The sequence below is a fragment of the Albidovulum aestuarii genome (assembly GCF_029961185.1).
GTDB classification, from domain to species: Bacteria; Pseudomonadota; Alphaproteobacteria; order Rhodobacterales; family Rhodobacteraceae; genus Albidovulum; species Albidovulum aestuarii.
Genome location: NZ_JASBQQ010000002.1, coordinates 57,330 through 278,906 on the forward strand (window position 1 = coordinate 57,330; position 221,577 = coordinate 278,906).

Sequence of the window (221,577 nt, forward strand, 5' to 3'; positions counted from 1 at the left end):
GAACGTCGATGGCAGCGCCTGTGCCGTCACCTCTTTGTAGCGGGCCAGACGCGGTCGCCATTCGGAGGGGCTGTCATGGCGCATCAGTTCGCTCTGCATCACATGCCAGAGAACGTAGGCCATGACCCCGGTCTGACTGACCAGCGTCGATAATGCGATGCCATTGAACCCGATGCCGGGGAAAACCCCCGGCAGCCCGTAGATGAAGACCGGGTTCAGAACGATATTGGCGAAGAAGGCTGCGATCTGGGCACGCTTCATCGTATCGGTATCGCCCTGCGCGCCGAGGATTCCGTTTGCGCCGAAAGCCAGAAGGAAGGGCGCCGTCGCAAAGAGCATGACGTTCATATAGGCATTGGCGGCATCCCTGTAGCCGCCAGGTTCCGAGACCAGCGCCAGCATTGCGGGCGATCCCCAGATGCCGCCGATGCCCAGGAGAACCGAGACGATGACACCGTAACCCAGACCCTGACAGGCAATGCGCTTGGCACTTTCGGTATCGTCCGCACCCAACGCATTGCCGACCAGCGCGCTCATCGCGCTGCCAAGACCAACGCCGAAAGCGATGAGGATGAAAAAGACCTGAAAGGTGATCGACAGACCCGCCAGTGCCGTCGTCGACAAGAGCCCCGCGAACCACATGTCGACCACGTTGTAGAGCGTGGTGAAGACCATGCCGATCGCCGCCGGAACAGCCAGCGCCCGGAAATGTCCGGGGATCGGTCCCTGCCTGAGATTGCGCGCGCGTTTCATCGACTATTTCGGAGTTTCTGACGCCGGGACCAGACCCGCCGCCACTGCGCGCAGCCTATACAGCGCCCGGTAATAAGTATATACTTAATCATTCCCAGCGGAGGCTGCTCATGGCGAGGGACGTCATCACCCCGATCACCCAGGCGCTGGCCGAGGGCAAGCTGACCCGGGCCGAATTGCGCGCCTTGATGACACGGTCCGACGTGGCGGCGTTCCGGCATCTGGCGGGCTGGCTTTTGCTGCTGCTTGCGACCGGCACGCTGGTCTGGCTCAGCCTTGGCACTTTGTGGATGCTGCCCGCGATGTTCGTCCATGGCGTGGTTCTGGTCCACCACTTCTCGCTCCAGCATGAATGCGTGCACTACACGGTCTTCCGCACCCGTAAGTTCAACGACTATGCCGGCGTGGTCTGCGGCTGGATCATCGGTCTGCCGCACCAGTTCTTCCGTTATGAACATTGTGACCACCACACATACACCCAGCTTCACGGCGAAGACCCCGAGATGGTTGAACTGCCGAAGTCGATCTGGGGCTATCTCTGGTACCTATCGGCCATCCCCTATTGGCGTGCGAAGCTGTCTGAGATCTCCCACCATGCGCTTGGCCGATTGAACGAGACGGAAAAGCGTTTCGTGCCGAAAGTGGCGGAGGCGACATTGGTGCGCGAGGCGCGGGTAATGGTTGCGGTTTATGCCCTGATCGCGGTCGCGATGGTCGTCTTTCAGTGGTGGGCGCCCCTTTGGTTCTGGCTGATCCCGCTGATCCTTGGCGAACCGGTGATGCGCTTTGTGCGGATGACTGAACATGTCGGTCGCCCCACAGTGTCGGCGATGCGGGTCAACACCCGGACCAACCTTGTTTCGCGACCCATGCGGTTCCTCTGTTGGAACATGAACTACCATGCAGAACATCACTATGCGTCCTCTGTGCCGTTCCACTCGCTGCCGCGCCTGCATGAAAAGTTGCGCGACCATATCCATGTCGAACCGGGCGGCTATCTGGGCGCGCATCGCGACATCCTCGCCCAGATCTTCGGCCGCAAGCCGCGTGCGGATGATGGCGTGGTTGCCGGGCAATGAAGGATGACACGGGCTGGCAGGACCTGATCGCCGTCGAATTGCTGGAACCGGGTTGGGTGACGGAAGCGAGCCTCGGGGCGCGTCGCCTCGCCGTTTACGATACGCCGACCGGGGTCCATGTTTCGCTCGCGCTTTGCAATCACGGCGGGGCCAACCTGTGTGACGGATATTTCGACGGCCATGTCATCGAATGCCCGCTGCATCAGGGCGCCTTCGACGTGCGCGACGGACGCCCGGTCAGCGCGCCTGCGACGCGACCGATGAAGGTGTTCGATACGCGGGTCGAGAACGGAATGATTCAGATCAGGGTCTGACGGGCAAGGAACGGATTTTGACAAAACCCCTCTACAAGGCCGTGAAAACCACCCTGCTGGAACGGATCCGGTCGGGCGATCTGGCCTTTGGCGATCCGCTGCCGAATGACGCCGACCTCGCCGAAGAGTTCGGCTGCGCCCGGCTTACGGTTCATCGCGCCATGCGCGAGCTTGCGGATGAAGGCTATGTCGAACGCCGCAGACGCGCGGGCACACGGGTCGCCACCCGCGCCAGCAGGGGCGTTCAATTGTCGATCGCACGGGTGGATGAGGAGATATTCGCCCGGCACGCCGTCTACCGCTACGAACGTCTGTTACGCGAGAAAGCAGCCCCCCCGGCGGCGGTTGCTACCGCTTTCGCTTTCAATGCCGGACAGAAGGCGCTGCACATCCGGTGCCGGCACTGGGCCGATGACCGGGTTTTTCAACTGGAAGACCGCTGGATCAACATCGACGCTGTACCCGAGGCGGCTGAAAAGGCGTTCCTGCATTATGGGCCGAACCACTGGCTTCTGGAGCACGTACCATTCTCCGAGGTCCGCCACGATATCAGTGCTGTCTGCGCAAATGCCGCCGATGCGGCAGTTCTGGAGGTAGCGGCAGGTCATGCCCTGCTTCGGCTCCGCCGCATGACCATGTCGACTTCTGGCTGCATCACGGTTGCCGAGCTCAAGCATCCCGGCGAATTGTTCAGCCTGTGCTCTGATCCTCACCCCGCCTGACCGGGCGATGAAGCGAGGCTTCGCGCTGCAGCCAATCGCGAAACTCGCGGATCTCGCGCACCTCCAGCGATTTCGGCGGGCAGACAAACCAGTAGGAAAATTTCGACCGGGCGACGTGGGGAAGCGGCGCGACGAGTGTGCCGGAGGCAAGTGCGTCGGCAACAAGCGGTTCCCGGCCGAGCGCCACGCCTGCGCCCTGGATCGCGGCCTGAACCGACAGGTTTGATTGTCCGAAACGCCTGATCCGGTTCGGGCGCGGCAGTGTCTGCCCGGTTTCATCCGCCCAGAAGTCCCAGGTTGGCGGCCGGGCCCGCGCAGGTCCGTGGACATCGACAAGCAGGGTGTGACCCGCCAGATCTGCGGTGGTCGCTACCCCCTGCCCCGTAGTCAGAAGCGTCGGCGCGCAGACCGGAAACACGCTCTCACCCATAAGCCGTTCGGCGTGGAATCCCGTTGGTTTCGAAGCGGCATAGCGGATCGCCACATCGACGCCGCCGGTTTCGAACACTTCGATGCCGGTCTGGGTCCAGATCGACACAGGGATATCCGGATGGTCCTGATCGAAATTGATCAGGCGGGGAAAGAGCCAGTTGACCGCGAACCCCGGCGGGCACGCGACATTGACCGTCGGGTTGGACCGGCGGGTGGCGCGGAGCTGATCGACCACAGCGGTGATCCGGCCAAGGCCGTCGGAAATTGCCTCGGCCAGAAGCCGTCCGTCCGCGGTTGCCGCCGATTGCCGCGATCCGCGCACCAAGAGGGCGCGGCCGGTCCAATCCTCCAACGCTTTGACATGCTGGCTGACGGCGCTTTGCGTCATACCCAGTTCTTCTGCCGCGCGGCTGAAGCTTTTCAACCGCGAAACCGCCTCGAAAACCCGAAGGGAGGGAAAGGGAAGCGTGCGCATTGCATTAGTTTAACTAATATAAAGCATTATGCAAGCGGAATTGCCCGACCTGCCTGCCACGACCACAATGGAGCCGGGGAACAAAGGGAGGCGGGAAATGACGCTGGAAGACGGGCCGATTGACCGCGCTGCAGCCAATCTCCTGTCGCATTGCGCCGGCCTGTCAACAGGCAGCCGTCTGGTTGTCATCAGCGAGACTGAAGGCGGCGGCTACTATGACGATGGACTTGCCCCCGCAGTCGCCAGCATGGCCCGCGAACGGGGCATACGGACGACGCTCTGCTCCGTCCCGTTTCAGGAGGCGGTCGATGATCTCGACGACGAGATCGCAGAGCTAATATCCGAATCCGACTGCACGATCTTCTTCGCGCGGCTTGGCGATCAGGTCAGGTTCCGCGATCTGCGGAGCGGCAGCCGCGCGGTCGTGAGCTATGCGCTGGACATGGAGATGCTGACATCACCGTTCGGAACCGCCCATTACCATGCCTTCACCGCCCTTAAGGCGGCAATCGACGAGCACCTCGCCACCGCGCGCGAAATTCACGTCACCTGCCCCAACGGAACCGATTTCACCGGTCCCGGCCCAGGCTGGCACAAGAAACCGAAGCAGGATGTCACGATCATCCGGTTCCCGATGTCAGTCTTTGCCCCGGTTCCCGCGGCCGAGTTCACGGGCCGCGTTGCGATGGCAGGTTTCCTGATGGGCACCGGCTCTCGGTACTACGAACCCTATGGCCGCCAGCTTGCGGGCCGGTTGATCGCACATTTCACTCATGGCTCATTGACCGGTTTCAGCGGCGCGCCCGAGGCCGTAGCCGCGGCCAATGCACACTATGATGACATTGCCACGCGCTTCGGGATCGACCGCAACGTCGTGCATTCCTGGCATGCGGGCATACATCCCGGCTGCGCCTTCAATCATCCGGTCGAAAGCAATTTCCTGCGCTGGAGCGGCGGCGCCTTCGGCAATCCGCGCATCCTGCATTTCCACACCTGCGGTGCCTACGCGCCGGGTGAAATATCCTGGAACGTCCTCGATCCGACGATCCGCGTCGACGGTGTGTCGGTCTGGGAGGACGGGCGGCTCTACCCCGACCGCGTTCCGGGCGGGGCAGACATTCTGGCGCGCTATCCCTGTGCAGCGGCGGCATTCGAAAACCCCGCACGGGACGTCGGCATCAGTGAAGCGTTGCTGCGGACCTGCCATGCCTGATCTTACGGCTCGGCATCGATCACCCATCGGTCAGCGCCGCAAGAAGCGCGCGGGCATTGCCTCCCGCGATCTTTTCCTTGTCGGCGTCGTCAAGGCGTGCCGGGGAAAGGGCGCGTTCATACGGGTTGTCGTAGAAGATCGGGTAGTCGGAGCCAAGGAAGATGCGGTCGGCCCCGTAAAGACCGGCTGCCGCTTCCACAGCGCGGGGGCCGAGCGACGCGCAATCGTACCAGAGATTGCGAAGCCGGGTCGTCGGGAAAGGCGCGTCGGGATTGCGGTGGCGCGCGATCGCCTCCATCCGCTCATGGATGAATGGCAGGGTCCCGCCGAGATTGACAAGCTGGAAGCTGAGGCGGGGCCATATATCCTGAATATCGGACAGGATCAGCGTCAGGACGTTCTGCGACACCTGAGATTGCAATGCCACCGCCGACGTGCGGTACTGCACGAAGTCGTCCGGGGGCGCGGGCGGTTCCTCGCCCGCCTTCAGGCCCGGGTGCAGCATGATGTGACAGCCTGTCTCGTTCGCGGCCGACAGGACGGGGGCGAGCGTCTTTGCCTCGGCGACCGAGTTGAAGTAGTTCGACGGCAGGATGATGCCCGGCAGGCGCAACTCGCGGCGAATGCGGCGCACCTCCTGCCCCGCCAGTTCCAGATCTGCCAGAGGCAGGCCCGCAAGGCCGAAGATGCGGCCACCGGTCGAGCGGTGCAATTCAGAGAGATGGGTATTGAAACCGGCAATGGCCGGTGCGACCTCATCGGCAGGCAATACGTCAAGTCCGAGCGCCCCGGGAAAGGTCAGCAAACGGTGGGTAAGCCCCTGACCGTCCATCTGCGCAAGGCCCACGGCAATGTCGAAATAGTCCGGCTTGAACGGAAACTCACCATTCATCGCAACCATGCCCTGCGACCCGTCCGGTCGGTGGCGCAGATAGGGGCGTGCGGTCCGGGCGTGCAGCATGTCCTGAAGGCCGCCGCCGTAGAAATGGGCATGCATGTCGATGCGGTCTTTCACCAGAAGCTCCTTGCTTGTGGGGCAACAACTTCAGTACCGATAAACCAGTTGCCGTGACGCGGTTCAAACAAATCCATAGCGGGAGGATGCGATGTTCTCAGGCGAATATCCACGAAATTGCTGGTATGTGGCTGGCCGGAGCGAGGATTTCGACCAGTCGCTGAAGCCGCTTCGGCTGTTTGACGAAGAGATCGTCTTTTACCGCAAGGCCGATGGCACAGCTGTCGCGCTGGAAGATGCCTGCCCGCATAGAAAACTGCCGCTCTCCAAGGGCAAGATCGAAAACGACAGGGTGGTCTGCGGCTATCATGGGCTGACCTTCGACGGCACCGGCACCTGCGTCGCCGCACCGACACAGGAAGGCGCGATCCCGAAAAGGGCGCGGGTGACCAGCTATCCGCTGATCGAGAAATACGGCTTCGTCTGGATCTGGCCTGGAGATCGCGAAAAGGCGGATGCTTCGGACCTGATCGACATCCCGAACTACGACAATCCCAGCTGGGGCCTGACCCGGCGCGGCGCGCTCGACATCGCCTGCAACTACCTCTGGATAACGGATAATCTGCTGGACCCCAGCCATGTCGCCTGGGTTCACCTGACGTCTTTCGCCGGTGGCGGAACCGACAATGTTGCCCTTGAGATCACCGAAGGCGAGGATCGAGTCGTTGTCTGGCGCTGGATCCCGGACCGCCCGGCCGCGCCCTATTATCAGCAGTTCATCGGATTCGAAGGGCATTGTGATCGCAAGCAGCACTACGAATGCCGCGTGCCGTCGATCGCGATCAACAAGTCGATCTATACACCCGCCGGAACCGGCGGCGACGATGATGCCCTGCCCGCGACGGCCTTTGTCAATTTCTCGTACAACTTCATGACACCGGTGGATGCCGATCACACGCTCTACTTCTGGTTCCAGCACCGCAATGCGCTGGCCGATGACGAGGATGTTTCACGCCGCATGTTCGAAGGCGCAACGATGGCGTTCAATGAGGATAAGGAGGTGCTGGAAGAGGTCCATCGCGGCATGAAAGCCCCACGCTCCCCCCATCTCAATCTCGGTCTCGATGCGGGGGCGATGCGGTTCCGCAAACTGGTTGAAACCCGGATCGCCTCAGAAGCGAAATAAGAGGGTGAGATGGCGCATCAAATTGGCCGCCAAGTTAATGCGCCGGACAAAGATCTGAAATTGCGATGTTAATGAGTGGCGCACCCGACAGGATTCGAACCTGTGACCTCTGCCTTCGGAGGGCAGCACTCTATCCAGCTGAGCTACGGGTGCCTGTGGGTGGGGTATAACGGCACGCTGCCCCGCCCGCAATCGCGAATTTTGCCTTCGAACACGTGCAGTGTCAGGCAAAAAGCTCGTGGCACAACTCCAGCGCCTCGATCAATTTATCGACCTCGGCCTTGGTATTGTAGAGACCGAACGAGGCGCGGCAGGTCGCGGTGACGCCGAAGAAATCGAGAAGCGGCATCGCGCAATGGGTGCCTGCGCGCACGGCAACGCCCTTCTTGTCGAGGACGGTCGAAATGTCATGGGCGTGGGCCGCGCCTTCGAGCGTCATCGAAAAAATCGCACCCTTACCGGGTGCACTACCCTGGATGTTGAGCCAGTTCAGTCCCTTGAACCGCTGGGTCGCATAGGCCGCAAGTTCCGCCTCATGCGCCGCGATATTTTCCATACCGAGGCCCATAAGGTATTCCAGCGCCACGCCCATGCCGATCTGCTGGACGATGCCGGGCGTCCCGGCTTCGAATTTCATCGGGGGATCGTTGTAGGTAACCGTGTCGCGATACACATCGCGGATCATGTCGCCACCGCCAAGGAAGGGGCGCATTTCCTTCATCCGCTCCTTCGCGATCCAGATCGCGCCGGACCCGCTCGGCCCGTAGAGCTTGTGCCCGGTGATCGCATAGAAATCGCAGCCGATCTCGGGGATCGAGACAGGCCGATGAACCGAGCCCTGCGAACCGTCGACAAGAACCGGCACGCCCTTTTCCTTCGCCCCCCGGCAGATCGTGGCGACATCGACCAACGTGCCAGTGACATTCGACATCTGCGTCACCGCCACAAGCTTCGTCTTCGGCCCGATCGCGTCAATGACCTTCTGGGGATCGAGCGCGCCGTCTGATTCCGGCTCCACCCATTTCAGCACCACGCCCTGCCGTTCGCGCAGGAAATGCCAGGGCACGATATTGGCGTGGTGTTCCAGCACGCTCAACACGATCTCATCCCCCGCCTGCATCCGCGGCGCGGCCCAGGCATAGGACACAAGGTTGATGCCCTCGGTCGTACCGGTGGTAAAGACGATCTCTTCGGGGTCGGGCGCGTTCAGAAACCGGGCGACGATGCCGCGCACGGCTTCGTACTTGTCCGTAGCCAGGTTGGAAAGGTAGTGTAGGCCCCTGTGAACATTAGCATATTCTTTCTCATAAGCATGGGTCATCGCGTCGATCACCACGCGCGGCTTCTGGGCCGAGGCGCCGTTGTCGAGATAGACGAGCGGCTTGCCGTTTACCTCGCGCGACAGGATGGGAAAGTCGGCCCGGATCGTTTCAACATCATACATGGGCTCAGCCTTTCTCTACCGGCGGCGTGATGCCGAGAATTATCAGCACCATCGACAGGACCGTGATGATGACAAGGAAACTCACAACCATGCCGACCGCGACATAGATGAGGTTGGTGAAACCGTGCAGTGCCGCCGTGAATTGTATGAGAAGCCAGATCAAGAGGCCGATTGCCACAAAGGCTATGAGCAGGCCTACGGGCGGCACGAGGATAAGCGCGGCAAGCTGTACGGCCTGCGCCAGAACCAGCATGAATTCGAGCCAGACAATCAGCAAGAGTGCATCCGCAAAGCCGCCGGTCCCACCGAAAATTCGGCCGATCCAGGCAATTGAGGCCGCGATTGCAAGCTGGGACATAACCTGAAAAGGCACCCCGAGCACGGGATCGGCGGCAAGCGCGAAGACCGGCGGCTGATCGTCAAGTGGCAGGATAAGACCGCCGATCCGGGTTTCCAGAAGCGCCAGCACCGAAACCAGCAAGAGTCCGATCCAGCGCGCTTCTATCGGCGGGTCGAGCGCGATAAGCCGACGGGCGGCATCGCGTGGCGACCGCAGGGTTTCCATCACTAGATCGGCTACAAAGGCTGGCAGGCCGGTCATTCCCCGCCCCCGAATTCCGAGGCCCTTAGGCCTGAGAGCCAGAACCACAGGAAGACCGCAAAGACGATCACCCCGACCAGCGTCGCCTGCACTCCCGGCCCGATGAATCCCGCGACCATTCCGTGGAGCAGCATCAGCGGCGTGACTGCCAGGAGCGCCCAGAAAAGCGCGATGCGCGCGCCGAAAAAATCGCCCTGCCCGCCAAGCGCACGGGCGACGAGATGCCCGAATGCCGCAAACAGGTAAAAGGCCGGGATCATCGCCAGAACCGCAAGAAATGCCGCGACCATACGCTGGACCAGCGGCACCTCAGGCGCGTAATGCGCGGCCCGGCTGAGGCCGGGCCATTGCGCAATATAGATGACCACCAGTGCGACAATCAGATAGGTCAGCGCCCGCGCCTCATGCCGCTCACCCTGCAACAGGCGGCGCATGACGGCGCGGGGGCTGCGATAGGTCGCAACGATATCGTCGGTGACGGCCATTACTTCTTCCGGCGTGCCAGCCAGGCTTCCAGCCGCTCGACAATCTCCTCAGCCAGTCCTTCGTCTTCGATCTCCGCGATCGCGTCGGCGAGGAAAGAGAGCACCAGCAATGCCGTCGCATCCTCACGCGGCACCCCGCGCGAACGCAGATAAAAGAGCGCGGTCTCATCAATGGCGCCCGTGGTGGAGCCGTGCGAGCACTGAACATCGTCGGCATAGATTTCCAGCTCCGGCTTGGCGAGGAACTGGCTGTCCTCATCCAGAAGCAGGGACTGGCTGATCTGATAGCCGTCGGTCTTCTGCGCGCCGGGTTTCACCAGGATCTTGCCCTGAAAGACACCGGTCGCGCCGTTCTTCAGCACCTTCTTGAAGACCTGCCGACTTTCGCAGCGCTCCGCGTCATGGGTGACAAAGATCGTATCGTCGTGGTGGAACTTGCCATTGGCACCATCGCCAAGGGCGGCACCGGCGACATGGGCCACCGCATCATCGCCCACAATCTCGATAACGCATTCATTGCGCGTCATCTGGCCGTTGGCGGTGAGCGTAAAGCTCTTGAAGCTCGCATCTTCGGCCACACGGGTGAAGATATGAGTGATCGCGCGGCGTTCATGGTCGCGGCCCTGCGCGCGGACATGGTGGAACTTGCCGCCCCTGGCGATATCAACCTCCATCACCTTGTTGAACCGCGCCGCGGCCGGGCCGGTTTCGAGCACGGTGATCTCGGCCCCCGCCTCAACCTTCACGCAATGATGCAGCATCACGTCCGAGGTTTCGGAGGCGTGCCGGTAGATCAGATGCACCGGCTTTGCCGCCTGCCCCGTCACCCGGATCAGCACGCCGTCAGTTGCGGCGGCGGTGTTGAGTGCCGCCAGCGGCCGGGCGACCGGGTTTTGCCCCCGTGCCTCCAGAACCCCGTAAAGCTCCTGCGCCCAGTGGATATCCGCGCGACCCGCCTCGGCCAGCCGCGAGATTTCAACACCCGCCATGGCTGGATCGTCCGAGTCACCGTCGGAAAAGATACCATCTACGAAGACCAGTTTGACGCTGGCCACGGTGCCAAAGAGCTGGGGCTCCTTGGCATCGAACAAGGCTGCCTTCGCTGCCTCGGTCGCGATCAACGCGGCCGGGTCCGTGAATTTCCAGTATTCGTCCCGCCGGGTCGGCAGGCCCATTTCACGCAGCCGCGACAGCGCGTTCGCACGCGCCCCGGCGGTGAAGCCACCCTTGGGCAGGTCGATCGCCGCGATCCGCGCCTCAGTCGCCTCAACCCGCGTCTGATCCTTTCGCATCGGCGCCGCCATCAGGCCATCTCCGCCAGAATGTCGGCATAGCCGTTCTTTTCGACCTCAAGCGCCAGTTCCGGCCCGCCGGTCTTCACGATGCGGCCATCGGCCATGATGTGGACGACATCTGGCTGGATGTGATCGAGAAGGCGCTGGTAGTGCGTGATCACCAGAAAAGCCCGCCCCGCATCGCGCAGCGCATTCACCCCGTCCGAGACAAGTTTCATCGCATCAACATCGAGGCCGGAATCGGTTTCGTCCAGAATGCACATGCGCGGCTCCAGCACCGCCATCTGCAGAATCTCGTTGCGCTTCTTCTCGCCGCCCGAAAAGCCGACATTGACCGGACGCTTCAGCATCTCGGCGTCGATCTTCAGTGTCTTGGCCTTCTCACGCACCAGCTTCAGGAATTCGCCCGCGCTGACTTCCTCCTCGCCGCGCGCCTTGCGCTGTGCGTTCAGCGCGGTGCGCAGGAATGTCATGTTGCCGACGCCCGGGATTTCGACCGGATACTGGAAGGCAAGGAACAGGCCCGCCGCCGCCCGCTCCTCGGGCTCCATCTCCAGAAGATCCTCTCCGTCCAGCGAGGCGCCGCCCTCGGTCACGGTGTAACCATCGCGCCCCGACAGAACATAGGAAAGCGTCGATTTGCCCGAGCCGTTCGGTCCCATGATCGCATGGACCTTACCGGCCTCCACCGTCAGGTTCACGCCCTTGAGGATCTGTTTGTCCTCCTCTTCAAGTTTCACGTGCAGGTTCTTGATTTCGAGCATGTTTTGTCCTTTCAAACGGCAAAGACGGCCCAGGGGCCAAAGGCCCGGGCCGCGCAGATTTCAGATGTTGGTAGGTCTAGCCGGCGGGCGTCAGACGGTAGTCCTTGCCTTCCTCGGCCAATGCGGCGGCATAGTCCGCCGAGAAGAGTTGCGCCCAGATACCCTGCGCATTCGAAGCCACAGCGGCCTCGCCGTAATGCATCATCAGACAGCCGACGATGAGCGCCGGGAAACGCTGACGGGTGAAGAGGTGGAAAGCCACCATCAGGACTCCGGCCAGAACCAGCGCGAACAGCACCATGCCGCGCTGCTCCAGATCGTAGAATCCCTTCGGCAGCCCTTCGAGCTTTGACATGTTGAAATAGATCAAACGACCGAGCAGAACCGCCGACACACCGGACACAAAGGCAAGCGCAACCATCATCTTGTCCGCGAATGTGCGCTTCTGATGCTTGGGTCGCTGCTTGAGCACCTTGTTGAACTTCTTCTGCGTCGAATGCCCCACCAGATCGGCATGTTCGAACTGTTTTCCAGCCTCGATCCGCTTCAGGCGTTCGGCAAATGCGGTTTTCTGTCGGTCCTGTAAGGACATTCCGTGACCCCGGTCTTCTTCCCTTTGCGCGGCAGGATCGTAAAGATTCGAGGCGGAAATCAGGCACGAAAGATGCGCTTTTCGAGGCACTTAAGGCTGCTGGCCGGGTCAATGGCGACCGAAAGGCGCTTCTGTCGCCAACGGACGAACAATGACAGACCTGCGGCTCTGCGCTCATGACAAGCTCACCGCCGTGCCCGATGCCGAGACCATCAGCATGTTGTTGATCACCTCATAATCGAGGTCGACACCAACTATTGCATTGGCACCCAACAACGCCGCCCGCTCCTCCATCTCGCGCAAAGCGGTTTCGCGCGCCTTGCCCAGTTCCTGCTCATAGGCGGCCGAGCGGCCACCGACGATATCGCGGACCTGCGCGAAGAGATCGCGGAAGATATTGGCCCCAAGGATCGCTTCGCCGGTAACGATGCCGTGGTACTGGCGGATGGCTTTGCCTTCGATGGAGGGGGTTGTGGTAACGATCATCCTAGTTCTCCCTTCCCCAGCGCCATCGCCATTCGCCATCTGTCTTGGCCTTTGTCAGCCAAACGAAACCGACGGTCAGTGCGCCGCTGGAGAATGCCCAAATTACAAATTGCCCAAGTGTCGGTTCTCCGGTCTCCAGAATCGGCCTCAGTAGAAGTATCCAGACCAGAACCAGCTCGATCAGCAAAAACGCAAACGTCGCCGCCCACCCCTTCCAGTTGGCGGGCGACGCGCCGTAACCGTGGGATTTGGGCTTGAACCAACTCACCCCACGCTCCCTTCCAGTGAGATCGCCACAAGGCTCTGCGCCTCCATGGCGAACTCCATCGGCAGGGCCTGCAACACTTCCCGGCAGAAGCCGTTGACCACGAGCGCCACCGCCTCTTCCTCGTCCATCCCGCGTGAGCGGCAGTAGAACAGCTGGTCGTCGTCGACCTTCGATGTCGTCGCCTCATGCTCAACGCGGGACGAGTTGTTCTTTACCTCGATATAAGGAACCGTATGCGCCCCACACTTGTCGCCGATCAGCAGGCTGTCGCACTGAGTGTAGTTGCGCGAGTTCTTCGCCTTCGGGTGCATCGAAACCAGACCGCGATAGGTGTTCTGCGCTTTACCGGCGGAAATCCCTTTTGAAACAATGCGGGAGCGGCTGTTCTTACCAAGATGAATCATCTTGGTCCCGGTGTCCGCCTGCTGCATATTGTTGGCGATGGCGATCGAATAGAACTCGCCCTGGCTGTCATCGCCGCGCAGGATGCAGGACGGGTATTTCCAGGTGATCGCCGATCCGGTCTCAACTTGGGTCCACATCACCTTGGCCCGGTCGCCCCGGCAATCGGCGCGCTTGGTCACGAAGTTGTAGATGCCGCCCTTGCCCTCCTCGTCGCCGGGGAACCAGTTCTGCACAGTGGAATACTTCACCTCGGCATCCTCAAGAATGACGATCTCCACCACCGCCGCATGAAGCTGTGCTACGTCGCGCTTCGGCGCCGTACAGCCTTCGAGATAGCTCACATAGCTCCCCTTGTCGGCGATGATCAGCGTGCGCTCGAACTGGCCGGTATTCTCGGCATTGATGCGGAAATAGGTCGACAATTCCATCGGGCAGCGGGTGTTAGGCGGGATATAGACGAAGGAGCCGTCGGAGAAGACCGCCGAATTCAGCGTGGCAAAGAAGTTGTCGGACTGGGGCACGACCGAGCCGAGATACTTCTTCACCAGCTCCGGATGCTCGCGGATCGCCTCGGAGATGGAGCAGAAGATGACACCGGCCTTCTTCAGTTCCTCCTTGAACGTCGTGCCCACGCTGACCGAGTCGAATACCGCGTCCACAGCCACCTTGCGGGCATCGGCGGGCGCCTCGTCCGCACCTTCCACTCCGGCCAAAATCATCTGCTCTTTCAACGGGATGCCCAGCTTTTCGTAAGTGGCCAGCAGCTTCGGATCGACCTCATCCAGCGACTTCGGCTTCACATCCATGCTCTTCGGGCGGGCATAGTAATACTGCGACTGGTAGTCGATCTTGGGATAGTTGAGCATCGCCCAACGCGGCTCTTCCATCTCCTGCCAGCGGCGGAAGGCGGCCAGACGCCATTCGGTCATCCACTCAGGTTCTTCGTTTTTGGACGAGATCAGGCGCACGATATCCTCGTTCACGCCGATGGGCGCGTAGTCCATCTCGATCTCGGTTTCCCAGCCATATTTGTAGGCGCCCATGTTCTGGACCGTCTCGACCGTCTCGCGGTCCACGCCCTCGCGGACTTCCAGTTCCACCGTCTCGCCGTGAGCCATGATCTTTTCCCGTTCGTTTTCCATGTGTTCCGCGCCTTTCCTCATGCAGCCCGCGCGCGCTGCCGCGCCCGTGCCGCGATCCAGGCCTCCGCGAAACGGTCGACCTCTTCCATCGTCGTTGTCGGTCCCAGCGAGACGCGGATCGCCGAGGCGGCCTCAGTCTCGTCATAGCCCATCGCCGTCAGCACCCGGCTGGATTTCACCTTGCCCGACGAACAGGCCGACCCTGCCGAGATGGCAAAGCCCGCCAGATCCATCTGCATCACCTGCGTCTCACCCTTCCAGCCGGGCGTAAGGATGCAGGAGGTGTTTGGCAGCCGCGACATGTCCGCGCCAACGAACATCACCTCCGGTGCCGCCTCTGCAATACGCGCCTCAAGCCGGTCGCGCAACGCGGCTACCTCTGCCCAGACGCCCGCCTCCTGATCGGCAAGGGCGGCCTTCGCCGCCGCGCCGAACCCGGCGATACCCGCGACATTCTCGGTGCCCGACCGCCGTCCCGTTTCCTGTCCGCCACCTGCACGCAATGTTTCAATCTCCAGCCCATCGCGCACGATCAGCGCACCCACACCTTTCGGCCCGCCAATCTTATGGGCGGAGAGGATCGCAAAATCCGCGCCTGACCAGGAAAAGGCAAAGGGCGCCCGCCCCACCGCCTGCACCACGTCGAGCAGCAACCAATCGGCCCGCCGTTCGCCGTAAGGGTAGCCGTCCTCACCCTTCGCGGGTGGTTCGGTGATCACCCCGGTCTCGCTATTGGCCAGACCCATCGCCAGCGTATGGCCCGTCTCAGCCCCGCCATCCATCCGCCAATGCGCCATCAGGCAATCATGCGCTGTGGGCTCTACAAAGACGTCATGGCCACCGGCCAGCACCCCCGCCGCCTCGGTCGCGCCCGAAGTAAAAACCACTTCCTTCGCGCGACATCCAACCAGAGCCGCCACATCCTCGCGCGCGCGCTCGACAATCATCTTCGCCGCCCGCCCCTCGGCATGAACCGAAGACGGGTTGCCCACAGCTTCCAGCGCGGCGACAACGGCCTCCCGCGCCTCTGATCGCAACGGTGCCGTCGCGTTCCAGTCGAGATAAACCCGCCCCGTCACGACCACACCTTTTTCAATTCGAAAATACTCCCGGCGAAGCCAGCCCGAGCCGAAGCCGTCAGGCGGAGGCGAGACAAAAGGCGTGGCGCGGAACGCGCCTCAATTTTGCAGCACCCACTCATTCGTCGACCACCTGAAAGAGCGCGGGTACCGCCGGGCAAGGCTTCAGCGTATTGCCGATCACATCCGAAAGCGTCGTCTGGTGAAGGAAGACATAGACATGGGCCGACAGCCCCTCCCACAGCCGGTTGGTCATTGACTGGGCCCGGCTGCCCGACACACCTCCCGAAGCACCTGCACCAGTATGCAGCGCACTCACCGTCTCATCGACCGCTTCCAGCACCTCGCTCACCCGGATATCGGCCGGATCGCGCGCCAGCTTGTAGCCGCCCCCGGGGCCGCGCACCGATTCGACCAGACCCGACCGGCGCAGCTTGACAAAGAGCTGTTCCAAATAAGGCAGCGAGATATCCTGACGCTTGGAGATTTCAGCCAGCGAGGTCAGCTGATCCTCCCTGACCGTGGCCAGATCGGCCAAAGCCACCATCGCATAGCGCCCCTTGGTCGAGAGTTTCATCGATAAAGCCCCGCAAAGACATTGACGACAGGCAGAAGGCCGCTTAACTCCTTTCCACCCGGTCACCGGCATCCGCCGGTATTTAGAACAGTTCTAGGGTGCCTGAGCAAAATCGTCAAGAATGGCCACGCCATTTTGACGCGCCGAGGGCCCCGCAGAGAGAAGACAGGCGATGCCCGAAGTCATTTTCGCCGGCCCAGAGGGCCGTCTCGAAGGCCGCTACCATCCGCAGAAGCAACTCGACGCGCCCATCGCGATCATCCTGCATCCGCATCCCCAGTTCGGCGGCACGATGAACAACCGCGTGGTGCACCGGCTGCACTACGCGTTCCATGAACTGGGCTTCACCGTCCTGCGCTTCAACTTCCGTGGCGTCGGTCGCAGCCAGGGCGAATACGATCAGGGCATCGGCGAACTTTCCGACGCGGCCTCGGCGCTCGACTACCTGCAGGCGATGAACCCCAATTCAAAACATTGCTGGGTCGCGGGCTTCTCCTTCGGCGCCTGGATCGGGATGCAGCTTCTGATGCGCAGGCCTGAGATCACCGGCTTCATCTCGGTCGCCCCGCCCGCGAACATGTATGATTTCTCGTTCCTCGCCCCCTGCCCCTCGTCGGGCCTGATCATCAACGGCACCGCCGACCGCGTCGCCCCGCCAAAGGACACCCATTCACTGGTCGCAAAGCTGCGCGAGCAGAAGGGCATCACCGTCACCCATGAAGAGGTCGAGGGGGCGGGGCATTTCTTCGAGAATGACGAGACCCAGATGAACCCGATGATCGAAACCGTACAGGCCTACGTCCAGCGCCGTCTTGGCGAACAGACGAGGTAAGACCATGCCGTCGACCGAAGAACTGGGCATCGCACTGGCCGAAGACGTTCTGAAGGCGGTCGACGAACTGGGTGACGACGCGATCGTCAACGAGGTCAACAAGATCGTCGAAGCGTCGTCCTCGGGCTTGCAGGAATCCTATATGGCCGCAATCCGCGCGCAGCGCGCCGCGGCGCGGGCGCGCGAGCATCTTGAGGCGCGGCTGGAGAAAGCGCGCGTATCGAAGGCCGGGCCAAAGGCGGTAGCTGCCCCCGCAACCTCTCACCCGCAGGAATGACCGACCGTCTCGACGCCCAATTCGCCTTCCTGATGGAGGCGGACAAGCTCAAGCAGGTGATCCGCGCCACAACGCTCGCCGATGGGTCTCGACGCGAGAATTCCGGTGAACATAGCTGGCATCTGGCGCTTTACGCGCTCGTTCTTGCCGACCAGGCCGGGCCCGGCGTGAATATCGACCGCGTCATCAGAATGCTGATCCTGCACGATCTGGTGGAGATCGACGTGGGCGACGTGCCGATCCATTCAGCGAACGGCGCGGCCCATGGGTCCGCAGAGATCGCGGAAGCCGAGGCGCAAGCTGCAACCCGTATTTTCGGTCTGCTTCCCGCAGATGTAGGCACGGACCTTCGCGCCCTTTGGGAGGAGTTCGAGGCGGCCGAGACCCCTGACGCTATTTTCGCCAAGTCGCTCGACCGCGTTCAGCCCGTCCTCCACAACATCGCCTCAGGCGGCGGGACCTGGACTGAATACAACGTCACCTTCGACCAACTTGAAGCCCGCGTCGGCCAGAAGGTTGCGCGCGGCGCGCCAACGCTCTGGACCTATATCCTGGGACGGCTTCGATCCTTTTTCCCTCATGCATGAGCGTACGCGCTTATCCTTCGGTTTCGCATTTGCTGGTCTTGTCGCGCTTTCTTTTTGCGTGATGGTCCTCGGGCTTCACGCGCTTGGGCATCTGGATTGGCAGGCCTGTATCGAAAATATTGGGCTCCGCGCCCCTACAGCACTCCGCGTTGCTCAGATGAACTTCTGGGAACGGATCACTACCGGCCTGCAAGGTGGTATTGCCGATGGTATCCTCGAATGGCCCATCATCAGCCACCCGAAACTGGCAATTCTGGCCGCCACGGTCCTGTTTGCCCCACCGTTTCTACTCGCACTTCCGGTGGTGACTTCTCGATCTTATCGCCGTCGCTACGCTTTTGCGCTCGCAGTGTTCGCGTTCTTCCTTGCGGCCTTCGTGATCATGCCAGAGGCGGCGGACCAACATGACTGCGATCGCAAAGGCAATACGTCATTCTTTCTTTTCAGTCTTCTCCCACTTCTCGCAGGTCTTCTGGGCACAGCGGCCACCATCGCAAACAGACACCGATCTTCGGTAAATTTTTAGTATACCATCGCATACCATCTTTCCCCTGCCCTTGTTTTCAGCTATGTGGACGCCAACGAGTCAGGCAAGCGAGAGGGCAAGCCCATGGGTAACACCGCCAATCCCGACATCATCTACACCAAGGTCGACGAAGCGCCGGAACTGGCCAGCGCCTCGCTTCTGCCGATCATTCGCAAGTTCGCCTCCGCCGCCGGGATCACGGTCGGAACCAAGGATATTTCGCTTGCAGGCCGCATCCTGTCGGCCTTCCCCGATGCCCTGACCGCAGACCAGCGCATCCCTGATGATCTGGCCGAACTTGGCGAACTGGTGAAGACGCCGGAGGCCAACGTGATCAAGCTGCCGAACATCTCGGCCTCGGTCCCCCAGCTCGTCGCCGCGATCAAGGAGCTGCAGACACAGGGCTACGCGCTGCCCGACTATCCGGAAGACCCTGCAACGGACGCGGAAAAGGCCGTCCGCGCCAAATATGACGCGATCAAGGGTTCGGCGGTGAACCCGGTCTTGCGCGAGGGAAACTCCGACCGCCGGGCGGCGACGGCGGTGAAGAATTATGCGCAGGCCAACCCGCACCGGATGGGCGACTGGAGCGCCAGTAGCAAGACCCGTGTGGCTGCGATGGCGGGCGACGACTTCTTCTCCAACGAGAAATCCGCGACGCTGGCCAAAGCGGCAACCGCGAAGATCGTGCTTGAGACTGCTGGCGGCGAGACCGTCCTGAAGGACGGTATCAAATATCCCGCCGGGACGGTCGTCGATGCAACCTTCATGTCGGCCAATGCGCTCGACACGTTCCTCGCTGCCGAGATCGAGAAGACCAAGGCGGAGGGTGTCCTCTTCTCGCTCCATATGAAAGCGACGATGATGAAGGTCTCGGACCCGATCATCTTCGGCCATGCGGTCAAGGCCTGGCTCGCCCCGGTCTTCGAGAAATTCGGCGACCGGATGGAGGCGCTTGGCGTCAACCCGAATTCCGGCCTCGGCGATCTTCTGGACCGGGTGAAAGACGACACTGAGGTCATGGCAGCCATCGACGCCGTGAACGCCGAACGCCCTCTGATGTACATGGTGAACTCGGACAAGGGCATCACCAACCTGCATGTGCCCTCGGACGTGATCATCGACGCCTCGATGCCCGCGCTCATACGCGCTGGCGGCAAGGGCTGGGGCCCGGACGGGAAAGAGGCCGACTGTGTCTGCGTCATCCCCGACAATTCCTATGCGCCGGTCTATGACGCGGCGATCGAGTTCTTCAAGGCGAACGGCAAGCTGAACCCGGCCACCGCCGGCACGGTGCAGAATATCGGCCTGATGGCGCAGAAGGCCGAGGAATACGGTTCGCACCCGACGACCTTCGAAATCCCGACCGACGGCACCGTGAAAATGGTGCTGGAGGACGGCACAGTCCTGCATTCCCATCAGGTGGAAAAGGGCGACATCTGGCGCTCCGCCTCGGCCCGCAAGGCGCCGATCGAGGACTGGGTGAACCTTGCCATCGACCGCCAGCGGCTGACGGGCTTCCGCGCAATCTTCTGGCTGGACGCAAACCGCGCCCATGACGCGGAACTCATCAAGATGGTCAAGCCGATCCTTGAAGCCAAGGGCGTTGCGGGCAAGTTCGAGATCATGGCCCCGCGCGAGGCGACCATTGCGAGCCTCGAGACCATCACCAAAGGCGAGAACACCATCGCCATCACCGGCAACGTATTGCGCGATTACCTGACCGACCTCTTCCCGATCCTGGAACTCGCGACCTCCGCCAAGATGCTCTCCATCGTCAAGCTGATGCAGGGTGGCGGCCTCTTTGAGACCGGCGCCGGGGGCTCTGCCCCGAAACATGTCCAGCAGTTGCAGGAGGAAAACCACCTGCGCTGGGACTCGCTTGGCGAATTCTGCGCGCTCGGCGAAAGCTTCCGCTTCCTCGCCGAGAGCAAGGGCAACGCCAAAGCAAAGGTGCTGGGCGACGCGGTCGATGCCGCAACACAGGGCATCCTGGACCATGACCGTTCGCCGGGCCGCAAGGTCGGCCAGCCCGACAACCGCGACAGCCATTACTGGTTCGCCCGCTATTGGGCCGAGGCTTTGGCCGCGCAATCGGACGATGCCGGGTTAGCCGCTGAATTCGCCCCGGTGGCGAAAGCGCTGGCCGAGGATGAGGCGAAGATCGTCGCTGAATTCGCCGCCGTACAGGGCAAACCGGCCGATATCGGCGGCTACTACCACGCCGACCCGGCCAAGCTTGCCGCTGTGATGCGGCCAAGTGGCACGCTGAACGCCATCATCGACTGAGCAAACCGTGAGCGGGGGGCCAGCCCACCGCACCCCCCGGAGTATTTTGGGACAGAAAGTGACAATAGCACACTTTCTGTCGGTAAATACCGTCGGAGGTGAATTGCCTGAATGGGCAGGAGGGGGCAGAAGGCCCCCTTTCTTTTGCCCGGCCCCTAGCCATTGGGCGCGATTTCCTCTATCGGGGCGCAACTTCAGAAAATGGCGGACCCATGGACCTTCGCAATATCGCGATCATCGCGCACGTTGACCACGGCAAGACGACGCTAGTCGACGAGCTTCTCAAGCAATCCGGAACGTTCCGGGAAAACCAGGCCACGACCGAACGGGCGATGGATTCGAACGATATCGAGCGTGAGCGCGGCATCACCATCCTTGCGAAATGCACGAGCGTGGAACACGGATCGACCCGGATCAACATCGTCGATACGCCCGGCCACGCCGATTTCGGCGGTGAGGTGGAGCGTATCCTCAATATGGTCGATGGCGTTGTCCTGCTGGTGGACGCCGCCGAAGGGCCGATGCCGCAGACGAAATTCGTGACCTCCAAGGCGCTTGCCCTGGGTCTGCGGCCCATCGTCGTGCTGAACAAGGTCGACAAGCCCGATGCCGAGCCGGACCGCGCGCTGAACGAAGTTTTCGACCTTTTCGCCAACCTCGGCGCCGATGACGACCAGCTTGACTTCCCACATCTTTACGCTTCCGGCCGCTCCGGCTGGGCCGACGCGGAACTGGACGGGCCGCGTGAGAACCTTGACGCACTCTTTGACCTGATCGTGCGGCATGTTCCCGCGCCGCGCCAGATCGCCGATGCGGGCAAACCTTTCCGCATGCTGGCCACGACCCTTTCCGCCGACCCTTTCATCGGCCGCATCCTGACGGGCCGTGTTGAATCCGGCACGCTGAAAGTGGGCGAGACGATCAAGGCGCTCAGCCGCAAGGGCGAACGGATCGAACAGTTCCGCGTGACCAAGATCCTCGCCTTCCGCGGCCTCGGCCAGCAGCCCATCGAAGAAGCGCAGGCGGGCGATATCGTGACCCTTGCGGGCATGGCCAAGGCCACCGTCGCCGACACGCTGTGCGATCTTTCCATCGACGTGCCCCTGCCCGCCCAGCCGATCGATCCGCCGACAATCTCGGTTACCTTCGGCATCAACGATTCACCGCTCGCGGGCAAGGACGGCAACAAGGTCCAGTCCCGCGTCATCCGCGAACGGCTGATGAAAGAAGCGGAAAGCAATGTCGCGATCAAGATCGAGGACACGCCGGGCGGCGAGGCCTTCGTCGTCTCAGGCCGCGGTGAACTTCAGATGGGCGTGCTGATCGAAAACATGCGCCGCGAGGGGTTCGAGCTTTCAATCTCCCGCCCCCGCGTGATCTTCCGCGAAGAGAACGGCCAGCGATTGGAGCCCGTGGAAGAGGTCATCGTCGATGTTGATGACGAGTATTCCGGCGTGGTGATCGAAAAGCTGACCGGCCAGCGCAAGGGTGATCTGGTCGAGATGAAGCCTGCCGGTGTCGGCAAAACCCGCATCGTCGCCCATGTGCCCTCGCGCGGCCTCATCGGCTATCACGGCCAGTTCCTGACCGATACGCGCGGCACCGGCGTTCTGAACCGCATCTTCCATGGCTGGACCCCGCATAAAGGCCCCATCGAAGGGCGTCATGTCGGCGTCCTGATCTCGATGGAGAACGGCGTGTCGGTAGCCTATGCGCTCTGGAACCTCGAAGACCGGGGCAAGCTTTTCATCGGCGCGCAGGAACAGGTCTATGAGGGGATGATCATCGGCGAACATTCCCGCGACAACGATCTTGAGGTGAACCCGCTGAAGGGCAAGAAGCTGACCAACGTCCGCGCCTCCGGGACGGATGAGGCTGTCCGCCTGACGCCCCCGGTGCGGATGAGCCTGGAAGAGGCCATCGCCTATGTGCAGGACGACGAACTGGTCGAAGTCACGCCGAAGATCGTGCGGCTGCGCAAGCGCTTCCTTGACCCGCACGAGCGCAAGCGCCAGGCACGGGCGGGATAAGGCGTCAGCCTGAAGACCGTCCAGTTTGAATTCGAGGGACGGGTAAGGCACGCGCGACCGCAATCTGAGCGCCCGAGCGGGTTTTCACCCGGATAAGCCGGATTGGTCCCTGGAAATCAGGACCGATCCGGCCTTTCAGGCATATTGCGGTATCTTTCCGCACCCCGCGCGCCCATATAGGGGGCAGGCGCGACTGACCGCGCCGGGAAAGGCTGACAGTCGATGACGATGTTCTCCATGAAGCCGAAGTTCAATCTTGCCGAGTTTCTTGCCGAAAGTGATCCACGCAATTCAACCAGATCGAAACCTGCCACTGCAAAAGCCCTGAAAGGGTCTGGACCAAAGGCCAAGGGCAAGAACGAGGTGCAGGAGACCGCCAAGAACGAAAAATAGACGCGCTTGCCACGACGCATGACCGGACTATCCGGTTTGCCGTCTCGGTACTTTCGACACCATCGGGATGTGCGGAACAACTCCAGCTTTGCCTTGAAGCAGAATTTGAACGTTTTTCGTTCGAATTCTGACGTTTGCCATGTCACCATGCTCCCGAAACATGCTGACCTGATCACCACATCACAGGAAAGGAACGTCCTATGGGTATCGTCGTCATGCTGCTGATCGGCGCGATTGCCGGCTGGCTCGCCGGGCAGATCGTCAAGGGTTACGGCTTCGGGCTGGTCGGGAATATCGTTGTCGGTATCGTCGGCGCCTTCATCGCCGGTCTGATTCTGCCCCGGATCGGGTTAGGCATGGGTGGCGGCGTGATCGCCGCAATCATCCATGCGACGATTGGCGCGGTGATCCTGCTGGTGCTTCTGCGGCTGGTGAAGTCGGCCTGAACGTCGACCGATGGTCTCGCGCCGGCAAGTGCGGATCGTCTGATTTCTCAATTTGACGTATCCACCACCACGACCCCATGCGTCACCTCGGCCGTCTTGGCCATCATCGCCGAGGCAGAGCAGTATTTTTCGGCCGAAAGCTGCACCGCGCGTTCGACCTTGGCGGGGTTGAGCCCCCTGCCCTTCACCGTGAACTGCATATGGATCTTGATAAAGACCTTCGGCTCCGTCGCCGCCCGCTCGGCGGTCAGATCGCAGGTGCAGTCCTCGACCGGTTCGCGGCCCTTTTCTAGGATGTGGATCACGTCATAGGCCGCACAGCCACCCGTGCCGATCAGCACCAGTTCCATCGGGCTCGGCCCCGGTTTCGCACTCTCACCATGGGCATTGCCGAGAACGATCTGGTGGCCTGCCTCCACCGCCCCGGTAAAGGTGCGATCCTCGACCCATTTCACGCGTGCTTTCATGATCTTCCTCTGTCCGACCGGCGGGCAATATGGCGACAAGGCCCGGTGGCCGCAAGGGTGCTAGTCAGACTTTCGCAGGTAGAGGAAATAGACCGGGTTGATGCCAGTTTCAACGAGAGTGAAACCAAGCGCGCGGGCGGTCCGGGAGATGATCGCAGTCCGGGGATTGTCGGCGGCGAAAAGGATCGCGGACAGGCCGAACGCTTCGACGCCGCGGCGCAGGGTACCTTCGGCGTCCGGCACGTCGGATTTGCCGTTCACAACGTCGAACAGCGCCTGACGCAGGGCGAGCGCCCCGGGCACCATCGTATGGCGATAATGGACGAGATAGAGCTCGCGCACCGCGATCTGGCGGTGAAGCGGCTCCATCGTCGCAATCCAGATCGCGACCGATTCCGGCGCCAGTACGATATCGGCAGATGTCGTCGCGGCGGCAACCTCGCGAGCGATCCGGTAGTCGCCCTGAACTATCTTCAATCCGAATGGATCAATATGGCTGCCATTTCGCGGGGCAAGGATCGACAGAGGCAACAGAAGCCCAGCCACCAGCGTGACTCCGGCGATGGTCGCGCGGTTCCGAAGTGACAGCCCTCCTGCCAGCGCGGCAAGACCGATGCCGGTCAGCGCCGGGATCGGGATCGTGTAGAACAACCGGTAGTTGAGATTGCCGGTAACGTGATCGGCGAACGCGCCGAACGTAAGCGGGTTAAAGGGCAGTACGAGAAAAACCAGAAGCACCGCTGCCGAAAAGCGCCGCAGGAATCCCGGCGGCAGCAGCGACCATACTGCGAGGCCGATCCAGAGGGTCACGAGACCGGGCACGTTGGCGCCAAAGATGCGCAAGGTTTCGCGCAAAGGCGGGATCGCATCGGTGTATTCCGAGGCGTAGGCCCCGGTCGTAGCCAGCACTACCCCCCCCATCAGCACCGGCCAGAGGCTTGTCAGACCACCCAGGACATAGCGGGCCGTGCGCACAGGCCCCGTCATCATCAGGGCTGAGAAGACGAGGATCGCTGCAACGGGTGCAAGGTAGATGCCGTTGGCGGTCATGCCGACCATCGCAGCCTGCGTCGCGGCTAGCAGTGTCCAGTCGCGCAGGCCGCCAGAGGACCAGAACCTGAGTGCGAAGAGATAGATCAGCGGCACGAGGATGGTAAAGGCAGCCCCCTTCCCCTGCTGAAAGCGGACAAAGCTGAAATTGCCGTAACTGGCATTAGCGCCGGAATTCAGAAGCAGAAAGGCCAGGGTGAGCGCGACGGCCAGAAGCCAGTGTCCGGGCAACAGGCGGCGGGCCAAGGCGGCGATGGCAACGACGCTGAGGGCCGCCATCAAGGGCGGCCAGATCAGATGCGCGACGGTGATCACAGGCCAGCCGGTCAGTCCCGACAGCGCGGCAAAAAGGGCGGGCAGCGCCTCCACGCGGTAGGTGGGCAGATGGATCGGCTGAGTGGGATCGCCGATCATCGTATCCCATTGCAGGATCGGGCGCGGGTCGTCGAGCATGCCAACCGCAAGATTGAGGAAGTTCGCATCGTCCTGATCCGGGCGCTGGATCAGCAGCGTGACGGCCATAGCGCCGCCGATCAGGATCATCAGCCCAAGCACATCGCGGCGCAGGACCGGAGGCACCGAAGAGACCGGGCGCCCCAAAACAGGCGCGGAATCGCGCCGCAGAACCCCGTAGACGAGTGTCACCGTAGCGATGAGCCAAAAGGCCGGATAGCTCTTGCCACCGTAAAGCGCGGCAACGGCGACAAACATCGCCGCTGCCGCGCCATATCGTTGCAGAACAGACATGGCCGCGGCCCGTGCCGTACCGACCGCCTCTGTTTCAACGGCGTCCGTCGCCATGCGGGCGAACAAGACGCCCCCAAGCAGGGCGACGGCCAAGGACGGGGTGAGATGCGCCGCGGTCATCCCCGCCTGCACACCGACATTGCAAATCACCGTCCAGACAGCGAAGAAGCCAACCGGGCCAGCGATCGCGCGCACTAGCACCCGGTCGAACCGCGTTCCCTCAATTCTTCGCTGCATTCCCGTCCCCGGCGACAAACACGAATCTGGCGGACAGGAAATAGGTGAGGAACATCGCCACAACCGAGGCGATGGCCTGCGGCAGCGCCGGATAGTCCCGCGCCCAACCATAAAGCGCGATCAGGATCGTATAGACGACGAGGTTCACCGAAACACCGGCTACCTGGGAACCGAAATACTTCGAGAAGACCCGCGTCTGTTTGCCATCGCCCTTACGGTCGCCGAAGGTCCAGGCCCGGTTCAGGAAATAGGTAGCCGCCACAGCAAGCCCAAAGGAGGGCACGCGGCTGAGCAGCGGATCGACGCCAAAACCATTGGCAAGGATCGTAAGCACGCCTGCATCGACGAGAAAGCCAATGCTGCCAACCCCCACAAACCGCGATTTCCGCCTCAATGTCACCGGGCCACGCCCTTGCGTTCAGCCGCCACGACCGTCCGAGGTCCGTCCTTGGCCCTCCGCATCAGTTCGGCATGGATTGACGGGAACGACAGATAATGCAGTCGCTTCATCTCGCGCCGCCCGCGCGTTGTGGTGTCAAGGATCAGACCGGCGACAAGGCTCAGCATTGAAATCATCATCAGTGACGCAGCAAGGATCGCGGTCGGGAATTTCAGCACCAATCCGGTCTTCATGAAGGCGTAGACGACCGGCAGGCCGAAGGCGAGTGAAACAATCGCCGCGAGGGCGGACATCACCGAAAAGAAGGCCAGTGGCCGTTCGTCGCGGATCAGCCGGGCGACCGTGCGCAGAATGCGCCACCCGTCACGGAAGGTCGAAAGCTTGCTTTCCGATCCGTCGGGCCGGTCGAAATAGCTGGTCCTGAGTTCGCCGATGGGCATGCGCAGTTCCAGCGCGTGAACCGCCAGTTCGGTCTCGGTCTCGAATCCCTGCGACAACGCTGGGAACGACTTTACGAACCGCTTTGACAGGCCCTTGTAGCCCGACAGCATGTCGTTGATCTCGGTCCCGAAGATCGACCGGACCATGCCGGTGAACATCAGGTTGCCGAACTTGTGTCCGGGCCTGTAGGCCGCCTCCAATTCCGTAACGCGCACGCAGTTGAGGAAATCGAGCCCCTCGTCCAGCATGCGGCGCACGATCTCGGGCGCGGCGCTGGCGTCATAGGTCGCGTCGCCATCGACAATGATATAGATATCGGCGTCAATGTCGCTGAACATGCGGCGCACGACATTGCCTTTGCCCTGCCGCTTCTCGCTGCGGACGATGGCGCCGGCGGTCTGGGCGCATTCTACCGTTGCATCGGTCGAGTTGTTGTCGAAGACGAAAACAGTCGCCGAGGGCAATGCATCGCGGAAGTCCGACACCACTTTAGCGACGGTTTTTTCCTCGTTATAACAAGGTATTAAAACAGATATTCTGGGAAATTGATCCATCGCCGTCACAAAGCGATCTCCTGCTGATACTGTAGTCAGGGCATCACCGCCCTGCCCGCTCACCCGGCCACCTGTGTCGGCCCCGCGCGAGTCTGCCGCAACCGGACCCCAATCGCAATGAAAGACCGGCGCTGTCCTCCCGGTCAGGTGCGCCCGAATTCGTCCTCGATCCGCTCGATATCATCTTCCTCAAGGTAACTGCCGGTCTGAACCTCGATGATCTCGACCGGGATCTTGCCGGGATTGGCCAGCCGGTGGACCGAGCCAATAGGGATATAGACACTTTCATTCTCGTGCAGGATCGACACTTTGGCATCGACCGTCACCTCAGCCGTACCCCGCACGACGACCCAGTGTTCGGCGCGGTGGTGGTGCTTTTGCAAGGAAAGCTTCGCGCCGGGCTTCACGACGATCCGCTTGACCCGGAAGCGTTCGCCAAGGTCCATCGTCTGATACCAGCCCCAGGGCCGGTGGTTGCGGATATGTTCGACCGCCTCGGCCCGGTCCGCCCCCTTCAGCGCGCCAACAAGGCCCTTCACGTCCTGTGCCTTTTCACGCGGCGCGACCATGATCGCATCCGGCGTTTCGATTATGGCGAGCCCTTCGACACCAACAGCGCAGACGAGGCGCCCCTCGGAATGGATCAGGTTGTCCTTCGCCTCGAACGCGAACCCGTCACCGCGGATCGCGTTGCCCCCGGCATCCTTGTCGGATTCCGTCCAGACTGCGTCCCAGTCACCAACATCGGACCAGCGGAACTGTCCCGGCGCCACGCGGGCCTCGGTCGTCTTTTCCATGAAACCGTGATCGAAGGAGATCGCACGGGCCTTGCCAAAACTCTTGCCCGGCACCCACATGCCGAGATCCTCGATCATATCGGCGACGGCCTGCGTCACTTGCTCGACCGTCTCGGGTTCGACGACGCGCACCGCCTCGATCAACCAGCCCGCACGGAAGCAGAACATGCCGGCATTCCACAGGCAGCCTTCCGCGATCAACCTTTCCGCCCGTGTCTCGTCAGGCTTTTCGACAAAGCGTTCGACGACCGAAGTGCCGTCCTTCGCCGTCGCACCGGGTTTGATGTAGCCAAGCCCGGTTGACGGGCCGGTCGGTGTGACGCCGACAAGGGCGATACCCGATTTGCGCACCGATCCGGCGGCGGTATGGACCGCCTCGCTCAGCGCCGATGCATCGCGGATGAGGTGGTCGGACGGCATAACCGCCAAGACCTGATCGGGGTCGTCCACGGCTGCAATCGCTGCGGCAAGCAGAACCGCCGCCAGCGTGTCGCGTCGCTCTGGCTCAATCACCACACGCGCCTCTGGCGCCACCGCCTCCACCTGATCGCGGATCGTGAAGCGCACGGCATGGGCCCCGATCACCATCGGCGCACCAAAGCCGTTTCCGGCAACACGCGCCAAGGTCATCTGCAGAAGCGTCTGATCGCCGAGGATCGGCAAAAGCTGCTTGGCCATCCCCTCGCGAGAAACCGGCCAGAGGCGCGTTCCGGTCCCGCCACACAGGATCACCGGCAGGATCTTGTCACTCATATTTCATCACTCCGCAGTCAGCGCCTGAAAAGGATAACCGGAGCGCCATCGCGGCGCGACCTTGCATGTCGGGATTGCTGCGATTGGTAGGCATATGGAAACAATCGACTTGGCTCAACATTATTTCCGACAATGTCTTTGTCCAAAGGGCAACAGGATTCGCGGGGGCGTGGTGAAAGGTCATCCGATAGGTAGCTTCAACAGTGCAGACTATACATCGCGGCCCGATCTGTCACAATGATCCGCGCTAAACCACTGAAAGTAAACCACGGAAAGTCATCGCTATCCATGCCCCCAAAATTCGGCACGAGCGGCCTGCGTGGCCTTGTAAGCGAGCTGACCGACGGGCTGTGCGCAGGTTATGTGCGCGCTTTCCTGAAGGTCACGCCCCATTCCGGGCACCTGATGATCGGCCGCGACCTGCGCCCCTCCTCGGAACGGATCGCGGCGGCAGTCGCGGCGGCGGCGGTGGCAGAGGGTTTGACGCCGGTCGATTGCGGCGCCCTGCCGACACCGGCGCTGGCGCTTGCGGCAATGGAGGCAGGGGCGCCGTCAGTCATGGTCACCGGCAGCCATATTCCCGCCGACCGCAACGGACTGAAGTTCTACACCGCCAATGGTGAGATCACGAAGGCGGACGAGGCAGCGATCCTGCGTGTCTATGCAGGCGAAACCACCTGTCCGCCGGTGGAGGCGGTGCAAGACCCCGAGGCCGTGCCCAGCTATCGCCGCCGCTATCTGAGCTATTTGGGACGCAGCGCGCTGGCAGGGCTCAGGGTCGGCGTCTACGAACACAGTTCGGTCGCCCGCGATCTGCTGTCCGAGACGTTGCGATTTCTCGGGGCCGAAACGGTGTCTCTTGGCCGGTCCGAGACGTTCATTCCGGTCGATACCGAGGCCGTCGATGCCGCAACGCGAGACATGCTCGCAGGATGGGCTGCGGAACACCGCCTGACCGCCATCGTCTCGACCGACGGCGATGCCGACCGCCCCCTGATGACGGATGCGAAGGGCCGTGTAATCCCGGGCGACGTTCTGGGTGTGCTGACGGCAAGCCTCATCGGGGCCGATACCGTGGTGACGCCAGTTTCCTCCAATACCATGATTGAGCTTTCGGGCCGGTTTACCCGGGTTGTCCGCACGAAGATCGGGTCCCCCTATGTGATCGCCGCGATGCAGGCGGCCCCCAAAAGCGCCCGCGTTGCCGGGTTCGAGGCCAATGGCGGCTTTCTTCTGGGCTTTGCCGCCGAAGGGCGCGGCGGGCTGATCGCGCCCCTGGCCACGCGCGACGCCTTCCTGCCGATCCTCCTGCCTTTGGCCGAATGCGTGCAGCGACGTGTGGGGCTTGGCGATCTTATTGCCGCCCTGCCGGCCCGTGCGACAGCCAGCGACCGGCTGACCGAAGTCGAAACTGAAAAGTCGCTTGCGCTGGTGGAACTGTTGTCGACCGAACCAGAGGCGCGGCAGGTGTTTTTTGACGGCAACGGCCCGGAAACCGCGCTTGATCAGACTGACGGGCTGCGTGTGACCTTCCAGTCGGGCAATATCCTGCATCTGCGCCCCTCAGGCAACGCGCCGGAACTGCGCTGTTACGCCGAGGCTGAAGATACCGAAACCGCCACCGAACTGGTGCAAACAACTCTGAAAATTGCGCGTGAGGCCATCGGCTGAGCGTGCTGCCCCGGATCAGGTCTGGGACGGAGTTTTTGCCATGACCCTGTCGGGCGTGTGGATCAGCTTTTCACCGGCGACGAAATCATCGAGCGAGAAGGCCCAGGTCCCGCGCGGCCAGCGCAGGTCCATATGGCGCAGGCGGGGCCGGTAGACGGCCGTGTAAAGCGTGCCGAAACCACGTGAAAACGCTGTCGAATAAAGGGGCGGGCGCAGGAACGCGCCGATGAACTTCTCTTCCGGTTCGACGTGCAGGGTCAGCCGTTGTAGCAGGAACCGTTCCCGCTCTACCGTCGCGGTCATGCGAGCATGATCAGTCCATTCGACCGATTTCTGGTGGTTCGTCGCCACCGCCGCATGGGTGATCTGGGCGGGCCGGTCGGGCGCCATCAACGCAGTCAGAAAGCGCCGCTTGGCGTCGAGCACAGTGACGTTGTAGCTCATATGCGTCGGGATGCGCGCCAGCGCCTTGCCCGCCTCTTCCGCCGTTGTACAGGTTTCCAGCACGTAGCGCAGGATCAGGGGCACGCCGAACCCCTCGCCCACGACCTGCCGCCCGCCGAAGGTCAGCGACACAGCTAACCCGGCGTCGTTCATCCCGTCGACAAGACCCCAGAGCCCGTCGCTGGTGCCGAGAACCCGGCGGCCCAACCAGTTGGTGCGCATGATCAGCCTGTCAAACGCGGCCGGGCTGTAATCGTAGTTCCGCACCATGACCGGCTCACGCCCCGGCCAGATCGCCTGTGAGCAACCCGAAAGGTAAGGGGGTGGGCGCCAGAAGCTCAGAAAACGTGCCGAGTGATCGCCGCCGCCTGCAAGGTCGCAGAGCCGGTCATACAGCCCCAAAAGTTCGGGCATATGCGCCTCAAGCGCCTTGCGGCTTTGCCAATAGGGCGGGCGTGGTCCCTCACCCTCCCGCAACCACCAACGATGGTAGTCCGGCCAATATTCGTGGAAAAGCGCGGCCCAAACCGGGCCGGGTTCCTCGATATCGACGGCGCGCCAAAGATAGTCCATTGATGCTATGTGCCGGGGCTGACCCGCGAAGTCTACATGATCTTGAAGGCAGGATCCGCCAGGGCCGGACCCGCCTCGGCTGTCGGCAGAGGCCGGGCGGCGAAGCCCTGCTTAATGCCGTGGATCCATTTCTTGGCCCGTTCGTTCAGCTGGAACCCGTTGGTCATCGATCGGCCACGGGTTACGAGAATGCCAAGATCGGCACCTTCGTAGCGGTAGTCACCGGGCTTCAGGATCCGAAGGAAGAAGGCCTCGTTTTCGGATTCAACCGCGCGGCGGTGATAATCGAAGCGATCATAGACGACGCGACCATCCTCCAGCATCCGGTAGATGCCGGATTGCGGGGCGTGGGTAACGATGTCGACCGAGTCGTCGGTATGCTTTATCACCATCTGCGACCAGCTATCGATCATCGATTGATCGGCCCATCGGGCGTTCAGTTCCTCCACATCCAGATGGAACTTTTTCTTTGAGAATTCAAGGAGATGGAAGAGGAACAAGGGCGCATCGGCATGGGCGAAGGCCGCGTGGTTGGTCATCGACGACGCCCCGGTGATGCGGGGGTTCAACTCGCCCAGCCAAATCTCGCCGGTCTTCTTGTCGATCAGAAAGTCGAGTTCGAAATAGCCGCGATAGCCTTCCTTGCGAAGCTGTTCGCCGAACTGGAACGTGAGTTCCCGCGCGCGTTGTCGGGTCTTCGGCGGGAAGGCGGTGGAGAAGATTTCGTTGCCGCACCAGCCGCCGCGATAGGGGGTGAGTTCCTTGAACCCCACTAGCTCGGTCATCAGCGGACCGACGATGGTGCCCTCTTTCGTGGCACACGCCTCGATCGCGGACCCCCGGCAGTCGATCCGCTTCATGATCTTGATCTCGCCCTCTCCGACGATCTCATGCTCATGGCGGCGGAAATCGGCCTCGGACTTGATGAAGAATGTGGTGTGACCAGAATCGCCGAAGGCCGATTGCAGCACCAGATCGTGGCCCAGCCCGGCCTTGTCACAGATCTTCTTCAGGTGGTCATAGCTTTTGACCTCGGACAGCGTGTTCGGCACCGAGGGCACACCGGCTTTGTTGCCGATCCGGACCGTCTCGATCTTGTTGTCGCATTTCGTGCGCAGCTTGGCTTTCGGGAACCAGACATCGCCACCCAGTTCCTTGGCCAGCCGCTCCGTCTCCTCATCGAACATCAGGAAGACGAATTTCGGCTTGCCGCCGCGCCGCTTGATCAGGTCAATCACCTCCTTGTGCTGGAGGAGATAGTTGTTGATCTCTTCGATCGACTGGAATTCGGCATGCGGCTGCTCGGAGGGGCAGAAGACGTTCGGATGTCGGCCGTCATAACAATCAATGTAACATATATATTTGAAGTTCTTGCACCATTCGTCGATGCCCAAGAGGTTGAAGTTCGTGGCTGACACGAAATAGATCGGGTCCTCGTTGCGGTGAAAATGCCGGCGGATTTCCGAGATGTTCTTCAACTCACCTGTGGCCATTTGATACTCCCTGTTATTCCGCCGCTTTCGGCAGTTTCTGTCCCATGCGCTTTGTCAGCGCCTCTTCCGTAAAGACCCTGAGGCCCAAGTCAGCGCGATAGCCATGGATTTCATTGACGTCGAGCGCGCGCATGAAGGCGAGGATTTCCGAGCTTACCACCTGCCCCGGCACGAGGATCGGGAAGCCTGGCGGATAGGGGATGATAAACGAGGCCGAAACCACCTCGCGCCCCGAAGCCATCGCGTCATTGATCGACCCGTGCAGGTCGAGATAATCGCAGTTCTGTTCATCATAGCTGAGGAAGAACGCGGTGCGGATATCACCCTCGGTCGTCACGTTGTCGCTTCGGAATGCGTCGTGGAAGCGCGAAAAATCCGGCAGGGGCGGCAGATCTTCCATCAGCGCCTTCACCCGGTGTTCGAAGGCCCGGCGTTCCATGTTCGATGCATCGTCAAGCCGGTCATCCAGTTCCTTCGCGATTTCGACCAGTACTTCGATGAGATAGGCGACAGAAGACCGCGTAGTTCCGATATTCGTCATGAACAGCACGGTGTTGCGCGAGGTCTTGTTGATCTGGATTCCGTATTTGTCCATCAGGATCTGGGTCTTGAACGTGTCGCCGTCCCAGCCGGTGCCGCCGACGGCCAGTGTCACGCGCGTCGCGTCCAGAACAAATTCGTCCTTTTCCCAGCACTCCCAGATATCGGTCCAACCCTGATGTGGGTCGTAGTAGCTTTCAACCCCGCTTTCCCGGTATTCGTCGGGAATCATGTCCCCGGCCGTCAACACCTTGAAATATTTCTGCAAAAGCGGATGGGTAGAGATCGCCTTGCGCATCGACATGGCGGCCTCGACCTGGCGCTGAACAAACTCGAACCCCTCCAGTTCCACCTGCCTGCGGCCCACGTCGAGGGATGCGATGATCTGGTAGTTGGGCGAAGTTGACGTGTGGGTCATGTAGGCTTCGTGGAACGACTGCTCCACCTCACCCTTGAAGTCCTGATCGTTGACATGGATCATTGAACCTTGTCGCAACGAGGTCAGCGTCTTGTGCGTCGATTGCGTCGTATAGACCCTGACGCGGGCGTGTGGCGGTGGGATGAGGCGCGTGTTCAGCAAAGCCTCATCGTCCGCATTCTTCAGCTTTTCCGCCTGTTTTTCATAGGCCTTGGCATGCTCGGGCGACTTCAGCCATTCACGCAAAACATTGGCCGCGTTCATGCCGGTGCGCTGGCGATAGGTCGGGCCGAAGCGGGCGAAGGCGAACCAGGCCTCATCCCAGAGGAAGATGAGGTCAGGCTTGATCGCGAGGCATTCCTCCATCACCCGTTCGACATTATAGACGACGCCGTCGAACGTGCAGTTGGTCAGCAGCAGCATCCGCACCTGATCGAGCTTGCCAGCCGCCTTCAACTGCAGAAGCTGATGCTTGATCTCACGCAGCGGCACCGCGCCGTACATCGAGTATTCGTTCAGAGGATAGCTGTCGAGATAGACGACCTGCGCGCCCGCCAGCACCATGCCGTAGTGGTGCGACTTGTGGCAATCGCGGTCGACTAGGACAATATCTCCTGGTCGAACAAGGGCTTGTACGACGATCTTGTTACAGGTTGAGGTACCGTTCGTAGCAAAGAAGGTCTGTTTTGACCCGAAGGCCCGCGCGGCCAGTTCCTGCGCTTTCTTGATCGGCCCGTGAGGCTCCAGGAGGCTGTCGAGCCCGCCCGAAGTGGCCGAGGTTTCCGCCAGGAAGATGTTCGGCCCATAGAAGGCGCCCATGTCCTGAATCCAGTGCGACCGCGATATCGACTTGCCGCGCGAGATCGGCATGGCATGAAAAACACCGGTGGGCTGCTTGGAATAGTTCACGAGCGCGGTAAAGAACGGCGTGTTGTAGCGCGACTGCACGCCGCGCAGGATGTTCAGGTGCAGTTCCTGAAAATCCTCCTGATTGTAGAAGACCCGGCGGCAAATGCCGAGATCAAGACCGGCGATTTCCTCGACCGAGCGATCAGTGACAAGGTAGGCATCCAACTCCGGCCGTACTGACGCAATCAGCCGACACAGTTCCGGTCCATAATTCTCGGGCTTCAACCCTTCCAGCCCCTCGGCCCCGCCAACACGGTTGAGGTATCGCTTGAGGATCGGCAAATCGACACCCGATTTCAGCCGCAGGCCCGGCCGCACAACGACGGCCTGAACATTGTGGTTGAAGAGAATACCGATCAGCGCATCCTCAAGGCTGGGCACCACGACGGTCTCATACATGAACGGGTCTTCGAAGCGACGCATCCGGCTGACATTGCTCTTCAGCCAGCGTTCCTGATGCTCGTTCAGGTCATCGACGATCATCACCTCGAAATAGGGTTTGGTCAGGGCGCGAGCCTCGGGCGAGAGCATCGCTTCGTCGTCGTGATCATCGACATCGGCGCTTTCACGGTCGAGCGGGATATGACGGCGGCGATAGGCGCCCGTGGTCAGCGCCCGCGTGACCCGGTGCACGCCGAAGGCCACATCGTCGAGATTGCCGTGTTCGAACTGTCGCCGCAAATGGTCAAAGGCCTGTACACCGGGAAACGCCCAATACCGCTCGATCAAGGCGAGCGAGGAGAACAACTCTTCAATCTGCTTGCGCAGGGCGGCGGATTTCTTGCCTTGCGGATCGCGGCTAAGCGCCCCGGTCGCCTCACGCAGGGTGCTCCAGCGGTCCGAACGGAGTTGGATCGCTGAGTAATAATCATTGACTGATTGCATGCATCATCCCCGTCGGTGACGGCAGCCGATGCCTTTTGCGGTCCTTCCGCAAGCCTTGCGGCGTTCCGCGAGGGGCTCAGCCGCTCGCTGTTTTGTCCGCCAGTGGCGGAATGTGACCCAGATCCGGCCCAACCGGACCGCGACCCATGTTACCGCCAGCATGCGACATCCGGTCGCTGGCCACAAGGCGATTTTCCAGTCCGGCGCGCGAGCCCTGACGCGGCATTTCCAGCGGCCCGAGGGAATTCAGGTACTCATCCGCCCCGCTTTTTCTGTCGTAAACAGAAAACTCGGCGTCACGGTCGCGGAAGCTTTTCAAAACCTGACCAAGCCCCTTGATCCCGGTTTCCCGCTGACGACGGACAAGAGACAGGTCGACCTCAATCGGGAACATATCCTCCTGACCCGCGGATTGATGCAATACGGTGGACGAGGGATCGACGATCAGCGACCGGCCCACGCCCCCTGCCCCAAGCCCGTTCACGTCGATGACGTAGCACTGGAACTGCGCCGCCGTGGCGCGTGCGATGGCGAGTTCCGCGTCACGGTCGGTCGTGCCGGTCAGAACAGGGTGCAGCAGCACCTCGACACCGGCGCTTGTCAGTTGCCGCGTGGTTTCAGGGAACCAGATGTCATAACAGATCGAGAGGCCAAAGCGCCCGACATTCGGAACGTCGAAGATGCAAAACTCTGTCCCCGCCTCGACCTCAATCTCGTAGGGCCGGAAAGGGAACATCTTCCGATATTTGGTGACGATCTGCCCGTCCGGGTCGATCACCGCCGATGTGTTGTAGATCCGACCATCCGGGGTCTTTTCGAACATGGACCCCGGAATCAGCCAGATCTTGTGCTTCTTCGCCGCCGCGCGGAACTGGTCCAGCGCCTCATTCTCGAAAGGCTGGGCAAAGCGGTGCAGCGGTCCATACGGCGCAAGCTCGGAAAAGAGCACCATCTCCGTCCAGGGAAAGCGCGCCATCAGCACATCAATCCGGTGGATCATGCCTTCGACATTGGATTGCAGCGCGTTCACGTACATCTGCACGCCGGCGATCGCGAATGGGGTCATCATCGTCCTTCTGCACCGCGAAGCGTCACCGCCCAGCGCATGCCTGTTGTCATACCGTCCCGCCCTCTTATCCTGTCACGCCGGGAACCGGAACCCGGTTGCACGAGACTGTGACACCTATGCAGCAGCGTGTGCTTGTTGCCCAGCGGCGAAGTCCATTCGCGTCAGGTTTGTGTCGCGATCTGTCGCTTTCAGCGCGATGATTCCCGCCGTTTTCGCGGATAAGCGCGCAGCCCGCCAAATCCGGCCGGGACCGGCATTTTCTAAGGACCCGCATCATGCTTCGCGATTCCGACATCCTTTCGCAGCTTCTCTCCCGCCGACCGAAAACCTCGCTCGGCCGCGACTTCTACACCGCGCCCGAAGTCTATGACGCCGATATGCGGCTGATCTGGACCCGCGACTGGGTCTATGTCGCCTCGGCGCCCGAGATCGCGAAACCCGGCAACTACGTCACCGTGCAGATCGGCGATTATTCGGTGATCGTGGTGCGGGGCAACGACAACGTCATCCGCGCCTTCCACAATTCCTGCCGCCATCGCGGCAGCCGCATCTGTCAAAGCGTCAAGGGCTCAAACCCGAAGCTCGTCTGCCCCTACCACCAGTGGACCTACGAGCTTGACGGCCGCCTCCTTTGGGCCCGCGACATGGGGCCGGATTTCGACGCATCCAAGCACGGGCTGAAACCGGTTCACTGCGATGTGGCCGCGGGTATGATCTTCATCTGCCTCGCGGAGACCGCCCCCGACTTCGCGCCGGTCAAGGCCGAGGCCCTGCGTTACACTGCGCCGCACGGGCTCGACGATCTGAAGGTCGCCGCCCAGTCCACGATCATCGAGAACGGCAACTGGAAGCTGGTGCTGGAGAACAACCGCGAATGCTACCATTGCTCGGGCTCGCATCCCTCGCTCTGCCGCACCTTCAACGACGATCCGAACCTTGTCGGCGCCGATGACAGCGTTTCCTCACCCGTTGGCGCTGCCCATGTCGCGCGCTGCGAGGCGGCGGGCCTGCCGTCGAAATATGTCATCGACCCGAACGAACAGTGGCGCTTTGTCCGTATCCCCTTCGTCGGCGACGCGGTCAGCTACACGATGGATGGCAAGGCTGCGGTGAAGAAGATGCTGAACGGCATGCCCTTTGCCAATGCCGGTACGCTCCTCTTCTTCCACTACCCCAATACCTGGAACCACTTCCTGTCGGATCACATCCTGAACTTCCGCGTCCTGCCGGTCAGTGCGACGGAAACCCTGGTCACGACCACATGGCTCGTGCATAAGGATGCCGTAGAGGGCGAGGATTACGACCTGAAGCGCCTGACCGAAGTCTGGGAAGCCACGAATGACGAGGACCGCATCGTCGTCGAGCAGAACCAGCTTGGCATCAACTCCCCCGCCTACGAACCCGGCCCCTATTCCGATCTGCAGGAAAGCGGCGTCATCCAGTTCATCGACTGGTATGTCGCGACGCTGCAGAACCGGATGGTCGGCCGAAAAGTCATCGCTGCGGAGTAAGCGCCATGATCCCGATGCCGCGCGAGGATACGCCGCTATGGTCCGACAGCGAACCGCTGGAATGCGTGATGGTCGTGCCCGAGGCGCCGAATGTGAAGACCTTCGTCTTCCGTCCGCCGTCGGGGGCTACCTTCCTCTTCCGCGCTGGTCAGTTCATCACCTTGGAACTGCCGCTGCCAGGTGGACCGCTCTACCGGACCTACACGATCTCGTCGAGCCCGACCTCAAACGTCTACCTCTCGGTCACCGTGAAGGCACAGCAGGACAGTCAGGGCTCGCGCTGGCTGGTCGAAAACCTCGTGCCGGGGATGCGGCTGAACGCCAAGGGGCCGGGCGGCGTCTTCCACCTGCCGCGCCAGCCCAATGGCAAATACCTTTTCATCTCGGCGGGCTCCGGCGTCACCCCGATGATGTCGATGGCGACTTTCCTTTGGGAACGCGGTGAAGAGCCGGATATCAGCTTCATCCAATGCGCCAACAGGCCTTCGGAACTGATCTTCCGCAAACGGCTCGAATACATGGCGGGACGGGTGCGTGGCCTTCGGTTGAACTTCGTTGTCGCCGAGGAAGACCCCTACGAGGTCTGGACCGGCTATCGCGGCCATTTCAACCAACTCATGCTGGGCCTGATGACGCCCGACTATCTTGACCGCGATGTCTATTGCTGCGGGCCTGAGGGCTTCATGACGGGGGTGCGTGAAACGCTTCTGTCGCTTGGCTACGACATGGAACGCTATCATCAGGAGACGTTCCAGGCCCCGGTCATGCGGGTCGAGGATATCGAGGTCCACGAGGATGTGGTGCCGCAGGAAACCGCGAAGGCCGAAATCGCCTTCGTCAATTCCGGCGTCACAACGGAATGCACCGAAACCGATACGGTTCTGGCGATCGCCAAGGCCTCGGGCCTCAACATGCCATCGGGGTGCAATTTCGGCGTCTGCGGCACCTGCAAGGTCAAGACCCGTTCGGGTCAGGTTCACATGGTGCATAACGGCGGCATCAGCGAAGAGGACATCGAGGCCGGTTACATCCTCGCCTGCTGCTCGCGCCCGCTGGGCCGGGTCGAGGTCGAACTCTGAGCAACCGCAGGGCGCGGCTTGACCGCGCCCGGGCGCTTTGCGACGGTGCGGCAAGCACGACCTGAAAGGACCACAATGAGCTGCCTTGCCACGACCCTCGCCGCTATCGACGCCGCCAATTCCGCCGATCCTGATATCAGCGAAGGGGCGCCCGCCGCGCGGCTTTACGGTGAGCGGATGACGGCGGAGCTGGAACGGCTCTTTCCCGGCGCGTCCGAGGAGTTGCGCATCGCTGTGCGCGGCCAGCATATCGAACGCTGGACTTCGCCCCGTGCCGACTATCCAGAGGGCCGCGAAGGCTATCTGACCTGGCGCCGGGAACTGGCGGCCTATCACGCCCGGCGGGTCGGAGAGATCATGGCCGAAGCGGGTTATGACGCAGACAGCACGGCACGGGTCGGCACAATGCTGCGCAAGGAGGGCATCAAGCGGGACCCGGAGGTGCAGGCGCTGGAAGACGTGATCTGCTTCACCTTCCTGCGGTGGTATTTCCAACCCTTCGCCGAAGGCCGCGATGCCGCCTCGCTGGAGAAGATCGTCGCCAAGACCGCCCGCAAGATGTCGGCAGAGGCGCGGGCAAAGGCATTGAAAGAATTCAATCTTCCCGAACCCTTCGCCGCGTCCTTCCGCAACTGAGTCGTGCACAATTGTGTACCGCCAATTGAGTGCGCGCCGCTCCCCTTTTGGTTGTGCGAAATAAAATTTCGTCGCGTAATATTGTTTCAAAAGCGCGTCCTGTCTGGCGCTAACAGACCAAAACTGTTGCGAAATTGCCCCGAAAGCAGGCGGATTGCCGCGCTGCGGCTTGGCGAAATCAACATCCCGTAGGAGACTCACTTGACGGTGGGGAAAAGCGGCCATATCTGCGCCGCGCGATTGCCACCGACATGTGTGAGTAATGGCCAGAGAGGCTTGGTAAATGTGATCTGTAGGGTCACGCGGGAAGGAAGAGACGAATGGATATGCCCAAGCAGATGGATGCGAGCGGACACGCCCCGCGCCAGCAGCAGCAGGGTGAGGCCGACCGCGCCGAAAAGCGCCGGACGACCGCTTCCGAGCTTGCTGAAACGCCGGCCGAGCAGATGCGCGCAATGCATTTTAGCGACTGGGCCTCGATCTGAGGCTTTCGCCGGGTCGCGGCAGGAATTAACCTCGGGGCTCCGATGGAGGGGCCTCATGCCGACACCCGTATCGACCATACCCAATCTCGGCCCCGGATCCGAGGCAGCCTTTGCCCGGGCGGGCATTCATTCGGCCGAGGACATCCGTGCGATGGGCGCGGACGCAGCCTATCTCCGGCTTTTGCAATCCGGCACTAGGCCCCACTTCATCGGATACTATGTCCTCGTCATGGGTCTGCAGGGCCGTCCCTGGAACGATTGTCAGGGCGCGGAAAAAGCCGCTCTGCGGACGCGCTTCGATGAATTGAAGGCTGAGGCAAAACAGACCCCGTCAAAAGACAAGGACCGCCTCCGGATGGAAGCGGCCCTTGATGAGATTGGCATCATAGAACGACGCCGGGGGTGAGCCGGGAAGAATTTTGAAACAAAATTCTTCCGCTACGCGCAGGGAAAATCCTTGGACAAGGATTTTCCACCGGTTGCGCCGGGTTCAGCCGACGAGTTCGAGACCCGAGAAGAAGAAGGCGATTTCCTGCGCGGCAGTTTCCGGCGCGTCGGAGCCATGAACCGAGTTCTCGCCGACCGAGAGCGCGAATTCCTTGCGGATCGTGCCCGGCTCGGCATTGGCGGGGTTGGTCGCGCCCATCACTTCGCGGTTCTTGGCAATGGCGTTGTCGCCTTCCAGAACCTGCACGACGACGGGGGCCGAGGCCATAAATTCACAGAGTTCGCCGTAGAAGGGGCGTTCCTTGTGAACCTCGTAGAACTTGCCAGCCTGTTCCATCGAGAGCTTGATGCGCTTTTGTGCGACGATGCGCAGGCCCGCATCTTCGAACTTGGCGTTGATCTTGCCGGTCAGGTTGCGGTTCGTCGCGTCGGGTTTGATGATGGAAAGCGTGCGTTCGGTCGCCATGGGTCAGCCTTCTTGCATTGGGGGCACGGGGCACCCTGCCCCGGCCGGATTTGGATTGCGCGCCTGCTATCATGCTGCGCCCGGCTTGAAAAGGTGCGGCGGCGGGCATGGCGGGCGCCTCCGGTGGGAGTATTTCCACCAGGATGAAGGTGAGGCGGTTGTGGCTCCGGCCGTTCTGGCAGATGATCGCGGCCGGAACGATCCCCGGGGGCAGGCAATGAAGATCGCGACATTCAATATCAACGGCATCAAGGCGCGGGTCGACGCCCTGCCGCAATGGCTGGATGAGGCCGCGCCGGATGTTGTGCTGTTGCAGGAGATCAAGTCGGTTGACGAGGCCTTTCCACGCGATCTCTTTGAGGATCGCGGCTATTTCGTCGAGACCCATGGGCAAAAAAGCTTCAACGGCGTCGCGATCCTGTCCAAGCTGCCGCTGGAGGATGTAGAACGCGGATTGCCGGGCGATGAGGCCGACGATCAGGCGCGCTGGATCGAAGCAACGGTTGTAGGGAAAACCGCCGTCCGGCTGTGCGGGCTCTACCTGCCGAATGGCAACCCCGCACCGGGGCCGAAATACGATTACAAGCTTTCATGGATGGCGCGGATGAGGGATCGGGCCACGGCCCTTCTCGCGGAGGAAATGCCGGTCGTCATGGCGGGCGACTACAACATCATCCCGCAGGCCGAGGATGCGGCGAAGCCGGAGGCATGGGTCGAGGACGCGCTTTTCCGCCCCGAAAGCCGCGCCGCGTTCCGGCGCATCCTGAACCTTGGCTATACCGAGGCGTTCCGGTCCCGAGAACCGCGCCCCGGCCATTATTCCTTCTGGGACTATCAGGCTGGCGCATGGCAGCGGAACAACGGCATCCGCATCGACCATCTGCTTCTGTCGCCACAGGCCGCCGATCTGCTCAACGGCACCGGGATCGACAAAGGAATCCGGGGACGTGACAAGCCCTCGGACCATGTGCCGGTATGGATCGAGCTTGACGCCTGACCCATGCGCTATCCCGATACCTTTTACAGCCGCACCCTGCGCGATGCCCGCGCGCGCCCCGTCCTGACGGGCGTTGAAGAGGCGGATGTTGTGATCGTCGGCGGCGGTTTTGCCGGGTTGACGACGGCGCTGGAACTGACCCGCGCGGGCAAGCTTGTGATCGTGCTGGAAGCTGAATCCGTGGGATTCGGTGCCTCGGGCCGCAATGGCGGCATCGTCAGCCCGGCCTTTTCCGGTGGCGATGAAGCGATCCGGGCCCGGGTCGGGTCAAAAGCTGCCCGCGAGTTGCACCGGCTGTCCATCGAAGGGGTCGAACGGTTGCGGGCGACCATTGCGGATCTGAAGATCGACGGCGCGGTAACCGGCGAGGGTCTTCTCAGCCTTCGACGCTTCGACCGCGCCGATGATCTGAAACGCCATGCCGAGGAGTTTGACCGCGATTTCGGTTACGAGATGCGCTATCTCGACCGGACGGCCCTGTCGGAACAACTGGTGAGCGGGCGCTATCATCATGCACTCTATGACCCCCGCTCGTTCCACATCCATCCCCTGAACACGTTGCGCGGCATCGCCGCCGAAGTGGAACGCCTAGGCGGGCGGATCTTCGAGGCCTCGGCCGCAACCGGGCACGATCTGACGGGGTCCGTGAAGCAAGTTACCACCGCCACCGGGCGCGCCGAGGCCCCTGCGCTTATCCTTGCCACAGGCGGCTATACGGGCCCCTTGGTGCCGCGCCTGAAGCGCGCGATCCTGCCGATCGCGACCTATCTGACGATGAGCGAGGCCGCGCCCGACCTGCTGGCCAGCGCCATCCGCACGCGCGCCTCTATGTATGACGACCGGCGCGCAGGCGACTATTACCGGCTGGTCGAGGGCGGCAGCAGGCTTCTCTGGGGCGGAAGGATCACGACCCGGGCGGCATCGCCCGAAGGGATCGTGCGCGAGCTTCGCCGCGAGATGGTGGGGGCCTTCCCGCAGCTTGAGGGATTGAAGATCGAACTCGCCTGGTCCGGCCTCATGGGCTATGCCCGCCACCTGATGCCGCAGGTCGGAGAGATGGGCCCCGGCGTCTGGCACATCACGGCCTTTGGGGGCCACGGGTTGAACACGACTGCCATTGCCGGAAAGGTGCTGGCCGAGGCGATGCTCGGCGAAAGCGACCGCATCAGCATGTTCGCGCCTTTCGGGCTGGACTGGGCGGGCGGTGCAGCGGGGCTTGTTGCAGCCCAGCTGACCTATTGGAAGCTGCAGATGCAGGACCGGTGGCGCGAGCGTGGCTGAGCCGGATCAGCGCCCGCCCGTCACGTCATGGTCGTAAAGCCAGGCGAACCGATCCATCACGCTGCCCGGAGCAAAACGGTTCAGCGTCTTCAGCCCGAAATGGGCGATGTCGCGGCGGATACCGGAAAGGTGGTAGTTCCGGGCATTGGCATTGGCCGCCTCGACAATCCGGCTGACCCGAGCCTGACGGCGTTGCTGATAGGCCGCGAATGCGGCTTCGGGTTCAGCAGCCGATAGGGCTTCGGCCAGAACCCAGGCATCCTCCAGCGCCATATTGGCCCCCTGCGCCAGAAACGGCAGCGTCGGATGGGCGGCATCGCCAAGGATCGCCGCGCCGTGACCGTGCCAGCGTTTCGCAACCGGATGGCGGAAGAGCCCCCAGAGGTTCGGCCGCTCGATCTGGTCGAGCCAGCGCCGCACCTGAGGAACAAAATCCTCAAACGCGATGCGCAGGGCCAAGGGATCGTCGGTCAGCGACCAGCTTTCCTCGGCCCATTTGTGGCGCTCCTCAATCGCGACGATGTTCCTCAGCCGCCCTCCACGCAGGGGATAGGTCACGATATGACGGCCCGGCCCCATGAAAAGCTGCGCGACGGGGCGGATATCGGGTTCCGCAGGCAGGGTTGCGCGCCACGCAACCTGATGGGTGAAGAAAGGCGCGACCGTTCCGTTCAGAGTTTGCCGAACCTTCGAATGCAGCCCGTCGGCGCCGATCAGAATGTCCGCCTCGATCTCCGCCCCCTGCGTGGTTTTCAGCCGAGGTGCATGGTCGCCGAGCGTCACCTCGGTGATCTGCTGCAAAAAGCGGATTTCGACGCCAGCCGCCCGCGCGGCTTCGGCCAGAACGGTGATGAGGTCGGCACGGTGGACAAGGCGGAACATGCCCGCTGTTCGCTGGCGCGTCAGGTCGAGGCGCAGGACCTGCCCGCCCGTCTCGCCGTCGATCAGTTCCACGGCTTCCGATCCCATGCTTTGCGCCTCAAGCTCGGCCCCAAGGCCAAGCGCGCCCATGACACGCGCGCCATTTGGCGTGATCTGCAACCCGGCGCCGACTTCGCGAATCTCGGGCGCCTGTTCAAGAACGGTGACCTTCGCGCCATTCAGCGCCAGCGCCCGCGCCAGCGCGAGCCCCGCGACCCCGGCGCCCAGCACCGTCACCGCCCGACCGTTCATCATATTTGCCCCCGTCCAAATGAAAGCGCCGGAGCCTTACGACCCCGGCGCCGAAATTTACTCCGACCCGATACCGGGATCAGTCGTCGCGATGCACCCGCTCGCGGCGTTCATGCTTTTCCTGCGCTTCCAGCGTCATCGTCGCGATCGGCCGCGCATCGAGGCGCTTGAGCGAAATGGGTTCGCCCGTCACTTCGCAATAGCCGTATTCACCGTTCTCGATTCGCCGCAGCGCCGAGTCGATCTTCGACACGAGCTTGCGCTGCCGGTCGCGCGTCCTCAGTTCCAGCGCACGGTCGGTTTCCTCACTCGCACGGTCGGCGATGTCGGGAACATTGCGGGCGCTGTCCTGGAGACCTTCAAGCGTCTCGGCCGACTGTTCCAGAAGTTCTTCCTTCCAGGTGGTCAGCTTGCGCCGGAAATACTCGAGCTGACGCTCGTTCATGAACGGTTCGTCTTCGGCCGGACGATAATCGTCGGGAAGAAAGACCTCAGGCTTCATCTTCGCTCCCTTCTGCCCCCCGGACTCTGAATTCACTGTATCAATCTTCATCCGGAACTCCTCGGGCGCTCCCATAGCCGATGAACCGGAGGATGTCACTAGCCCTAGCGGCGTCTTGCGGCAAATTGATGGCCCCGATAAGAGTCACGTGATCAAAACGGGCCATTGTTGCGGAAATAATATGAAATTCGAGAGCACAGACCGCTATGTCGCCACAACGGACCTGACTGTTGCCGTCAATGCATCAGTGACGCTCGAGCGACCGTTATTGGTGAAAGGCGAACCCGGAACCGGCAAGACCGAACTGGCCCGCCAGGTTGCTGAGTCGCTTGGTCTCAGGCTCGTTGAATGGCATGTGAAATCAACGACAAAGGCGGCGCAGGGGCTTTACGAATACGATGCCGTCAGTCGGCTGCGTGACAGCCAGCTGGGCGACGAGCGCGTCCATGACGTGAAAAACTATATCCGTAAGGGCAAGCTCTGGCAGGCTTTCGAGGCGGATGAAAAGGTCGTGCTGCTGATCGACGAAATCGACAAGGCCGATATCGAGTTTCCAAACGACCTGTTGCAGGAACTCGACCGGATGGAGTTCCATGTTTACGAGACAGGTGAGACGATCCGGGCAAAGAACCGCCCGGTGATCATCATCACGTCGAACAACGAAAAGGAACTGCCCGACGCCTTCCTGCGGCGGTGTTTCTTTCACTATATCCGCTTCCCCGAGACCGAGACGCTGGCGCAGATCGTCAATGTCCATTTTCCCGGCATCAAGGAGCAGATTCTCGCGACCGCGCTGACACAGTTTTATGAGATCCGCGAAACGCCGGGGCTGAAGAAGAAGCCCTCCACCTCGGAAGTGCTTGATTGGCTGAAGCTGATCCTTGCCGAGGATCTTTCGCCCGAAGACCTGAAACGCGATCCGAAGAGCCTCTTGCCGAAGCTGCATGGTGCGCTTCTCAAGAATGAGCAGGATGTGCAGCTTTTCGAACGTCTGGCATTCCTAGCCCGCAGCCGCAGTTAGGTCAGTTTCCGGAAAGCCTGATCCCGCCCTTACGGCTGGCGGAATGACCACAGACCGGCTAGCTTCACGGCAATAACGGGAGGCAGGCATGATCAGCGGTTTGGAGATTCAGCCGGAGAGAGTCCGTTGCGAGTAGTTCTTCCGGGCTGTTTCTTAGTTCTCGCCCTCTTTCTGGGTGCCTGCGCCGCCCCAACGGCCCGCCCGGTCACAACGCGCGCGGTCGCGAGCGACATCCCCCTGCCCCCGATGCGGCGGTTCGGGACCACGGTGGTCGCGCCACCCGCCAGATCGAATGCCGAAATGATGCAGGATTTCCTCGATCTTGCTTTCCAACTGGAAAGCGGCCGCAGCCTGCCGGTCCTCACGCGCTTTGAGGGGCCGATCAATGTCCGGATGACCGGCCCGGTGCCGCCCAGCGCACAAGCCGATCTGACCCGCGTCCTCGGACGCTTAAGGGCAGAGGCCGGAATACCGATCCGGCAGGCAAAGGGCGAAGCGGCGGAAATCACCATCGAGTTCCTGCCCCGCCGCACCATGCAACGGCTGGTCCCGCGCGCCGCGTGTTTCGTGGCGCCCCGCGTTAGTTCCTGGACCGAATACCGCCGGGCGGGGCGCAATGCGCTCGACTGGACGACGCTTACCGTGCGGCGGCAGAGTGCGATCTTCATCCCGAACGACACCGCGCCGCAGGAAATCCGCGATTGCCTGCACGAGGAACTGGCACAGGCGCTGGGGCCGTTGAACGATCTCTACCGGTTGCCGGATTCGGTTTTTAACGACGACAATGTGCATACGATCTTGACCGGCTTCGACATGCTGATGCTGCGCGTCTACTACGCGCCGGAACTGGCAAACGGCATGAGCCGGAGCGAAGTCGCGGCCCGCCTGCCCCGCATTTTCGCGCGGCTCAATCCGCGCGGCGAGGGCCGCCCGGGCCGCATCGCTGACCCCGCTCCGCCCGCCTTTGGCAGGGCTATCGAAACCGCCCTCGGTCCCGGCACCTCGCCCGGCCGCCGCCGGGGCGCGATCCGCGAGGCGCTGGCCATCGCACAATCGCGAAGCTGGACCGATGCGCGCGCGGGGTTCGTGTGGCTGGCGCTTGGACGCCTGTCGCTGGGCCATGACGCGGAAGAGGCGCGCGATGCCTTCCTTCAGGCTTCGACCATCTATCACAACAACCCGGGCCTCGCCCTTCAGGCCGCCCATGCCGATATGCAACTGGCCGCTTTCGCCCTGTCGAACGGACAGCCCGACGTCGCGATTGGCCTGGTCGACCGGTCGACGCGGGTCGTGGCCGCAGCCGAAAACGCGGCCCTCCTCGCCAACCTTTTGATGGTCAAGGCTGAGGCGCTCGACCTCCTTGGCCGTCACACCGAGGCGCGGATCGTGCGGCTCGACAGTCTCGGCTGGGCACGCTATGGCTTCGCCTCCGATGCCGAGGTGGAGGAGCGTCTGCTGAACGTCGCCTCCCTGTCCCCGGCGCAGCCAAGGAGGCGTCAATGATCTTCTTTCCTGCCATCGTCATAGGCGCGGCGATTGGCTGGTACCGGGCCACGAAACGCGGCGGCAACCGGCTGGACAAACTGCAATATGCCGGCAGCCACGCGATCCTTTTCGCGATCCTCGGCCTTTTCGCCACGATCATCTACCACCGCATGACCTGAGCCGATGTTCCTGCGCTTCTTTGAGACCCTGAGGAAGACCGGAGTCCCGGTCACCTTGCGCGAATATCTCGGCTTTCTCGAAGGCATGGCGGCGGGGCTCGTCACCTACGACATCGAGGGATTCTACTACCTCGCGCGCACCGCCATGGTGAAGGATGAACGCCATCTTGACCGGTTCGACCGCGCCTTTTCCGAGGCGTTCAAGGGGCTGGAGGCGATCACCGCCGACCAGGTGCTGGAGGCGATCGATCTGCCCACCGAATGGCTCGAACGACTGGCAGAGAAGACGCTGAGCGAGGAGGAGAAGGCGCAGATCAAGGCGCTCGGAGGGTTTGAAAAGCTGATGGAGACGCTGAAGAAGCGTCTGGAAGAACAGAAGGGCCGGCATCAGGGCGGATCAAAATGGATCGGCACGGCGGGCACCTCACCCTTCGGGGCCTATGGCTACAATCCCGAAGGCGTCCGGATTGGCCAGAAGGAAAGCCGCCATCAGCGGGCGGTCAAGGTCTGGGACCGGCGGGATTTCAGGAATCTCGACGACAGCGTCGAACTGGGCACCCGCAACATCAAGGTGGCATTGAAGCGCCTGCGCCGCTGGGCGCGGGAAGGCGCGGCGGAGGAACTGGATCTGCCGGAAACCATACGCGCCACGGCCGAACACGGCTATCTCGACGTCAAGACCCGGCCCGAGCGGCACAATGCGGTGAAGGTTCTGCTCTTTCTCGATGTCGGGGGCTCGATGGACCCCTTCATCAAGGTGGTTGAAGAGCTTTTCAGCGCCGCGCGGGCCGAATTCAAACATCTGGAATACTACTACTTCCACAATTGCCTCTACGAAGGTCTCTGGCGCGACAACCGCCGCCGCTGGGACGCGCAGACCCCGACCTGGGAGGTCCTCAGGACCTATGGCGGCGACTACAAGGCGATCTTTGTCGGCGACGCCTCCATGTCGCCCTATGAGATCGCCTATCCCGGCGGCGCGAATGAACACTGGAACCCCGAGGCCGGGCAGGTCTGGCTGACCCGCGCCCGCGAACACTGGCCCGCCAATGTCTGGCTGAACCCCCTGCCCGAGCGGCACTGGCAATATACCCAGTCGGTCGGCATGATCCGGCAGATCTTCGACGGTGCCATGTTTCCGCTGACCCTCGAAGGGATCGGTCGCGCGATGAAGTCGCTGACGTGACCAACGGGCCTTTGCTCTGTTCCGCCAAGCCCCCATATTGATCCCATGCTGAAGCTGACCCCGATCCTGATTGCCGTCCTATATGGCCTCGCCATGTACCGCTTTTCCGTCTGGCGGACGAAACGGGTGCTGGACGAGCGGTCGACCGAACTTGCCGATCCCCGGCTCACGGCGCTGACCCGGCGGCTGGCCGAGGCTTTGGGGGTCGCGCGGGTGCCAGTGCATATCTATGAGATTGCCCCGGTGAATGGATTGGCCGCGCCGGACGGGCGAATCTTTATCACAAGGGGGTTTTTCCAGAAATACACCGAGGGCGCGGTGACGGCGGAAGAAATGGCCAGCGTCATCGCCCATGAGTTGGGGCACGTGGCCCTTGGTCATTCGCGACGGCGAATGATCGACTTTTCCGGCCAGAACGCGATCCGTGTGGTCCTGGCCACCGTCCTTGGACGCTTCCTGCCGGGCATCGGTGTCTATCTGGCCGGGCTTCTGACTACGATGCTTGCCGCACGGCTTTCGCGCCAGGATGAGTATGAAGCGGACGAATATGCCTCGGCCCTGCTGGTAAAAGCGGGAATCGGGACGGGACCGCAGAAATCGCTCTTTGAGAAACTAGAAGGCCTGACCGGCATAGCAGGTGCAGCGCCCGCCTGGCTCATGAGCCATCCGAAGACGTCGGACCGCATTGCTGCCATCGCCCGAAATGAAAAACGCTGGGGCGTTCCTGCACCTTTGTAAGGGACGGCGTTTCAAGAACCCCAAGAAACGGCTTTGCATCGTGACAGTGCCGAGGAACTGCAGACGCATTGACCGCGACTACTGATCCTTCCGGTCCAGTTCCAGCCAAAGCTTGCCTTCCTTGTAGCCGCCGCGGATGAGATAGCCCGGCTGCTTCAGTTCGGGATAGTTCGCCGCCCAATCGCGGTAACGGTCGTTTGTCACGATCCGCGCGTTCAGGAAGCGTGCGGCTTCAAGAATCGTGGGGTCCGCCGGGGTGCCCTTGTCCACGACTATGACGCGGTCACTTGGCAATCCCAGAAGTTTACCCATCGCCGAGTTGTGTTTGTACTTCCCGGTCAGAATATGACCTGCATTCGCATCGAAGATAACACCGGCCTTGTAACCGAGCGCCGATATCCGGTCGACAATCTCACGCACCGTCGCAAGTTGCGGCGTGCCCTCTTTCCAGTGCATCGCGTTCGAGCCGTCGATGACAATCAGTTTTCCCGCCGCCTTCTCGCGCGCCTCGCGAAGGCGTAGTTCGGCCCGGATCAGAACAACCAGGCTGAAGAAAAGGCTCGGCCACGCCACCAGCAGCATGTCCGAAAAATCAGGCAGAAAATATCCTGCGGCGAGGCCGGCAAGGGAAAATATCAGAACAATAATCGGACCAATCATGGTCCAAGCCTACGCTGTCGCGGACAACTTTCAATACCGACGTAGGCGAAACCTGCCCCGAAACACGGAAAGAGGAAAATACGCAATCGTTCTGACGATTGTGTCAATGGCGTCGGCAATCCGGATCAGTCAGGCGGCGGCGCCCCACCGGTGGCGCTGCGGTCGGCGATGAAGCGCGCGATACGATGGCCCCGGCCGATGGCCCCGTCGGGCGGTTCGAACTCTGCCAGCACGTTTTGCCAGATCGCCGTCGCGCGTTCGGTCGATGTCCGTTCGCCCGCCGCCGCCCAGCTGCCATGGTTTGACAGATCCGCAACCAGCGGCGCATAGAATGCGGTGGAGAAGCGGTCCATCGTATGACTTGTCGCGAAGAAATGCCCGCCGGGTTGAACATCGGCCAACGCCTGCCAGCCGAGATCGTCCGGCGCGGAGGCAAGCGGGGTGCAAAGCTCGGCGATGATCTGCAACGCCTCGATATCATTGATGAACTTCTCGTATCCGAAGGTCAGCCCGCCCTCCAGCCAACCAGCGGAATGCACCGTCAGCGTCGCATTGGCCGCAAGGTTGGCCCAGAGGCCCATATGGTTTTCCCCGGCCGCCTGCATGTCGGCCACGTTGGAGGCTGACCCGGCCGCCGAGCGCCACGGCATTCCGACGTGACGGGCAAGTTGCCCGGTGCCGATGGCCAGCCGGATATGGGTCGGCGTGCCGAAGGCCGGGGCGCCAGATTTCATGTCGACGTTGGACGAAAACCCGCCATAGCTGACCGGTGCGCCGGACTTTACAAGCTGCGCCAGCGTGATCCCGGCGAGACATTCCGCATGTTGCAGCACCAGCGCCCCTTCGACCGTCACCGGCGCCATGGCCCCGGCAAGGCAGAACGGCGTGATGATCGACAATTGCCCGGCGCGGGCGAAGTCGATGATCCCCTCGGCCATCGGTTTGTCGAGCTGACGCGGCGAGTTGGTATTGATCACCGTCGTCGCCCATGCTCCATCGGTGAAATCGTCCTCTGACAGCCCCATCGCAAGGCGGATCATCTCGAAGCTGTCCTCGATCTGCCCCCGCCCCCGCGCATAGACGAAAAGCGGCTTGTCCGAGAGCGTGAGCTGGCCCCGCATCATCGCGTAGTGCCGAAGATGCGCGGGCACATCCTGCGGTTCGGCCGAGGGGCCCAGCTTGTGGATCACGTCAAAGCTCTGGTGCAACTTCAGCGTCTCTTCGAACGTCGCCAGATTGCCGGGACGCCGACCGCGGATTCGGTCGGTCGCGTTGGGACAACCGCCCGCGGGCGAGAAGATCAACGCCCCTTCCTCGTAGACCAGTTCACGTTCGGGGTTCGGCGCGCGCATCCGGATCGACTTCGGCGCAGTGGCGAGCGATGCCGCCACCATGTCGCGGCCAATGCGGACCATCTCGGTCCCCTCATCGACGATCGCCCCGCCGGATGCATAGATCGCGCGGGCCTCGGGCAGAAGAACGCGAAGGCCGAGGTCCTCAAGCAGCCGCAGCGCCATGTCGTGAATGGCGGCGACGGCGTCCTCTGACAGCACTTTCTGCGCCGTGAATGGATGCCGCAGACGCTGGTAGTCCACGTTGCGAACGGGTGGATCGCCGCGTCGTACAGCGCGGCCCTTGCGGCGGGATGTCTTGTCCATCGGAACTCCTTTCGCAGCGAGCCTTTCAGCATGCCGCCACGCAATCTCGTCCGATTGCGACATGCAAACACCCGCATTCTGGACAAAGAACCGGGGCACAGATTTTATTTTTTCCACCCCCTTGCGGATACTGGTACCGCATCAGCATTTCAGGCCGGTCGGGTTCAACGAAACAACAGGGACATCATGCTCACGATTTGGGTGCCGCTACTCAGCGGTCTCGTTCTTCTTGTCGTTGGTGGCGAGTTTCTGGTCCGTGGCGCCGTGCGCGTCGCCGAACGGCTGGGCGTGTCGCCGCTGGTAATCGGCCTGACCCTCGTCGGGTTCGGCACCTCCACACCAGAACTGGTGACCTCCGTGCGCGCGGCACTGGCCGATGCCCCCGGGATCGCCTACGGCAACATCGTCGGTTCAAACATCGCCAACGTTCTGCTTATTGGTGGTTTGGCCGCGCTTCTGGCCCCGATTTCGGTCGGCTCGGCTGCACTGAAACGAGACGGCGGTGTCATGATACTGGCTGCGGTCGCATTCGTCGCGCTCGCGGCAAGCGTTTCCATGTCCCGCGTCGTCGGATTTGCATTCGTGATCGCACTGGCGCTTTACATCTACGCTTCGTTCCGAATGGAACGAAACACGACGGGAAGGGAACACGGTGCTGCCTATGAAAAGGCAGCGGCGCTCGAAGCCATTGACCCGGCGGTCGTCCCGGATGGACCGGACGGACCCGGGCTCTGGCCGTCGGTCGCGACGGCTCTCGGCGGGCTCGTGCTTGTCGTGCTGGGCGGTGGACTGCTCGTCGACGGGGCTGTCGCGCTGGCACGGTCCATGGCGATCTCCGAGACCGTTATCGGCCTGACAATCGTCGCCGTAGGTACCTCGATGCCGGAACTGGTCACTTCGGTCGTCGCGGCGATCCGCCGCCAGTCTGATGTGGCCTTTGGCAACATCGTTGGGTCGAACATCTATAACCTTCTGGGCATTGGGGGGATCACGGCGCTGATCGCCCCGACCGAGGTCCCCTCCCAGATCGTCGCGTTCGACAATCCGGTGATGCTGGGTGTTTCCTGCATTCTGATCGGCTTCGCCTTTACCGGCCTCAGTATCACTCGGCGCGAGGGGGCCGCGCTGCTGGCGGGGTACGGGGTCTATCTGTGGTGGATTTGGCCGGCCTGATCTTGGCCCGTCAGACACCGAGATGCCGGTTCACCACGTCCTCACCCAGCCCGGACATTGGCCCCTGCCACACTGCCTGCCCGCGTTCGAGGATCACCGCCCGGTCGGCGACACTGCCGAGTTCCTTCAGCGACTTGTCGATGACGAGGATCGAAACCCCCTGCCCCTTCAGGGCCCGGATCGCCGTCCAGATTTCCGCGCGCACCACGGGGGCCAATCCCTCGGTCGCCTCGTCGAGGATCAGAAGGCGCGGATTGGTCAGCAGCGCGCGGCCGATGGCCAGCATCTGCTGTTCGCCCCCCGACAGCGTCCGCGCCGCCTGCCCCATCCGCTCCCCCAGACGCGGAAAAAGCTCAAGAACGCGCGGAAGCGTCCAATCGCCCGGCCGGGCGGCAACGGAAAGGTTTTCCGCCACCGTAAGCGGCGCGAAACAGCGGCGCCCCTCGGGCACCAGACCCAGCCCGGCTTGCGCGGCGCGGTGCGAGGGTAGCCGCGCGATATCGCGGCCCGCGAAGGAAAGCGTTCCGCCGGTCAAGGGCAGCATCCGCATGATCACCCGAACCGTGGTCGTCTTGCCCATGCCGTTCCGGCCCATCAACGCCAGAACCTGACCTTCGTCGAGCGACAGCGTAACGCCAAAGAGCGCCTGCACGGCACCGTAGCCCGCCGTGACATCCCTCAGGTCAAGAAGCGCGGTCATGCCTCTTCCCCCAGATAGGACCGACGCACCTCGGGATTGGCACGGATCTCGTCCACCGTTCCCGTGGCAATAACGCGGCCATAGACCAGAACCGAGATCCGGTCGGCCAGCGCAAAGACCGCGTCCATGTCGTGTTCGACAAGCAGGATCGGCGCCTCGACCTTCAGCTCCTCGAGGATAGCCGTCAGGTCTCGCGCCCCTTCGGTGCCCATCCCCGCCATCGGTTCATCGAGAAGGAACGCGCGGGGACGCATGGCGAGCGCCATGGCGATCTCCAGTCGCCGCCGTTCGCCATGGGCCAGGTCGGCGGCCTTCACCGCCGCGCGTCCTTCAAGCCCGGACTGCTGGATATGGAACAGCGCCGGGGCGGTGAGGTTGCGATCGGAAAGCGCCGGTCGGAAAAAGCGGAACGACGCACCCGAGGCCCCCTGCACGGCCAGCATCACGTTTTGCAGGACGGTGAAGCCGGGGACCACGGAGGAGACCTGAAAGCTGCGCGCCAGACCGAGCCGGGCGCGATCGGCGGGACCGAGATCGTCAATCGCCTGACCCTCAAACGTCACGCTGCCGCTGTCGGGCCGGATCTCCCCCGCGATCTGCTTGATCAGTGTCGATTTACCGGCCCCGTTCGGACCGATCAGCGCGTGAATTTCCCCGGGGCGCAGGTCCAGCGATACATCGTCAGTCGCCTGCAGCGCACCGAAGCTTTTCGACAGGTGGCTGAGGACCAGGATCGGCTCAGACATGGCCGCGCCTTCCCAGTGCCAGCCCCATCAGCCCCTTGGGTGCAAAGAGGACAATGAGGATCAGCATAAGGCCCAAGAGCGCCTGCCAGTGATCGCTGACAGGACCAAGCAGGTATTCGAGCGCGATGAAAACGGCAGCCCCGGCAACCGGTCCGGCCAGCCGCCCGACACCGCCGAGGATAACGAAGATCATGATCTCGCCCGACATGTGCCAGCTGAGCATGGCCGGGCTGACAAACCGGTTGAGATCGGCGAAGAGCGCACCGGCCAGACCCGCGACCATGCCGGACAGGACGAAGGCGGTCAGGCGGATGGCGAAGGGCTTGATGCCCGAGGCGATCACCCGCGTTTCGTTCTCCTTCGCCGCGCGCAGCGCGAGACCAAAGCGGGACTGCGTGAGAAGCGCCACGAGGATCATCGTGATGCCGAGGACTGCGGCGCAGATGCCGAAGAACTGCAGAGGCGCAAAGGTGTTCGCGCCGGAAAAGGTGTTCCTTACATAGAAGGAAAGCCCGTCCTCGCCGCCATAAGTCGGCCACGAAATGGCGAAGTAATAGAGCATCTGCGCGAAGGCCAGCGTGACCATGATGAAGTATACGCCGGTCGTGCGCAGGGAAAGCGCACCAATGACCAAAGCCGCGAAGCCAGCGACAAGAATGGCGAAAGGCCAGATCGCCAGCATCTCGTTCGTGCCCATCATGGTAAAGGGAAAGGTCACCACAGGGGCGCCGCTGGCCGCGTGGCTTGCCAGGATTGCGGCGACATAGCCGCCTAGCCCGAAGAAAGCGGCATGGCCGAAAGACACGAGGCCGCCATAGCCGAGCGCCAAGTTCAGCCCAACGCCCGCAAGGCCGAAGATCGCAACCTTGGTGGCGAGCGTGACGATGTAGGGGTTGCCCGTCAGGTCGGCGATCACCGCAACGGCAATCAGCGCGGCAAAAACCAGAAAGTTGGGAACGGCACCGGTCAGCCTCATGCCCGCGCCCCGTAAAGACCCGTGGGCCGCCAGATCAGCACCAGCGCCATCAGCACGTAGATCAGCATCGAGGCCAAAGCCGACCCTACCGATGTCGCGGCCGATGCCTCCATGAAGCGGGCGAACAGCCCCGGCAGCAATGCCTTGCCCAGCGTATCGGTCATGCCGACGAGAAGCGCACCAATGAGTGCCCCCCTGATCGAGCCAATGCCGCCAATGACGATCACCACGAAGGCGAGGATGAGAACAGGTTCCCCCATCCCGACCTGCACGGATTGGACCGAGCCGACCAGCGCCCCGGCCAGCCCTGCCAGTGCAGCACCAAGGGCAAAGACCATCGTATAAAGCTTCGCGATATCGACGCCGAGGGCGGCGATCATCTCACGATCTGCCTCGCCCGCCCGGATGCGGATGCCGAGACGCGTCCGGCCGATCAGCCAGAAGAGGCCAACCGCGACCATTGCCCCGATGAAAATGATCGCGAGCCGGAAAGCCGGATAGACCAGCCCCCCGGGCAGCGTCATGGCGCCGGACAGGACCGGAGGCAGGGAGAGGTAAAGGGGAAACGACCCGAAAAGCCAGCGCGTGCCTTCGGAAAAGACAAGGATCAGTGCGAAGGTCGCCAGAACCTGATCGAGATGATCGCGGGAATAGAGACGTCGGATCACCACGATCTCCACCATCGCTCCCAAAGCCGCTGCAGCCGCAAGGCTCGCCGCAAGGCCCAGCCAGAACGACCCCGTGGCCGCCGCCACCGCCGCACAGGCAAAGGCGCCCACCATGTAAAGCGAACCATGGGCAAGGTTGATCAGCCCCATGACGCCGAAGACCAGGGTCAGCCCGGCGGCCATGAGAAACAGCATCATCCCGTATTGCAGGCCGTTCAGGACCTGCTCGGCCAGAAGCAGCATGTCAGGAAATCCCCGAAAGGCGGGCCGGGGTCAGCCCCCGGCCCGAACCCGTCACATCTTGCAATCAGCGGCGTAGGCGTCGCCGCGATCCTCAAGGGCGGTCCCGATGATCTTGTTGGTATAGACTTCGCCCTCTTTCACCACCTCGCGGACATAGATGTCCTGGATCGGGTGATGGTTCGGCCCGAAAGCGAAATCGCCGCGCACAGAGGCAAAATCGGCCGCCTCCAGTGCCGCACGGAACGCATCGGCATCCTTCACATCGGCCTTGGCAATAGCCGACAGAAGCAGGTTCGCGGTGTCATAGCCCTGGCTGGAATAGAGCGAGGGCAGACGGCCATATTCCGCCTGATAAGCCTCGACAAAGGCGGCGTTGGCCGGATTGTCGATATCCTTGTTCCATTGCGACGTGTTCTTGACGCCAAGTGCCGCGTCGCCAACCGCCTGAAGGATGTTCTGGTCAAACGAGAAGGCCGGGCCGACAAGCGGGATATCGACCCCGGATTCGGCATATTGCTTCATGAAGGCGATGCCCATGCCGCCGGGCAGGAAGAAGAAGACCGAATCCGCGCCCGAGTTGCGGATCTGCGCGATCTCGGCGGCATAATCGGTCTGGCCAAGCTGGGTATAGACCTCACCCGCGGCGGCACCTTCATAGAACCGCTTGTAGCCCGCGATCGCGTCGGTGCCCGCCGGATAGTTTGGCGCAAGCATGAAGGAATTCGCATAACCCGCTGAATTCGCGTAAGCTCCGGCGGCTTCATGCAGGTTGTCGTTCTGCCATGCGACGTTGAAATAGTTCTTGTCGCAGCCTGCACCCGCCAAGGCGGACGGCCCGGCATTGGGCGAGAGGTAGAACTTTCCCTGCGCCACAGCGGCGGGGACAACGGCCATCGCGAGGTTCGACCAGATGATACCAGTCAGCACATCGACCTGATCGGACTGGATCATCTTGTCGGCGATCTGCACCGCGATATCGGGCTTCTGCTGATCATCCTCGACGATCAGTTCCACATCACTCGTCCCGGCCATTTTCAGCGCCAGCTGGAACCCGTCGCGCACGTCGATGCCAAGACCCGCGCCGCCGCCGGAAAGCGTGGTGATCATGCCGACCTTGACGCCCTCGGCATGGGCCATGCCAGCCGTCAATGCCAAAGTGGCAAGCCCCGCGATCAGTTTTCCCTTCAGTGTCATCATTTTCTCCCTGTTTTCATCTTTTGCCGCATTTCTGCGCGTTTAGCGGGCCACGTCCAGCCCCTTCAGTGTTTTTCCCTAAGCCGGAACCTCTGGATCTTGCCGGTCGCGGTCTTCGGCAGCGCGCCGGTAAAGACGATGCGGCGCGGATATTTGTAGGGCGCGATGGTCTGCTTGACGTGCTCCTGCAAGCGCAGAACCGTTGCCTCGTCCGGCCGAACGCCCTCGACCAGAACCACATGCGCTTCGACAATCTGGCCCCGCGCCTCGTCAGCAGCACCGATCACCGCGCATTCCAGGACATCGTCATGGGCCAGCAGCGCCGCCTCCACCTCGGGTCCCGCGATGTTGTAGCCTGACGACACGATCATGTCGTCGTTGCGCGCTGCGAAGTGGAAATAACCGTCCTCGGTCTGCACGAATGTATCGCCCGTGATGTTCCAGCCGTTCCGGACGTAGTTCCTCTGTCGGTCATCGGCGAGGTAACGACACCCGGTCGGCCCCTTCACCGCCAGCCGGCCGGGCGTTCCGCGCGGGCATTCGTCACCATTCTCATCAACCACCCGCGCCTCGTATCCCGCGACCGGCTTGCCGGTTGAGGCGGGGCGATGATCGTCGAAACGGTTGGTCAGGAAAATATGCAGCATCTCGGTCGCGCCGATCCCGTCGAGCATCGGCTTGCCGGTCTTTGCGATCCATTCATCATAGACCGGCGCAGGCAGCGTCTCGCCCGCACTGACGGCTGCGCGCAAGCTGGAGAGGTCCGCTCCCTCCTCCATTGCCTTCAGCATCACCCGATAAGCCGTTGGCGCCGTAAAACAAACCGTCGCTTTGTACTGCTGGATGATGGAGATCAGGTTGGGCGGCGTCGCCTGTTCCAACAGCGCCGCCGCCGCGCCGAAGCGCAGGGGAAAGACGGCCAGCCCTCCAAGCCCGAAGGTGAAGGCCAAGGGCGGAGAGCCGACAAACACATCCTCCGGCACGACTTTCAGCACTTCTCTGGCGTATCCATCCGCAATGATCATCAAGTCGCGGTGAAAATGCATCGTGGCCTTCGGCTCCCCCGTCGTGCCCGATGTGAAGCCCAGAAGCGCCACATCGTCCCGCCCGGTCTGCACCGCCTCAAACCGCACCGGCTTGCCTAGGGCTGCACGATCCAATTCGGCGTCATGGTTGGCGGTGCCGTCAAATCCGATCACCTTCCTGAGGAAACGTGACCCCTTGGCGCAGGCCACCATCTCATCCATCAGGCGCGTATCGCAAAGAGCGAGCGCCACCTCAGCCTTGTCGACAATCTTCGCCAATTCGCCCGCACGCAGCATGGGCATCGTGTTGACCACAACCGCACCCGCCTTGGTCGCGGCCAGCCAACAGGCCACCATCGCAGGGTTATTGGCAGAGCGGATAAGAACGCGATTTCCTGGCTTTATCCCGTGATCCTCAACCAAAACATGGGCAATACGGTTCGACCAGTCGGTAAGTTCCTTGTAGGTGCGGATGCGGCCATTGCCGATGAGCGCGGTGTGGTCGCCAAAGCCTTTCGCAACCATCGCATCGGTCAGTTCGACAGCGGCGTTCAGATGGTCGGGATAATCGAACCCCTCCAGCCGCATCTCGGGCCACTGATCCGCCGGTGGCAGGTTGTCACGGGCGAAGCTGTCGGTATGGGCGCTTGGTCCCAGCATTCTCTCCTCCCCTCACTCCGGCACGACGGCCGTTGCCTCGATCTCCACCCTGGCGCGGTCCTCGACCAGGGCCACGACCTGCACCAGGGCCATCGCCGGGTAGTGCCGACCGATGATCTCACGATAGGCCGCGCCGATCTCGGGCAGGCTGGCCAGATAGTCGCGCTTCTCTGTGACATACCAGGTCAGCCGCACCAGATGCTCCGGTCCCGCGCCCCCTTCGGCCAGCACAGCAACAACGTTCTTCAAAGCCTGCGCCACCTGTCCTGCGAAGTCGTCAGTCTCAAAGGCGCAATCCGCGTTCCAGCCGATAAGCCCGCCGGTAAAGATCATCCGGCCCGTGGCGGCGACGCCATTGGCATAGCCCTTCGCTGGCTTCCAATGCGCCGGATGCAGAATCTCGTGCGGGCTCATGGCGCCTCCTCCAGATGTGCCGCCAGCGCGTCGGCCAGCGACTTGGGCCACCGCGCAGGTTTCAGGCCCGGCCCTGTCCAGACGATGACCTGCCGGACGGTCAGCCGCTTTTCTGCGCCACAGGTGACAAGGGTTTCAAATGTCGCGCTCGATCCGCCGATCCGGCGAACCGTCAGCGTGAATGTCAGCACCTCACCCAGACGCGAGGGCGCGTGGAAGTCGACATCCAGATGCGCCGTCGGCACCCCGCAGCCTTCCTCGATATGGATACGTGCAAAGGAATAGCCCAAAGCTTCGGCAAAGAACGCCTCGACCATCGCATTCAGCATCTCGAAATAGCGCGGGTAAAAGACGATCCCGGCAGGGTCGCATTGCCCGAACTGGACGGTGAAATCGCGGCGATAGCTCATGTCAGCAGGCTCCGCGCGATAACCAGCCGTTGCACATCGCTGGCGCCTTCATAAATGCGCAGCGCCCTGATTTCGCGGTAAAGGCTTTCGACCGCCATGCCGGTCCTGACACCGTCGCCGCCGTGCAGCTGCACCGCCATATCAATGACCTCCTGCGCCGCCTCGGTGGCATAGAGCTTGGCCATCGCCGCCTCGCGGCTGATCCTTGAAGCACCCATATCCTTGGCCCAGGCGGCGCGGTAGACGAGCAGCGCGGCCGCATCGATCTTCAGCGCCATGTCGGCCAGATGCCCCTGCACCATCTGGTAATCGGCGAGGATGCCGGAAGGCCGCGCCCGTCCGGCGCGGGCCAAGGCCTCGTCAAGCGCCCGGCGGGCAAAGCCCAAAGCCGCCGCCCCGACCGTCGGGCGGAAATGGTCAAGAACCGTCATGGCGATCTTGAACCCCTCACCCGCCTTACCGATCAGTGCGGCTTCGGGCAGGACAACCCGATCCATTCTGAGATGTGCCAAGGGGTGCGGCGCCATGACTTGGATGCGATCCACCACCGACAGGCCCGGCGCATCCGCTGGCATCAGAAAAGCGGAAAGTCCCTTCGCGCCCTGAGCCTCGCCTGAACGGGCAATTACGACATAGACATCGGCAATTCCACCATTGGAGATATAGGTCTTCTCGCCTGACAAACGCCAGCCACCGGAAACCCGCTCCGCCACAGTCGTCGTCGCCGCCACATCCGATCCCGCACCCGGTTCGGTCAGCATGAACCCTGCGATGGCCTTGCCGGCCCGCGTTCGCTCTAGCCAGCCCCGCTGCTCCGCCGTCCCGAAAAGGCTCACCGCCCCCATGCCCAGCCCCTGCATTGCAAAGGCAAAATCGGCCAACCCCTCATGCCGCGCCAAAGTCTCGCGGATCAGGCAGAGCGTTCTTATGTCCAGCCGTTCGCCCTCACCCGCGCCAGTGTGGTTCAGCCAGCCTCCTGCACCCAGCGCGCCGACCAGCGCGCGGCAGGCCCCATCCACATCGGAGTGATCCACCGGCAGATGCGCCGCACACCAGTCCTCCAGCCCCACCGACAGTTCACGATGGAAGGGCTCAAAAAATGGCCAGTCAAGATAGCTCGTGTCGCTCATCTCACTTTCTGTCCCAAAATACTCCGGGGGTCCGGGGGCTGGCCCCCGGTCCTCCCCTCAATCCCCCTGAAACTCGGGTTTCTTCTTCCCGACAAAGGCCCGGTAGGCCCGCTCGAAATCCCGCGTCGCCATGCAGATCGCCTGTGCCTGCGCCTCGGCCTCGATGGCCTCGTCCAGCCCCATTTCCCATTCCTGAAGAAGCTGCGTCTTGGTCACGCTATGGGCAAAGACCGGCCCGTCCGCCAGCGACCGCGCGAGCCGCATGGCTTCTTCCTCCAGCGCGTCGGCCGCGTGAAGAGTGTTCCAGAAACCCCAACGCTCTCCCTCCGCGGCCGTCATCGCCCGGCCGGTATAGAGAAGCTCTGCCGCCCGCCCCTGTCCAATAATGCGCGGCAGCATCGCGCAGGCGCCCATATCGCAGCCCGCCAGGCCGACTTGGGTGAAGAGGAATGCGCATTTCGCCGAAGGCGTCGCCAACCGCAGATCCGCGGCCATGGCAAGGATCGCCCCGGCACCGACACAGATACCGTCCACCGCCGCGATGACCGGCTTGCCACAATGCAGCATCGCCTTGACCAGATCGCCGGTCATCCGGGTGAAAGCAAGCCGGTCCTTCATGTCCATTCCGACCAGAGGGCCAATGATGTCATGCACATCCCCGCCCGAACAGAAATTGCCGCCATTCGATGCCAGCACGACCACATCGACATCCGTCGCATGGGCCAAAGCCCGGAACGTATCGCGCAGCTCGGCATAGCTCTCGAAGGTCAGCGGATTCTTCCGCTCCGGCCGGTTCAGCCGGATCGTCGCGACCCGGTCCGTCACGCTCCAGAGAAAATGGGCGGGCCTGAGCCCGGCAAGTTCGGTCATGCCTGCCCCCTCGCGCGTTTCATGATATCGGCCAATGTGTCGAGGTCGTTTTCATCGAGTGCGGCAAACAGCGTATCGACCTCGGCCTCGTGGTCCGCCGCCAGACCTTCGAACTGTGTCGCACCTGTGGGTGTCAGTGCTACATGCACCGTGCGCCGGTCGGCTTCGGACGGCGTGCGGCGCACCAGCCCCTCACCCTCCAGCCGGTCCACCACAGCGGTCGCATTGCCGTTCGAAACCAGCAGCATGCGGCTGAGTTCAGACATCGTGACCCCTTCGCGCCGCCGGTAAAGCGCGGCCATTACGTCAAAGCGTGGCAGGGTCGTGGCGTGATTCACCCGAAGGTATTCACGCAGATGGTTCTCCGCCGCGCGGGTCACACCGAGAAGCCTGATCCATGCCTTGAGCCGACGCTTCGACAGATCGCTCATGTCTCGCCCCCGGAGATTGCGATGGCCTGACCGTTCACGCCCTCCGATCCCGGACCGCAAAGCCACAGCGCGGCGGCGGTCACCTCGGCGGGCTGGATCAGCCGACCCTGCGGGTTCATCCCTTCCAGCGCCGTCCGCGCCTCTTTCTCGGTTCGGCCGGTCTTTTCGCGGATTACCGCAATGGTCTGCTCTGTCATCGGCGTATCGAGGAATCCCGGGCAGATCGAATTGACGGTCACCTCGCTGCGCGCGACCTCGAGCGCGAGTGAGCGCGTCAGCCCGATGACGCCATGCTTGGCCGCCGCATAGGGAGCAATCTTGGCATACCCCTTCAGCCCCGCAGTCGAGGCGACCGAAATCAACCGCCCCCAACCTGTCATCTGCAAAAGCCCGGCCCGGAGCGTCAGAAACACGCCCGTCAGGTTGACTGCGATCATCGCGTTCCACTGGTCGAACGTCGTCTTACGGAACGGCGCGGAATCTGCCGCCCCCGCATTGGCGATCACGATGTCGCAGGGTCCGGCAGCATCAAACATTGCGGCGACGGAGGCTTCGTCGGTGACATCGGCTGTCACGCAGCGGACATTTGCGAGTTCCGTGGCAACGTGCTCCAGCGGTTCCCGCCTACGGCCCGAGATAACCACTTCGGCTCCAGCCTCTGCAAAGCCGCGAGCGAGGTCAGCCCCAGCCCCGGTGCCTCCACCGGTGATCAGAACCCGCTTTCCGGTCATGCTCATGCCCGTATCGCCTCCTGCGCGCGTTCGGCAAGCCTGTAGGCCTGATCGCGGCCCGGCAGATAGGGCAGCGGCCAGTCCGTTCCCCTGTCGCCAAGCGCCACGGCGGCGTGCAGCGTCCAATAGGGATCGGCCAGATGCGGCCGGGCGAGGCAGACGAGGTCGGCCCGCCCCGCCATCAGGATCGAATTGACATGGTCCGGTTCATAGATATTGCCGACCGCCATCGTGGCGATGCCCGCCTTATTACGGATGCGGTCGGAAAACGGGGTTTGGAACATGCGGCCATAGACCGGCTGGGCGTCGGTCGAGGTCTGGCCGGCGGAGACGTCAATGATGTCGGCGCCCGCGGTGTGAAAGGCCTGTGCAATCTCCACCGCCTCTTCGGGTGTAACGCCGGCATCGCCGACCCAGTCACTGGCGGAGATACGGACCGACATGGGCTTGTCGTCGGGCCAGTTGGCGCGAAGGGCGGCAAACACCTCGAGCGGAAAGCGCATCCTGTTCTCAAGACCGCCGCCATACTCGTCACCGCGCTTATTGGACATGGGAGAGATGAACGAAGAGATAAGGTAGCCGTGCGCCGCGTGCAGTTCGATCATGTCGAAGCCCGCCCGGTTGGCCATCCGGGCGGCAGCGGCGAATTCATCCCGCACCCGGTCCATATCCCGGCGCGTCATCTCCACCGGCACCTGATTGGCTGCCGACCACGGGATGGCAGAGGCCGACATGACCGGCCAGTTACCCTCCTTCAGCGGCGCATCGCCCTCCTCCCAACCCACCTGAGTGGAGCCCTTTCGGCCGGAATGGCCGATCTGGCAGCACATTTTCGCGCCGCTTTCGGCATGGACGAAATCGACGATCCGCTCCCATGCCGCCTCATGTTGAGGCGCATAAAGGCCGGGGCAACCCGGGGTGATGCGGCCCTCGGCGCTGACGCAGGTCATTTCGGTATAGACCAGCCCTGCACCGCCCTTGGCACGTTCGCCGTAATGCACCAGATGCCAGTCGGTCGGACAGCCATCGACGGCGCGGTACTGCGCCATGGGCGAGACGACGACGCGGTTCTGCAACTCCATGCCCCGCAGGCGATAGGGCGCGAACATGGGCGCGCGGCCGGGCGCTCCGCCTGCCTCAGCCTGAAACCAATCCTCCGCCTGCCGCAGCCAGCCCGGATCGCGCAGGCGCAGGTTTTCATGGCTGATCCGCTGGGACCGGGTCAGCAGCGAATAGGCAAATTGCAAGGGCGGCATGTCGAGGTAACGCTCGACCTCCTCGAACCATTCTAGAGAGTTGCGCGCCGCCGATTGCAGGCGCAAAACCTCCAACCGCCGCTCCTCCTGATAGCGTTCGAACGCCGCTTCCATCGTCGGCTCCGAATGCAGGTAATCGGCCAGCGCGATGGCGCTGTCGAAGGCGAGGCGCGAGCCCGACCCGATGGAGAAATGCCCCGTCGCCGCCGCATCGCCCATCAGCACGACATTGCCGTTGTACCAGCGTTCGCAGATCACGCGCGGGAACTGCATCCAGACCGCCGATCCGCGCAGATGGGCCGCGTTCGACATGAGCGCATGGCCGCCAAGATGACGTTCGAAGATCCTACGGCAGGTCTCTACCGTCTCTTCCTTCGTCATCGCCTCAAAGCCCCAGCGATCCCAGGTCTCGGGCAGGCATTCGACGATGAACGTCGCGGTATTATCGTCGAATTGGTAGATATGCGCCCAGACCCAGCCATGTTCGGTCTTTTCAAAGATGAAGGTGAAGGCGTCGTCGAACTTCTGATGCGTGCCGAGCCAGACGAACTTGCAGCGGCGAATGTCGATATCGGGGCGAAAAACCCGTTCATATTCCGTGCGGACGCGGGAATTGATCCCGTCGCAGGCAACGACAATATCGTAGTCCTTGCGATAGGCCTCGGCACTCTCGAACTCCGTTTCAAACCGCAGATCTACGCCCAGTTCGCGGGCTCGCTCCTGCAGGATGATCAGCATCTGCCTGCGACCGATCCCGGCAAATCCGTGCCCACCGGACACCGTGCGATGACCGTCGTGGACAACGGCGATATCGTCCCAATAGGCGAAATGACTGCGGATCGCCTCGGTCGATTTCGGATCATTGCCCTCCATCCGCTCCAGCGCGTCATCCGACAGGACAACACCCCAGCCGAAGGTGTCGTTGGCGCGATTGCGTTCGAGGACGGTGACCTGATGCGCCGGGTGCCGCAGCTTCATCGAGATCGCGAAGTAGAGCCCAGCCGGGCCACCTCCGAGACACAGGACCTTCATTCCACTCTCCCTGACATCCAAGGAAAGATTTGCACTCGGCCACATTTATTTCAAGTTTAAAATTTCAGCATTAAAATGACCAGCGGCCCTACGGAATGCGCGACCTTGTGTGGCTGAAACGGAAATGCGGTCATGGTGCGATGGTGGGACGAAGCGGATTGTAGCGACACGTCATGTGCTGGTCACCGCCGGTGGCCGACCAGATGGCGGCCCCCGGCTGACATTGTGACTAGACGGCCTCCTTGGCCGTCTCGGGCCCAAAGATGTTCTTGATCTCGACGACGAGGTCGGCCGGAAAGCCACCATTTTCGGCATGACGGTAAATTGCCTCGGCGCTGTCCGCCTCGTGAATGCAATAGAGTTTGTCACCGGCCGCGTAAGTCCGGTGCCAGACATAGGGCACTCCGAGCCCCGCCACCACACCGTTCGACTTGGCCGAGATGTCCTTCAGTTCGGCACGGGTCAACGTGTCGGCGCCGGGGATATTCCTTTCGACGAGATACATGGTCATGCTGATGTCCTTTCCAATTTATCACAGGACCCTGACGGTAGTGGGCCAGGATTGATGTTCACGTGTGAGCCATCGAGAAATTCACTGGCGACATTCACACGGTTTTTCACACGGAAGCTGTGTTACCGTTCAACGCGACGCCCGCTGACGGAGTTTGCTGTGTGAAGATCTGTCTTGTCGGCAAGCCGAAGATCGTAGGACCAGACGGGAAACCCCGCCCGGTACCCGGTCAGCAGTCGTGGGCCGTTCTCGCCCGTTTGCTGCAAGCCAAGCGCCCGCTCAGCCGCCGCGAGCTTGCCTCTGATGTCTTCCCCAACACAGAGGACCCGCTGGGCGCGTTGCGCTGGTGTCTCGCGTCCCTCAGGCGGGCGACGGGCGCAGAGACTCTTCAGGGTGATCCGATTCAACTCAATTTACCCGAGGGGACGAGTGTCGATGTCTGGAACCTGAGCGACGCCGGCTGCGATGCGCCAGATTGCGGGAGTTTTCTGGAGGGTGTGGAACCCGTGGCAAGCGCCGAATTCTCGACTTGGCTGATGATCGAGCGCGAACACATTGCGGGCAAGATTTACGAACGCTTGCGTCGCGATTCCATAAAGTCGCTGTCCGTCGGCGATATTGACCGCGCTCTTGATCTAGCGATGCAAGCGGTGAAATGCCGCCCCCTGGATGAATCCGCACATATCATTCTGGTCAAATGCCTGGCCGCCTCCGGCAGCATCGCTTCGGCTGTCGCCCACGTGGACGCGACCGAAAAGGAGTTTTTGCGGGAAACTGGTGAAAGGCCGTCGAATGCACTCCGGGCCGCCGCACGAAAGACAATCGCAGATGCACCGGAGGGCGTTCCCAAAGGCGCGGTCGTGGATTCGCTAATCAAATCCGGCGTGGCCGCGGTTTCCGCCGGAGCGGTGGATGCCGGGCTCGACTGCCTGCGGCGCGCTGCTGCAGATGCCGAGGCGCTGGGGGACGAACATCTGGCCGCAAGCGCCCTTCAGGAACTTGGTTCCGCACTGGTTCACGCCGTTCGTGGCTTTGACGACGAAGGGGCAATCGTGCTGCGGCGGGCCGCCGACATCGCCGCACGAATCGGATCTTCGAAAATCGCGGCGAACGCGCTTTGCGAGATGGGATATATCGAGACGATGGCCGGTCGGCGCCCCTCAGCCGCCGCCTATCTCGGCGAGGCGATGACCTTTATCGACGACGACGCCGAAAGCCAGGCGAGAGTCCACGCGTTCACGGGGTTCAATCTGGTCGACTGGGGCCAGGTTGAACTCGGCTTGTTGCACTTCGAGCAGTCGCTCGAATTCGCCCGCAGCGCTGGCAACCGGCGCCGGGAGATTTGGTCTTTGGGAATAGGCGCATGGGGCAATATTTGTGCGGGCAGGCCCCAGGTCGCCCGCGACTGGTTGACGAATTGCCTTTCACTTTGCGACGATACGCGGTGGCTTGCGTTCCGTCCCTGGCCGGTTGCGCTGCTGGCCGAGACCCGGCTCATGCTGCACGAACCCGGAAACGCGGTGCAGGGCGACCTCGAGGAGGCGCTGGCTCTGTCCAACCAGCTTGGCGATCCATGCTGGCAGGCCGCCACCGCCCGGGCGCTCGGGTTGGTGCACATCGATACCAGCGGGCTCGATCAAGCTGACAAGTGGATGCGATATGCAAGAGAACGCTGCTGTTCGGTCACCGATCTCTATGCCGGGCTTCTGGTCGCAATCCTGTCAAGCCACGTCGACCTGCTTCAGAACGCCGGCCGGCACAGAGACGCGGCCGATGTCGCACGCGACCTTCTGTCGATCGCTGCGAAAACCCATGCGGACGCGCATCTGGAACTTGCCGCCGCGGCTATGAAATCCGGCGCGCCAACGGTGACTGACATCGATTAGACAGGCGTGGAAAATTCCGCAAGGACGGCAACGGACCATGTAGCACTGATGCGAGGGCGACCGGCCACATTCCTATTTCCGGCTTTCCGCTCCGGCAGAATTCCCGTAAACCGCGCATAAGCGCTGCCGGACAAAGAGAAATGACCCAGACCATCATCGAACGCTGCGAGGCCAAGGGCCTCAGGATGACCGAACAGCGCCGGGTCATCGCGCAGGTTCTTGAGGAGTCCGACGACCACCCCGATGCCGAAGTGCTCTATGCCCGCGCCTGCGCGATCGATCCGAAGATATCGCTGGCGACCGTTTACCGGACGCTGAAGCTCTTTGACGAATCCGGCATTCTCGACAAGCTTGAATTCGGCGACGGGCGCGCGCGCTACGAAGATGCCGAGCGCGCGCATCACGACCACCTCATCGACCTGACCACGGGCGAAGTGATCGAGTTCGTCGACCCCGAAATCGAGGCGCTGCAGGAAAAGATCGCAAAACGGCTCGGCTACCGGCTGAAGGGGCACCGGCTGGAGCTTTTCGGCGTTCCCGAAAAGCACGACGGCTGATCCCTTGCACAATCTCCGCGGCATCTTCCTTATCCTCTTTTCCATGGCCGCATTTTCGGTCGAGGATGCGTTCATCAAGGCGCTGACGGGATCGCTGCCGATCGGGCAGGTGATGCTGACGCTCGGCCTTGGTGGCGTATTCGTCTTCGCCGCCATTGCCGGCCCATCGGCCTGGCCCGGCATCGCCCGGGCCTTGTTCGTGCCACAGGTCGCCTTGCGCACGGCCGGTGAGGCCGTGGGCGCGGTGTCGTTCATCACCGCCCTGTCGCTCATCCCGCTCTCGACCGTCGCGGCCGTCTTTCAGGCAACGCCGCTTGCGGTCACGGCGGGGGCCGCGCTGATCTTCGGTGAGGCAGTCGGCTGGCGGCGCTGGAGCGCCATCGCGGCGGGTTTCATCGGCGTCCTGATGATCCTGCGGCCCGGGCTTGAAGGCTTCCGACCCGAGGCCGCGATCGTGCTGGTCACCGTCGTCGCCATCGCGCTCCGCGACCTCGTCACCCGGCGCATTCCCGCTCATGTCCCGTCTATCGCAGTGTCGTTCCACGGCTTCTTCGCGCTTGTCATTTCCGGCTCTGTGCTGCTTCTCTTCGGCCCCGCCCCCGTAACGCCCGAACCCGTCGTCTGGGCGCGGATGGGCGCCGCGATCCTCTGCGGCACGACCGGCTACTACGCCATCGTCGCGGCGATGCGGATGGCGGATGCCTCGGCGCTGATGCCCTTCCGCTATTCGCGGTTGGTCTTTTCACTGATCATCGGTGTCGTCGTCTTTGCCGAGCGGCCCGATACGATGACACTTGCCGGTGCGACCCTGATCGTCGCCGCCGCCTTCTACACCTATCTGCGCGAACGCCGCGCCATTGCCGCCCGACCCGCCTGAAGGGCTTTCCCTTGGGCAAAGGACGGCGTAAAGACCTCATCAAAACTCGTTTCCGCCAAAAGGACCGCTTTGCCATGAGCACCATCATTGACATCCATGCCCGCGAGATTCTCGACAGCCGGGGCAATCCCACGGTTGAAGTCGACGTGACGCTGGAAGACGGCACGATGGGCCGCGCCGCGGTGCCTTCGGGTGCCTCGACGGGTGCGCATGAGGCGGTGGAAATGCGCGACGGCGACAAGTCGCGCTACATGGGCAAGGGCGTTCTGGAAGCCGTCGCCTCGGTCAACGGCGAGATTGCCGAGAACCTTCTGGGCGAGGACGCGACCGAACAGGTCGCCATCGACCGGCTGATGATCGAACTTGACGGCACGCCGAACAAGTCGCGCCTAGGCGCAAATGCGATCCTCGGCGTCTCGCTCGCCGTAGCCAAGGCCGCCGCCGACTTCACCACCCAGCCGCTTTTCCGCTATGTCGGCGGCACCTCGGCCCGCATTCTGCCGGTGCCGATGATGAACATCATCAATGGCGGCGAACATGCTGACAACCCGATCGACATACAGGAATTCATGATCATGCCGGTGGCCGCCCCCGATATTCGGGGCGCGGTGCAGATGGGGTCCGAGGTCTTTCACACGCTGAAGAAGGAACTTTCAGCAGCGGGCCTGTCGACCGGCATCGGCGATGAGGGCGGCTTCGCGCCGAACCTGTCGTCAACCCGCGATGCGCTGGATTTCATCCTGAAGTCCATCGAGAAGGCGGGCTACAAGCCGGGCGAGGACATCTATCTGGCCCTCGACTGCGCCTCGACGGAGTACTTCAAGAACGGCAAATATGTGCTTTCCGGTGAGGGGAAAACCCTGTCTTCCGAAGAGAACGTCGACTACCTCGCCGCGCTGGTGAAGGATTACCCGATCATCTCCATTGAAGACGGCTGCGCCGAGGATGACTGGGCGGGTTGGAAACACCTGACGGATGTTCTGGGCAGCAAATGCCAGCTCGTGGGCGACGACCTCTTCGTGACCAATCCAGCGCGTCTGGCCGAAGGCATCGCCAAGGGCTGCGCCAACTCCATGCTCGTGAAGGTCAACCAGATCGGCACCCTGACCGAGACCTTGCAAGCCGTCGATATGGCGCACCGCGCGCGCTACACCAATGTCATGTCGCACCGTTCGGGCGAGACCGAGGACGCGACCATCGCCGACCTCGCCGTCGCCACCAATTGCGGTCAGATCAAGACCGGCTCGCTCGCCCGCTCTGACCGGCTGGCGAAATACAACCAGCTGATCCGCATCGAGGAAATGCTGGGTGAGACGGCGGAATATGCCGGGACGTCCATTCTGCGCGGCTGACACCGATGCAAGCAACAAACAAAACGCCCCGGTCCCCGTGCCGGGGCGTTTTGCTTTCGCAAAGGAACCCCGAACTGTGACACGAACCGCCATTATCATCACGGGTCTTCCGGCCAGCGGTAAGACCACTTTAGCCCGGGCACTGGGGCGGGCGCTTGGATGGCCGGTGCTCGACAAGGATGACTTCCTTGAAGCCCTCTTCAAACGGCATACCGTCACGACATCCGACCAGCGCCAGTCGCTGAGTCGGCAAGCCGATACCGCGTTCTGCGAGGCGGCGGCAAAGCCTGACTGCGTGATCCTCGTCTCGCACTGGCGCCCCCGACTGGGTCCAACGGACACCGGCACACCGACCGTCTGGCTGGAGACGACGTTTGGCCGGGTGATCGAAGTCTACTGCGACTGCCCCCCCGAACGGGCCGCCCGGCGGTTTCTGGACAGGCAGAGGCATCCGGGCCACCTTGACCATCTGAAAGATCGGGCAGCCATCTGCCGGCAAATGGAAGCGCTAAACGTTGGTTACCCTCTCGATCCGGGTCGAGTCCTGTCGATCTCTGCTGACGAGGTTATTGCCCCTGCCGATCTGGCTGACCTCACCACCCGCATCCAAAGAATTCTCTGTGCGTCCTGAATACTGTTGCTGTACCGCCTCTCGGCCAACCCCAATTTAAACAAGACCTGTCAAAGGCAATCGTCACAAGGGATCTGTTACAGGCAACCTTTACAGCGCGACCTTATGCTCCTGAACCGTGTTGCCGCCATCGACGACAATCAGTTGTCCCGTGACATAGCTCGCCTCTTCGGCGGCGAGGAACAGAACCGCATGAGCGACTTCCTCCGGCCTTCCTGGGCGACCAACGGGCGTGTAACGGCCTGCGATGATCTCGTCCTCGCTCGACGACCCGGTCTCGATCCATCCCGGCCCGACACAGTTCACCGTCACACCCTTGGGGCCGACATCAAGCGCCAGTGCCCGAGTCATACCTAGCAGCCCCGCCTTGGCTGCGGCATAGGTCGAGCTGGTCGTGATCCCAACCAGCGGCCCGGTGACTGACGACATCTGCACGATCCGCCCATAGCGCCGGGCACACATACCCGGCAACACCGCCCGCGTCAGGCGGAAGGCCGAGTTCAGGTTGATGTCGATACCGTAAGCCCAGTCGGCGTCGGATATTTCGGCAAGTCGCTGCCCTGCAACATCCACGCCGACCTGCACCATGCCCGCGTTGTTGATGAGGATGTCGATCGGCCCGAGCGCGGCCTCAGTGTCTCGGACGAGCCGCTCAGCCTCAGCGGTCGCACTCAGATCGGCGGTCGCGGCGAAACTGTTGTCCGGCCCAAGTTCATCCAGCCGATGGAATATCCTGTCGGTCGTTGAGCTTATCGCGACCTTTGCACCCGCTGCTTTCAAAACGCGCGCGCAGGCAAAGCCAATTCCCTCGGCACTCCCGGCGCCGGTTATCAGCGCCACACGCCCTGCCACACCTGCCATAATTGTCCCCCGTCATGTTCGACGCGAGGCTAGTCCGGCCTTTGAAAAATGCAATGCATTCAGATCAGCTGATATTTCCACGGCGGATCACGCGAGCGGAAAGCTCGGCATAGGCTTCGCGCCAGGTTTCCTCCAGTTCAGCAGTGAATGCTTCGCCCAGTTCGTTGCGCAACGTGTCGATCAGCGCTTCACCCATCGGTGCAAAATGCGCCGCCTTCACCCCCATCAGGGCATGACCCTTGCCAAGCTCCTCGAACCGGTCACCCAGTTTATCGGGATTTTCGATATTATCGATCACCATGCCGAGCGTTGTCATGAACTTCATGCCCTGTCCGGCCAAATCGTCGCGGAACATTGTCCTGAGCGACGGGTCCCGGGCAAAGAGCGCTTCGTAGAAATAGATGGATGCCGGTTCCAACCGCTCGCGCAATAGGGCAAAGCTTTCGCGGATCATGGCGGACTGGCGCGCTGAGATGGGCATCGGGCTCGTCCTTTGTTGTTATCGCTGGGGAAAGCCTGACAGGCCGGAATGGGCCCCGCCTTGACTCATCTCAAATGGCATTCGGGCGTTGCTGCCGCGCGCGGGGACAGGCAAGAATGGGCCATGACTGCTGATGACATCGTCGCCCTTCTCAATCTTTCACCCCATCCCGAGGGCGGCTGGTATCGCCAGACTTGGGTGGCTGAAGGCGACGGGCGGCCCACGGGAACCTGCATCTACTTCCTGCTGAAAGCGGGGGAGCGCAGCCAATGGCACCGGGTCGATGCGGCCGAGATCTGGCACCACTACGCCGGTGCGCCGCTGATCCTGTCCATGGCTGCAAGCGATGCCGGCCCGGCCTCGGACCATCGGCTTGGCCCCGATCTTTTGTCAGGAGAGCGCCCGCAGATCGTTGTGCCTGCCCATCACTGGCAGGCGGCGCGGACGACAGGGGACTGGACGTTGGTCGGCTGCACCGTCAGCCCCGGCTTCCGGTTCGAAGGTTTCGAACTGGCACCAGAAGGATTTGACATCCCAAGGGCTTAACCCGACCGCGCGAGTGCCTTGCCGAGACGGGGCAGCCGCGCGCGTTTCAGAAGCGGACGCAGCGGCTGCGGCTCACCCGACAGATGTTCGGCTTTCGCGCGCACATCCTCGACCACCCTTTCGACCGCTTCGGGGGACGACTGCCATAGACCAAGAAGAAAATGGTCGGGATCATCGCGCTTCAGCCCCTCCTCGGTCAGCGTATGGCGCGGAAAATCGCTGGCATTGAAGGTGACGATCAGGTCGGCGTGACCGGCGATGGCAGCGGCCAGCACATGAACATCGGCCGGGTCCGGCAGCCAAAGTCGCGCCTCAAGCCCCTCCCGCGCGGCAACACTTGCCTTTGGAAAGTCCACCCGCAACGCGGCGATTTCACCCCTCGCGATATCCTCCGCACCCCGACCGAGCTTGACCGTCGCCCTTGCCCATTCCTCTAAGATCCGGTCAGACCAAAGCGGTGTGTAAAGCCCGGCCCTGGCGACGCCGATTAAAATTTCGCGCAGCACGGTCGGGTAGAGGACGCAGGCGTCGAGAACGACCTTCATCCGTCGAGCCGGAAGAACAGCGCCTTGAGATAGCCGCTTTCGGCCAGTTGAGGCAGTTGCGGGTGATCCGGCCCGGCGAAACCGGTGTGCAGAAGCTGCCCCCGCCGCCCGCCGCGGCCGATACCGCGGGCCGAGGCGTTGCGGAACTGCGAGAGGTCGGCGGCGTGTGAGCATGAGCAGAGCGCGAGGTACCCCCCCGGCGCGACGAGCGGCGCGGCCAGCCGCGCCACACGCTCATAGGCCCGAAGCCCTGCCTGAAGCGCGGGTTTCGACGGCGCGAAAGCGGGCGGATCGCAGACGACGAGGTCGAATACCCCACCCTCCTGCCCAAGTTCCTCCATCACCGCAAAGGCATCGCCCTTGCGGGCCTCAAATCGGTCGCCGAAACCAGAGGCAGCCGCCCCCTGCCCCGCAAGATCAAGGGCCGCAGCCGAGGCATCGACCGCAAGCGCGCTCTCCACCCCACCCGCGAGCGAGGCCAGCGCGAAGCCGCCGACATGCGAAAAGACGTCGAGCATCCGCCCGCCCCGCCCCAGCCGCGCGGCAAAGGCGTGGTTATCGCGCTGATCGAAGAAAAGCCCCGTCTTCTGTCCGCCGATGAGGTCGGCCATATAGGTTGCCCCGTTCATCGGCACCGGAACAGGTGCGTCGAGCCCGCCGGACAGGATCACCGTTTCTTCTGCAAGTCCCTCCAGCCCCCGCGCCCGGCCGGTGCCGTTCTTGACGATCGCCGTGACGCCCGTGACATCCGCAAGCGCCCCGGCAAGATCGGAGATCATCGCCTCGGCCCAGGCGGCGTTGGGCTGGATCACTGCCGCATCACCGAAGCGGTCGATGATGACGCCGGGCAGTCCGTCGGCCTCAGCATGGATCAGCCGGTAAAAGGGCTTGTCATAAAGCCGGTCGCGCAAGGCCATGGCCCGGGCGATGCGTGCCGCGATCCAGCTACGGTCGATCGCTGTGCCCTCGTCGCGGTCGAGAACCCTGGCGATGACCTTGGATTTCGGATTGACCGTGACCACGCCCAGGGGCCGCCGCTCGGCATCTTCCAGCACCGCAATCGTACCCGGTGCCAGCGCCTGAGTGCGCCGGTCGGTTACCAGTTCATCGGCATAGACCCATGGAAAGCCATGACGGATCGCACGGGCCTCCCCCTTTGGACGCAAGCGGACGGTCGGATAGGCAGGGGACATCGGAGATTTTCCTGAGGACGGGGTTTCCCTTCCTCTAGTCGCTTCGCCGCTTAGGGGAAAGTCCGCTTCGGCGCTAAATTCCACATCATCTATGGCATGGTACGTCGCGATGTTATGCGCCAATCCTGTTCAGATGCTCCAAGTGCTTCACTTTCGGCTACCACCGGACCTACGCGGCAGTGCCGATATGCGCCCAGCGAAGATCCGCGGGAAACGTACTTGTTAGCGCTAACACATCATGCTATTGCGCCTCCGACCAGATAGGCTAACGAAAGCCGGACCTGACAGGAGCCGCCCATGACCCTGAACACGCGCCTTGCAGAGATCACCGACCGGATCGTGCAGCGCTCGGCAACAACGCGCCGCGCCTATCTGGACCGGATCGCCGAAGCGGCTGAGGCGGGACCGGCACGCGCACATCTGAGCTGCGGCAACCAGGCCCATGCCTATGCCGCCATGGGTGGGGACAAGGCCGATCTGGCGGCGGGACGCGCGCCGAATATCGGGATCGTCACCGCTTATAACGACATGCTTTCGGCCCATCAGCCCTACGAGGATTACCCGAAGCTGATCCGCGACACTGCCCGGCGCGCGGGTGCGACCGCTCAGGTCGCGGGCGGCGTTCCGGCAATGTGCGACGGGGTCACGCAGGGTCGCGACGGAATGGAACTGTCGCTTTTTTCCCGCGATGTGATCGCGTTATCGGCGGGCGTGGCGCTCAGCCACAACTGCTTTGACGCCGCGCTCTTCCTTGGCATCTGCGACAAGATCGTTCCGGGCCTCGTGATCGCTGCGGCGACCTTCGGCCATATCCCCGCAGTCTTCGTTCCGGCCGGACCGATGACGAGCGGTCTGCCCAATGACGAGAAATCGAAAATCCGCAACCGCTTCGCGGCCGGGGAAATCGGGCGCAAGGAACTGATGGAGGCCGAAATGGCGGCCTATCACGGGCCCGGCACCTGCACTTTCTACGGCACCGCGAACACCAACCAGATGCTGATGGAATTCATGGGGCTGCACCTGCCGGGCGCGAGCTTCGTCAATCCGGGCACGCCGCTCCGCGACGCCCTGACCACGGCCGCGGTCGAACGCGCGGCAGCGATCACCGCGCTTGGCAACGATTACCGGCCCGCGGGTGAGATTCTGGACGAGCGGGCCTTCGTCAATGGCATGGTCGGGCTGATGGCGACCGGGGGATCGACGAACCTCGTGATGCATCTGCCGGTCATGGCGCGCGCTGCCGGGATCGCACTCGAATTGCAGGACTTCGCCGATATCTCGGCAATCGTTCCCCTGATGGCGAAGGTCTATCCGAACGGCCTTGCCGACGTGAACCATTTCCACGCCGCCGGCGGGCTTGGATTCATGATCGGCGAATTGCTGGAGGCTGGGCTACTGCATGAGGACGTGCGCACCATCGCGGGTGACGGGCTCCGCCGCTACACGCAGGAACCGGCGCTTGCAGACAATGCGCTGATCTGGCGCGACGGGCCGAAAACCTCGCTCAACGACAAGATCCTGCGCCCGGCTGGGCAGCCCTTTGACGCACAGGGCGGATTGAAACAGCTATCCGGCAATCTCGGGCGCGGCGTGATCAAGGTCTCTGCCGTGGCGCCAGAGCGTCACGTGATCGAGGCCCCGGCTCGCGTTTTCGCCGATCAGGAAGAGGTCAAGGCGGCATTTGCGAAGGGCGAATTCACGACCGACACCGTGGTCGTCGTCCGTTTCCAGGGTCCACAGGCCAACGGCATGCCGGAACTGCATTCCCTGACGCCGATCCTTTCAGTCCTGCAGGACCGGGGACTGAAAGTCGCGCTTGTCACCGACGGCCGCATGTCGGGGGCGAGCGGGAAGGTCCCGTCGGCGATCCATGTCAGCCCCGAAGCGGCGGCGGGTGGCCCGCTTGCGCGGCTTCAGGATGGCGACATCGTGCGCCTCGACGCGGTATCCGGCACGATTGAAGTCAGGAATGTCGATCTGGCAGCGCGCCAGCCCGTCACACCCGACCTCTCGCTGAACCGCTTCGGCACGGGCCGCGAGCTTTTCGAAACCTTCCGTCGCCATGTCGGCCCCGCGACCGATGGGGCATCCGCACTGCTTTGACGTTCGGCCGAACGCTTACTGACCCGCCACAAACCCCGCCTGAAAGGAACCAGCGATGACCCCAGCCGAGCAAAGCCGCCACGCCGCTGACATCTGCGCCCTTGCGCCGGTCGTTCCGGTTCTGGTGATCGACGACGCCGGCAAGGCCGCCGACCTGGCACGGGCACTTGTCGCAGGTGGCCTGCCTGCGCTGGAAGTCACGTTGCGCACGCCTGCCGCGCTCGACGCAATCCGCGCAATGGCCGAAGTGCCGGGTGGGGTCGTCGGGGCGGGCACCCTATTGACGCCAGAGGACGTGAAGGCCGCGAAAGCTGCAGGAGCCCGGTTCGGTGTCTCGCCCGGCGCGACGGACCGTCTGCTCGCGGCTTGCGCCGAGGAGGACCTGCCGCTTCTGCCCGGGGCCGCGACGGCAACAGAAGTGATGGCTCTGCTCGAGAAGGGTTACACCGTGCAGAAGTTCTTTCCGGCCGAGGCATCGGGGGGGGCGAAAGCGCTGGCCGCGATTGGTGCCCCCATCCCTCAGGTCCGGTTCTGCCCGACAGGCGGCATCGGCCCCAGTAATGTCCTCGACTATCTGAGCCTGACGAACGTCCTCTGCGTTGGCGGCAGCTGGGTCGCGCCAAAAGAGATGGTCGTGGCAGGTGACTGGGCTGGGATCGAGGCGCTTGCGCGTAAGGCCGCGGCGCTTGCCCGGTAGATCCTAACGCGTGGTTTCGGCGCCGCGAAGCGCCCTGAGCAGGGTCTGCGTCGTGCCGGCCCTGTCGCCGATCATGAGCCAGGCGACTATGAACAAGAGGGTAACCACACCAAGAAATGCCAATGGTCCTGCCGCCTCGGGCGAGTGGATACCCAGCGATAGTGCCAGCCGAACCGCCATATCAACGGGCGCAGCCGCGGTCACAGCAAACAGGAATGCATAGCGACCGCGGTTGCGTCTAAGATCGAGAACTCGCAAAACCGGTTCGGTCCCACCGCGACCGACACAGGCGAGGCTACATGCCATCGCCGCGCCGGTCGCAATAACGAAGGCCAGGAACCCGACCCCAAGAAGGATCATACCGGCATAACCAGGTATCCGAGGCGCCGCGAGAAACGCGAGGAGGAGGGCTAGGCCACCTCCGGGTACAAAGAACAAAAGGAACACTCGTAAGACGCAAGCAGCACGCGAAGACTCGGACATCGATAACCTCCGTAAGGAAGATCATCGCCGATCAATTTGTCACCGAAATGGCCCCGGAGAGGTCCCGAGGCGGCAATTCTCCGACCTTTTCAACCCTCGGGATTGTAGCCTGGCTCAGAGATCGCCCGAACGTGGCACGCGGGCATTTCGGCCCCCACGGCGCACCGGGGTGGCCGGGGCAGTGAGTCCCGCAGTCAGAACCGCAGTCATCGGATGGTCCGGCCAGTCCGGCCCATAGTGAGACAGAAGAACCCGGATCGCCTCGGCCGTCTCGACCCCCGGTTTCAGGCTCAGCGCCCAGTCGAGGAAGATCGAGCGGCATTCTGACGCCTTGATCCCCTCGATCGCATAGCTTTCGCGGACCAGCCCCTTGGGGTCCGCCAGTGACATTTCCATGACTTTCCTCGCCATCGGTGCGCCCTGTTCGCCTGCTACCCCCCGCCGGTTTCCGGTTGCTGGAGGCATTGCGCGATAATCGACGCAGCGCGCGCGGTGTGGCCTTCCAGCCGCGACGCCATCTGGTCAAGTTCCGACGCACCCGTCTCGCGCATGAGGAACGTCCGCCCGCCTTCACCGATCGCATCCATATCAAGCGGACCTTCAGTCAAAAGCCGCCCGCCCGCCTGTAGCCGCCAGAGGAACCGATAAGCTTCCTGCAGTGCCGCCTCGTCCTCTTTCGCCAGATGCCCGGCGCGGAGCCCGGCGCGAAGTTGCGCTTCCACTCTTCGGGCGGGGACGGCGGTGCGGAGTGCGCAGGCTTGCGCCAGCAGCTCGATATCCTGCAAGCGGCCGGGGCCGATCTTGGCCTCCCACGCGCCATCGGGCGCCTTTGCCGCGAAAATGCGGTCACGCATCTCGGCCACATCGGGCAGAACGCGATCCTCAGCCCCCTTCGCGTTCAGGACTTGCTGGCGCGCGGCTTCCACCTCTTCGGCCAAGGCAAAGTCCCCTGCAACCGCCCGGGCGCGGGTCAGCGCGAGGTGTTCCCAAGTCCAGGCCTCCTCCATCTGATAGCTGGTGAAGGACTGGATCGAGGTCGCGACCGGCCCCTGACGGCCCGAGGGGCGAAGCCGCATATCGACCTCGTAGAGCCGACCGTCCGCCATTGGTGCCGAAAGACCCGTCACCAGCGCTTGCGTCAGACGGGCATAATAGGCTCGCGCCGCCAGCGGGCGCGGACCGTCTGAGGCCTCCACCCCGTCCGCATCATAGATCACGATCAGGTCGAGGTCGGAATGCGCGTTGAGCCGTTCGGCGCCCAGCGATCCCATACCAAGCACAACCGCCCCCCGCCCCGGCGGTGCGCCATGCTTGCGCGAAAACTCCGCGACGCAGACCGGCCATATTGCGGCGAGGATCGCCCCCGCCAGATCGGCATATTCGCGCCCCGCCTGCCCCGCGTCGATCAGACCGCGCAGATGGTGCACACCGATGCGGAAATGCCATTCCCGCGCCCAGACCCGCGCCGCACCCAAACGCCATTCGTAATCGTCGCGTTCCGCCAGACGATTGGTCAACGCCTCGGTCAGCGGTCCGAGCCCCGGCCAAGGTGCAAAAAAATCGCCTCCCAGCACGGCATCCAGCACGGCGGCATTGCGCGAGAGATAGGCGGCTAGGCCGGGCGCCGTAGCACAGATATCGACGATCAGATCGATCAGCTGCGGGTTTGCCTCAAAGAGCGAGAAAAGCTGCACACCCGCAGGAAGACCCGACAGGAAGCCATCGAATTGCCGGAGCGCCTCCCCCGGGCTCGCCGCACGGTCGAGGCGCGACAGGATCTCTGGCTGTACCCGTTTGAAGATTGCGACCGCGCGTTCGGACCGCAAGGCGGGATAGGAGCGCCAGCCATCGACGATCTCCTGCATCTCGGGCGTCATTTCGGGGCCGCTGCGTTCCTCACCCGGGGCGAAAAAGCCTTCGGTCAGCTCCGCCACCCGTTCAAGCCGTTCCTTCAGTGCCTTGCGAAACGCGTCGGTATCCCCCTCGCCGCACATCCGGGCAATGCGGTCGAACTCCTCCGGCATCGTCGGCAGGTCATGGGTCTGAACATCCCCCACCATCTGCACACGATGCTCGATCTCGCGGTGCGCCCGGTAAAGAGCGGTCAGGTCCTCCGCATCGGCATCTGGCACCCAGCCCTTGGCGGCAAGGGCGGCAAGCCCGCCCACGGTGTCGCGGGCACGCAACGAGGGGTCGCGCCCTCCAGCGATGATCTGCCGGGTCTGGGTGAAGAACTCGATCTCACGGATGCCGCCCGCCCCGAGTTTCATATTGTGGCCTTCCAGCACAATTGGCCCGTGCAGACCCTTATGCTCACGGATGCGCAGGCGCATGTCATACGCATCCTGAATGGAGGCGAAATCCAGATGCCGCCGCCAGACGAAGGGTGTCAGCGTTTTCAGGAACCGCTCACCCGCCGCGAGATCACCACCGCAGGGCCGCGCCTTGATATAGGCGGCTCGCTCCCATGTCCGCCCCTGCGCCTCATAATACTGTTCCGCTGCCGCCATGGAGATACAGACAGGCGTGACCGAGGCATCGGGACGCAGGCGCAGATCAGTTCGGAAGACATAGCCGTCGGCGGTCAGGTCCGACAGCATCGCCGCCATCTTGCGCACCACGCGGATGAAGGCCGCGCGTGCCTCCTGCACATCGTCGGGATCATATCGGGTCTCGTCAAAGAGGCAGATGAGGTCGATGTCGGAGGAGTAGTTCAGCTCCCCCGCGCCCATCTTCCCCATGGCAAGGGCAACGATCCCGGCGGCCGTGTCGGCATCCCCGGGCTCGGCTCCGAGCACCTTGCCGCGCCTTATCTCGTCTGCGGTGAGCACCCTTAACGCGTAATGCACGGCGGTATCGGCAAGCTGCGTCAGCGCGCCCGTGACCTGCTCCAACGGCCACACTCCACCGAGATCGGCGAGCCCCGCCAGAAGCGCCACCCGGGCCTTGGCCTGCCGCAACTCTGAGCCAAGCTGATCGGATGCAAGATCGTCGATCCCGGCCAGCGCCGTATCGAGCGCATCCTCGGGAGAGACTGCCAATGCCTGTTCAAGCCAGTCCGCCTGCCGTTCCATCAGTCCCGTCAAATACGGGCTGCACCCCGCTGCACCTTCCAGCAGCTCCCGCAGTTCCGGGGCAAGCCCGGCGAAACGGGTTTTCACCTCCGCGGCCCGGTCAGGCTCAAAGGCGATCGGCGTGCGAGTCATGCGGGCGGCGAATGTCATGGTCTGACACTAGCGTGCCGCGTTGCGGCGTCAACGACCGGCAGGAAGCCGCCCTTGCAATCCCGTTTGGGCCATGACTTCCTTTCCCCCAAAAGCAACGGGAAGGCGACGAATGAGCAAGAGTTTGAAACGGGTACGCACGGCACTCGACGCGGCGGGTGTCCCGGCCGAAATTCTGGAAATGCCCGGAGAAACGCGCACTGCTGAACAGGCGGCCGCGGCTGCGGGATGTGCACTTGACCAGATCGCGAAGTCGATCATCTTCCGGGGCGAGGTAAGCGGCCATGTCGTCCTGTTCCTGACCGCTGGTGGCAATCGGGTCGATCCTGCCAAGGCAAGCATCGTCGCGGGGCAGGCACTTGGCCGGGCCGATGCCGATCAGGTCCGCGCGGAAACCGGTTTCGCGATTGGTGGAGTGGCGCCCCTGGGGCATCTCTCGCCCATCACCAGCTACTTCGATCCACGGCTCCTTGAATTCGACCGGGTCTGGGGAGCGGCGGGCACGCCACGCCATATCTTTCCGATTGAGCCCAATACCCTGTTGCAGATCACCGGCGCGACGCTGGCGGATTTCACCTGAACCCTCCGCGACCGGAATGTAAAAAAGTTTTACATCACCTCTTGACGATACCGGTCAAAGCCCCAATCTTGGGTCATGTGAAAGACATTTACATACCTTCAACGGAGGAACGCATGTCCACTATCGCCGCCTGGCCTTCACGGGCCGAAATGTGGCTCGACGAACGCGGCAAGGGCGCCTGGATCGCTGCAATGGTCCTTGGCTTCATCTTTTTCTGGCCCGTCGGTCTCGCCCTTCTTGCCTATATGATCTGGAGCAAACGCATGTTTTCGAAAGGCTGCGGCTGGAGCCGCAACGACGCCCACCACCACATGTCGCGCTGCCATGCGCGCCGCCACGGCTTCCGGTCGTCCGGCAACACCGCCTTCGACGCTTACAAGGCCGATACGCTTGACCGGCTGGAACGCGAGCAGGATGAGTTTGAGACCTTCCTCAAGCGCCTGCGCGAAAGCAAGGACAAGGCCGAGTTCGACCAGTATCTCGACGAACGGGCCCGCGCTGCGCAAGAAACCGATCCCGGCGCCGACGACGTGACGACCGACCGGTCAGGTTCCGGAGCTTACTGAACCGCAGCATTGAACAATCCCGCCCGGGCGGCCCGATTTGGGGCCGCCCGATGCGTTTCCGGGGTCGGCTGCTCCGGGTCGCGACTCAGCACTTGGCGGATTCGAATCCGCTTGCTAACGTCGCCCTGCACCATCGAGCCGATCGCGACCATGCGTCATACACTGCCCATAGCGCCCCAGTTTTATGTGACGGCACCACAACCCTGCCCCTATCTGGATGGCCGGTCAGAGCGGAAATTGTTCACGGCACTTCAGGGTGAAAATGCCGAAAAGCTGAACGACGCGCTTTCCAAACAGGGCTTCAGGCGGTCGCAGAACGTGCTTTACCGGCCCTCGTGTTCGGAATGCTGCGCCTGCCTTTCCGCACGGATCAGGGTCGCGGATTTTACACCGAACAAAAGCCAGCGCCGCACGCTTCGGCGCAATGCCAATCTCAGGCGCGAGGCGACGAGCCCCTGGGCGACCGAGGACCAGTACGCACTCTTCCGCCGCTACCTCGACAGTCGCCACGCCGATGGCGGCATGGCCGACATGGACATCTTCGAATTCGCCGCGATGATCGAGGAAACGCCGGTCAAGAGCCGGGTGGTCGAGTATAGCTCCCCGCCCGAGGCCAAGGGCGGACGCCGGTCGCTGACGGCGGTTTGCCTGACCGATGTGCTCGATGACGGACTGTCGATGGTCTATTCCTTCTACGATCCGGACCGGATCGGTGACAGCCTGGGCACCTATATCATCCTCGACCATGTGGAGATCGCCCGACGTGCCGGGCTTCCTTACGTCTATCTCGGCTACTGGGTGCCGGGCAGCCGGAAGATGGGCTACAAGGCGGGGTTCCGCGCGCTCGAAATCTACAAGAACGGTCATTGGCAGGATATCGGCGAGCCGGCGGATCATTCGTCCGAGACCCATCCGCTTTCCGTCGATCCGATTGCCGAGCAGGTGGCCCGCATCGCCCTACCCGAAAGCCGTCCGGTAAAGAACGGCCTGTGAGAGGTGTACGCCCCCTCAAAAGCGATCCTGACCGTCGTGCTGTGATATGCGTCGCAGCCTGTTTCCTGATCCGGTGGCACGCACCCACCCAATCGTTGCCACGCAGATGAATTCGAACACAGAGGGAGGAAGACCATGATCGAGAAAGTCCTTGTTGCCGTCGATGGCTCGGCCCATTCACTTAAAGCGGTGGAATATGCGGCGGAAATCGCGGGTGCCTGCAGAGCCAAGCTTTCCATCCTCACGGTGCTGAAGCCTCAGAAGGTCCCGAAAGTCTCGGAAGAACTGCGTAAATACGCGCAGTTGGAGCATATCGACAACGCCGATTACGAGGCCATAAAACTCTTGTCGAGCGACCTGCTGTCCCATGCTGCGGACGTCGCCAAGAAACACGGTGCAACCGAGGTCGAAACCGCGGTCGAAACCGGGCCGGTCGCCCGGACCATCGTGAACACCGCCGTTAAGAAGAAAGTCAGCATGATCGTCATCGGATCACGCGGCCTCGGCAATATCGAAGCGACGTTAAGGGGCGGCGTTTCGCACCGTGTCGAATTGCTGGCAAGTTGCCCGGTATTGACCGTCAAATAAGACCGGGTCGGGGGCGATGACGCCCCCTTCCCCTTCGCATCAGTTGTTCGGCAACAGGTCCGGCACGATCGTCACGATGCCCGGGAAGGCCCAGAGAATGCCAAGCCCGATCACCTGGATCAGCACGAACGGGACAATGCCGCGGTAGATCATGCCGGTCGTCACGCTCGCAGGCGCCACACCGCGAAGATAAAAGAGTGCGAAACCGAAAGGTGGCGTCAGGAACGAGGTCTGCAGGTTGACCGTGATCATGATCGTCACCCAGGACGGGTCATAGGTACCGCCATAGATGACCGGCCCGACAATCGGCACGACGATGTAGATGATCTCCAGGAAGTCTAGGACGAAGCCAAGCACGAAGAGCACCAGCATGACGATCAGGAAGGCGGTCCATTCCTGTTCAAACGAGCGCAGGAAGCTCTGGATATAGTGCTCACCCCCGAACGAGATCAGAACAAGGTTCAGGATCTGCGACCCGATCAGGATGGTAAAGACCATTGAGGTGACCTTGGCGGTTTCCCGCACCACCGGCCCGAGAACCGAGCTGCGGAGCAGCACCCAACAGGCATAGAGGATGCCGAAGAGCGCAAAGAAATATGCCCCGCGCGCGGCGTAGAAGGCGATCTGATCCTCCAGCGGCACGTCGGACCGGGTGATCCGGAGGTCGAAATTGATACCGATCAGGATCATGATGATGACAGCAAAAGACGTGGCGAGGATAATGACGCCGCTTTTCTGTTGCTCATGCAGCTTGCGGTAGGCGGCAAGGAGAAGCGCGCCGCCAGCCCCGAGTGCGGCCGCCGGTGTCGGGTTAGTGATACCGCCGAGGATCGAACCGAGAACGGCGATGATCAGCACCAGAGGCGGAAAGACAACGCGGATCAGGTCGTTGTGCGACATGCTCTTCGCCGCCGCCGCGCAGCCATAAAGCGCTATGGCCATCGGCAGTGCGAGGGTCACAAAGGTCTGCCCGGAAGTGGCCGTGACAGGGATGAGGACAATGTCGGCCAGAAGGCCGAGTAGAAGTCCCCCGGCCCCAATCAGAAGCGGCTTCGGATCGGCTGTGGGCGAGACACCGCGCGCTGTGGTCAGGATAAGGCCGAGGAGGACGAGAAGCACCGCAACACCGGTGCCTACAGGCGCGGCATCGTCGATCTTCGCGGCAAGCGCCGTTTCAAGCTCTTCGGCGGTACGGCGATGGCTGGACGCAACCCCACCAGCCGCGTCGATCTCTGACTGCTGGGCGACGGCCGCATCCCAGGCTTCCTGACCGTGCAGCTCGATCATCGAGGCCTGACACTGCTCCGACACCCGTGTGCGTAGGCTCGCAGCCTGACCGGCATCGGTGAAGCTGTCGACCGTCAGGCTTTGGCTGCCGACGAATCCGACCTGCGCGGCCAATATCGTACCACCGATGAGCGCGACCGGGGCCAGCACGAACCAGCGCATGGCGTCCGAACGGGTGACTACCTCACCCCCAACCGGCTCGAGCGAAACCGGCGGCGCTTTCTGCGGATTGTAGAGTGCAAAGCCGAAAGCATAGAGGCCATAAAGACCCGCAAGCATGATCCCGGGCAGCAGCGCCGCCTGAAAGAGCGTACCGACCGACAGGACGGCGGCCTCGCCGAGATAGGTCAGCGCGTCGGAACAGCCCGCGGCACTGGCACGGATCTCCTGCCCAGCGGCGTAGAGGTCGCCGGCGAGGGTGCCGAGAAGCACGATGACGATGGAGGGCGGAATGATCTGCCCGAGCGTGCCCGAGGCGGCGATGACGCCAGTGGCGAGTTCCGGCGAATAGTTGTTGCGAAGCATCGTCGGCAGCGACAGTAGGCCCATCGTCACGACGGTGGCCCCCACGATCCCGGTCGAGGCGGCAAGGAAGGCACCAACGACCACAACCGAAACCGCCAGACCGCCCGGCAGCGGCCCAAAGACCCGCGCCATCGTGGTCAGAAGCTCATTGGCGATCTTGGAGCGTTCAAGCGTAATGCCCATCATGACGAACATGAGAACGGCCAGCAGCGTCTCGATCGACTGACCGGCAAAGACCCGTTCGTTCATCCGGTTGACGATGAAGCCCAGATTGCGGTCCATCGCCAGTTCCCAGCCGCCGGGAAATAACGCCTCAGTGGCGCGTGGCAGATCGGGATAGGTGAATTTCGATATCTCTATCTCGGGTATGCCCTGCGCCAGAAGCGCCTGATAGCCCTCGGATCCCCGGTCGACGAATTCGTGGACCAAGAGGCCGGAACTGTCGAGCGCGGCGAGGATGCCGAAGGCGATGACGCCCGCGCCACCCAGCGCGAAGGCCACAGGAAAGCCCGAAAGAATGCCCGCGAAGAGGCAGAGGAAGACGATGATCAGACCGATCTCGACGCCGTCAAATCCCAGAAACATGATCCATCAGCCCCTTAATGCGTGCCTTCGTAGGCTTCTTCGCCCTGCCCGAGCGTGTCTTTGTCGAGATAGCGCCCCTCGCTTTCCGGTCCTTCGAGGAATTCCAGAAGCGAGCGCCAGAAGAAGGTCATCGCATGCAGAATCGTCAGGCCGACAAAACTCAGGATCAGAACCTTGAAGAGGAAGTAGGCGTCAAAGCCGTTGGGGCTGAAGCCGATGGTTTCCACCTTCCAGCGGACCGCGCGCGCCTTCATCAGGAGTTTGTCGAGGTTGTCCGAGGCCGAGGAGTTCGGCACCACCATGACCCGCCAGAAGAAGAACCAGGCGAAGAGCCAGGTCAGGAATGCGGCAGGCAGCATGAAGAAGAGCGAGCCGAACATGTCGATCAGCTTCTTCGTGCGGTAGGAAACGCCTGAATAGATCAGGTCCACACGCACATGGCCGCCCTGAATGAAGGTGTAGGTGACACAGAGCGCGACGATCATCGCGTTGTAGAGCTTCAGCTCCTCCGACCACCAGCTCAGGTCCTTGGTGAACCCGATGCCGAACAGCCCGAACTCGATCTGCGCGACCGAGAAGATGCGTTGCAGAAAGACGATGACGATCTGCTGGATGACCATGATCAGCCCGACCCATGCGGTGATACGGCCAAGACCATTGGCGAACGCCTCAAGCCCCCTCACATAGGCCCACATGACCGGATGGCGAAGAAGGCCGATGACGGTCAGAATGACGAAAAGGACGAGGACGACGAACAGGAACTCTTTCGAACTGCCGTAATAGATGAACCGCATCAGCGATTCCTTGGCCTCTGGCGTCTCCAGCTTGCCGATCTCACCAACCCAGGCCAGCCATGAAGCGGGGTTGGTCAGGGCGTGAAAGACGTTGGCGAAAGCATTCAGAATGTTGGCGAAAAGCCAGGTGATGGCGTCGACCATCGCATCCCCCTTTGGTTCCGGTGGCCGTTTGCCAGCCTTTCCGGAGATTGCCCCCGGCCGGAAGGCCGGGGACGTATCTTTACAGAGTCAGGCTTTGCTTAGCCGAGCACGCGGTCGCGTTGCGCGGTATAGGCGCTGTCCGACAGCTTGATCCACGCCGAAGAGGACTTCATCGAGGCGAAGTAGCTGTCGTAGATATTCTTATAGAGCTCGTCGCCCATCTTGGCAGGGTCAGTCAGAACCTCGTTCGCGGCTTTTCCGAAGGCATCCCAGACGGTGTCAGGGAATTCGAGCGTCTTGACGCCCGCGGCCTGCAGCCGCGACAGCGCGGCGGCGTTGTTGGACAGGAACTGCGCGAGGTTGTGCTGATGCGCCTCACCAGCCGCGATCTCGAAGATCTTCTGTTGGGAGGGGGTCAGGCTGTCATAGACCTCTCGGTTCATGGCCAGCGACAGACCCGAACCCGGCTCGTGGAAACCAGCGGTGTAGTAGAACTTGGTGATTTCCTGGAACCCGGCCTTTTCATCGGCCCAGGGGCCGATCCATTCGGTGCCGTCGATCGCACCCGATGCTAGCGCCTGATAGACCTCGCCGCCGGGCAGGTTCTGCACCGATGCACCGAGCTTGCCAAGCGCCTCGCCGCCAAGCCCAGGCATCCGGAACTTAAGCCCGGCGAAGTCCTCGGGGCCGTTGATCTCCTTATTGAACCAGCCGCCGGCTTGCGCACCGGTGTTGCCGCCGAGGAAGGACTTCAGGCCAAAGATCTGGCCAAGTTCGTCGTGGAATTCCATACCACCGCCGTGGTAATACCAATTCACCAGTTCCTGAGCGGTCATGCCGAACGGAACCGACGTAAAGAACGCGTATCCGGGATGCTGGCCCACGAAGTAATAGTCAGCACCATGATACATGTCGGCCTGACCCGAGGTCACGGCGTCGAACACTTCGAACGCCCCGACAAGCTCGCCTGCCGCCTTTAGATCGACTGTCAGTTGCCCGTCGGTCATCGCGGTGATCATGTCGGCACCGCGCTGCGCGGCATCATGCACGCCGGCAAGGCCGCGGCCCCAGGTGGTGACGAGTGTCAGGGTGCGGTTGCCCTGCGCGTACATCGGCGCGGCAAGCGCGGTTGCCGCCGCGGCAGTGGTGCCGCCAAGGGCCGCTTTCGTCAGGAATGAACGACGATCCATTCAGATATTTCCTCCCAAGATTCGTCCGCCCGCGTTCCGGGCGGATCGTTGAAACTGACGGGAGACTAGCTGCGGAATTCTACCGTGGGAATACCGACTACTGCGTAGATGGGCGCGGTTTTTGACCGAACACGGTGCCCTGCCTTCCGCTCGGTGCGCGAATTGACCTGCGGATGACAGACGGTCATTGTCAGAGGCGAATCACCGGGAACGGCAATCGGGAACTGGGCGGATGCGGGCGCGGCTGGGGGCATTGCGACAGGCAATCCGCCTCAACTACGGACAGAAGATTTATCTGATCGCAACGCTGCCGCTCGTCTTCGCGGCAACCGCGATTGCGCTGCTGGTTGCGCATCAGTCCCGCGAACTGGCGCAGCGCGAAATCGCGGGGCTTGAGGCGCAGCTGATCTCGGTGAAGAAGGAAGAACTGAGGAACTATATCAGCCTCGCGCGCACTGCCTTCGGCGGCATCTATGGCAATGCCCTGCCCGACGACGTGCAAGCGAAAAAAGAAGTCGCACAGATCCTTGCTGCGATGCTCTACGGGCAGGACGGCTATTTTTTCGTCTACGACTATGATGGCAACAATATCGTGGCGCCACGCCAGACCTGGCTGATCAACCGCAACTGGGCGGGGCTCGGCGATCCGCAGGGCACGCCCGTCGTCGACGAACTGATCCGCATTGCCCGTCAGGGTGGTGGTTATCACTCCTATGTCTGGCCAAAACCCTCGACCGGCAAAGATGCCCAGATGATCTCATACGTCGTGGGGCTGCAGGATTGGCGTTGGGCCGTCGGAACCGGGGTTTTTGTTGACGACATCCTCGCCTCGGTCGCGGCCGCGCGGGCCGAGACGGAGGACCGCATCGGTCGCACCTTCCGATGGATCGCCGCCATCGCGGTTGGCGCGGTCCTGCTGGTGTTTACGAGCGGCATGAGCATCACGATCCGGGAACGGAGGCTGGCCGATGCCAAGCTGAAGAAACTGACCCAGCGCATCATCGACACTCAGGAAGAAGAGCGTGGCCGCGTTGCCCGCGAACTGCACGACTCGATCTCTCAGATCCTTGTGGCGGTCCGCTACGCGCTGGAACTTGCCCGCCGCCGCCTTTCGCTCGGGGACGCGCGCGCGGGCGAAAGCCTTTCGGCGGGGATCGACAGCCTTAATGGCGCCATTGGCGAGGTGCGCCGGATCAGCCGCGACCTGCGGCCCGGCGTGCTGGATGATCTCGGCCTCGGCCCCGCACTTCAGACCCTGATGGAGGATTTCGGCAAGCGCACGGGGATGGAGACCGATTTTGAGACTGTCGTATTCCGCAATCGGCTGGATCAGGATGCCAAAATCGCGCTCTACCGCATCGCACAGGAAGCGCTGACCAACGTCGAAAAGCATTCCGGCGCGACCAAGGTCAGGCTTCTGGTGCGCGGCCACAAACAGGGTGCCATGATGCGGATCGAGGACAACGGGCGCGGCATAGCGGCGTCTCGCGAGAGCGACGCCGCAGATGGCGGTCTGGGTCTGAGAAACATGACGGAACGGATGGAGCAGTTGAACGGCTCGCTCCGCGTTCTGTCGTCCAGAACCGGCACCGTGATCGAGGCGCAGGTGCCGTTGTCACATATGCTTCAACCCGCCGGGCAAGCCCCAAAGAAGAAGGACAGCGCATGACCTCCCCCACACGCGTTCTCATTGTCGATGATCACCCCATGGTGGCCGAAGGCATCCGCGCCATTCTTGAATCCTATGACGACATCACCGTCGTTGGCACGCTGGGAAACGGGCAGGAGGCGATCGACCAGGCCGAGGCTCTTGCGCCCGATGTGATCCTGCTCGACCTTAACATGCCGCAGGTGAACGGGTTGTCGGCGACGGAAATCCTGCTGGAGCGCAATCCCGAGACGCGCATCCTGATCCTGTCGATGCATAACAGCCCGGAATACATTTCCACCGCGCTGCGGCACGGCGCGGCGGGTTACGTCCTGAAGGATGTGCCAACCGAGGAGATCAAGGCGGCCATCGGCCGGGTGATGGCGGGGGAACGCTACCTCTGCACCGGCGCGACGGCGAGCCTGAAGCCCGCGACGACGGATGGGCGCGAGCCGCTCACCGACCGCGAACAGACCATCCTTTTGCAACTGGCGCAGGGCAAGTCGAACAAGGATGTGGCGGCGGAGTTGGATATCTCGGTCCGCACGGTCGAGACGCATCGCAAGAACATCAAGCGCAAGCTTGGTATCGCCACGACGGCGGGGCTGACCCGCTATGCGATGGAACATGGCGTTCTTCAGGGAACGGGGCACTGACCAGCACCGTCTCGGCGGGCATCGAGCCCCCCTCACCGGGCGGCCGCGTTCCGCGCCGCTGCCTCCGGCGGGAGTATTTTGGGACAGAAAGTGAACATATGCACTTTCTGTCTGCAAATACTCGCGGGGGTGAATGCGCCCGGAACGGGCGCAGAGGGGGCAGACGGCCCCCTGCCGCTGCTGATACTCTAGCCGCGCTGGGTCAAAAAGACGCCGATGGCCATGAGGCCAAGGCCTGCCGCGCGCATCGGCGTGATCTGTCGCACGATCGCGCCCATCAGGCCGAACTGGTCAATGATTGCGGCTGAGAGGAGTTGGCCCAACAGGACGCAGGTGATCGCATTGCCAAGCCCGAAGCGCGGCGCGACCCAGGTGATCGAGAGGACATAGAAGGCAACGAGGAGGCCGGCGAGGAAGAGGTGTTTCGGCTGGCCCGGAGCGGCGGCAAGCGCCGAGGTGCCACCGGTCGCGATCATTGTCAGTGCCGCGCCCGCGAAAGCAACGGTGAAGAGGATGGCGGCAGCGGCGGCGGGCGAGCCGATCCGCACACCGAGCCGAGCATTCAACGCGGCAAGGATCGGAATGCCGATCCCGGCCAGAAGCATGATTGCCGCGTATCTGAGTGTGTCCGCCGTCATCCGCCCCGCCTATCCCTTTCCGAGCGCCCGGAATGCCTCCACGGGCAGCCCGCCAACACCCCAGTTTTCCAGCGCCACCTCGTCGATCACCACATGCGTGGTCGCCGGGTTCTTCTTGAGAACGCGGACAAGAAGGTCCGTCACCCCCGCGATCAGCTCAGCCTTTTGTTCACCCGTCGCGCCTTCGCGGGTGATCTTGATATTGACGTAAGGCATTGTCCATCCTTGCTTTCAGTTCGTGCGCTCTTCCCAGTGGAAGACCTTGGAGATGATCTGCCAGCGCCCCTCGTCGAGGATCAGCGTCAGGCAGTCGGTGAAGTATCGCGGCCCGATGGCGCAATTGACCTGCGCGGTGGCGGTGACCGGTCCGGCGAAGGCGATGCCGACGATCCGGTCAGCGCGTGCTTCGTTGCGCGCGGCGGGTGCTTCGCGGGCCTCGACGATGGGAAAGTACTCCGCCATCGTGCGGTAGATCAGCGGACCCTCTGTTGCCGAGACATAAATCGCTTTCGGGTGGAAGACACGGGCCAGAAGGCCCGCGTCACTATGGTAAAGGCCGTCGAAATAGTCCCGAAGGACGGCCTCAACGGCGGCAAAATCCCCGTCCATTATGCGAGGCCTTCGGCTTTGAGCGTCGCCTGCGTCGCGGGCCGCCCGGCAACGCGGGTGACGAATTCCTTCAGACGCGGCCAACTGTCCAGCGGAATGCCGGTAAAGTTGGCCCAGTTGGTCACCACGAAGGCATAGGCATCGGCAATCGTGAAGTTCGCCCCGGTCAGATAGGCGCGGCCATCGGACAGTTTTGCCTCCAGCCAGTCGAACTTCTTATGCACGTTCTCTTTCGCGGTCGCTTTCGCTGCATCGTCGCTTGCCGGGTTGAAGAGCGGGCTGAAGGCCGGGTGGAGTTCGGAGCTGACATAGGTCAGCGCCTCGTTCACCCGGGCCCGCGCCATGGTTCCGGCCTTCGGAGCCAAAGTCTCGGCCCCTGCGGCATCAGCCACGAATTGCAGGATCGCCGGGCCTTCGGTCAGGATATCGCCCTGATGATCGAGAACCGGGACTTTGCCCTTGGGATTGACGGCAAGAAAATCGCCACCGGACGCGGTTTTCTTCCCGGCATTGTCGATACGTTCGGCCTCGAAAGGTTGACCGATCTCGGTCAGGACGATGTGCGACGCCATGGAGCAGGCGCCAGGGGAATAATAGAGTTTCATGGGGACCTCTTCTTGGGGTTTCAGTGCAGAGGTTACATAGACTCATTTAGTAACTATTGGAAACCATAGATCTTGAAGTAACCTGCATTTTGAGGTAACCGTCCGGTAACCCGGAGACCCAGATGCCGCTGAAACGCCGAAAGAATTCCGCCCCAAACCCGCTCTGCCCGCTTTCATCCTGCATGGCGCTTATCGGCGCCACCTGGACGCCCAATGCGATCTGGTACCTTTCCGGCGGACCGCGCCGGTTTTCCGAACTGAAGGCGGATATGAAACCCGTATCGGCAAAGGTGCTGACGCAGCGTCTTCGCGAGATGGAAGAGAACGGCATCATCACGCGCCGGGTCGTGCCGACCTCGCCGCCTTCGGTGGAATATGAGCTGACAGATCTGGGGGCTGAGCTTCTGCCCGCCATCCGCGCGATTGCCGAAATTGGCATGAAGCTGAAAACGAAGAACGGGACCGAGGCGGCAGGATGACCTGAATGCAACAAAGGGGGCTGCCGCTCCGTCGCCCCTTGCATTCGCGCACTTCACACCGATGTTGGGGTGAACAGCCCCGGAGTGCATCTTGACCTATGTTCTGTTTCTCCTCGGCCTCGTCGGTCTATTTCTGGGTGGCGAGGTACTGATCCGGGGGGCTGTCGGCGTCGCGCGGCGCTTTCATGTGCCACCCTTGATCATCGGGTTGACGATTGTCGGTTTCGGCACCTCGACACCGGAACTGCTCGTGGGTCTGCAGGCGGCCCTTGCGGGGGCGCCGGCACTGGCCATCGGCAATGTGATCGGCTCGAACATCGCCAACATCCTCCTGATCCTCGGATCTTCGGCCCTGATCGCCGCAGTTCCGCTGCCGCTGCCCACGATGCGACGAGATTTCGCGGTAATGATCGGCGCGACACTTGTGCTCTGGCTGATGCTGGCGGGTGGCACGGTCACACGGACCGAAGGGTTGTTTCTGGTGGCTGCATTAGGCGCGTATCTCTGGCTGTGCCTGAGGAATGCCGCCGGATCGGAACCGCCCGCCACCGAAGAACCGCCGCGCCCGGTTTGGCAAAGCGTCGCGATGGCGCTTGGCGGGCTTGTCATCCTGATGATCGGTGCACGGCTTCTGGTTGACAGCTCGACCGAGATCGCCCGCGCTTTCGGCGTGAGCGAAGCGGTGATCGGACTGACAATTGTCGCTATCGGCACATCACTGCCCGAACTCGCGACTGCCATCATCGCCGCCCTGCGCGGGCATTCGGAAATCGCTGTCGGCAATATCCTCGGCTCGAACGTCTTCAACATCTTCGGCATTCTCGGGGTGACGGCGACGGTCACGCCCATACCTGTCGAACCACGTTTTGTCGGGCTGGATATGGCGCTCGCACTCGCGGCCGCGCTGGCGATGCTGGGGTTCGCCGCGCTGCCTGGGCGTGTCGGCCGGGCGGGCGGCGTGGCGCTCTTGGCGGCCTATGCGGGCTATATCGGGCTCATGAGCGCCGGTTGACCGCTGCGCAAAGGGCACTGCCACCTTCACACGAGCGGAACTGGCGCGGCCATGCCCCGGTCGCCACCCTTCAGAATCGTGTTTCTTTCTCAAACAGCCGCAATAATGGAAATAAAAGAAGCCGGATATCCAGCCGGGCGACATAATATTGCGCATTTTGGCGGTTGACGCCCCTTGGAACCCTGAATAATGTCCGCTGCACAGCAGCAATGGGACCCGGGCGAATGGCTTCGTTCCTCGTACTTGTAAGGACATGGCGCATGGGCCGGTAACGGTTGACCATAATGGTTCCCATGCGCCCCGGATCGGATCCGGGGCTTTTTGTTGCTATAGGAACGACAGGGACGGAGAAAACGGATATGTCGCGGCAGATGACCGGTGCGAAGATGGTGGTTCAGGCGCTCAAGGATCAGGGCGTCGATGTGGTCTTCGGCTATCCCGGCGGCGCGGTGCTGCCGATTTATGACGAGATCTTTCAGCAGAACGACATCCGCCACATCCTGGTACGGCACGAACAGGGCGCGGTGCATATGGCCGAGGGCTATGCGCGCTCGACCGGCAAGCCGGGCGTCGTGCTCGTCACGTCCGGCCCCGGCGCAACGAATGCGGTTACGGGCCTGACAGACGCGCTGATGGACTCGATTCCGATCGTCTGCCTCACCGGGCAGGTGCCGACCTTCATGATCGGCACCGACGGGTTTCAGGAGGCCGATACCGTCGGCATCACCCGCCCCTGCACCAAGCATAACTGGCTGGTGAAGGATACGAGCAAGCTGGCCGATACGATCCATCAGGCCTTCCATGTCGCGACCAAGGGCCGCCCCGGTCCGGTCCTGATCGACATTCCGAAGGATGTGCAGTTCGCGACGGGCACCTACACAGCGCCGCGCGAGGCGAAGGTCAACCATTATCAGCCGAAGGTGAAGGGCGACCTTGCCAAGATCACCGAACTGGTCGCGCTGATGGAAAAGGCCGAGCGGCCCGTCTTCTATACCGGCGGCGGCGTGATCAATTCCGGCCCCGGCGCCAGCCTGCTTTTGCGAGAACTGGCTGACGCCACAGGATTCCCGGTGACCTCGACCCTGATGGGGCTTGGCGCTTATCCGGCGTCTGGCAAGAACTGGATCGGCATGCTGGGCATGCACGGGCTTTACGAGGCCAACCTTGCCATGCATGGCTGCGACCTGATGATCAATCTCGGCGCGCGGTTCGATGACCGGATCACAGGCCGCATCCCCGATTTCAGCCCGAAATCGAAGAAGGCGCATGTCGATATTGACCCCTCCTCGATCAACAAGGTGATCCATGTCGATATCCCGATCACCGGCGATGTCGGCCATGTGCTGGAAGACCTGATCAAGGTCTGGAAATCGCGCGGCCGCAAGGTGAACAAGGATGGGCTCGCCAAATGGTGGGGTCAGATCGAACAGTGGAAGCTGAAGCGCTGCCTTTCCTACAAAAACTCCGACAAGATCATCAAACCGCAATACGCGTTGCAGCGGCTTGAGGAACTGACCAAGGGCCGCGACCGCTACATCACAACCGAGGTCGGTCAGCACCAGATGTGGGCCGCGCAGTTCCTTGGCTTCGACGCGCCGAACCGGTGGATGACCTCCGGCGGCCTTGGCACGATGGGCTATGGCTTCCCCGCCTCGATCGGCGTGCAGGTCGCGCATCCCGATGCGCTGGTGATCAATGTCGCCGGTGAAGCCTCATGGCTAATGAACATGCAGGAAATGGGCACCGCGACCCAGTTCCGCACGCCGGTGAAGCAGTTCATCCTGAACAACGAACGGCTCGGCATGGTGCGCCAGTGGCAGCAGTTGCTGCACGGCGAGCGCTATTCGCATTCGTGGAGCGAGAGCCTGCCCGATTTCGTCAAGCTGGCCGAGGCCTTCGGCTGGAAGGGCATTCAGTGCAAGGACCCGAAGGACCTCGACGACGCGATCATGGACATGATCGACTTCGACGGACCGGTCCTGTTCGACTGCCTTGTCGAAAAGCATGAGAACTGCTTCCCGATGATCCCGTCGGGCAAACCGCATAACGAGATGCTTCTGGGTGACGCCTCAACCGAGGGCGCGATCCAGGCGGGTGGCGCGGTGCTCGTCTGAGCCCCCGGGGGCCCTGCCCCGGACCCCCGGAGTATTTTCAGACAGAAAGTGAAAGCAGGAACTGAGATGTCCGCACTGAAGATCAAGAAAGGCGCTTCCAGCCATTCCGCCTATGACCTGCGCGACCCGAATGCCGAGGTGATCGGCTCGCATACGCTGGCTGTCATGGTTGACAACGAGGCGGGCGTGCTTGCGCGCGTCATCGGGCTTTTCTCGGGGCGCGGTTACAATATCGAGAGCCTGACCGTGGCCGAGGTGGATCATGAAGGTCACCGGAGCCGTATCACGGTCGTCACCACCGGCACGGCGGCTGTGATTGAGCAGATCAAGGCGCAGCTTGGCCGTCTGGTGCCGGTCCATGAGGTTCATGACCTGACGGTCGAAGGCCCGTCAGTGGAACGCGAACTCGCGCTTTTCAAGGTGGCGGGATCGGGCGAGAAGCGGGTTGAGGCGTTACGGCTGGCCGACATCTTCCGCGCCAATGTGGTCGACTCGACGCTCGAAAGCTTTGTCTTCGAAATCACCGGCACACCGGAAAAGATCGACGCTTTCGCCGAACTGATGCGTCCGCTCGGTCTGGTCGACGTGGCCCGCACCGGGGTCGCCGCACTGGCGCGCGGCGCCTGAGAAACGCGGGGCCCCTCCAATCGGCTGGGGAAGGGAAGAGTGGCAGGGCCCCGCGCCCGGGCCTTAGCTGTCCGTGGTCAGCGTGCCCGCCTCGACCGCGGCGGTCAGCTCGGCCTCATCCACCGCGCCGTCGGCATTGGCATCGATTGTGACGAACGTATCCTCGGTCGCACTCGGATAGATCACCTGAAGCTCTTCGAGGGAAAGCGCTCCGCTGCCGTCGGCATCGAGCTCGGTCATGCTCTGGGCAAAAACCATTCCGGTCGTGGCAAGCCCGAAGGCGAGGGTGAAGGCGAGTTTTTTCATCGGATAGTCTCCTTGGTTCATCCGTGATCAGGAAGGCCGCCTGTCGCGGCCCTCACATGTCAGGACGCCGGCGGACGGGGTTTATTCCCGCGGCTCTGATTTCCCCGGCCGTCCCGGCGGCGGACTGCGCATGCCGCCCGCCGGCACACGCGGGTTGACGCCCAAAAAGCCCGCAACCATGCAGCGAAGGGTGGCTCGGCGGGAATCCCCGGGCTTGTCCGGCGTGAGGACCCGTTCAATGTCCTGCCGGAAAGGAGATCGTCATGACACCCCCTTCCCTTCCCTGCACCACGCCCGAACTCATAGCCCTCATTCCCGCTTTGCGCCGCCTTGCGCGCCGTCTGACCCGCGACCCCGCTGCAGCAGAGGATCTGGCGCAGGAGGCCTTGCTGCGCGTCTGGACGCAGATGGGACGCGAGGCCGGGATAGAAGACCTGAAGCCCTATCTGATGACGGCCGCGCGCAATCTTGCCCGCCGTCCTCGCCCGGCGACCCTGGCCCTTTCAGAGGCTCCGGAACCCTCCACCCCGTCCGACGCTCCCGGCAGGCTTGCCCTGCGCGACGTGGCGGGCGCGATGGCGCGGCTGCCGGCGGCCGAGGCGCGGCTGATCCTGCGTCAGGTCACGGGTGGCGAAAGCTATGCCGAGATCGCAGCGGCCGAAGGCCTGCCCATAGGTACCGTCATGTCCCGCCTCGCCCGTGGCCGCGCACGTCTGCGGCTGGATTGCGGACTGCCCGAAAGCGGCCCGGTGACCGAATACCTCACCGGAGATGGTGCTGCCTGAACGAGTCGGATGGTTCCCTTGGCCTTCCAACCGGCGTCTTGCCCGAAAACGGTTCTCCCCCCTAGACTGGTATCCGACCTTAACGTAGGCGCCAGAGGGCATGTTCCAATCTAAGCCACGTATTCCGAATGAGACTCTGGCGAACTGGCAGCGCATCGTTGACCTGATCTCGCGGCTCACCGACGTGCCCGCAAGTCTCGTCATGCAGACGGATGCGCCGGATCACTCGGTCTTCGTCACCAGCCGTGGCCCCGAAAACCCCTATGAGGTCGGCCGAAAATTTACACTCAATGAACGGCTCTATTGCTACGGTGTCCTGAAGAACGATGGCGAACTCGTGGTTGAGGACGCCACATGCGACCCCGTCTGGGCCGACAATGACGACATGGAGCACGGAATGCGCTTTTATGTCGGATATCCCCTGAAATGGCCCGATGGCGACGTTTTCGGCACAATCTGCGTTCTCGATCGCAGGCGAAATCGGAAGGCTCTGATGTTCCGCGACGGGCTCATGGAATTCGCACGGGTGATCGAAGCAGATCTGCAACTCCTGTCCGAAATCGAAGAGCGCAAGCGCCTTGAGGCGGCGTTGCAGACCGCGCTCGACCAGATGGAACAGCGGGTTGAGGAACGCACCGCCGATCTGGAGGAAGCCAATACCGCGCTTAGGGTCCTGCTGAGCAATGTCGAGATGTCGCGGGATGAGTATGACGAAAAGGTACTGGGTCAGATCAAGGGTTTGGTATTGCCGCATCTGGGAAAGCTGCGCAGCCGCCTGAAAGCAGACGCCGCGGCAAGCGCGTATCTGGAAATCATCGACGAAAACCTGCGCGCCATCTCGGCCTCGATGTCGAACCGGCTGACCATAGCGTTTGACACGCTGACACCGTCAGAGCAGGAGGTCGCACAACTGATCATGCACGGGCAGACCACCAAGGACATCGCGCGCACCCTGTCACGCGAACCCAGCACCGTGGAATTTCATCGCAACAACATACGCAAGAAACTCGGTTTACAGCGCAGCGGTCAGAACCTGCGCAGCATGTTGCGGTCAATGCAATAAACCATGGGGATTTCCCCCATGTTTCCCCATTGTTTTTCCCGCATTAGTGACATCGGTTCGCTTTGCTACCCTTCCGCCACCGGGACAGCCCGGAGCCACACCAAGAGGGAGAGAGCGAATGGAACGAAAAGATCTGGATCTGAAGCCGACACTTCTGAACGGGCAAAAGGATACATTGTCGCCGGGCCTGTCCCGCAGGTCATTTTTCATGGCGGCAGGCGCGGCTGGGGTTGGCGGGACGGCAAGTATGTTGAGCAGCACGGCCGCAAAGGCCCAATCGACGGACTGGACGCAGCCCGGCAACAACAACGGGGTGATCGAGCTGCAAAAAACCACCGGCACCCATGTCGCCGGTGATGTCGGGATCGACTTTTACGGCCACTGCGCACTCAAGATCACGTCACCGGGCGGCGCGACGCTGTTGTTCGACCCCTGGCGCGACGATCCGTCGGGCGCGTGGGGGCTGTGGTTCAAGAATGAGTTCCCGGAAGTGCCGGTCGACATCTGCATGTCCACTCACACCCATTTCGACCATGATGCCATCCACCGCCCGGTTTCTACGATGGTTCTGGACCGGATGGTCGGCAATTTCGAATTTGCCGATATCAAGATCACCGGATTTGCCGACAAACATGCCTGTGTCGCCCCCGGCTGGTACAGCTGGACCGACGCTTTGGCGGAATTCGGGCTGGATGCCTGCCCGCCCAACAATCCCAACCATATGGATATGGTGGTCTATCTGGTGGAAACCGGTGGTATCCGGACCCTGATCTGGGGCGACAATCGCCACAATCCTGCTGACGAATTCTGGGATGCGATCGGTCAGGTCGACGTGCTGACATTGCCGGTCGATGGCTCGATGCACATTCTGAGTTATGAGATGGGCAATGCCATTGTCGAACGCCTGAAACCCAAGGTCGTCATTCCGACGCACTACCTCAATGAAACCACCAGCTACACGCTGACCACATTGCAAAGCGCTGATGAATGGGTGAAGGCGCAGGCGAGCTACAAGATGCTCGACAGCGCGAGCCTGTCACTCAATGCCGGTGACGTGTCGGGGATGGACCGCGAGTTCCTGTATTTCGGCAATAATGCGATGACGGCCTGAGTGTATTCGCATTGACCGGTCTGAACCCACATCGGCAGACCGGATCGACAGACACCCTAAAACACAAAGGCCCCGGGGCGCGAACCCCGGGGCCTGTCCCTGACGGGAGCTGATCGCGACTTACTGAGCGATCGTGCCGGCTTCCTGAGCGGCAGCCAGTTCGTCGGCGTCAACAGCACCGTCGGCGTTCGCGTCGATGGCCGCGAAGGTTTCCGCGGTCATGTCCGGGTACGCAGCGGTCATCTCTTCGATCGAGAAGGTGCCGTTGCCGTCGGTGTCGGTGACGACGGTCTGGGCATTGGCAGCGGCGGCGAAAGCGGCAACGGCGCCGAGGGCCAGAACGAACTTTTTCATCTTGTTGTACTCCAAAAGGGCAACGCCCTAGAATCAGTGGCTTAGGCACCACCGGGCGCTATGTGGCGTGCCGCGATGCGCCCCGCAAGAGGGGTGAAACAGCCGATCACGTCGGCGTGATCATACAAGCATAAAGACGCCGATGGATATATGCCCATAACGCATTCATCCGCCGAACTGACTTGGGAACCGCTATTTCCTTGCGCTCTTCAGGCGGTTAGAACCGGCGCAAAAGAAAATCGGGGGGCCAGGGCCCCCCGTTTGAGTTTCGCCGTCCAGGCTCATCCTTGATACCGCTCGGTTTTCTGCCTGCGGCCTGAACGTCGTCGGGGGCGAGCGCACCCGCCCCGGAACTGGTCACCGGAGTGACCGGTATTCGCTGTCCCTCGTCAGCTGCACCCCGAGGTTCCGCCGCAGGTGTTGCATTTCATGCAGGTGCCATTGCGCACCAGCGTGTAGTTGCCGCATTCGCCGCAGGGGTCGCCCTCATAACCCTGCATCTTGGCCTTGGTGCGGGCATCCATGGTTACGGTACCCGACGCGATGGCCGTTGTTGCCGTAGCCGCGATCGCCTGCCCCGTCACCGGCACCAGCGTGTTCAGCGCCGCGACCGGGTCGCCAGACAGCGCCATGGCACCCACGCCGCCCTGCAGCACGATCAGTTCCTGCGGCAGGCGTTTGCGCATATAGCCGGTCGAGGCGACCTGCTTCAGCACTTCCAGCGACTTCGACGCCGCGCTTTCGCTCATCTCGGAGACGTTGGACTTGCCTTCATCTGCCCCGCCGCCGAGATCGTCGAAGGCCGCGCCTTCGGGCTTCACATGGGCAAGGTCCGTGCGGTCGAGATACGAAATCGCCAATTCGCGGAAGATGTAGTCGAGGATCGACGTCGCCTGCTTGATCGAGTCGTTGCCCTGAACCATCCCGGCCGGTTCGAACTTGGTGAAGGTGAAGGCGTCGACGAACTCCTCCAGCGGCACGCCGTATTGCAGGCCGACCGACACCGCGATGGCGAAGTTGTTCATCATCGCGCGGAAGCCCGCCCCTTCCTTGTGCATGTCGATGAAGATCTCACCCAGCGCACCGTCCTTGTATTCGCCGGTGCGCAGATAGACCTTGTGACCTCCGACAATGGCCTTCTGGGTATAGCCCTTGCGGCGTTCGGGCAGCTTTTCGCGGTGCGATTTCACCACTTCCTTGACGATGATCTTTTCGACGATCTTCTCGGCCAGAACTGCGGCCTTTTCCTGTGCCGAGCCGGTGGCGAGGATTTCCTCGGCCTCTTCGTCGTCTTCGACCAGCGAAGCGGCCAGCGGCTGGCTGAGCTTCGATCCGTCGCGATAAAGCGCATTGGCCTTGATGCCCAGCGACCAAGACAGTTCATAGGCCGCCAGCGTGTCCTCGATGGTCGCGTTGTTCGGCATGTTGATGGTCTTGGAGATCGCGCCCGAGATGAAGCTTTGCGCCGCTGCCATCATGTGGATATGGCTGTCGACACCAAGGAAGCGTTTGCCCTTCTTGCCGCAGGGATTGGCGCAGTCGAAGACCGAGTAATGCTTCGGATCCAGATGCGGCGCGCCTTCCAGCGTCATCGTGCCGCAAACATGATCGTTCGCCTCTTCGACCTGACGGCGGGTGAAGCCGAGGTGACGCAGCAGATCGAAGGTCGGATCGTTCAGCTTTTCGGCAGGGATACCAAGGGTTTCCGTGCAGAACTTCTCACCGAGCGTCCACTGGTTGAAGACAAAGCGGATGTCGAAGGCCGAGGGCAGAGCCGCCTCGATCTTGTCCAGTTCCGCCTGGCCGAAGCCGTGGCCGATCAGCGACGTGTGGTTGATGCCCGGGCAGTTGCCAAGCGAGGCATGGCCGACGGCATAGGCGATGATCTCTTCGATCTCGGCGCTGCCATAGCCCAGCGTTTCCAGCGCCGCCGGAACCGAGCGGTTGATGATCTTGAAGTAGCCGCCCCCTGCCAGCTTCTTGAATTTCACCAGCGCGAAGTCGGGTTCAATCCCGGTCGTGTCGCAGTCCATGACCAGACCGATCGTGCCGGTGGGCGCGATAACGGTCGACTGGGCGTTGCGGTAGCCGTGCTTCTGGCCCAGCTCCAGCGCCTCATCCCATGCGGTTTTTGCAAGGGAAACAAGGCTTTGATCGGGGCAGTTCGCGTGATCGAGTGCCACCGGCTTAACGGCGAGGTCTTCGTAGCCATCGGTCTTGCCATAGGCCGCGTTGCGGTGGTTGCGGATGACACGGAGCATGTGGTCGGCATTGCGGGCATAACCCGGGAAGGCGCCGAGTTCACCGGCCATTTCGGCCGAGGTCGCATAGGCGATGCCGGTCATCACGGCGGTCAGCGCGCCGCAGAGCGCCCGGCCCTCATCCGAGTCGTAACCGTAGCCCATGTTCATCAGAAGGCCGCCGATATTGGCATATCCGAGGCCGAGCGTGCGGTAGTCATAGGACCGCTGCGCGATTTCCTTCGACGGGAACTGCGCCATGAGGACGGAGATTTCCAGCGTCACGGTCCAGAGCCGCGTGGCATGGACATAGGCCTCGGCGTCGAACTTGGCGTCCTTGTAGAAGGTCAGCAGGTTCATCGAGGCGAGGTTGCAGGCCGTGTCGTCAAGGAACATGTATTCCGAACACGGGTTCGACCCACGGATCGCGCCATCTTCCGGGCAGGTATGCCAGGAATTGACCGTGTCGTGGAACTGGATGCCGGGATCGGCGCAGGCCCAGGCGGCGTGGCCGACCTGTTCCCACAGTTCCCGCGCCTTCACGGTCTTGGCGACCTTGCCGTCGGTGCGGCGGATCAATTCCCAGTCGGCATCGTCCTTGACGGCCTTCAGGAAGGCGTCGGTGACGCGGACGGAGTTGTTGGAGTTCTGGCCGGAAACGGTGGCATAGGCCTCCGAGTCCCAATCCGTGTCATAGGTCGGGAATTCGATGCTGCCATAACCCTGCTTGGCGTAGTCAAGCACGCGCTTGACGTAAGTCTCGGGGATCGCAAGTTTTTTCGTGGCCTTGATGGCAGCCTTCAGCGCCTCGTTCTTGGCCGGATCGACAGCATCCTCACTGGAGCCGTCCCATTGACGGATCGCCGCGAAGATCTCATTCAACTGGCGTTCGTGCATCTTGGACCCGGCGACCAGAGCGGCCACCTTCTGTTCCTCGATGACCTTCCAGTTGATGAAATCCTCGATATCCGGGTGATCCATGTCGCAGATCACCATCTTGGCCGCGCGGCGCGTGGTACCGCCCGACTTGATCGCGCCCGCGGCGCGGTCGCCGATCTTCAGGAAGCCCATGAGGCCGGACGACTTGCCGCCACCCGAAAGCGGTTCATTGGCCGCGCGCAGCGACGAGAAGTTTGTGCCGGTGCCCGACCCATACTTAAAGAGCCGCGCCTCACGCACCCAGAGGTCCATGATGCCACCTTCCTGCACCAGATCGTCCGAGATCGACTGGATGAAGCAGGCATGCGGCTGGGGGTGTTCGTAGGCGGAGTTGGAGCGGGTCAGTTTGCCCGTGGCGTGATCCACATAGTAGTGCCCCTGCCCCGGACCGTCGATGCCGTAGGCCCAGTGGAGACCGGTATTGAACCATTGCGGCGAATTCGGTGCGGCCATCTGTTCGGCCAGCATAAAGCGCATCTCATCGTAGTAGGCCTTTGCGTCGGACTCGGTGGTGAAATAGCCACCCTTCCAGCCCCAATAGGCCCAAGCACCCGCGAGGCGGTCAAAAACCTGCTTGCCCGAAGATTCGCCGGTGAAACGCTCGTCCTCCGGCAGATCTGCCAGCGCCTTCTCGTCCGGAACCGAGCGCCAGAGGAATTCGGGCACGCCCTTTTCCTTGACCTTCTTCAGCCGCGCCGGAACACCTGCCTTGCGGAAATACTTCTGCGCCAGAACGTCAGAGGCAACCTGGCTCCAATCCGCCGGCACTTCGACCTTGTCATTCCTGAACACGACCTTGCCGTCGGGATTGCGGATTTCCGACGTCGTCGTGCGGAATGCAACCTCGGCATAGGCGTCTTTTCCTGCCTTGGTGAATTTACGTTCGATCTTCATCTGCCCCATCCTTTGTTCGACACGCGGCGCGCCCTTGAAGGCGTCTTACCGCTATTCCCGCCAAGCGGAGCTCAAAGGACAGCATATGCGTCGCGGCAGATGCGCCTGCCGCGCCGAACAGCCGCTTTTGCGCGGCCAGCTTTGGTATTGTGTCCCCGTCGTTCCGGCCACTAAATGTTGTGGCTTCTCCGTCAGCCCCCACAAACTGACGTATGACCCCCGGCCGGGTCAACAGCTTTTTCTCTTTTTTGTGACAAGATTTCGGTTGACCCCAATTGGTCATCGGCATGGCTATCAGACGTCACCGATTCACCCACAAACCACACGCCGATCCGCTCGGCGGAAAATTGCTTGTCTACTGGGCGCTTGGATCACGTCGCTTTGAAAAAGCTTCAATTCATCCACAGGGATTCATCAAGATTAACGGTGCCCAGACCGCCATATGGCGGACCCGCGTCGTCTCCGGCCAATGACCGAAACGACACATAGAGAGGGAGCAAAAGCGGGATTTTCGAAGTGGTCGGGGCGAGAAGATTCGAACTTCCGACCTACGGTACCCAAAACCGGCCAAAATCGTTGAATTCCAATACCTTTGCGGGAAAACAATGCGAATTTGGCGCTTTTGATATCAATGGGTTACAAGACGCGTGTAAAACGAATCGGAGCCCTTCAGGACAATGCAGGCAAAGAACTGGCCGCATGACCGCGTGGTCATAAGGTGCGACCAATGCGGCCGCGAGGGGCGCTATTCCAAGGAACGATTCATCGAGAAGGTTGGGCCGGACACCGCCATGCATGACGCCTTGTCGATCGTTGCCGCTGACTGCCCAAAGGCGGGGAAACCGTCGAACGTGCTGCATGATCGATGCCAGGCGAGGTACGTTAGGAACTGACCTCTGCGGCCGCAGCCACGCATTTCATTCAGTTTGGGTGACGGTTTTTGAGACCGTCGAACAAACACCAAAATTCTAGTCTATCTAATTGATTTAATTGACTATTATTAACGCGCTCAAATAGCAGTTAACAGTCCGGTTAACAGTCTCCTACATAGACACGCCCATCGCGCGAGCTACCGCAATCGCCACAACTGTGCCCAATGCGACCTTGGTTATAAACCCGATCGTTGACCCGATTGCGGCCCCAGCCTTCAATTTCACGGACTCCGTTGCAAGACCACGTGACGGTGCCGGCGCACTATTCTTGGGCATCTGACGCCTCCTTTTCTGAACTCAGTGGACCGCACGCCTGGTCTCTCGCATTTGGCCGAGAATGTACTCCGCCAAGCCGACCCTTCCGGAGCTGCGAATGACAGACCACGGCAGATCAAGGCGGACGATCTTGTCATCCATCACGATCCCCACGCTCACACTTTCCTTGCCGCGGGCCTCTTCGAGTTTCGCCGCGAATTGCACATCGATCGCCTCACCCCGCTCGGCCGCGCAGATGGTCGCGGCAATCTCGTCGGCCTGCGCCTTCAAGACGCGTAGCGGGGAATGCTTCGTAGTCATGTGCCGACCTTTTCATTGGTGCCGTCCCAAACGAACTCCCCATCCTCACCGACAGGAAAGTGGGAACGGCAAGCACAACAGAACGTGCCGCTGTAGAAGAACGGATCGCGGGCGTAGGTTTCGGCAATAGCTTGTCCCATGGTCGTGACAGTCCCGCATTTCTTGTGGACATAGCTTCGACGGACGGGGCGAACAAAGCCCTTTGCACGCTCTTCGTCCGACAACACGACATAGGCCTTCTGCTGGCCATCTTCGCGCAGTTCGCGATGATCAGCCGTGACTGGCGAACCATCAGCAAGAGTTGTCTTGGGCTGCTCGCTCATGCTTCCTCCTTAGTTGGACTCTTGCGCGGTCGCCTGATCCGGGACCCCGCGAATTCTGATCTTCCGACTGCGTAGAACCTCGACCGCACCGCCCAAGTCACGGGTGCCCGCGATAAAGATCGTTGACCCTACATGCTGCGCCACCCGAACGGCAGCCCGCACGTCGTCGATGATCATTGAACCAGGCACGCCAGCTTCGATCATACGCGACACCAGAAACTGCCTGCGCTTGGGATTATCTGCCACAACGCAGCCAAAACATCCTGCACCAATCGCTTCAGGTGGCAGAGGATGGGTGGAGCGCCGCCTGCGCCGCAATTTTGGAATGTAGCGATTGAAGAGAGGCGACTCGGTGCGAATGGCGCGAGCTTCAGCCTTCGCAGCTTCCTCGAAGGACTCGTAATGCACCATGTCCACGCGCACCGCATCATATATCCAAGGTGAGCGGGCAAAGTGTCTATCAAGTCGCGCCATCGGGTTTCTGGTCATGCCGACATAGAGCAAGACACCGTCGGCATCGATGTGGCGATAGACTGTGTACCTGGTCGTCATCAGCGATCGTCCGTGGCTTCATCGGGGTCAACAAGGGCGCGGTACTCCTTCACCCACGCATAGAGCGCCGATCGGCTAACCTTGGGGCCTTCGAGCGCCTGCAAAGCGGGCAGGACATCTTTCAGAATGTGCGCCCCCTCATCGAGCATCTTTCCGGCAAGATCAGTCCGTTCCGGTGTCATCGCGACCGGCCGACCATGCGCCTTGCCTTCGCGTCGGGCTTGCTCAAGACCAGCCATTGTGCGCTCACGGATCAGCTCGCGCTCATACTCCGCCAAGGCACCCATGATATGAACGATCATGCGCCCCATCGGAGTGCCGAGATCCAGCCCCTCAGTCAGGCTTACAAGCCGAACACCCCTTTCAGCAAGCATCTGGACAGTCTGAATGATGCCCAAGAGGCTGCGGCCAAGACGATCGAGCTTCCAAACAACAAGCTCGGTTCCTTCGTGCTGGGCAACCTTCAGCGCCCTAGTCAGGCCGGGCCGATCGCGCTTTGCGCCGCTCATCTTGTCGGTGAAGATGAACTCATCCGAAACGCCGTATCGCTTCAATGCTTCGATCTGCATTTCCAGATTCTGATCGGCCGTAGAGACTCGGGCGTATCCGATTTTTCCGGGTGTCTTTTCGGAATTATCGGCCACTTTTTATACGTCCCTACGATTCCGCCCCCTAAGTTCTCGGAACACTTTCAGGAATATTTCATCTAGACAACCCTAGTATGTCAACCTAATCTTTCTGGAACACTTATTGGAAATCCAGAAAACCCGGGAGCCAACATGGAAGACGATGAAGTTCTCAAACTGAAGCATCAGATCACCATGATGCAGGAACAGACGGCGGAGTTCGCTGACGAGTTTTCGACGCTATCTGACGATCAGCTGAAGGAGCTAGCGGCCACACTACACGACACGGCCGATGATGCTTCATGGAAGGCCAACGCCGCCGAAACGGAAATCCGCTTTCGCTCGATTAAGCAGCTATTCAGAACGTCAAGCTGACCGGAGGATCCTTTTGCGAGGCACCGTCTTTCACGGAGAACCAGCAGCCCGGCACGTCCGCCGGTCACATGTTAAAGGTTGCTCGGGGGCATATGCGAACCGGGCAGAACGAGCGGACGGGGGAAAGATCGGGCTACGTCGAACGACGTCGGGCGGTGTCTCGCCAAGCGATCCAATAGACCGGAGGCCCCCATGGTAGCACCGATTCAAGAACGTTATCGACAGGCTATGAACAAGCTCGCCCGCGCGATCGACGAAGGTCTGAATGGAAAACGACGGCCGGGGCGAAAGCCGACGGTGGGCTTTGTTCTGCTGACGGCGGAGTTTGGCAAGATCGAAGGCGGCAGGGTGAACTACATCAGCAACGGCGAACGCGAAGACATGATCGCTATGCTGCGGGAATATCTTGCCAGGCTCGAAGGCCGTTACTCAGAACCACCGACGACGAAACCACAGTAAACTGACCGGAGGCCAAAGTGACCTGGTTTGTCGAGAAGCGCATCGAGTGGATAGGAGAGATGATCCGCGTCTATGGGTTCATCAACCGTGAACACATCGAAAGGATGTTCGACGTTTCGACGCCACAGGCATCCCTTGACCTGCGCGAATTCCAACGGCGTTTCCCGGATGCGGTCACCTATGACCGCTCAGCCAAACGCTACGTGTCCAACTAACCCCGGTCAGACCGCCAAGACCGTGGTGCATAGCAAGATCAGCGCCAAACCGAACGCGAGGCGGATCAAGACCGGCACCCGGCGTTGTAGCCAATTACCACGTCCGTCCCCGGTTCACCCACGGCGTCATGCGTCTCAGGATGAGCCAGCAAACCGGCCTCAAGCGCGATGACCGACCCCCGCAGCCCCGCACAAAGGCCACTATCGCTTATCCCGGTCCCTACGCAGGCGGTCATGCCAAGCACCGCGATCCTTGCGGGATGCTTCAACAGCGTCGTCAATGCGCTTCCGCGTGTCGATGTGTTCATTGGCGTCCTCCAATTCGTCCTTGAGGCGTTGGTTTTTCTTGACCATCCCGATACCCGCAAGAAGCACGATGGCCATTGCCCCGGCCCATCCGGCAAACCGCTTGACGGGCGAGGGGATGAAGCGACCGAGCGCGAGAAGCCACATCATGTCCGCTTCCCCCATCCGCGCCAGACCGCCAGCAGCGCCAGACCGTTGCCGATCCACGACACGGCCTGCGTGATGACCTGCGTTACGTTAAACGGGTGAATGTCCAGTTCACCGGTCGCAATGTCGAATGTGGCAAAGCCTGAGGCGGCAAGCCACAGAGCCACGCCAGAGCCTGCCAGACCGAGGATGTAGACCAGTCCGCGTGTTTTGGTTGCGTTGTCCATATCAGCCTCCGAAATAAGCCTTGATGCCTGCGATCAGCGCCACGATGCCCGCCGCCAGTGCCGCGATGAACGACGCGGGAACGTCTGTGCCAGTTGTGGGCGGCGTCTGGGCGGGTTTGGGCGTGGTGGTGATGGCCGGACGGGTGCAGAGCGCCGCGTGGAGCGCGCCCATGGTCTTGAGGCCAGCAATCCCGTCCGGTGATAGCTTGGCCGCCTTCTGGAACGCCACCACATCGCTCGGGCCATGGCCCAGAAGCACAAGGGCGCATTTCACGTACCATTTCTTCCGATCGGCAAAGCCGTTCAGCCCGCCATTGATCCGGCGCGTGATGGTGGAAATGTCGTTCTTGTCGGCGAACTTGTTCAGGCCCCGCGTGTCCCAATACCAGATCGGGCCGAGGCCTTCCCACGGGTCGGAGTTCATCGCGTCCGGGTCGACCTCGAAATCAGGGCACTTGTGCGACACGTTCTGGCGGCACCAGTCACGGAACGCCGCCGTGTTCTCCCGCCCGGTGATCTGGATGCCGGTCCTGCCCCGGAACTTGTAGCCGTCCCCGGGCTGCGTGTTGCCGAGATCCTTCCGCCCCTCGTACCGCTTCTGAGCCGGGGTCGGCCCCCAGACTTCCCGGTCGTACCGAAACCCGCCCGATTCATGGCAGAGTTGGGCGAGATAGTGCGCCAGCCGGTGCGGTTGCCCAAGTCCAGCCGGGAATGCCTCCAGCCCCGCGACAACGGACTGCATGTTCGCGTTGGGCTCGCGGTTGGTGATCTTTGCAAGGTCTAGGGCGTGAAGGTTCATGGCACAGACCTTTCCGTGAAGAAGTGGATCAGATCCCGGCACGCATCCGTCATGAGGCCGACCCCTGGTTCGGCCCAATAAGCAACACAGAGGGCGAGCAGGATCACATAAAGGCTGCGATGCCGCCGGATGGCGGCTTTGGTGTGGGTCATTTGCCGCCCCCCAATCGCCGCTTGATAACATCCCGGATCAGTTCGCGGTCAGCGATCAGAGCCGCGCCAAGGTCCAAAAGCAAATACCCGAATGCAGTCAGGATCATGACGGCCATGGTCTCGCTGCGACCAGTCAAGGCCGCCGCCTCCGGTGCCAGCGAATAGCCGATGCCGCCGGAGATCGCCGCGATGATCGCTCGCGCAATCGCCGACTTCTCCCGGTGACGCTCTATGACGATAAGAACGCCAACGCTTAGGGCGATCCAGAATTCAAGCGGCTTACTCATGTCTCCCCCTCAGGCATTGTTTTCGTCCGCATCCAGCGTTGCCGTGCGCACCGTTACGCCACCCGCGCGCCCGACGGCGGCCGGATCACGGCGTCGGTGATCGTGTCTCTGACGTTGATCCACTCAGAGACAAAGTTCCGGTTGGTCGTCGGGTGGAAGTACATATCCCCATCGACATCGCCACCCTGCATCCAGACGTCGCGAAACCGAAACGGCCCGTTGAAGTTGGGCAGGCCGAGGTCATCAATCTGAACGCTGAAGGTTTGATAGTCGTCGCGGTAGTGCACGACACCATCGAGGGTGACTTCCTCGACAAGGAAATCCTTGCCATTGTCGCGAACACCCCTGACCATGTTGTTGATCACGCCCCGGTACTGTGGATCGGGGCAGGCCCGCTGATCGATCAGCGTGTTCTTGATCGTGACACCGCCGACAGCCGCCGTGACGGTATAGGTGTCGGGATGGCGCCGGTCGCCCGGGGCCGCCCATCGTGGGCCATGATAGCAGTCCTCATAGACCGTGCCACCGAACGGCGAGCCACCCACCTTGAGGTGATCCGAGGAAAAGCCCTCAATCCGGGGGCGGAGCATGTGGCCCAGATGACCACACCGGTAATCCTTCCCCGTACCGCTGCCACGCTGCCACAGGAGAGCCGGTGCGCCAGCATCCTTCCCCATGCAGCCGATGGCCTCCAGGTCCTCGATCACATCGATACCACCGGTCGGATAGATATCGATGATGCCGCCCGCGTTGCGCCCTGGACGGTCCCGGATCAGAAGCCCGGCAAATCCGGCCATGCGGCTCTTCACGATGAGCTTCCGGTCACCAACATCCAGCGGCTTCATGATGCCACCCGAAAACCCGTTTATGATGACGGCGTCCGGCGTCACATCGATGCCTTGCGGCAGTGGATCACGTCCGGCGACAAGCATGTCGCTTTTGTCCATGATCCCATTCGGCGTGGAGCGATCATACAGCCCCTCGATGTATGCGCGGCGCGCTGAAGGCGAAACCGGGGGCTTGGGTGCCGCAGGCGGCGGCGGGGCGGGCGCAGGGTCAGGCGCAGGCGCTTCCTCATCTGGCGGGCTCTCAGGCTCAGAAGGCGCTTCACCCTCCGGCTCTTCGGTCGGCGGCTCTTCCGCGGGCGGTTTCGGGCCTTCCTCAACAGGCTCATCGGGTGCAGGGGGATCGGTTTCGGCAGGCGTCTCGCCCTCGTATTCACCGTGCGGCAAACCGCCGGTTTCCAGATCCTCGATCAGAGCGTTGATGCCCGCAACGGCAGTATCGCGGATGTCTTCGAGCATGGCGATGGTCGCCGTGAGACGTGTCATGAGCGTTCTCCTGTGAAGGGAATGAGATGCCGCTAGATCGCGGGCTTGATGTGGATTTCGAGATGGCTGTAGCCGGGATCGACAACTGGCTGCCCGCCGACCTGGTAAGTGAATTCACCAAGGAATTCGCCGGGCGTGTCCACGTCACCCGCAACGGGCTGGTAGATCAGAACGCCATCGGTGGCGGCGAAGGTCTGCGACGACCCGTCCGGCAAGGTGTAGGTGCCAGCGCCCAAGACACCCGCTTGATTATCGACCTTGCGGGTCGTGCTGCCGCGCGGAACCATCGAAAACGTGACACCCGTCACACCGGTCAGATCGACCGGCGTGCCCGCATCGGTCAGGAGTTGCAGCGCCCAAGCGCGCCCAACGGTGCCTTGGGTGATGTAGATTGCCGGTCTGTTGCTCACGATCCGCCTCCGATTGCTTTTGCCCTGCCCCGCATACCGGGTGCGTTCGCCGCGACCATTCCGCCGGGCGCGCGGAACGATGGCCGCCTGTAGCCCGCTAGAACGATGTGATTGATGGCCGCCGGATCGACGACCGTGCCTGCGCCCGCACCGGTGAGCGGCATGGAGCCGTCCCCGGCGCCATCATCGTCAACCGAACCTGCCCCCACGCCGGTAAGTGGTGACGCGCCCGAGCCAGTGCCCGTGTCATCGACCGAGGCGGAGCCGGAGCCGCTGAGCGGCGAAGTGCCAGCGCCCGTGCCGGTATCCTGAACTGCGCCCGAGCCAGAGCCTGTCAGTGGGGCCGAGCCACTGCCGCTGCCGGTATCGTCAACTGACCCGCCGCCGGAGCCGGAAAGTGGCGCTGTACCAGCCCCGACACCATCATCAGCGACCTCACCAGCGCCAGCGCCCGAGAGCGGCATGGAACCTGCGCCCACACCCTCGACCGGGGCCGAACCAACTACGCCATCCCCTGTACCGCTGAGCGGGAACGACCCGCTGCCGGTGCCTTCGTCATCGACCGCGCCGGCCGCAGACCCGGAGAGGGGCGCGGAGCCTGAGCCGGAAGCTTCCACGTCAACGCTGCCTGACGCAGCCCCACCGAGCGTTTGCGTGCCGGAGCCCTGCCCGTCGTCCGCAACATCGCCAGCGCCGGAGCCGGATAGAGGCATGGTCCCCGCGCCATCGCCTTCGTCTTCGACTGAACCAGCACCAGTGCCAGACAGCGGCATCGAGCCGTCGCCGGTCCCTTCAAGCGGCGCTGCGCCGACATCACCCGTACCCGAGCCACTGAGCGGCAGGGACCCAGCGCCGGTACCTTCATCATCAACCGATCCAGCGCCGGAGCCGCCAATCGGCTGCGAGCCTGACCCCGTACCTTCATCGTCGACCGATCCAGCCCCTGACCCTGAGAGAGAGGTCGAACCAGCACCAGTACCGGTGATCTCGCTGACCACGTCAAACGGCAGGCCATCGCCGCCGAAGTGGTAGTCTTTCGCCTCATTGGCTGTCAGCGTGCGGCCCCAGAACCGCACCCGCTTCATCCAGCCATCGAGACCGGCGTCACCCGATACACCGATCTGGAACGGCGCTGACGTATCAAAGAGCGAGGTCGGGAAGCCCGTGACCCGGCCGATCAGGCTACCATCGATGTAGAAATCAGCTGCACCGGCGGGCGCATCGAAGGACATGACACCGGTGTGCGGCGCACCACCGCTACCAATCTGCGCGGTGACATCAACACCGCTCTGGAAGTTGCTGGTGCCGCTTGATGACGCGGCCAGTTCAAAATACCGGTCTGAAACATCAGTTCGGATCGTGAGAAAAAAACTTCTCTCGTTGATCGCGCCGTTGTTCTTGATGACGAGGATCGTATTCGACCCGGACGGGTTGAAACTGTCCAGTTGAAACGCGAAGGCCACCGCAAAACTGCCAGAAGGCCCAAGACCGACCTGCTGAGCATCGGAGATGCTTAAAAATTCGTTGTTCGCACGATCGAATACCGCAACCTCGGTGCCGGAGATATTCGCCGACGGCACGGTTCCATTGTCGTCAAGGTCGTTCGGCCCGTGACTGTCGATCCGGGCCACCGCCACCGATCCGTCGCTGACCTCATCCAGTTCCCACGCGCTGACCAGCCCGGTCATAAGCGTGGGATGCTCGGTCATAGATGTCAGAACGTAACCGCCACCAGAGCCGCTGAGCGGCATCGATCCCGAGCCAGCGCCCTGATCATCGACGGACCCCGCCCCTGATCCGGTCAGGGCTGCTGACCCTGCCCCGGTGCCCGTGTCATCGACAGACCCGCCGCCGGTACCACTCAGAGGCTGGGAACCCGCCCCAGTGCCCGTTATGGTGACAGACCCATCCGGTGTTTCAACCTCGGCCCAGCTGACGCCCGCACCGCGCCGGTTTGCCGGGCTTCCGCCGCCGCCCGTGGCGACGAACTTGATCCGAAGATCGTTCCAGTCGCTGACCGCCGATGCAGCGAAGGTGAAGCTGCGTGCCGTCCAAGCGCCCGTGACAGCATGTACGCCGCTTGATGCAATGACAGTCGCGCCCTGCAAGAGTTGAACGTCGAGATCGACGGCCGTGCCGCTGGAGTTGAGCGCGGTGCCGTTCAGCCATGCATCACGCCAGCGGACAGTGCAGGTGCCGCTGCCGGGCGTGCTGCCGGGATTGCTCAGGCCAAGTTCGCAGCCTGAGCCGTTGGGGTTGTTGCCGGAATAGACGAAGTCGGTATTGCTGGCCGTCGCTTCATCGACGTTCTGATAGATGCCACTCGTGGTCGGCGTACCTGCCCACGACGATATGGCAACATCAGCATCAGGCCGAAGAAACTGCGCCATTGACTACCCCGGATAGACCTGGACGGGCCGACAAAACGGCCCGCGCCTGGATCAGTTGGAAATCGTGAACGAGGTGATCGTCACTGCCTGGCCGGTGGCGATGGACGTGTTCTGCAACTGGATATCGCCACCGCCGCCTGTTGCGGTAACCGAGCCCTGAATGTGACAGGTCGCGCCCGCCTTGATGCGAAAGTGGCCCGCCGTGCCTGTGGCATCAGCGGAGGCATCCTGCCAAGTCCCGAGCTTTGCCTTCGACCCTGCCGACGCGGCAGCCATCCAGTCCGAAGGCAATGTCATCGTTACGAGCACTGTGCCACTGTCGGCAGTCGCACAGTTGGCGGGGGCCGCACCGGATCGGATTTCCAGCGTCGGGGCCGTGCCGATGGTTGTCTCGATCGCGTCGAGTGCGGCATTGCGCGTCGCATCAGAGAACTGGAATGCCGCCAATGCCGGGGCTGCGGCAAAAACGAGCGCGAAGACGAAAGCCAGAAGCGTTTTGAAGACATGGGTAAGTTTCACGGGAATCTCCTTTCCGTGTTAGGTTGTCGTGATGAAGGTGAAAAGTTCAGGCGATGCGACGAATTCGGATCGCGCCACCTAGAGTGCTGTTAGATCCAGCGGACTGACCCTGAAGTGTCAACTGAATGGTCCCAGCGGCAGTGACCGTGGCAAAACCTTTGCCTGTGCCACGGTAGTTCTCGTTGGCGGCATGGTTTGCGCCCTGCCACACGTCGATTGCGGCACCGAGGTCGAAGGTTGCCGTTCCGGTTCCGCCAGACTGAACACCGAACAGTTTCGTGAGACCTGCTGTGCCTCCCTTCAGCGCCTCGAACTCAAAACTGACCTCGTAGACCTCGCCAACTGCAGCATCGGGGATCGACTTCGAAACGATGTTGGTGGTCGAGTTTGTGACGGTCACGCCCGTCGCCGAGTTAACCAGACCGGCCCCATTGTCGAAGGAAACGACGTTGCTCTCTCCCGAACCGCCAGAGAAAGTTACAGTTTGATAGGTCGCCTTCGCGGACGCATTGAACGCGCGTATGTCGCGGAAGTCATTGTTAATCGAGTTGGCGTCAGTCAGGTCGATGCCGCTGTCGCAGTTCCGCAAGATATCGCCATCAAACCGGCACCGCTTGGCATTCGTGACTGTGCCGGCCTTAACCGTTCCGGGAGTGCCAGTCGTGTTAAATCCGGAAACCACGTTTTCACCAACGTGCATCTCCGAAAGTGTATCAAATTCATAGGCCTGCCAGTTCACGCCATCGACATTTGTGAACCGGTAAAGCTCACAGTCCTTGATCCAACCCTCGTAAAGGTTCTTCGCAATGATGCAGCGTTCGGATGCGTTGATGTGAACACCCTCCACCCACAAGCCAGGATCGACCTGATCCGTGCCCGCCACAAGATCGAGGAAGTCCACATTTAGACCGTAGCGGCAGTTAATGAGTTGACCGCCGGATATTGCGACGCCTTCCATACGGCCTGAAAACCTACCACCAGTCTCACAAGCCCGAACGTGCACGCGTGACATGTCAGTTGTGACCGGCGAGCCATCATCCGTCGAGGTCATGTGGTATCCGGTAGTGCCTGCTAAGTATTCCCGGTCATGCGTCCCGGACGATGCGGCGAGGTTCCGTCTGCCTCTGATGTGGACTGCTCCGATGTCAGCGTTAGACACGTTATCGCCATAGAGCCCGACCGTCCAAGCGCCTGTTGTCGCGTCCGCACCACCGATTTGCAGGCCATCGCCCAGCTTGACCAGTTCCTCATGCCTGTTCGACGCGAGAACCGCAGCGGTGTAGGTGATCGAAAGCCCGTTGCCGCTGGCCGCCTGCGTGGTGCGGATCTCGCAGTCATCCCAATCAACGGAATAGACGCCGGTATGATGCAGTTGCACCCCGTCAGTCCCGCCGGAGAATTTGAGAACACCGCCGCGTACATGCGTATTGACGTTCGGCGCTGAGATGGTTGAGGCGCAAGCGAAAACAGCGTGGCGCGGGTTTCGAATGGGGGTGCCCGACCTCAGTGCAAGCTGCACCGCAGCAGCATCATTCGTGACACCGTCTCCGACCGCCCCGAAATCGTAGAACGTCAGCGCGCGAGTATCCTCGAAATGCCGGAGGTAGTCGCGGATTTCGGCTTTGTCCGGGTTGTGTGGGGATGGAGAGCCGTCGCGCCAGATCTGCGCGGCCCCGCCATGCGGAAACGCTACCATCGTTTGTTCCTGTCCATGGTTTCTAGGTGATTGTCTGCGTCACGGGCCCGGCGTCGGCAGCATTGGCAACGCCAGAAACATTAATTGACCGAGCGGTCCAGTCGAACGTTCCAGCTCCGCTCGCATCGTCAAAAGCCACGGCTTCAGACGGGTCGTTGAAGAACGTGGCGATCAATACAGCGTCCCGATAGATCTGCGTCTTCCATATGTTCGCCGAGGCCGATGCCGTGAACGTCACATGCGCGACACCACCGGTTTGGTCGGTCACGTTTAGTGATGTAGGTGCGGCGGGCGCCGACGTGCTGGCCAGCGCCTGAATGTTTGTCTCTGTGACAAATCCCCCAGAAGTTCCGTCGGAGGCCACGAACGCCAACCGCAGGTCATAGTATGCCCCGTCCGTCAACCCTCCAATTGCTGCCGTTGTTGCCGCGGGGTTCAGAGGTACAGCCCTCCATGCGCTGCCCCCAGCAGAGGTGTACTCCAGCCGGGGCGAAAGCGCGTCACTGGATGGCGGATCCCAGACGGCCGCAATGCCCGCAGAGAACGTGTTGGCTGATACCTGAACGCCCTGTGGACCGGCAGTGAAGTTCGTCGGGTCCGGGATCCCTAGGGAAACGTCAGGGTCCGGCAAGAGTTGCGGCGTGCCTTCCTCGGAAGTTGTCCATGTGTAGGCTGCAGCCTCGTCCAGCGACAGCGCATAGGTGACGGCCCCGGTCGTGATGTCGAGTGAATAACTGTCCACTCGAAACACACCACTAATCCCCGCTTCGGGAATGTCCAGGCTTACGGTCGGCTCATACAGCGCCTTAATCGCGCTCGGCCTCCATCGTGCGACCAACTTTTTGCGCGGATTGTCACGGGCCAACTTGATCTTTGCTGCGGTGCGCGCCTGACGATGTGACGGCGAATAATTTAGATCCGTCAGTGGGCCGGTAAGTTCTTCACCGTCATCGGTTTCTCGTGCCGCATCATTCCACGCCTCCCCCTCCGTCTGCGCATAAGCAAGCGAAGGATCGACATATGAGAACGGCAGCGTGTTATAGCGCTCGATTAGGTCAGGCCCGTGCGAATACTCTTCGAACTCTAGCAAATCGGCGCTGGTCAGCGTCACTGTGGGTGCGCGGTAGGCTCCCACCTCAACGCCAATCTTTCCGTTTGGCAAAAGCCGAATATCGCCAGCACAAGCGTTGAGCATACGCCTGACCACATCGCCTGGGCGTTCGTTCAACGCGTAGGTTCCGGCAAGCCTCCATCGAGCCTCAGCACCCCCGGCAACTAACGCGACCTGACCATCAGCAAGATCCGCCTCAATTGCGAGCGCCGCATAGTCCACCGTTCCGGGACGATTGAAGCCATCCGGACTTTCAATCATGTCAGCTATTACAAGGGCGGCGTTATCCGAATAAGCTGTGGCGAGGGTGCGAGGGTCGTAAACCTTCGATGTGCGCGCCACGATCTCGATTGCTGGCTCGTTGTTCGGATAGACTCTGCGAAAATCATCCGGCGGAACTTGCTCTGCAATTGTAAGGCTCGTCCAGAGGCCGTCCAGACGGTGTGTGTTGTCCCAATCAGACCAAATCGCAGTCACTTCACTGTAATGCGTTTCGGGAATTACCCCAAGCCGCGTCTTGATCTGGACCCGCTTCGTGCCGTTCGAGGTGTATTGAGTCTCGGTTACAAACCCAGAGCCATCAAGCGTCACTTCCCCCTTGTTAAGGAAGTACTTCTCAGTTCCGTCAATCTCGCCGTGGCCGTGGACAATGACACGGTAGAACTTGCCTGCACGGGTGCGGAAAAATACTGCGGTTCCGCCAACACGAACGCGTCCATAGTGCTTCATCCTTGGCCCGATTGGCTGGCGGATATTGAGCTGAATATCCTCCGGCTTAGGAGCCTTCGGAGTGTCAGGGGCGAATGCTGCCGACAGCAATAGTGACCCAGCAATGCTAACGGCAATTCCACCAATTGTCAGGGTGCCCGCTGCCGTGAACAAAGCCAGAGTCCCGCCCGCTCCGAAGACGGCAGGAGCGATGAATGCTAATGCCTGCGGCATGTCAGGCTCCACCCGTCCAAAATGGTGAACTCAGCCGGGCAAAACAGCCCATTCTCTGTCTTCACAAAGAGCCTCCCCCCGCTCAAAACTCCACACATGGTCCGCCCACGAACCTTCGCCACACAGACACCGTTTTCCTGCTCGCCTGAAGGAAACCCGGACATCATCTTGCGCGACAACTCAAGAAGCCCGCCGTGCTGCATAATCACCCGGCGGCACCCAAACGCAGTGTCGTAGGTTCCCCGGAAGCCTGCTGCCAAATCCTTACCGGTTGCCTCTGCGACCAGTGCAGCCGCCCAAGTCGCGCAGTCGTTTTGCCCCCATATGAATGGCTCGCATGCCGTTCGCGCCAAAAAAGGCGGGATCACCAGTCCGTCCATTTGGGGCTCGTGCTCATGACCTCTGGAACGTAGCGCAGGCCGTTATCAGTCGAATGGCGACGCTTCTGGTCTCTGTCCGTCAACAGACCAAACACCGGAGCCCCCTTGCGCGCAAGAAGCCCCTCGACCTTCATCGTCAGGATTGCTGCACTCGGAGAATAGCTTGCCGTCGCGTGCTGCATGAGACTCTTGTCAATTGCTATCGGCACCCCGACGGGGAAAGCCCGGCCATCGGAAAACGCGCCATCGAATAACTGAATGTACAGGTTCGCCTCGCGGCCACGGTAGTCTGAGGGATTGCCAATCAATTCCGGCAGGCGTGACGCGGCCTGCGTTGGGAGGCTCTCGTCGTTCAAGACCCCCCACGGCAGGCCAAGGTAGTATTCCCGGTATGGGGCGAGATCGTCGGGACCACCGTCGATATTGCTCATTCCGCCAAGCTCACCTGTGCCCACCCAGGTCCGCCCCCATAGCATATCAGTGAACGGCACATTCATATTGCTCAGGTACTGTGTTCCGCTGACAAACTTCAGTTCTAGTAGAACCGCCCAATGCACAGCCTCTTTTGCAAGCGCGTTCTCCACTGCCGTCGGGTTTGGCTGCGCAGCCAAGAGCCTGCTCATCGGTCGAACGCCTCAACCACATCGAAGGTGACCTGAGACGTGATGCGGTTATGATTTTCTGCAACCCGAAACTCGTCGTCCGACTCAAGCCGGACATGAGTTGTTGGGTTGCTGACATCGACACTTGCACCCGCTAAAACGGCTTCGCGCAATGGCGGGTTGAACCGGATATCGCCGTCATCGTTGGATTGAACGCGATACAGGAAGTTGTTGATCGTGAAGTACGCCCCTACGGAAAGGTGTCTGCCAAGATAGCCATGCAGCTTAATCCGCGAAGCCCCCGCCGAGGCGGCATACATGGCTACAGGCTCCTGATAGTCCGGCAGCGCAAATCCGGCTCCATCCGAAAAGGTCGTTCCATCCGAATAACGCAAATAACCGGCCGATATCTGCTGCGCCGTAATGCCAACAGAGGCGTAGAATGCCACGGGATCGCCGCGATATCGCGTGGTGTATCGATTGCAGACAGGAATCGAGATCCGGACGAACCTCCCACGCATCTGATCGACAGCGGCGCGCAGGGTGCTCACCTTGCTCCCGCGAAGCGCCGGAAGCGTGATGGTCGCGCGCCAGACACGGTTTTCGCGCCAGACGAACTGTTCACGCCCATCCATCGCGCGCCCGGGACTTTGCGTGAACCCCGACAACCGCCAGTCAACGGACTCAAAGACAGGAATTTCAGTGGGCCACGCAACAACCGTCATGCTCGCCGCTGCCTCTCGTACTGACGCTTGTTATTCTGAGAAATCCCGGCAGAAACGCCCGCTTGAACCATTCTCATGATTTCACTGTTTCCGGTGGCACCCGGCACATGTACCGTTATGTATGTGTTTCCACCGGCACCAGATGCGGCGCGCGCCAAGACGTCAGCGGGTAGAATTCGAGAAGGCCCCGTCGCCTCAACTTCCGGGCCATTTTCCCCGACGATCCTCAGCCCGCCAATGTGATTTCCACCACTTGCGAAGCCCGGAATGCCGCCAAAGACGCTTCCGAGAATACCTTTTATGATCCCGCCGCCAGACCCTGCGGCGAATGCTCCGGTGCCGAACAGCAGGTATTCAGCCGATGCTCGGATAATGGCAGCCTTGAGCCGGTCAAAGGCGTCCTCGGCCGACAGAACGCCTGTCGCAAGGTCCAGAATTCCGTTCTTAAAGTCGCCGACCTTGGAGTTTCCGAACTCTGCATCAAGCCGATCCACAGAACGCGCGAATAGGTCAGCATCAATTTTGCCCTCGCGATGGAGGCGCTGCAATTCCTCCATCTCGGCGTTATACCGCTCAAGTTCCGTGCGGGTTGACGCATAAAGCGCCTTTACCTTTGCAAGATCAGCGGCTTGCTGCGCGTTAACATTCGACGATCCGCCGCCAGAAGAGCGCGTCGCACGCGACAAGGGTTGAGGGGTCGGAAAGTACCGGTTGCGATAGTACGGGTCATCTTCGAATTGCCGTGGATCCAACCCTCGCCCACCGCCAACTGCGGCCGCCTGCTTGTTTGCAGCAGCACCGAGTGCTCCGACGTAGTCCCACGCTGCCGTGGCGGCATTCTGGATAGTGGCCGCAAGCGATGAAGCAGTTGTGGTCGCTGCAGCTATTGCCCCTTCAGCCGAGGCCATGGCCGCGGCAATCATATTCGAGGCAAGCGCGACCTTTTCGGTTTCTGCCTGGAGTTGGAGGGTCTTAACGACGGCTTCGTTGATCTTGTCGACGAGACCACCGGTCGCGCGGTTCGCTTCTTCAATGCTTCCATAAATTGAAACCAGAACGCTCTGCAGCGCCTGAAATGCCGCCGCTTGCGCTTCAGGACCACTGGCATTTGCCACCGCGCTCAGTGCGCGGACCAACTGAACCGACTGATCGGCAGTCAGACCCATCTCATCGCGTAGTCGCCGAAGAGTCTGCTCGTAATCCGAGACATCCGGAACCGCCAAGGCATCGCCGCCACCACCCAGATCAAGACTTCCGAACGCAACCGAGATACCGGACGCAGCAGCCGATACTGCGTCCTGCGCAGCACTCCGACGAAGCCGCTCCTGGACATCGAGGGCAAGCTGGGCCTGCGACGCAAACCTGCCGTATTCGTCGGCGAGTTCACCGGTGCCCTTCAGCGCAAGGTTCGCCGCCTCCGAATAGTTAGACACCGCCGAAGACAGATTCTTGATCTTGTCTTCCAGCGTCTCAGCCTTGTCGGCCGCCTCTTCGGACCCGAGAGCCATGTTGAAGAACATCGCCGCGAGCGGAAGACCGACGGCCGCGACGACGCCCATCAGCGGTCCCAGCGTCCCGAGTGTCCCGCCGAGTGCCCCTAGCCCGCCCAGAAGCTGCGGCGCCTGCTGCGACATGGCTCGCATCACCGTCGTGCCACCCGCGATCTGCACCGCGAGGTCGCCGAACTGGTTGGCGGTGTTCTGGATTACGAACCGCTGTGCCCCGGTGACCTGTCCCAGTCGGGAAAGCCCTGTCGCACTCTTAGCAAGGCCATCCGTAACCTTCTGGTTGGTCTTCCGAAACTCCGTCTCGATCTTTTTACCAGCCGCCGCCGCCCGGGCCTCGGCGCGGGCCAGAGCTCGCTCCATCTTGTTGATGCGGGCATCGAGCGCGAAAACAAGGGCAGCTTCGTCAGCCATTCGTCAGAACCCCTCAATCCCATGTTCCGCCAACCATTCGTCGCTCAGCTCGCCGCCCGGTGACGGCTTCTTTCCCCCATGGAATTCGGACAGGCCATCCATACATGCGGCGAACTCCCAAAGGCTCATGGCGTCGACGTCCCTTGGGGTGAATCCGGCCTTTGCTCCATTGGCGTAGAACCTGCTGAACTTCCATTTTCCGGGGGGCTCAGCTCCCCCATCCCCTCCCCCACCGGATCATCCTCGACACCCACGATGGCAGCGGCGAGGACGATCGCTGCAGTCATCACGAACTTGCCGAGAGGATGAGCGTCGCCCAGTGTGTCCATCAGTGTGCGGGCCTCTGCGTCCGGCATACCGCCACCGATCAGACCGTATCGAAGAACCGAAAGCGGATAGTCGACGCGATACGTGCCCGTGCGCAAGGCGGTCAGGACCTCCATCGGGCCAGCATCGCAGGCCTTCTGAACGGCCCTGAGCTGCCCAAGACCGAGGGCAAAGGCATGGTCGCCCCCGATCCAGGTCAATTCGACACGGCTGGACATCAGGTCAGACCTTGTCGGTCGTGGTCGGCGTGCCGTCGAATTCAGCACGGATCGACGCGGTAACTTTCTGACCCTTCGAACGCTGGTGGTTGAGTTGGGTCAGAAGCGCTGCACCCGATTCGTACTCAACGTCGCCGCTTGCCGCATTGACGTGCTGAATCCGGATATTCTTCGTCGTGCCGGAACGGAACCACTGCAGGACGGTTTCATGGCTCTGCTGAGCCCACACAGCCTCACCCTCGACGACATATTCGGTGCTGCGCACCTGCTTTTCGACGGAATAGGGAAGACTCTCGTCGTCGCAATCAGCCGGGACCTCGACGCGGTCAACCTGCGCTTCTCGGTTGATCGAAAATCCCATGATACCGCAAAGCTTCGCATAGGTGCCGGGCGTCGTTGTTTCGACCTCCAGGACCAGTTGTTCATATTTCGCCGTGACGGGTGCCGCCATGTCACTTCTCCATGCAAATGCGACCGCCGGGGCGGTTCGCCGGTTGATGTGTTGAAAGGGCCATCAGGCCCGCGCTGAGCCGTCCCCGGCCTTCTTCTTCCGCTTCCGCGGAACTTCTGTGGCCGCGCCAGAGGCAACGGCCCTGTCAATGAAGTCGCGTGGAAATGTCTGAGCCTTGTCAGACGGCTTGGCCCCGAAACCGAGGCCCTTGGGACGCGACCAGTTGAATTCGCGGTGGAAGATTGCCGTTGCCATCAGTTCCCCCATAGCTGACGTGCCGCCTTGACTGCGGCGGCGTTGATCCTTCGTGTCGTCGTTCGCTTTCCGCCCCGGATAACCGGAAAGAAGAACGGATTAGCGGGCATTGCCTTTGTTCCGAACTCCTGCAGCTTTGCCTTCTGAAACTGAACGCCACGACTGTTCGTCACGATGGTCGCTTCATTGCCGGCATAAATCGTGATGCGGTTGGCGCCCGCACCGACCGTGCCGACGGCGATGCTCCCAGATGGAGCCTTTCCCCAGGTCCAGCCGATGCTCGCCGCCAACTGGCCAGTGTCCTTCGGGGCAAGCCGCCTCATCTGCGCGACCCATTCGGTCGCGATCCGTTCCATCTCATCCCGAACAGCTTGACGTACCGCTTTGGGCAACGCCCGGAACCGTGCCCGAAGCTTGTCCATTCCCTCGACCGCCATCAGGCTTCCTCGATCAGTGCTTCAACCTGCACAACACCGTGGAGCGTGATCCCGTCCGGATCGTCCAGGACCCGCACGAGTTTCGCTTCCAGCGACACAAGCGCTCCGATAGTCAGCGTGCCCGCATAGCCATGCAGCGCCTTTTTTACGGCGTCCGCGAGGGCCTTTACCTCGCGCTTGCCGTCCTGCGCCTCGGACCAGCAATCGATCTGCACCGTTTCCGTACGCCCATCGATGCAGTCGGCATCCTCCGGAACATAATCCGACGGACCAATCGAAAGATAAGGCGCAGAGACGGTGGCAGCTGGTTTGTCGTACACTTTCTGCCCGACAATCGCTGCAACGGCTGCATCTGCCTTCAGACATGTCACGATCATCGCCTGCAGCGCGTTAGACTCGCTCATGTCGCGACCCCGCTCTGACAGGTCAGCTCAAGATAAAGCCGGTCATCCGACGGAATGATGGACCTGATGTTGTAGATCACGCCCGGAAACTCACCGGCCGTGGAACCGCGATGCAGGTCGCGCATCCGCCATACTGGCGTGATGCTGCGCGCCGCGGCGGAGTTCCGGACCTTAACAACGACGGTTTGCTGACCGGAAAGTCGTGCCTGCAAGACGGTTTCACCGCCCCGCAGGTACTTGAAGTGGGCCCGCGTGCAGAATCGCTCAAGCCATCCGCTGATAGTTCCACCCTGACCATTGTCTGCCTGCGTCGGCTCGTCGAAAGCAACATGATCAAGAAGCGGTGCGGCCATCAGACACGAAGCCTTCTGAATGGCGCGATAAGAGCCTTGACCCTGCCGTTTGCTTCGGCCGACCCTGACCGGTTATTGAACATGTCTGACACCATGATCAGAATTGCCGCCCGAATTGCAGCCGGGCACCCCGTTCCTGCCTGCCACTGCACCGTGACCGCGCCGAGATAATCGCCGACGGAAGGCCAGCCCTCTGGCGCCCTTATCCGTGCTCCTGCGTCTGTCATGTCGGTTTGGTAGAGTGAAGAATTCATCACCTGCGACGAGCCATCCTCATCGAGGTAAGTGATTGAATCAATCGCCGTGACCGGGCCAAGCGGAATCTCAATGCATCCGGCTGGAAAGGTCTCGAGTACCATTTCCCAGGTCTGCGGCATGAGCGCGCGACCCAAGATCCCGGTCCAGCCATCCAAGTAACCAATTGCGGCTTCGATGTATTGCTGGATGAGGTAGTTGTCGTCGGACTCGGTCACTGAGAGATGTTCCCGTGCCGTCTCGACATCGACCGCGAGCGAGGCAGGAGGCGTTTTGATCCGCAGATTGGCCATGTCGATCCCCGAAAGTGAGGCGGGGCGGTGAGCGCCCCGCCGCCATGATGTCGTCAGGCCACCGGAGCTTCGGTCGCGTTGCCCTTGATCACCGTTGCGGATGCAGCGATCGACGTGCCCCCGTTCTTGGTGATGACGTGGCGAATGTACCGCTTACGGCCCACGTAACCCTGCTTGTAGACGCTGTCCGCCGCCAGGGAGGCAGGCAGCGTGCCGAGCAGGTCCGCCGCGGCGACGTCGGTAAAGTCACCCGAGGTAGTCGTGTCGGATTCCTGCAGCTTCGCCGTGAAGTCGCCAGCGCCAGCAATGGCACCGGTGGCGAACTCGACGAGTGCACTGTTGTGACCCTGCAGGTCGATTGCGGCACCCGTGCTGGTCGCCGAGAGAACGACAGGGCCGAGCGACTGCACGAGCCCCAGCTTCGAATACAGATCCTTCATGGGATCGTCCTTTCCAATGGATGGGTTGCGACGATGCTCGCACCGTCAGTAAGGGAACCGGCCGGTTGCCCGGCCGGACCTGGTCAGGCCATCTTCAGAAGCTTGATCGCCTCGAAGTTCACGACGCCGCCACCGACACGCTTCGTGGTGTAGAAATGCACGTTCGGCTTGTTGGTGTAGGGGTCGCGAAGCACCCGGATGCCGACGCGATCCACGATCAAGTAACCGCGGCGGAAGTCACCGAAGGCGATCGGGAAATTGTTCGCGCCAATAGCCGGGCAGTTGTCGTCGCTGATCACCGGCTTGCGCAGGATGGTCGCGACCTCGCCCTGTTCGGTCGGGGCAGACCAGACATACTTGCCCTCGACGTCCTTCAGCTTCCGGACCGTCTCCATCGTTGCGTCGGACATGAGCCAAGAGGCGTTGTTCCGATAGCCCGCCTTCAGCCCGTAGTAGAGCGAGATCAACGGGTCGGCCGGGTTGACCGACGTCGAGGCCGTCGGAAACGCACCCGATGCGCCGGTGCCGATAAAGCCGATCTTGCCCCAGGCGTAGGAGGCGTTCGCGACAGTCGTGTAGCTGAAGATGCCGCGCGGCTTGTTGACGCCGTCGCCCTGGGCAAAGGCGGCGCCTTCCTGCTCGGCGAAAACGATGCCAACTTCGTCAGCGAGCCACTCAGCGATGTCGATCGCCGCATCGTCGAGCGTTTTCTGCGTCGCCGCCGGGTTGGCGTAGAGCTCATGCGCATTGACGACGATCTCGGCCAGCGTCGGCGTGTTGGTCTCGGGACGCGCCTGCGTCTCGCCGACCCAGCCCGACCCGGCACCGCCCTGGTTCACCAACTTCTTGTAGCTGTCGCTCGAGATGTTGATTACCCGCGAAGCCGCGCGGATCGACGACACCGTGCCGAGAACGCGGTCGATGGTCGATTCCATTTCCTCCGGCACAAGATAGCCGCCGTCGGGATCGGACTGGGTGGTCAGCTTCGCCTTGACCTCGAGATCGGTCAGGCCGTTGTCGACGCCCTTCCGGAAGAACCGGTTGAACGCCTGGGCGTGTTCGCCTACGGCCGGGTCGACATCGCCGCCGGCGCCGCCGAGCTTCGCGGCCGCGAGAGCCTTGTTGACGTCGGTGAGTTCCTTGTTCAGCTCGGTGATCGCCGCGTTGATGCGGTCGACCTCCTGCACGCGGACGACATCGTCCATATCCTTCGCGTGCTTGTCCTTGAACTCGTTGAAGGCCTTGTTGATCTCGTCGACAATTGCCTTGGCACCCGTGGCATCCGCGCGCACGAGGCCGGACAGCCCGCGAAAGCGCGGGTCATGTTTCATCTTCATGTCGGTCTCCTTATGACCTGAGGGTTTCCAGAAGCTGCTTCACCGAAGCGCTCAGATCGCCTGCATCACGCGTGGCGTTGCGGCTTGCATCGCGCGGGGCCGCCGAAGTGATACCCATCTCGAGAAGCATCTCGGCACGGGCGGAACGGGAATGGCCGGCCTTTGCAAGCGCGGCCTCGGTCTGACGGCGGGCCATAAGCCCGCGGTCCATGTTCTGTGCGCCACCTTCCGGCATGGAAAGGCCATCGTCGACCTCGTCGGCAAAGCCTTTCTCGACGGCGTCCTTCGGACCCATGAAGGTCTCGATATCCATCAGCTTGACTATGTCGTCGCGGGCAAGACCGGTGCGCGCCTCGTAGATGTCGGCGATCGCCGCGTCGAAGCCGTCGAACATGTCGGCCGCTTCTCTCATGTCGTGGCGGTTTCCGATCACCATGCCCCAGGCATTGTGCACCATCATGAAGGTCCCGAGGCCCATGACGATCTCGTCTCCGGCCATGGCGATGATCGAGGCGGCCGACGCCGCCCATCCCATGACCTCGACCCGGACCTTCGCCGGGTGCTTACGCAGGAGGTTGTAGATCGCGATACCCTCGAACATGTCGCCGCCGGGCGAGTTGATCATCACCGTCACATCGCGGTCGCCGATCGCGCGCAACGCGGCGCCGATCCGCTTCGCCGTGACGCCGCCGCCGGTCCAGAAGTCCTCGCCGATCACGTCGAACATCGTGATCGTCGCATCGTCCGACGATGCGGCCATGGCCGGCGTCTCAGCCCATTTTGCGAGGACGTCCGACGGCGCGTCCCACTGAAAGTTCTGCGGGCGCTGGAAGGTCTTTGCCTCAGGCAGTTTGCGAAGGGTCATTCTGACCTCCTGTGTTTCCGCCGGACGCGCCGGCCGTGTTGGGCGGGTCGTAATAGACATCGCCACCATCGCGCGGGTTCTCGTCCTCGAGCGCGCGGACGTCGTTCGGGCTGAGCACCCCCCACTGCAGCGCCCTCACGTACGCTTCCCAGCGGGCCTTGATGTCGCCCTTGACCAGGGCGGCCCGGTTGAATCGGGCATAGATGTCATCTTCCGTGACCAGATCGCGGTTGATCGTCTCTTCCCAGGTCGTCAGGTGGTCCTCGAGCGTATAGGTGACAAAGCCGAGGGACTTCTGCTCGAGGCCGGTGCCCCAATTCGAGTCGCTCCCGGTGTTGTCCCCGAGCATCGAGGGCGGCACGCCAAAGAACATGGCGATGTCGGAGCGCGAGAACTGGCGGCTTTCGATGAACTGAGCGTCCTCGGACGTCATACCGATTTGCTCCATGCTCATCCCCTCTTCGAGGATCAGGTCTTTGCCTTCGCTCGTACCGCCGGATCGGTAGTCGTCCAGGCTCGACTTCAGAAACGCCAATCCTTCTGGGCCCAATTGACCCGGATGTTTCAGAACGCTGCCGACACGCGCCCCGTTGCGAAACATCGTTGCGCCATGGTTCTCCATGGCGAGCGAGAGCCCGATCGACTCACGGGCGTAGGTGATCGGCGAGACACCGTGCACGCCATCGAGCGTAAGCCCGACCAGATGAAACACTTCCTCCTGCCGCAGCCTGATCTCGCGGCCATCACGGCGCGTGTACGTGTAGACGAGCGACAGGTCGCTCTCCTGGTCGCAGCGAACGCGATCTGGATGCATCGGGATGAGCTCGATAACATTCCGGCGCGACGTGACGATAAGGGCGTAGGCGTTACCCCGCAGGAGCAGATGCGCCTGCAGCATCTTGCGGAACTGCGAGGGTGTCTGCCAACGGTTCGGCTTACGGCGGAGGATCTTCCAAAGCGGATGATCGGACATATCCTCACGCTCGCGATCACTCACGCGCCGCTTGACGTGCAGCGGAATCGTCGCGACAGCACCTGAAATGATCCGAACCGATCCGTAGACCGCCGCCGAGCGCATCGCCGTCGTTGCATTAACCGTTACGCCGGACGCCGATTGCAGTGCGCCGGCAATCGCGTCCTCAAGCTGCTTGGGCGTCGTTATGATGACACCGCCGCCGGCTGGCTGAGTCGCCGCCCGCGGCTGAGGCTGCGATTGCGAGCCATTCCACAGGCGTGACCAGATGGACATCAGGATCTCCTCACACCACCAGGGCGCCGCGTTCGCGATAGACTGAAAGACCCTTCGCCACGGGGTTTCCGAGCATCAGCATAGCTGCGTTGAAAAGAGCCATAAGCGGGTCGATTTTCGCCGCCCCCGCGGCCTGTTTCGTGACCACGTAGTTGCTCCCTCTCAGTTCAGTTTTTGCATTGGCGACGCACCAGGTCATGATCGGCTGTCCCGCATGGCGCATCGTCTTTTCCTTCAGCTTGCGCGGAATGGTTTGCACCGCGGGCTGTTGCTTGTATCCCTGCCCGACCATGGACAGCAGTTCTTCATCGATGCCCGCCGCAACCAACGTGTCGACGAAGACCAACGACCCACCCCAACTGTCGAGGCCGATCGCCGCCTTGTCGGGGAACCGACCGGCGTGGTGAACCTTCAGCAGAATCTCCGCCATCTCTTCAGCGTCCTGACCAACCAGGTCGCAGAGTGTGAGATCGCCGCATTCAATCAGATCGTGCAGCTTCGAGGCGATCGATTTTCGCCGCTCAAAAACCTCGGGAAAGGCCCATGCATGTACCAGGCCAAGCCAGGCTTTCGTCTTGGCGTGCCGCCCTAGGAGCGCAAGCGCCGCAAGGTCGTCGAGACCGCCGCCGTCAATTCCGCCCACGATCACGTCACAGCATTCGATCATGGTATCAATGGTCAGTCCCGGCATCGCCGCAGCTTCCCAGTGCAGCGCCCCGGTCCAGCCATCGGCCATCATGCCCAGGCCAATCTCGATGTTCAGGTGCTGCGACGCCCAGCGGGCCTCGCTTTCCGGCCCCTTATCGCGGTCCTGTTTGTAGAGATCGAGCAGACGGTCTATCGTGATCGACCGTCCAAGGTTCGGAAGAACCATCGGCCAGTTCTTCGGATCGCGCCACGCCTTGTCCTCGCCTGACTGCATCGCGATTGGAAACTCGTAAAGGATCGGCAGCATCCGGACACCGTCCGTCAGCTTTCCGTCTCTTACATCGCGGGCATAGTTCAGTTCCGCCTTGAAGACCCCTTGTGGCGGCCGCTCGGACTGTGTCGTGATGATGATCAGCAAGCTTTCCGAATTGGTGATCATCCCGCCCCGGATCTGCCCGATGACCCGGTCCGCATAATGCGATTCCGCCATCACGTGCAGTTCGTCGAGGATGGCGAATGCCGGAATCGATCCGGTGACCACCTTCGGATCAAAGGACTTGATCTTCAGTTTGGCGTTCATGCGTACGCCGGTTTCCGGATCGACGTGGTTGTCGATGATCATCGATCGATGAGTGACAATCTTGAAACGCCGGGACAGGTAGTCGTCTGCCTCGATCATGGCACAGGCCTGCGCAAAGCACTTCTCCGCGACCTCCTGTGTCGGCCCGATGATAACACCGTCGACGTTCGGCCGGCGGTTCATCATCATTGCCACCAGCCCCAGTGCCGCAGCGTTCGTCGTCTTGCCGTTCTTCTTCGGCACCAGATTGAATATCTCGCCGACAAGCCGCACCATCCGCTGCTCACCCGGCCGGTCCGGATCGTCCTCGAACCTCACCGAGCCAAAGGCAGCACGCACAATGTCGCGCATCCACTCACCCCCGACCTCCCCGAAGGTTGGTTGCCCGGGGATATCCGGCACCCTCAGCTTGTCGAAAAGGTCAACGGCGATCCCGGCCTCGATCTCATCAAGCGGCAAATCCGGGATCGGCGTCTCGCCGCGAGCCAGCTTGTCCTGCCAGTCTGGGCAGGCGAACGACATCGCGTCGAGTGGCATCAGTTTGTGCGGCCCCTCCGGCGGTCAAAGATATCGCCGTAGTCACCCGGGACCTGCCGCGCCGCCTCAAGCGCGGCCTGCTTCTTGCCAAGCGGCTTCTTGTCATCCGGCCCCTCTCCAACCCCGCCATCCTTCTGGCGACGCGGCGCCTTTGGTGCGGCCCGCTCGATCCGATCGCGGAGTTCGCGTACGGAAGGCACATGTCCTTCACGGGCCCGCTGCATTAGGACGTCCAGCATCATGCCTTCGGTCTTGACCCGGCCAAACTCCAGCTCTGCCGAAAAATGTTTTCTGAGCGTGTCGGAATCGATCCCCATATCCTTGGCGATCATCTCATGAGTCCACCCTGCAGCCGCGCGAACCTCAACAAACCTCTGATTTTCTTCGCTTTTCTTGTAGCTCGGGCGCCCCCGGCGTTCACGGAGCGGTTCGACTGGCCGGCCGAACAGGTCACGTTCTGTCTCAGCCGCTGGATTCTGCCGTTCCACCAGAAAAAAATCTCCGCATTGGGGGGGCGCGGGTCTACGGCTCGCGGCCCTGTGAACTTTCGACCCACCCCCCCTACCAGCCAGCGGCACGCTCTTCGGCTTGCTTCACCTTGTCGTGGCATAGCTTGCATAGGCACTGCAGGTTGTTCTCATCCCAGAACAGTGCTTCGTCACCCTTGTGCGGGATCTTGTGGTCCGCGACCGTCTGGCCCTTGCGGCCTTCGACCCGACCACACTGGGCGCAAGTGAAGTGGGCTTCGAGCCGCACCTTCCAACTCAGGGATTGCCAAGCCTTCGTCGAATACCACTTGCGCCACGGCTGCGTCGCCCGGCGGTATCGATTGCGGTCGGCTTCAGACTGGTGCGAAGGGCTAGCGATGCGGGGCGGCAGAGATGTCAGCCTGTTCGGCAGTTGCTTCAGCCGCCCCATCTGCCCCTCACTTCATCGCCTTGCCCTCGCTGGGTGGGTGGTCCAAACAGAAACGCCCGCTGCGGGATGGGTCCCGGCGGGCGTGGTACTGGATGATGGCAAGGAAGATGCCGAAGGCGGACTTAACTGTCAAGACATATCTTGTGGTGCTCTCAGCGTGTAGCCCCTCATACAGTCCAGAATGGACGCCAAGGTCTTGCGCAGCGCCTCGCGTGTGTCCCCCTTGGCAGCCCAGCCATGAGCCTTCAGCACATCGCTGAGGCTGCGGTCACCGAGGCAGACCATATCAACCAGCGTCCGGTTCAGGATCACACCGCGTGCACGGACGCCGCGCTTCGAGGGTCTGACCCTGCGCACCTCCATCGCAGCCCCAACACCAATGCGATTGACCATCCATGCAAGGCGCATCCCTTCGGCGATGAAGGCATCGATGAACTCGCCCTGGCCACCGCCCTTGCCGATGGTTTCTAGCGACGCGCACTTCATGCCACCAGCCTCGTGTCTCTCGGTCAGGTCTCGGTAGTCGCGCCCAACCTGTTCCTGTCCGGGTGTGAAAGGCGGGATGAACAGCTCCGGATCACCACCGGCTGCTTCATGCCGACGGTACGCATCGGCACGCATCGCATCGAAGACATCGGCTTTGGCGATGGCGGCGCGTGGCCGCAGTTCGCCAGGCCCCTGATATCCAGATGGCCGCGCCGTGCCGCGTGATCCTGGCACAATCTCGACCGGGCGAAACACCCGATATGCACCTCGCGCCGGGCTTGCCGGGATCTCGGGCCCGCAGATGTCAGGCGGTATCGCTGCGGCATTCAGCGCCCGCATCGGCGCGTCCGTTTCATTCAGTCTGGCGGCCACTCGCTCACGATGCTCGGCCACCAGTCGCTCGCTCATGGATCGGTCAAACCCGAAACCCAACTTATTGTGCTTACCGTTCATACTGCCACCTCATCTTGATCTTGTTTCTTTTCCCTTGGGCCCGAAGGGCTTGAGATTGATTCAGTTGGGCTTGAAAAGAGGATATAATCCGTTGCGGAATAGATAATGAAAACAAAGCAGTAGACGCAGATTTGGGCCCGACGGGCCCGAGGGGCCCGAGATTCCGACCTTTCGCATAAGCGCCGCTTTCCTTCGTCTTCGCCTTCCATCTCGCGCGCGCACGCGCGCATACGCGTCACCCGCATTTTCAAGCCCCTCGGGCCCGTCGGGCCCAAATCGCCGCCTAACCAGTTGAAACACAAACACTTCCCCCGAACCCCCTTCTTCACATCTCCGGCCCTGACAGGGCAGTCTCAAGCCCATCGGGCCCAACTCAGACCCAAGGGCGCGACGGGTCCGAGGCCGCTTAGTCAATTCGAAGACGGTGATGGTGGGGTGCGGGGAGGTCATGAGCGCCCCCGAATCCGCAGCCATCTGGCGTTGATCTCAGATGTCGGCCGACCGATCAGCGTGGAAAGACGTTCAATCTCTGCGTACCGGCCGCCTGTGGCCGCGATCAGCGCATCGCATTCCGCAGTCCACTTCGGATTTCTCACGCCATCAGGTCGCCGCACTTTGGCGGTCGCAGGCCTTGGCCTCTCGGCAACCGCAACCGGAACTGCCCGGACAACGGTCTTTTCCAGATGGTAGGCGCGGCGCGCATCGAGGCCGAGCCGGTTGGCGTTGGTCTTGATGCTGCCGAGCGCGATACCCAAGGCATCGGCGATCTTTTGATGCGTTTCCCCAGCCGCCCACATCCTGCGGAACCGCGCATCGCGCTCCGGCGTGGTGCGGCGCTTGGGGTGGGGCCCGAGATCAAGGGTTTTTGCCCGGAACGATACACCCGCTGCAGACAACCCGATGGCCTCGCCGATCTCCCGTAAGGGTGTTCCGACAAGCCATTCCCGGCGAATGAGGGCGTCCTGTTCCTCGCGTGTCATGACGGGAAGTCCTTGTCAGCCCTGCTTGACCGGGTGTGTTGCGGCCGATTTGCGAAACGATCGGCAAAGACATCAGTCAGGCGAATGCCGCGATATCCGGTGACGCCGCTTTTTCCGGCAATGAATGAACGACCGCTGCCGGGATGGCGCCAATTTCTGTCAGCCTTTTCCTTCAGGCGCAGCGAACAGGTGCGATTCCCCCAACGTGTTTCGCCACGCTCTTCCTGCCAGAACTGGAATGCCTCGATCAGGTCCTTCGCCGTCATGAAATCTGTCTCGGACCCGCTGACAACGGCACACTCGGTCAGCATCGTGCCCATTGGATCGCTTTCGTCGCGGTATTCCTGCGTGGCGGCCATGACCGCCTCGGGCTCCTGCAGGCCGTTTTCGAGGTAATCGAGAAGACCTTCGACCAACCAATTCAGGATGCCGTCGCGTTCCTCATAGAGCTTTTGGACAAGGTCCGGATCGCGCTCCGCCTTCGGGATCTGCACATCGAAGGGCACCAACAGCAAGCGCCGCCAGATGCCGTCGTCGGTGCCGCGGATATCGGGCTTGTGGTTTCCGGAAATGGTCAGCTTGAAAAGCGGCAGGAACTCGAAGAAGTCGGCATTCAGACCGCGCGCCAACATCGGCTCGCCGCCCGTCAGTTCCTTGATCTTTGCCTCCTGCAGCCGCTCGCCCTCTTCGGGCTCAGAGGCACGGACAAATCGGGCACCGACCAAAGGGATCAGGTCCGGCGTCGCGTCGCCACCCGAACGGCGGTTTCGGCCGATCAGGCTTTCGATCTTCGCAGTTGCACCGTAGTCGCCGAGGATACGCGCCATGAGGTCGACCAGAACGGATTTACCGTTGGCACCGGCACCATAGAGGAACACCAGCTTCTGCTCGCCCGTCAGCGCGGTCATGCATAGACCGAACCACCGCTGCAGGAAGCGGCGCATCTCGGCGGCTGGCATGATGCGTTCTAGGAACGCCATGAAACCCGGCGCGGTGGCATCCGGATCGTAGCTGGCCGCAACCGCCTTCGTCACCAGGTGCGCACGGTCATGATCGATGCGTTCAACCTCAGCAACGCGCGACATGCCGTCTCCATCGCCACCGGTCACCTTGAACCGCAGGATTCCGCTGTCGGTATTTATCATCAGCGGATCTGCATCGAGTTCGTCCAACTGCCGAGCCACCATGGTTCCAGCTTCCATGTAGGCATTGGCGATCCGGGCGCTGTTTCCGGACTGTTGAGCAAAGCGTCGATGTCCCTTGCGAAGATCTGCCAGCCGCTTCTTCATCGTTCCGATCGCCATCAGATCGACGTCGATCCGGTCGATCCGGGCCTTGGCATCTGGCAACAGGTTGCCGTCGTCGTCCTTATTGTTCGATTCTGACTTCCGCTCTTCGACCAGGTCGCGCTCTTTCGCGAGCAATTCCATTTGCCGATCGCTCAGGACCAGGTACGGCACTTCCGCTTCGACCCGTTCCGCTATCTGCTGGGCACGGCGGCGAACCTCGATCTCGTCTGGGTCCTTGCGCCACATCTTGCCGTTCCAGACGAACCAGCCGACGCGGGGCACCCAGATGACATCTTCGCCGAAATAGAGGGCGAAGCGCTGGCCATTGCCAAAATCGTTCAGGGGAAAGCCGCAAGCCCGTCGGATCGTGTCGGGATCGATCGCAGGTGGGGCGTCATCGGGCGGCGCTGAATCGTCAGGCGCGTCGTGATCTGGCGTGATCTCGTCCGGAAGGTCGACATCCTCGGCCGCGCCCATCAGCTTTCTGACATTGTCGATTCCATCATCGGCCATCGGCGGCCCCCATCAATACGTCGTTCAGATCAAGACCTTCCGGCACCGGCACGATCCGGGCCTTCAGCCCCGCTCGCTTCGCCATAGCGCGACGGCAGCCCGACAAGAGCTTCGCGCGCGTGAGGCGTGGTTCGCTGTCTCCGTCTTGGATGAAGATCAGTTCACGGACCCATTCCGGCGGCACGAAGGCCTCGGCATCTTCCAAGTCCGGGATGCCTGCGAATTTCCTGCCCTTCCCGAGCATGCGTTGGCCCGCCATGTTGCCGAGATCGACGCCGCACCAAAACGCAGCCTCGGCATGCGTCCCGCCGATCATGGCAGACAGGGTCGTCTCGATCCCCTCGGCCATGATCAGCTGCGGCACTGACCCCAACGGCTGCAGCCGGATTGCGCCCCCCTTCTTTGATCCGAGGGTCTTCTTGGCTTTCTGCGGCTTGCCGGTCTTTGGATCGGTGATCTCGGCCTTGCCCTTCGGTTTCGACAGGTCGAGCCATGTCCGGTGCACACCTGAAAACTTGCCGTCGGGCCCCTGGATTGCGGCAAGCATCGCCGGGCCCCGGTGAACCTCGCGCCACTGCTGGCCATCGTCGGACACCATGTACGGACAGGCCGGATGGTAGCGCAGGCATTTCGGCATCCGGGTCAGGATGTCCGACCGGATGCCACGCAAGGTCAGGTAGCCGCGCACGGGCGTCGCCTCGGGCTGCACCGCCTCATCCCAGATCTTCCATGCCGCCCGGCGGGCATTCTCGCGGTACTTCTGCTGTTCCCGCTGTTGCCGCTCCCGGTTTTCCCGGTCGCGGCGTTCCCGTTCCGACAGCTCGGCCGCGCTCAGTTCCTGCTTAGGACCGCAGAGCCAGTCGAGCGCTGGCAGGAAGTCGAGGCCACGGACAAACATGACCAGATGAACCTGGTCCCCCTTGGCGCCACAGATCCGGCAGTTGAACAGGTTCTTCGACGTGTTGATCGAAAATCTGTCCCGACCGCCGCACCCGACGCCGGGGCACGGGCCGACCCATTCGCGGCCAGCGCGCACCAGACCATTGATGTGCAGAAGATCGGCAACATCCTTGATCGGCTTGGCCTTTGCGTCGGCCAGGCGATGATCGCTTGTCGTGACCATGTCCCTCGTCTCAGTCTTGCTGGCGTTTCAGCGCCTCTTGTGCGCGGCCAAGCCGCCATTCGTGGAACCGTGCGAGGTTCCGCTTCAAATCGAACATCTCCGACCCGCGTGCCGGTCCCGGCGCCAAGGTGGTGAGAACGTCGAAATTCAGGGCAAGCCGACTGATCGCCGGTATGTCCGAAAGATGGCCCCGCACATCGCGGGCGCAGGCAAGCATCAGGTTCTGGCGCTTCTGATCGCTGCAGGGGTTGACCGCATAGGCCGCCATCGCTTCTGCGAAGACATGATCGGCCATAGTCATCTGCCCCTCGTTCATCACCGCGCTCCCGAGGTGGTCCGGACTGATCCGCGATCGCCGTAGACCTCGGCCAGCTGCGAAAGGCTCAGGTGCTGAAGAAAGGCCGGAACCTCTGTCAGGTGGCGGATCTCAGACCGCAGGCCGTTGACGGTGACCAATCGTTGCCGCCCGCCAACTGTTTTCGTTCCAGGCCGGTCTGGCTGCGTCACGGGCGACCAGCGTCCGAGGGTCAGGCGTTCATAGAACCAGATGTGGGCGGTCATGTTACAGCCCTCATGGCTTTGCGCTCACGCGCGGCCACGGCCGCCATTTGCTCTGCAATCGCCGCCTCGCCAGAGACCGCGAGAGGGGTCGTGCCGTCGGACAGGTGGCGACGCAAAAGCGTCACGAGCGTCGCCTTCGCCAGCTCACGCGGTGATTTACCCACATAGTCGGGACGTTTGGCGACGACGGTCATCGCATCGAGAATTTTCAACAGGTCATGCGCGGCGCAGAAGGTCCGAAGGTCCGCATCGAGCGTGCCGGGTCCGACCTCGATCAGCGCATAGAACCACGGAACAAGAACTCTCACCGCGAAATGATTGACAGTCACCCCAGGTTGGGACCTGACCGCATCGAGCGCGGCGGTGATCATCGCCGACCGCCCCGCCTCGACATGCCGCCGGATCTCCATGATGCAATTCAGCGATCCGACCCGCAGCGTTGTCCTGCTTGGATTGTAGGTCAGAAGTCGGCATCCGGCCGCCTCGACTGCGTCACGCGATCGAACCGCCCAATCCACATTCGCCGCTAATGCCGCCTTGTAGATATTTGGCGCGGTCATGCGGATCACTGAACCGTTGATCGCCGCAAAGGCCGCCGCCTGACCGGCCTCGGCCGTCATAACGATCATGGCCGGCACTTGGGTGAACCCGGCTATCTTCGCCGCATGGGTCCGGTGCTGACCATCTATCAGCGAATAGAGGCCACCGACAATCGGGGCCACCACGACCGGCGTGAACATCGACCAATTGAACCCCTTGGCGATCTTGTCGATCGCCGCCCAGTTCGACTTGCCGAGCGGGCGCTGGAAACTGTCATCGACCCTGAGAGTGTCGATGTCGAGCCAGCGCAATTCTGGCACCGCGCCCGCCCGAACATCCTCCGGCGGCAGGTACCGGCGATGATCGACATCGATGGACCGAAGATCGCTCATACTGAAACCCCCGCATAAACATGCACCGTCCTGTTCCGGCCAATCGCTTCCCGCACCTCGTGCCAGATGCCGACCGACTGGTCCCAACCTGGAATCGATGGCACGACAACCGATCGCGACGCCGCGAGGATCGGTGCGCACCACCGGGTCCAGAAATCGGCATCGAGCGGGTCAAGGGTCGCGTCGGTGTGGCACATGTCGGCTGCCATCACGATCGGCGACACTGCGGTGATCCCGAGCTTGGCAAGCCGGGCGGAGACACGCGAAGCGCGCTCCATCGCATCGGCCGAGGCGTGGAACGACCAGTTGCCGCGATCATCGAGGGTAACCTTCGAATAGGGCGTCGCGAGATAGACGAGGCCCGAGGCCAGCGCCGCGACCGATTCGTCCGTCTCGCCGAAGCGAACTAAGAGGGCTTTCTCACGCGCGATCCGGGCCAGTGCCTGCCAGTCCGGGGTTTGGCTCTGAAGCGGGTTCATGCCGAACCCCGCGTCATGCCGGAATGAAAAAGGGCGCGACGACCGAGGTACGGAACCGCCGCGCCAAGTGACCGCCCGTCAGGTTTCGTCAGGACTTGGGTCGGGACGTTGGGCGGATTGCAATGCGAATTCATCAGAAACCTCCGGCCAGCGCGTGCCAGAATAGCCCGGCGGAGATCAGGGTCAGGACCAGCGACAGCATAAGCGTGCGGATCGACCGGCGCAGATGGATCTCGGTCTTTTCATTCAGGCGCCGCGCGGCGTCGAGATGTTCGCGCGACCGGGCTATGGTCTGCGTCTTGAATTCATCCAGACGCACGCTCTCCAGCGCAGCAATCTCGGCCAGAATTCCCTCCACGAAGGCGCGGTCGACAGTCATCCGGACGGTTCCGGAGGCCAACTGCACCCGAAGTCGCTCGGATGGGCGCAGGACCGACGCTTTTGTCGTGACGTTTGTCATGATGCCTCCGCTGAAAAAGGGGGCCGGCCGAAACCGGCCCCAAGTCCAACAGGGAGGTAATCCCGGGAAAGCGTCCCGGCCCGCATCCGGCGCAACGCGCTGAGGATTCTTGCACCGCCCATCACCAGACCCCCTTGATGCGGGCGAAAAACTTTTCCGACAGCAAAGCAAAGCGATCCGCCCTTGCGCGGGCGCGCTTTGCGCGGACAGCGTAATAACGGGCAGCGGCGCGCCACAGGAGCTTCATGCTGCCGCCTCCGGATCTATGACCTGAAAGACCGCTTCAGCGCCGACCAGCGCGATGACGGCCAGCACATAGCGGAAATGCGGCGTGTTCTCGCAGGCAATCCAGTTCTTGACCGTGCGGGACGTCACCGGACGGTGATCCTTCGTCAGGACCTCGGCCGCGATCTCGGCCAGCTCGTTCTCGCTGACCGCCTCTGGAAACGCCTTCCACAGAAGCCCGGCAAACCATGCCCGCTCGGCCTCAACCGGGCTCAGCGCCCCCCGCGATTTTCTGAAAGACATTTCAGACGATCCCCTGCTACCGTTTACCCGTGAGTGGTGTTTTGGTAGCTGGAAGGACCGGGGGGACGTGGCGTTCATGCTGCGTCCTCCTGTGTTTTCAGGGGCGGATGCTCGGCAATGTAGGCGCGGATGCGATCAGCGGTGGCGAGCGAGCAAGAACCACGACCAGACTTCCACTTCGACCAGGCAGAGCCGGACGCACCTGTTGCGCGCTGCACGACGGTCGTCGGCTGCACCCCGCACGCCTCGGCATAGACCTCTACTTCGGAAAGAAACTGCTCCATGGCAGATAGTGATAGGCCAAAAAGCCTACATGCTCAAGATATTTTAATCCGATTTTCTCGTTCGAACCCCTGTTGCACTTTAAGTCTATGAATGATCGTACTTTTGCAGACCGACTGAAGTGGGTGATAGACAACGACCCAGACCTGACTGAGGCAGGTCTGGCCGTTAAAGCTGGACTAGCAAACAGCACAGTCCGAAAGCTTCTCGCGGGGACGGTCCAAAATCCACGCATGGACACAGCAAAGAAGATTTGTGCCGCGCTCGGAACGACCGTCGATCAATTCATGAAGCCGGATCTGACCCCGGAGGAACGCGAGATAATCCGGCTGACAGCGCTCTTACCCGATCACCTCCGCCGCCAAGTTCTAGGATTCGTACAAGGCGTTGCTGCAGGGCTGGATCTTCCTCCGCAAGAATCTGGCGAAGAAGGATGATAATTCCGGCGTCGGTCATTCTAAAAAATTCCCTTACTCAGTGATTATAGAATCTGAAAATTCGCCGTATGGTTGACTTTCGCTGGGCGCTTATCCGGCAAGAATTGGAATTTGGAGTAACCTCATGACATGTACGCCGCGCCTGCTGGTCGCGATGGTCACAGCCAGCCTGTGGTCAGCGACCGCGATCGCACAAGAAAGCTACGAATCGATCCACAAGGAAGCCTCCCAAAAGTGGGCGGAATTCCTTGGCATAGCCGACGCCTGCTCGTACTCGAACAGGCAAGATCGGATCGCGGCGGAAGCTGAGAAAGCAGCAGCGACACTGCATCCCGGAATCGTCGCCTGGATCACGGGCGAACAGGCAGAGGCGGCCAAGAGTCTCACAGTAAGTTGGACGCTGACCTACACAGTTGCCAAGCTGAACCCTAGCTGCCTTCAGGCCGACTTTCTGGAACAGACTTGGTACCGCTTGATGAATGAGGCACTGGACAAGATCGATCGCCGCGAAAACTGAATGGATATCGTATGACCGAGACCGAGACCGCGACCGAACCACCAAAGTATGCACGACCCATAAAGACTGAGTAGGCTTTTATGCCTACTTTGAGATTGACGTAGGCTTTTCAGCCTATATAGTGCCTCTCCATCGAAACCCGATGGAGGCGCAGATGGATCGGCTGACACCCACACTCACGGACCTGTCCGCGCCCCGCGGCCATGGCGGCGACGATAACGGCATGCTGGCGGCGCTTGTGGACTGGGTCCAACGCGACCGCCGCGCCATCCCCACCCTTCTCGCCCTCATGGCCGCCGCCATTCTCGCCGCATCCCTCATCGCCGACCACGCCATCCCGGCGCTGGTGGCATTTCAGCTGGGGGGCGCATCATGATCGGCGGTGCGATCTTCACCGGTGGCCTTTTGATGGTCGGTGCTGCCCTTTCCGGAGGCCAGGCCATTCACGCCCGCCCGGGTCTTGGCGCCGGGCTGGTTGTCGGGGGTTTCGTGCTGGCCCTTCTCTCAGGAGTTTTGACATGAGCCATGAACGCACCATGACCAACATCGAGCGGGTCGCGGTTTTCTCTGCCCAAATGGCGACGAAGACTTCCGGCAAAGACCGTGTTGAGCTGTTTCAGAACGCTGTCATCGAGACGGGCGGCGATTGGCACTACCCGGAAACGGAAGGGCAGCCCGGCCGGGGCGCGTTCGAGGTTCAACTTCTCGGAATTGTGGCACACGGCATCGATGCCGCAGAAGCCGTGAACTGCTGGGCCGCGAAGGCAAAACTTGCCGTTGACCGAGCTGCCCATGTGGGCGCGGCGGAACTGATCGTCCTGCACGAGCTGAAGGATTGCAGCGACGAGGTTCTTCGCGAGGCCGCCGAGACGGTCAGGCTGCACTCTCAGGATCAGCGCGCTATCGCTGCCGGGCGGCGGGTCGAGATGATGTTTCGGACAAAGGAAGCGGCAGCATGATCGCCGCCACCCTTATCCCCGCCATGGCAGTACTCATCCTCTGCGGCCTGATCCTCTGCGCAGGCGAGGCCATCGCCGATCTGAACGGAGATCGCTGAGCCATGCCGCGCATCACTTTCACCGCCCGACCCATCAACGCCCCGCAGGCCAGCCGCAAGGGCGGACGGCGCACCCTGCGCGACAACAAGGGACCTGAAAAGATGGCCGGGCATGCGCGGGGGCTGGGCACCCCGCCGCGCTCAACCCTGCCGCACGGTGCGGCGTTCATTTTCATCATCCCGTTCGCGGTCGTTTTCTGGACAGGCATCCTTCATTGGGCCGTCGGAAAGATGTTCCCGTGAAGCGCATCCTGATCGGCTGTGAGACTTCAGGCATCGCCCGCCGGGCCTTTGCGGCCCTCGGACATGACGTCTGGTCCTGCGATCTGGAACCGGCCGAGGATGGTTCAAACCGCCACATCGTCTGCGATATCCGTGACGGCATCCTCGATAAAGGCTGGGATCTGTTGGCAGTCATGCACCCGCCCTGCACCCGCCTCTGCCGATCCGGTCGGCGGTGGATGTCAGGCCCGGGGCAATGGACACGGCCGAAGAAGCTACCCAACGGCCGTTCATGGGAAGACCTGAAGGCCGAGTTTGAGCTTGGCATTTCCATCTTCACGGCATGCTGGTCGGCATCGATCGACTGCGTCGCGATCGAGAACCCCGAGATGAATGATCTGGCGAAGGCACGCATGCCAGCCGACCTTCCAGTCCCTCAGATAGTGCAGCCCTTCTGGTTCGGCGAACCCGCCTACAAGGCCACGGGCTGGTATCTGCGCGGGCTTCCCGAGCTGACCGAGACAAACCGGCTCCCCGAACCGGAGCGCGGCAGCGATGAATGGAAACGCTGGAACAAGGTACACCGCGCCCCGCCGGGTCCAGACCGCGCCAAGATCCGCAGCCGTTCATTCGTGGGCATGATGACTGCCGCAGCCAGACAGTGGGCACCGGCGCCAGAAAAAATCAGAGAGGCTGCAGAGTGATGTTTGACCGACCGATAATCTTTTCTGCCCCGATGGTGCGAGCCCTGCTCGACGGGCGCAAAACGCAAACGCGGCGGATCGTCAAAGATCGCGGCGCACTGCCAGAGTTTTGCGGCGGAAGGTACGACAACAAGAACGATCCGACCAACTATGGATGGCAGGACTACGAGCGTGGGGAATGGATCACGCTCGACATGTTTCGTCGCTATCGCTTTGTCCCCTACGCCCCCGGCGACCGGCTTTGGGTGAAAGAAGCGTGGCGTACCTGGGTGAACTTCGATCACCTCAAGCCGAGGGAAATTGCTACGGGTCCGTCGCAGGGCCTGATTGGGTATCCCGCCGACAGCGTCAGGACTGGCCATGGCCGTCTTCGCTCCCCGATCCACATGCCCCGCTGGGCGTCTCGCCTCACCCTTCTCGTCACGGACGTTCGGGTGCAGCGGTTGCAGGAGATTAGCGAGGATGATGCGCGGGCGGAGGGGGGGGATGCCGTTACAATGGAAGATGCTCCGCGCGCCGCTTCGTGGTCGCGCAGACAAGACTTTTCGCGGCTATGGAACAGCATCCACGGCCCCGACGCATGGGATGCGAATCCGTGGGTCGCCGCAATCAGCTTCACCGTTCATCGCGGGAATATCGATCAGATGGAGGCTGGCGATGACTGACTTTCTCGACCACCCCCGCTCTGACCCCGAAGTATGGCTCATGACATTGGCGGCTTTTGTTCTGGTCGCCGTGGTCGTGTGGCTGCTGAAATGGTTCAGGGGCCGTTGATGATCGATGCCGGACTTCACCCTGCACGGCAACCACGACCCCTGCCCGGCCTGCGAGCTGCAGCGCGAGGCGTTGTTCGAGGCGTGTGGTGGACCGGTTCCGATCGAATTTGGCCAGATCCCCTGCAACAACTGCGGCGGCACCGGCATGGTCAAACTGACCCGCAGGCAGATCATTACCCGGGCGGTGGCAGAGGCTCGCGTCCACCATTGGCCAGCGTTCGAACGGAGGATCGCTGAGCGATGAGCCTCTACTTCGAAGCCCCATCCTACGCCGGCGGACGTCACCTTCTGAAGAGTGGCAGCGTCAACGTCGGCGCCGTCTTTCCACCCGCGCGCGGCGCACAATGGGAGTGGCGCCTGTTCCTGACCGAGCTCGGCCCGGCCGCCAGCGGCCATGCGCCATCAGAACAGGCCGCGAAGAACGCGCTGATCGGCCGCTTCAGGGACTTCCTGCGGGCAGCTGATCTGGAAACGACGCCATGAACCGCCGCGCTACCTTCACGGAGGCCGAGCTGAAGCGTGCGATCCGCGCGGCCGAGGCGGTTGGAAAGGTGGCGGTCCAGACCCGGTTCGGCATCGCGTTTGTCGAAGCGGACAAGGTGATGCAAAGTGATGGGGAAGAATCGGATGTCGACAAGTGGTTCCAACAAGATGGCCAGCGTCCCCATTAAGGGCATTCACCGGGTCAAGAGAAAGCTGGCAGACGGCACGGTGAGGGAATACCACTACGCCTCACGCGGGCGGGGCTCCGTCCCCTTCTGGAACGACGGCATGGCCTTCGGCATCGGATCGCCTGAATATCTGGCCGCCCTGTCATCCGCGCGGCCGGTGGCAGAGAAGGCCCGCGGCCTCTTTCGCGAGATCACCATCGCCTTCCTGGCATCGCAGGACTTCACCCGGCTCAGCGCCCGATCGCAGTCCGATATCAGGGGCTCCATCTTCCATCCGAAGTCCGGCATCGACAAGAAGTTCGGAGGCGGGCCACGCGCGATCTTCGACGATCCGCGCATCCGTGGCGTCGTCCTGAAGTGGCGCGATGAGATCGGCGGCAAGGTGGGCGACGATCGCATGCGCCACCTGCAGAGAATCGTCGGTTGGGCGGTCGATCGCAGCATGCTGCGGCAGAACAACCTTACCCGCCTGCGCGGTATTTATAGATCGAACCGTTCCAACGTCCTCTGGACCGACGATGAGATCGACACGTTCATCAAGGGCGCCCCTGAACATATCGGCCGCATCCTGATCGCTGCGACGGAAACCGGCCTGCGCCCCGGCGATCTCGCGCAGCTCGGCCGATCGCACATCCACCCAACGCCGGGCGGACAGCGCATCGTGATCTGGACTGCGAAGCGGAAGCGGCTCGCCTCGATCCCCGTGACCAAGCGCATGGCCGAACTGATCGAGGCGACCCCCGCCAACCAGGACAGGTTCATCGTCAATCGCTCAGGCCAGCCCTACCAGCACGAAAACTACCTCGGCGACGCCGTCAGCACATGGCGCGACAAGCTGCATATCCGACCGGAACTGCGCCTCTATGACGCCAGAGGCACCGCCGCGACACGCCTCCTGATGGCCGATGCGACGATGAAGGAAATTGCGACTGTCATGGGATGGAGTCTGAAGCACGCCGCCGAAGTGATCGAGCGATATGCCGCATTGTCACCGGAAATGTCGGATAGCGTTGCGGTCAAACTGGCGACCGCCAAGGGGAAAGCGTGAACGAATCTGTAAAATGAAGTGTAAAACGGGCCTGACAATTTGCCGCTAAGTGCTGGTCGGGGCGAGAAGATTCGAACTTCCGACCTACGGTACCCAAAACCGTCGCGCTACCAGGCTGCGCTACGCCCCGACATGTCGTCTCTAACGGCTCCCGCGCGGAAGGAAAAGGGGCAAGGTCAGGAGCACGGCCAAAGGGCGACGGTTTGGTTCAAAGCCGGGTGGCGCAACTCGGCACCTTCCTCAAGTCCCAGCCGCGCGGCGAGCCCGCCTTTTATCTCCAAGACCATAAGCGTGTCATCTGGTCCGGGAATGCCGGTCAAGTCGCCAGGCACGGCATTCGCATGGACACCATTCACCCGCCCGTCCGGGCCGATAAAGATCATATCCAACGGAATGAGGGTATTCTTCATCCAGAAGGCGACCTTCTGCGGCTTTTCGTAAACAAAAAGCATCCCAGCACCGATTGGGAGGCTTTCGCGAAACATTAGCCCGCGGGCACGTTCGGCGTCGTCGTCAGCAATCTCTACTGCGAATCGGACACCTCCCCCGTCCCAGCGGAATTCAGCCGCAGTTTCAGAGCACCCGGCCGAAACGGACGTTCCGCCTGATATGGCCAGAAAAACGGCAGCGGCTGTACGGATCACTTGTGAACCCGCAACGCAGCGTCCCACGACACAACCTGAGCAGCCATTCGCCCGCGTTTTCCATCCATCACGCGAAGGCACACCGCCTCTCCGGGTTGCAGATCGGCAAAACCCGACCGGCGAAGCACTTCGATGTGGATGAACACGTCTTCTGGCCTGCCATAGACATTGGCAAACCCAAAACCTTTTGTTTTGTCGAACCATTTCACGCGTGCCGGTTCGAGCGGCAGTCCCGCGATGACCTCGGCATCCGCCTCACCAAGGTCCTGTATGGGCGGCGCGCCTTCATCTTCGGGCGGCAGAATCTCACGGACTTCGATGGCCTGAGCGCCCCGGGCCGTCTTTTGAACCATCACCGTTATGCGCGCGTTGTCGGCGACCGAACTCTGACCGAAGTTTCGAAGGACGTTGGCATGCAAAAGGATGTCACCACCGCTCTCGTCGGCAACGATGAATCCGAATCCCTTCGTGGGGTCGAACCATTTCACGCGGCCGGTGACCTCGTGCTGGTCCTGTTGTTCTTCTTGCATCGTCCGTTTCCCATTTCCGGCGCCCCCACAATGCAGTTCAGGGGGCGGCGGTTTCAAGCATGTCTTCGAACACTAGCACTCATAATCCGACAATTTGTCGGCAATTTCGCAACCATTAACAGATTATTAACAATCCATTCACCAATCATTCCCATCAAGGATTCAATCGCGTCACGACCCACCCGTCATTGAGCGTATTTCGACGCCACCGGAAACGATCGTGTAGGCGAAACGCTCCATCGGCCCAGAATTCGATCTCCAACGGCTTTAGCCTGATACCACCCCAGAATGGCGGACGTTCAGGCGACATGCCCTTTGACGCGGTTACTCGTGCTACCTCGGCCAACAACGCGCCACGAGAGGTAAGCGGTTCCGACTGATGTGACGCCCAGGCGCCCAGCCGACTCTGCAATGACCGCGAGGCGAAATACTCATCCGCCTGCGGCCCCTCTTCGCGACCGGTTACACCCCTTACACGGATCTGCCGACGCAGCGACTTCCAGTGCATCACGAAAGCCGCCTTGCCGGTAGTGGCGATTTCTCGCCCCTTGGCCGAACCATAGTTTGTGTAAAAGAGAAACGCGTCGGCCTCAATCTCTTTCAGCAACACCATTCGCGCATTCGGCAAACCGTCCTCATCGACGGTTGCGAGTGCTATGGCATTGGGATCGTTGGGTTCGACGGGCACCGCCTCGGCGAGCCAGTCGCGCGCAATGGCAAAGGGATCGGTTCCCGCAAAGATACCCGTCCTGTCCCCCATTTCATCTCCTGTCCACTCATTCGCCCTGTGATTGCGAGTCGGCATCACCACTCGCGCATCAGACGGGCGCGCTGCCCTTGATGCGCGTCCGAAGTTAGCCTAATGGTTCCGCAATCAGTAAGAAAGTGGCACGGGGACGGAAATGGCGACCGAATTGATGGCCGGGAAACGCGGCCTGATTATGGGTTTGGCAAACGACAAGTCGATTGCCTGGGGAATTGCCAAGGCCTGTGCAGAACACGGCGCCGAGCTGGCGTTTTCCTATCAGGGCGAAGCGTTGAAGAAGCGGGTGGAGCCGCTGGCCGCACAGATTGGTGCGACCGAGCTGGTCGAATGCGATGTGTCGGATTCGGCATCCCTCGACGCGCTTTTCGCGCATCTGCAAAAAGTCTGGGGCAAACTGGATTTCGTCGTCCACGCGATCGGCTTTTCCGACAAGAACGAACTTCGGGGCCGTTATGTCGACACCGGGATCGAGAACTTCCGCATGACGATGGATATTTCGGTCTATTCCTTTACCGCCGTCTGTCAGCGAGCGGCGGCGATGATGCCAGATGGCGGCAGCCTTCTCACGCTCACCTATTACGGGGCGGAACGGGTGATGCCGCATTATAATGTGATGGGTGTCGCGAAGGCCGCGCTCGAAGCTTCCGTCCGCTACATCGCCGAAGACCTCGGCAAGGACGGTATCCGCTGCAACGCGATCTCGGCCGGACCGATCAAGACGCTGGCGGCAAGCGGCATCGGCGATTTCCGCTATATCCTGAAGTGGAACGAGCTGAACTCGCCGCTGCGCCGAAACGTCAATCAGGACGACGTCGGCAAATCGGCGCTTTACCTCCTGTCCGATCTCGGTTCCGGCGTTACGGGCGAAACGCACCATGTCGATTGCGGCTATCATGTCGTGGGCATGAAGGCCGTGGATGCACCCGATATCGACGCGGTTACGGGGCGCAAGGAGTAACAACGTATGGTGGCGGACTGGCCCGAGGTAACACTGGCCTTCAACCTCGCCATTCTCGGCGCGCTCGCCAGCCCCGGCCCCGCCTTCATCGTTATGATCCGCGCCTCTGTCGCCGGCGGACGGCGGCAGGCGATGGCGACCGGCTTTGGGCTCGCGACGATGGCCGTGCTTTGGTCGCTGACCGCTATGGCCGGGATCAATATCCTGTTTCAGGCGGTTCCCGCCGCTTATCTGACAATCAAGATCGCCGGTGCAGCTTATCTGATCTGGCTGGCCCTTTCGCTCTGGCGGCACGCTGACCGGCCTATTGGCGTTGCCCCGCCACGCGGGCCAAAGGGCTTTGCGTTGGGATTTCTCACAAACCTTGCCAACCCCAAGGCCGTCGTCTTCATTGCCGCGATCTTCGCGACGATCCTGCCACAGGAAATACCCCATGCTATGCAAGCGCAGATACTTTTCAATCATTTCGCGCTTGAGATCATCTGGTACACCGTGATGGCGCTGATGCTGACAACTGCGCCTGCGCGCGCGGCCTATCTGAAGGCCAAGGCCCAGCTTGACCGCGTCGCGGCCGTCGTCCTGGGCGCACTCGCCGTCCGCGTGGCGACCTGACAGACAAGGAAAGGAAAAAGATGACAGACCGGCTGCCGCATGAAAAAGGGTTCCACGTCTCCTGGGACCAGATCCACCGCGATGCCCGTGCGCTCGCATGGCGGCTGGATGGCAAGGGGCCGGAAAACGGCGACTGGCGGGCCGTCGTCGCGATCACGCGCGGTGGCATGGCGCCCGCGATGATCGTCAGCCGCGAGTTGGACATCCGCGTCGTCGATACCGTCTCCGTCAAATCCTACAACCATCAGGACCAGAGCCAGCCGCGCCTTATCAAGGCACCGCAGACCGATATCATGGGCGATCAGGGTGAAGGCGTTCTGATTGTCGATGACCTCGTCGACACAGGAAAGACGCTTGAACTGGTGCGCAATCTTTATCCAAAGGCGCATTTCGCGACCGTCTATGCCAAGCCCGAAGGGCGCGGCATGGTCGACACCTATATCACCGAGGTCAGCCAGGACACCTGGATCTTCTTCCCCTGGGACATGGCGCTGCAATATGTCCAGCCCTATCGCGGGTCGGACTGACTGAATGGGTCCCGCGGGAGTATTTCCGAAAAGCTGAAGCCGCCACGCGGCCAAAGGAGTGTCCATGGTCCTGCCTCTGAACCCGGATATCCGCGCGACCTTCCTGCCGCCGGTGATGGAGGCTCGGCGCTGGCTGGAGGGCGTGACCTTCCCACCCGAACGACCGCTCATCAACGTCTCGCAGGCGGCCCCGATGGAAGCCCCACCCGAGGGTTTGAGGCAGGCATTGGCAGATGCCGCGCTGAACCAGCCCGAAGCGCATCTTTACGGCCCCGTTCTCGGCCTGCCGGAGTTGCGGGCCGAGGTCGCGGCGCAATGGTCCATTGCCTATGGCGGGGCGATTGCGCCCGCTGAGGTCGCGATCACTCAGGGCTGCAATCAGGCCTTCTGCACGGTGATCACGACCCTCGCGGCATCGGGGGATGAAGTTCTTCTGCCAACGCCATGGTATTTCAACCATAAAATGTGGCTCGATATGCAGGGCGTCGGTGCCGTTCCGTTACCAACCGGCCCGGGTCTCATCCCCGATCCGGACGAAGCGGCGGCGCTGATCACCCCTCGCACCCGCGCCATAGTCCTTGTGACCACTAACAATCCCGGTGGAGTGGAATACCCCGCCGAAACGGTCCGCGCCTTCTTTGAATTGGCCAAGGCGAAGGGCATCGCGTTGATCCTTGACGAGACCTACCGCGATTTCGATGCCCGGACCGGCGCACCGCATGATCTTTTCGCTGACCCCGACTGGCGCGGCACGCTGATCCACCTCTATTCCTTTTCCAAGGCCTACCGCCTGACCGGCCACAGGGTCGGCGCCATCGTTGCCGATGCCGCGCGTCTGAGCGAGGCCGAGAAGTTCCTCGACTGCGTCGCAATCTGCCCCAGCCAGCTTGGACAGATCGGTGCGCTCTGGGGGATGCGGAACCTCACGCAATGGGTTGCGGGCGAACGGGACGAAATCCTCACCCGCCGCAGGGCGATGACCGAGGGGTTCGCGCAGCTTCCCGGCTGGAAACTTCTCGGCTGCGGCGCATTCTTCGCCTATGCGGAGCACCCCCATCCCCTGCCCTCGCCCGAACTGGCCAAAAGGCTGGTGCGCGAGGCGGGTATTCTGCTTTTGCCCGGCACGATGTTCCGCCCCGAGGGCGATGCACGCGGGGAACGTGAGGTCCGGATCGCGTTCGCAAATATCGGAGTTGACGACATCGCCCGGTTGATTGCCCGTTTCGCCGAGTGGCAGAGCTGACGCATACCCTTGCCCCGCCCCACGGGCTGGCCTAAACACCCCCAGAACAGGTCTTTCGGGAGGGAAGCGCCCATGTCGAGCCCGCTGCGCAGCAAGAAGCGCGGAAACACGATCATCTGGATCCTCATGGGGATGCTGATCCTCGGCCTCGGCGGCTTCGGGGCCACGAATTTCGGCGGTTCGGTCCGTTCCATCGGTTCGGTCGGAGATCGGGACATCGACCTGCGTGATTACGCCCGCGCGCTGCAAAGCGAGATCCGCGCTCTGTCAGGGCAGATCGGCCAGCCGCTCAGCTTTGAACAGGCCCAGTCACTCGGGATCGACCGGGATGTGCAGGCCCGCATCATCGGCTCGGTCGCGCTGGAAAACGAAGCAGACAAGATCGGCATTTCTGTCGGTGACTCTACCGTCCGTGACCGGGTGCTGGCGGTCGAGGCCTTCAAGGGCCTGAGCGGTGAGTTCGACCGTGACACCTATGCGCTGGCCCTGCGTCAGGAAGGACTGAGCGAGGCCGAGTTTGAAACCAAGCTGCGCGATGAAGCCGCACGGACTCTGTTGCAGAGCGCCGTTCTCGGCGCCGCGACAGCCCCCGGCAGCTATGTCGAAAGCATCGCAAGCTGGTTGACCGAAACGCGCAGCTTCTCGCTGGCGGAACTGACCGCGTCGGATCTGTCCGAACCGGTACCCGCCCCGACCGACGATGAGATGAAGGCCTATTACGACGCCCATCCCGAAGATTTCACCAAACCGGAAGCGCGCCGCATCAGCTATGTCTGGCTTTCGCCCGAAATGCTGGCTGACAAGGTGGAACTGGACGAAGAGGCGCTGAAGGCCGCCTATCAGGACCGCATCGACGAATATTTCACGCCGGAATTGCGGCTGGTGGAACGCCTCGTCTATCCGGATGAGGAAACCGCCACCGCCGCCAAGGCGCGTCTCGATTCCGGTGAGGTGACATTCGAGGGCCTTGCCGCCGAGCGTGGGCTGACACTCGCCGATATTGATCTCGGCGAAGTCGCTGAAGCCGATCTCGGCGCGGCCGGCGCGGCGATTTTCGCGCTGGATACGCCCGGCGTTGTCGGCCCGTTCGCCTCCGATCTCGGGCCGGCACTTTTCGCGATGAACGGCATCCTGGAAGCCAAGGAAGTCCCGTTCGAGGATGCCCGCGAGGATCTTGCTGCCGAAGCCTCGGTCGACCGCGCCCGTCGACTTGTCGCCGATCAGAGCGACGGGATTGAGGACTTGCTGGCCTCTGGCGCGACGTTGGAGGAAGTGGCTGCGGAAACCGGCATGGAACTGGGTCAGATCGAATTCAGCGAGGGCACCGACGAGGGCATCGCCGCCTACCCCGCTTTCCGCGAAGAGGCAGCAGCCGCCACGGCTGAGGCCTTCCCGACACTCGTCGCGCTTGACGATGGCGGTATCTTCGCCCTGCGCCTTGACGGGATCGACCCGCCCACGCTTCGCCCGCTCGACGAGGTGCGCGAGGGCGTAATTGCAGGCTGGACCCGGCAGGAAACCCATACAAGGCTTCTGGCCCGGGCTGAGGAATTGAAAACTGCGGTAGAGGGCGGCGCAGCACTGGAAGCGACCGGCGCCATCGTCACGCGGTTCGGCGATTTCGCCCGCGACGGTTATATCGCCGACACGCCTGCAGATGTCGTCACGACCGTCTTCAAGTTGAAGGAAGGTGGCGTTGCGGTAATCGACAGCAGCAGCCGCGTTTTTGTCAGCGCTCTGACCGGCATCCATGCTGCCGACCCGAACGGAGACGACATGACCCGCGCCCGGCAGGCCCTGACCGCTCAGGCCGGTCAGGCCGTAGCCCAGGACATGTTCGAACTCTTCACCCATGCGATCGAGGCCGAGGCGGGCATCCGGCTCGATCCGGCGGCCATCAACGCCGTTCACGCGCAGCTGAACTGAGGACGACCCCGTGGCGCTCACTCCTTCCTACGAGGCTTTTGAGGCGGGCTGGGCCCGGGGAGAAAACCAACTGGTCTACACGCGGCTCGCCGCCGATCTCGATACGCCGGTGTCGCTGATGCTGAAGCTGGCCGAAGCGCAGCCGATGAGCTTCATGCTGGAATCGGTCACCGGCGGCGAAGTCCGTGGGCGCTATTCCGTGGTCGGGCTGAAGCCTGACGTGATCTGGGATTGCCGGGGGAGCGAAAGCCGCGTCAATCGTCAGGCACGGTTCGACGCGGATGCGTTCGAACCGCTTGAGGGCCATCCGCTGGAGACGCTCCGCGCGTTGATCGCCGAAAGCCGGATCGAAATGCCCGAGGGCATTCCGGCCATCGCCGCCGGGCTTTTCGGGTATCTCGGCTACGACATGATCCGTCTGGTGGAGCATCTGCCGAACGTGAACCCCGACCCGATCGGTGTGCCGGACGCTGTGCTGATGCGCCCGACGATCATCGCGGTGCTGGATGCCGTGAAAAGCGAAGTTACGCTCTGTTCGCCGGTCTGGGTCAGTTCGGGCCTCTCGGCGCGGGCTGCCTATGCGCAGGCCGCCGAACGGGTGATGGATGCGGTCCGCGATCTGGAACGCGCGCCTGCGGGCGAAACCCGCTCACTCGGCGACAGCGCGCATCTGGGCGAGATGAAGTCGAACTTCACGCCCGAGGGCTACCGCGCCGCCGTGGAAAAGGCGAAAGAATACATCCGCGCCGGCGATATCTTTCAGGTCGTGCCCTCACAGCGCTGGACCGCTGATTTCACCCTGCCGCCCTTCGCGCTCTACCGCTCGATCCGGCGCACCAACCCCTCGCCTTTCCTGACCTTCTTCAATTTCGGCGGCTTCCATATCGTCGGCTGTTCGCCCGAAATTCTGGTGCGGGTCCGCGATGGCGAGGTGACGATCCGGCCCATAGCCGGAACACGTCCGCGCGGGCGCACACCGGAAGAGGATCGCGCACATGAGGCCGACCTCATGGCCGACAAGAAGGAACTGGCAGAACATCTGATGCTGCTTGACCTCGGCCGCAACGATGTGGGGCGGGTCGCGAAGGTCGGCACGGTTCATCCGACCGAGCAATTCATCATCGAGCGCTACAGCCACGTCATGCATATCGTGTCGAACGTGGTGGGCGAACTCAGCGCCGACCATGACGCGCTTTCAGCCCTGCTTGCGGGCCTGCCCGCTGGCACGGTTTCCGGTGCGCCGAAGGTCCGCGCGATGGAGATCATTGACGAGCTGGAGCCGGAAAAGCGTGGCATCTATGGCGGCGGCGTCGGCTATTTTGCGGCAAATGGCGAGATGGACATGTGCATCGCGCTTCGTACTGCCGTGGTGAAGGACGAAAAGCTCTACATTCAGGCCGGTGGCGGTGTCGTCTATGACAGCGACCCCGAGGCCGAGTTTCAGGAGACGGTCAACAAGTCAAAGGCCCTGAAGGCAGCGGCTGAGGATGCCGGGCTTTTCGTCCGCCGTGGCAACTCCTGACGCCGAAAGGCGGCCCGGCTATTGCCGGGCCAGCATTACCGCCGAGGCCGGTGCTATCACCGTTCCTTTGGCCCCTGCGGCAGCCCAGTCCTTCAACGCCTGAACCGTCGCCGGCGCGGTCGTTCCCGCAACCAGTATCTCACCCTGACGCGCCGCCTCGAAAGCGACCCGGTCCAGATACCGGGCGATGGCGGCTGCGTTTTCTCCACCCGCATCAAGCTCCCGGTAGACAGAGGCATGAGGAAGCCCGTCCCGGAACGCCGCCTGCTGCGCCGGGTTGAGACCACGATCATAAGTCACGAGCCCACGTCCGTCAGCCGAAAGCAAGGCAACGAGATGCTGCGCCAGACGCCGGTCGCTCTGGAACGCGGCATCAGGCCGCCCGATCAGGGACACTGTCTCGGGCAGCGCCTGAACGAAAGCCTGATAGCTAACCTCCATATCCGAAGCCTTGGCGCCCGAGGGCAGGTCAGCAGCAAGGATCGCGATTTCAAGCCCGGCGGCACGATAGGCGGCGGCCCGATCGCCAGCGTCGGGTCGGGTCGGGTCAATCGCGACCGTCACAGGAAGACCGAGTCCGGCCATCGCCGCAGCATCAAGCCCACCATCCTGCGCGCCCCGGTCGATCAGCACCACGCCGATGATCGGGAGAGAATCCGGATTGTCGAACGGCGCGGCGTAGCGTTCGACCGCTGGCATATCCTCTGTCGAAGGAAGCGCGACAACGTCCGCGACGGGTTCATCGGCGGCAGGTTCCGTTGTATCGCCAATGCTCGGCAAACGGTTGATCTTAACACCGGGCACAGCCTGCGAAAAACCGGGCTGCGGTGCGGTCGTATTGACGAGCGGCTGCGATTCTACTGTCAGGATCACGGGTCCGTCTGATGCCGACTCGTCCGCGACATCCGGCTCTGGCACCGGCTCGGCAACCGGTTCCGTCGCTTGCGGCTCCGGCGCGGCGGCGATGATGATTTTTTCCTCGGTGTCCTGAACAGATTCACCCTCAAGCGTGGGCGTATCTGGTGCAACAGGCACGGTCGTCGGCGCGGGATCTGCAATCTCGGGCATCTCGGCAACAGCAGGCAGCTCCTGCGCTGCAACCGACGTCGCGGAGTTCTCCGCAACAGCATCAGGGACCGTTGCCGGCGCCGCTTCCGGCAAGCCTTCGTCGGCAACGGCTACGCCGCCGTCCAGAACCGGCGTATCAGGCGTCACCTGTGCGGCTTCGGAAACCTCCGGGGCGGCATCCGCCACGGACGGTTCTGCAGCAGATTCCGCAGGCAACTGAAGGTCCTGCACCTCGGGCGCCGCTTCGGCTTCCACAATAACCGGTTGCTCGACCTCGGCAGTCGCAGTCTCTGGTTCGGTTGCCGCAACCGATTCCGGTTCGGGTTCAGGCACAACCTCGGTCGGAGCGGCCTCGGCCGCATCCTCTTCGGCTTCCGCCTCGACCACCGGCTCGGCGGCGGGTTCGGACTGAACCTCAGCGGACACTTCCGTTTCCGGCGCGTTGCCGCCTCCGGTAGCCTCGGTCGCAATCTCTCGGGCCGCATCAATCGGCGGCGCCATAAGCGACGCAATCGCCAATGCCGATCCGCTGATCAGAAACCCGACCAGCATTCCATTTACCAGACCTTTGCCCACGCCTGCCTCCGACGTTCTATTCCTGCGGTCGGGGGTGCATCTTGCCTTGACCCCGCCGCGCTGCTCTGACCATGTATAGCCCGTCACGCGGGCGCGATCACCCCCTGATTGCGTCTGCAATCCGCGAAGGTCCGCCGATGCTGCTACTGATCGATAATTACGACAGCTTTACGTACAACCTCGTTCATTATCTGGGCGAGCTGGGTGCCGATGTTGCCGTCCACCGCAATGACGCGCTGAACGTGCAGGAGGCGATGGCGCTGAAGCCTTCGGCCATCGTGCTGTCGCCCGGACCCTGCACGCCGGATCAGGCGGGCATCTGCCTCGCGCTGACAGAAGCAGCAGCCGAGACCAGGACGCCGCTTCTGGGTGTCTGTCTGGGACACCAGACCATTGGGCAGGCCTTCGGCGGAAAGGTTATCCGCTGCCATGAAATCGTGCATGGCAAGATGGGTACGATGCACCATGAGGGCAAAGGCGTCTTCGCCGGATTGCCCTCGCCTTTTGAGGCAACACGCTACCACTCGCTGGTGGTCGAGCGTGAAAGCCTTCCCGATTGCCTTGAGGTTACGGCATGGCTTGAGGATGGCACGATTATGGGGCTGCGTCACAAAACCCTGCCCATCGAAGGCGTGCAGTTCCATCCCGAATCGATTGCCTCCGAACACGGGCACCGGATGTTGCAGACCTTCCTTGAAGATGCGGGTGTGCCGCTGACGGTTCCGGCATGAGCGCCGATATTCGCCCGCTGATCGGCCTGGCAGCCGACCGCCCGCTGACGCGAGACGAGGCTGAGACAGCGTTTGAGGCCCTCTTTGAGGGGGCCGCTACACCCTCGCAGATGGGCGGGCTGCTGATGGCACTGCGGACCCGCGGCGAGACGGTCGAGGAGATCGCCGCCGCCGCCCGCGTGATGCGCGCCAAGTGCCACAAGGTCCGCGCGCCGGAAGGGGCGATGGATATCGTCGGCACTGGCGGCGACGGCAAGGGGACTCTGAACATCTCGACCGCGACGGCCTTTGTCGTCGCGGGCGCGGGCGTGACCGTGGCCAAGCATGGCAATCGTAACCTGTCTTCCAAATCGGGGGCGGCGGATGCGCTGACGCAGATGGGCGTCAACGTGATGATCGAGGCGGAAGCGGTTGAAAAAGTTCTGGTGACCTGCGGCATCGCCTTCATGATGGCGCCGATGCATCACCCGGCGATCCGCCATGTCATGCCGACGCGCGCGGAACTGGGGACACGGACCGTCTTCAACCTGCTCGGCCCTCTGACCAACCCGGCAGGCGTGAAGCGACAACTGACCGGAGCCTTTTCGCGTCAGTGGATCCGGCCGATGGCCGAAACCTTGCAGGCACTTGGATCCGACCGCGCCTGGCTGGTCCATGGCGCGGACGGTACCGATGAATTGTCGATCGCGGGCGTAAGCTGGGTCGCGGCCCTGGAAGATGGCGCGGTCAGGGAGTTCGAGTTGCACCCCGAAGAGGCGGGCCTGCCCGTCCACCCCTTCGAAGCAATCATGGGCGGCAGCCCGGAGGAGAACGCGACCGCTTTCCGCGCGCTGCTGGCCGGCGAACAGGGCGCTTATCGCGATGCCGTCCTGCTGAACGCCGCTGCCGCGCTGGTTGTGGCGGGCAAGGCAGGAACTTTGACCGAAGGCGCGGCGATGGCAGCCGAGAGCATCGACTCCGGCGCGGCGAAAGCAAAGATCGATGCGCTGGCGGCGGCGTCGCAGGCGGCATGATCCCGCAGGCTTGGGCGCATCTGCCCTTTTTCTCACAGGACTGGCCCCGGATCGAGGCGGCACTGGCGGCCGATGACCGGGTAATCCTGCCCCCCGCGCCGCAACGTTTCGCAGCTTTGGACCTGACGCAGCCTGACCGGGTGCGGGTGGTAATACTCGGGCAAGACCCCTATCCGACACCGGGCCATGCCCATGGGCTCGCCTTTTCCGTCGAACCGGACGTCCGCCCCCTGCCCCGCTCTCTTTCCAATATCTACAAAGAGTTGAAGGCAGACGTTGATATCACGCGCCCCAATGGCGATCTGCGCGGTTGGGTGCAGCAGGGGGTACTTTTGCTTAACACGGCATTGTCCGTTCCGGCAGGCGAGGCGGGCGGGCATGCGAAGCTTGGCTGGCAGCGGCTGGCCGAGCAAGTGCTGGCGGAGGTATCCGCCCGGCACTGCGCCTTCATCCTCTGGGGTGGGCATGCGCAGAAACTGAACGCCCATATCCGACCCGGTGACCATCTGGTCATCGAAACCGCCCATCCCTCACCGCTTTCGGCGCGTCGGGGCTTTTTCGGCTCGCGTCCCTTCAGCCGGGTTAATGACTGGCTGGCGGCACGGGAAGAGGCGCCGGTGGATTGGGGCCGTTAGGCCAGAGCGGAGGTTTCCCACCCCCGCGCCCCCGGGGGGTGTTTTCACAATGAAGAAGCAGGGGCTTTTCGGGGCATTCACGGGCGGGTAAGAGGAAGCATGGATATTCTCGACAAGATCAAGGCCTACAAGCTGGAGGAAGTGGCGGCGGCGAAAGCCCGGCTTTCGCTGGCGGAGGTCGACGCGGCAGCGCGGGCGGCAGATGCGCCGCGTGGCTTCGCAGCGGCTTTACGGCGGGCCTCGGCGACCGGATACGGGCTGATTGCCGAGATCAAGAAGGCAAGCCCGTCGAAGGGCCTCATTCGCGCCGATTTCGACCCGCCTGCATTGGCCCGCGCCTATGAGGCGGGCGGGGCGACCTGCCTGTCGGTCCTGACCGATACGCCCTCGTTCCAAGGCGCGCCGGAGTTCCTGACCTTGGCCCGCGCGGCCGTATCTCTGCCCGCTTTGCGCAAGGATTTCATGTATGACACCTATCAGGTCGCCGAAGCGCGGGCCTGGGGGGCGGACTGCATCCTGATCATCATGGCCTCAGTCTCGGACGCGCAAGCGGCGGAACTGGAGGATGCGGCTTTTGGCTGGGGCATGGATGTGCTTCTGGAGGTTCATGACAGGGCGGAACTGGACCGGGCGCTGCGCCTGAAATCCCCATTGGTCGGAATAAACAACCGCAATCTCAAGACCTTCGACGTCACACTCGATACAACACGGGCACTCGCACCGCTGATCCCGTCCGATCGGATGGTTGTCTGCGAAAGCGGGCTCTTTACCCCAGCCGATCTGGCCGAGATGGCGGCGGTCGGGGCGCGCATCTTCCTGATCGGCGAAAGCCTGATGCGGCAGGCCGACGTGGCTGCGGCAACACGGGCGATCCTTGCCGACCCGATGGGGGTCTGACCATCGTGCTTACGCATTTCGACAAGGACGGGCAGGCCCATATGGTCGATGTCTCGGACAAGGCGGTAACCGACCGGGTGGCCGTCGCCGAGGCCTTCGTGCGGATGAAGCCCGAAACATTGGCGCTGGTTGTCGCGGGGACCGCGAAGAAAGGCGACGTTCTGGGCGTGGCGCGGCTGGCGGGCATCATGGCGGCGAAGAAATGCGCCGATCTGATCCCGCTCTGTCATCCCTTGCCGATCACCAAAGTGTCGCTGGATCTGACAACTGACGACGGACTGCCAGGGGTGCGGATCGCGGCCACGGTCAAGACCACCGGTCAGACCGGGGTGGAGATGGAGGCGCTGACGGCAGCATCAGTCGCAGCCCTCACGGTCTACGACATGCTGAAGGCTGCCGAAAAATCGATGGAGATCGGCGGGCTGCGTGTGGTTCTGAAAGATGGTGGAAAGTCGGGATGTTACGAGGCGTCCTGAACGCGGGAGACAGGCATGATATCGGTCGATGAGGCCCTGTCGCGGCTATTTGCGCTCTGCACTCCACTCGCCACGGAATCCATCCCGCTGCGTCATGCTGCCGGGCGTGTCCTGACCGCAGCGGTAGTAGCGGGGCGCGACCAGCCACCCTTCGGGGCGTCGGCCATGGACGGGTATGCGATCCGCGAGACTGATCATGGTTCCGGGGTCCGACTGAAGGTCATCGGCGAATCCGCTGCTGGGAATGGATATTCCGGCATGGTGACTGCTGGCGAAGCCGTTCGCATCTTTACTGGTGCGCCGGTGCCGAGTGGGGCGGATAGGGTCGTGTTGCAGGAGGACGTGACGCGCGACGGCGACACCATCGTGTTGGGCGGGCGACTGGAACACGGGGCGCATATTCGCGCGGCGGGACAGGACTTCAAAAGGGGCGACAGCTTCGCTGCGCCACGCCGCCTTGCCCCCACCGATCTTGCCCTGATCGCCGCGATGAACGTGGCCGAGGTCACTGTCTCCCGCCGCCCGGTCGTGGCGCTGATCGCCACCGGCAACGAACTTGTCATGCCGGGTGAAGCGCCCGGGCCGGATCAGATCATCGCCTCGAACAGTTTTGCCTTGGCCGCCATGGCAGAGGCGGCAGGGGCAGAGGTTCGGATGCTGCCCATCGCCCGCGACACCGAGACGTCTTTGCGCTTCACGCTTGATCTTGCGCGCGACGCAGACCTTATCGTGACCATCGGCGGCGCGTCGGTGGGCGACCATGACCTTGTCGGAAGGGTCACCGAAGGCATGGGGATGGAACGGTCCTTCTACAAGATCGCGATGCGGCCCGGAAAACCGCTGATGGCAGGGCGCCTTGGGGCCTCTGCCTTGTTGGGCCTACCAGGAAATCCAGTATCGTCAGTTGTTTGCGGACATATTTTCATGTTGCCGCTGCTGCGCGCGATGCAGGGACTTTCTCCCGAACCGGCAGCGACGCTGCACGGTATCCTCGCCACCCCGGTGGAGGCGAATGGCCCCCGTGCGCATTACATGCGGGCAAGGGTGGAACATCGGGACGGAGCAGCCCATCTGTATCCGTTCGCCCGGCAGGACAGTGCGCTACTGTCCGTTCTGGCAGAGGCAAATGCGCTTCTGATCCGGCCGGTGGGCGACGCGGCCCGTTCGGTCGGGGCTGCCGTAAATTACATTCCACTTTGAGAACCAGATCTGAATTCGTTGACACAAATAGAGAACACGCATAGAACATGAAAAGAACAGCTTCGGAACAGGCAAAGGAAAACAGGCATCATGCTGACCCGCAAGCAACTGGAACTGCTCGATTTCATCCAAAAACGCGTCGCGCGTGACGGTGTTCCCCCCTCATTCGACGAAATGAAGGATGCTTTGGACCTGCGCTCCAAATCCGGCATCCATCGGCTGATCACGGCGCTTGAGGAACGCGGCTTCATCCGCCGCCTTGCCCACCGGGCGCGGGCGATCGAGATCGTGAAGCTGCCCGAAGCGATGGAAAAACCGGGCTTCAGGCCCAAGGTGATCGAGGGCGACCGAAAGGCACCGCCGAAAGGCGCGATGCCGGTTCTGGCAGACGTGATGGAACTGCCGGTGATGGGCCGCATCGCCGCCGGCGTTCCAATTGAGGCGATTTCGGAAGTGTCGCATCACGTTGCCGTGCCGGGCTCGATGCTGTCGGGCAAGGGCCAGCACTATGCGCTTGAGGTCAAGGGCGATTCGATGATCGAGGCGGGGATCAATGACGGCGATGTCGTCGTGATCCGCGAACAGTCTACGGCCGACAATGGCGATATCGTCGTGGCTTTGGTCGAGGGACACGAGGCGACGCTGAAACGTTTCCGTCGCAGGGGGCATATGATCGCGCTTGAGGCTGCGAACCCGGCCTATGAAACGCGGGTTCTGCCCGAAGATCACGTTAAGGTGCAGGGCAAGCTCGTGGGTCTGATCCGCAGCTATTGACGGGTAGCGAACCTTCGGGGCCGGATGCGCCTGTTCCACAACCTTTCGCCCGCCACCTCGCGTGCGGTGACGATACGCATCCCATCGGCGTCGGCATAAACCGCCAGCGCCCCGGTTTCGCGCAGTTTGGCCGTGTCGTAGATCAGGCATGGGCCTTTCGGGCCAGTCCAGTCCTCTGAGACGATCACCAATGCGCCCTTGGTACAGGCCGCCTGTGCACGATCGGCGGCTCCCTTGCCGGTGAAATGCGAAAAAGGCGTGCCGACGAGATTGGCCCAAAGCGCACCTTTGGCCCCCTGAAATCCCTGCCGGGCAAAAGCGGCGTCCTGTTCTGCAAGTTCGCCGTCATCCTCCAGCCAGCTTTTGGCGACGAAGCCCGCGCCCTTGGGCTTTGTCAGCGCCCTGCCCTCGGGTCCCATCAGCCCCGCCATCGACCCGTCGGAGGCGACGAGAAGCGCGGGCCGTTCGGCCCCGATCCAGAGGACAAGGGCGGTGACCAATCCGGCGACCCCGATGCCGCGCAGCCAGAACAACCGGGTGACAAGCGCCATGAGTCCGCCAAGCGCAATCATCGGCAAAGCGGCGCCGGGCGGTGCGGGCACCGCGACCACCGCGCCTTCCATCCCCGCGACCCATTCGGCGATTGCGAGGATCGCCCATGTCCCCTTGCCCATGACCCAAAGCACCGGAGCATCCAGCCCCAAGGGCGCAAGCAGGGCCGCAACAACCGCCAAAGGCATGACGACTGTCCCCATCAGTGGTACTGCCAGCAAGTTTGCCAGAAGACCGTATTCCGCGATCCGGTTGAAATGCGCGGCCGCAATGGGAGCGGTGGCAAACCCCGCCGCCATTGAGGATATTAGCAGCATTGCCACAGGACGCAGAAGTGCGGGGATGTGATGCTGTACCTTCGCCCAGAGCTGAAAGACGGCGATCAGCGCCACGGTCGCCCCGAAGGACATCTGGAACCCCGGCTCGACAAGGCTTTCCGGTTCGATCACCAGCACGATGATCGCGGCGATTGCGACAGAACGCAGCGAGATTGCCCGTCGGTCGGCCATCACCGCCACCAGCATCACTGCAACCATGATGAAGGCGCGTCTTGTGGCAACGCTCGGCCCTGCAAGCATCAGGTAGAAGGCGGCGGCGAAAAGCGCAACGACCGCCGCCAGTTTCTTCGTGTTGATCCTGAGCGCTACGGGCGGCACCAAGGCCAGCCCGTAACGGCAGGTGGCAAAGACGAAGCCGGTCAGAAGCCCTATATGCAGGCCCGAAATGGCGATCAGATGCGACAGGTTCGAGCCGCGAAGCGCCTCCGTCGTCGCCCGCTCCACCCCAGACCTGTCGCCAGTCATCAGGGCGGCGGCAAAGGCGCCCGCCTGCCCCTCCATCCGCGCCTGCATCCCGCCCGATATGGCCATGCGAAGGCGGAAGGCCAGAAGCGATAATCTGCCCTCCGGCGGTTCGAGCGCCAGCACCGGTGAGCGCGTATAGCCGACGGCGCCCAGCCCAGAAAACCACGCCAGACGCTGAAAATCGAAGCCGCCCGGCTCCACCGGGCCTTCTGGTGGCGAGAGATGGGCCGAGAGGATCACGGTCAGGCCGGGCACCGGACGGATGAACCCCTGCTCGCCGTGAAGCGCCACGCGCACCCGCGCCGGTGTGCGGCCAGGCGGGACATCCTCCAGCACCACGCGATCAAGCGTCAGCCGCATCTGGTCGGAGAAGGAGCGGTCGATATCGACGATGCGACCCTCAACGGACCCGTAATAGCGGAACTGCAGCACCGGGGCGGACACCGAATGAGCCCGGTACGCGGCGATGACCAGCCCCGCGGCGACAAGGGCAAGGCCCGTCGCGGGAATGCGCAACCGTTCGGGCCCCCGCCAACCGAGGGCTGCGAAGAGTACCATGACAGCGCCGACGGACCAGAGCATGACTGGCCCCGGCTCCTCCTTCAGCGCGAAATATCGGCCGATGCCGAGCGAGAGGTAAACCGGCGCCCAGATCATAAGCCGCCCCCGCGCCGCGCCGAGCGCGTCCAGCATCCTGATCACCGCCCGCACCTTGTTTCCCCGTCCGGCTTTGCCTATTGAGTGCCGTCAGCCTGAACTTTCATGGTTTCCGAAAGGTTAACGCGCCCATGTCCGACGTTGTCACCCGCTTCGCCCCCTCGCCCACCGGGTATCTGCATATCGGCGGCGCGCGCACCGCTTTGTTCAACTGGCTCTATGCAAGGGGCCGTGGTGGCAAGTTCCTCCTGCGCATCGAGGATACCGACCGCGAACGCTCGACGCCCGAGGCGACGGCGGCGATCCTGAAGGGCCTGACATGGCTCGGCCTTGATTGGGACGGCGATGTCGTCAGCCAGTTCGAGGGCCGCGAGCGTCATGCCGAGGTGGCGCGCGAGATGATGGCGCGGGGCCATGCCTATAAGTGCTTCTCCACGCAGGAGGAAATCGAGGCGTTTCGCGAGGCCGCGCGGGCCGAAGGGCGCTCGACCCTCTTCCAAAGCCCGTGGCGCGATGCCGATCCGGCGACGCACCCCGATCTGCCATACGTGATCCGGCTGAAGGCGCCCCGCGACGGCGAGACGGTGATCGAGGACGCGGTGCAGGGCAATGTCACCATCCGCAACGACCAGCTCGATGACATGGTTTGTTTACGGTCCGATGGTACGCCCACCTACATGCTGGCGGTCGTCGTGGATGACCATGACATGGGCGTCACGCATGTGATCCGGGGGGACGACCATCTGAACAACGCGGCGCGCCAGATTCAGGTCTACCGGGCGATGGGCTGGGACGTGCCGGTCTTTGCCCATATCCCGCTCATCCACGGACCCGATGGCAAGAAGCTCAGCAAGCGCCACGGGGCGGTTGGGCTGGAAGAGTATCAGGCCATGGGCTACCCGGCTTCGGGCATGCGCAATTACCTGACCCGGCTCGGCTGGGCGCATGGCGATGCTGAATACTTCACCGATGCCGAGGCGAAAGAATGGTTCGACCTTTCGGGAATCGGGCGCGCGCCCGCGCGGCTCGATTTCAAGAAACTGGAAAACATCTGCGGGCAGCATATTGCCGCCACGCCGGACGAGGCGCTTTTGCCTGAAATTGAGGCATATCTTGATGCTGCGGGCGCGAAATCTCTTTCGCAATCGCAGAAAGACGGGCTGTCACGCGCTCTTTACTGCGTGAAAGATCGGGCAAAAACTTTTCCGGAACTCATTGAAAAAGCGCACTTTGTTCTGGCATCTCGGCCTTTCGAACCCGATGAGAAAGCGGCAAAGTCACTCGATCCGGTATCCCGTGGTATACTGAAAGAATTGACGCCGCACCTGCAAAATGCTAGCTGGGAGCGGGACATGCTGGAAACCGCTGTGGGCACAATCGCCGAGGCTCACGGGATCGGGCTCGGCAAGATCGCTGGCCCCCTTCGGGCCGCGCTTGCCGGACGCACGGTCAGCCCCAGCGTCTTCGATATGATGCTCGTCATCGGGCGGGAGGAGACCATCGCCCGGTTGAAGGATGCGGCAGCCTGACGGCGCATTCGGCGCCCGGACTGTGAAGAACACCCAGATGCAGGCACCACCCGCCGGCATCTGAAGCAAAGGGAGCCGAGATGGACAAAATGATCAAGAACGCGACGCTAAGCTTCAACGGAAAAACGATCGACCTGCCCATCATGCAACCGACTGTGGGCCCCGAAGTCATCGACATCCGTAAACTCTACGGCCAGGGCGATGTCTTCACCTACGACCCGGGTTTTACCTCAACCGCTGCCTGCGACAGCGCCATCACGTATATCGACGGCGACAAGGGTGAGCTTCTTTATCGCGGCTATCCGATCGAGCAACTGGCCGAAAAATCGCATTTCCTAGAGGTCTGCTACCTGTTGCTTTACGGCGAACTGCCAGACGAAGGCCAGATGAAGGACTTCGAGGCACGTGTCACGAACCACACGATGGTGCATGAGCAGATGCACTATTTCTTCCGGGGGTTCCGCCGCGACAGCCATCCGATGGCGACCATGGTTGGCGTCGTCGGTGCAATGTCGGCCTTCTATCACGACAGCACCGATATCAATGATCCCTGGCAGCGTGAGGTCGCGGCGATCCGCATGATCGCAAAACTGCCGACAATCGCTGCGATGGCCTATAAGTACTCGTTGGGTCAGCCGTTCGTCTACCCGAAGAACTCGCTCGACTATCCGTCGAACTTCCTCCACATGTGCTTTGCGGTCCCCTGTGAGGACTATGTGGTCGATCCGATCCTGTCGAAGGCGATGGACCGGATCATGATGCTGCACGCAGATCACGAACAGAATGCCTCCACCTCGACCGTGCGCCTTGCTGGCTCGTCGGGCGCCAACCCCTTTGCCTGTGTCGCAGCGGGTATTGCCTGCCTTTGGGGTCCGGCCCATGGCGGTGCCAACCAGGCCTGCCTTGAAATGCTGCGCGAAATTGGCACGGTCGAGAACATCCCCGACGCGATCCGCCGGGCAAAGGACAAGTCCGACCCGTTCCGCCTCATGGGCTTTGGCCACCGGGTCTACAAGAACTTCGACCCGCGCGCGAAGGTGATGAAGGAAAGCGCCGACGAGGTTCTGGACCTTCTGGGCATCCACAACAACGAAACGCTGAAGGTCGCCAAGGAACTGGAGCGGATCGCTCTGGAAGATGAGTATTTCGTCGAGAAGAAGCTCTACCCGAACGTCGATTTCTATTCCGGCATCATCCTTGAGGCGATGGGTTTCCCGACCTCGATGTTCACGCCGATCTTTGCGGTCAGCCGTACGGTTGGCTGGATTTCACAGTGGAAAGAGATGATCGGCGATCCGACCCAGAAGATCGGGCGCCCGCGCCAGCTCTATATCGGTCAGACGCGGCGCGACTATACCGATTTGGCCAAGCGCTGATCGCCGACACATAAAGAAACGGCCGCCTCGGAAGAGGCGGCCATTTGGCATTCAAAGACATGCAACTTCGATCGAATGGGACACGAAGTGGATAGGTGTTTCACGCAGCGGTCGCGTGCTCTTTCGAAATCCGTTCAGCCTCCTTGCCATAAATTTCTTCGTAGTGGTCAAAGCTCATCTCGTGCCATGCCGTCCCTTGTGTCGCCGAGCCGAGCGCCATGGCGAGGTCTTCCTCAGCCGAGGCTGGAAGCAGCGCCCGGAACACGTCCCAACCCCGATAGTCCGGATCGCCATCGAAACCGAGAACCTGCCCCTTCAGCGATGAGATCAGCGACACCATCGCGCCCGAATAGATCGAAGGGACATGGATATCGACCCGCTCGATCGGTTGCAGCAGGACAGGCCCCGCCTTGCCCAAAGCCTCCCGCAAAGCCATGCGGCCCGCCGTGCGGAAGGCGAAATCGGAACTGTCGACAGCGTGGTGCTTGCCGTCGGTCAGCGTCACAGAAACGTCGGTGACCGGAAAACCCAACGGCCCCTTGTCCAATGCCTCGCGCGCGCCCTCCTCGACCGCCGGGATATAGTTCTTGGGCACTGCACCGCCTTTCACGACATCGTCAAAGACAAACCCATCGCCGCGCCCCGACGGCCGGACGATGACTGCCACATCGGCGAACTGACCGGCGCCTCCCGACTGTTTGCGGTGGCGGTAATGCTCATCGACCTGAGAGGAAATCGTCTCCAGATAGCGGGGATCGGGCACATGAGTCGTGACCTCGACACCGAAATCATCGGCCAACGTGGCGAGCGTCTGGCGTTCATGCATGACGCCCTGCAACTTCAGCAGGGCATGGCCCGTGGTCGGGTCCTGTTCCAGCCGCAGCATCGGATCGGCCTCGGCAAGCCGTGCCAGTGCCGTCGACAATCGCACCTCGTCACGCTCATGCGCGGGCGAGATCAGCCGGGCCAAAGCCGGCGGACAGCCCCGGCCCCAATCCGGCACGGCCGCGCCACCGGAGACGGTAAACACTTTCCCTGCATCAAGCTGATCGGACTTCACCGATATCCCGATCTCGCCCGGCTCAAGATGATCGCCACCTGCCTTGCCACCAACATCGACAAGCCCACCAAGGCCGCTGCCACCGAGCTGCGCACCGGTCTTCACACCCGTCCCGAGCGCCCTCAACATCACGCATTTGCCAAGGTGTTTGCGGATCTGAGCATGAAACCCGACCGCCACCGCATCCTTGTCGCCCAGCCGCCCGGCCAGAACCGACACATCCGGCGCCTCGTGCCTCAGCGCCTTCATCAGGCGCAGGATGCCATTCTTGTGGCTCGCAGCCCCCATGAAAGTCGGGACCACGTCGCGGTGCTGGGTTTCCCTCTTCGCGATCTCGAACAAAGCACCCGTCGCCGGTTCGTGATCCTCGATCAGTTCCTCCAGCAGAGCATCGTCATAATCCGACATCTGTTCCAGCAGCTCGGCACGCGCCTCGTGTTCGCGGTCAGCCTCGCCCTTCGGCATCTCGACAAGCTGCGACGGTTGTCCTTCACGATAACGCCATGCGCGTTCCGAAATCAGGTCAATCGCGCCGACGATCTCTCCTCCCTCGCGGATCGGGATCTGGCGCAGAACGACGGAATGGCTGGTATAGGCCTGAAGCGCGGCGACGATATCGCGGACGCGGCCCTTCGGTGCATCCATCTTGTTGATGAAGATGAAGGACGGGACATTCGCCGCCTCGGCCGCCCGGATCCAGGGCGCGGCGAGCACGGCCTCATCGGGATCTGGTGCGACGCAGATGACAGCGGCGTCAGCGGCAAGCAAAGCCGCGCCCCCCATGCGGGCAAATTCAGGCCCGCCCGCGACATCGATGGCGCACCAATCCTCACCCATGAAGCCAAAGCGGGTCAGCGTCAGATGGCCGGCCGTCTCGGACCGGGGATGAGCGTCCTCAAGCGCCGCCAGCGCCTGGACAAGCTCAGTCTTTCCCGATTGAGACGGCCCCAATACCGTGAAACAGCGCATGGATTTCCCCCTGTCGGCACGTCAGGCGAGCGCGATTGGTGGCTGGCCCCCGTGCCTTCCGGGCCATGCGCCCTTATGGCCTAACTCTCGGCTGCGAAACGCCTTCGGTCAAGGATGGAAAGCGGCGCTTACTCATGTTGGGCGAAAATCGCACTACCGGGACCAGCCCGAGCGTCAGCGGCCAAGGCCGGTGGCGCGAGACATGTCGTGACGCGTGAAACGCGCCTCAATTTGGAAAAGCCTAGCGGCCCTGAAACCGCGCCAGACGCTTTTCGAGGAACGCATCGACGCCTTCTCGGAAATCCCTGGTCTGCCCGCATTCACCCTGCAGCCGTGCCTCCAGCGCAAGCTGCATCTCGATGTCGTTCGCGAGAGAGGCGCGCATCGCCTGTTTTACCCTTGCATAGGCCGCCGTTGGCCCCTTGGCCAGATGCGCCGCCCGGGCCCGCCAGTGCGTCGCGAAATCTTCATCTGGAATGGCTTCCCAGATCATGCCCCACTCCGCCGCCTGCCGCGCGGTCACCTTGTCGGCGAACAAAGCCGCGCCCATCGCCTTGGCCATGCCCATGGCGCGCGGCAGCACATAGGTGCCACCGGCGTCGGGGATCAGCCCGATCCGGGTGAACGCCTGAATGAAGCTCGCGCTTTCCGCTGCGATCACCACATCGGCGGCCAGCGCCAGATTGGCCCCCGCCCCCGCCGCCGCCCCGTTCACTGCAGAAATCACCGGCACTTCGGCGGCCAAAATCGCGCGCAGCATCGGCTCGTATTCCTCGGCCAGCGTCTTTGACAGATCGAAATCGCCATCCACCCGATCACTCAGATCCTGTCCCGAGCAAAACGCCCGTCCCGTACCGGTCAGTACGACCACCCGCGCCGATGCGGCGGCTTTCGTCACTGCCCCGGTGATCTCTGCGCGCATTTTCGTATTCAGCGCGTTCATCACCTCGGGCCGGTTCAGCGTGATGACGGCAATGCCATCCGCCTCGTCAAACAGAATCGTCTCGTAAGCCATGCATATTCTCCCGGGGGACCGTTTGAGGCGGCAGATTACTGGCTCTGCCCGGCAGGCAAAGTGAAACCGCGCGTCACTTTTCCAGGATTTCCTTCAGCCGCGCCTTTTCCTCGGCGCTGAGCGGCGCGGGTGCCGCGTCTGGCGCAGACCTGCGGCGGCGGAGGTAGAGTGCCGCAGTGCCGAGCGCCATGAGCAGCATCGCTGGACCCGCGATCCACAGGATCAGGTTCTCACCCGAAGCGGTCGGTTGAAGCAGCACATATTCGCCGTAGCGATCCACGAGATAGGAAATGACCTCCTCATCGCTGTCTCCGGCGACGAGGCGCTCGCGGACCAGAACGCGCAGGTCTCGTGCCAGATCGGCATTGGATTCGTCGATATTCTCGTTGCGGCAGACGAGGCAACGCAGCCCCTTGGATAATTCTCGCGCCCGCGCCTCCAGCGCCGGATCGGCAAGAATCTCGTCGGGCTGCACCGCATGGGCAGGTGCAGCGAGCAGGCAGAGGTAAAGGATCAGCCAGCGCATCGCCTACTCCGCCGGTTGCGCAATTGCAGGCGCCTTGCGCGCCCCCGCGGCGACACGATAGCGGCGGTCGGACAGGCTCAGGATGCCGCCGAGCGCCATCAGGATAGCTCCGCCCCAGATCCAGTTGGCGAAGGGCTTGATGTAGGTCCGGACCGCCCAACCGCCATTGTCCTGCGGATCACCGATCACCAGGTAGATGTCGCGCCAGACCCCGTTGGCGATTGCCGCCTCGGTCGTTGGCATCGCCGCAACCGGATAAATCCGCTTTTCAGGATGCAGAAGCGCCACCTCGGCGCCCCCGCGCGTCACCCGCATTGTCGCTGTGGTGGAGATATAGTTCGGCCCTTCGACCCGTTCGACGCCCGAAAGCGTGATGTCGTAGCCCGCAACCGTGAACGTTTCGCCCACCTGCGCGACCCGGATATCCTCGACATCCCAGGCCATCAGGCAGGCGATACCGATGAAGACCACGCCAAGCCCGGAATGCGCCGTAGCCTTACCCCAGTCAGCGCGCGGCAGGCGGCCAAGCCGCGCGAACCGCCGCCCTGCCCTTTGCCAAAGCTCAGCCCCGGCCCCGGCAATCAGCCACCCGCCCAGAAAAACGCCGACAGGAGCCAACGCCGAGCCACCGGTCGAGACCGCAAAGGCCAGCCCGCCGAGTGCCAGAGCAAGTACAAGCGCGGGATAAAGCGGCCGCATTGAGCGCCCGATCCGAGCCCGCTTCCACGGCATGATCGCGCCAATGGGCAGGATCACCGCGAGGATCACCATGAAAGGAGTGAAGGCCTGATTGAAGAACGGCGCACCGACGGAAAGCTTCCGGTCGAATGCCAGTTCGGCGATGAGCGGCCAGAGCGTACCGACAAAGACCACGAATGCGGCAACCGCCAAGAGGACATTGTTCATCACCAGAGCCGATTCTCGGCTGACCATGGCAAAGACGCCTTTCGCCTCCATCACGCCCGCCCGTGCGGCGTAGAGCGTCAGAGCCCCGCCAATGAAGACGGCGAGGATCGCCAGAATGAAGATGCCGCGCTCGGGGTCGTTGGCGAAGGCATGGACGCTGGTGATGATTCCCGACCGCACAATGAAGGTGCCGATCAGCGAAAAGCCGAAGGCTAGGATCGCCAGCAGGATGGTCCAGCTCTTCAGCGCCTCGCGTTTCTCGACCACAATAGCGGAATGCAGCAGTGCAGCCGCGATCAGCCAGGGCATGAAACTTGCATTTTCCACCGGGTCCCAGAACCAGAACCCGCCCCAGCCCAACTCATAATAGGCCCACCAGCTTCCCAGCGCGATGCCGACAGTCAGGAACATCCAGGCGGCCAATGTCCATGGCCTGACCCAGCGCGCCCAGGCGGCATCGACCCGACCCTCGATCAGCGCGGCGACGGCGAAGGAAAACGCCATGGAGAGGCCCACATAACCGAGGTAGAGGAAGGGCGGATGGAAAGCGAGACCCGGATCCTGCAACAGGGGGTTCAGGTCCTGCCCGTCAAAGGGCGGCTCGGCAAGACGCAGGAAGGGATTCGAGGTGAAGAGGATAAAGGCAAGGAAAGCCAAGCCGATCATCGCCTGAACGCTCAGCACCCGCGCCTTCAGCCGGTCGGGCAGGCTTTGCCCGAACCAATGCGCCGAAGCCCCGAAAAGCGCCAGAATCAGCACCCAGAGCAGCATTGAGCCTTCGTGGTTCCCCCAGACGCCCGACACCTTGTAGAGCATCGGTTTCAGCGTGTGTGAATTGAGCGTAACGAGCCGCAAGGAAAAGTCGGAGGTGACAAAGGCGTAGGTCAGCGCCCCGAAGGAAATCGCGATGCACAGGAACTGCGCCGTTGCCGCCGGTCCCGCCATGGCCATCCAGCCGCGCCACCCCTTATGCGCGCCGACAAGCGGCACCACCGCCTGAACCGTGGCGATCATAAGGGCGAGAATAAGGGTGAAATGGCCAAGCTCTGCGATCATACCGCAGAGCATAGAGCGTCACGCGGGCGCCGCCAATGGGCTGCGCTTCAATGTCGCGGGCAATAGGCAGGGCGACAAACGAGCCGTCCTGCCCCCGCTCCCACAGGGTGACAACCATGCAGAAGAAGGATCAGCGATCCTGGTGTCGCCGCCACTCGCCCAGCGCAGGATTTTCGGCGTCATCCTCCGGTGCCGAGCGGCCGGTCGGTGGGAACGCGAACTTCGTTCTTGCGCGGAAATAGTGCGCCTCGCGCGCACCGAAATAGAAGCCGACAATGGCGGCGAGAAGCCACCACAGAGGTTCCGGCACGTAGTTCAGCCCGACCATGCGGCGGGTGAAGCTGTCGGGGTCGACCATCGCGTAGACAAATAGCCCGAGCGTCCCCAGGGCCAGCATCGGCCGGGGCAGCCGGTTCAGCGCATTGACGAAACGATCGAAGATACCGTCGCCGGCATATTGAAACTCGGCCCCATATTCGCCGAGTGCGGCCATATAGGCGTCATGCGCGGCCTGCATCTTTTTCGTGGCATTTGGGCGAAAGACCTCGGCCACGCCGGTGGCGGCCTGCCCGAGCGCGGTGGTGGCGGAAGGCCCACCAAGGATACGTCCGATCAGCCCCATGTCGCGGTCCTCGTCCGGTGCTCGGCCTCAGTCAGGTGAAAGCGGGGCGAGATGAATTCCTCCGCCCTTGTGATCCAGCCGCCCTTGCCACCATCACGGCGGCGCGCGTATTTGCGGCTGGCCGGACGGGCATCGGCGAGCGCGTAGTAGTAGTTCCGCCGGGCGATGCCATAGGCGTCGGCGACAAGTTCTGGCTGGTCCCCGCAGGCCTTGTGAGCGGCGGTGATGCTGATCGGTCCAAGCACACCGTCGACATTCAGGTCATGGCCCATCTCATTCAAAAGCCGCTGCAGCACCTTCACCGCGTTCGACCCGGCATTGACATACATGTCAAACACCGAGGGCTGCAGGACTTCGGGCAGTTCAGCGATGCGCGGGCGGCGGTAATAGTGCTCGACGAAGATATCGGTGGCCTGATCGCGGGTCAGACGCTGTACATCCGCCTCCGTCACCCTGCCGTCGCCGGTCGGGTCGAGCCCGAGGCGCCGCATCGTATGGATCGTGACACCGTATTTCGTGGCCCCACCGGGATCGGTGGGATCGTTCACATAGCCGCCTTCGCGGGCAATAATAGCTTTGGCAATGTCGGTGACTGACTGCATCGGCCTTTCCCCTTTGGTTAGGGGAAAGGCTCACGCCGAAAGGTTAATTCGTCGCTGGCTGAGCGTCCGGTTCGACATACATGCCCTGATCCTTCAGGGCATCGATCACTTCCTTCGGCATGTAGGTCTCATCATGCTTGGCGAGAATTTCGCTGGCCTCAAATGTGCCGTCGATCAGCTTGCCGGTGGCGACAACGCCTTCATTTTCGCCGAAAAGGTCGGGCAGGACGCCTTCGTATTTCACCGGGATCGCTGCATTCGTATCGGTCACGCGGAAGGTGATCGCAGCCCCCTGACCGCGCACAAGGCTGCCCTCTTCCACCAGCCCGCCGATGCGGAAGGTCTCATTCGGTCCCGGCGCTTTCTCGGCAACTTCAGTGGGCGAGCGGAAATATTGAAGCGCGTCGGGGGCGGCGTAGTAGAACGCGGCAAAGCTCGCGGCCATCGCCACGGCGGCCAGAACGATGATCTGGATACGGCGCTGTTTCTTCAGTCCCTTCATCTGATCCTCACGGGAAAACCGGCGCGAGCATCAGCCCCGCCGTCTCGTCGAGCCCCAGCATCAGGTTGGCATTCTGCACCGCCTGACCCGAGGAGCCCTTGTTGAGATTGTCGAGTGCCGCGACGACCAGCGCCCGGCCCGGCTTGCGGTCGCCGATCACGCCGATATGGCAGAAGTTCGATCCCGCGACCGCGCCTGTCCCCGGGGCCTGGCCGTAGGGCAGGACGGTCAGGAACGGCTCATCGGCATAGCGCGCGGCCAACGCGGCATGGATCGCCTGCGCATCACCCTTGACGTAGCACGAGGCAAGGATGCCGCGTGACATCGGCACGAGATGGGGGGTAAACATGATCTCGACCTTACGGCCCGCAAGGGCGCTGAATTCCTGGTCGAATTCTCCCAGATGCCGGTGCTTGCCGCCTTGACTATAGCCAAGCACATCGGTCTGCCGCTCGGTAAAGAGCATGTTCTCCTTCAGGCTGCGACCCGCACCGGAGATGCCGTTCTTCAGGTCGCAGATGATGTCATCAAGGTCGATCAGCCCGCCTTCGATCAGGGGCCGAAGCGCGAATTGCACCGTCGCGGCGTTGCAGCCGGTCCCGGCCACCAGCCGCGCAGTGCGGATGTCGTCACGGTAGAACTCGGTCAGGCCATAAACCGCTTCTTTCTGCAACCCGGTGGCCACATGCGGCGCACCGTACCATTTTTCATAGGCCGCCGGATCGCGCAGCCTGAAATCGGCCCCGAGGTCGACAACTTTCACCGATTTCGGCAAGTCGCGCACCAGAGCCTGTGACAGACCATGCGGCAGAGCGGCGAAACAAAGGTCGATCTCTGAGAAGTCGATCTCTTCAATCGTTGAAAGTGTCGGCAGGTCGAGATGCCGCAATTGCGGATAGACGCTCGCCATCTCCTGCCCGGCCTTACGGTCGGCGGACAGAGCCGCAATCTCCATCGCGGGGTGGGTGGCGATGATGCGGACAAGCTCCGCACCGGTATAGCCGGACGCGCCCAGAATGGCGATTTTGTGGGTCATTGGACCTCCACGGGATTTCGGGAATATGTAAGGCAGTCGGACGAGAGCCGCAATCAGGCGGCCTGAAAAGCGATCTTTCGTCGCAGAAACTGTGTGGCTTTGTTGGAGACGCGCGCCGGGTCGCCGGTGGTCAAGAACTTTGCCTCTTTGCCCGTTCCTAGGAACTCCGGGCGGCGGTGCAGATAGTCCTTCAGGCTTTCGGCCACGAGGGTCGCCTGCGAATAGACCGTGACATCAGGGCCTAGTGCCTCCTGAAACGTCTTCTCCATCAACGGGTAGTGGGTGCAGCCCAGAACCGCTGCTTCGGGCTTCGGCATTCGCCGCTTCAGCGCCTCGACATGGGACCGTACCAGCGCTTCGGCAAGGATCTCGTCCCCCTCCTCGATGGCATCGACGACGCCGCCGCAGGGCTGTGTTTCGACATCGACACCGATGGCGCGGAAGGCCAGTTCGCGCTGGAAGGCGCGCGAGGCGACGGTGGCGGGCGTTGCGAAGAGCGCCACATGCTTGACCGCAACCTCGCGCGGAGGAGAGTTGTCGCCCCATTGCCGTTCGGTCAGCGCCTCGATCAGCGGGACAAAGACGCCGAGAACGCGCTTGTTTTCCGGGACCCACTTTTCCTGCATCCGGCGAAGGGCGGCGGCTGAGGCGGTGTTGCAGGCAAGGATGACAAGATCGCAGCCTTCGTCCCAAAGCCGTTCGACCCCCGCGCAGGTCAGGGCATAGATATCATCGGCGTCACGCACACCGTAGGGCGCATGGGCGTTGTCGCCGAGATAGACGAAGGGCACATCCGGAAGGGCCTTTGCCACGGCGTCATAGACCGTAAGACCACCAAGACCCGAATCGAAAACGCCGACCGCCATATGCCTGCCCTGCCCTGTGAAATGCATGTCCGTCTTACGCGCCGAGACGACGGAAATCCACGGCTTTTCCAGAAGCCGTCCCACCCACCCACAGGGCCTAGACAATTTGAATTTTCTTGGCAAAAATCTTCGAAGATTTTTGCGCCCTATTCGGCTGCCGCCTTCATGGGCGCCCCACCTGCCCGGATCGTGGCCAGAAGCTCCTCACGCCGTTTCGCAGCCGCACGTTCCGCCGCTTCCTTCACCGGACCAAAACCGCGGATGGAGAGCGGCAGTTCGGCCAGCGCCACGGCCGCTTCGAGCGTTTCCGGCCGGACCTTGCGAAGAACCTCGGCCATATCGGCCTCGTATTGCGCGATCAACTCGCGTTCCATCTTGCGTTCGGAAGACCTGCCGAAGAAGTCTAGCGATGTCCCCCGCAGGCGCTTCATCTTCGCGAGCAACCGAAAGACCGGCAGCATCCACGCGCCATATTCCTTCTTCACGGGCCGACCGTCGGGCCCTTGCTGCGCGATGAAGGGCGGCGCGAGGTGGAAGCTCATCCGGAATTCGCCACCAAACTCCGCTTTCGCCTTCTCGGCGGTTTCCAGATGCAAACGCGCGACTTCGTATTCGTCCTTGTAGGCCAGAAGCTTGTGATAGCCCATCGCCACAGCTTGACGCATATCGGCCGGCGCGGCATCCACCAGCTTGCGGTAGCGCGCGGCATAGGCCTGATTCTGATACGCTGTCAGATGCGTCACACGGAAGGCAATTTTTTCCTCCAGCGTCATATGCTTGGTCGCTGGTTCCGCGAGCTGGTCGGCCACGTCGGCCGGATACAGCACGGCCCAGCGGCCAATCTCGAAAGCGCGCAGGTTGCCCTGAACGGCAGCACCATTCAACTCAACCGCCTGCCGGATCGCATCGGCCGACAGAGGCAGGAGCCCCCGCTGCCACGCCGCGCCCAGAAGCAGCATGTTGGAATAGATCGAGTCGCCCAGAAGCTTTCGCGCCAGTTCGGAGGCGTCGAGGAACTGCACCCGATCCTTCAGCCGCGCTTCAAGCGACAGCCGCAACCCCTCCACCGGTAAATGAAAATCCCGGTTGCGGGTGAAGGCGCCGGTCATGATCTCATGCGCGTTCACCACAGCCCCGGTACGGCCCGTTTTCATCAGGCCCAGCGTCTTCGCCCCGCCGCTGACGACCAGATCGCCGCCGATCACGCAATCGGCCTCTCCAGTCGCGACCCGGATAGCGTTGATATCTTCGGGCTTCTCCGCCAGCCGCAGATGGATATTGACGGCACCACCCTTCTGGGCAAGGCCAGCCATCTCCATCATCCCGGCACCCTTGCCGTCGAGATGCGCCGCCTGTGCCAGAACCGCGCCGGTGGTCACAACACCGGTGCCGCCCACGCCAGTGATCAGCACGTTATAGGTGCCCTTGATCGGGGGCAGCTTCGGTTCGGGCAGTTTCGGCAGCGTGAACTCGGCCGCTGCCGCCTTCTTCACCTCGGCCCCTTTCAGCGTCACGAAAGAAGGGCAGAATCCGTCGAGGCAGGAGAAATCCTTGTTACACGACGACTGGTCGATCGCGCGCTTGCGGCCAAATTCGGTCTCCACCGGCACGATGGAGACGCAGTTGGACTGGATGCCGCAATCGCCGCAGCCCTCGCAAATATCGGTGTTAATAAAAACGCGGCGATCCGGGTCGGGGAACGACCCGCGCTTGCGGCGGCGGCGCTTTTCGGCGGCACAGGTCTGGACATAAAGAATGACCGATACGCCCTTGATATCTTTGTACCTCTTCTGAACTTCCGGCAGATCGTGACGTTCATGCTTCTCGATCTCGGCCGGGAACTGCGAGAGGTCCACCTCTTCCTTCTCGTCATACACAAGGGCCACGTTCTTCACGCCCATCGCCATGACCTCACGCGCGATCTGCGGCGCGGTCAGACCGCCTTCGTTCGGCTGGCCGCCGGTCATCGCGACGGCATCGTTGAAGAGGATCTTGTAGGTGATGTTCGTCTCCGCCGCCAAAGCCGCGCGGATCGCCAGCATACCGGAATGGTTATAGGTGCCGTCGCCGAGGTTCTGGAACACATGGTCGCGTTTGGAAAACGGCGCCTGCCCGACCCAGTTCACGCCCTCACCGCCCATCTGCGTCGCCCAGCGGGTATCGCGGTCCATCCAGACGGTCATGAAATGGCAGCCGATTCCGGAATAGGCAACCGAACCGTCCGGAACCTTCGTTGACGTATTGTGCGGGCAGCCCGAGCAGAAATAGGGCGTCCGCTGTGCCAGTTCCGGCACGTTATCGGCACGCCGCGCCTCGCGCACCTCGCTGAGGCAGGCGCGCATTTCGTCGGTCGCGCGCCCTTCCTCGATCAGGATATCGCCGATCTTTTCGGCGATCATCGCCGGGTCCAGAGCATAGCGGACCGGGAACAGTTCCTCGCGGTGCATGCCGCCCGCGCCACCCTTGTACCAGCCATAGACCCGTCGCCCCTGACGGTCGTCAAAGATCGCCTCCTTGATCTGGACTTCCATCAGCTTGCGCTTTTCCTCGACCACGATGATCAGGTCGAGCCCCTCGGCCCAGTCGTGGAAACTGAGCATGTCGAGCGGGAAGGTCTGACCCACCTTGTAGGTGGTAATACCCAGCCGCTCGGCCTCTGCCGCATCGATGCCAAGCATTTCGAACGCATGCATGAGGTCGAGCCAGTTCTTGCCGGCCGACACGAAACCGATTTTCGCGCCGGGCTTGCCCCAGCCGCGCTTGTCAATCTTGTTCGCGCGCGCAAAGGACTCCGCCGCGTGGCGCTTGTAGACGATCATCCGGGTTTCCTGGAGGACCGGTGTATCGCCTAGCTGAATGTTTAGTCCGCCCTTCGGCATCTGGAACTCGGGCATCACAAAGGACATCCGGAACGGATCGCCGTCGACGACCGCTGTCGCCTCGGCCGTGTCCTTCATCGTCTTCAACCCAACCCAGACGCCCGCAAAGCGCGACAGGGCCCAGCCATAGATGCCGTAATCCAGCACTTCCTGCACGCCGGCCGGGCTGACGACCGGCATATAGACATCGACTAGCGCCCAGTCGGATTGGTGCAGCGTCAGGGAGCTTTCGCCAGTATGGTCGTCACCCATCGCCATCAGCACGCCGCCATGTTTCGACGACCCCGCAAGGTTGGCATGCCGCATCACGTCGCCAGTGCGGTCCACACCCGGCCCCTTGCCGTACCAGAGGCCGAAGACACCGTCATAGCGCCCCTCGCCATACATCTCGGCCTGCTGGGTACCCCAGAGCGCGGTGGCGGCGAGGTCCTCATTCAAGCCCGGCTCGAACCGGATATCGTTGGCATCGAGAAGCTTCTTCGCCCGCGCCATATTCAGATCGACGCCGCCAAGCGGAGAGCCGCGATAGCCCGAGACGTAACCGGCGGTATTCAGCCCCGCCTTTCGGTCGCGTTCCTTCTGCATCAGCATCAAGCGCACAAGCGCCTGTGTGCCGTTCAAAAGCACAGGTGATTTGGTCAGGTCGTAGCGATCATTGAGGCTGATCTGCGGCTTGCTCATCTGGCCCTCCCCGCTAGCAGAGCAGCACCATTATAGGTCAAAACTTCTGACCTACAAAGCGCCTTTTTTTCTGACCATCCGGACAGTTTTGTTCCAGTTACATTGCAGTTTTACTTTCCCGGCTTAAGTAATTCCGCCATAAAGCCGGGACGCAAAACGACAGAAAGCACCAGGATGGACTGGGACAAGCTCAGAATCTTCCACGCGGTCGCCGATGCGGGAAGTCTTACGCATGCGGGCGAGAGCCTGAACCTGTCGCAATCCGCCGTCAGCCGCCAGATTCGCGCGCTGGAAGAGAGCCTGCATACCACCCTGTTTCACCGCCATGCACGGGGACTGATTCTCACCGAACAGGGCGAATTGCTGTTCGACGCGACGTCGGCGATGAACAAGCGGCTGGAAACTGCTGCCGCCCGCATCCGCGACAGCGAGGATGAGGTATTTGGCGAACTCAAGGTCACGACAACCACTGCTTTCGGGACGCTCTGGCTCGCGCCGCGTCTCGGCAAGCTTTACGACAAGTATCCCGATCTGAAAATCGAGATGATGCTGGAGGAACGTGTACTTGACCTCCCGATGCGTGAGGCCGATGTCGCGATCCGCATGAAAGAACCCAGTCAGGCCGACCTGATCCGCCGAAGGCTGATGAACATCCGGATGCGGCTCTACGCTACGGCAGAATATCTCGAACAGGCCGGAACCCCGGAATCACTCGAAGACCTCGGCAGGCACCGGCTGATCAGTCAGAGCCTGACTGCCCCGCAGGTCGGGGCCGGGGCAACACTGGTTCAGACCCTTCTGGCCCATGACATCCGTTCGACGCTGACCGTGAACAGCTATTACGGCGTGCTGCAATCGGTCCTGTCGCATCTCGGCATCGGCGTGTTGCCGGACTACCTTACAGATGACTTCCCGAACCTCGTCCGTGTCCTGCCGGACGTGGAGTCGGGCGAGGTGCCGGTTTTCCTCGCCTATCCCGAGGAACTCAGACAATCCAAGCGCGTCGCAGCCTTCCGTGACTTCGTGATGGAAGAGATCATTCTTTACCGCAAAAGCCGCCGCGACGAGCAGACAACCTGAAATTGCAGTGAGGCATGTGCGCAACGCATACCGGCCATGACGCGATTCAGATGCGTTTTTCCTTGATCCGGCGAAACCCAGAACCTAGATGGGAATAGAAGCCAGCGGTTGAGGAAACTCTCGCTGACTTCTACCTCCCTGTTGGACTTGGGCCGAGCTTGTCTCGGCCTTTTTTTTGTTTCGCGAGCAGTCATGGCATGACGCCCAGTGGCTGTCCACCGGCAAGTGAAGACAACCACCCAAGCAGACCGTCATTTGGACAACCCGTTCATACGCCGCTGAAGAAACCGGCGCTCCTGCCCGGATCGTGACAGGGCGATGGCCATTCTGTAGGCATCCTGCGCAGCCGCCCACTGCCCCGACCGCGCCAGTAGATCGGCCCGTGCGGCATGATAGGGCTGGTAGTCCTCCAGCTCGACCCGAATCGCATCTAGGGCACGCAGACACGCCGCCAGACCGCCAGCCTCGGCCAATGCCACCGCGCGGTTCAATCGCACGACTGCCGTCGCTTCGTGAGCCAGCAGCGCGTCGTAAAGCAGCACCAATTGTCGCCAGTCCGTCGTCTCCGGGCTATCTGCCTGACCATGCAGGGCGGAAATCGCGGCCTTGATCTGAAAGGGCCCGGGCGCCCGCCGCGCCAGCGCCCGGTCCAGCAATTCCAACCCCTCCGCAAGCATGCCCCGATCCCAAAGTCCCCGATCCTGATCATCGAGCGCCACCATCGCCCCCGCATCATCCAGCCGTGCGGATCGACGCGCATGTGTCGTCAGCATCAACGACAAAAGTCCTTCCACCTCAGCATCATCCGGCACCAGACCATCGAGCATCCGGGCCAGCCATATCGCCTCGTCGCACAGATCGACCCGCACCAGCTTACCACCCGATGACGCCCGGTACCCTTCGTTGAAGATCAGATAGATAACAGTCAGGACGGAATTCAGCCGCTGGCTCCAATCCTCCGGCGCCGGTACAACGAAGGGGATACCGGCCTTCGCGATTTTTCTCTTGGCTCGGGAGAGCCGCTGCCCCATCGTCTCTTCCCGGTCCAGAAACGCCGCCGCGATTTCGCCCGTTGTCAGCCCGCCAAGCATCCTCAGGGTCAGAGCGACCCGGCTTTTGGGCTCCAGTGCCGGGTGGCAGCAGGTAAAGATAAGACGCAATCGTTCGTCTGGAATTTCAGGCGGCGGTTCCGATGCGGCGACCTGATCCGCCGCGGCCAGGGCCGCCAGATCCTCCGCCCGGTCGCGCCATCGGCCTGCTTTGCGAATTCGGTCAATGGCCTTTCGCCGAGCCACGCGCAACAGCCAGGCCCGGGGATCGGTGGGTATCCCCCTCGGCCAATGAACCAGTGCCGCCTCAAGAGCATCTTGCAACGCATCCTCGGCAAGCTGAAAGTCTTGCAAGGCGGCCATCAGTGCCGCCAGAAGCCGCCCCCGGTCCTCGCGCGCCACACTATCGATGGCTGCCGTGATGCCGGGGGCGGCCTCCATTCAGCCAAGCTGCAGGATCGGGCGCACCTCGACCGTGCCGTATTTCGCGCCGGGGATCAGAGCGGCGTATCTCAGCGCCGCATCCAGATCGTCGCAATCGAAGATATAGAAGCCACCCAGCCGTTCCTTGGTTTCAGCAAAGGGGCCGTCCATCGTCTCGGTCTTGCCACTTCTGATGCGCAGGCTTGTCGCAGTTTCAACGCCCTGAAGGGGCTCTCCGGCAATGAAGACTCCATCACGTTTGTAGACCTCGTTTGCCATGAAATATCCCTTCATCATTTCCTCCGCCTCCGGTGTGCCATGTTTCGGCGTCAGATCCGGATCACCGTAGATTAATGCAATATACTGCATGTCAGTATCTCCCGTAGGTTGGGTTGAGTGTCGGACGCAAACACGCATCCGGCAAGGGTCACATCAGACTGAAAAGCGCAGCAATCGGGATCAGCGTCGCAATCCATGTGCCGACGATCCCGGCAATGCGGACCGGCAGGGCTTTTTTTGTTTCGGCCAGTCCGAATGGATGGATCAGACGTGATGCGACCAGCAGGACGCCGGCACCGTGCAGCCAGGACACGGACAGTCCCTGCGCCTCGGCCAACGCCATGACGATCAGTGCCATCGGAACTGTCTCGATGAAATTGCCATGACGCCGGATCGGCAGGATCATCCGCATCTCTCCCGCATCACCGAAGAGAGTTTCGTTTTTCGCCCGCGCGGCAATGGCGAGGATCTGAAGCACGATCATCATCAGCCCCAGAATTGCGGCGTAAAGCCCAGTCACCTCAAATGTCATTTCTGTTCTCCTCAGTCTTGACAGACCAAGGACGAATGGCATTCGCCGATTTCGACATTGCGGACGACTTTTTTTCGCGCGCGGCTGCCGGGGCCTTTCCTCTCACTCCCTTCCCCCCTAAAAGGCGGGCCAATCGCGATATCCCCGGGGGACAGCATGCACGAACCTGAGATCACCACCGACCTGATCGCCGCGCATGGGCTGAAGCCTGACGAATACGACCGCATTCTTCAGATCATCGGCCGTGAGCCGACATTCACGGAACTTGGCATCTTCTCGGCGATGTGGAACGAACATTGTTCCTACAAGTCGTCGAAGAAATGGCTGCGCACCCTGCCGACCTCGGGCCCCCAGGTCATCTGCGGCCCCGGCGAAAACGCGGGCGTCGTCGATATCGGCGATGGACAAGCGGTCATCTTCAAGATGGAGAGCCACAACCACCCGTCCTATATCGAGCCGCATCAGGGCGCCGCGACCGGCGTCGGCGGCATCCTGCGGGACGTTTTCACCATGGGCGCGCGCCCCATCGCGGCGATGGATTCGCTGTCTTTCGGCGTGCCCTCTCACCCAAAGACCGCGCATCTGGTGAAGGGCGTGGTCGAAGGTGTCGGCTCCTACGGCAACTGCTTCGGCGTGCCGAATGTCGGTGGCGAGGTGCGGTTCCACGCCGCCTATAACGGCAACTGTCTCGTGAACGCCTTTGCCGCGGGCCTGGCCGATACCGACAAGATCTTCTACTCCGCCGCCTCGGGCGTTGGTATGCCGGTCGTCTATCTCGGCGCCAAGACCGGCCGCGACGGCGTTGGCGGCGCCACCATGGCCTCGGCCGAGTTCGACGATACGATCGAGGAAAAGCGTCCCACCGTTCAGGTTGGCGACCCTTTCACCGAAAAGCGCCTGCTGGAAGCCTGCCTTGAGCTCATGGCCTCGGGTTCGGTCATCTCCATTCAGGATATGGGCGCGGCTGGCCTCACCTGTTCGGCGGTCGAGATGGGCGACAAGGGCGGGCTGGGCATCAAGCTGACGCTTGATCATGTGCCGCAGCGCGAAACCAACATGACCGCGTATGAGATGATGCTCTCTGAATCCCAGGAACGCATGCTCATGGTGCTGAAGCCGGAAAAAGAGGCCGAGGCGCGGGCGATCTTTGAAAAATGGGACCTCGATTTCGCTATCGTCGGCGAGACGATCCCCGAAGACCGCTTCCTGATCCTGCACGGTAATACGGTCAAGGCCGACCTGCCGCTATCGAAGCTCTCCTCCTCTGCCCCCGAATACGACCGCCCCTGGGTACCGACACCCGCCGCGAAACCGCTGGCTGGCCCGGTCGCGATCGACCCGATCGAGGGGCTGAAGGCGCTCATCGGCTCGCCCAACTACGCCCACAAGGCCTGGGTCTGGGAGCAATATGACACGATGGTCATGGCCGACACGGTCCGCATGCCCGGCCTCGGCGCGGGCGTCGTGCGGGTCCACGGCACGGAAAAGGCGCTCGCCTTCACCTCGGACGTGACGCCGCGCTACGTCAAGGCCAACCCCATCGAGGGCGGCAAGCAGGCAGTGGCCGAAGCCTATCGCAACCTGACCGCTGTCGGCGCGACCCCCCTCGCCTCGACCGACAACCTCAATTTCGGCAATCCCGAAAAGCCCGAGATCATGGGCCAGTTCGTCGGCGCGATCAAAGGCATCGGAGAGGCCTGCGCGGCCCTGGACATGCCGATCGTCTCGGGCAACGTCTCGCTTTACAACGAAACCGACGGCAAGGGCATCCTGCCGACCCCGACGATCGGCGCGGTGGGGCTTCTCAACTCACTCGACGACCTGATAGCGGGCCTTCCCGCGACGGGCGACATCGCCATGGTGATCGGTGAAACGAACGGCCATCTCGGCCAGTCGGCCCTGCTCGCTGAGGCCTTCGGCCGCGAAGAGGGTGACGCGCCCCCTGTTGACCTGACCGCCGAACGCAAGAACGGCGAATTCTTGCGGGCAAACCGCAAGCTTGTCAGCGCCGCGACCGACCTTTCCGACGGGGGCCTCGCGCTCGCCACCTTCGAGATGGCCGAGGCAGCCGGGCTTGGCCTGACGCTCGACAGCGAAGATACCGGCCAGCTCTTCGGCGAGGATCAGGCGCGTTACCTCGTGGCGGTGAAGCCCGGCAACGCCGCCCTGCTGGAGGAAGCGGCCGCCAAGGCAGGCGTGGCCATCACCCGCGCAGGGCTATTCGGCGGCACGGCGGTCAGCCTCGGCTCCGCCGCCGCACCGCTCCGCGACCTCTCGGACCTTTACCGCACCGCCTTTGCCAAAGCTGTTGCCTGAGAAACCAGACATCACTTTCTGTCTAGAAATACTCCCGCCGGAGGCTCCCGCACCCGCCACCGGCACGACATCGGCGATCTTGCAGGCCCGGTCCCACGGGCCTACATTCAAGCTCAAGACCAAAGGGGAAGGACGCCACATGGCGATGGAAGCGCAGGAAATCGAAGACCTGATACGGGCGACATTCCCGGATGCGAAGATCACGATCACCGATCTCGCGGGCGACGGGAACCACTATGCCGCCGAGGTCATCGACGAAAGCTTCCGCGGCCAGAACCGCGTTCAGCAGCAGCGCGCGGTCTATGCCGCGCTCAAGGGAAAGATGGACGGGGCGCATGGCGAACTGCACGCGCTCGCACTGACCACAAAGGCACCGGAGTAACCAAATGACCGCGCAGGACCGTATCCGCGACACCGTCAGCAAAAACGATGTCGTTCTCTATATGAAGGGCACCAAGACCATGCCGCAATGCGGGTTCTCCTCCCGCGTGGCGGGCGTGCTGAACTTCATGGGCATCGACTATGCCGATGTGAACGTGCTGGAAGACGCCGAGATCCGCCAGGGGATCAAGGACTACTCCGACTGGCCGACCATCCCACAGCTTTACGTGAAGGGCGAGTTCGTCGGCGGCTGCGACATCGTCACCGAGATGACGCTCTCGGGCGAACTGGACCAGCTTCTGGCCGACAAGGGCATCGCCTTCAACAAGGACGCCGCCGACCAGATCCGCGCTGCGAACGCCTGAGGCACTACACCAACCACAATAACCAAAAGGCCGCCCCCGGGCGGCCTTTCGCGCCTGAGGGCGCAGGGTGGGCGGGTGGGCGCGCCCGAAGGCGCGAACCCTAACCCGCTTTCCGCTCTTCTATCCGGTCGGCAAGCGCCTCGGCCCGGGCGGCGATCTCGGCGAAACTGTCGATGACGATCTCGGGGATGACCGGCACCTCGACCCGTTCGGGATTGGCGCGCGCATTCGCGGCCACGCGTTCGGCGACCACGGCACGTTCCTCGGCCGCGCGCAGCTGATCTTCAAGACCCGCCGCCTTGTCGGCCAGCATCAGCCCCGCCATCAAAAGCATCCGCGCCTCGGGCATCCGGCCGATCTGGCCGATCAGTACGGCCGCCTCATTGTCCAGAAGCTTCGCCGCCGAGCGCAGGAAATGCTCCTCGCCCTCCTGGCAGGCAACCTCGAAATCGCGGCCTCCGATGGTGATCGTCATCTCCGGCATCAGGCCACCTCGCCGATCAGGGGTTTCAGTTCAGACAGGATCTCTTCCATCTCCGCCATCTCCGCCGCCCGCGCGGCGCGGAGCGCCTCCAGTTCGGTCTGCATGGAGCGGTTGATCAGATCCGGTTCGGCCACACCTTTCGTCGCCGCCTCGCTCAGCGCACGGTTGGCCTCGGCCAGATCCGCGTTAAGCCGCTTCTGGCGCTGCAGCTCGACCCCGGAGGCATCGAGCTGTTTCGTCAGCCGCGCCACCTTCTCCTCCAGCGCGCTGACCATGGTTTCCTGCTTGTCCTTGATCGCCCGCACCCGCTCGGTGAGCTGCGCATTGGTCGTGCGCTCGGCGTCGAGCGCCTCCTGCAGCGCAGCGGTCCCGGCCTCTGAAGGCGATGCCGCCGACCCGTCAGCGGCCGCAGTCTCAAGCCCTGTGCCGATCCGTTCCAGTGCCGCGGACAGTCGCCGCGCAAGTTCCTGCATGTCACTCATGTGATCGCCCCCGACCCTACTACCTACAATATTCGTCCCGGGACCCGGCGGAGCCGAACGCTCCACAGCCCGACCGAATCGGCCAGCGCCCCAATCCCCCGAGTTTAGACCAAAGCGCGCGGGGATTTCTCCCCCTTTCGGACCAATCGGTTAGGGGCTGCGCTTGATCTTGCCTTTCAGCCTGCTATCAAGCCGCCAAACTCTGCCACTTCAAAAAGGACAGCGCCCCGTGGATATCGCCACCCTTCGCAAGGACCATGCCGATCACTGGATGAAAGCCTGCGCTATACGCGCTCTGGCGATGGATGCGGTTCAGGCCGCCAATTCGGGCCATCCCGGCATGCCGATGGGCATGGCGGATGTGGCAACCGTGCTCTTTGAAAAGCATCTGAAGTTCGACGCCTCGGCCCCCCGCTGGGCCGACCGCGACCGCTTCATTCTGTCGGCCGGTCACGGCTCGATGCTGATCTACGCACTTCTTTACCTCACCGGGTACGAGGATATGACGCTCGATCAGGTGAAGAACTTCCGTCAATGGGGCGCGATCACGGCGGGGCATCCGGAATACGGCCATGTCGCCGGCGTGGAGACGACGACCGGCCCGCTCGGCCAGGGCATCTCCAATGCCGTTGGCTTCGCCATGGCTGAGGAAAGCCTCCGCGCGCGCTTCGGCAAGAAGGTGGTCGACCACTACACCTGGGTCATCGCAGGCGACGGCTGCCTGATGGAAGGCATCAGCCACGAGGCGATCGGCCTTGCCGGTATGCAGAAACTGTCGAAGCTGATCGTCCTTTGGGACAACAACGACATTTCCATCGACGGCAAGATCAGCATGTCGGACGTGACCGATCAGCGCGCGCGCTTTGCCGCCGCCGGTTGGAAGGTTCTGTCCTGCGACGGCCATGACCCGGTGGATATTGACCGTGCGATGGGCGCGGCCAAGGGCTCTGACCGCCCGGTCCTGATCGACTGCAAGACCCATATCGGATTCGGCAGCCCGAAGAAGCAGGACACCGCAGGCGCCCACGGCTCGCCGCTTGGTCCCGACGAAATCAAGGTGACCAAGGAGATCTATGGCTGGCCCCACGGCGCTTTCGAGATCCCGGCCGACATCCTGAAGGCCTGGCGCGCCATCGGCGCCCGTGGTCAGACAGCACGCGCAGATTGGGACGGCCGCCTGAACAGCCTTTCGGCCACCCGCAAGGCTGAGTTCGAACGGCAGATGTCCGGCGGGGCGCCGAAGCGGCTCGCGGCCACGATCCGCGCGTTGAAGAAGCAAAACTCCGACCTCGCACCAAAGGTGGCCACCCGTAAGGCGTCCGAAATGGTGCTGGAAGTGGTGAACCCGGTCATGCCGGAAACCATCGGCGGCTCGGCCGACCTCACCGGTTCCAACAACACCAAGACCGGCGATCTCGGCATCTTCAACCCGGACAACCGCAAGGGCCGCTATGTCCATTTCGGTATCCGAGAGCACGGAATGGCGGCGGCGATGAACGGAATGGCGCTGCACGGCGGTGTGCGCCCCTATGGCGGCACGTTCCTGTGCTTCACCGATTATGCCCGTGGCGCGATGCGGCTTTCGGCGCTGATGGGCGTGCCCTCGGTCTATGTGATGACGCATGACTCGATCGGCCTCGGCGAGGACGGCCCGACTCACCAGCCGGTCGAGCATCTGGCGATCTGCCGGGCGACGCCCAATACCTGGACCTTCCGACCCGCCGACCTGATCGAGACGGCCGAGGCCTGGGAACTGGCGCTGACCGCCGAGAAGACACCATCGGTGCTGGCGCTGTCACGGCAAAACCTGCCGACCGTGCGGACCAAGCACACCGGCAAGAACCTGACGGCACAGGGTGGCTATGTCCTGCGCGAGGCGGAAGGCAAGCGCCGGGCGATCCTGATGGCCACCGGCTCAGAAGTGGAAATCGCGTTGAAGGCCCGTGACCTGCTTCAGGCCGAAGGCATCGGCACCCGCGTCGTCTCCATGCCCTGCATGGAGCTTTTCGCCGAGCAGGACGAAGCCTACCGCAAGCGCATCCTGCCCGCAGGCCCGGTCCGCGTCGCCGTCGAGGCAGCGGTGCGCCAGCCCTGGGACCGCTTCCTTCTGGGAGAGCGGGGCCGCGAAGCGAAGTCGGCCTTCGTGGGCATGGACAGCTTCGGCGCCTCTGCCCCGGCCGAGCGGCTCTACGCCGAATTCGGCATTACGGCCGAGGCTGTGGCAGAGCGGGTCAAATCGCTGCTTTGAATGTCAAATCCATGACAGACTTCAGAAAAGGGGGCCATGCGCTCCCTTTTTGCTGATCAGTGCGCATCGCCCTTGCCGCCAAGCAGCGGGCCAATAACGCGCGTCACAAGTGGGATAAGCAGGAAACCAAGGGCTAGGCCGAGAATACCGTCAATAGCTGCGGTGACCAGCCAAAGCAGGAATCCTTCGGCAGGACCGCCCACTGCGTGAGCTACCCCCTCTGCCAGATGATGGATTGCGTCGTAAAGAACCGGCCAGCCCAGCACGTCAAGCCCGTGGATGATGATCGAACCGCCGACCCAGAGCATCGCCGCCGTGCCGATGGTCGAGAGAAGCGCCATGAGCTTTGGCATGCCTTTCACCAGTCCCGAGCCGATTGACCGTCCAAAACCGGTCCGGGCCGTGGCGGCCATATAGAGCCCGATATCGTCCATCTTCACGATGAGCGCGACCGAACCATAGACAGCGACGGTGATCCCGACCGCAACGACAGCGAGGGTCAGCGCCTCCATCCACAGCACCCCTTCCGGGATTGCGGCAAGCGCGATGGTCATGATCTCGGCCGAAAGGATGAAGTCGGTCTTGATCGCCCCTTTCACCCGCTTTTCCTCCAGATGCACCGGATCGCCGACATCCATGTCTGCCTCGACCTCGGCATCGCCATGGGGAAAGAGCTTGTGAAAGATCTTCTCCGCCCCCTCGAAACACAGATAGGCGCCGCCGAGCATCAGCAACGGCGTGATCAGCCAGGGGGCGAAGGAATTCATCAGCATCGCAGCGGGAAGAAGGATCACGAGCTTGTTGAACAGCGACCCCTTGGTGATCTTCCAGATGATCGGCAGTTCGCGCTTTGCCTCGAACCCATGGACATATTTCGGCGTCACCGCGGCGTCGTCGATGACGACGCCCGCCGCCTTCGAACCCGCCTTGGCCGCCATGCCTGCGACGTCGTCAACGCTCGCCGCCGCGACCTTGGCGATGGCCGCCACGTCGTCCAGAAGTGCAAGTAAACCGCTCATACCCGTCCCGCTCAGATGAAACCTGCCTGCAACCTAGCGGATCGGTGGCCTGTGGCAAGGCGATGCCGGATTCGCACATAGTTGTGTCGCCCCTGCCCAATTGTGCCGCCTGTTTTCGCTAACACCAGCCTGTTTCCGCTAACATATTGAATTAATGTGTTTTATAGGCAGTCTGATTTTGATATTCGGGGCGGAAGGCGCGGGACGCAGGACCGCCGCATCATCGGACAGGAGACGCATATGACGGTCACGATCGGCATCAACGGCTTCGGGCGCATCGGGCGCTGCACGCTGGCCCATATCGCGGAAGCGGCGCGCAATGACGTGCAGGTCGTCAAGATCAACGCCACCGGCCCGATCGAGACCAACGCGCATTTGCTGAAATACGATTCGGTCCATGGCCGCTTCTCGGGTCCGGTAAAGGTCGCGGGCAATACGCTCGACCTTGGCCGCTGGCCGATCGAGGTGATGTCGACCTATAACCCCGATGAGCTGGACTGGGACGGCGTCGATGTCGTCCTCGAATGCACCGGCAAATTCAACGACCGTGACAAGGCCGCCGTACACCTGACGCGCGGCGCGAAGCGGGTGCTGGTGTCGGCGCCCGCCAAACGCGCTGACAAGACCGTCGTCTACGGCGTGAACCACCGCGAGTTGAAGGCCGACCACCTTGTCGTCTCGAACGGGTCCTGCACGACGAACTGCCTCGCGCCGCTCGCCAAGGTGCTTAACGACGCCATCGGTATCGAGTCGGGCATCATGACGACGATCCACAGCTATACCGGCGACCAGCCGACGCTCGACCGGCGCCACAACGACCTTTACCGCGCCCGTGCCGCCGCGATGGCGATGATCCCGACCTCGACCGGGGCCGCCAAGGCGCTTGGCGAAGTGCTGCCGGAGCTTTCGGGCAAGCTCGACGGCACCGCGATCCGCGTGCCGACGCCGAACGTTTCCGCCGTCGACCTGACCTTCCAGGCGGGCAAGGACGTGACCGTGGCGGACGTGAACGAAATCGTAAGGGAAGCCGCGGCAGGTTATATGGGCATGGTCCTTTCCTATGATCCGGAGCCCAAGGTCTCGATCGACTTCAACCACACCCCCTATTCGTCTATCTTCGCGCCGGACCAGACCAAGGTCGTGGGCGGGCGCACCGTCCGGGTTCTCGCCTGGTACGACAATGAATGGGGCTTCTCCTGCCGGATGGCCGACGTGGCCGGTGCGATGGGGCGGCTCCTGCAATAAGGAGCCCCGGGGGGCCTTAGCGCCCCCGCCCATGACCAACAGGATCGCCTTTGTCCTTCTGGCGCTGATCGTGGCGTTCTTCGTGGTCGACTATCTATGGCTTGACCTCGGCGCGCCCGTGTTCCTCGGGCGCAAATTCATCGCATTCATCGAATTTCTCGCCTTCTGGCGGTGAGACCGCTACTCTGCGGTTGACCTTTTGCTTTTATTGACGATGTTAGCGCAAACATGTGCCGCCGGGCCAGGCGGGATGAGCTTTGGAGGAAAGAGACATGACGGTGAAGGTAGCCATCAACGGCTTCGGACGCATCGGGCGGAACGTTCTCCGGGCGATCATCGAATCCGGCCGCAAGGATATCGAGGTCATCGCGATCAACGATCTGGGTCCGGTGGAGACCAATGCCCACCTCTTGCGCTTCGATAGTGTCCATGGCCGGTTCCCGGCCGAGGTAAAAACGACCGAAACCACGATTGATGTCGGTCGCGGCCCGATCGCGGTGACGGCTTTGCGCAATCCAGCCGACCTGCCCTGGGCCGATGTCGATGTCGTATTGGAATGCACCGGTATCTTCACCTCGAAGGAGGCCTGCCAGGCACATCTGGAAAACGGCTCGTCCCGTGTTCTGATCTCAGCCCCCGGCAAGGATGCCGACAAGACTATCGTTTACGGTGTGAACCACACCTCGCTGACGAAGAACGATATCGTTGTCTCGAACGCCTCCTGCACGACGAACTGCCTGTCGCCGGTGGCCAAGGTTCTGAATGATGCGATCGGTATCTCCAAGGGCTTCATGACGACGATCCATTCCTATACCGGCGACCAGCCGACGCTTGATACGATGCATAAGGACATGTACCGCGCGCGGGCTGCGGCCCTGTCGATGATCCCGACCTCAACGGGCGCGGCAAAGGCGGTGGGGCTGGTTCTGCCGGAACTCAACGGCAAGCTCGACGGTGTGGCCATCCGGGTGCCGACGCCCAATGTCTCGGTCGTCGATCTCGTCTTCGAAGCGGCCCGCGATACCAGCGTCGAGGAGATCAATGCCGCGATCAAGGCGGCCGCCGACGGCAAGCTGAAGGGCATCCTCGGCTATACGGAACACCCCAATGTTTCGTCCGATTTCAACCACGACCCGCATTCCTCGGTGTTCCACATGGATCAGACCAAGGTGATGGAGGGCCGGATGTGCCGGATCCTCAGCTGGTACGACAATGAATGGGGGTTCTCCAACCGGATGTCGGACACGGCCGTAGCGATGGGCAAGCTGATCTGACCGGTCACACCGGGCAACGAAAAAGGGAGGGGTCGCCCCCTCCCTTTAAATCATAGTCTAGCTACCTGTCAGGCTGTCCGACGACGACGCGCAATGGTCAGCGCCCCAAGTCCGGCCACCATCAACCATCCGGCCGCGGGCAGCGGTACGGGCGGTGTGTTCACGAAGGATTCCGAACCGCCATTGGCAAAGCCCTGCACATGGATGCCCACCCGCAGAGACCCGGACTGATCACCACCAAGATTCAGAGCGGCGATCACATCGGCAAAGGTAGCGCCGGAAATAAGGTTCCAGACGATGGTCAACCATTCGCCAGGATTGACGCCATTCGGTTGTGCCGGCGCATTGCTGTCGGCCGAAGCCCCCGACGGGCTGACGGTAAACCCGATCGTGTTGCCACCGGGAAGATTGCCGGGATTGGCACCTTGCGAGAATGACACGCCCGAGGACGAGGTGATCGCCCCCATCGTGCCGAGCAGCGAGGCCTGATCGTCCCAGTAGACATCGGTAATTGACGAGGCCAGCGGCCCCGAATTGTTGAACGTGAAAGAAACCGTGCCCGACCCGCTGTCGAGCACATCCATTGTCAATTGCGTCTGACCGGTGGTGACATTCGCTGTCGAGTTCGACGTGACACCGGTGAAATTGTAGGTCACTGCGTGTGCAGCGACCGCTGAAACAGCCAACACAACCGCGGCAAGCGCAGCCGAAAGGCTTTTCTTAACACCCATCCACCCCTCCATTTAGAGGCACCCGCCTCTGCCATATTTTTACCACATTTCCATGCGGCCACCATGGAAATGTTATGCGCATCACGCCGTTCATCTGGCGTTCATCCTGGCCCAATTGAGCGAAATAGTTATACGCACAATCGCCGCCTTTTTACGAGCATTGTATCCAATTCATGCACAGAGCAGCGCCCCGCTCTTTTGTCCGGACAGGCTCGTGAGCACGAATCACTCCTCTGTTCCAATAGAGGCACGGTTCCGGTGGCCGCTAATTCGCCCTTGCAAAAGTTGCGAAACAATTAGAATTTAACAAGCGTTCAATTCATCTCGATGGAGGCCGGAATGGACTTCGCCCTGAGCGACGAACAGCAAGCGATCTTTGACATGGCGCGGGCTTTCGGTGCGTCTGAGATCGCCCCCCATGCACGTGATTGGGAAAAGGCCGGGACGATTCCGAAGGAGCTTTGGCCGAAAGTCGCAGAGCTTGGCCTTGGCGGCATCTATGTCGGCGAGGATCATGGTGGGTCGGGCCTCTCGCGGCTCGACGCGACCTTGGTCTTCGAGGCGCTCGCGATGGCCTGCCCGGCCGTGGGATCGTTCCTGTCGATCCACAATATGTGCGGCGGCATGATCGACAAGTTCGGCTCGGACGAAGCCAAGGCTAAATGGCTGCCCGGCCTCATCTCGATGGAGAAGGTGTTCTCCTATTGCCTGACCGAGCCCGGGTCAGGATCGGACGCGGCGGCGCTACGGACAAAAGCGGAGCGGACGAACGAGGGCTGGAAGCTCAACGGCGCCAAGGCCTTCATCTCGGGCGGGTCCTATTCAGATGCGTACCTGACCATGGTCCGCACCGGCGAGGACGGACCCAAGGGCATTTCGGCTGTGATTGTGGAGGCTGGAACGCCCGGACTGTCCTACGGGGCGCTGGAAGACAAGATGGGCTGGCGCGCGCAGCCCACCTCACAGGTGCAGTTCGACGATTGCGTGATCCCGGCCGAAAACTTTCTGGGCGAAGAGGGCAAGGGGTTCACATATGCCATGGCCGGACTTGATGGCGGGCGGCTCAACATCGCGGCCTCGGCCCTTGGCGGGGCGCAGGCGGCGCTCGACGCAACGCTCGCCTATATGGGCGAACGCAAGGCTTTCGGGAAATCGCTCGACCAGTTTCAGGCGCTGCAATTCCGGCTGGCGGAGCTGGAGGTCAAGCTGCAATCCTCCCGCACCTTCCTGCGCCAGGCGGCGTGGAAGCTGGACAACCGCGCACCGGATGCCACCAAGTTTTGCGCCATGGCCAAGCTGATGGTCACCGACAATGCCTTCGACGTCGCCAATCAATCCCTTCAACTCCATGGCGGCTATGGCTACCTTGCCGATTACGGGATCGAAAAGATCGTGCGCGACTTGCGCGTGCATCAGATCCTTGAAGGCACGAATGAGATCATGCGGCTGATCGTCAGCCGCGCGATGCTGGCCGAGAGGGGCTGATGGCCGATATTCACATCCGCAAAGAGGGCCGCGCGGGCCGGATCACGCTGAACCGTCCCAAGGCGCTCAATGCGTTGACCTATGAGATGTGCCTTGAAATTGATGCGGCACTGAAGCTTTGGTCGGATGACGCAGAGGTGGCGCTGGTTCTCTTCGATGCGGAGGGCGACCGCGCCTTCTGCGCAGGTGGCGACATCGCCGAGATGTATGAGACCGGGACGCAGGGCGACTACGCCTATGGCCGTCGCTTCTGGGCCGACGAATACCGGATGAATGCCCGCATCGCGAGCTACCCCAAGCCGGTCGTCAGCCTGTTGCAGGGCTTCACCATGGGCGGCGGCGTCGGCGTCGGCTGCCATGGCAGCCACCGGATCGTCGGCGAAAGCTCCCAGATCGCCATGCCAGAATGCGGCATCGGCCTTATGCCGGATGTCGGCGGTTCCTTCCTTCTGGCGCTCGCGCCAGGGCGGCTGGGCGAATATCTCGGCACGACGGGCGCGCGGATGGGTCCGGCGGATGCGATCCTTGTAGGTTTCGCCGACCTCTTCGTGCCGGAGGCCGACTGGCCTGCGCTGATCTCGAAACTCATCGAAACCGGTGATGCGCAGGTCATTCTGGGCTACACATCACAACCACCGGAAGGTCGGTTCGCAGCTTTGCGGCCCGAGATCGACGCCCATTTCGCCGGTGAAACCGCAGGCGACATCCTGCGCGCGCTGCGTCATTCCGACAGCGCTTTTGCCGAGGAGGCGATGAAGGCCTTCACGCGCTCGGCCCCGCTCTCGGCCGCCTGCACGGTCGAGATGCTGCACCGGCTGCGCGGCGCGCCTTCGATGCGCCGCGCGCTGGAACTGGAATACCGCTTCACCTACCGTTCCATGGAACACGGCGATTTCATCGAGGGCATCCGGGCCGCGATCATCGACAAGGACCGCAATCCACGCTGGCGGCACGACAGCGCCGAGGCCGTGTCGGGAATGGAAGTTTCAAAGATGCTGATGCCGCTCGGGGCACAGGCGCTCACATTCGAGGAGGAACTGGCATGAAGATCGGCTTTATCGGCCTTGGCAATATGGGTGCGCCGATGGCGAAGAACCTCGTCGCGGCGGGCCATGACGTGACCGGCCATGACATTCACGCGCCGATGCCCGACGGCGTTATCGCCGCGATCAGCGCGGCGGGGGCGGCGAAGGATGCCGATGTCGTCATCACCATGCTGCCCAACGGCGCCATCCTGCGCGCCGTGGCCGACGACCTGATCCCGGCGATGAAACAGGGCGCAGTTCTCTGCGACTGCTCGACGGTCGATGTCGAAAGCGCCCGCGCCGTGGCCGAACAGGCGGCCAAAGCCGGGGTTCTGGCCATCGACGCGCCGGTCTCGGGCGGGATCGGCGGCGCGGCGGCGGGCACGCTGACCTTCATGGCGGGAGGGTCGGATGAGGCATTCGCCATCGTCAAACCGCTCTTCGACATCATGGGACAGAAGGCCGTCCATTGCGGCGCCTCAGGGGCCGGACAAGCCGCGAAGATCTGTAACAACATGATCCTCGGCGTCACCATGATCGCCACCTGCGAGGCCTTCGCCCTGGCCGACAAGCTGGGCCTCGACCGGCAGAAGATGTTCGATGTCGTCTCCACCTCCTCGGGCTATTCCTGGACGATGAACGCCTACTGCCCCGCCCCGGGCGTCGGGCCGCAGTCACCTGCCGATAACGGCTACAAACCCGGTTTCGCCGCCGAACTGATGCTGAAAGACCTGCGCCTTTCCCAGCAGGCGGCGGAGGCGGCCGATGCTGATACGCCCATGGGTCACCTCGCAGCGTTGCTCTATGAGACCTTCGTCGAAAACGAAGGCGGCCAGGGCATGGATTTTTCGGCCATGCTGCCGCGGTTCGAAAAACGCCATCGCGGCTGATTTCCGCGCAGTGGCGGAGATGTGAGTGACCTTTGGCGCAGGGCTGGGCTATAGGAAGGGCGATAATGTCCTTGTCCGGGGTATCCAATGAAATCGGTTCTTGTATTCGCCGCCCTAAGCCTTGGCGCGCTCGCCCTGCCCGCTCATGCCGGCAACGGCCATTGCCCGCCGGGGCTCGCCAAGAAATCGCCTGCCTGCATCCCGCCCGGTCAGGCGAAGAAGCATTACGGGGCACCGCGCATCGGCAACCGGGTCAGCGACTACGACTATCACTTGATCCGCTATCCCGACCGCTACAACCTGCCGCCGCTGCGGCGCGGCGAGCGGTATTATGTGATCGACGGCCAGATTCTGCGGGTCAATCAGGAAACCCGCGAGATCCTCGATTTCATCCGCGCGACGGCCGCGCTTCTGGATTGATCCGCTTGCGGCGCGGTTATCAGACATGAGCGGCTGGACACCGGACGCGGCGGGTCTGGAGGCGCTTGAGCCAACCGCACGCGCGCGGCTCGACCTGCTGCACCCGGTGCGACTCGCACGCGGCACACCACTCTTTCATCCCGGCGACAGCGCCAAGGGCTTCGTCGTCGTGCTGGAGGGGCGCGTCGAGGTCTTCCTGACGGGCCCTACGGGGCGCGACATCCTGCTCTATGCAGTCGAACCGGGCGGCAGTTGCGTGCAGACGACGCTCGGCCTTCTGGGCGGCGAGGCCTATTCCGGCGAGGCGGTCGTTGCGAGCGATTGCCGGCTCGTGCTGATCCCGAAAGCGGAGTTCCTGTCGCTCATGGATCATTCCGCCGCGTTCCGGGGCTTCGTCTTCACCGCCTTCGCGGTGCGGATGCAGGGCATGCTGCACGTCCTCGAACGCGTGGCCTTCCAACGGGTCGAAAGCCGCCTAGCACAGGCGCTTCTCGACCGGGCCGAGGGCGACATGGTTCAGGCCACCCATCAGGAGCTTGCAACCGCCATCGGCTCGGCGCGCGAGGTAGTGTCGCGACGGCTGGAAGGGTTCGGGCGGTCGGGCTGGGTCAGGACCGAACGCGGTACTGTGCGGATCGTGGATGAGTGCGCCCTGCGGCGACTTGCCGCAGCTGCGGAGTAATGTGACGAGGTCACAGACCGGGCGGCTGCCTGTCTGGCATTCTTCCCTTGTAATCAGGGGGCGATACCCGCCCCGGAGAAGGAGAAAGCCATGTTCAAGACCAATGTCGGCGGTATCGACCGCGTAATCCGTATCCTGCTGGGGCTGGCCCTGCTGGCCTGGTGGTACTTCGCGCCGGGCATGGGACTGCGTTGGCTTCCGCTGGTGCTCGGGATCGTGGCGCTGGGGACAGGCCTCATGTCGACCTGCCCGCTCTATTCGCTTCTGGGGATCAATACCTGCCCGCTGAAGAAAGCCTGATCCGTCAGGCCCGACAGCAGGCGTGATCCAGCGGAGGCCCCGTTCCGGGGCCAGGACCTTGCCTCGCGCCGTTTCTTGCGAAACGGCGCTCAGGCGCCTCCGGCGGGAGTATTTCGGGACAGAAAGTGTATGGCGCGACCGCGGCCCGCAGGGGCCGCGCGGCCGAGAGGGGGCTCGAGGATCACTCCGCAGCGACGCGGCGGGGGTTCAGCATCGGCGCGAGATAGCGGCCGGTATGGCTCGCCTCGACCTTTGCCACATCCTCGGGTGTGCCCGTCGCCACGATCCGTCCACCGCCATCGCCACCTTCCGGGCCGATATCGATCAGCCAGTCGGCGGTCTTGATCACATCCAGATTGTGCTCGATCACGATCACCGTGTTGCCCTGTTCGACAAGTTCGTGAAGCACTTCGAGAAGCTTTCGCACATCCTCAAAATGCAGCCCGGTTGTCGGTTCATCGAGGATATAGAGCGTACGGCCCGTCGAGCGCTTCGAGAGTTCCTTGGAGAGCTTCACCCGCTGCGCCTCGCCGCCTGAAAGCGTCGTCGCCTGCTGGCCCACCTTGATATAGCCAAGGCCCACCTTCACCAGCGCGTCCATCTTTTCGCGGATCGCCGGGACCGCCTGGAAGAACCCTTGCGCGTCCTCAACAGTCATCTCAAGAACGTCGGCTATGCTCTTGCCTTTAAACTTAATCTCCAGCGTTTCCCGGTTGTAGCGGTGACCCTTGCAGGTCTCGCAAGTGACGTAGACGTCGGGCAGGAAGTGCATCTCGATCTTGATCACACCGTCGCCCTGACACGCCTCACAACGCCCGCCCTTGACGTTGAACGAAAACCGCCCCGGCGCGTAGCCGCGCGCCTTGGCCTCGGGCAGCCCGGCGAACCAGTCGCGGATCGGGGTGAAGGCGCCGGTATAGGTGGCGGGGTTTGACCGCGGTGTGCGGCCAATGGGACGCTGGTCGATATCGATGACCTTGTCGAGATGCTCGAAGCCCTTGATCGTCTCGCACGGCGCGGGTGTTTCCCGCGCGCCGTTCAGGCGCAGGGCGGCGTTCTTATAGAGCGTCTCGACCGTCAGTGTCGACTTGCCGCCGCCGGACACGCCGGTCACGCAGATGAACCGCCCAAGCGGAAACTCCGCCGTCATGTCTTTCAGGTTATTGCCGGTGGCCTTGACCACTTTCAGAGTCTTGCCATTGCCCTCACGCCGCATCTTCGGCACTGCAATCTCGCGCCCGCCTGACAGGTATTGCCCGGTCAGCGAGGCCGGGTCGGCGGCGATTTCCGCAGGCGTGCCGCGTGACACGACCTGCCCGCCATGCACGCCTGCGCCGGGGCCGATATCGAAAACATAGTCGGCCTCTCGGATCGCTTCCTCGTCATGCTCCACGACCAGCACAGTATTGCCCTGATCGCGCAGGTTCTTCAGCGTGCCCAAGAGCCGGTCATTGTCGCGCTGATGCAGGCCGATCGAGGGCTCATCGAGCACGTAAAGCACCCCCGTCAAACCCGAGCCGATCTGGCTTGCCAGCCGGATCCGCTGGCTTTCGCCGCCCGACAGGGTGCCTGCGTTGCGCGACAGCGTCAGGTATTCGAGGCCGACATTGTTGAGGAACCCAAGCCGTTCGCGAATTTCCTTGAGGATCAGACGGGCGATCTCGTTCTTCTGTTTCGTCAGTTTCGCCGGCACCGTATCGATCCAGGCATAAGCCTCCTTGATCGACATCTGCACGACCTCGCCGACATGCAGCCCCGCGATCTTGACCGCCAGCGCCTCGGGCCGCAGGCGGTGGCCACCGCAGGTGCCGCAGGGGCGGTTATTCTGGTAACGCTCAAACTCCTCGCGCACCCAGTTCGAGTCCGTTTCACGGTAGCGGCGTTCCATGTTGGGGATTACGCCCTCGAAGCTGCGCGTGACCTCATAGACCCGCCCGCCCTCGTCAAAGCGGAACTTGATCTCCTCCTCACCCGAGCCGCGCAGAAACAGGGTCTGCACCTTCTCGGGCAGATCCTTCCACGGTTTGCGGGCATCGAAGCCGTAATGCTTGGCGAGCGAGTCGATGGTCTGGATGAAATAGGGCGACTTGCCCTTGTTCCAGGGCGCCAGCGCGCCGTCCTTCAGCTTCAGCGTCACGTCGGGTACGACGAGTCGTTCGTCGAAGAAGAGTTCAACGCCGAGCCCGTCGCAAGAGGGGCAGGCCCCGAAGGGGGCGTTGAACGAAAAAAGCCGCGGTTCGATCTCGGGGATGGTGAAACCGCTGACCGGGCAGGCGAAGTTTTCGCTGAAGGTGATGCGTTCGGGATCACCCTCGGTCGGCGCGGTTTCAAGGATCGCGATGCCGTCGGCGAGGTTCAGCGCGGTGCGGAATGAATCCGCCAGCCGTGTCTCCAGCCCTTCCCGCACCACGATCCGGTCAACCACCACGTCGATATCGTGGCGGAATTTCTTGTCGAGCGTGGGCGGTTCCTCCAGTTCATGGAACTGGCCGTTGACCTTGACCCGCTGGAAGCCCTGCTTCCTAAGTTCAAGGAATTCCTTGCGGTACTCGCCCTTGCGGTCGCGTACGATGGGGGCCATCAGATAGCCGCGCGTCCCCTCCTCCATTGTCATCACGGCATCGACCATGTCCTGCACCTGCTGCGCCTCGATCGGCTTGCCGGTGGCAGGGCTGTAGGGCGTGCCCACGCGGGCGAAGAGCAGGCGCAGGTAATCGTAGATCTCGGTCACCGTACCAACGGTCGAGCGCGGGTTCTTCGACGTCGTCTTCTGTTCGATTGAGATCGCGGGGCTCAGGCCCGAGATGTGATCGACATCCGGCTTGCCCATCATGTCGAGGAACTGGCGGGCATAGGCGGAAAGCGATTCCACGTAACGCCGCTGACCCTCAGCATAGATCGTATCGAAGGCAAGTGACGACTTGCCCGAGCCCGAAAGGCCGGTGATCACCGTCAGCTTGTCGCGCGGGATATCAACGTCGATCGACTTCAGATTATGCTCGCGCGCGCCGCGCACTTCGATGAATTTCTGGTCGGCCATGGCTCACCCCGGGGTCAGGGGTTAACAGATAGTGCATCCGGCCCGAGTCTCCAACCCGAAAAAGAGAACATTCTAGGAACTAAAGGATCGGGGACAAATCTCATCCCGAACAGGTCAGGACAGCCACTACCCCTAAAAAACGGGGCGGCCGGGCGCGCATTGACATACAAAGAGCAACCTACTAAGTGCGGCCGACTTGGCCGCCCCGATGCCAACCCCGAGAAGGGCCGGAATAACTTAGGGGCACCAGTAACGAGTAACCGGGTCGAGCCGATGACCACAGACCAAAGTCATGAATGTCGGGTTTTGCTCTCGAATGGCACTGTCGTGCATTTCACGACGCATGAATTGCGCGGATTTCTGTTCAGCTCGCGGGTCGCAGTCCTTCTGGTCGGGGCGCTACTGATTCTCTCAATAGCAAATCCGACCCTTTTCCCGACGCTGCCGGACTACTCGTCTCGCCTGTTATATTGGGGTGTCTGCGTCTGCCTTTACGTGTTGATCGTGCCCCATTGGTCGGGTCTCGTCTCTCGCTTGTGGGGGAGGATTACGGATGCGCCGCTGCCTTTGATCATCGGCTCCATGCCGCTGGTGATCGCCCTGCTGGAACTGGCGGCCGCCCTGCCCTTGATGGTCGGTGACCTGGCGCCCGACCGCGGCGTCCCGATCGGTCTGGAAACCTATGTGAAGAACATCGCAATCGCGCATGTGCTGGAGAGCATCGCACTGGCATGGCTCTTGCCGTTGTATCGGGCCGGTCAGGCCAGGCGCGCATCGAAGGAGGACGACCAACGGGCGAGAGACGGCTGCAGGTTCGTCGTGTTAAACGGCCGGTCCTTTCCGCTGAAATCGATCAAATGCGCGCAAAGTGCCGAGCACTATCTTGTCATCACGATGGAAACCGGCGTGATCGAACTTCGTGCGCGGATGCGGGATTTTCTTGAACAGGTCGGAGACGACGATGGTATTCAGACCCACCGGTCGTTCTGGGTCTCTGCCACCGAGGCCGCCTCGTTCGGCGGTATGGCGGTATCCACGCGTTCGGTGGGCGATATTCCAGTCTCGCGCGGGCGGGTAACGGAGGTCCGGGACTGGCTCCAGAGGGCCGGCAAACCGCACTGACCTGGACTCTGTCCGCGGCCTTACCTGGCGCCCGCCGTATCAGCGGCCCTGATTTATCACTTCGCAATCTGGATTAGCCTATTCACATTCCATTTTTTGCATCTATCTTGTGTGGAAAGCCCGAGCAAACGGAACGGGCCCCCATTTGAAGAGGCAACACATGCTTTCCTTCCTGAAACCATCTGGCGGACCGTCCCGTATGGCGGCATCCGAGGCAATTGCGCGGACGCAAGACAAGACGATCGTTCTTGTCGATGTGCGCGACGGGGCAGAGGTTGCTGCGTCGGGCAAGGCGGCGGGAGCCCTGCATATCCCCCTCGCCATTCTCAGGATGAAATGCGATCCGGCGAGCCCGGAATGCCTTGCCGAGCTTTCGGTTGAAACGCCCGTCGCGCTTTACTGCGCCTCGGGCGGGCGCAGCCAGATGGCGGCGCAGATGCTCGCGGGGCTCGGCTACCTGGAGGTCTACAATATCGGTGGGTTGGGCGACTGGCAGGCAGCAGGCGGCGCGATCACCCGCTGAGGCGTGACGCGCCGACAGGTGAACAACGAGCTATAAGCATTCTGTCCGAAAAACGCTTCGGGTGAGTCCCGGACACCGTCCGGGACTCGGGCACAACCACTTCCCGTCAGATATGGAGCGCGCGGCCGTAGGCGTCGAGCACGGCCTCATGCATCATCTCGCTGAGCGTCGGATGCGGGAAGACGGTTTCCATCAGCTCGCCCTCGGTCGTCTCTAGGCTGCGGCCAACGACATAGCCCTGGATCAGTTCGGTGACCTCTGCGCCAACCATATGGGCACCCAGCAGTTCCCCGGTCTTCGCGTCGAAGACGGTTTTGATCATGCCTTCGGCCTCGCCCAAGGCAATCGCCTTGCCGTTGCCGATAAAGGGGAAGCGGCCGACCTTGACCTCATGCCCCGCCTCTTTCGCCTTGGCCTCAGTCAGGCCGACGCTGGCCACTTGCGGATGGCAATAGGTGCAGCCCGCGATGGAGTTCGGCTTGATCGGATGGGGATGCTTGCCCGCGATCAGTTCGGCAACCATGACGCCTTCGTGGCTGGCCTTGTGCGCAAGCCAGGGCGCGCCCGCGATATCGCCGATGGCGTAAAGCCCATCGACTCCGGTGCGGCAATATTCGTCGGTGACCACATGGGTGCGGTCGATCTTTACGCCCAAAGCCTCCAGCCCGAGGTTTTCGACGTTGCCGACGATGCCAACGGCGGAGATCACCGTGTCGAACTCCATCGTCTCGGTCTTGCCACCCGCCTCGATATGCGCCGTCACCTTGCCCTTGGCACGGTCGAGCTTCTTGACCGTGGATTTCTCCATGATCTTCATGCCCTGCTTCACGAAGGACTTCTTGGCGAAGGCGGAGATTTCGGCGTCTTCCACCGGCAGGACGCGGTCCATCACCTCGACCACGGTCGTGTCCGCGCCGAGCGTGTTGAAGAACGAGGCGAATTCGATTCCGATGGCGCCGGACCCGATTACGAGGAGCTTCTTCGGCATCCGCTTCGGCATCAGCGCGTGCTTGTAGGTCCAGACCAGATCGCCATCGGCCTCCAGTCCCGGCAATTCGCGGGCCCGCGCGCCGGTCGCGAGCACGATGGCCTTGGACGTAAGCTCCTCGGTCCCCTTGTCGGTCTTGACGCTGACCGTGCCCTTCTTCGGCAATGTGGCCTCGCCCATGAAGGTGGTGATCTTGTTCTTTTTCATCAGGTGGCCGATACCGCCCGACAGCTGCTTGGCCACGCCGCGCGAGCGCTGCACGACCGCGTCGAGGTCATAGCCGATCCCGTCGGCCTTCAGCCCGAATTCCTTGGCGCGGTGCATGAGATGGAAGACCTCGGCGGATCGCAGGAGCGCCTTTGTCGGGATGCAGCCCCAGTTGAGGCATATGCCGCCCATATGCTCCCGTTCGACAATCGCGACATTCAGGCCGAGCTGCGCGCCCCGGATCGCGGCCACATAGCCGCCCGGACCCGCACCGATCACGATCATGTCGAAACTCTTCGCCGCCATCTCATCCTCCCTCGAAAAAAGTAGTTTGGCATTAAACTACTTTTTGATTTCACACAATGCGACCGACGCCGTAGCCCCTTGCGCTGAGCGCATGGCTGCGATCAGCCCTGTTTTTCAAGCTCCCGCACGATGACGCCATAGCCGCCATCTTTCAGAAACGCCTCTTCCTCGGCACTGGATTTGCGGCCAAGCGCGGCATTCCGGAACGGGAAACGACCGAACCGGTGAATGATTTCGCGGTGAGCCTTGCCGTGCAAAAGAAACCCCTCGCGCGTCTCATGCAGGTTCTTTTCGAAGAGCGCGATGCAGCGGTCCTGATCGGCGATATCTTCGGAGTGCTCGAAGGGCATGTAGAAAAAGACCCGCTCCGGCTCGGAAATCTTGAGATCATATCCTTTCTCGACAGCCATCGCAGCCGCCGCCCGGGCGCGGGCATCGGTGGCAAACGCGTCCGCCTTGCCGCGGAACATGTTACGCGGGAACTGGTCGGTCAGGATCAGATAGGCAAGCGTGCCGCGCGGCCCGTTGCACCAGTGTTCGCGATTGCCTTCATGCGCAGCGTGCCATTCTGCGCCAAACCGCGCCCTGATTTCCTCATCGACCTCATCGACGGCTTCATACCAGCCATCGGGTCCGACATCGTGCAACCAGAACTCGACGATGGCTTCAGGTTCGGACATGGCGGCCTCCTGCGCTGTGGTCCTCACCAGAGTTGCAGGAAGTCAATCGAAAGGCCAGCACAAGCTGTCAGTCCTTGGACACGTCACCTTCACTGGCGGCCGCATTGCTTTCCGCCTGGGCGTCAGCGGCGACTTCTGCCGCTGCTTCCACAGCGACGAGACCAGCGGTCGGCGCCAGGGCCATGTACGAGCCGGTCTGATCGCTCGTCGGTGCCGGACGGCGTGTCATCCGCCATGCGGCATAGCCCGCCATCACGCCGAAGAGAACGGCGATGAAGAGGAAGAACCCTGACGGGCCGAAGACTGCCATGATCCAGCCGGTCAGGAGCGGGCCGCCGATGGCCCCTACCCCATTGATAAAGATCAGACCGGCGGAAGCGGCGGGCATATCCTCCCGCGCAAGAAAATCGTTGGTATAGGCAACGAGCAGAGAATAGAGCGGGTTCGACACCCCGCCCATCACCGCGGCGACACCAACGAGCGTGTAGAAATTCGCGTCCATCAGGACCGGAACAACAGTCCCAAGCGCACCCACAGCGGCGAGGCCCAGCACAAGCCTGCGCCGGTCCATCCGGTCAGACATCCAGCCGATCGGATATTGCAGCACCAGACCGCCGACATAGATTGCCGCGACGAAGATCGACAGTTCCTTGACCGAGAGTCCGACCGTCGCGCCCCAGACCGAAGCCATGCCGAACTGGGCCGAGAACACACCGCCCAGAAGGAAGATACCGACACAGCCGAGCGGAGAGGTCTGGTAAAGCTTCACGATACTCAGCGGTTTTGTAAGCTCAAAGGCCGGCGCCGGGCTTGCCGTGAGAAGGATCGGCGTGAAGGCAATGGAGACGAGCATCGAGGGGATGACAAAGAGGAAATAACCTGACGGGTCGCCGATGTTCAAAAGCCCCTGCGCCGAAATGATGCCGAGCATCTGCATGATCATGTAGAGCGACAGCGCCTGTCCCCGAGTTTCGTTCGTCGAGGCGTTGTTCAGCCAGCTTTCGGCGGTGATGTAGACGCCCGAGAAGGAAAATCCGATCAGGACCCGCATCAGTGACCAGGCGATCCAGTCAGGCGCGGCTGCATAAGCCACCAGAACCGCCGAAATCATCGAGCCCAATGCCGCGAAGACGCGGACATGCCCGACCGAGCGGATCATGTTCGGCGTCATCTGGCTTCCGAACAGAAAGCCGAGGAAATAGGCCGACATGACGACGGACATCTGCGTGGTTGAGAAACCTTCGATCGCGCCCCGGATACCCAGCAGCGTGCCCTGAACACCGTTTCCAATCATCAGAAGCATCATGCCCAGAAGGAGGGGCCAGGAGGTGCGCAGGACAGTCAGCATTGGAACGGTCTTTCAAAAGGATTGTGCGGCGGGATACGCCGATTGCTGTCGGATTTCACGCCCCGGCGCGACCGGGCGTCGCCGGATTACGCCGTTCGGGCAGAAGTAGCGAGGCGTCGCCATAGGAAAAGAAGCGATAGCCGGACGCGATTGCGTGATCATAGACCCGCCGCATGCGGTCCCTGCCCATCAGGGCCGAGACCAGCATCAGCAGCGTCGATTTCGGCAGGTGGAAATTGGTCATCAGCCCGTCCGTCACGCGGAAGGTATAACCCGGATAGATGAAGATGTCGGTGGTGCCCTGCCACGGCCGTATCCAGCCATCTTCGCCGGCGGCGCTTTCAATGAGTCTCAGCGCCGTGGTGCCGACCGGGATCACGCGCCCGCCGCTTTCGCGGGTCGCATTGATCTCGGCAGCCGCAACTTCGCTTACCTCGCCCCATTCGGCATGCATCCTGTGGGTCGTTACATCCTCCACCTTCACCGGCAGGAAGGTGCCCGCCCCGACATGAAGCGTCACATGGGTGAAGGCTACGCCCTTCGCGGCCAGCCTGGCCAGAAGATCGCCGTCGAAGTGCAGCGACGCAGTCGGGGCGGCGACGGCACCGGAATTTCGGGCAAAGACGGTCTGATAGTCCTCGCGGTCCTGCGCATCGGGCGCCCGCAACGCCGCGATATAGGGCGGCAGCGGCATCGCCCCGGCTTCGGCCAGCGCCGCGTCGAAATCGGTACCAGTGAGGTTGAAGCTGAGTTCGGCCTGTCCATCGGCGATCCTCACCACCTCGGCAGACAGCGCATCAGAAAACCGGATGACCTCGCCATCCTTCACCTTGCGCAGGGGCTTGGCGAGTGCCGCCCAGTGACCGCCCGGTCGTGGCTCCAGAAGCGTGACCTCGACCTTCGCCACCGCCTCGCCCTGCCCCGTCGCGCGGGTCCGTGTGCCTGAAAGCCGCGCTGGGATGACCTTGGTATCGTTCAGCACCAGCCGGTCGCCGGGGCCGAGCAGATCGACCAGATCGCGGACATGCAGATCGCGTATCGTATCACCCTCGGCCACCAGAAGCCGCGCGGCCGTGCGCGGCCGCACGGGTCGCGTAGCGATCAGCCCCTCGGGCAGGTCGAAATCAAAATCGGAAAGCTTCATTGCTGCTGTTTCGGCGGGTTGGCGCGGAAGATGTTGCGGAACATGCCCGGCGTCAGGATTGAAAGCGGATTGACGCTGACCTTCGGCGCGTCGGCCGCTCCATACAGGCGATAGTTGAACCCAAACAACCCCTCGCCCTCGCGCGAGACGGCCTGTCCGATCTGATTGATCAGATAGACCGGTGAGATTGTGCCCTGCAGGTCGATCCGGCCGGCGCCGGTGTCATATAGACCCTCGGCCGAGATGCCGAGAGACGGGCCGGTCGCGGTTCCCTTGCGGATCTGGACGATGCCGGGGGTCAGCCGGAAATCCCCGGTCACGCGGGAAAAGAGAATCCCCGGTCCGTTGAGCTGGCTGAGAAGCCCCACCACCGACACCGCGTCGAGAAGCGAGGCGAGAGCGGGCGCATCGACAACCCGGAGGTCGCTGATCTGGAGCTGACCATCATAGGTGCCCGGCGGCCCGACCGGGGTCAGCGTCATATCGAGCGCCCCGCCGACACCGCGGGTAAAGATACCTGCTGCGCGCATCGTCGCGCCCGCATCTGCGGCACGCAGCCGAACGGCACTGCGCCCGCCGGATGGCGTCACGCGTCCGGTCACCGGGGCGGTACCGTTCACAGTGCCAATGAAGTCGCCGGTCAACCCGCCCTGAGTGGAGAAGTCGCCGCGGAACCCGGTGAGCGAAATGCCCTCGGACACCTGAAGCCGGTCGAGCGCCACCGAAAGCGGCGCGCCCTGCCCACCGCCGCTGCCGAATGACGCGCGCCGCAGATCGACGCTGCCACCTTCGACGATGACCGCCACCGGCAGTCCCTGCCCCCGGCCACGCAGGGTGGCCGTACCGCTGAACCAGTCGCCGATCCGCACCGATTTCAGGCGTACCGCTTCCAGCGCACCGTTGGATGTCAGCACGACCTTGCCCGAGGCCACCAGCCCCGGCGCTTCGATCTCGACAAGGTCGATCTCTGCCGGCTGGCCGAGCCGACCGGCGACCGACAACCGGCCCGTCCCGCCCGCTCCCTTGCCCCAGCCTACCTCGGGGATGCTGAGGTTCAGACCCTTTAGGTCAGAGCCAAGCCGGAACTCGACCGGCTTGCCGCGTTCGAACCGCAGGACGATCTGCCCCTGCCCCGTGCCCCGGACAGCCCCCGGAGGCAGGCCGATTGAAAAAGCCTCAAGAAAACGCGGCGACAGTTCCACGATGCCTTCCAACTCACTCTTGCCGCGATGTTCGGGCGAAAAGGTCTGGCGCCACGCGGCATCGACCGGCACACCGGAAAAGATGGCGGGACCGGAGATTTCCAGCCCGTCGCGCGTCGCGGTGACATCGAGCGCGGCGGCCGTCAGCAAGCGGTCGGGCGCCAGTGTATCAGAGTGGACATCGAGAAGTTTTCCGGTCACGCGATAGTCGACATCCTCGGGCATGATCTTGGCCGCGAGTCGCAGGTCCAGCGCGGTTTCCAGCCGGGCGCGGCCCTCGGCCAGATCGACCGGACGGCCTGCCTTGGTCAGGAACTCGAAAGGCGGCTGATCGAGGAGCGACAGAGCGGCGGTTATTGAACTATCCGTCTTCAGCGTGAATTTCGCCGGGGCCGGTTTGATCCTCAGATCTGGAATCGCCATGACGCTGCCTGAGACATCGATGTCGCCACCTTCGGGCGCGGTCACATGGCCCCGGTCGACAACCAGCGTATAGGAATAGTCGTTGATCGTTGCATATCCCGCCCCGTTCTGAATCGGCGGCAGTGTCTTGATGATCCTGACCTCGGTGTCGCGGTAATCGTAGCCGAGCGTGAAATGCGGCTCCTGCCCCGGCCTCAGGCGGAAGGCGGACACCACATCGAAAAGCTGACTTGTCGCGACGTTCTGTTCCAGCCAGGCGCGGGTCAGCGGCACCGCCGCAACGGGCCAAAGCGCCAGAAGCCGGTCGGACGTGATTTCATTGACGGTCACGTCCAAGGCCACGTCCCAACCTGCCGGGGCGGCGGCGATGGTTCCCTTCGCGCCGATGCGCTGATCGCCGTCTGTCAACATCAACTGCCCAAGCTCCAGCCGGAAAGGATCAAGCCGCAATCGGAAATCGAGCGCCCCTCCGGTTAACGTGACCGGATCGGTGAACACCCCTTCGGGATCGGCCTTGAAATCCTCAATCCGGACCTGCGAGATGAGCGTCTCGGGCCAAGCGCCCTCAAAATCCTTAAGCCAGGCCTTGGCTCTGGCCCGGACACGCAACGCCGCGCTGTCGACGTCGAGCTCGGAAAACGTCATAAGCGCCGCTTCGGGATCGTAGCTCATCGCCAGCTTCACACGGTCGAACCGCACCGGTTTGGTATCGGCAGTCGGCCGCAAAGCACCTTTGCCGATCTCCAGCACCGCCGAAAGCCCGCTATAGCGCCCCTCGGCATCGACACCGGTATCGAAGGCCCCCGAAATCGGCGCATCAAGCGCGCCCAGGAACGACAGGGCGGGCGACTGGACGGCCAGATCACGCGACGGCACATCGCTGAGCCGGACCGACAAGGCCGCCTCGGGCGTGCCCTTGACCGAACGGAACGTGACCTCGGCCCGCGCGGGCGGCTTGCCGGTGTCGGCAAGCGCGGTGCCAAGGCCAATCTCGACCGCGTCGGCACTGTTGGTCAGGGCCAGCCAGCCACCAGAGGCCCGCCAGACACGGCCGGTGCGCAGATCATCGAGCTGCATCGACAACCGGTCAACCTCGATCCTCTCGACATCGCGCAGAAGCGGAAGCTCGAACGCGGCATCGACCACTTTCAGCAGTTCGGCCGGCTTGACAGCCTCCGCGGGCGCCGCTGCACCGGGACCAAGAGCAAGGTCCAGCCGCCCGTCCTCCAACCGGCGCAGGGCAATGCGGCCATCGCTGATATGCAGCGACCGGAGTTCGATCTTGCCGTCAAGCATTGGCCTAGCGTTCAGCGTGGTTCTCAGATCCGGCAGCAGGGCGATGCGGGTGCCGGTCTTGGAAAACAACTCCACCCGCCGCAACCAGACATGCGGGATCAGATTTTCGTCGACCATGAGGTCAAGCCCGCCCAGCTTGGCCGATGCCTCCCCGGCCAGAACCGTGTTCGCGCGTGTCTCAACCTGTGCGACCAGCCAGCCCGGCGCGGCAACAACACGCCCGGTCATGGAAAGCGCGACAAGCGTAATAGCAACCAGTGACAACGTCAGGCCAAGCAAGGCCCATAGCCAGCGGCGGCGCCGAAAGGGTCCGGGATCGGGCGATTCTCCCGCCTGTGCCTCTGTCTGGTCCATACCGCTGCCAACGCCCCAACAAGCCGTGCCATTGCAGCCCGGCCAAAGCTTCCCTTTATCTTTGCGGAAACGGAAGTAAAACACAAAGCCGAACCACTCGGCAAAGGACGGCGCACATGCTTAAACCCGGCGATAAGGCCCCCGATTTCACCCTGCCCGGCAATGGCGATGCGACGGTATCGCTAGCCGCCTTCGCACCGAAGAAGGTTGCGCTGTATTTCTACCCCAAGGACGATACGCCGGGCTGCACGACCGAAGCGCTGGATTTCACCCGGCTGATGGACGAGTTTGATGCTGCCGGGACGGTCGTTGTGGGCATCTCGAAGGACAGCGCCAAGAAACACGACAAGTTCTGTGCCAAGCATGGGCTGGGTGTCATCCTGGCGTCCGACGAAAACAGCGACACCTGCGAACGCTATGGCGTGTGGGTGGAAAAGAACATGTATGGCCGAACCTATATGGGGATTGAACGGGCAACTTTCCTGATCGACGGCACCGGCCACATCGCCCGCATCTGGCCAAAGGTGAAGGTGAATGGCCATGCGGCCGAGGTGCTGGACGCGGCGCGCGCACTGTGAGTCTGACGCTGGCAGACATGGCGGTGGAGGTTCTGACCACCGCCGACGGGAGGGCAAAGACCGCGCTCAGCCACGCCCATGCCGCGCGCTGGCGAGAGGCCCGCGCGGCGGGCAACCCCTTGCCGATCGGCCGGGCCAATCCCCCGATGCAGCCGTCCCGGCCAGAGCGGCCTGAACTTCTGCCACCGCGCGACGTGCCCCGCCGCCGCACCGGCTCGCCGCAGGGGCGCATGGCACTTTTGCACGCACTGGCCCATATCGAGCTGAATGCGGTGGACCTGCACTGGGACATCATCGCGCGTTTCACCGATACCGAAATGCCCTTGGGATTCTACGACGACTGGGTGAAGTCTGCCGACGAAGAATCCAAACATTTCAATCTTCTCTGCGACTGTCTTGAAGCGATGGGCAGCCATTACGGCGCCCTGCCTGCCCATGCCTTCATGTGGCGCGCCGCCGAAGACACCGCCGATGACCTTCTCGGTCGTCTCGCTGTTGTGCCAATGGTGCTGGAGGCGCGCGGGCTGGATGTGACGCCCGGTATGATCGAAATCTTCACCAAGGCCGACGAAGCGGCAGCAACCGACGCACTGAAGGTGATCTATACCGAAGAGGTCGGCCATGTCGCCTATGGCGTGAAATGGTTCAACTGGTTGTGCGGCCGCGACGGGTTTGACCCCAAGGAGGTCTTCCACGCGCTTATCCGCAAGTATTTCCGTGGCGCCCTGAAACCGCCCTTCAACGAGGAAAAGCGCGCCGAAGCGGGGCTGCCGCCGGATTTCTACTGGCCGCTGGCCGAAGAGGTGGCCGAGGCGCCGGGCACGGCTGCGTTCCGGTAACCGCATGGTCGTCGGCGAAAATTTGCCGAAACCGGCGGGTTCCAGCCTGCCCCGCGCCGGATTTGGTCAAAAATGTTGCGGCGACATCACGGGGTTGTTAAGCCCTTGCGCCAAGGGGATGCCGTGGGGATGGCGTCACGTCTTTCAAAACTAAAAAACGCAACGGGGAACAGTTTGCCAGCACGCCTGATGCACCGTTTTCACGCCGCCTTGGAGCGCCGCCTGCCGGAACAGCGCCTGTTCCTGCGCTCCGATACCGAAACCCGCTTCGTCCGCCTGAAGCCGACCACGCAGGCCATAGCCCTCGGCGGCTCGGCCGTGGTTCTGGCCTGGACCATCGTCGCCACGGCGATCCTGATGATGGACTCGATCGGCTCGGGCAGCGCCCGCGAACAGTCCCGGCGGGAAATGGCAACCTACGAGGCCCGGCTGGACGCGCTGTCGCAGGAACGCGACCGCCGCGCCGAGGAAGCGCTTGCGGCGCAGGAACGTTTCGCCATCGCGCTGGAACAGGTGTCGTCCATGCAGTCTGCTCTCCTTGCCTCGGAAGAGCGCCGCAAGGAATTGGAAACCGGTATCGGCGTTATCCAGACGACGCTGCGCCGCACGATGACCGAACGTGACGACGCTCGGACGCAAGTGGCCGAGTTGAACGCTGACCTTTCGGAAGGCCCGCGGTTGGCCCAGACCGGTGCGGCCCCGGCGGATACGACCGAAACACTGGAGTTTGTAACCGCCGCCCTCGCCCGCACCGCATCGGAGCGTGATGATATGTCGAGGGCCGCCGTCGTGGCCCGCGATCAGGCCGACGAGATCGCCTATGAGATGAAGCTGCTCGAGGAGCGGCACGACGACATCTTCACCAGCCTCGAAGAGGCCGTGACGATCTCGATGGAGCCGCTGGACAAAATGTTCGCCTCTGCCGGGCTCGACCCCGATGACCTGATCAAGCAGGTGCAGCGCGGTTATTCCGGCCAAGGCGGCCCGCTTGGCCCGCTTGCGCCGTCGATCGGCGGCAAAGCCGATCCCAATGCCGAACGCGCCTCGAAAATCCTCGATGGTCTCGACCGGATGAACCTCTATCGGATGGCCGTGGAAAAGGCGCCCTTCGCGATGCCGCTCAAGACCTCGTTCCGCTACACGTCGGGCTTCGGACGTCGCTGGGGCAGAATGCACGAAGGCACCGATTTCGCCGGCGCGCACGGCTCGCCCATCTACGCAACGGCCGACGGCACGGTCATCCATGCCGGCTGGGAATCGGGTTATGGCAACCTTGTGAAGATCCGCCACGACTTCGGCATCGAAACCCGCTATGGCCATATGTCGAAAGTCCGCGTCGAGGTTGGTCAAAAGGTCTCGCGCGGGGACCGGATCGGTGATATGGGAAACACCGGCCGCTCAACCGGAACGCATCTGCACTACGAGGTGCGCGTCAACGGAGCGGCTCAGAATCCGATGACGTATATCAAGGCGGCCAACAATGTTTTCTAAAAGCAGGATCAACGAGCCCGGCCCGAAAGCGGGCGCAGAGACCGAACAACCCAAGGCCTCCGAGCCCGTGTCGAAGCCTGCCTTCGACTATGCGTCCAGCACGCCCAAGCCGAAGCCCCCGGCATCGGTGCTGTCGTCCGACCTGACGATCACCGGCAACCTCAAGACCAGCGGCGATATCCAGGTCGAGGGTACGGTCGAGGGCGATATCCGCGCCCATCTGCTGACCATCGGCGAAACCGCCACAATCAAGGGCGAAATCGTCGCTGACGACGTCGTCGTCAACGGCCGTGTCATCGGTCGCGTGCGCGGCCTGAAGGTGCGCCTGACATCGACCGCGCGCGTCGAAGGCGACATCATCCACAAGACCATCGCCATCGAATCCGGAGCTCATTTCGAAGGTTCGGTGCAGCGTCAGGAAGACCCGCTGTCGCTCGGCAACCCGGTGACGCCGAAAGCCGCGCCGGCCCCGGTCAAGTAGGCCATACCAACCAGCGGAAGCTGTTTAAGGGCGCCTTGGGGCGCCCTTTGCTTTTGGCTTCGTTCGAGAGCAGTGCCAATCAGGGTTGCATCACCCGCCGGTACATATGCCAGGTCGCATGCCCGAGGATGGGAAGTGCCACGAAAAGCCCAAGAAACATTGGCACCATACCGACGAAGAGGATCAGCGTAATGACCGCACCCCATGCGGCCATCGCGATCGGATTGGCCAGAACCGCCTTAGTCGAATGGATCATCGCGGTCACGAAATCCACCTCGCGGTCCAGCAGCAGCGGCAGACCGGCCACTGTGATAGCAAAGAGAACCCCGGCAAAACCCGCCCCCACCGCGCCACCGACGAGCAGCATCAAGGGGCCATTCCCGGTGAAGAAGAGCGTGACGATATCGGTGCCCGAGGTGAAGGCCCGGAGGCCCATGAAGAGCGCGAAGAGCGCATGCGCCACGAAGACCCAGAAGAGAAAGATCACGATAATGACGGCTGCCATCGCCGGGATCTGACGGTCCTTCTGGGCAAAAACCACGCCGAGAATTTCACCCCATGGCCGGGTATCGCCTGCCTCGATCCGGCGGCTGACCTCATAGAGCCCGACGGCGGCAAAAGGCGCAAGCAGCGGGAAACCGACAGCCACTGGGGCCAGCCACCATTCCTGCCCCGCCACGCCGTAGATCCGCCACAGGATAAGCCCGCCCGCGACATAGACGGCGCTGAAGAAAAGGCCAAAGAGCGGTGCTTTCAGAAAATCAGCGAACCCCAAACGGAGCACAGCCTTGATGTCCGATACTTCGATACTGCGAATCTCGGGCAGCGGATCGGGTCCCCGGTCCGTTTCGTTCATCTCTCCTCCCTTTCCCGCGCGCGAGGAAAGGCTAGGACAGTGCACAGGATTCGGGCAAGGGTGTCAGTCGTCTGCCTGCGCCTCGGCGCGGCTTTTCCCGGCGACATCCATCGCCAGCGTCGCGGCCATGAAGGCGTCGAGGTCGCCATCGAGCACGCCCTGCGTGTCCGAAGTTTCGTGACCGGTGCGCAGATCCTTCACCATCTGGTAGGGCTGCAGCACGTAGGACCGGATCTGGTTGCCCCATCCGGCTGATCCCTTCGCCTCATGCTGGGCGTTGATCGCGGCGTTCCGCCGGTCAAGCTCCATCTGATAAAGCCTTGACTTCAGGGCCTTCATCGCAATGTCGCGGTTCTGATGCTGCGACTTTTCAGACGAGGTCACGACGATGCCGGTCGGAACGTGGGTGATCCGCACCGCCGAGTCCGTCGTGTTCACGTGCTGGCCACCCGCGCCGGATGACCGGTAAGTGTCAATGCGGATGTCGTTCGGTGCGACCTCGATCTCGATATTATCGTCGACGACCGGATAGACCCAGACCGAGGCGAAAGATGTCTCGCGCGTACCCTTGCCGAAGGGCGAGATGCGGACCAGCCGGTGCACGCCGCTTTCGGATTTCAGCCAGCCATAGGCGTTCTGGCCGGAGATCTTGTAGGCGCAGGATTTGATCCCGGCCTCCGTGCCGGGTTCCTCGGACTGCAATTCGACGGTAAAGCCGCGGCTTTCGGCCCAGCGGACATACATCCGCTGCAACATCTGCGCCCAGTCGCAGGCCTCGGTCCCGCCGGCACCGGCATTGATTTCAAGGAACGTGTCGTTGCCATCCGCCTCGCCGTCCAGAAGCGCCTCCAGCTCTTTCGCGGCGGCGAACTCCTTCAGTGCTTTCAGGGAGCCCTCGGCCTCGGCGACGATCTCCTTGTCATCCTCCATCTCGCCCAGTTCAATCAGGTCGACATTGTCCTTCAGCTCGCGTTCGACCTTCTTATAGGTCTCGATCGCATCCATCAGCATCTGCCGGTCGCGCATCAGCTTTTGCGCCCGGGCCGGATCAGACCACAGATCCCCGTCCTCGATCATCGCGTTCATTTCTTCCAGACGATGCGGCGCCGTTTCCCAGTCCAGCCGCTGGCCCAGAAGCTTGAGCGATTTTCCAATCGCCTCGGCAATGTTTTCCATCTCGGCACGCATGGGCCTTGGTCCTTCCAGATCGTTCGGCGCGGTGATAGCCGAGCCACCCATCCCCGGCAAGAGGACGGGCACCCGGCGCGTTATCAGGTGTCAGTAAAGCCCGCCGGAACTCAACGTGCCGAAATCGGCCTTTTTCGGAATGACCTTGGTCTGGCCGGTCGAGGTCGTGACGGTCGTGCCGCCCTCATCCCCGCCCAATTCGCCATAGGCAAAGAGCGGCAGGTTCTGGCCCATGGCAAAGCCGCCATCGACCATCGCGCCGATACCGAAGATCGGGATCTCGCCATCGCGGAAGAACTCGGCCTGCACGAAATCGCCGCTGACATCGTCGGGCAGACGTTCGCCGGTGAAGCGGTTGATCTTGATGAAATGACCGCCCGCCGGAACCTTGAACTCCGACCCGCCGTATTTCTTCACCGCTTCCTGCATGAAGGCGTTGAAAACCGGAACGCAGAGCGTGCCGCCATAAGCGCCGCGTCCAAGCGAGCGGGGCTGGTCATAGCCCATGTAACAACCCGCCACGATGTTCGAGGTAAATCCGATGAACCAGACATCCTTGGCATCGTTGGTCGTGCCGGTTTTGCCGCCTGTCGGCACCGGAAGACGCACGCCCGAGCCTGAGCCCCTCTGCACGACGCCCTGCAGCATCGAGGTGAGCTGATAGGCGGTAACGGCATCCATCACCCGTTCGCGGTTCGAGGCGATGCGGGGGGCTGCTCCCGGATCAAGGCTTGCCAGTTTGCAGTCGTCGCAGGTCCGCTGGTCGTGGCGATAGACGGTGCGGCCCCAGCGGTCCTGAACGCGGTCTACGAGCGTCGGTTCCACCCGCTCACCCCCATTGGCGAACATCGCGTAGGCCGCGACCATCTTGAACAAAGTGGTTTCCTGCGCACCAAGTGAGTTCGCGAGGAACGGTTCCAGCCGGTCATAAACGCCAAAGCGTTCGGCGTAGCCCGCGACCGTGCGCATGGTGATTTCCTGCGCGATCCGCACGGTCATCAGGTTCCGGGATTGTTCGATCCCGGTACGCATCGGCGTCGGTCCGTAGAACTTGTTCGAGGCGTTCTTGGGGCGCCAGAGGCCTTGCGGCGTATCCACCTCGATCGGCGCGTCAACGATGATCGTGGCGGGAGAGAAACCGCTGTCGAGCGCGGCGGCATAAACGAAGGGCTTGAAGGACGACCCCGGCTGGCGCTGCGCCTGCGTCGCCCGATTGAACACAGAGGATTGATAGGAAAACCCGCCCTGCATCGCGATGACGCGGCCGGTATTGACGTCCATCGCCATGAACCCGCCCTGCACCTCAGGCACCTGACGCAGCGACCAGCGCTTGAACGTGCCATCCTCATTGGCGAGCGCCGCGACCAGGACCACGTCGCCAACCGAAACCAGATCGCCCGCGACCTTGGCCTTCGGGCCAAGCTTGCCGTCGGCCAGCCGCTTCTTGGCCCAGGTCACATCCTCCGCCGGAATCCAGTGGCCATCCTCGTCGTCGCTGACGCCCTCGATCCCGATCCGCGCAGATGTCTCGCCCAGTTCCAGCACCACGGCGGGCAGCCAGCCGGCCACGTCGCGCGGCACCTCTGCCTCGGCTAGGGCGGCACGCCATTTTTCCTCGTTGCCAAGTTCGGCGGCCTCGATCACCTGTTTGGTTCCGCGCCAAACACCAAGGTTGCGGTCATAACTTTCAAGCGCTTCCTGCAATGCGGTTGATGCCTGATCCTGCATCTCGGGATCGACGGTTGCACGGATCGTCAGGCCACCGCCAAAGAACTCCGCCTCGCCAAAACTCTTCGACAACTGGCGTCGAATTTCGTCGGTGAAGTAGTCCCGTGGCGGAAGGCCGGACTTGAACGACGCGTAGTCGCCGCTTTGCACCGTCTTCAGGGGCGCGGCCTGCGCGACTTTCAGTGCCGCTTCGTCGATGTAACCGTTCTGGAACATCTCGCGCAGAACGTAGTTGCGCCGGTCGATGGCAGCATCGCGGTTATGCACGGGATGGTAGCTGTAGGGCGCCTTGGGCAGGGCGGCAAGGTAGGCGGCCTCTTCCACGGTCAGTTCCGACAGCGTCTTGTTGAAATAGGTCTGTGCGGCCGAGGCCACCCCAAAGGAGAGGAAACCGAGGTCAATCTCGTTGAGGTAAAGCTCCAGGATCTTGTCCTTGGACAGCGTATCGACGAGCCGGGTAGCGAGAACCAGTTCCTTGATCTTGCGTTCGGCGGTGCGTTCGCCACCGAGAAGGAAGTTCTTCGCGACCTGCTGCGGAATTGTCGACGCGCCGCGCAGGTTCTTGCCACGCGACTTGATCGCATCCCACAGGGCACCCGCCATGCCACGCGCATCAAAGCCTTGATGCGAATAAAAATTCTTGTCTTCTGCCGAGATGAACGCCGTTTTTACAACGTCTGGAATTTCCTCGATCGGTGCGAAGATCCGGCGCTCGGTAGCGAACTCGTCCATAAGACGCCCCTCGCCGGAATAGATCCGGCTGATCGTCTTCGGCGTGTACTGCGCGAGGTATTCGTGGTCCGGCAGGTCGCGAGCATACATCCAGAAGACGGCACCCACTGTCAGCGCGGCAAAGACCGCGCCGGTAACGATCCAGCTGAAAATGCCCCCGAAGAAGGACAGAATGAAACGGAGCACGTCGGACTCTCCCGTACAAAACAGGCTGTCTATATAGTGCGCGCCGACGCGGGTCAAAACAACTCGCACCGCGCGGGAAGAAACGGCAGCGCCCCGCCAGCACGCCGGTCGGCAGTGTTCAGACGCTTCTTCGTCCCTCTCCGGCGCGAGCGTTACTGCCGGATAAGAAGCGCCTCGGCTGCATCTGCGTCAGCCCAGTTTCCGATTGCGTCCAGGATGGCTTCCTGCATCCCCGCCCGCCAGCCTGGATCGGCCAGCCGAGCCCGGTCCCGATCAGACGACAGGAAGCCGATCTCAAGCAGAACCGAGGGAATGTCAGGCGATTTCAGAACTGAAAAATCAGCCCGCTGGATCGGATGGCGGTGCAGTTCTCCGCCCCCGGCGCGAATTGCGGCGACGAGGGATTCGGCCAGCCTCTCGCTGCGCGGCTGGGTCTCCACCCGTGCGAGATCCATGAGTGCGAAGGCCACGTTGTCGTCCTGCCCGGCCAGATCGACGCCAGCCAACAAGTCAGCCCTGTCGTGGCGCTCGGCAAGCCTGTGCGCCGCAACATCTTCTGCCCCTTCCGAGAGAAGGTAGACCGTCGCCCCTGTGGCCTCGCCCGCTTCCAGCGCGTCGGCGTGTAGCGAAATGAAGACATCTGCCCCGGCAGCCCGGGCAAGGGATCCGCGTGTCTCGAGCGGCACGAAGACATCCGCATCGCGGGTCAGGACCACCTCCATCCCGGCCACGCGAAGCCTGTCCGCGAGTTCGCGGGTAAAGCCAAGCACGACCTCGGCCTCATCGGTTCCGTCTGCCTCGGCGCCGGGATCGATTCCGCCATGGCCGGGATCGAGCGCCACGATGAGGGGCGCTTCGCCCGTTTGCCGTATCTTGGCCACCGATTGCCCCGGAACAGGTTCGGGCAGAGCCCAACGGGTGTCCGTCGGCGCACCATACTTCGTGACGTTGACGAACTCCGTTGCCGACACAGGTGCCAGCCGGACCCGAATCGTCGCGGCTCCATCGGCCAGTGCCTCCTCGGCCCGTGCAATCCGGTAGGGTCCGTCGAGCTCTGCCACCAGTCGTGTCCAACCGGCCCGCACGGGGCCGATCCGAAGCGCCGTGACCCGTGCCGAGCGATCAAATTCGGCATCCGCCCCGGCAACCTTGACGTCCGAAAGATCGAGGACGAGCCGGGGTGGGCCGTCGAGCAGGAACGCCCGGTAGGGCACTGCTTGGCTGACCACCAGTGATAGTACAACGCCCTGTCCGTCATCGGTCAGGGTCGATGCCATCGCATCGACCCGCGCGGGTTCCGCCCCATCGGCTGCAAATGCGGCCGGGACCGGCAGCACAGCCACCGAGAGGCTAATGACGAACAGAAACCGAAAACACCGCATAAGCCTGCCTTTTTCGCGGCACCATATGCCGGTCGTGCCGCCGGGGGAATCCCCCAGGCTATCAGATATGCCGCCCCATGAAGGCGGCGAGCCGGGTCAGCCCTTCGCGGATATCGGCGGTGGAACGGGCATAGGAGAACCGCAGGGTCTGATTACCGCGATGCGGATCGAAATCGAGCCCCGGCGTCACCGCCACCCCTGCCCTGTCGAGAATCTCGGCGGCAAAGGCCCGGCTGTTCTCGGTCAGGTCCGAAACGTCGGCATAGGTGTAGAATGCTCCGTCCGGCGGCGCGATTTTGGTGAACCCGGCCTTCGGCAGGCCGTCGAGCATCAGACGCCGGTTCTCGGCATAGACCGCCCGGTTGGCCTCCATCTCGTCGATGCAGTCGAGCGCGCCGAGGGCAGCAACCTGGCT

Annotated in this window: 235 protein-coding genes and 2 tRNA genes (2 of these 237 running past the window's edge); 98 read left to right on the plus strand and 139 right to left on the minus strand. The window is 62.2% G+C overall.

Annotated features, from left to right (window positions below; genetic code table 11):
* Nucleotides 1-753, minus strand: partial view of an MATE family efflux transporter gene (locus QKW60_RS04910; protein ID WP_282366951.1) — the 5' portion only. Its footprint begins 663 nt before the window's first position; only the first 753 of its 1,416 coding nucleotides appear in the window; its start codon is at nt 751-753; its stop codon lies off the left edge, out of view.
* Between the two features lie 110 nt (nt 754-863).
* On the opposite strand from QKW60_RS04910, the gene QKW60_RS04915 reads away from it, so the two are divergent.
* From QKW60_RS04915 to QKW60_RS04925, 3 genes are read left to right on the plus strand one after another with little or no spacing between them, the layout of a single operon-like run.
* Complete coding sequence (locus QKW60_RS04915; protein ID WP_282366952.1) at nt 864-1,832, plus strand: fatty acid desaturase; 969 nt, start codon at nt 864-866, stop codon at nt 1,830-1,832.
* Nucleotides 1,829-2,146 carry a non-heme iron oxygenase ferredoxin subunit gene (locus QKW60_RS04920; protein ID WP_282366953.1) on the plus strand — a complete coding sequence of 106 codons (318 nt, stop codon included), beginning with the start codon at nt 1,829-1,831 and terminating at the stop codon, nt 2,144-2,146. The genes QKW60_RS04915 and QKW60_RS04920 overlap by 4 nt, the downstream gene beginning before the upstream one ends.
* A gap of 17 nt (nt 2,147-2,163) precedes the next feature.
* Nucleotides 2,164-2,868, plus strand: coding sequence for a GntR family transcriptional regulator (locus tag QKW60_RS04925; protein ID WP_282366954.1), 705 nt, complete (start codon nt 2,164-2,166; stop codon nt 2,866-2,868).
* On the opposite strand, the gene QKW60_RS04930 is transcribed toward QKW60_RS04925, so the two are convergent.
* Nucleotides 2,837-3,775, minus strand: a complete 939-nt coding sequence (locus QKW60_RS04930; RefSeq protein WP_282366955.1) for a LysR substrate-binding domain-containing protein — start codon at nt 3,773-3,775, stop codon at nt 2,837-2,839. The genes QKW60_RS04925 and QKW60_RS04930 overlap by 32 nt on opposite strands.
* Before the next feature lie 97 nt (nt 3,776-3,872).
* Here QKW60_RS04930 and QKW60_RS04935 point away from each other — a divergent pair, with 97 nt between their 5' ends.
* Nucleotides 3,873-4,988, plus strand: a complete 1,116-nt coding sequence (locus QKW60_RS04935) for a hypothetical protein (protein WP_282366956.1) — start codon at nt 3,873-3,875, stop codon at nt 4,986-4,988.
* 19 nt (nt 4,989-5,007) lie between these two features.
* Here QKW60_RS04935 and QKW60_RS04940 read toward each other — a convergent pair whose 3' ends face one another.
* Nucleotides 5,008-6,003, minus strand: coding sequence for an amidohydrolase family protein (locus tag QKW60_RS04940; protein ID WP_282366957.1), 996 nt, complete (start codon nt 6,001-6,003; stop codon nt 5,008-5,010).
* Between the two features lie 91 nt (nt 6,004-6,094).
* On the opposite strand from QKW60_RS04940, the gene QKW60_RS04945 reads away from it, so the two are divergent.
* Complete coding sequence (locus tag QKW60_RS04945) at nt 6,095-7,129, plus strand: aromatic ring-hydroxylating dioxygenase subunit alpha (protein WP_282366958.1); 1,035 nt, start codon at nt 6,095-6,097, stop codon at nt 7,127-7,129.
* A gap of 76 nt (nt 7,130-7,205) precedes the next feature.
* Here the strand turns inward: QKW60_RS04945 and QKW60_RS04950 are convergent.
* From QKW60_RS04950 to iscR, 12 genes are all read right to left on the minus strand, one after another.
* Nucleotides 7,206-7,282: transfer RNA gene (locus QKW60_RS04950), tRNA-Arg, on the minus strand.
* A gap of 70 nt (nt 7,283-7,352) precedes the next feature.
* Nucleotides 7,353-8,573 (minus strand): cysteine desulfurase, encoded by a 1,221-nt coding sequence (locus QKW60_RS04955; RefSeq protein ID WP_282366959.1) that lies wholly within the window; start codon nt 8,571-8,573, stop codon nt 7,353-7,355.
* Nucleotides 8,574-8,577: 4 nt separating this feature from the next.
* Nucleotides 8,578-9,174, minus strand: a complete 597-nt coding sequence (locus tag QKW60_RS04960) for a YIP1 family protein (RefSeq protein WP_282366960.1) — start codon at nt 9,172-9,174, stop codon at nt 8,578-8,580.
* Complete coding sequence (locus QKW60_RS04965) at nt 9,171-9,659, minus strand: Yip1 family protein (protein WP_282366961.1); 489 nt, start codon at nt 9,657-9,659, stop codon at nt 9,171-9,173. Before QKW60_RS04965 ends, QKW60_RS04960 begins: the two co-directional genes overlap by 4 nt.
* Nucleotides 9,659-10,951, minus strand: a complete 1,293-nt coding sequence (gene sufD / locus QKW60_RS04970; RefSeq protein ID WP_419762659.1) for a Fe-S cluster assembly protein SufD — start codon at nt 10,949-10,951, stop codon at nt 9,659-9,661. The genes QKW60_RS04965 and sufD overlap by 1 nt, the downstream gene beginning before the upstream one ends.
* Nucleotides 10,952-10,962: 11 nt before the next feature.
* Nucleotides 10,963-11,718 (minus strand): Fe-S cluster assembly ATPase SufC, encoded by a 756-nt coding sequence (gene sufC / locus QKW60_RS04975; RefSeq protein ID WP_282366963.1) that lies wholly within the window; start codon nt 11,716-11,718, stop codon nt 10,963-10,965.
* Between the two features lie 76 nt (nt 11,719-11,794).
* Nucleotides 11,795-12,310 carry a hypothetical protein gene (locus QKW60_RS04980; RefSeq protein ID WP_282366964.1) on the minus strand — a complete coding sequence of 172 codons (516 nt, stop codon included), beginning with the start codon at nt 12,308-12,310 and terminating at the stop codon, nt 11,795-11,797.
* 174 nt (nt 12,311-12,484) lie between these two features.
* A complete protein-coding gene (locus tag QKW60_RS04985) occupies nt 12,485-12,796 on the minus strand; it encodes a heavy metal-binding domain-containing protein (RefSeq protein ID WP_282366965.1) in 312 nt (103 codons plus the stop codon).
* 1 nt (nt 12,797) lies between these two features.
* Nucleotides 12,798-13,064, minus strand: a complete 267-nt coding sequence (locus tag QKW60_RS04990) for a hypothetical protein (protein WP_282366966.1) — start codon at nt 13,062-13,064, stop codon at nt 12,798-12,800.
* Entirely contained in the window at nt 13,061-14,611 is a 1,551-nt protein-coding gene (gene sufB, locus QKW60_RS04995; RefSeq protein ID WP_419762645.1) for a Fe-S cluster assembly protein SufB, read from the minus strand. Before sufB ends, QKW60_RS04990 begins: the two co-directional genes overlap by 4 nt.
* 17 nt (nt 14,612-14,628) lie before the next feature.
* Nucleotides 14,629-15,690 (minus strand): cysteine desulfurase family protein, encoded by a 1,062-nt coding sequence (locus QKW60_RS05000; protein ID WP_282366967.1) that lies wholly within the window; start codon nt 15,688-15,690, stop codon nt 14,629-14,631.
* 118 nt (nt 15,691-15,808) lie between these two features.
* Entirely contained in the window at nt 15,809-16,267 is a 459-nt protein-coding gene (gene iscR, locus QKW60_RS05005) for a Fe-S cluster assembly transcriptional regulator IscR (protein ID WP_282366968.1), read from the minus strand.
* A 172-nt stretch (nt 16,268-16,439) separates the two neighbouring features.
* Between iscR and QKW60_RS05010 the strand changes: the two genes are divergently transcribed.
* The 8 genes from QKW60_RS05010 (at nt 16,440) to QKW60_RS05045 (ending at nt 23,647) form a co-directional block, all read left to right on the plus strand.
* Nucleotides 16,440-17,099 (plus strand): alpha/beta hydrolase, encoded by a 660-nt coding sequence (locus QKW60_RS05010; protein ID WP_282366969.1) that lies wholly within the window; start codon nt 16,440-16,442, stop codon nt 17,097-17,099.
* 4 nt (nt 17,100-17,103) lie between these two features.
* A complete protein-coding gene (locus tag QKW60_RS05015; RefSeq protein ID WP_282366970.1) occupies nt 17,104-17,376 on the plus strand; it encodes a hypothetical protein in 273 nt (90 codons plus the stop codon).
* Nucleotides 17,373-17,963, plus strand: coding sequence for an HD domain-containing protein (locus tag QKW60_RS05020; protein WP_282366971.1), 591 nt, complete (start codon nt 17,373-17,375; stop codon nt 17,961-17,963). Before QKW60_RS05015 ends, QKW60_RS05020 begins: the two co-directional genes overlap by 4 nt.
* Entirely contained in the window at nt 17,956-18,489 is a 534-nt protein-coding gene (locus QKW60_RS05025; RefSeq protein WP_282366972.1) for a hypothetical protein, read from the plus strand. The genes QKW60_RS05020 and QKW60_RS05025 overlap by 8 nt, the downstream gene beginning before the upstream one ends.
* A gap of 84 nt (nt 18,490-18,573) precedes the next feature.
* The gene (locus QKW60_RS05030) at nt 18,574-20,778 is read left to right on the plus strand and encodes an NADP-dependent isocitrate dehydrogenase (RefSeq protein WP_282366973.1); all 2,205 of its coding nucleotides are present in this window, start codon (nt 18,574-18,576) and stop codon (nt 20,776-20,778) included.
* Between the two features lie 212 nt (nt 20,779-20,990).
* Complete coding sequence (typA, locus tag QKW60_RS05035; protein ID WP_282366975.1) at nt 20,991-22,808, plus strand: translational GTPase TypA; 1,818 nt, start codon at nt 20,991-20,993, stop codon at nt 22,806-22,808.
* 222 nt (nt 22,809-23,030) lie between these two features.
* On the plus strand, nt 23,031-23,201 hold the full coding sequence (locus QKW60_RS05040) for a hypothetical protein (protein WP_282366976.1): 171 nt from the start codon (nt 23,031-23,033) through the stop codon (nt 23,199-23,201).
* A 200-nt stretch (nt 23,202-23,401) separates the two neighbouring features.
* A complete protein-coding gene (locus QKW60_RS05045) occupies nt 23,402-23,647 on the plus strand; it encodes a GlsB/YeaQ/YmgE family stress response membrane protein (RefSeq protein ID WP_282366978.1) in 246 nt (81 codons plus the stop codon).
* Between the two features lie 47 nt (nt 23,648-23,694).
* Here QKW60_RS05045 and QKW60_RS05050 read toward each other — a convergent pair whose 3' ends face one another.
* The 5 genes from QKW60_RS05050 to QKW60_RS05070 form a co-directional block, all read right to left on the minus strand.
* Nucleotides 23,695-24,114, minus strand: coding sequence for an OsmC family protein (locus tag QKW60_RS05050; protein ID WP_282366979.1), 420 nt, complete (start codon nt 24,112-24,114; stop codon nt 23,695-23,697).
* Nucleotides 24,115-24,174: 60 nt separating this feature from the next.
* Nucleotides 24,175-26,148: a DUF6077 domain-containing protein gene (locus QKW60_RS05055; protein WP_282366980.1), complete on the minus strand. Its 1,974-nt coding sequence runs from the start codon at nt 26,146-26,148 to the stop codon at nt 24,175-24,177.
* On the minus strand, nt 26,132-26,521 hold the full coding sequence (locus QKW60_RS05060) for a GtrA family protein (RefSeq protein WP_282366982.1): 390 nt from the start codon (nt 26,519-26,521) through the stop codon (nt 26,132-26,134). Before QKW60_RS05060 ends, QKW60_RS05055 begins: the two co-directional genes overlap by 17 nt.
* Nucleotides 26,522-26,544: 23 nt before the next feature.
* The gene (locus QKW60_RS05065; protein ID WP_282367760.1) at nt 26,545-27,543 is read right to left on the minus strand and encodes a glycosyltransferase family 2 protein; all 999 of its coding nucleotides are present in this window, start codon (nt 27,541-27,543) and stop codon (nt 26,545-26,547) included.
* A gap of 143 nt (nt 27,544-27,686) precedes the next feature.
* On the minus strand, nt 27,687-29,093 hold the full coding sequence (locus QKW60_RS05070) for a mannose-1-phosphate guanylyltransferase/mannose-6-phosphate isomerase (RefSeq protein WP_282366984.1): 1,407 nt from the start codon (nt 29,091-29,093) through the stop codon (nt 27,687-27,689).
* A 288-nt stretch (nt 29,094-29,381) separates the two neighbouring features.
* On the opposite strand from QKW60_RS05070, the gene QKW60_RS05075 reads away from it, so the two are divergent.
* Nucleotides 29,382-30,764: a phosphomannomutase gene (locus tag QKW60_RS05075; RefSeq protein ID WP_282366986.1), complete on the plus strand. Its 1,383-nt coding sequence runs from the start codon at nt 29,382-29,384 to the stop codon at nt 30,762-30,764.
* 15 nt (nt 30,765-30,779) lie between these two features.
* Here the strand turns inward: QKW60_RS05075 and QKW60_RS05080 are convergent, their stop codons facing one another.
* The 4 genes from QKW60_RS05080 to QKW60_RS05095 all read right to left on the minus strand — a co-directional run bounded on the left by QKW60_RS05080 (nt 30,780) and on the right by QKW60_RS05095 (nt 37,092).
* Complete coding sequence (locus QKW60_RS05080) at nt 30,780-31,781, minus strand: C45 family autoproteolytic acyltransferase/hydrolase (RefSeq protein ID WP_282366987.1); 1,002 nt, start codon at nt 31,779-31,781, stop codon at nt 30,780-30,782.
* A gap of 32 nt (nt 31,782-31,813) precedes the next feature.
* Nucleotides 31,814-33,274: a biotin carboxylase gene (locus QKW60_RS05085; RefSeq protein WP_282366988.1), complete on the minus strand. Its 1,461-nt coding sequence runs from the start codon at nt 33,272-33,274 to the stop codon at nt 31,814-31,816.
* A gap of 13 nt (nt 33,275-33,287) precedes the next feature.
* Entirely contained in the window at nt 33,288-36,026 is a 2,739-nt protein-coding gene (locus tag QKW60_RS05090; protein ID WP_282366989.1) for an aminotransferase class I/II-fold pyridoxal phosphate-dependent enzyme, read from the minus strand.
* 76 nt (nt 36,027-36,102) lie between these two features.
* Nucleotides 36,103-37,092, minus strand: coding sequence for a carbon-nitrogen hydrolase family protein (locus QKW60_RS05095; RefSeq protein WP_282366990.1), 990 nt, complete (start codon nt 37,090-37,092; stop codon nt 36,103-36,105).
* Between the two features lie 278 nt (nt 37,093-37,370).
* On the opposite strand from QKW60_RS05095, the gene QKW60_RS05100 reads away from it, so the two are divergent.
* From QKW60_RS05100 to QKW60_RS05120, 5 genes are all read left to right on the plus strand, one after another.
* Nucleotides 37,371-38,606, plus strand: a complete 1,236-nt coding sequence (locus tag QKW60_RS05100; RefSeq protein ID WP_282366991.1) for an aromatic ring-hydroxylating oxygenase subunit alpha — start codon at nt 37,371-37,373, stop codon at nt 38,604-38,606.
* 5 nt (nt 38,607-38,611) lie between these two features.
* The gene (locus QKW60_RS05105; protein WP_419762646.1) at nt 38,612-39,685 is read left to right on the plus strand and encodes an FAD-binding oxidoreductase; all 1,074 of its coding nucleotides are present in this window, start codon (nt 38,612-38,614) and stop codon (nt 39,683-39,685) included.
* Between the two features lie 75 nt (nt 39,686-39,760).
* Complete coding sequence (locus tag QKW60_RS05110; RefSeq protein WP_282366992.1) at nt 39,761-40,321, plus strand: DUF4202 domain-containing protein; 561 nt, start codon at nt 39,761-39,763, stop codon at nt 40,319-40,321.
* A 320-nt stretch (nt 40,322-40,641) separates the two neighbouring features.
* Nucleotides 40,642-40,806, plus strand: a complete 165-nt coding sequence (locus QKW60_RS05115; protein WP_282366993.1) for a hypothetical protein — start codon at nt 40,642-40,644, stop codon at nt 40,804-40,806.
* Nucleotides 40,807-40,861: 55 nt separating this feature from the next.
* Entirely contained in the window at nt 40,862-41,212 is a 351-nt protein-coding gene (locus tag QKW60_RS05120; RefSeq protein ID WP_282366995.1) for a TfoX/Sxy family protein, read from the plus strand.
* An 84-nt stretch (nt 41,213-41,296) separates the two neighbouring features.
* Here QKW60_RS05120 and ndk read toward each other — a convergent pair whose 3' ends face one another.
* The gene (gene ndk / locus QKW60_RS05125) at nt 41,297-41,719 is read right to left on the minus strand and encodes a nucleoside-diphosphate kinase (protein WP_263740319.1); all 423 of its coding nucleotides are present in this window, start codon (nt 41,717-41,719) and stop codon (nt 41,297-41,299) included.
* A gap of 217 nt (nt 41,720-41,936) precedes the next feature.
* On the opposite strand from ndk, the gene xth reads away from it, so the two are divergent.
* Together xth and QKW60_RS05135 are read left to right on the plus strand one after the other, a co-directional pair.
* Nucleotides 41,937-42,716, plus strand: a complete 780-nt coding sequence (xth, locus tag QKW60_RS05130; RefSeq protein WP_282366997.1) for an exodeoxyribonuclease III — start codon at nt 41,937-41,939, stop codon at nt 42,714-42,716.
* Nucleotides 42,717-42,719: 3 nt separating this feature from the next.
* Nucleotides 42,720-43,997, plus strand: a complete 1,278-nt coding sequence (locus tag QKW60_RS05135; RefSeq protein WP_282366998.1) for an NAD(P)/FAD-dependent oxidoreductase — start codon at nt 42,720-42,722, stop codon at nt 43,995-43,997.
* 6 nt (nt 43,998-44,003) lie between these two features.
* On the opposite strand, the gene QKW60_RS05140 is transcribed toward QKW60_RS05135, so the two are convergent.
* Nucleotides 44,004-45,173: an FAD-dependent oxidoreductase gene (locus QKW60_RS05140; protein ID WP_282366999.1), complete on the minus strand. Its 1,170-nt coding sequence runs from the start codon at nt 45,171-45,173 to the stop codon at nt 44,004-44,006.
* Nucleotides 45,174-45,249: 76 nt separating this feature from the next.
* A complete protein-coding gene (dksA, locus tag QKW60_RS05145) occupies nt 45,250-45,672 on the minus strand; it encodes an RNA polymerase-binding protein DksA (protein ID WP_282367763.1) in 423 nt (140 codons plus the stop codon).
* A gap of 181 nt (nt 45,673-45,853) precedes the next feature.
* Between dksA and QKW60_RS05150 the strand changes: the two genes are divergently transcribed.
* From QKW60_RS05150 to QKW60_RS05170, 5 genes are all read left to right on the plus strand, one after another.
* Nucleotides 45,854-46,693 carry an AAA family ATPase gene (locus QKW60_RS05150; RefSeq protein ID WP_282367000.1) on the plus strand — a complete coding sequence of 280 codons (840 nt, stop codon included), beginning with the start codon at nt 45,854-45,856 and terminating at the stop codon, nt 46,691-46,693.
* A 126-nt stretch (nt 46,694-46,819) separates the two neighbouring features.
* Complete coding sequence (locus QKW60_RS05155) at nt 46,820-48,196, plus strand: DUF2927 domain-containing protein (RefSeq protein WP_282367001.1); 1,377 nt, start codon at nt 46,820-46,822, stop codon at nt 48,194-48,196.
* Nucleotides 48,193-48,357 (plus strand): hypothetical protein, encoded by a 165-nt coding sequence (locus QKW60_RS05160; protein WP_282367003.1) that lies wholly within the window; start codon nt 48,193-48,195, stop codon nt 48,355-48,357. Before QKW60_RS05155 ends, QKW60_RS05160 begins: the two co-directional genes overlap by 4 nt.
* Before the next feature lie 4 nt (nt 48,358-48,361).
* Nucleotides 48,362-49,543, plus strand: a complete 1,182-nt coding sequence (locus QKW60_RS05165) for a vWA domain-containing protein (RefSeq protein WP_282367004.1) — start codon at nt 48,362-48,364, stop codon at nt 49,541-49,543.
* 45 nt (nt 49,544-49,588) lie between these two features.
* Nucleotides 49,589-50,281, plus strand: coding sequence for a M48 family metallopeptidase (locus QKW60_RS05170; protein ID WP_282367006.1), 693 nt, complete (start codon nt 49,589-49,591; stop codon nt 50,279-50,281).
* Between the two features lie 78 nt (nt 50,282-50,359).
* Here the strand turns inward: QKW60_RS05170 and QKW60_RS05175 are convergent, their stop codons facing one another.
* Nucleotides 50,360-50,941: an NYN domain-containing protein gene (locus QKW60_RS05175; RefSeq protein ID WP_282367007.1), complete on the minus strand. Its 582-nt coding sequence runs from the start codon at nt 50,939-50,941 to the stop codon at nt 50,360-50,362.
* Nucleotides 50,942-51,066: 125 nt separating this feature from the next.
* The gene (locus QKW60_RS05180; RefSeq protein WP_282367009.1) at nt 51,067-52,599 is read right to left on the minus strand and encodes a trimethylamine methyltransferase family protein; all 1,533 of its coding nucleotides are present in this window, start codon (nt 52,597-52,599) and stop codon (nt 51,067-51,069) included.
* A gap of 186 nt (nt 52,600-52,785) precedes the next feature.
* Between QKW60_RS05180 and QKW60_RS05185 the strand changes: the two genes are divergently transcribed.
* Nucleotides 52,786-53,772 (plus strand): calcium/sodium antiporter, encoded by a 987-nt coding sequence (locus QKW60_RS05185; protein ID WP_282367010.1) that lies wholly within the window; start codon nt 52,786-52,788, stop codon nt 53,770-53,772.
* Between the two features lie 10 nt (nt 53,773-53,782).
* Here the strand turns inward: QKW60_RS05185 and QKW60_RS05190 are convergent, their stop codons facing one another.
* From QKW60_RS05190 to QKW60_RS05255, 14 genes are all read right to left on the minus strand, one after another.
* Nucleotides 53,783-54,472, minus strand: coding sequence for an ABC transporter ATP-binding protein (locus QKW60_RS05190; RefSeq protein ID WP_282367012.1), 690 nt, complete (start codon nt 54,470-54,472; stop codon nt 53,783-53,785).
* Nucleotides 54,469-55,218, minus strand: a complete 750-nt coding sequence (locus QKW60_RS05195; RefSeq protein ID WP_282367013.1) for an ABC transporter ATP-binding protein — start codon at nt 55,216-55,218, stop codon at nt 54,469-54,471. Before QKW60_RS05195 ends, QKW60_RS05190 begins: the two co-directional genes overlap by 4 nt.
* A complete protein-coding gene (locus QKW60_RS05200) occupies nt 55,211-56,194 on the minus strand; it encodes a branched-chain amino acid ABC transporter permease (protein ID WP_282367014.1) in 984 nt (327 codons plus the stop codon). Before QKW60_RS05200 ends, QKW60_RS05195 begins: the two co-directional genes overlap by 8 nt.
* A complete protein-coding gene (locus QKW60_RS05205; RefSeq protein WP_282367015.1) occupies nt 56,191-57,105 on the minus strand; it encodes a branched-chain amino acid ABC transporter permease in 915 nt (304 codons plus the stop codon). Before QKW60_RS05205 ends, QKW60_RS05200 begins: the two co-directional genes overlap by 4 nt.
* A gap of 51 nt (nt 57,106-57,156) precedes the next feature.
* Nucleotides 57,157-58,299 (minus strand): ABC transporter substrate-binding protein, encoded by a 1,143-nt coding sequence (locus tag QKW60_RS05210; protein ID WP_282367016.1) that lies wholly within the window; start codon nt 58,297-58,299, stop codon nt 57,157-57,159.
* Between the two features lie 65 nt (nt 58,300-58,364).
* Nucleotides 58,365-59,984 (minus strand): AMP-binding protein, encoded by a 1,620-nt coding sequence (locus QKW60_RS05215; protein ID WP_282367017.1) that lies wholly within the window; start codon nt 59,982-59,984, stop codon nt 58,365-58,367.
* A gap of 12 nt (nt 59,985-59,996) precedes the next feature.
* Entirely contained in the window at nt 59,997-60,398 is a 402-nt protein-coding gene (locus QKW60_RS05220) for a RidA family protein (RefSeq protein ID WP_282367018.1), read from the minus strand.
* Complete coding sequence (locus tag QKW60_RS05225; protein ID WP_282367019.1) at nt 60,395-60,808, minus strand: acyl-CoA thioesterase; 414 nt, start codon at nt 60,806-60,808, stop codon at nt 60,395-60,397. The genes QKW60_RS05220 and QKW60_RS05225 overlap by 4 nt, the downstream gene beginning before the upstream one ends.
* Nucleotides 60,805-61,938: an acyl-CoA dehydrogenase family protein gene (locus QKW60_RS05230; protein WP_282367020.1), complete on the minus strand. Its 1,134-nt coding sequence runs from the start codon at nt 61,936-61,938 to the stop codon at nt 60,805-60,807. The genes QKW60_RS05225 and QKW60_RS05230 overlap by 4 nt, the downstream gene beginning before the upstream one ends.
* Nucleotides 61,939-61,995: 57 nt before the next feature.
* Nucleotides 61,996-62,808 (minus strand): enoyl-CoA hydratase family protein, encoded by an 813-nt coding sequence (locus QKW60_RS05235; RefSeq protein ID WP_282367021.1) that lies wholly within the window; start codon nt 62,806-62,808, stop codon nt 61,996-61,998.
* Nucleotides 62,805-63,239: a MarR family winged helix-turn-helix transcriptional regulator gene (locus tag QKW60_RS05240; RefSeq protein ID WP_263740344.1), complete on the minus strand. Its 435-nt coding sequence runs from the start codon at nt 63,237-63,239 to the stop codon at nt 62,805-62,807. Before QKW60_RS05240 ends, QKW60_RS05235 begins: the two co-directional genes overlap by 4 nt.
* A complete protein-coding gene (locus QKW60_RS05245; RefSeq protein ID WP_282367025.1) occupies nt 63,236-63,976 on the minus strand; it encodes an SDR family NAD(P)-dependent oxidoreductase in 741 nt (246 codons plus the stop codon). The genes QKW60_RS05240 and QKW60_RS05245 overlap by 4 nt, the downstream gene beginning before the upstream one ends.
* Nucleotides 63,973-66,258: a bifunctional salicylyl-CoA 5-hydroxylase/oxidoreductase gene (locus tag QKW60_RS05250; RefSeq protein ID WP_282367027.1), complete on the minus strand. Its 2,286-nt coding sequence runs from the start codon at nt 66,256-66,258 to the stop codon at nt 63,973-63,975. The genes QKW60_RS05245 and QKW60_RS05250 overlap by 4 nt, the downstream gene beginning before the upstream one ends.
* 229 nt (nt 66,259-66,487) lie before the next feature.
* Nucleotides 66,488-66,769: a DUF4242 domain-containing protein gene (locus tag QKW60_RS05255; protein WP_282367029.1), complete on the minus strand. Its 282-nt coding sequence runs from the start codon at nt 66,767-66,769 to the stop codon at nt 66,488-66,490.
* Nucleotides 66,770-66,930: 161 nt separating this feature from the next.
* Here QKW60_RS05255 and QKW60_RS05260 point away from each other — a divergent pair, with 161 nt between their 5' ends.
* The 5 genes from QKW60_RS05260 to QKW60_RS05280 all read left to right on the plus strand — a co-directional run bounded on the left by QKW60_RS05260 (nt 66,931) and on the right by QKW60_RS05280 (nt 72,072).
* Complete coding sequence (locus QKW60_RS05260; protein ID WP_282367031.1) at nt 66,931-68,655, plus strand: ATP-binding protein; 1,725 nt, start codon at nt 66,931-66,933, stop codon at nt 68,653-68,655.
* Nucleotides 68,656-68,795: 140 nt separating this feature from the next.
* Entirely contained in the window at nt 68,796-69,212 is a 417-nt protein-coding gene (locus tag QKW60_RS05265) for a Fur family transcriptional regulator (protein WP_282367033.1), read from the plus strand.
* A gap of 4 nt (nt 69,213-69,216) precedes the next feature.
* Nucleotides 69,217-70,089: a DMT family transporter gene (locus QKW60_RS05270; protein WP_282367035.1), complete on the plus strand. Its 873-nt coding sequence runs from the start codon at nt 69,217-69,219 to the stop codon at nt 70,087-70,089.
* A gap of 74 nt (nt 70,090-70,163) precedes the next feature.
* Entirely contained in the window at nt 70,164-71,441 is a 1,278-nt protein-coding gene (gene eno / locus QKW60_RS05275) for a phosphopyruvate hydratase (RefSeq protein WP_282367037.1), read from the plus strand.
* A gap of 76 nt (nt 71,442-71,517) precedes the next feature.
* Nucleotides 71,518-72,072 carry a P-loop nucleotide/nucleoside kinase family protein gene (locus tag QKW60_RS05280; protein ID WP_282367039.1) on the plus strand — a complete coding sequence of 185 codons (555 nt, stop codon included), beginning with the start codon at nt 71,518-71,520 and terminating at the stop codon, nt 72,070-72,072.
* Between the two features lie 90 nt (nt 72,073-72,162).
* Here QKW60_RS05280 and QKW60_RS05285 read toward each other — a convergent pair whose 3' ends face one another.
* Both QKW60_RS05285 and QKW60_RS05290 read right to left on the minus strand, forming a co-directional pair.
* Nucleotides 72,163-72,933 (minus strand): SDR family NAD(P)-dependent oxidoreductase, encoded by a 771-nt coding sequence (locus QKW60_RS05285; RefSeq protein WP_282367041.1) that lies wholly within the window; start codon nt 72,931-72,933, stop codon nt 72,163-72,165.
* Nucleotides 72,934-72,997: 64 nt separating this feature from the next.
* Nucleotides 72,998-73,414, minus strand: coding sequence for a globin domain-containing protein (locus QKW60_RS05290; protein ID WP_282367043.1), 417 nt, complete (start codon nt 73,412-73,414; stop codon nt 72,998-73,000).
* Between the two features lie 123 nt (nt 73,415-73,537).
* Between QKW60_RS05290 and QKW60_RS05295 the strand changes: the two genes are divergently transcribed.
* Nucleotides 73,538-73,960 carry a cupin domain-containing protein gene (locus QKW60_RS05295; RefSeq protein WP_282367044.1) on the plus strand — a complete coding sequence of 141 codons (423 nt, stop codon included), beginning with the start codon at nt 73,538-73,540 and terminating at the stop codon, nt 73,958-73,960.
* Here QKW60_RS05295 and QKW60_RS05300 read toward each other — a convergent pair.
* Together QKW60_RS05300 and QKW60_RS05305 are read right to left on the minus strand one after the other, a co-directional pair.
* Nucleotides 73,957-74,505 (minus strand): RSP_2648 family PIN domain-containing protein, encoded by a 549-nt coding sequence (locus QKW60_RS05300; protein ID WP_282367046.1) that lies wholly within the window; start codon nt 74,503-74,505, stop codon nt 73,957-73,959. The two genes, QKW60_RS05295 and QKW60_RS05300, sit on opposite strands and share 4 nt — an antisense overlap.
* Nucleotides 74,502-75,698, minus strand: coding sequence for an RSP_2647 family RNA methyltransferase (locus QKW60_RS05305; RefSeq protein ID WP_282367048.1), 1,197 nt, complete (start codon nt 75,696-75,698; stop codon nt 74,502-74,504). The genes QKW60_RS05300 and QKW60_RS05305 overlap by 4 nt, the downstream gene beginning before the upstream one ends.
* A gap of 297 nt (nt 75,699-75,995) precedes the next feature.
* On the opposite strand from QKW60_RS05305, the gene edd reads away from it, so the two are divergent.
* Entirely contained in the window at nt 75,996-77,801 is a 1,806-nt protein-coding gene (gene edd / locus QKW60_RS05310; RefSeq protein WP_282367049.1) for a phosphogluconate dehydratase, read from the plus strand.
* Nucleotides 77,802-77,856: 55 nt separating this feature from the next.
* Nucleotides 77,857-78,498, plus strand: a complete 642-nt coding sequence (eda, locus tag QKW60_RS05315) for a bifunctional 4-hydroxy-2-oxoglutarate aldolase/2-dehydro-3-deoxy-phosphogluconate aldolase (RefSeq protein WP_282367051.1) — start codon at nt 77,857-77,859, stop codon at nt 78,496-78,498.
* A 3-nt stretch (nt 78,499-78,501) separates the two neighbouring features.
* On the opposite strand, the gene QKW60_RS05320 is transcribed toward eda, so the two are convergent.
* The 3 genes from QKW60_RS05320 to QKW60_RS05330 form a co-directional block, all read right to left on the minus strand.
* Nucleotides 78,502-78,858, minus strand: a complete 357-nt coding sequence (locus QKW60_RS05320; RefSeq protein ID WP_282367053.1) for a hypothetical protein — start codon at nt 78,856-78,858, stop codon at nt 78,502-78,504.
* 237 nt (nt 78,859-79,095) lie between these two features.
* A complete protein-coding gene (locus QKW60_RS05325; protein ID WP_282367764.1) occupies nt 79,096-79,377 on the minus strand; it encodes a hypothetical protein in 282 nt (93 codons plus the stop codon).
* Between the two features lie 35 nt (nt 79,378-79,412).
* The gene (locus QKW60_RS05330) at nt 79,413-82,205 is read right to left on the minus strand and encodes a [protein-PII] uridylyltransferase family protein (RefSeq protein ID WP_282367055.1); all 2,793 of its coding nucleotides are present in this window, start codon (nt 82,203-82,205) and stop codon (nt 79,413-79,415) included.
* 112 nt (nt 82,206-82,317) lie between these two features.
* On the opposite strand from QKW60_RS05330, the gene QKW60_RS05335 reads away from it, so the two are divergent.
* The 4 genes from QKW60_RS05335 (at nt 82,318) to QKW60_RS05350 (ending at nt 84,932) form a co-directional block, all read left to right on the plus strand.
* Nucleotides 82,318-82,785 (plus strand): YbaK/EbsC family protein, encoded by a 468-nt coding sequence (locus tag QKW60_RS05335; RefSeq protein ID WP_282367057.1) that lies wholly within the window; start codon nt 82,318-82,320, stop codon nt 82,783-82,785.
* Between the two features lie 113 nt (nt 82,786-82,898).
* Entirely contained in the window at nt 82,899-83,351 is a 453-nt protein-coding gene (locus QKW60_RS05340) for a DUF2852 domain-containing protein (protein WP_282367059.1), read from the plus strand.
* Between the two features lie 150 nt (nt 83,352-83,501).
* Nucleotides 83,502-84,344 carry an arginyltransferase gene (locus QKW60_RS05345; protein ID WP_263740361.1) on the plus strand — a complete coding sequence of 281 codons (843 nt, stop codon included), beginning with the start codon at nt 83,502-83,504 and terminating at the stop codon, nt 84,342-84,344.
* A gap of 135 nt (nt 84,345-84,479) precedes the next feature.
* Nucleotides 84,480-84,932 (plus strand): universal stress protein, encoded by a 453-nt coding sequence (locus tag QKW60_RS05350; protein WP_282367060.1) that lies wholly within the window; start codon nt 84,480-84,482, stop codon nt 84,930-84,932.
* A 39-nt stretch (nt 84,933-84,971) separates the two neighbouring features.
* Here QKW60_RS05350 and QKW60_RS05355 read toward each other — a convergent pair whose 3' ends face one another.
* The 3 genes from QKW60_RS05355 to QKW60_RS05365 form a co-directional block, all read right to left on the minus strand.
* A complete protein-coding gene (locus tag QKW60_RS05355) occupies nt 84,972-87,329 on the minus strand; it encodes a TRAP transporter large permease (protein WP_282367061.1) in 2,358 nt (785 codons plus the stop codon).
* A gap of 14 nt (nt 87,330-87,343) precedes the next feature.
* Complete coding sequence (locus QKW60_RS05360) at nt 87,344-88,267, minus strand: TRAP transporter small permease subunit (RefSeq protein ID WP_282367063.1); 924 nt, start codon at nt 88,265-88,267, stop codon at nt 87,344-87,346.
* Nucleotides 88,268-88,365: 98 nt separating this feature from the next.
* Complete coding sequence (locus QKW60_RS05365; RefSeq protein WP_282367065.1) at nt 88,366-89,457, minus strand: TRAP transporter substrate-binding protein; 1,092 nt, start codon at nt 89,455-89,457, stop codon at nt 88,366-88,368.
* A gap of 232 nt (nt 89,458-89,689) precedes the next feature.
* Between QKW60_RS05365 and QKW60_RS05370 the strand changes: the two genes are divergently transcribed.
* Both QKW60_RS05370 and QKW60_RS05375 read left to right on the plus strand, forming a co-directional pair.
* On the plus strand, nt 89,690-91,126 hold the full coding sequence (locus QKW60_RS05370; RefSeq protein WP_282367067.1) for a cache domain-containing protein: 1,437 nt from the start codon (nt 89,690-89,692) through the stop codon (nt 91,124-91,126).
* Complete coding sequence (locus QKW60_RS05375; RefSeq protein ID WP_282367069.1) at nt 91,123-91,761, plus strand: response regulator transcription factor; 639 nt, start codon at nt 91,123-91,125, stop codon at nt 91,759-91,761. The genes QKW60_RS05370 and QKW60_RS05375 overlap by 4 nt, the downstream gene beginning before the upstream one ends.
* A gap of 188 nt (nt 91,762-91,949) precedes the next feature.
* Here QKW60_RS05375 and QKW60_RS05380 read toward each other — a convergent pair whose 3' ends face one another.
* Genes QKW60_RS05380 through gstA form a run of 4 tightly spaced genes read right to left on the minus strand, consistent with a single transcriptional unit; the run spans nt 91,950 to nt 93,613 of the window.
* Nucleotides 91,950-92,399, minus strand: coding sequence for a DMT family transporter (locus QKW60_RS05380; RefSeq protein WP_282367070.1), 450 nt, complete (start codon nt 92,397-92,399; stop codon nt 91,950-91,952).
* A gap of 9 nt (nt 92,400-92,408) precedes the next feature.
* Complete coding sequence (locus tag QKW60_RS05385) at nt 92,409-92,615, minus strand: tautomerase family protein (protein ID WP_282367071.1); 207 nt, start codon at nt 92,613-92,615, stop codon at nt 92,409-92,411.
* A gap of 15 nt (nt 92,616-92,630) precedes the next feature.
* Complete coding sequence (locus tag QKW60_RS05390) at nt 92,631-93,008, minus strand: nuclear transport factor 2 family protein (RefSeq protein ID WP_282367072.1); 378 nt, start codon at nt 93,006-93,008, stop codon at nt 92,631-92,633.
* Complete coding sequence (gene gstA, locus QKW60_RS05395) at nt 93,008-93,613, minus strand: glutathione transferase GstA (protein ID WP_282367073.1); 606 nt, start codon at nt 93,611-93,613, stop codon at nt 93,008-93,010. Before gstA ends, QKW60_RS05390 begins: the two co-directional genes overlap by 1 nt.
* 122 nt (nt 93,614-93,735) lie before the next feature.
* Between gstA and QKW60_RS05400 the strand changes: the two genes are divergently transcribed.
* The 4 genes from QKW60_RS05400 (at nt 93,736) to ilvN (ending at nt 97,845) form a co-directional block, all read left to right on the plus strand.
* Nucleotides 93,736-94,092: a winged helix-turn-helix transcriptional regulator gene (locus QKW60_RS05400; protein WP_282367074.1), complete on the plus strand. Its 357-nt coding sequence runs from the start codon at nt 93,736-93,738 to the stop codon at nt 94,090-94,092.
* A 91-nt stretch (nt 94,093-94,183) separates the two neighbouring features.
* Nucleotides 94,184-95,104 (plus strand): calcium/sodium antiporter, encoded by a 921-nt coding sequence (locus QKW60_RS05405; RefSeq protein WP_282367076.1) that lies wholly within the window; start codon nt 94,184-94,186, stop codon nt 95,102-95,104.
* A 359-nt stretch (nt 95,105-95,463) separates the two neighbouring features.
* Nucleotides 95,464-97,218: an acetolactate synthase 3 large subunit gene (locus tag QKW60_RS05410; protein WP_282367078.1), complete on the plus strand. Its 1,755-nt coding sequence runs from the start codon at nt 95,464-95,466 to the stop codon at nt 97,216-97,218.
* Between the two features lie 66 nt (nt 97,219-97,284).
* Entirely contained in the window at nt 97,285-97,845 is a 561-nt protein-coding gene (ilvN, locus tag QKW60_RS05415; protein WP_263740375.1) for an acetolactate synthase small subunit, read from the plus strand.
* 63 nt (nt 97,846-97,908) lie between these two features.
* Here the strand turns inward: ilvN and QKW60_RS05420 are convergent, their stop codons facing one another.
* The gene (locus QKW60_RS05420; protein ID WP_282367080.1) at nt 97,909-98,151 is read right to left on the minus strand and encodes an EF-hand domain-containing protein; all 243 of its coding nucleotides are present in this window, start codon (nt 98,149-98,151) and stop codon (nt 97,909-97,911) included.
* Between the two features lie 263 nt (nt 98,152-98,414).
* Between QKW60_RS05420 and QKW60_RS05425 the strand changes: the two genes are divergently transcribed.
* The 3 genes from QKW60_RS05425 to QKW60_RS05435 all read left to right on the plus strand — a co-directional run bounded on the left by QKW60_RS05425 (nt 98,415) and on the right by QKW60_RS05435 (nt 101,110).
* Nucleotides 98,415-98,936, plus strand: a complete 522-nt coding sequence (locus tag QKW60_RS05425; protein ID WP_282367082.1) for an RNA polymerase sigma factor — start codon at nt 98,415-98,417, stop codon at nt 98,934-98,936.
* Nucleotides 98,937-99,036: 100 nt separating this feature from the next.
* Nucleotides 99,037-99,999, plus strand: a complete 963-nt coding sequence (locus QKW60_RS05430; RefSeq protein ID WP_282367084.1) for a LuxR C-terminal-related transcriptional regulator — start codon at nt 99,037-99,039, stop codon at nt 99,997-99,999.
* A gap of 118 nt (nt 100,000-100,117) precedes the next feature.
* Nucleotides 100,118-101,110 carry an MBL fold metallo-hydrolase gene (locus QKW60_RS05435; RefSeq protein ID WP_282367086.1) on the plus strand — a complete coding sequence of 331 codons (993 nt, stop codon included), beginning with the start codon at nt 100,118-100,120 and terminating at the stop codon, nt 101,108-101,110.
* A 120-nt stretch (nt 101,111-101,230) separates the two neighbouring features.
* Here QKW60_RS05435 and QKW60_RS05440 read toward each other — a convergent pair whose 3' ends face one another.
* The 6 genes from QKW60_RS05440 to QKW60_RS05465 form a co-directional block, all read right to left on the minus strand.
* Nucleotides 101,231-101,464: an EF-hand domain-containing protein gene (locus QKW60_RS05440; protein WP_263740380.1), complete on the minus strand. Its 234-nt coding sequence runs from the start codon at nt 101,462-101,464 to the stop codon at nt 101,231-101,233.
* A gap of 389 nt (nt 101,465-101,853) precedes the next feature.
* Complete coding sequence (locus QKW60_RS05445) at nt 101,854-105,537, minus strand: vitamin B12-dependent ribonucleotide reductase (protein WP_282367089.1); 3,684 nt, start codon at nt 105,535-105,537, stop codon at nt 101,854-101,856.
* Nucleotides 105,538-106,766: 1,229 nt separating this feature from the next.
* Nucleotides 106,767-107,045, minus strand: coding sequence for a hypothetical protein (locus QKW60_RS05450; RefSeq protein ID WP_282367090.1), 279 nt, complete (start codon nt 107,043-107,045; stop codon nt 106,767-106,769).
* The gene (locus QKW60_RS05455; protein ID WP_282367092.1) at nt 107,042-107,368 is read right to left on the minus strand and encodes a hypothetical protein; all 327 of its coding nucleotides are present in this window, start codon (nt 107,366-107,368) and stop codon (nt 107,042-107,044) included. The genes QKW60_RS05450 and QKW60_RS05455 overlap by 4 nt, the downstream gene beginning before the upstream one ends.
* 9 nt (nt 107,369-107,377) lie before the next feature.
* On the minus strand, nt 107,378-107,920 hold the full coding sequence (locus tag QKW60_RS05460) for a GIY-YIG nuclease family protein (protein ID WP_282367095.1): 543 nt from the start codon (nt 107,918-107,920) through the stop codon (nt 107,378-107,380).
* Complete coding sequence (locus tag QKW60_RS05465; protein WP_282367097.1) at nt 107,920-108,564, minus strand: recombinase family protein; 645 nt, start codon at nt 108,562-108,564, stop codon at nt 107,920-107,922. Before QKW60_RS05465 ends, QKW60_RS05460 begins: the two co-directional genes overlap by 1 nt.
* A 135-nt stretch (nt 108,565-108,699) precedes the next feature.
* On the opposite strand from QKW60_RS05465, the gene QKW60_RS05470 reads away from it, so the two are divergent.
* The 3 genes from QKW60_RS05470 (at nt 108,700) to QKW60_RS05480 (ending at nt 109,595) form a co-directional block, all read left to right on the plus strand.
* Entirely contained in the window at nt 108,700-108,921 is a 222-nt protein-coding gene (locus tag QKW60_RS05470; RefSeq protein WP_282367098.1) for a hypothetical protein, read from the plus strand.
* A gap of 192 nt (nt 108,922-109,113) precedes the next feature.
* Nucleotides 109,114-109,380 carry a hypothetical protein gene (locus tag QKW60_RS05475; protein WP_282367099.1) on the plus strand — a complete coding sequence of 89 codons (267 nt, stop codon included), beginning with the start codon at nt 109,114-109,116 and terminating at the stop codon, nt 109,378-109,380.
* Nucleotides 109,381-109,397: 17 nt separating this feature from the next.
* Nucleotides 109,398-109,595 carry a BrxR family helix-turn-helix transcriptional regulator gene (locus QKW60_RS05480; RefSeq protein WP_282367100.1) on the plus strand — a complete coding sequence of 66 codons (198 nt, stop codon included), beginning with the start codon at nt 109,398-109,400 and terminating at the stop codon, nt 109,593-109,595.
* 201 nt (nt 109,596-109,796) lie between these two features.
* Here QKW60_RS05480 and QKW60_RS05485 read toward each other — a convergent pair whose 3' ends face one another.
* The 41 genes from QKW60_RS05485 to QKW60_RS05680 form a co-directional block, all read right to left on the minus strand.
* Nucleotides 109,797-110,051 (minus strand): hypothetical protein, encoded by a 255-nt coding sequence (locus QKW60_RS05485; protein ID WP_282367102.1) that lies wholly within the window; start codon nt 110,049-110,051, stop codon nt 109,797-109,799.
* Complete coding sequence (locus QKW60_RS05490) at nt 110,048-110,275, minus strand: hypothetical protein (RefSeq protein WP_282367104.1); 228 nt, start codon at nt 110,273-110,275, stop codon at nt 110,048-110,050. Before QKW60_RS05490 ends, QKW60_RS05485 begins: the two co-directional genes overlap by 4 nt.
* A gap of 1 nt (nt 110,276) precedes the next feature.
* A complete protein-coding gene (locus QKW60_RS05495) occupies nt 110,277-111,074 on the minus strand; it encodes a peptidoglycan-binding protein (protein WP_282367105.1) in 798 nt (265 codons plus the stop codon).
* Complete coding sequence (locus tag QKW60_RS05500) at nt 111,071-111,226, minus strand: hypothetical protein (protein ID WP_282367106.1); 156 nt, start codon at nt 111,224-111,226, stop codon at nt 111,071-111,073. Before QKW60_RS05500 ends, QKW60_RS05495 begins: the two co-directional genes overlap by 4 nt.
* Nucleotides 111,223-111,513, minus strand: coding sequence for a hypothetical protein (locus tag QKW60_RS05505; protein WP_282367107.1), 291 nt, complete (start codon nt 111,511-111,513; stop codon nt 111,223-111,225). The genes QKW60_RS05500 and QKW60_RS05505 overlap by 4 nt, the downstream gene beginning before the upstream one ends.
* A gap of 53 nt (nt 111,514-111,566) precedes the next feature.
* On the minus strand, nt 111,567-112,844 hold the full coding sequence (locus tag QKW60_RS05510; protein ID WP_282367108.1) for a hypothetical protein: 1,278 nt from the start codon (nt 112,842-112,844) through the stop codon (nt 111,567-111,569).
* A 32-nt stretch (nt 112,845-112,876) separates the two neighbouring features.
* Nucleotides 112,877-113,254, minus strand: coding sequence for a hypothetical protein (locus tag QKW60_RS05515; RefSeq protein WP_282367109.1), 378 nt, complete (start codon nt 113,252-113,254; stop codon nt 112,877-112,879).
* The gene (locus tag QKW60_RS05520; RefSeq protein WP_282367110.1) at nt 113,251-115,644 is read right to left on the minus strand and encodes a beta strand repeat-containing protein; all 2,394 of its coding nucleotides are present in this window, start codon (nt 115,642-115,644) and stop codon (nt 113,251-113,253) included. Before QKW60_RS05520 ends, QKW60_RS05515 begins: the two co-directional genes overlap by 4 nt.
* Before the next feature lie 51 nt (nt 115,645-115,695).
* Nucleotides 115,696-116,163 carry a hypothetical protein gene (locus QKW60_RS05525; RefSeq protein ID WP_282367113.1) on the minus strand — a complete coding sequence of 156 codons (468 nt, stop codon included), beginning with the start codon at nt 116,161-116,163 and terminating at the stop codon, nt 115,696-115,698.
* 46 nt (nt 116,164-116,209) lie between these two features.
* Entirely contained in the window at nt 116,210-117,859 is a 1,650-nt protein-coding gene (locus QKW60_RS05530; protein WP_282367115.1) for a hypothetical protein, read from the minus strand.
* A 22-nt stretch (nt 117,860-117,881) separates the two neighbouring features.
* Nucleotides 117,882-119,912, minus strand: coding sequence for a phage tail protein (locus tag QKW60_RS05535; protein WP_282367116.1), 2,031 nt, complete (start codon nt 119,910-119,912; stop codon nt 117,882-117,884).
* Nucleotides 119,897-120,292, minus strand: coding sequence for a DUF6950 family protein (locus QKW60_RS21030; protein WP_419762647.1), 396 nt, complete (start codon nt 120,290-120,292; stop codon nt 119,897-119,899). The genes QKW60_RS05535 and QKW60_RS21030 overlap by 16 nt, the downstream gene beginning before the upstream one ends.
* Nucleotides 120,277-120,915, minus strand: coding sequence for a hypothetical protein (locus QKW60_RS05540; protein WP_282367117.1), 639 nt, complete (start codon nt 120,913-120,915; stop codon nt 120,277-120,279). The genes QKW60_RS21030 and QKW60_RS05540 overlap by 16 nt, the downstream gene beginning before the upstream one ends.
* Nucleotides 120,912-121,619: a hypothetical protein gene (locus QKW60_RS05545; RefSeq protein WP_282367118.1), complete on the minus strand. Its 708-nt coding sequence runs from the start codon at nt 121,617-121,619 to the stop codon at nt 120,912-120,914. Before QKW60_RS05545 ends, QKW60_RS05540 begins: the two co-directional genes overlap by 4 nt.
* The gene (locus QKW60_RS05550; RefSeq protein ID WP_282367119.1) at nt 121,616-123,538 is read right to left on the minus strand and encodes a hypothetical protein; all 1,923 of its coding nucleotides are present in this window, start codon (nt 123,536-123,538) and stop codon (nt 121,616-121,618) included. Before QKW60_RS05550 ends, QKW60_RS05545 begins: the two co-directional genes overlap by 4 nt.
* Before the next feature lie 125 nt (nt 123,539-123,663).
* On the minus strand, nt 123,664-124,083 hold the full coding sequence (locus QKW60_RS05555) for a gene transfer agent family protein (protein WP_282367120.1): 420 nt from the start codon (nt 124,081-124,083) through the stop codon (nt 123,664-123,666).
* A 4-nt stretch (nt 124,084-124,087) separates the two neighbouring features.
* On the minus strand, nt 124,088-124,534 hold the full coding sequence (locus QKW60_RS05560) for a phage tail tube protein (protein ID WP_282367121.1): 447 nt from the start codon (nt 124,532-124,534) through the stop codon (nt 124,088-124,090).
* Nucleotides 124,535-124,597: 63 nt separating this feature from the next.
* Complete coding sequence (locus QKW60_RS05565) at nt 124,598-124,789, minus strand: hypothetical protein (protein WP_282367122.1); 192 nt, start codon at nt 124,787-124,789, stop codon at nt 124,598-124,600.
* The gene (locus tag QKW60_RS05570) at nt 124,789-125,226 is read right to left on the minus strand and encodes an HK97-gp10 family putative phage morphogenesis protein (protein WP_282367124.1); all 438 of its coding nucleotides are present in this window, start codon (nt 125,224-125,226) and stop codon (nt 124,789-124,791) included. The genes QKW60_RS05565 and QKW60_RS05570 overlap by 1 nt, the downstream gene beginning before the upstream one ends.
* A complete protein-coding gene (locus tag QKW60_RS05575; RefSeq protein WP_282367125.1) occupies nt 125,226-125,630 on the minus strand; it encodes a DUF3168 domain-containing protein in 405 nt (134 codons plus the stop codon). The genes QKW60_RS05570 and QKW60_RS05575 overlap by 1 nt, the downstream gene beginning before the upstream one ends.
* Nucleotides 125,627-125,983: a head-tail adaptor protein gene (locus QKW60_RS05580; protein WP_282367126.1), complete on the minus strand. Its 357-nt coding sequence runs from the start codon at nt 125,981-125,983 to the stop codon at nt 125,627-125,629. The genes QKW60_RS05575 and QKW60_RS05580 overlap by 4 nt, the downstream gene beginning before the upstream one ends.
* Nucleotides 125,983-126,531: a head-tail connector protein gene (locus QKW60_RS05585; protein WP_282367127.1), complete on the minus strand. Its 549-nt coding sequence runs from the start codon at nt 126,529-126,531 to the stop codon at nt 125,983-125,985. Before QKW60_RS05585 ends, QKW60_RS05580 begins: the two co-directional genes overlap by 1 nt.
* Nucleotides 126,532-126,584: 53 nt before the next feature.
* The gene (locus QKW60_RS05590) at nt 126,585-126,971 is read right to left on the minus strand and encodes a hypothetical protein (protein ID WP_282367128.1); all 387 of its coding nucleotides are present in this window, start codon (nt 126,969-126,971) and stop codon (nt 126,585-126,587) included.
* Between the two features lie 83 nt (nt 126,972-127,054).
* Nucleotides 127,055-128,308, minus strand: coding sequence for a phage major capsid protein (locus QKW60_RS05595; RefSeq protein ID WP_282367129.1), 1,254 nt, complete (start codon nt 128,306-128,308; stop codon nt 127,055-127,057).
* Nucleotides 128,309-128,318: 10 nt separating this feature from the next.
* On the minus strand, nt 128,319-129,173 hold the full coding sequence (locus QKW60_RS05600) for a head maturation protease, ClpP-related (RefSeq protein ID WP_282367130.1): 855 nt from the start codon (nt 129,171-129,173) through the stop codon (nt 128,319-128,321).
* Nucleotides 129,151-130,422 carry a phage portal protein gene (locus QKW60_RS05605; RefSeq protein WP_282367131.1) on the minus strand — a complete coding sequence of 424 codons (1,272 nt, stop codon included), beginning with the start codon at nt 130,420-130,422 and terminating at the stop codon, nt 129,151-129,153. Before QKW60_RS05605 ends, QKW60_RS05600 begins: the two co-directional genes overlap by 23 nt.
* A gap of 10 nt (nt 130,423-130,432) precedes the next feature.
* On the minus strand, nt 130,433-132,187 hold the full coding sequence (locus QKW60_RS05610; RefSeq protein WP_282367132.1) for a terminase large subunit domain-containing protein: 1,755 nt from the start codon (nt 132,185-132,187) through the stop codon (nt 130,433-130,435).
* Nucleotides 132,187-132,519 carry a hypothetical protein gene (locus QKW60_RS05615; RefSeq protein ID WP_282367133.1) on the minus strand — a complete coding sequence of 111 codons (333 nt, stop codon included), beginning with the start codon at nt 132,517-132,519 and terminating at the stop codon, nt 132,187-132,189. The genes QKW60_RS05610 and QKW60_RS05615 overlap by 1 nt, the downstream gene beginning before the upstream one ends.
* A 229-nt stretch (nt 132,520-132,748) precedes the next feature.
* Nucleotides 132,749-133,105 (minus strand): HNH endonuclease, encoded by a 357-nt coding sequence (locus QKW60_RS05620; protein ID WP_282367135.1) that lies wholly within the window; start codon nt 133,103-133,105, stop codon nt 132,749-132,751.
* Nucleotides 133,106-133,234: 129 nt separating this feature from the next.
* Complete coding sequence (locus QKW60_RS05625) at nt 133,235-133,999, minus strand: hypothetical protein (protein ID WP_282367137.1); 765 nt, start codon at nt 133,997-133,999, stop codon at nt 133,235-133,237.
* A 491-nt stretch (nt 134,000-134,490) separates the two neighbouring features.
* Entirely contained in the window at nt 134,491-135,024 is a 534-nt protein-coding gene (locus QKW60_RS05630; RefSeq protein ID WP_282367139.1) for a hypothetical protein, read from the minus strand.
* Nucleotides 135,021-136,826 (minus strand): phage/plasmid primase, P4 family, encoded by a 1,806-nt coding sequence (locus tag QKW60_RS05635; RefSeq protein ID WP_282367141.1) that lies wholly within the window; start codon nt 136,824-136,826, stop codon nt 135,021-135,023. Before QKW60_RS05635 ends, QKW60_RS05630 begins: the two co-directional genes overlap by 4 nt.
* Nucleotides 136,816-137,949, minus strand: coding sequence for a DUF7146 domain-containing protein (locus tag QKW60_RS05640; protein ID WP_282367142.1), 1,134 nt, complete (start codon nt 137,947-137,949; stop codon nt 136,816-136,818). Before QKW60_RS05640 ends, QKW60_RS05635 begins: the two co-directional genes overlap by 11 nt.
* A 10-nt stretch (nt 137,950-137,959) precedes the next feature.
* Nucleotides 137,960-138,265: a hypothetical protein gene (locus QKW60_RS05645; protein WP_282367144.1), complete on the minus strand. Its 306-nt coding sequence runs from the start codon at nt 138,263-138,265 to the stop codon at nt 137,960-137,962.
* On the minus strand, nt 138,265-138,510 hold the full coding sequence (locus QKW60_RS05650) for a MerR family transcriptional regulator (RefSeq protein WP_282367146.1): 246 nt from the start codon (nt 138,508-138,510) through the stop codon (nt 138,265-138,267). The genes QKW60_RS05645 and QKW60_RS05650 overlap by 1 nt, the downstream gene beginning before the upstream one ends.
* Nucleotides 138,507-139,442, minus strand: a complete 936-nt coding sequence (locus QKW60_RS05655) for a ParB/Srx family N-terminal domain-containing protein (RefSeq protein WP_282367148.1) — start codon at nt 139,440-139,442, stop codon at nt 138,507-138,509. The genes QKW60_RS05650 and QKW60_RS05655 overlap by 4 nt, the downstream gene beginning before the upstream one ends.
* Nucleotides 139,439-139,921 (minus strand): DUF1937 family protein, encoded by a 483-nt coding sequence (locus tag QKW60_RS05660; RefSeq protein ID WP_282367150.1) that lies wholly within the window; start codon nt 139,919-139,921, stop codon nt 139,439-139,441. Before QKW60_RS05660 ends, QKW60_RS05655 begins: the two co-directional genes overlap by 4 nt.
* A 133-nt stretch (nt 139,922-140,054) precedes the next feature.
* Nucleotides 140,055-140,381: a hypothetical protein gene (locus QKW60_RS05665; protein WP_282367152.1), complete on the minus strand. Its 327-nt coding sequence runs from the start codon at nt 140,379-140,381 to the stop codon at nt 140,055-140,057.
* A 121-nt stretch (nt 140,382-140,502) separates the two neighbouring features.
* Nucleotides 140,503-140,628 (minus strand): hypothetical protein, encoded by a 126-nt coding sequence (locus QKW60_RS05670; protein ID WP_282367154.1) that lies wholly within the window; start codon nt 140,626-140,628, stop codon nt 140,503-140,505.
* Nucleotides 140,625-140,909, minus strand: coding sequence for a hypothetical protein (locus QKW60_RS05675; RefSeq protein ID WP_282367156.1), 285 nt, complete (start codon nt 140,907-140,909; stop codon nt 140,625-140,627). The genes QKW60_RS05670 and QKW60_RS05675 overlap by 4 nt, the downstream gene beginning before the upstream one ends.
* A gap of 74 nt (nt 140,910-140,983) precedes the next feature.
* Nucleotides 140,984-141,193 (minus strand): XRE family transcriptional regulator, encoded by a 210-nt coding sequence (locus tag QKW60_RS05680; protein WP_282367157.1) that lies wholly within the window; start codon nt 141,191-141,193, stop codon nt 140,984-140,986.
* 87 nt (nt 141,194-141,280) lie between these two features.
* Between QKW60_RS05680 and QKW60_RS05685 the strand changes: the two genes are divergently transcribed.
* The 12 genes from QKW60_RS05685 (at nt 141,281) to QKW60_RS05740 (ending at nt 146,623) form a co-directional block, all read left to right on the plus strand.
* A complete protein-coding gene (locus QKW60_RS05685; protein ID WP_282367158.1) occupies nt 141,281-141,628 on the plus strand; it encodes a helix-turn-helix domain-containing protein in 348 nt (115 codons plus the stop codon).
* A 124-nt stretch (nt 141,629-141,752) separates the two neighbouring features.
* Nucleotides 141,753-142,145, plus strand: coding sequence for a hypothetical protein (locus tag QKW60_RS05690; RefSeq protein WP_282367159.1), 393 nt, complete (start codon nt 141,753-141,755; stop codon nt 142,143-142,145).
* A gap of 154 nt (nt 142,146-142,299) precedes the next feature.
* Entirely contained in the window at nt 142,300-142,521 is a 222-nt protein-coding gene (locus tag QKW60_RS05695) for a hypothetical protein (RefSeq protein ID WP_282367160.1), read from the plus strand.
* Entirely contained in the window at nt 142,518-142,667 is a 150-nt protein-coding gene (locus QKW60_RS05700; protein WP_282367161.1) for a hypothetical protein, read from the plus strand. Before QKW60_RS05695 ends, QKW60_RS05700 begins: the two co-directional genes overlap by 4 nt.
* Complete coding sequence (locus QKW60_RS05705; RefSeq protein ID WP_282367162.1) at nt 142,664-143,104, plus strand: hypothetical protein; 441 nt, start codon at nt 142,664-142,666, stop codon at nt 143,102-143,104. The genes QKW60_RS05700 and QKW60_RS05705 overlap by 4 nt, the downstream gene beginning before the upstream one ends.
* Before the next feature lie 101 nt (nt 143,105-143,205).
* Nucleotides 143,206-143,445 carry a hypothetical protein gene (locus QKW60_RS05710; protein ID WP_282367163.1) on the plus strand — a complete coding sequence of 80 codons (240 nt, stop codon included), beginning with the start codon at nt 143,206-143,208 and terminating at the stop codon, nt 143,443-143,445.
* A complete protein-coding gene (locus QKW60_RS05715; protein WP_282367165.1) occupies nt 143,442-144,128 on the plus strand; it encodes a hypothetical protein in 687 nt (228 codons plus the stop codon). The genes QKW60_RS05710 and QKW60_RS05715 overlap by 4 nt, the downstream gene beginning before the upstream one ends.
* On the plus strand, nt 144,128-144,793 hold the full coding sequence (locus tag QKW60_RS05720) for a hypothetical protein (protein WP_282367167.1): 666 nt from the start codon (nt 144,128-144,130) through the stop codon (nt 144,791-144,793). The genes QKW60_RS05715 and QKW60_RS05720 overlap by 1 nt, the downstream gene beginning before the upstream one ends.
* 115 nt (nt 144,794-144,908) lie before the next feature.
* Nucleotides 144,909-145,148: a hypothetical protein gene (locus QKW60_RS05725; RefSeq protein ID WP_282367169.1), complete on the plus strand. Its 240-nt coding sequence runs from the start codon at nt 144,909-144,911 to the stop codon at nt 145,146-145,148.
* Entirely contained in the window at nt 145,145-145,387 is a 243-nt protein-coding gene (locus QKW60_RS05730; RefSeq protein WP_282367170.1) for a hypothetical protein, read from the plus strand. Before QKW60_RS05725 ends, QKW60_RS05730 begins: the two co-directional genes overlap by 4 nt.
* Complete coding sequence (locus tag QKW60_RS05735) at nt 145,384-145,575, plus strand: hypothetical protein (protein WP_282367171.1); 192 nt, start codon at nt 145,384-145,386, stop codon at nt 145,573-145,575. The genes QKW60_RS05730 and QKW60_RS05735 overlap by 4 nt, the downstream gene beginning before the upstream one ends.
* Nucleotides 145,556-146,623, plus strand: coding sequence for a tyrosine-type recombinase/integrase (locus tag QKW60_RS05740; RefSeq protein WP_282367173.1), 1,068 nt, complete (start codon nt 145,556-145,558; stop codon nt 146,621-146,623). Before QKW60_RS05735 ends, QKW60_RS05740 begins: the two co-directional genes overlap by 20 nt.
* Before the next feature lie 53 nt (nt 146,624-146,676).
* On the opposite strand, the gene QKW60_RS05745 is transcribed toward QKW60_RS05740, so the two are convergent.
* The 4 genes from QKW60_RS05745 to pdxH form a co-directional block, all read right to left on the minus strand.
* A tRNA-Pro gene (locus QKW60_RS05745) sits at nt 146,677-146,753 on the minus strand.
* 46 nt (nt 146,754-146,799) lie between these two features.
* Entirely contained in the window at nt 146,800-147,348 is a 549-nt protein-coding gene (locus tag QKW60_RS05750; protein WP_419762648.1) for a DUF192 domain-containing protein, read from the minus strand.
* Nucleotides 147,264-147,797 carry a cold-shock protein gene (locus QKW60_RS05755; protein ID WP_282367175.1) on the minus strand — a complete coding sequence of 178 codons (534 nt, stop codon included), beginning with the start codon at nt 147,795-147,797 and terminating at the stop codon, nt 147,264-147,266. Before QKW60_RS05755 ends, QKW60_RS05750 begins: the two co-directional genes overlap by 85 nt.
* 154 nt (nt 147,798-147,951) lie before the next feature.
* On the minus strand, nt 147,952-148,557 hold the full coding sequence (gene pdxH / locus QKW60_RS05760; RefSeq protein ID WP_282367176.1) for a pyridoxamine 5'-phosphate oxidase: 606 nt from the start codon (nt 148,555-148,557) through the stop codon (nt 147,952-147,954).
* A 142-nt stretch (nt 148,558-148,699) separates the two neighbouring features.
* Here pdxH and fabI point away from each other — a divergent pair, with 142 nt between their 5' ends.
* The 6 genes from fabI to trpE all read left to right on the plus strand — a co-directional run bounded on the left by fabI (nt 148,700) and on the right by trpE (nt 155,351).
* Nucleotides 148,700-149,521: an enoyl-ACP reductase FabI gene (gene fabI / locus QKW60_RS05765; protein WP_282367177.1), complete on the plus strand. Its 822-nt coding sequence runs from the start codon at nt 148,700-148,702 to the stop codon at nt 149,519-149,521.
* A 6-nt stretch (nt 149,522-149,527) separates the two neighbouring features.
* Entirely contained in the window at nt 149,528-150,133 is a 606-nt protein-coding gene (locus QKW60_RS05770) for a LysE family translocator (protein ID WP_282367178.1), read from the plus strand.
* A gap of 20 nt (nt 150,134-150,153) precedes the next feature.
* The gene (gene gpt, locus QKW60_RS05775) at nt 150,154-150,660 is read left to right on the plus strand and encodes a xanthine phosphoribosyltransferase (protein ID WP_282367179.1); all 507 of its coding nucleotides are present in this window, start codon (nt 150,154-150,156) and stop codon (nt 150,658-150,660) included.
* Between the two features lie 64 nt (nt 150,661-150,724).
* Nucleotides 150,725-151,903, plus strand: a complete 1,179-nt coding sequence (locus tag QKW60_RS05780) for an aminotransferase (RefSeq protein ID WP_282367180.1) — start codon at nt 150,725-150,727, stop codon at nt 151,901-151,903.
* A 72-nt stretch (nt 151,904-151,975) separates the two neighbouring features.
* On the plus strand, nt 151,976-153,829 hold the full coding sequence (locus QKW60_RS05785) for a peptidyl-prolyl cis-trans isomerase (protein WP_282367181.1): 1,854 nt from the start codon (nt 151,976-151,978) through the stop codon (nt 153,827-153,829).
* Nucleotides 153,830-153,839: 10 nt separating this feature from the next.
* Nucleotides 153,840-155,351, plus strand: a complete 1,512-nt coding sequence (trpE, locus tag QKW60_RS05790) for an anthranilate synthase component I (RefSeq protein ID WP_282367182.1) — start codon at nt 153,840-153,842, stop codon at nt 155,349-155,351.
* 18 nt (nt 155,352-155,369) lie between these two features.
* Here the strand turns inward: trpE and QKW60_RS05795 are convergent, their stop codons facing one another.
* Nucleotides 155,370-156,995, minus strand: a complete 1,626-nt coding sequence (locus QKW60_RS05795) for a divergent polysaccharide deacetylase family protein (RefSeq protein ID WP_282367183.1) — start codon at nt 156,993-156,995, stop codon at nt 155,370-155,372.
* 137 nt (nt 156,996-157,132) lie between these two features.
* Here QKW60_RS05795 and QKW60_RS05800 point away from each other — a divergent pair, with 137 nt between their 5' ends.
* The 7 genes from QKW60_RS05800 (at nt 157,133) to lexA (ending at nt 162,721) form a co-directional block, all read left to right on the plus strand.
* A complete protein-coding gene (locus QKW60_RS05800; protein ID WP_282367184.1) occupies nt 157,133-157,726 on the plus strand; it encodes an anthranilate synthase component II in 594 nt (197 codons plus the stop codon).
* Entirely contained in the window at nt 157,723-158,739 is a 1,017-nt protein-coding gene (gene trpD, locus QKW60_RS05805) for an anthranilate phosphoribosyltransferase (protein ID WP_282367185.1), read from the plus strand. The genes QKW60_RS05800 and trpD overlap by 4 nt, the downstream gene beginning before the upstream one ends.
* Entirely contained in the window at nt 158,736-159,374 is a 639-nt protein-coding gene (locus QKW60_RS05810; protein ID WP_282367187.1) for a uracil-DNA glycosylase, read from the plus strand. The genes trpD and QKW60_RS05810 overlap by 4 nt, the downstream gene beginning before the upstream one ends.
* A gap of 99 nt (nt 159,375-159,473) precedes the next feature.
* A complete protein-coding gene (gene trpC, locus QKW60_RS05815; protein WP_282367189.1) occupies nt 159,474-160,271 on the plus strand; it encodes an indole-3-glycerol phosphate synthase TrpC in 798 nt (265 codons plus the stop codon).
* A 2-nt stretch (nt 160,272-160,273) separates the two neighbouring features.
* The gene (moaC, locus tag QKW60_RS05820) at nt 160,274-160,747 is read left to right on the plus strand and encodes a cyclic pyranopterin monophosphate synthase MoaC (RefSeq protein WP_282367765.1); all 474 of its coding nucleotides are present in this window, start codon (nt 160,274-160,276) and stop codon (nt 160,745-160,747) included.
* A gap of 15 nt (nt 160,748-160,762) precedes the next feature.
* Entirely contained in the window at nt 160,763-161,947 is a 1,185-nt protein-coding gene (locus QKW60_RS05825; protein ID WP_282367191.1) for a molybdopterin molybdotransferase MoeA, read from the plus strand.
* Nucleotides 161,948-162,037: 90 nt separating this feature from the next.
* Nucleotides 162,038-162,721, plus strand: a complete 684-nt coding sequence (gene lexA / locus QKW60_RS05830; protein WP_282367193.1) for a transcriptional repressor LexA — start codon at nt 162,038-162,040, stop codon at nt 162,719-162,721.
* On the opposite strand, the gene QKW60_RS05835 is transcribed toward lexA, so the two are convergent.
* Nucleotides 162,715-164,787, minus strand: coding sequence for a ComEC/Rec2 family competence protein (locus QKW60_RS05835; protein WP_282367194.1), 2,073 nt, complete (start codon nt 164,785-164,787; stop codon nt 162,715-162,717). The two genes, lexA and QKW60_RS05835, sit on opposite strands and share 7 nt — an antisense overlap.
* A 77-nt stretch (nt 164,788-164,864) precedes the next feature.
* Between QKW60_RS05835 and gltX the strand changes: the two genes are divergently transcribed.
* The gene (gene gltX / locus QKW60_RS05840; RefSeq protein ID WP_282367195.1) at nt 164,865-166,262 is read left to right on the plus strand and encodes a glutamate--tRNA ligase; all 1,398 of its coding nucleotides are present in this window, start codon (nt 164,865-164,867) and stop codon (nt 166,260-166,262) included.
* An 89-nt stretch (nt 166,263-166,351) separates the two neighbouring features.
* Nucleotides 166,352-167,638, plus strand: a complete 1,287-nt coding sequence (locus tag QKW60_RS05845) for a citrate synthase (protein WP_282367767.1) — start codon at nt 166,352-166,354, stop codon at nt 167,636-167,638.
* A gap of 100 nt (nt 167,639-167,738) precedes the next feature.
* Here the strand turns inward: QKW60_RS05845 and QKW60_RS05850 are convergent, their stop codons facing one another.
* The 10 genes from QKW60_RS05850 to QKW60_RS05895 form a co-directional block, all read right to left on the minus strand.
* Nucleotides 167,739-169,667 (minus strand): elongation factor G, encoded by a 1,929-nt coding sequence (locus tag QKW60_RS05850; protein ID WP_282367197.1) that lies wholly within the window; start codon nt 169,665-169,667, stop codon nt 167,739-167,741.
* A 241-nt stretch (nt 169,668-169,908) separates the two neighbouring features.
* Nucleotides 169,909-170,682, minus strand: coding sequence for an enoyl-CoA hydratase-related protein (locus QKW60_RS05855; RefSeq protein ID WP_282367199.1), 774 nt, complete (start codon nt 170,680-170,682; stop codon nt 169,909-169,911).
* 73 nt (nt 170,683-170,755) lie between these two features.
* Nucleotides 170,756-171,208 (minus strand): cytochrome c-type biogenesis protein, encoded by a 453-nt coding sequence (locus QKW60_RS05860; protein ID WP_282367201.1) that lies wholly within the window; start codon nt 171,206-171,208, stop codon nt 170,756-170,758.
* 3 nt (nt 171,209-171,211) lie between these two features.
* Nucleotides 171,212-173,170, minus strand: a complete 1,959-nt coding sequence (locus tag QKW60_RS05865) for a heme lyase CcmF/NrfE family subunit (protein ID WP_282367769.1) — start codon at nt 173,168-173,170, stop codon at nt 171,212-171,214.
* 130 nt (nt 173,171-173,300) lie between these two features.
* Nucleotides 173,301-173,792: a holin family protein gene (locus tag QKW60_RS05870; RefSeq protein WP_282367202.1), complete on the minus strand. Its 492-nt coding sequence runs from the start codon at nt 173,790-173,792 to the stop codon at nt 173,301-173,303.
* Nucleotides 173,783-174,394: a holin-associated N-acetylmuramidase gene (locus QKW60_RS05875; protein WP_282367203.1), complete on the minus strand. Its 612-nt coding sequence runs from the start codon at nt 174,392-174,394 to the stop codon at nt 173,783-173,785. The genes QKW60_RS05870 and QKW60_RS05875 overlap by 10 nt, the downstream gene beginning before the upstream one ends.
* A 43-nt stretch (nt 174,395-174,437) precedes the next feature.
* Nucleotides 174,438-174,896, minus strand: a complete 459-nt coding sequence (gene ccmE / locus QKW60_RS05880) for a cytochrome c maturation protein CcmE (RefSeq protein WP_282367204.1) — start codon at nt 174,894-174,896, stop codon at nt 174,438-174,440.
* 7 nt (nt 174,897-174,903) lie between these two features.
* Nucleotides 174,904-175,932 carry an N-acetyl-gamma-glutamyl-phosphate reductase gene (gene argC / locus QKW60_RS05885; RefSeq protein ID WP_282367205.1) on the minus strand — a complete coding sequence of 343 codons (1,029 nt, stop codon included), beginning with the start codon at nt 175,930-175,932 and terminating at the stop codon, nt 174,904-174,906.
* Between the two features lie 53 nt (nt 175,933-175,985).
* Nucleotides 175,986-176,798: a glutamate racemase gene (locus QKW60_RS05890; protein ID WP_282367771.1), complete on the minus strand. Its 813-nt coding sequence runs from the start codon at nt 176,796-176,798 to the stop codon at nt 175,986-175,988.
* Between the two features lie 146 nt (nt 176,799-176,944).
* On the minus strand, nt 176,945-180,358 hold the full coding sequence (locus tag QKW60_RS05895) for an indolepyruvate ferredoxin oxidoreductase family protein (protein WP_282367206.1): 3,414 nt from the start codon (nt 180,356-180,358) through the stop codon (nt 176,945-176,947).
* A gap of 174 nt (nt 180,359-180,532) precedes the next feature.
* Here QKW60_RS05895 and QKW60_RS05900 point away from each other — a divergent pair, with 174 nt between their 5' ends.
* Complete coding sequence (locus QKW60_RS05900) at nt 180,533-181,438, plus strand: LysR family transcriptional regulator (RefSeq protein WP_263740409.1); 906 nt, start codon at nt 180,533-180,535, stop codon at nt 181,436-181,438.
* Between the two features lie 251 nt (nt 181,439-181,689).
* Here QKW60_RS05900 and QKW60_RS05905 read toward each other — a convergent pair whose 3' ends face one another.
* Genes QKW60_RS05905 through QKW60_RS05915 form a run of 3 tightly spaced genes read right to left on the minus strand, consistent with a single transcriptional unit; the run spans nt 181,690 to nt 183,721 of the window.
* Complete coding sequence (locus QKW60_RS05905; RefSeq protein ID WP_282367210.1) at nt 181,690-182,928, minus strand: RNA polymerase sigma factor; 1,239 nt, start codon at nt 182,926-182,928, stop codon at nt 181,690-181,692.
* Complete coding sequence (locus QKW60_RS05910) at nt 182,929-183,279, minus strand: YciI family protein (RefSeq protein WP_282367212.1); 351 nt, start codon at nt 183,277-183,279, stop codon at nt 182,929-182,931. It abuts the gene before it with no gap.
* A gap of 58 nt (nt 183,280-183,337) precedes the next feature.
* The gene (locus QKW60_RS05915; protein ID WP_282367214.1) at nt 183,338-183,721 is read right to left on the minus strand and encodes an MAPEG family protein; all 384 of its coding nucleotides are present in this window, start codon (nt 183,719-183,721) and stop codon (nt 183,338-183,340) included.
* Nucleotides 183,722-183,877: 156 nt separating this feature from the next.
* On the opposite strand from QKW60_RS05915, the gene purL reads away from it, so the two are divergent.
* The 3 genes from purL to grxD all read left to right on the plus strand — a co-directional run bounded on the left by purL (nt 183,878) and on the right by grxD (nt 186,783).
* The gene (purL, locus tag QKW60_RS05920) at nt 183,878-186,037 is read left to right on the plus strand and encodes a phosphoribosylformylglycinamidine synthase subunit PurL (protein WP_282367215.1); all 2,160 of its coding nucleotides are present in this window, start codon (nt 183,878-183,880) and stop codon (nt 186,035-186,037) included.
* Nucleotides 186,038-186,176: 139 nt separating this feature from the next.
* The gene (locus tag QKW60_RS05925; RefSeq protein WP_263738235.1) at nt 186,177-186,419 is read left to right on the plus strand and encodes a BolA/IbaG family iron-sulfur metabolism protein; all 243 of its coding nucleotides are present in this window, start codon (nt 186,177-186,179) and stop codon (nt 186,417-186,419) included.
* Nucleotides 186,420-186,423: 4 nt separating this feature from the next.
* Entirely contained in the window at nt 186,424-186,783 is a 360-nt protein-coding gene (gene grxD, locus QKW60_RS05930) for a Grx4 family monothiol glutaredoxin (RefSeq protein WP_282367218.1), read from the plus strand.
* A 100-nt stretch (nt 186,784-186,883) separates the two neighbouring features.
* On the opposite strand, the gene QKW60_RS05935 is transcribed toward grxD, so the two are convergent.
* Nucleotides 186,884-187,267 carry a cell division protein ZapA gene (locus tag QKW60_RS05935; protein ID WP_282367221.1) on the minus strand — a complete coding sequence of 128 codons (384 nt, stop codon included), beginning with the start codon at nt 187,265-187,267 and terminating at the stop codon, nt 186,884-186,886.
* Complete coding sequence (locus QKW60_RS05940) at nt 187,267-187,749, minus strand: hypothetical protein (RefSeq protein ID WP_282367223.1); 483 nt, start codon at nt 187,747-187,749, stop codon at nt 187,267-187,269. Before QKW60_RS05940 ends, QKW60_RS05935 begins: the two co-directional genes overlap by 1 nt.
* 229 nt (nt 187,750-187,978) lie before the next feature.
* Between QKW60_RS05940 and tkt the strand changes: the two genes are divergently transcribed.
* A complete protein-coding gene (gene tkt, locus QKW60_RS05945; protein WP_282367224.1) occupies nt 187,979-189,997 on the plus strand; it encodes a transketolase in 2,019 nt (672 codons plus the stop codon).
* 56 nt (nt 189,998-190,053) lie between these two features.
* Here tkt and QKW60_RS05950 read toward each other — a convergent pair whose 3' ends face one another.
* Nucleotides 190,054-191,016, minus strand: a complete 963-nt coding sequence (locus QKW60_RS05950; protein WP_282367225.1) for a DUF808 domain-containing protein — start codon at nt 191,014-191,016, stop codon at nt 190,054-190,056.
* Nucleotides 191,017-191,256: 240 nt separating this feature from the next.
* On the opposite strand from QKW60_RS05950, the gene gap (QKW60_RS05955) reads away from it, so the two are divergent.
* From gap (QKW60_RS05955) to gap (QKW60_RS05965), 3 genes are all read left to right on the plus strand, one after another.
* Complete coding sequence (gap, locus tag QKW60_RS05955; protein ID WP_282367226.1) at nt 191,257-192,261, plus strand: type I glyceraldehyde-3-phosphate dehydrogenase; 1,005 nt, start codon at nt 191,257-191,259, stop codon at nt 192,259-192,261.
* Between the two features lie 31 nt (nt 192,262-192,292).
* Complete coding sequence (locus tag QKW60_RS05960) at nt 192,293-192,436, plus strand: hypothetical protein (protein WP_282367228.1); 144 nt, start codon at nt 192,293-192,295, stop codon at nt 192,434-192,436.
* Between the two features lie 97 nt (nt 192,437-192,533).
* Nucleotides 192,534-193,535, plus strand: a complete 1,002-nt coding sequence (gap, locus tag QKW60_RS05965) for a type I glyceraldehyde-3-phosphate dehydrogenase (RefSeq protein ID WP_263738245.1) — start codon at nt 192,534-192,536, stop codon at nt 193,533-193,535.
* A gap of 68 nt (nt 193,536-193,603) precedes the next feature.
* Here gap (QKW60_RS05965) and QKW60_RS05970 read toward each other — a convergent pair whose 3' ends face one another.
* Nucleotides 193,604-194,266: a VPLPA-CTERM sorting domain-containing protein gene (locus QKW60_RS05970; RefSeq protein ID WP_263738246.1), complete on the minus strand. Its 663-nt coding sequence runs from the start codon at nt 194,264-194,266 to the stop codon at nt 193,604-193,606.
* A gap of 339 nt (nt 194,267-194,605) precedes the next feature.
* On the opposite strand from QKW60_RS05970, the gene QKW60_RS05975 reads away from it, so the two are divergent.
* The 6 genes from QKW60_RS05975 to QKW60_RS06000 all read left to right on the plus strand — a co-directional run bounded on the left by QKW60_RS05975 (nt 194,606) and on the right by QKW60_RS06000 (nt 199,068).
* Nucleotides 194,606-195,751, plus strand: a complete 1,146-nt coding sequence (locus QKW60_RS05975) for an acyl-CoA dehydrogenase family protein (protein WP_282367229.1) — start codon at nt 194,606-194,608, stop codon at nt 195,749-195,751.
* A complete protein-coding gene (locus QKW60_RS05980; protein ID WP_282367230.1) occupies nt 195,751-196,797 on the plus strand; it encodes an enoyl-CoA hydratase/isomerase family protein in 1,047 nt (348 codons plus the stop codon). The genes QKW60_RS05975 and QKW60_RS05980 overlap by 1 nt, the downstream gene beginning before the upstream one ends.
* Complete coding sequence (mmsB, locus tag QKW60_RS05985; RefSeq protein WP_282367231.1) at nt 196,794-197,666, plus strand: 3-hydroxyisobutyrate dehydrogenase; 873 nt, start codon at nt 196,794-196,796, stop codon at nt 197,664-197,666. Before QKW60_RS05980 ends, mmsB begins: the two co-directional genes overlap by 4 nt.
* An 87-nt stretch (nt 197,667-197,753) precedes the next feature.
* Nucleotides 197,754-198,086, plus strand: coding sequence for an excinuclease ABC subunit A (locus QKW60_RS05990; RefSeq protein ID WP_282367232.1), 333 nt, complete (start codon nt 197,754-197,756; stop codon nt 198,084-198,086).
* A 25-nt stretch (nt 198,087-198,111) separates the two neighbouring features.
* A complete protein-coding gene (locus tag QKW60_RS05995) occupies nt 198,112-198,768 on the plus strand; it encodes a Crp/Fnr family transcriptional regulator (RefSeq protein ID WP_282367234.1) in 657 nt (218 codons plus the stop codon).
* 90 nt (nt 198,769-198,858) lie between these two features.
* Nucleotides 198,859-199,068: a YgaP family membrane protein gene (locus tag QKW60_RS06000; protein ID WP_282367236.1), complete on the plus strand. Its 210-nt coding sequence runs from the start codon at nt 198,859-198,861 to the stop codon at nt 199,066-199,068.
* A 181-nt stretch (nt 199,069-199,249) separates the two neighbouring features.
* Here the strand turns inward: QKW60_RS06000 and uvrA are convergent, their stop codons facing one another.
* The gene (uvrA, locus tag QKW60_RS06005) at nt 199,250-202,108 is read right to left on the minus strand and encodes an excinuclease ABC subunit UvrA (protein WP_282367237.1); all 2,859 of its coding nucleotides are present in this window, start codon (nt 202,106-202,108) and stop codon (nt 199,250-199,252) included.
* A gap of 327 nt (nt 202,109-202,435) precedes the next feature.
* Between uvrA and QKW60_RS06010 the strand changes: the two genes are divergently transcribed.
* Together QKW60_RS06010 and QKW60_RS06015 are read left to right on the plus strand one after the other, a co-directional pair.
* The gene (locus QKW60_RS06010; protein ID WP_282367238.1) at nt 202,436-203,230 is read left to right on the plus strand and encodes a LytTR family DNA-binding domain-containing protein; all 795 of its coding nucleotides are present in this window, start codon (nt 202,436-202,438) and stop codon (nt 203,228-203,230) included.
* Between the two features lie 160 nt (nt 203,231-203,390).
* Nucleotides 203,391-203,753: a rhodanese-like domain-containing protein gene (locus tag QKW60_RS06015; protein ID WP_282367239.1), complete on the plus strand. Its 363-nt coding sequence runs from the start codon at nt 203,391-203,393 to the stop codon at nt 203,751-203,753.
* 106 nt (nt 203,754-203,859) lie between these two features.
* On the opposite strand, the gene lpdA is transcribed toward QKW60_RS06015, so the two are convergent.
* The 5 genes from lpdA to QKW60_RS06040 all read right to left on the minus strand — a co-directional run bounded on the left by lpdA (nt 203,860) and on the right by QKW60_RS06040 (nt 211,701).
* Complete coding sequence (gene lpdA, locus QKW60_RS06020) at nt 203,860-205,254, minus strand: dihydrolipoyl dehydrogenase (RefSeq protein WP_282367241.1); 1,395 nt, start codon at nt 205,252-205,254, stop codon at nt 203,860-203,862.
* Nucleotides 205,255-205,355: 101 nt separating this feature from the next.
* A complete protein-coding gene (locus tag QKW60_RS06025) occupies nt 205,356-205,934 on the minus strand; it encodes a DUF924 family protein (protein WP_282367243.1) in 579 nt (192 codons plus the stop codon).
* A 67-nt stretch (nt 205,935-206,001) separates the two neighbouring features.
* Complete coding sequence (locus QKW60_RS06030; RefSeq protein WP_282367245.1) at nt 206,002-207,282, minus strand: MFS transporter; 1,281 nt, start codon at nt 207,280-207,282, stop codon at nt 206,002-206,004.
* Nucleotides 207,283-207,337: 55 nt separating this feature from the next.
* Complete coding sequence (gene queA, locus QKW60_RS06035) at nt 207,338-208,426, minus strand: tRNA preQ1(34) S-adenosylmethionine ribosyltransferase-isomerase QueA (RefSeq protein ID WP_282367247.1); 1,089 nt, start codon at nt 208,424-208,426, stop codon at nt 207,338-207,340.
* Nucleotides 208,423-211,701: an AsmA-like C-terminal region-containing protein gene (locus tag QKW60_RS06040; protein WP_282367249.1), complete on the minus strand. Its 3,279-nt coding sequence runs from the start codon at nt 211,699-211,701 to the stop codon at nt 208,423-208,425. The genes queA and QKW60_RS06040 overlap by 4 nt, the downstream gene beginning before the upstream one ends.
* 116 nt (nt 211,702-211,817) lie before the next feature.
* Here QKW60_RS06040 and bcp point away from each other — a divergent pair, with 116 nt between their 5' ends.
* The 4 genes from bcp to QKW60_RS06060 all read left to right on the plus strand — a co-directional run bounded on the left by bcp (nt 211,818) and on the right by QKW60_RS06060 (nt 215,090).
* Nucleotides 211,818-212,279, plus strand: a complete 462-nt coding sequence (gene bcp, locus QKW60_RS06045; RefSeq protein WP_282367250.1) for a thioredoxin-dependent thiol peroxidase — start codon at nt 211,818-211,820, stop codon at nt 212,277-212,279.
* Nucleotides 212,280-212,296: 17 nt separating this feature from the next.
* Nucleotides 212,297-213,118 carry a ferritin-like domain-containing protein gene (locus QKW60_RS06050; RefSeq protein ID WP_282367772.1) on the plus strand — a complete coding sequence of 274 codons (822 nt, stop codon included), beginning with the start codon at nt 212,297-212,299 and terminating at the stop codon, nt 213,116-213,118.
* A gap of 174 nt (nt 213,119-213,292) precedes the next feature.
* Nucleotides 213,293-214,609, plus strand: a complete 1,317-nt coding sequence (locus QKW60_RS06055; RefSeq protein ID WP_282367251.1) for a M23 family metallopeptidase — start codon at nt 213,293-213,295, stop codon at nt 214,607-214,609.
* Entirely contained in the window at nt 214,599-215,090 is a 492-nt protein-coding gene (locus QKW60_RS06060) for a bactofilin family protein (protein ID WP_282367252.1), read from the plus strand. The genes QKW60_RS06055 and QKW60_RS06060 overlap by 11 nt, the downstream gene beginning before the upstream one ends.
* Before the next feature lie 79 nt (nt 215,091-215,169).
* On the opposite strand, the gene QKW60_RS06065 is transcribed toward QKW60_RS06060, so the two are convergent.
* The 5 genes from QKW60_RS06065 to QKW60_RS06085 all read right to left on the minus strand — a co-directional run.
* A complete protein-coding gene (locus QKW60_RS06065) occupies nt 215,170-215,946 on the minus strand; it encodes a DUF2189 domain-containing protein (protein ID WP_282367253.1) in 777 nt (258 codons plus the stop codon).
* A gap of 63 nt (nt 215,947-216,009) precedes the next feature.
* Nucleotides 216,010-217,134: a peptide chain release factor 2 gene (gene prfB, locus QKW60_RS06070; protein WP_282367255.1), complete on the minus strand. Its 1,125-nt coding sequence runs from the start codon at nt 217,132-217,134 to the stop codon at nt 216,010-216,012.
* 90 nt (nt 217,135-217,224) lie between these two features.
* The gene (locus QKW60_RS06075) at nt 217,225-219,780 is read right to left on the minus strand and encodes a penicillin-binding protein 1A (protein ID WP_282367257.1); all 2,556 of its coding nucleotides are present in this window, start codon (nt 219,778-219,780) and stop codon (nt 217,225-217,227) included.
* Between the two features lie 152 nt (nt 219,781-219,932).
* On the minus strand, nt 219,933-221,162 hold the full coding sequence (locus QKW60_RS06080) for an N-acetylmuramoyl-L-alanine amidase (RefSeq protein ID WP_282367259.1): 1,230 nt from the start codon (nt 221,160-221,162) through the stop codon (nt 219,933-219,935).
* 61 nt (nt 221,163-221,223) lie between these two features.
* Nucleotides 221,224-221,577, minus strand: the 3' portion of a protein-coding gene (locus tag QKW60_RS06085) for a pyridoxal phosphate-dependent aminotransferase (RefSeq protein WP_282367261.1). The gene runs 789 nt beyond the window's last position; 354 of the gene's 1,143 nt are visible here — the last part of the coding sequence; its start codon lies off the right edge, out of view — the gene reads right to left on this strand; its stop codon occupies nt 221,224-221,226.

Excerpts from the sequence above, each read along its gene's own strand:
- QKW60_RS05995 (WP_282367234.1), top strand. The coding sequence starts at position 198,112 with ATGAGCGGCTGGACACCGGACGCGGCGGGTCTGGAGGCGCTTGAGCCA.
- QKW60_RS05230 (WP_282367020.1), bottom strand. The coding sequence starts at position 61,938 with ATGAGCGACACGAGCTATCTTGACTGGCCATTTTTTGAGCCCTTCCAT.
- QKW60_RS05670 (WP_282367154.1), bottom strand. The coding sequence starts at position 140,628 with ATGAAGCTCCTGTGGCGCGCCGCTGCCCGTTATTACGCTGTCCGCGCA.
- QKW60_RS05550 (WP_282367119.1), bottom strand. The coding sequence starts at position 123,538 with ATGGCTGACGAAGCTGCCCTTGTTTTCGCGCTCGATGCCCGCATCAAC.
- QKW60_RS05440 (WP_263740380.1), bottom strand. The coding sequence starts at position 101,464 with ATGAAAAAGTTCGTTCTGGCCCTCGGCGCCGTTGCCGCTTTCGCCGCC.
- QKW60_RS05695 (WP_282367160.1), top strand. The coding sequence starts at position 142,300 with ATGGATCGGCTGACACCCACACTCACGGACCTGTCCGCGCCCCGCGGC.
- QKW60_RS04955 (WP_282366959.1), bottom strand. The coding sequence starts at position 8,573 with ATGTATGATGTTGAAACGATCCGGGCCGACTTTCCCATCCTGTCGCGC.
- QKW60_RS06050 (WP_282367772.1), top strand. The coding sequence starts at position 212,297 with ATGGCGGTGGAGGTTCTGACCACCGCCGACGGGAGGGCAAAGACCGCG.
- QKW60_RS05850 (WP_282367197.1), bottom strand. The coding sequence starts at position 169,667 with ATGCGCTGTTTCACGGTATTGGGGCCGTCTCAATCGGGAAAGACTGAG.
- trpD (WP_282367185.1), top strand. The coding sequence starts at position 157,723 with ATGAGCGCCGATATTCGCCCGCTGATCGGCCTGGCAGCCGACCGCCCG.
- QKW60_RS05560 (WP_282367121.1), bottom strand. The coding sequence starts at position 124,534 with ATGGCGGCACCCGTCACGGCGAAATATGAACAACTGGTCCTGGAGGTC.
- QKW60_RS05890 (WP_282367771.1), bottom strand. The coding sequence starts at position 176,798 with ATGGCGGTCGGCGTTTTCGATTCGGGTCTTGGTGGTCTTACGGTCTAT.
- QKW60_RS05250 (WP_282367027.1), bottom strand. The coding sequence starts at position 66,258 with ATGAAGGTCCTGTGTCTCGGAGGTGGCCCGGCTGGGCTCTACTTCGCG.
- QKW60_RS05445 (WP_282367089.1), bottom strand. The coding sequence starts at position 105,537 with ATGAAGATCGAACGTAAATTCACCAAGGCAGGAAAAGACGCCTATGCC.
- QKW60_RS05630 (WP_282367139.1), bottom strand. The coding sequence starts at position 135,024 with ATGACACGCGAGGAACAGGACGCCCTCATTCGCCGGGAATGGCTTGTC.
- QKW60_RS05390 (WP_282367072.1), bottom strand. The coding sequence starts at position 93,008 with ATGGACGGGGATTTTGCCGCCGTTGAGGCCGTCCTTCGGGACTATTTC.
- QKW60_RS06080 (WP_282367259.1), bottom strand. The coding sequence starts at position 221,162 with ATGCGGTGTTTTCGGTTTCTGTTCGTCATTAGCCTCTCGGTGGCTGTG.
- QKW60_RS05800 (WP_282367184.1), top strand. The coding sequence starts at position 157,133 with ATGCTGCTACTGATCGATAATTACGACAGCTTTACGTACAACCTCGTT.
- QKW60_RS06040 (WP_282367249.1), bottom strand. The coding sequence starts at position 211,701 with ATGGACCAGACAGAGGCACAGGCGGGAGAATCGCCCGATCCCGGACCC.
- QKW60_RS05735 (WP_282367171.1), top strand. The coding sequence starts at position 145,384 with ATGAACCGCCGCGCTACCTTCACGGAGGCCGAGCTGAAGCGTGCGATC.
- ilvN (WP_263740375.1), top strand. The coding sequence starts at position 97,285 with ATGTCCGCACTGAAGATCAAGAAAGGCGCTTCCAGCCATTCCGCCTAT.
- QKW60_RS05225 (WP_282367019.1), bottom strand. The coding sequence starts at position 60,808 with ATGAGCTATCGCCGCGATTTCACCGTCCAGTTCGGGCAATGCGACCCT.
- QKW60_RS05105 (WP_419762646.1), top strand. The coding sequence starts at position 38,612 with ATGATCCCGATGCCGCGCGAGGATACGCCGCTATGGTCCGACAGCGAA.
- QKW60_RS05180 (WP_282367009.1), bottom strand. The coding sequence starts at position 52,599 with ATGGACAAGACATCCCGCCGCAAGGGCCGCGCTGTACGACGCGGCGAT.
- QKW60_RS05950 (WP_282367225.1), bottom strand. The coding sequence starts at position 191,016 with ATGAGCGGTTTACTTGCACTTCTGGACGACGTGGCGGCCATCGCCAAG.
- QKW60_RS05020 (WP_282366971.1), top strand. The coding sequence starts at position 17,373 with ATGACCGACCGTCTCGACGCCCAATTCGCCTTCCTGATGGAGGCGGAC.
- lexA (WP_282367193.1), top strand. The coding sequence starts at position 162,038 with ATGCTGACCCGCAAGCAACTGGAACTGCTCGATTTCATCCAAAAACGC.
- QKW60_RS05870 (WP_282367202.1), bottom strand. The coding sequence starts at position 173,792 with ATGGGGCTGATCGGACGTATCCTTGGTGGGCCTTCCGCCACCACCGCG.
- QKW60_RS05905 (WP_282367210.1), bottom strand. The coding sequence starts at position 182,928 with ATGGAGGCCGCCCCCGGCATCACGGCAGCCATCGATAGTGTGGCGCGC.
- QKW60_RS05325 (WP_282367764.1), bottom strand. The coding sequence starts at position 79,377 with ATGGAAATGTCACTGGCGGACCCCAAGGGGCTGGTCCGCGAAAGCTAT.
- gap (WP_282367226.1), top strand. The coding sequence starts at position 191,257 with ATGACGGTCACGATCGGCATCAACGGCTTCGGGCGCATCGGGCGCTGC.
- QKW60_RS05605 (WP_282367131.1), bottom strand. The coding sequence starts at position 130,422 with ATGTCCATCTGGTCACGCCTGTGGAATGGCTCGCAATCGCAGCCTCAG.
- QKW60_RS05490 (WP_282367104.1), bottom strand. The coding sequence starts at position 110,275 with ATGGACAACGCAACCAAAACACGCGGACTGGTCTACATCCTCGGTCTG.
- QKW60_RS05615 (WP_282367133.1), bottom strand. The coding sequence starts at position 132,519 with ATGATCGCCAAGGATATGGGGATCGATTCCGACACGCTCAGAAAACAT.
- QKW60_RS05810 (WP_282367187.1), top strand. The coding sequence starts at position 158,736 with ATGATCCCGCAGGCTTGGGCGCATCTGCCCTTTTTCTCACAGGACTGG.
- QKW60_RS05090 (WP_282366989.1), bottom strand. The coding sequence starts at position 36,026 with ATGCAATCAGTCAATGATTATTACTCAGCGATCCAACTCCGTTCGGAC.
- QKW60_RS05470 (WP_282367098.1), top strand. The coding sequence starts at position 108,700 with ATGGAAGACGATGAAGTTCTCAAACTGAAGCATCAGATCACCATGATG.
- QKW60_RS05510 (WP_282367108.1), bottom strand. The coding sequence starts at position 112,844 with ATGACACGTCTCACGGCGACCATCGCCATGCTCGAAGACATCCGCGAT.
- QKW60_RS05540 (WP_282367117.1), bottom strand. The coding sequence starts at position 120,915 with ATGAGCAGGCTCTTGGCTGCGCAGCCAAACCCGACGGCAGTGGAGAAC.
- QKW60_RS05380 (WP_282367070.1), bottom strand. The coding sequence starts at position 92,399 with ATGACGGCGGACACACTCAGATACGCGGCAATCATGCTTCTGGCCGGG.
- QKW60_RS05855 (WP_282367199.1), bottom strand. The coding sequence starts at position 170,682 with ATGGCTTACGAGACGATTCTGTTTGACGAGGCGGATGGCATTGCCGTC.
- QKW60_RS05300 (WP_282367046.1), bottom strand. The coding sequence starts at position 74,505 with ATGAAGGTCGTTCTCGACGCCTGCGTCCTCTACCCGACCGTGCTGCGC.
- QKW60_RS05025 (WP_282366972.1), top strand. The coding sequence starts at position 17,956 with ATGCATGAGCGTACGCGCTTATCCTTCGGTTTCGCATTTGCTGGTCTT.
- bcp (WP_282367250.1), top strand. The coding sequence starts at position 211,818 with ATGCTTAAACCCGGCGATAAGGCCCCCGATTTCACCCTGCCCGGCAAT.
- QKW60_RS05915 (WP_282367214.1), bottom strand. The coding sequence starts at position 183,721 with ATGACATTTGAGGTGACTGGGCTTTACGCCGCAATTCTGGGGCTGATG.
- QKW60_RS05635 (WP_282367141.1), bottom strand. The coding sequence starts at position 136,826 with ATGGCCGATGATGGAATCGACAATGTCAGAAAGCTGATGGGCGCGGCC.
- QKW60_RS05520 (WP_282367110.1), bottom strand. The coding sequence starts at position 115,644 with ATGGCGCAGTTTCTTCGGCCTGATGCTGATGTTGCCATATCGTCGTGG.
- QKW60_RS05175 (WP_282367007.1), bottom strand. The coding sequence starts at position 50,941 with ATGATTGGTCCGATTATTGTTCTGATATTTTCCCTTGCCGGCCTCGCC.
- QKW60_RS05215 (WP_282367017.1), bottom strand. The coding sequence starts at position 59,984 with ATGCTGGGACCAAGCGCCCATACCGACAGCTTCGCCCGTGACAACCTG.
- QKW60_RS05895 (WP_282367206.1), bottom strand. The coding sequence starts at position 180,358 with ATGAGCAAGCCGCAGATCAGCCTCAATGATCGCTACGACCTGACCAAA.
- QKW60_RS05410 (WP_282367078.1), top strand. The coding sequence starts at position 95,464 with ATGTCGCGGCAGATGACCGGTGCGAAGATGGTGGTTCAGGCGCTCAAG.
- QKW60_RS05730 (WP_282367170.1), top strand. The coding sequence starts at position 145,145 with ATGAGCCTCTACTTCGAAGCCCCATCCTACGCCGGCGGACGTCACCTT.
- QKW60_RS04960 (WP_282366960.1), bottom strand. The coding sequence starts at position 9,174 with ATGACCGGCCTGCCAGCCTTTGTAGCCGATCTAGTGATGGAAACCCTG.
- lpdA (WP_282367241.1), bottom strand. The coding sequence starts at position 205,254 with ATGGCGGCGAAGAGTTTCGACATGATCGTGATCGGTGCGGGTCCGGGC.
- QKW60_RS05785 (WP_282367181.1), top strand. The coding sequence starts at position 151,976 with ATGTCGAGCCCGCTGCGCAGCAAGAAGCGCGGAAACACGATCATCTGG.
- QKW60_RS05075 (WP_282366986.1), top strand. The coding sequence starts at position 29,382 with ATGCCCCCAAAATTCGGCACGAGCGGCCTGCGTGGCCTTGTAAGCGAG.
- QKW60_RS05620 (WP_282367135.1), bottom strand. The coding sequence starts at position 133,105 with ATGGGGCGGCTGAAGCAACTGCCGAACAGGCTGACATCTCTGCCGCCC.
- QKW60_RS05710 (WP_282367163.1), top strand. The coding sequence starts at position 143,206 with ATGCCGCGCATCACTTTCACCGCCCGACCCATCAACGCCCCGCAGGCC.
- QKW60_RS05045 (WP_282366978.1), top strand. The coding sequence starts at position 23,402 with ATGGGTATCGTCGTCATGCTGCTGATCGGCGCGATTGCCGGCTGGCTC.
- uvrA (WP_282367237.1), bottom strand. The coding sequence starts at position 202,108 with ATGGCCGACCAGAAATTCATCGAAGTGCGCGGCGCGCGCGAGCATAAT.
- grxD (WP_282367218.1), top strand. The coding sequence starts at position 186,424 with ATGACCGCGCAGGACCGTATCCGCGACACCGTCAGCAAAAACGATGTC.
- QKW60_RS05600 (WP_282367130.1), bottom strand. The coding sequence starts at position 129,173 with ATGACCCTTCGCAAACTGCCTGAGGCAAAGACCTTCCAGCGCCCGCAG.
- QKW60_RS04920 (WP_282366953.1), top strand. The coding sequence starts at position 1,829 with ATGAAGGATGACACGGGCTGGCAGGACCTGATCGCCGTCGAATTGCTG.
- dksA (WP_282367763.1), bottom strand. The coding sequence starts at position 45,672 with ATGAAGCCTGAGGTCTTTCTTCCCGACGATTATCGTCCGGCCGAAGAC.
- QKW60_RS05450 (WP_282367090.1), bottom strand. The coding sequence starts at position 107,045 with ATGACTACGAAGCATTCCCCGCTACGCGTCTTGAAGGCGCAGGCCGAC.
- gstA (WP_282367073.1), bottom strand. The coding sequence starts at position 93,613 with ATGAAACTCTATTATTCCCCTGGCGCCTGCTCCATGGCGTCGCACATC.
- QKW60_RS05330 (WP_282367055.1), bottom strand. The coding sequence starts at position 82,205 with ATGACATTCGCCGCCCGCATGACTCGCACGCCGATCGCCTTTGAGCCT.
- sufD (WP_419762659.1), bottom strand. The coding sequence starts at position 10,951 with ATGCGAAAGGATCAGACGCGGGTTGAGGCGACTGAGGCGCGGATCGCG.
- QKW60_RS05860 (WP_282367201.1), bottom strand. The coding sequence starts at position 171,208 with ATGCGCTGGCTGATCCTTTACCTCTGCCTGCTCGCTGCACCTGCCCAT.
- QKW60_RS05335 (WP_282367057.1), top strand. The coding sequence starts at position 82,318 with ATGAGCAAGAGTTTGAAACGGGTACGCACGGCACTCGACGCGGCGGGT.
- QKW60_RS05845 (WP_282367767.1), top strand. The coding sequence starts at position 166,352 with ATGATCAAGAACGCGACGCTAAGCTTCAACGGAAAAACGATCGACCTG.
- QKW60_RS05255 (WP_282367029.1), bottom strand. The coding sequence starts at position 66,769 with ATGACCATGTATCTCGTCGAAAGGAATATCCCCGGCGCCGACACGTTG.
- QKW60_RS05290 (WP_282367043.1), bottom strand. The coding sequence starts at position 73,414 with ATGCCCATCTCAGCGCGCCAGTCCGCCATGATCCGCGAAAGCTTTGCC.
- QKW60_RS05385 (WP_282367071.1), bottom strand. The coding sequence starts at position 92,615 with ATGCCTTACGTCAATATCAAGATCACCCGCGAAGGCGCGACGGGTGAA.
- QKW60_RS05660 (WP_282367150.1), bottom strand. The coding sequence starts at position 139,921 with ATGAACCCGCTTCAGAGCCAAACCCCGGACTGGCAGGCACTGGCCCGG.
- QKW60_RS05545 (WP_282367118.1), bottom strand. The coding sequence starts at position 121,619 with ATGACGGTTGTTGCGTGGCCCACTGAAATTCCTGTCTTTGAGTCCGTT.
- QKW60_RS05825 (WP_282367191.1), top strand. The coding sequence starts at position 160,763 with ATGATATCGGTCGATGAGGCCCTGTCGCGGCTATTTGCGCTCTGCACT.
- QKW60_RS05305 (WP_282367048.1), bottom strand. The coding sequence starts at position 75,698 with ATGTCCCCTGCCTATCCGACCGTCCGCTTGCGTCCAAAGGGGGAGGCC.
- QKW60_RS05970 (WP_263738246.1), bottom strand. The coding sequence starts at position 194,266 with ATGGGTGTTAAGAAAAGCCTTTCGGCTGCGCTTGCCGCGGTTGTGTTG.
- QKW60_RS05665 (WP_282367152.1), bottom strand. The coding sequence starts at position 140,381 with ATGACAAACGTCACGACAAAAGCGTCGGTCCTGCGCCCATCCGAGCGA.
- QKW60_RS05645 (WP_282367144.1), bottom strand. The coding sequence starts at position 138,265 with ATGAACGAGGGGCAGATGACTATGGCCGATCATGTCTTCGCAGAAGCG.
- QKW60_RS04980 (WP_282366964.1), bottom strand. The coding sequence starts at position 12,310 with ATGTCCTTACAGGACCGACAGAAAACCGCATTTGCCGAACGCCTGAAG.
- QKW60_RS05370 (WP_282367067.1), top strand. The coding sequence starts at position 89,690 with ATGCGGGCGCGGCTGGGGGCATTGCGACAGGCAATCCGCCTCAACTAC.
- QKW60_RS05935 (WP_282367221.1), bottom strand. The coding sequence starts at position 187,267 with ATGCCGGAGATGACGATCACCATCGGAGGCCGCGATTTCGAGGTTGCC.
- QKW60_RS05360 (WP_282367063.1), bottom strand. The coding sequence starts at position 88,267 with ATGGTCGACGCCATCACCTGGCTTTTCGCCAACATTCTGAATGCTTTC.
- QKW60_RS05150 (WP_282367000.1), top strand. The coding sequence starts at position 45,854 with ATGAAATTCGAGAGCACAGACCGCTATGTCGCCACAACGGACCTGACT.
- QKW60_RS05675 (WP_282367156.1), bottom strand. The coding sequence starts at position 140,909 with ATGTCTTTCAGAAAATCGCGGGGGGCGCTGAGCCCGGTTGAGGCCGAG.
- QKW60_RS05535 (WP_282367116.1), bottom strand. The coding sequence starts at position 119,912 with ATGCCGCAGGCATTAGCATTCATCGCTCCTGCCGTCTTCGGAGCGGGC.
- QKW60_RS05655 (WP_282367148.1), bottom strand. The coding sequence starts at position 139,442 with ATGAGCGATCTTCGGTCCATCGATGTCGATCATCGCCGGTACCTGCCG.
- QKW60_RS21030 (WP_419762647.1), bottom strand. The coding sequence starts at position 120,292 with ATGGACGGACTGGTGATCCCGCCTTTTTTGGCGCGAACGGCATGCGAG.
- QKW60_RS05960 (WP_282367228.1), top strand. The coding sequence starts at position 192,293 with ATGACCAACAGGATCGCCTTTGTCCTTCTGGCGCTGATCGTGGCGTTC.
- QKW60_RS05340 (WP_282367059.1), top strand. The coding sequence starts at position 82,899 with ATGTCCACTATCGCCGCCTGGCCTTCACGGGCCGAAATGTGGCTCGAC.
- QKW60_RS05350 (WP_282367060.1), top strand. The coding sequence starts at position 84,480 with ATGATCGAGAAAGTCCTTGTTGCCGTCGATGGCTCGGCCCATTCACTT.
- QKW60_RS05875 (WP_282367203.1), bottom strand. The coding sequence starts at position 174,394 with ATGCAGTCAGTCACCGACATTGCCAAAGCTATTATTGCCCGCGAAGGC.
- iscR (WP_282366968.1), bottom strand. The coding sequence starts at position 16,267 with ATGAAACTCTCGACCAAGGGGCGCTATGCGATGGTGGCTTTGGCCGAT.
- QKW60_RS05095 (WP_282366990.1), bottom strand. The coding sequence starts at position 37,092 with ATGACCCCATTCGCGATCGCCGGCGTGCAGATGTACGTGAACGCGCTG.
- QKW60_RS05355 (WP_282367061.1), bottom strand. The coding sequence starts at position 87,329 with ATGTTTCTGGGATTTGACGGCGTCGAGATCGGTCTGATCATCGTCTTC.
- QKW60_RS05500 (WP_282367106.1), bottom strand. The coding sequence starts at position 111,226 with ATGACCCACACCAAAGCCGCCATCCGGCGGCATCGCAGCCTTTATGTG.
- QKW60_RS05120 (WP_282366995.1), top strand. The coding sequence starts at position 40,862 with ATGCCGACACCCGTATCGACCATACCCAATCTCGGCCCCGGATCCGAG.
- QKW60_RS05705 (WP_282367162.1), top strand. The coding sequence starts at position 142,664 with ATGAGCCATGAACGCACCATGACCAACATCGAGCGGGTCGCGGTTTTC.
- QKW60_RS05755 (WP_282367175.1), bottom strand. The coding sequence starts at position 147,797 with ATGCAAGAAGAACAACAGGACCAGCACGAGGTCACCGGCCGCGTGAAA.
- QKW60_RS05740 (WP_282367173.1), top strand. The coding sequence starts at position 145,556 with ATGGCCAGCGTCCCCATTAAGGGCATTCACCGGGTCAAGAGAAAGCTG.
- QKW60_RS05185 (WP_282367010.1), top strand. The coding sequence starts at position 52,786 with ATGCTCACGATTTGGGTGCCGCTACTCAGCGGTCTCGTTCTTCTTGTC.
- QKW60_RS05495 (WP_282367105.1), bottom strand. The coding sequence starts at position 111,074 with ATGAACCTTCACGCCCTAGACCTTGCAAAGATCACCAACCGCGAGCCC.
- QKW60_RS04930 (WP_282366955.1), bottom strand. The coding sequence starts at position 3,775 with ATGCGCACGCTTCCCTTTCCCTCCCTTCGGGTTTTCGAGGCGGTTTCG.
- QKW60_RS05725 (WP_282367169.1), top strand. The coding sequence starts at position 144,909 with ATGCCGGACTTCACCCTGCACGGCAACCACGACCCCTGCCCGGCCTGC.
- QKW60_RS05575 (WP_282367125.1), bottom strand. The coding sequence starts at position 125,630 with ATGAGCGAGTCTAACGCGCTGCAGGCGATGATCGTGACATGTCTGAAG.
- typA (WP_282366975.1), top strand. The coding sequence starts at position 20,991 with ATGGACCTTCGCAATATCGCGATCATCGCGCACGTTGACCACGGCAAG.
- QKW60_RS05590 (WP_282367128.1), bottom strand. The coding sequence starts at position 126,971 with ATGAAGGATCTGTATTCGAAGCTGGGGCTCGTGCAGTCGCTCGGCCCT.
- QKW60_RS06000 (WP_282367236.1), top strand. The coding sequence starts at position 198,859 with ATGTTCAAGACCAATGTCGGCGGTATCGACCGCGTAATCCGTATCCTG.
- QKW60_RS05365 (WP_282367065.1), bottom strand. The coding sequence starts at position 89,457 with ATGGATCGTCGTTCATTCCTGACGAAAGCGGCCCTTGGCGGCACCACT.
- QKW60_RS05770 (WP_282367178.1), top strand. The coding sequence starts at position 149,528 with ATGGTGGCGGACTGGCCCGAGGTAACACTGGCCTTCAACCTCGCCATT.
- QKW60_RS06025 (WP_282367243.1), bottom strand. The coding sequence starts at position 205,934 with ATGTCCGAACCTGAAGCCATCGTCGAGTTCTGGTTGCACGATGTCGGA.
- argC (WP_282367205.1), bottom strand. The coding sequence starts at position 175,932 with ATGACCCACAAAATCGCCATTCTGGGCGCGTCCGGCTATACCGGTGCG.
- QKW60_RS05690 (WP_282367159.1), top strand. The coding sequence starts at position 141,753 with ATGACATGTACGCCGCGCCTGCTGGTCGCGATGGTCACAGCCAGCCTG.
- eda (WP_282367051.1), top strand. The coding sequence starts at position 77,857 with ATGACCCCAGCCGAGCAAAGCCGCCACGCCGCTGACATCTGCGCCCTT.
- QKW60_RS05220 (WP_282367018.1), bottom strand. The coding sequence starts at position 60,398 with ATGAGCCCGCACGAGATTCTGCATCCGGCGCATTGGAAGCCAGCGAAG.
- QKW60_RS05505 (WP_282367107.1), bottom strand. The coding sequence starts at position 111,513 with ATGAGTAAGCCGCTTGAATTCTGGATCGCCCTAAGCGTTGGCGTTCTT.
- QKW60_RS04965 (WP_282366961.1), bottom strand. The coding sequence starts at position 9,659 with ATGGCCGTCACCGACGATATCGTTGCGACCTATCGCAGCCCCCGCGCC.
- purL (WP_282367215.1), top strand. The coding sequence starts at position 183,878 with ATGCACGAACCTGAGATCACCACCGACCTGATCGCCGCGCATGGGCTG.
- QKW60_RS05200 (WP_282367014.1), bottom strand. The coding sequence starts at position 56,194 with ATGAGGCTGACCGGTGCCGTTCCCAACTTTCTGGTTTTTGCCGCGCTG.
- trpC (WP_282367189.1), top strand. The coding sequence starts at position 159,474 with ATGGATATTCTCGACAAGATCAAGGCCTACAAGCTGGAGGAAGTGGCG.
- QKW60_RS05990 (WP_282367232.1), top strand. The coding sequence starts at position 197,754 with ATGAAATCGGTTCTTGTATTCGCCGCCCTAAGCCTTGGCGCGCTCGCC.
- QKW60_RS05425 (WP_282367082.1), top strand. The coding sequence starts at position 98,415 with ATGACACCCCCTTCCCTTCCCTGCACCACGCCCGAACTCATAGCCCTC.
- QKW60_RS05780 (WP_282367180.1), top strand. The coding sequence starts at position 150,725 with ATGGTCCTGCCTCTGAACCCGGATATCCGCGCGACCTTCCTGCCGCCG.
- QKW60_RS05900 (WP_263740409.1), top strand. The coding sequence starts at position 180,533 with ATGGACTGGGACAAGCTCAGAATCTTCCACGCGGTCGCCGATGCGGGA.
- QKW60_RS05700 (WP_282367161.1), top strand. The coding sequence starts at position 142,518 with ATGATCGGCGGTGCGATCTTCACCGGTGGCCTTTTGATGGTCGGTGCT.
- QKW60_RS05055 (WP_282366980.1), bottom strand. The coding sequence starts at position 26,148 with ATGCAGCGAAGAATTGAGGGAACGCGGTTCGACCGGGTGCTAGTGCGC.
- gltX (WP_282367195.1), top strand. The coding sequence starts at position 164,865 with ATGTCCGACGTTGTCACCCGCTTCGCCCCCTCGCCCACCGGGTATCTG.
- QKW60_RS05135 (WP_282366998.1), top strand. The coding sequence starts at position 42,720 with ATGCGCTATCCCGATACCTTTTACAGCCGCACCCTGCGCGATGCCCGC.
- sufC (WP_282366963.1), bottom strand. The coding sequence starts at position 11,718 with ATGCTCGAAATCAAGAACCTGCACGTGAAACTTGAAGAGGAGGACAAA.
- QKW60_RS05650 (WP_282367146.1), bottom strand. The coding sequence starts at position 138,510 with ATGACCGCCCACATCTGGTTCTATGAACGCCTGACCCTCGGACGCTGG.
- QKW60_RS05925 (WP_263738235.1), top strand. The coding sequence starts at position 186,177 with ATGGCGATGGAAGCGCAGGAAATCGAAGACCTGATACGGGCGACATTC.
- QKW60_RS05975 (WP_282367229.1), top strand. The coding sequence starts at position 194,606 with ATGGACTTCGCCCTGAGCGACGAACAGCAAGCGATCTTTGACATGGCG.
- gpt (WP_282367179.1), top strand. The coding sequence starts at position 150,154 with ATGACAGACCGGCTGCCGCATGAAAAAGGGTTCCACGTCTCCTGGGAC.
- QKW60_RS05555 (WP_282367120.1), bottom strand. The coding sequence starts at position 124,083 with ATGTCCAGCCGTGTCGAATTGACCTGGATCGGGGGCGACCATGCCTTT.
- QKW60_RS05485 (WP_282367102.1), bottom strand. The coding sequence starts at position 110,051 with ATGATGTGGCTTCTCGCGCTCGGTCGCTTCATCCCCTCGCCCGTCAAG.
- QKW60_RS05050 (WP_282366979.1), bottom strand. The coding sequence starts at position 24,114 with ATGAAAGCACGCGTGAAATGGGTCGAGGATCGCACCTTTACCGGGGCG.
- QKW60_RS05625 (WP_282367137.1), bottom strand. The coding sequence starts at position 133,999 with ATGAGCGAGCGACTGGTGGCCGAGCATCGTGAGCGAGTGGCCGCCAGA.
- QKW60_RS04935 (WP_282366956.1), top strand. The coding sequence starts at position 3,873 with ATGACGCTGGAAGACGGGCCGATTGACCGCGCTGCAGCCAATCTCCTG.
- QKW60_RS05910 (WP_282367212.1), bottom strand. The coding sequence starts at position 183,279 with ATGCAGTATATTGCATTAATCTACGGTGATCCGGATCTGACGCCGAAA.
- mmsB (WP_282367231.1), top strand. The coding sequence starts at position 196,794 with ATGAAGATCGGCTTTATCGGCCTTGGCAATATGGGTGCGCCGATGGCG.
- QKW60_RS05980 (WP_282367230.1), top strand. The coding sequence starts at position 195,751 with ATGGCCGATATTCACATCCGCAAAGAGGGCCGCGCGGGCCGGATCACG.
- QKW60_RS05030 (WP_282366973.1), top strand. The coding sequence starts at position 18,574 with ATGGGTAACACCGCCAATCCCGACATCATCTACACCAAGGTCGACGAA.
- QKW60_RS05585 (WP_282367127.1), bottom strand. The coding sequence starts at position 126,531 with ATGGCCAATCTGCGGATCAAAACGCCTCCTGCCTCGCTCGCGGTCGAT.
- QKW60_RS05235 (WP_282367021.1), bottom strand. The coding sequence starts at position 62,808 with ATGACCGAACTTGCCGGGCTCAGGCCCGCCCATTTTCTCTGGAGCGTG.
- QKW60_RS05070 (WP_282366984.1), bottom strand. The coding sequence starts at position 29,093 with ATGAGTGACAAGATCCTGCCGGTGATCCTGTGTGGCGGGACCGGAACG.
- gap (WP_263738245.1), top strand. The coding sequence starts at position 192,534 with ATGACGGTGAAGGTAGCCATCAACGGCTTCGGACGCATCGGGCGGAAC.
- QKW60_RS05205 (WP_282367015.1), bottom strand. The coding sequence starts at position 57,105 with ATGCTGCTTCTGGCCGAGCAGGTCCTGAACGGCCTGCAATACGGGATG.
- QKW60_RS05345 (WP_263740361.1), top strand. The coding sequence starts at position 83,502 with ATGCGTCATACACTGCCCATAGCGCCCCAGTTTTATGTGACGGCACCA.
- QKW60_RS05040 (WP_282366976.1), top strand. The coding sequence starts at position 23,031 with ATGACGATGTTCTCCATGAAGCCGAAGTTCAATCTTGCCGAGTTTCTT.
- QKW60_RS05265 (WP_282367033.1), top strand. The coding sequence starts at position 68,796 with ATGACCCAGACCATCATCGAACGCTGCGAGGCCAAGGGCCTCAGGATG.
- QKW60_RS05435 (WP_282367086.1), top strand. The coding sequence starts at position 100,118 with ATGGAACGAAAAGATCTGGATCTGAAGCCGACACTTCTGAACGGGCAA.
- QKW60_RS05240 (WP_263740344.1), bottom strand. The coding sequence starts at position 63,239 with ATGAGCGATCTGTCGAAGCGTCGGCTCAAGGCATGGATCAGGCTTCTC.
- QKW60_RS05285 (WP_282367041.1), bottom strand. The coding sequence starts at position 72,933 with ATGGCAGGTGTGGCAGGGCGTGTGGCGCTGATAACCGGCGCCGGGAGT.
- edd (WP_282367049.1), top strand. The coding sequence starts at position 75,996 with ATGACCCTGAACACGCGCCTTGCAGAGATCACCGACCGGATCGTGCAG.
- QKW60_RS05430 (WP_282367084.1), top strand. The coding sequence starts at position 99,037 with ATGTTCCAATCTAAGCCACGTATTCCGAATGAGACTCTGGCGAACTGG.
- QKW60_RS05010 (WP_282366969.1), top strand. The coding sequence starts at position 16,440 with ATGCCCGAAGTCATTTTCGCCGGCCCAGAGGGCCGTCTCGAAGGCCGC.
- fabI (WP_282367177.1), top strand. The coding sequence starts at position 148,700 with ATGGCGACCGAATTGATGGCCGGGAAACGCGGCCTGATTATGGGTTTG.
- sufB (WP_419762645.1), bottom strand. The coding sequence starts at position 14,611 with ATGGAAAACGAACGGGAAAAGATCATGGCTCACGGCGAGACGGTGGAA.
- QKW60_RS05210 (WP_282367016.1), bottom strand. The coding sequence starts at position 58,299 with ATGACACTGAAGGGAAAACTGATCGCGGGGCTTGCCACTTTGGCATTG.
- QKW60_RS05680 (WP_282367157.1), bottom strand. The coding sequence starts at position 141,193 with ATGGAGCAGTTTCTTTCCGAAGTAGAGGTCTATGCCGAGGCGTGCGGG.
- QKW60_RS05610 (WP_282367132.1), bottom strand. The coding sequence starts at position 132,187 with ATGCCACTCGACGCGATGTCGTTCGCCTGCCCAGACTGGCAGGACAAG.
- QKW60_RS05865 (WP_282367769.1), bottom strand. The coding sequence starts at position 173,170 with ATGATCGCAGAGCTTGGCCATTTCACCCTTATTCTCGCCCTTATGATC.
- QKW60_RS05375 (WP_282367069.1), top strand. The coding sequence starts at position 91,123 with ATGACCTCCCCCACACGCGTTCTCATTGTCGATGATCACCCCATGGTG.
- QKW60_RS05190 (WP_282367012.1), bottom strand. The coding sequence starts at position 54,472 with ATGACCGCGCTTCTTGACCTGAGGGATGTCACGGCGGGCTACGGTGCC.
- QKW60_RS05065 (WP_282367760.1), bottom strand. The coding sequence starts at position 27,543 with ATGGATCAATTTCCCAGAATATCTGTTTTAATACCTTGTTATAACGAG.
- QKW60_RS05170 (WP_282367006.1), top strand. The coding sequence starts at position 49,589 with ATGCTGAAGCTGACCCCGATCCTGATTGCCGTCCTATATGGCCTCGCC.
- pdxH (WP_282367176.1), bottom strand. The coding sequence starts at position 148,557 with ATGGGGGACAGGACGGGTATCTTTGCGGGAACCGATCCCTTTGCCATT.
- QKW60_RS05460 (WP_282367095.1), bottom strand. The coding sequence starts at position 107,920 with ATGACGACCAGGTACACAGTCTATCGCCACATCGATGCCGACGGTGTC.
- QKW60_RS05565 (WP_282367122.1), bottom strand. The coding sequence starts at position 124,789 with ATGGCAACGGCAATCTTCCACCGCGAATTCAACTGGTCGCGTCCCAAG.
- QKW60_RS06060 (WP_282367252.1), top strand. The coding sequence starts at position 214,599 with ATGTTTTCTAAAAGCAGGATCAACGAGCCCGGCCCGAAAGCGGGCGCA.
- QKW60_RS05595 (WP_282367129.1), bottom strand. The coding sequence starts at position 128,308 with ATGAAGATGAAACATGACCCGCGCTTTCGCGGGCTGTCCGGCCTCGTG.
- xth (WP_282366997.1), top strand. The coding sequence starts at position 41,937 with ATGAAGATCGCGACATTCAATATCAACGGCATCAAGGCGCGGGTCGAC.
- eno (WP_282367037.1), top strand. The coding sequence starts at position 70,164 with ATGAGCACCATCATTGACATCCATGCCCGCGAGATTCTCGACAGCCGG.
- ndk (WP_263740319.1), bottom strand. The coding sequence starts at position 41,719 with ATGGCGACCGAACGCACGCTTTCCATCATCAAACCCGACGCGACGAAC.
- queA (WP_282367247.1), bottom strand. The coding sequence starts at position 208,426 with ATGAAGCTTTCCGATTTTGATTTCGACCTGCCCGAGGGGCTGATCGCT.
- QKW60_RS05400 (WP_282367074.1), top strand. The coding sequence starts at position 93,736 with ATGCCGCTGAAACGCCGAAAGAATTCCGCCCCAAACCCGCTCTGCCCG.
- QKW60_RS04945 (WP_282366958.1), top strand. The coding sequence starts at position 6,095 with ATGTTCTCAGGCGAATATCCACGAAATTGCTGGTATGTGGCTGGCCGG.
- QKW60_RS06030 (WP_282367245.1), bottom strand. The coding sequence starts at position 207,282 with ATGCTGACTGTCCTGCGCACCTCCTGGCCCCTCCTTCTGGGCATGATG.
- QKW60_RS05245 (WP_282367025.1), bottom strand. The coding sequence starts at position 63,976 with ATGAGCATGACCGGAAAGCGGGTTCTGATCACCGGTGGAGGCACCGGG.
- QKW60_RS04985 (WP_282366965.1), bottom strand. The coding sequence starts at position 12,796 with ATGATCGTTACCACAACCCCCTCCATCGAAGGCAAAGCCATCCGCCAG.
- QKW60_RS05570 (WP_282367124.1), bottom strand. The coding sequence starts at position 125,226 with ATGGCGGTCGAGGGAATGGACAAGCTTCGGGCACGGTTCCGGGCGTTG.
- QKW60_RS05140 (WP_282366999.1), bottom strand. The coding sequence starts at position 45,173 with ATGATGAACGGTCGGGCGGTGACGGTGCTGGGCGCCGGGGTCGCGGGG.
- QKW60_RS05420 (WP_282367080.1), bottom strand. The coding sequence starts at position 98,151 with ATGAAAAAACTCGCCTTCACCCTCGCCTTCGGGCTTGCCACGACCGGA.
- QKW60_RS05195 (WP_282367013.1), bottom strand. The coding sequence starts at position 55,218 with ATGTCTGAGCCGATCCTGGTCCTCAGCCACCTGTCGAAAAGCTTCGGT.
- QKW60_RS05320 (WP_282367053.1), bottom strand. The coding sequence starts at position 78,858 with ATGATCCTTCTTGGGGTCGGGTTCCTGGCCTTCGTTATTGCGACCGGC.
- QKW60_RS06015 (WP_282367239.1), top strand. The coding sequence starts at position 203,391 with ATGCTTTCCTTCCTGAAACCATCTGGCGGACCGTCCCGTATGGCGGCA.
- QKW60_RS05100 (WP_282366991.1), top strand. The coding sequence starts at position 37,371 with ATGCTTCGCGATTCCGACATCCTTTCGCAGCTTCTCTCCCGCCGACCG.
- QKW60_RS05685 (WP_282367158.1), top strand. The coding sequence starts at position 141,281 with ATGAATGATCGTACTTTTGCAGACCGACTGAAGTGGGTGATAGACAAC.
- QKW60_RS05115 (WP_282366993.1), top strand. The coding sequence starts at position 40,642 with ATGGATATGCCCAAGCAGATGGATGCGAGCGGACACGCCCCGCGCCAG.
- QKW60_RS05015 (WP_282366970.1), top strand. The coding sequence starts at position 17,104 with ATGCCGTCGACCGAAGAACTGGGCATCGCACTGGCCGAAGACGTTCTG.
- QKW60_RS05475 (WP_282367099.1), top strand. The coding sequence starts at position 109,114 with ATGGTAGCACCGATTCAAGAACGTTATCGACAGGCTATGAACAAGCTC.
- QKW60_RS05110 (WP_282366992.1), top strand. The coding sequence starts at position 39,761 with ATGAGCTGCCTTGCCACGACCCTCGCCGCTATCGACGCCGCCAATTCC.
- prfB (WP_282367255.1), bottom strand. The coding sequence starts at position 217,134 with ATGCGTGCCGAGATGGAAAACATTGCCGAGGCGATTGGAAAATCGCTC.
- QKW60_RS05080 (WP_282366987.1), bottom strand. The coding sequence starts at position 31,781 with ATGGACTATCTTTGGCGCGCCGTCGATATCGAGGAACCCGGCCCGGTT.
- QKW60_RS04915 (WP_282366952.1), top strand. The coding sequence starts at position 864 with ATGGCGAGGGACGTCATCACCCCGATCACCCAGGCGCTGGCCGAGGGC.
- QKW60_RS05085 (WP_282366988.1), bottom strand. The coding sequence starts at position 33,274 with ATGGCCACAGGTGAGTTGAAGAACATCTCGGAAATCCGCCGGCATTTT.
- QKW60_RS05295 (WP_282367044.1), top strand. The coding sequence starts at position 73,538 with ATGACTGCTGATGACATCGTCGCCCTTCTCAATCTTTCACCCCATCCC.
- QKW60_RS05940 (WP_282367223.1), bottom strand. The coding sequence starts at position 187,749 with ATGAGTGACATGCAGGAACTTGCGCGGCGACTGTCCGCGGCACTGGAA.
- QKW60_RS05580 (WP_282367126.1), bottom strand. The coding sequence starts at position 125,983 with ATGGCCGCACCGCTTCTTGATCATGTTGCTTTCGACGAGCCGACGCAG.
- QKW60_RS05720 (WP_282367167.1), top strand. The coding sequence starts at position 144,128 with ATGTTTGACCGACCGATAATCTTTTCTGCCCCGATGGTGCGAGCCCTG.
- QKW60_RS05530 (WP_282367115.1), bottom strand. The coding sequence starts at position 117,859 with ATGGTAGCGTTTCCGCATGGCGGGGCCGCGCAGATCTGGCGCGACGGC.
- QKW60_RS05640 (WP_282367142.1), bottom strand. The coding sequence starts at position 137,949 with ATGGTCACGACAAGCGATCATCGCCTGGCCGACGCAAAGGCCAAGCCG.
- QKW60_RS05165 (WP_282367004.1), top strand. The coding sequence starts at position 48,362 with ATGTTCCTGCGCTTCTTTGAGACCCTGAGGAAGACCGGAGTCCCGGTC.
- QKW60_RS06065 (WP_282367253.1), bottom strand. The coding sequence starts at position 215,946 with ATGAACGAAACGGACCGGGGACCCGATCCGCTGCCCGAGATTCGCAGT.
- QKW60_RS05455 (WP_282367092.1), bottom strand. The coding sequence starts at position 107,368 with ATGAGCGAGCAGCCCAAGACAACTCTTGCTGATGGTTCGCCAGTCACG.
- QKW60_RS05160 (WP_282367003.1), top strand. The coding sequence starts at position 48,193 with ATGATCTTCTTTCCTGCCATCGTCATAGGCGCGGCGATTGGCTGGTAC.
- ccmE (WP_282367204.1), bottom strand. The coding sequence starts at position 174,896 with ATGAAGGGACTGAAGAAACAGCGCCGTATCCAGATCATCGTTCTGGCC.